Annotated in this window: 211 protein-coding genes, 1 tRNA gene and 5 pseudogenes (2 of these 217 running past the window's edge); 112 read left to right on the top strand and 105 right to left on the bottom strand. The window is 66.0% G+C overall.

The window, feature by feature from the left end; translation table 11 throughout:
* The 5 genes in view from D3877_RS24500 to D3877_RS24480 are tightly spaced (at most 41 nt apart) and all read right to left on the bottom strand, a layout consistent with a single transcriptional unit that may run on beyond the window.
* On the bottom strand, positions 1-983 hold the 5' portion of the coding sequence (locus D3877_RS24500) for a methyl-accepting chemotaxis protein (RefSeq protein WP_119833413.1). It extends 676 nt beyond the left edge of the window; only the first 983 of its 1,659 coding nucleotides appear in the window; the start codon lies at positions 981-983; its stop codon lies beyond the left edge, outside the window.
* On the bottom strand, positions 980-1,468 hold the full coding sequence (locus D3877_RS24495; protein ID WP_119833412.1) for a DoxX family protein: 489 nt from the start codon (positions 1,466-1,468) through the stop codon (positions 980-982). The genes D3877_RS24500 and D3877_RS24495 overlap by 4 nt, the downstream gene beginning before the upstream one ends.
* Positions 1,446-2,222 carry an HvfC/BufC N-terminal domain-containing protein gene (locus D3877_RS24490; RefSeq protein WP_119833411.1) on the bottom strand — a complete coding sequence of 259 codons (777 nt, stop codon included), beginning with the start codon at positions 2,220-2,222 and terminating at the stop codon, positions 1,446-1,448. The genes D3877_RS24495 and D3877_RS24490 overlap by 23 nt, the downstream gene beginning before the upstream one ends.
* Complete coding sequence (bufB, locus tag D3877_RS24485) at positions 2,206-3,132, bottom strand: MNIO family bufferin maturase (protein WP_119833410.1); 927 nt, start codon at positions 3,130-3,132, stop codon at positions 2,206-2,208. Before bufB ends, D3877_RS24490 begins: the two co-directional genes overlap by 17 nt.
* Positions 3,133-3,173: 41 nt before the next feature.
* Positions 3,174-3,449, bottom strand: a complete 276-nt coding sequence (locus D3877_RS24480; protein WP_119833409.1) for a BufA1 family periplasmic bufferin-type metallophore — start codon at positions 3,447-3,449, stop codon at positions 3,174-3,176.
* A gap of 357 nt (positions 3,450-3,806) precedes the next feature.
* Here D3877_RS24480 and D3877_RS24475 point away from each other — a divergent pair, with 357 nt between their 5' ends.
* Genes D3877_RS24475 through D3877_RS24465 form a run of 3 tightly spaced genes read left to right on the top strand, consistent with a single transcriptional unit; the run spans position 3,807 to position 8,767 of the window.
* Positions 3,807-4,820 carry an HlyD family secretion protein gene (locus D3877_RS24475; protein ID WP_119833408.1) on the top strand — a complete coding sequence of 338 codons (1,014 nt, stop codon included), beginning with the start codon at positions 3,807-3,809 and terminating at the stop codon, positions 4,818-4,820.
* Entirely contained in the window at positions 4,817-7,609 is a 2,793-nt protein-coding gene (gene rbbA, locus D3877_RS24470; RefSeq protein WP_119833407.1) for a ribosome-associated ATPase/putative transporter RbbA, read from the top strand. Before D3877_RS24475 ends, rbbA begins: the two co-directional genes overlap by 4 nt.
* A 3-nt stretch (positions 7,610-7,612) precedes the next feature.
* A complete protein-coding gene (locus D3877_RS24465; RefSeq protein WP_119833406.1) occupies positions 7,613-8,767 on the top strand; it encodes an ABC transporter permease in 1,155 nt (384 codons plus the stop codon).
* Between the two features lie 19 nt (positions 8,768-8,786).
* Here D3877_RS24465 and D3877_RS24460 read toward each other — a convergent pair whose 3' ends face one another.
* Together D3877_RS24460 and D3877_RS24455 are read right to left on the bottom strand one after the other, a co-directional pair.
* Positions 8,787-9,185, bottom strand: coding sequence for a type II toxin-antitoxin system VapC family toxin (locus D3877_RS24460; protein WP_119833405.1), 399 nt, complete (start codon positions 9,183-9,185; stop codon positions 8,787-8,789).
* Positions 9,185-9,436: an antitoxin gene (locus D3877_RS24455; protein ID WP_119833404.1), complete on the bottom strand. Its 252-nt coding sequence runs from the start codon at positions 9,434-9,436 to the stop codon at positions 9,185-9,187. Before D3877_RS24455 ends, D3877_RS24460 begins: the two co-directional genes overlap by 1 nt.
* 453 nt (positions 9,437-9,889) lie before the next feature.
* On the opposite strand from D3877_RS24455, the gene D3877_RS24450 reads away from it, so the two are divergent.
* From D3877_RS24450 to D3877_RS24435, 4 genes are all read left to right on the top strand, one after another.
* Positions 9,890-10,666 (top strand): ABC transporter ATP-binding protein, encoded by a 777-nt coding sequence (locus D3877_RS24450; RefSeq protein WP_119833623.1) that lies wholly within the window; start codon positions 9,890-9,892, stop codon positions 10,664-10,666.
* Positions 10,656-11,528 (top strand): ABC transporter permease, encoded by an 873-nt coding sequence (locus D3877_RS24445; protein ID WP_238475063.1) that lies wholly within the window; start codon positions 10,656-10,658, stop codon positions 11,526-11,528. The genes D3877_RS24450 and D3877_RS24445 overlap by 11 nt, the downstream gene beginning before the upstream one ends.
* Positions 11,525-12,646, top strand: coding sequence for an ABC transporter permease (locus D3877_RS24440; protein ID WP_199720937.1), 1,122 nt, complete (start codon positions 11,525-11,527; stop codon positions 12,644-12,646). Before D3877_RS24445 ends, D3877_RS24440 begins: the two co-directional genes overlap by 4 nt.
* Positions 12,647-12,723: 77 nt before the next feature.
* On the top strand, positions 12,724-13,731 hold the full coding sequence (locus D3877_RS24435; protein WP_119833403.1) for an ABC transporter substrate-binding protein: 1,008 nt from the start codon (positions 12,724-12,726) through the stop codon (positions 13,729-13,731).
* 66 nt (positions 13,732-13,797) lie between these two features.
* Here the strand turns inward: D3877_RS24435 and D3877_RS24430 are convergent, their stop codons facing one another.
* The 3 genes from D3877_RS24430 to D3877_RS24420 form a co-directional block, all read right to left on the bottom strand.
* On the bottom strand, positions 13,798-14,568 hold the full coding sequence (locus tag D3877_RS24430; RefSeq protein ID WP_119833402.1) for a Crp/Fnr family transcriptional regulator: 771 nt from the start codon (positions 14,566-14,568) through the stop codon (positions 13,798-13,800).
* A gap of 101 nt (positions 14,569-14,669) precedes the next feature.
* Positions 14,670-15,302: a 3'-5' exonuclease gene (locus D3877_RS24425; RefSeq protein WP_119833401.1), complete on the bottom strand. Its 633-nt coding sequence runs from the start codon at positions 15,300-15,302 to the stop codon at positions 14,670-14,672.
* Between the two features lie 41 nt (positions 15,303-15,343).
* Positions 15,344-16,363: a lytic transglycosylase domain-containing protein gene (locus D3877_RS24420; protein WP_119833400.1), complete on the bottom strand. Its 1,020-nt coding sequence runs from the start codon at positions 16,361-16,363 to the stop codon at positions 15,344-15,346.
* A gap of 682 nt (positions 16,364-17,045) precedes the next feature.
* On the opposite strand from D3877_RS24420, the gene D3877_RS24415 reads away from it, so the two are divergent.
* The 4 genes from D3877_RS24415 to D3877_RS24400 all read left to right on the top strand — a co-directional run bounded on the left by D3877_RS24415 (position 17,046) and on the right by D3877_RS24400 (position 21,714).
* Positions 17,046-18,236, top strand: a complete 1,191-nt coding sequence (locus tag D3877_RS24415) for a hypothetical protein (protein WP_119833399.1) — start codon at positions 17,046-17,048, stop codon at positions 18,234-18,236.
* A 182-nt stretch (positions 18,237-18,418) separates the two neighbouring features.
* On the top strand, positions 18,419-20,065 hold the full coding sequence (locus D3877_RS24410) for a peptide ABC transporter substrate-binding protein (protein WP_119833398.1): 1,647 nt from the start codon (positions 18,419-18,421) through the stop codon (positions 20,063-20,065).
* A gap of 16 nt (positions 20,066-20,081) precedes the next feature.
* Entirely contained in the window at positions 20,082-21,173 is a 1,092-nt protein-coding gene (locus D3877_RS24405) for a tetratricopeptide repeat protein (protein ID WP_119833397.1), read from the top strand.
* A gap of 46 nt (positions 21,174-21,219) precedes the next feature.
* Positions 21,220-21,714, top strand: a complete 495-nt coding sequence (locus tag D3877_RS24400; RefSeq protein ID WP_147395287.1) for a hypothetical protein — start codon at positions 21,220-21,222, stop codon at positions 21,712-21,714.
* 75 nt (positions 21,715-21,789) lie between these two features.
* Here the strand turns inward: D3877_RS24400 and D3877_RS24395 are convergent, their stop codons facing one another.
* Positions 21,790-27,723 carry a VCBS domain-containing protein gene (locus D3877_RS24395; protein WP_158599991.1) on the bottom strand — a complete coding sequence of 1,978 codons (5,934 nt, stop codon included), beginning with the start codon at positions 27,721-27,723 and terminating at the stop codon, positions 21,790-21,792.
* 1,891 nt (positions 27,724-29,614) lie between these two features.
* Here D3877_RS24395 and D3877_RS24375 point away from each other — a divergent pair.
* The 11 genes from D3877_RS24375 to D3877_RS24325 all read left to right on the top strand — a co-directional run bounded on the left by D3877_RS24375 (position 29,615) and on the right by D3877_RS24325 (position 47,737).
* The gene (locus tag D3877_RS24375; protein WP_238475062.1) at positions 29,615-32,623 is read left to right on the top strand and encodes an ABC transporter substrate-binding protein; all 3,009 of its coding nucleotides are present in this window, start codon (positions 29,615-29,617) and stop codon (positions 32,621-32,623) included.
* Complete coding sequence (locus D3877_RS24370; RefSeq protein ID WP_238475061.1) at positions 32,620-34,317, top strand: ATP-binding cassette domain-containing protein; 1,698 nt, start codon at positions 32,620-32,622, stop codon at positions 34,315-34,317. The genes D3877_RS24375 and D3877_RS24370 overlap by 4 nt, the downstream gene beginning before the upstream one ends.
* The gene (locus tag D3877_RS24365) at positions 34,314-35,624 is read left to right on the top strand and encodes an HlyD family type I secretion periplasmic adaptor subunit (RefSeq protein WP_119833392.1); all 1,311 of its coding nucleotides are present in this window, start codon (positions 34,314-34,316) and stop codon (positions 35,622-35,624) included. The genes D3877_RS24370 and D3877_RS24365 overlap by 4 nt, the downstream gene beginning before the upstream one ends.
* 6 nt (positions 35,625-35,630) lie before the next feature.
* Positions 35,631-37,094 (top strand): TolC family protein, encoded by a 1,464-nt coding sequence (locus tag D3877_RS24360; protein WP_238475060.1) that lies wholly within the window; start codon positions 35,631-35,633, stop codon positions 37,092-37,094.
* On the top strand, positions 37,091-38,143 hold the full coding sequence (locus tag D3877_RS24355; RefSeq protein WP_238475059.1) for an amino acid ABC transporter substrate-binding protein: 1,053 nt from the start codon (positions 37,091-37,093) through the stop codon (positions 38,141-38,143). The genes D3877_RS24360 and D3877_RS24355 overlap by 4 nt, the downstream gene beginning before the upstream one ends.
* 28 nt (positions 38,144-38,171) lie before the next feature.
* Positions 38,172-41,000: a hybrid sensor histidine kinase/response regulator gene (locus D3877_RS24350; RefSeq protein WP_119833390.1), complete on the top strand. Its 2,829-nt coding sequence runs from the start codon at positions 38,172-38,174 to the stop codon at positions 40,998-41,000.
* Between the two features lie 34 nt (positions 41,001-41,034).
* Positions 41,035-41,463, top strand: coding sequence for a response regulator (locus D3877_RS24345; RefSeq protein ID WP_119833389.1), 429 nt, complete (start codon positions 41,035-41,037; stop codon positions 41,461-41,463).
* Between the two features lie 163 nt (positions 41,464-41,626).
* Complete coding sequence (locus D3877_RS24340; protein WP_119833388.1) at positions 41,627-43,027, top strand: CheW domain-containing protein; 1,401 nt, start codon at positions 41,627-41,629, stop codon at positions 43,025-43,027.
* An 86-nt stretch (positions 43,028-43,113) separates the two neighbouring features.
* The gene (locus D3877_RS24335) at positions 43,114-45,063 is read left to right on the top strand and encodes a HAMP domain-containing methyl-accepting chemotaxis protein (protein WP_119833387.1); all 1,950 of its coding nucleotides are present in this window, start codon (positions 43,114-43,116) and stop codon (positions 45,061-45,063) included.
* 57 nt (positions 45,064-45,120) lie between these two features.
* Positions 45,121-46,635 (top strand): mechanosensitive ion channel family protein, encoded by a 1,515-nt coding sequence (locus D3877_RS24330; protein ID WP_119833617.1) that lies wholly within the window; start codon positions 45,121-45,123, stop codon positions 46,633-46,635.
* A 64-nt stretch (positions 46,636-46,699) separates the two neighbouring features.
* Positions 46,700-47,737, top strand: a complete 1,038-nt coding sequence (locus D3877_RS24325; protein WP_119833616.1) for a hypothetical protein — start codon at positions 46,700-46,702, stop codon at positions 47,735-47,737.
* A gap of 136 nt (positions 47,738-47,873) precedes the next feature.
* Here the strand turns inward: D3877_RS24325 and D3877_RS24320 are convergent, their stop codons facing one another.
* Positions 47,874-48,473: a TetR/AcrR family transcriptional regulator gene (locus D3877_RS24320; protein WP_119833386.1), complete on the bottom strand. Its 600-nt coding sequence runs from the start codon at positions 48,471-48,473 to the stop codon at positions 47,874-47,876.
* Positions 48,474-48,589: 116 nt separating this feature from the next.
* Between D3877_RS24320 and D3877_RS24315 the strand changes: the two genes are divergently transcribed.
* Both D3877_RS24315 and D3877_RS24310 read left to right on the top strand, forming a co-directional pair.
* Positions 48,590-49,012 carry a tautomerase family protein gene (locus D3877_RS24315; RefSeq protein ID WP_119833385.1) on the top strand — a complete coding sequence of 141 codons (423 nt, stop codon included), beginning with the start codon at positions 48,590-48,592 and terminating at the stop codon, positions 49,010-49,012.
* A 60-nt stretch (positions 49,013-49,072) separates the two neighbouring features.
* On the top strand, positions 49,073-49,468 hold the full coding sequence (locus tag D3877_RS24310) for a VOC family protein (RefSeq protein ID WP_119833384.1): 396 nt from the start codon (positions 49,073-49,075) through the stop codon (positions 49,466-49,468).
* Between the two features lie 206 nt (positions 49,469-49,674).
* On the opposite strand, the gene D3877_RS24305 is transcribed toward D3877_RS24310, so the two are convergent.
* The 3 genes from D3877_RS24305 to D3877_RS24295 all read right to left on the bottom strand — a co-directional run bounded on the left by D3877_RS24305 (position 49,675) and on the right by D3877_RS24295 (position 52,131).
* Positions 49,675-50,553, bottom strand: a complete 879-nt coding sequence (locus tag D3877_RS24305) for an AraC family transcriptional regulator (RefSeq protein WP_119833383.1) — start codon at positions 50,551-50,553, stop codon at positions 49,675-49,677.
* 99 nt (positions 50,554-50,652) lie between these two features.
* On the bottom strand, positions 50,653-51,519 hold the full coding sequence (locus tag D3877_RS24300; protein WP_119833615.1) for a hypothetical protein: 867 nt from the start codon (positions 51,517-51,519) through the stop codon (positions 50,653-50,655).
* A gap of 252 nt (positions 51,520-51,771) precedes the next feature.
* On the bottom strand, positions 51,772-52,131 hold the full coding sequence (locus tag D3877_RS24295; RefSeq protein WP_119833382.1) for a PRC-barrel domain-containing protein: 360 nt from the start codon (positions 52,129-52,131) through the stop codon (positions 51,772-51,774).
* A 354-nt stretch (positions 52,132-52,485) separates the two neighbouring features.
* Between D3877_RS24295 and D3877_RS24290 the strand changes: the two genes are divergently transcribed.
* Positions 52,486-53,538 carry a hypothetical protein gene (locus D3877_RS24290; RefSeq protein WP_238475058.1) on the top strand — a complete coding sequence of 351 codons (1,053 nt, stop codon included), beginning with the start codon at positions 52,486-52,488 and terminating at the stop codon, positions 53,536-53,538.
* A 106-nt stretch (positions 53,539-53,644) separates the two neighbouring features.
* On the opposite strand, the gene D3877_RS24285 is transcribed toward D3877_RS24290, so the two are convergent.
* On the bottom strand, positions 53,645-54,286 hold the full coding sequence (locus tag D3877_RS24285; RefSeq protein WP_199720936.1) for a hypothetical protein: 642 nt from the start codon (positions 54,284-54,286) through the stop codon (positions 53,645-53,647).
* A 417-nt stretch (positions 54,287-54,703) separates the two neighbouring features.
* Between D3877_RS24285 and D3877_RS24280 the strand changes: the two genes are divergently transcribed.
* Positions 54,704-55,612 carry a LysR family transcriptional regulator gene (locus tag D3877_RS24280; RefSeq protein WP_119833381.1) on the top strand — a complete coding sequence of 303 codons (909 nt, stop codon included), beginning with the start codon at positions 54,704-54,706 and terminating at the stop codon, positions 55,610-55,612.
* 27 nt (positions 55,613-55,639) lie between these two features.
* On the opposite strand, the gene D3877_RS24275 is transcribed toward D3877_RS24280, so the two are convergent.
* Together D3877_RS24275 and D3877_RS24270 are read right to left on the bottom strand one after the other, a co-directional pair.
* Positions 55,640-56,833, bottom strand: a complete 1,194-nt coding sequence (locus D3877_RS24275) for an alpha-hydroxy acid oxidase (protein WP_119833380.1) — start codon at positions 56,831-56,833, stop codon at positions 55,640-55,642.
* Positions 56,834-56,929: 96 nt separating this feature from the next.
* Complete coding sequence (locus D3877_RS24270) at positions 56,930-59,500, bottom strand: bifunctional diguanylate cyclase/phosphodiesterase (protein ID WP_119833379.1); 2,571 nt, start codon at positions 59,498-59,500, stop codon at positions 56,930-56,932.
* A gap of 405 nt (positions 59,501-59,905) precedes the next feature.
* Between D3877_RS24270 and D3877_RS24265 the strand changes: the two genes are divergently transcribed.
* The 4 genes from D3877_RS24265 to D3877_RS24250 all read left to right on the top strand — a co-directional run bounded on the left by D3877_RS24265 (position 59,906) and on the right by D3877_RS24250 (position 65,618).
* Positions 59,906-60,901 carry an adenosine kinase gene (locus D3877_RS24265; protein WP_119833378.1) on the top strand — a complete coding sequence of 332 codons (996 nt, stop codon included), beginning with the start codon at positions 59,906-59,908 and terminating at the stop codon, positions 60,899-60,901.
* A 417-nt stretch (positions 60,902-61,318) separates the two neighbouring features.
* A complete protein-coding gene (locus D3877_RS24260; protein WP_119833377.1) occupies positions 61,319-63,286 on the top strand; it encodes a methyl-accepting chemotaxis protein in 1,968 nt (655 codons plus the stop codon).
* 228 nt (positions 63,287-63,514) lie between these two features.
* On the top strand, positions 63,515-64,765 hold the full coding sequence (locus D3877_RS24255) for a quaternary amine ABC transporter ATP-binding protein (RefSeq protein ID WP_238475057.1): 1,251 nt from the start codon (positions 63,515-63,517) through the stop codon (positions 64,763-64,765).
* The gene (locus tag D3877_RS24250; RefSeq protein WP_119833376.1) at positions 64,758-65,618 is read left to right on the top strand and encodes an ABC transporter permease; all 861 of its coding nucleotides are present in this window, start codon (positions 64,758-64,760) and stop codon (positions 65,616-65,618) included. Before D3877_RS24255 ends, D3877_RS24250 begins: the two co-directional genes overlap by 8 nt.
* A gap of 32 nt (positions 65,619-65,650) precedes the next feature.
* Here D3877_RS24250 and betI read toward each other — a convergent pair whose 3' ends face one another.
* Positions 65,651-66,226 carry a transcriptional regulator BetI gene (gene betI / locus D3877_RS24245; RefSeq protein WP_119833375.1) on the bottom strand — a complete coding sequence of 192 codons (576 nt, stop codon included), beginning with the start codon at positions 66,224-66,226 and terminating at the stop codon, positions 65,651-65,653.
* Positions 66,227-66,409: 183 nt separating this feature from the next.
* On the opposite strand from betI, the gene D3877_RS24240 reads away from it, so the two are divergent.
* Positions 66,410-67,372 (top strand): choline ABC transporter substrate-binding protein, encoded by a 963-nt coding sequence (locus D3877_RS24240; protein ID WP_119833374.1) that lies wholly within the window; start codon positions 66,410-66,412, stop codon positions 67,370-67,372.
* An 83-nt stretch (positions 67,373-67,455) separates the two neighbouring features.
* Here the strand turns inward: D3877_RS24240 and D3877_RS24235 are convergent, their stop codons facing one another.
* From D3877_RS24235 to norR, 3 genes are all read right to left on the bottom strand, one after another.
* Positions 67,456-69,630, bottom strand: coding sequence for a methyl-accepting chemotaxis protein (locus tag D3877_RS24235; RefSeq protein ID WP_338014629.1), 2,175 nt, complete (start codon positions 69,628-69,630; stop codon positions 67,456-67,458).
* Positions 69,631-70,032: 402 nt separating this feature from the next.
* Positions 70,033-70,368, bottom strand: coding sequence for a GIY-YIG nuclease family protein (locus D3877_RS24230; protein ID WP_119833372.1), 336 nt, complete (start codon positions 70,366-70,368; stop codon positions 70,033-70,035).
* Positions 70,369-70,448: 80 nt separating this feature from the next.
* Positions 70,449-72,011, bottom strand: a complete 1,563-nt coding sequence (norR, locus tag D3877_RS24225) for a nitric oxide reductase transcriptional regulator NorR (RefSeq protein WP_238475056.1) — start codon at positions 72,009-72,011, stop codon at positions 70,449-70,451.
* A gap of 135 nt (positions 72,012-72,146) precedes the next feature.
* On the opposite strand from norR, the gene hmpA reads away from it, so the two are divergent.
* The 13 genes from hmpA to D3877_RS24160 all read left to right on the top strand — a co-directional run bounded on the left by hmpA (position 72,147) and on the right by D3877_RS24160 (position 82,415).
* Positions 72,147-73,322, top strand: coding sequence for an NO-inducible flavohemoprotein (gene hmpA, locus D3877_RS24220; RefSeq protein WP_119833371.1), 1,176 nt, complete (start codon positions 72,147-72,149; stop codon positions 73,320-73,322).
* A gap of 81 nt (positions 73,323-73,403) precedes the next feature.
* Positions 73,404-73,838: a hemerythrin domain-containing protein gene (locus tag D3877_RS24215; protein WP_119833370.1), complete on the top strand. Its 435-nt coding sequence runs from the start codon at positions 73,404-73,406 to the stop codon at positions 73,836-73,838.
* A 150-nt stretch (positions 73,839-73,988) separates the two neighbouring features.
* Positions 73,989-75,419: a F0F1 ATP synthase subunit beta gene (atpD, locus tag D3877_RS24210; RefSeq protein WP_119833610.1), complete on the top strand. Its 1,431-nt coding sequence runs from the start codon at positions 73,989-73,991 to the stop codon at positions 75,417-75,419.
* On the top strand, positions 75,416-75,907 hold the full coding sequence (locus tag D3877_RS24205) for a F0F1 ATP synthase subunit epsilon (protein WP_119833369.1): 492 nt from the start codon (positions 75,416-75,418) through the stop codon (positions 75,905-75,907). The genes atpD and D3877_RS24205 overlap by 4 nt, the downstream gene beginning before the upstream one ends.
* Positions 75,904-76,224 (top strand): AtpZ/AtpI family protein, encoded by a 321-nt coding sequence (locus D3877_RS24200; RefSeq protein ID WP_119833368.1) that lies wholly within the window; start codon positions 75,904-75,906, stop codon positions 76,222-76,224. Before D3877_RS24205 ends, D3877_RS24200 begins: the two co-directional genes overlap by 4 nt.
* A gap of 2 nt (positions 76,225-76,226) precedes the next feature.
* Positions 76,227-76,520 carry an N-ATPase subunit AtpR gene (locus D3877_RS24195; protein WP_119833367.1) on the top strand — a complete coding sequence of 98 codons (294 nt, stop codon included), beginning with the start codon at positions 76,227-76,229 and terminating at the stop codon, positions 76,518-76,520.
* Positions 76,517-77,191 (top strand): F0F1 ATP synthase subunit A, encoded by a 675-nt coding sequence (locus D3877_RS24190; RefSeq protein ID WP_119833366.1) that lies wholly within the window; start codon positions 76,517-76,519, stop codon positions 77,189-77,191. The genes D3877_RS24195 and D3877_RS24190 overlap by 4 nt, the downstream gene beginning before the upstream one ends.
* Positions 77,192-77,194: 3 nt before the next feature.
* Complete coding sequence (locus D3877_RS24185; protein WP_119833365.1) at positions 77,195-77,434, top strand: F0F1 ATP synthase subunit C; 240 nt, start codon at positions 77,195-77,197, stop codon at positions 77,432-77,434.
* A gap of 11 nt (positions 77,435-77,445) precedes the next feature.
* The gene (locus D3877_RS24180; protein WP_119833364.1) at positions 77,446-78,258 is read left to right on the top strand and encodes a F0F1 ATP synthase subunit B family protein; all 813 of its coding nucleotides are present in this window, start codon (positions 77,446-77,448) and stop codon (positions 78,256-78,258) included.
* Positions 78,197-79,777, top strand: a complete 1,581-nt coding sequence (locus tag D3877_RS24175; RefSeq protein ID WP_238475055.1) for a F0F1 ATP synthase subunit alpha — start codon at positions 78,197-78,199, stop codon at positions 79,775-79,777. Before D3877_RS24180 ends, D3877_RS24175 begins: the two co-directional genes overlap by 62 nt.
* Positions 79,774-80,661 (top strand): F0F1 ATP synthase subunit gamma, encoded by an 888-nt coding sequence (locus tag D3877_RS24170; RefSeq protein WP_119833362.1) that lies wholly within the window; start codon positions 79,774-79,776, stop codon positions 80,659-80,661. The genes D3877_RS24175 and D3877_RS24170 overlap by 4 nt, the downstream gene beginning before the upstream one ends.
* 106 nt (positions 80,662-80,767) lie before the next feature.
* Positions 80,768-81,571 (top strand): motility protein A, encoded by an 804-nt coding sequence (locus tag D3877_RS24165; protein WP_119833361.1) that lies wholly within the window; start codon positions 80,768-80,770, stop codon positions 81,569-81,571.
* A complete protein-coding gene (locus D3877_RS24160; protein WP_119833360.1) occupies positions 81,558-82,415 on the top strand; it encodes an OmpA/MotB family protein in 858 nt (285 codons plus the stop codon). Before D3877_RS24165 ends, D3877_RS24160 begins: the two co-directional genes overlap by 14 nt.
* Before the next feature lie 24 nt (positions 82,416-82,439).
* On the opposite strand, the gene D3877_RS24155 is transcribed toward D3877_RS24160, so the two are convergent.
* The 5 genes from D3877_RS24155 to D3877_RS24135 all read right to left on the bottom strand — a co-directional run bounded on the left by D3877_RS24155 (position 82,440) and on the right by D3877_RS24135 (position 89,034).
* Positions 82,440-83,552, bottom strand: coding sequence for a DUF1513 domain-containing protein (locus D3877_RS24155; protein WP_119833359.1), 1,113 nt, complete (start codon positions 83,550-83,552; stop codon positions 82,440-82,442).
* A gap of 5 nt (positions 83,553-83,557) precedes the next feature.
* Complete coding sequence (locus tag D3877_RS24150) at positions 83,558-84,670, bottom strand: imelysin family protein (protein WP_119833358.1); 1,113 nt, start codon at positions 84,668-84,670, stop codon at positions 83,558-83,560.
* Between the two features lie 52 nt (positions 84,671-84,722).
* The gene (locus D3877_RS24145) at positions 84,723-86,003 is read right to left on the bottom strand and encodes a di-heme oxidoredictase family protein (RefSeq protein ID WP_238475054.1); all 1,281 of its coding nucleotides are present in this window, start codon (positions 86,001-86,003) and stop codon (positions 84,723-84,725) included.
* On the bottom strand, positions 85,996-87,444 hold the full coding sequence (locus D3877_RS24140) for a multicopper oxidase family protein (RefSeq protein WP_119833357.1): 1,449 nt from the start codon (positions 87,442-87,444) through the stop codon (positions 85,996-85,998). Before D3877_RS24140 ends, D3877_RS24145 begins: the two co-directional genes overlap by 8 nt.
* Positions 87,445-87,753: 309 nt before the next feature.
* Positions 87,754-89,034, bottom strand: a complete 1,281-nt coding sequence (locus tag D3877_RS24135; protein ID WP_119833356.1) for an imelysin family protein — start codon at positions 89,032-89,034, stop codon at positions 87,754-87,756.
* Positions 89,035-89,553: 519 nt separating this feature from the next.
* Between D3877_RS24135 and D3877_RS24130 the strand changes: the two genes are divergently transcribed.
* From D3877_RS24130 to D3877_RS29605, 5 genes and pseudogenes are all read left to right on the top strand, one after another.
* Entirely contained in the window at positions 89,554-90,912 is a 1,359-nt protein-coding gene (locus tag D3877_RS24130) for a trypsin-like peptidase domain-containing protein (protein WP_147395285.1), read from the top strand.
* A 109-nt stretch (positions 90,913-91,021) separates the two neighbouring features.
* Positions 91,022-93,121 (top strand): molybdopterin-containing oxidoreductase family protein, encoded by a 2,100-nt coding sequence (locus D3877_RS24125; protein ID WP_119833354.1) that lies wholly within the window; start codon positions 91,022-91,024, stop codon positions 93,119-93,121.
* A 32-nt stretch (positions 93,122-93,153) separates the two neighbouring features.
* The gene (locus D3877_RS24120) at positions 93,154-93,675 is read left to right on the top strand and encodes an L-2-amino-thiazoline-4-carboxylic acid hydrolase (protein WP_119833353.1); all 522 of its coding nucleotides are present in this window, start codon (positions 93,154-93,156) and stop codon (positions 93,673-93,675) included.
* 152 nt (positions 93,676-93,827) lie between these two features.
* Positions 93,828-95,492, top strand: coding sequence for a methyl-accepting chemotaxis protein (locus D3877_RS24115; protein ID WP_158599990.1), 1,665 nt, complete (start codon positions 93,828-93,830; stop codon positions 95,490-95,492).
* 222 nt (positions 95,493-95,714) lie between these two features.
* Positions 95,715-96,162, top strand: a pseudogene (locus tag D3877_RS29605) (transposase); the annotation flags it as partial.
* A 268-nt stretch (positions 96,163-96,430) separates the two neighbouring features.
* Here the strand turns inward: D3877_RS29605 and D3877_RS24110 are convergent.
* The 4 genes from D3877_RS24110 to D3877_RS24095 are packed head-to-tail and all read right to left on the bottom strand — an operon-like array spanning position 96,431 to position 101,436.
* Positions 96,431-97,186: an ABC transporter ATP-binding protein gene (locus D3877_RS24110; protein ID WP_119833351.1), complete on the bottom strand. Its 756-nt coding sequence runs from the start codon at positions 97,184-97,186 to the stop codon at positions 96,431-96,433.
* Complete coding sequence (locus D3877_RS24105) at positions 97,183-98,256, bottom strand: FecCD family ABC transporter permease (RefSeq protein WP_199720934.1); 1,074 nt, start codon at positions 98,254-98,256, stop codon at positions 97,183-97,185. The genes D3877_RS24110 and D3877_RS24105 overlap by 4 nt, the downstream gene beginning before the upstream one ends.
* Positions 98,234-99,307: an ABC transporter substrate-binding protein gene (locus tag D3877_RS24100; RefSeq protein WP_119833350.1), complete on the bottom strand. Its 1,074-nt coding sequence runs from the start codon at positions 99,305-99,307 to the stop codon at positions 98,234-98,236. The genes D3877_RS24105 and D3877_RS24100 overlap by 23 nt, the downstream gene beginning before the upstream one ends.
* Positions 99,307-101,436, bottom strand: a complete 2,130-nt coding sequence (locus D3877_RS24095) for a TonB-dependent siderophore receptor (RefSeq protein ID WP_119833349.1) — start codon at positions 101,434-101,436, stop codon at positions 99,307-99,309. Before D3877_RS24095 ends, D3877_RS24100 begins: the two co-directional genes overlap by 1 nt.
* 480 nt (positions 101,437-101,916) lie before the next feature.
* Between D3877_RS24095 and D3877_RS24090 the strand changes: the two genes are divergently transcribed.
* Positions 101,917-102,261, top strand: a complete 345-nt coding sequence (locus D3877_RS24090; protein WP_119833348.1) for a DUF6481 family protein — start codon at positions 101,917-101,919, stop codon at positions 102,259-102,261.
* Between the two features lie 218 nt (positions 102,262-102,479).
* On the opposite strand, the gene D3877_RS24085 is transcribed toward D3877_RS24090, so the two are convergent.
* The 8 genes from D3877_RS24085 to D3877_RS24050 all read right to left on the bottom strand — a co-directional run bounded on the left by D3877_RS24085 (position 102,480) and on the right by D3877_RS24050 (position 111,061).
* The gene (locus D3877_RS24085; RefSeq protein ID WP_119833347.1) at positions 102,480-103,142 is read right to left on the bottom strand and encodes a hypothetical protein; all 663 of its coding nucleotides are present in this window, start codon (positions 103,140-103,142) and stop codon (positions 102,480-102,482) included.
* Entirely contained in the window at positions 103,139-104,515 is a 1,377-nt protein-coding gene (locus D3877_RS24080) for a hypothetical protein (protein ID WP_147395282.1), read from the bottom strand. Before D3877_RS24080 ends, D3877_RS24085 begins: the two co-directional genes overlap by 4 nt.
* 87 nt (positions 104,516-104,602) lie before the next feature.
* Positions 104,603-106,582 (bottom strand): ATP-binding protein, encoded by a 1,980-nt coding sequence (locus tag D3877_RS24075; RefSeq protein WP_147395281.1) that lies wholly within the window; start codon positions 106,580-106,582, stop codon positions 104,603-104,605.
* Positions 106,579-108,129 (bottom strand): eCIS core domain-containing protein, encoded by a 1,551-nt coding sequence (locus D3877_RS24070; protein WP_158599989.1) that lies wholly within the window; start codon positions 108,127-108,129, stop codon positions 106,579-106,581. Before D3877_RS24070 ends, D3877_RS24075 begins: the two co-directional genes overlap by 4 nt.
* A gap of 242 nt (positions 108,130-108,371) precedes the next feature.
* Positions 108,372-109,367: a Pvc16 family protein gene (locus tag D3877_RS24065; protein ID WP_119833343.1), complete on the bottom strand. Its 996-nt coding sequence runs from the start codon at positions 109,365-109,367 to the stop codon at positions 108,372-108,374.
* Between the two features lie 132 nt (positions 109,368-109,499).
* Positions 109,500-110,066 carry a hypothetical protein gene (locus D3877_RS24060; protein WP_119833342.1) on the bottom strand — a complete coding sequence of 189 codons (567 nt, stop codon included), beginning with the start codon at positions 110,064-110,066 and terminating at the stop codon, positions 109,500-109,502.
* 10 nt (positions 110,067-110,076) lie between these two features.
* The gene (locus tag D3877_RS24055; RefSeq protein WP_147395280.1) at positions 110,077-110,505 is read right to left on the bottom strand and encodes a hypothetical protein; all 429 of its coding nucleotides are present in this window, start codon (positions 110,503-110,505) and stop codon (positions 110,077-110,079) included.
* Between the two features lie 127 nt (positions 110,506-110,632).
* Complete coding sequence (locus D3877_RS24050) at positions 110,633-111,061, bottom strand: hypothetical protein (RefSeq protein WP_119833340.1); 429 nt, start codon at positions 111,059-111,061, stop codon at positions 110,633-110,635.
* 544 nt (positions 111,062-111,605) lie between these two features.
* Here D3877_RS24050 and D3877_RS24045 point away from each other — a divergent pair.
* The 23 genes from D3877_RS24045 to D3877_RS23935 all read left to right on the top strand — a co-directional run bounded on the left by D3877_RS24045 (position 111,606) and on the right by D3877_RS23935 (position 132,689).
* Positions 111,606-113,042, top strand: a complete 1,437-nt coding sequence (locus D3877_RS24045; RefSeq protein ID WP_158599988.1) for a phage tail sheath family protein — start codon at positions 111,606-111,608, stop codon at positions 113,040-113,042.
* 37 nt (positions 113,043-113,079) lie between these two features.
* A complete protein-coding gene (locus D3877_RS24040) occupies positions 113,080-113,526 on the top strand; it encodes a phage tail protein (RefSeq protein WP_119833338.1) in 447 nt (148 codons plus the stop codon).
* Positions 113,527-113,542: 16 nt separating this feature from the next.
* A complete protein-coding gene (locus D3877_RS24035; protein WP_119833337.1) occupies positions 113,543-113,911 on the top strand; it encodes a phage tail assembly protein in 369 nt (122 codons plus the stop codon).
* Positions 113,908-114,099, top strand: coding sequence for a DUF6760 family protein (locus tag D3877_RS31085; RefSeq protein ID WP_119833336.1), 192 nt, complete (start codon positions 113,908-113,910; stop codon positions 114,097-114,099). The genes D3877_RS24035 and D3877_RS31085 overlap by 4 nt, the downstream gene beginning before the upstream one ends.
* A 3-nt stretch (positions 114,100-114,102) precedes the next feature.
* Positions 114,103-114,615, top strand: a complete 513-nt coding sequence (locus tag D3877_RS24025) for a phage tail protein (protein WP_119833335.1) — start codon at positions 114,103-114,105, stop codon at positions 114,613-114,615.
* A 2-nt stretch (positions 114,616-114,617) separates the two neighbouring features.
* The gene (locus D3877_RS29600) at positions 114,618-116,510 is read left to right on the top strand and encodes a hypothetical protein (protein WP_147395279.1); all 1,893 of its coding nucleotides are present in this window, start codon (positions 114,618-114,620) and stop codon (positions 116,508-116,510) included.
* A complete protein-coding gene (locus tag D3877_RS24015; protein ID WP_119833333.1) occupies positions 116,507-117,136 on the top strand; it encodes a CIS tube protein in 630 nt (209 codons plus the stop codon). The genes D3877_RS29600 and D3877_RS24015 overlap by 4 nt, the downstream gene beginning before the upstream one ends.
* Positions 117,137-117,145: 9 nt before the next feature.
* On the top strand, positions 117,146-118,195 hold the full coding sequence (locus tag D3877_RS24010; RefSeq protein WP_119833332.1) for a phage late control D family protein: 1,050 nt from the start codon (positions 117,146-117,148) through the stop codon (positions 118,193-118,195).
* Positions 118,192-118,827 carry a phage baseplate assembly protein V gene (locus tag D3877_RS24005; protein ID WP_119833331.1) on the top strand — a complete coding sequence of 212 codons (636 nt, stop codon included), beginning with the start codon at positions 118,192-118,194 and terminating at the stop codon, positions 118,825-118,827. Before D3877_RS24010 ends, D3877_RS24005 begins: the two co-directional genes overlap by 4 nt.
* Positions 118,828-118,857: 30 nt before the next feature.
* A complete protein-coding gene (locus tag D3877_RS24000) occupies positions 118,858-119,253 on the top strand; it encodes a PAAR domain-containing protein (RefSeq protein ID WP_119833330.1) in 396 nt (131 codons plus the stop codon).
* 4 nt (positions 119,254-119,257) lie between these two features.
* Positions 119,258-119,659: a GPW/gp25 family protein gene (locus D3877_RS23995; protein ID WP_119833329.1), complete on the top strand. Its 402-nt coding sequence runs from the start codon at positions 119,258-119,260 to the stop codon at positions 119,657-119,659.
* A gap of 5 nt (positions 119,660-119,664) precedes the next feature.
* Positions 119,665-119,868 (top strand): hypothetical protein, encoded by a 204-nt coding sequence (locus D3877_RS23990; RefSeq protein ID WP_119833607.1) that lies wholly within the window; start codon positions 119,665-119,667, stop codon positions 119,866-119,868.
* Positions 119,869-119,870: 2 nt separating this feature from the next.
* Positions 119,871-121,658, top strand: coding sequence for a baseplate J/gp47 family protein (locus D3877_RS23985; RefSeq protein WP_119833328.1), 1,788 nt, complete (start codon positions 119,871-119,873; stop codon positions 121,656-121,658).
* Positions 121,659-121,660: 2 nt separating this feature from the next.
* A complete protein-coding gene (locus D3877_RS23980) occupies positions 121,661-122,863 on the top strand; it encodes a putative baseplate assembly protein (protein WP_119833327.1) in 1,203 nt (400 codons plus the stop codon).
* Positions 122,847-124,091, top strand: a complete 1,245-nt coding sequence (locus D3877_RS23975) for a baseplate J/gp47 family protein (protein WP_119833326.1) — start codon at positions 122,847-122,849, stop codon at positions 124,089-124,091. Before D3877_RS23980 ends, D3877_RS23975 begins: the two co-directional genes overlap by 17 nt.
* Positions 124,091-124,930: a hypothetical protein gene (locus D3877_RS23970; protein ID WP_119833325.1), complete on the top strand. Its 840-nt coding sequence runs from the start codon at positions 124,091-124,093 to the stop codon at positions 124,928-124,930. Before D3877_RS23975 ends, D3877_RS23970 begins: the two co-directional genes overlap by 1 nt.
* Positions 124,931-124,958: 28 nt before the next feature.
* Entirely contained in the window at positions 124,959-125,834 is an 876-nt protein-coding gene (locus D3877_RS23965) for a hypothetical protein (RefSeq protein ID WP_119833324.1), read from the top strand.
* A 4-nt stretch (positions 125,835-125,838) separates the two neighbouring features.
* Complete coding sequence (locus D3877_RS23960) at positions 125,839-127,512, top strand: hypothetical protein (protein WP_147395278.1); 1,674 nt, start codon at positions 125,839-125,841, stop codon at positions 127,510-127,512.
* A gap of 6 nt (positions 127,513-127,518) precedes the next feature.
* Complete coding sequence (locus tag D3877_RS29995; protein WP_158599987.1) at positions 127,519-129,414, top strand: hypothetical protein; 1,896 nt, start codon at positions 127,519-127,521, stop codon at positions 129,412-129,414.
* A gap of 11 nt (positions 129,415-129,425) precedes the next feature.
* Positions 129,426-131,252 (top strand): hypothetical protein, encoded by a 1,827-nt coding sequence (locus D3877_RS23950; RefSeq protein WP_147395277.1) that lies wholly within the window; start codon positions 129,426-129,428, stop codon positions 131,250-131,252.
* 129 nt (positions 131,253-131,381) lie between these two features.
* Complete coding sequence (locus tag D3877_RS23945; RefSeq protein WP_147395276.1) at positions 131,382-131,894, top strand: hypothetical protein; 513 nt, start codon at positions 131,382-131,384, stop codon at positions 131,892-131,894.
* A 13-nt stretch (positions 131,895-131,907) separates the two neighbouring features.
* Positions 131,908-132,288 (top strand): hypothetical protein, encoded by a 381-nt coding sequence (locus D3877_RS23940; RefSeq protein WP_119833320.1) that lies wholly within the window; start codon positions 131,908-131,910, stop codon positions 132,286-132,288.
* 2 nt (positions 132,289-132,290) lie between these two features.
* Positions 132,291-132,689 (top strand): hypothetical protein, encoded by a 399-nt coding sequence (locus D3877_RS23935; RefSeq protein WP_119833319.1) that lies wholly within the window; start codon positions 132,291-132,293, stop codon positions 132,687-132,689.
* 33 nt (positions 132,690-132,722) lie between these two features.
* Here the strand turns inward: D3877_RS23935 and D3877_RS23930 are convergent.
* Positions 132,723-132,977, bottom strand: a pseudogene (locus D3877_RS23930) (ISKra4 family transposase); the annotation flags it as partial.
* 132 nt (positions 132,978-133,109) lie between these two features.
* Between D3877_RS23930 and D3877_RS31080 the strand changes: the two are divergent.
* The 4 genes and pseudogenes from D3877_RS31080 to D3877_RS23915 all read left to right on the top strand — a co-directional run.
* Positions 133,110-133,424, top strand: a pseudogene (locus D3877_RS31080) (ISAzo13 family transposase); the annotation flags it as partial.
* A 25-nt stretch (positions 133,425-133,449) separates the two neighbouring features.
* Positions 133,450-134,223, top strand: a complete 774-nt coding sequence (locus D3877_RS23925; protein ID WP_119833318.1) for a M10 family metallopeptidase C-terminal domain-containing protein — start codon at positions 133,450-133,452, stop codon at positions 134,221-134,223.
* Positions 134,174-134,989, top strand: coding sequence for a DUF4158 domain-containing protein (locus D3877_RS23920; RefSeq protein WP_119833317.1), 816 nt, complete (start codon positions 134,174-134,176; stop codon positions 134,987-134,989). Before D3877_RS23925 ends, D3877_RS23920 begins: the two co-directional genes overlap by 50 nt.
* A 100-nt stretch (positions 134,990-135,089) precedes the next feature.
* Positions 135,090-136,238 carry a trans-sulfuration enzyme family protein gene (locus tag D3877_RS23915; protein WP_119833316.1) on the top strand — a complete coding sequence of 383 codons (1,149 nt, stop codon included), beginning with the start codon at positions 135,090-135,092 and terminating at the stop codon, positions 136,236-136,238.
* A gap of 11 nt (positions 136,239-136,249) precedes the next feature.
* Here the strand turns inward: D3877_RS23915 and D3877_RS23910 are convergent, their stop codons facing one another.
* Positions 136,250-137,572, bottom strand: coding sequence for an EAL domain-containing protein (locus D3877_RS23910; RefSeq protein WP_119833315.1), 1,323 nt, complete (start codon positions 137,570-137,572; stop codon positions 136,250-136,252).
* Positions 137,573-137,807: 235 nt separating this feature from the next.
* On the opposite strand from D3877_RS23910, the gene pflB reads away from it, so the two are divergent.
* Both pflB and pflA read left to right on the top strand, forming a co-directional pair.
* Positions 137,808-140,093 (top strand): formate C-acetyltransferase, encoded by a 2,286-nt coding sequence (pflB, locus tag D3877_RS23905; RefSeq protein WP_119833605.1) that lies wholly within the window; start codon positions 137,808-137,810, stop codon positions 140,091-140,093.
* Between the two features lie 18 nt (positions 140,094-140,111).
* Positions 140,112-140,855 carry a pyruvate formate-lyase-activating protein gene (pflA, locus tag D3877_RS23900; protein ID WP_238475052.1) on the top strand — a complete coding sequence of 248 codons (744 nt, stop codon included), beginning with the start codon at positions 140,112-140,114 and terminating at the stop codon, positions 140,853-140,855.
* Positions 140,856-140,879: 24 nt separating this feature from the next.
* On the opposite strand, the gene D3877_RS23895 is transcribed toward pflA, so the two are convergent.
* The 5 genes from D3877_RS23895 to D3877_RS23880 form a co-directional block, all read right to left on the bottom strand.
* The gene (locus tag D3877_RS23895) at positions 140,880-142,175 is read right to left on the bottom strand and encodes a methyl-accepting chemotaxis protein (protein ID WP_119833313.1); all 1,296 of its coding nucleotides are present in this window, start codon (positions 142,173-142,175) and stop codon (positions 140,880-140,882) included.
* A gap of 193 nt (positions 142,176-142,368) precedes the next feature.
* Complete coding sequence (locus D3877_RS23890; protein ID WP_119833604.1) at positions 142,369-142,812, bottom strand: diheme cytochrome c; 444 nt, start codon at positions 142,810-142,812, stop codon at positions 142,369-142,371.
* A 14-nt stretch (positions 142,813-142,826) separates the two neighbouring features.
* The gene (locus tag D3877_RS30315) at positions 142,827-143,774 is read right to left on the bottom strand and encodes a DUF1924 domain-containing protein (RefSeq protein WP_238475051.1); all 948 of its coding nucleotides are present in this window, start codon (positions 143,772-143,774) and stop codon (positions 142,827-142,829) included.
* A 31-nt stretch (positions 143,775-143,805) separates the two neighbouring features.
* Positions 143,806-143,943 (bottom strand): hypothetical protein, encoded by a 138-nt coding sequence (locus D3877_RS29990; RefSeq protein ID WP_158599985.1) that lies wholly within the window; start codon positions 143,941-143,943, stop codon positions 143,806-143,808.
* 35 nt (positions 143,944-143,978) lie between these two features.
* Positions 143,979-144,383: a hypothetical protein gene (locus D3877_RS23880; protein WP_147395275.1), complete on the bottom strand. Its 405-nt coding sequence runs from the start codon at positions 144,381-144,383 to the stop codon at positions 143,979-143,981.
* A 227-nt stretch (positions 144,384-144,610) separates the two neighbouring features.
* Here D3877_RS23880 and D3877_RS23875 point away from each other — a divergent pair, with 227 nt between their 5' ends.
* The 4 genes from D3877_RS23875 (at position 144,611) to D3877_RS29595 (ending at position 147,781) form a co-directional block, all read left to right on the top strand.
* Entirely contained in the window at positions 144,611-144,943 is a 333-nt protein-coding gene (locus D3877_RS23875) for a PepSY domain-containing protein (protein ID WP_119833311.1), read from the top strand.
* A 3-nt stretch (positions 144,944-144,946) separates the two neighbouring features.
* Positions 144,947-145,606, top strand: a complete 660-nt coding sequence (locus D3877_RS23870) for a response regulator (protein WP_119833310.1) — start codon at positions 144,947-144,949, stop codon at positions 145,604-145,606.
* Entirely contained in the window at positions 145,603-147,024 is a 1,422-nt protein-coding gene (locus D3877_RS23865) for a sensor histidine kinase (protein WP_119833309.1), read from the top strand. Before D3877_RS23870 ends, D3877_RS23865 begins: the two co-directional genes overlap by 4 nt.
* 193 nt (positions 147,025-147,217) lie before the next feature.
* Positions 147,218-147,781, top strand: a complete 564-nt coding sequence (locus D3877_RS29595; protein ID WP_147395274.1) for a hypothetical protein — start codon at positions 147,218-147,220, stop codon at positions 147,779-147,781.
* Positions 147,782-147,959: 178 nt separating this feature from the next.
* Here the strand turns inward: D3877_RS29595 and D3877_RS23860 are convergent, their stop codons facing one another.
* From D3877_RS23860 to D3877_RS23840, 5 genes are all read right to left on the bottom strand, one after another.
* Entirely contained in the window at positions 147,960-149,342 is a 1,383-nt protein-coding gene (locus D3877_RS23860; RefSeq protein WP_119833602.1) for a cation-efflux pump, read from the bottom strand.
* Positions 149,343-149,548: 206 nt separating this feature from the next.
* Entirely contained in the window at positions 149,549-150,310 is a 762-nt protein-coding gene (locus D3877_RS23855; RefSeq protein ID WP_119833308.1) for a response regulator, read from the bottom strand.
* A gap of 181 nt (positions 150,311-150,491) precedes the next feature.
* Complete coding sequence (locus tag D3877_RS23850) at positions 150,492-152,630, bottom strand: PAS domain-containing hybrid sensor histidine kinase/response regulator (protein WP_119833307.1); 2,139 nt, start codon at positions 152,628-152,630, stop codon at positions 150,492-150,494.
* Entirely contained in the window at positions 152,627-153,031 is a 405-nt protein-coding gene (locus D3877_RS23845) for a response regulator (protein WP_119833306.1), read from the bottom strand. The genes D3877_RS23850 and D3877_RS23845 overlap by 4 nt, the downstream gene beginning before the upstream one ends.
* Positions 153,032-153,127: 96 nt before the next feature.
* A complete protein-coding gene (locus D3877_RS23840) occupies positions 153,128-155,560 on the bottom strand; it encodes a transketolase-like TK C-terminal-containing protein (RefSeq protein ID WP_119833601.1) in 2,433 nt (810 codons plus the stop codon).
* Between the two features lie 137 nt (positions 155,561-155,697).
* Between D3877_RS23840 and D3877_RS23835 the strand changes: the two genes are divergently transcribed.
* Positions 155,698-156,180, top strand: coding sequence for an Lrp/AsnC family transcriptional regulator (locus D3877_RS23835; protein WP_119833305.1), 483 nt, complete (start codon positions 155,698-155,700; stop codon positions 156,178-156,180).
* Here the strand turns inward: D3877_RS23835 and gcvA are convergent.
* The gene (gcvA, locus tag D3877_RS23830; RefSeq protein ID WP_119833304.1) at positions 156,128-157,066 is read right to left on the bottom strand and encodes a transcriptional regulator GcvA; all 939 of its coding nucleotides are present in this window, start codon (positions 157,064-157,066) and stop codon (positions 156,128-156,130) included. The two genes, D3877_RS23835 and gcvA, sit on opposite strands and share 53 nt — an antisense overlap.
* A 138-nt stretch (positions 157,067-157,204) precedes the next feature.
* On the opposite strand from gcvA, the gene D3877_RS23825 reads away from it, so the two are divergent.
* Both D3877_RS23825 and D3877_RS23820 read left to right on the top strand, forming a co-directional pair.
* On the top strand, positions 157,205-157,957 hold the full coding sequence (locus D3877_RS23825; RefSeq protein ID WP_119833303.1) for a sulfite exporter TauE/SafE family protein: 753 nt from the start codon (positions 157,205-157,207) through the stop codon (positions 157,955-157,957).
* 659 nt (positions 157,958-158,616) lie between these two features.
* Positions 158,617-160,002, top strand: a complete 1,386-nt coding sequence (locus D3877_RS23820; RefSeq protein WP_119833302.1) for a replication initiation protein — start codon at positions 158,617-158,619, stop codon at positions 160,000-160,002.
* A gap of 63 nt (positions 160,003-160,065) precedes the next feature.
* Here the strand turns inward: D3877_RS23820 and D3877_RS23815 are convergent, their stop codons facing one another.
* The 4 genes from D3877_RS23815 to D3877_RS23800 all read right to left on the bottom strand — a co-directional run bounded on the left by D3877_RS23815 (position 160,066) and on the right by D3877_RS23800 (position 165,464).
* Positions 160,066-160,833 (bottom strand): DNA repair protein RecN, encoded by a 768-nt coding sequence (locus D3877_RS23815; RefSeq protein WP_119833301.1) that lies wholly within the window; start codon positions 160,831-160,833, stop codon positions 160,066-160,068.
* 147 nt (positions 160,834-160,980) lie between these two features.
* A complete protein-coding gene (locus tag D3877_RS23810; protein WP_119833300.1) occupies positions 160,981-161,406 on the bottom strand; it encodes a DUF350 domain-containing protein in 426 nt (141 codons plus the stop codon).
* A 16-nt stretch (positions 161,407-161,422) separates the two neighbouring features.
* Positions 161,423-163,201, bottom strand: a complete 1,779-nt coding sequence (locus tag D3877_RS23805) for a DUF2491 family protein (RefSeq protein WP_119833299.1) — start codon at positions 163,199-163,201, stop codon at positions 161,423-161,425.
* A 217-nt stretch (positions 163,202-163,418) separates the two neighbouring features.
* Positions 163,419-165,464 (bottom strand): NAD(+) synthase, encoded by a 2,046-nt coding sequence (locus D3877_RS23800; RefSeq protein WP_119833600.1) that lies wholly within the window; start codon positions 165,462-165,464, stop codon positions 163,419-163,421.
* Positions 165,465-165,654: 190 nt separating this feature from the next.
* On the opposite strand from D3877_RS23800, the gene D3877_RS23795 reads away from it, so the two are divergent.
* From D3877_RS23795 to mmsB, 3 genes are all read left to right on the top strand, one after another.
* Positions 165,655-167,154 (top strand): CoA-acylating methylmalonate-semialdehyde dehydrogenase, encoded by a 1,500-nt coding sequence (locus D3877_RS23795; RefSeq protein WP_119833298.1) that lies wholly within the window; start codon positions 165,655-165,657, stop codon positions 167,152-167,154.
* Between the two features lie 83 nt (positions 167,155-167,237).
* Positions 167,238-168,383, top strand: a complete 1,146-nt coding sequence (locus tag D3877_RS23790) for an acyl-CoA dehydrogenase family protein (RefSeq protein WP_119833297.1) — start codon at positions 167,238-167,240, stop codon at positions 168,381-168,383.
* Positions 168,384-168,571: 188 nt separating this feature from the next.
* Entirely contained in the window at positions 168,572-169,462 is an 891-nt protein-coding gene (gene mmsB, locus D3877_RS23785) for a 3-hydroxyisobutyrate dehydrogenase (protein WP_119833296.1), read from the top strand.
* Positions 169,463-169,477: 15 nt separating this feature from the next.
* Here the strand turns inward: mmsB and D3877_RS23780 are convergent, their stop codons facing one another.
* A complete protein-coding gene (locus D3877_RS23780; RefSeq protein WP_119833295.1) occupies positions 169,478-170,374 on the bottom strand; it encodes a LysR family transcriptional regulator in 897 nt (298 codons plus the stop codon).
* Positions 170,375-170,656: 282 nt separating this feature from the next.
* The gene (locus D3877_RS23775) at positions 170,657-171,139 is read right to left on the bottom strand and encodes an Lrp/AsnC family transcriptional regulator (protein WP_238475050.1); all 483 of its coding nucleotides are present in this window, start codon (positions 171,137-171,139) and stop codon (positions 170,657-170,659) included.
* 99 nt (positions 171,140-171,238) lie between these two features.
* Here D3877_RS23775 and rocF point away from each other — a divergent pair, with 99 nt between their 5' ends.
* The 6 genes from rocF to D3877_RS23745 all read left to right on the top strand — a co-directional run bounded on the left by rocF (position 171,239) and on the right by D3877_RS23745 (position 177,604).
* On the top strand, positions 171,239-172,183 hold the full coding sequence (gene rocF / locus D3877_RS23770; RefSeq protein ID WP_238475049.1) for an arginase: 945 nt from the start codon (positions 171,239-171,241) through the stop codon (positions 172,181-172,183).
* A 3-nt stretch (positions 172,184-172,186) separates the two neighbouring features.
* Complete coding sequence (locus D3877_RS23765; protein ID WP_119833293.1) at positions 172,187-173,248, top strand: ornithine cyclodeaminase; 1,062 nt, start codon at positions 172,187-172,189, stop codon at positions 173,246-173,248.
* A 338-nt stretch (positions 173,249-173,586) separates the two neighbouring features.
* Positions 173,587-174,000: a DUF350 domain-containing protein gene (locus D3877_RS23760; protein WP_119833292.1), complete on the top strand. Its 414-nt coding sequence runs from the start codon at positions 173,587-173,589 to the stop codon at positions 173,998-174,000.
* Between the two features lie 17 nt (positions 174,001-174,017).
* A complete protein-coding gene (locus D3877_RS23755; protein WP_119833291.1) occupies positions 174,018-174,602 on the top strand; it encodes a DUF1190 domain-containing protein in 585 nt (194 codons plus the stop codon).
* Between the two features lie 4 nt (positions 174,603-174,606).
* Entirely contained in the window at positions 174,607-175,815 is a 1,209-nt protein-coding gene (locus tag D3877_RS23750) for a glutathionylspermidine synthase family protein (protein ID WP_119833290.1), read from the top strand.
* A 115-nt stretch (positions 175,816-175,930) separates the two neighbouring features.
* The gene (locus D3877_RS23745; protein WP_238475048.1) at positions 175,931-177,604 is read left to right on the top strand and encodes a caspase family protein; all 1,674 of its coding nucleotides are present in this window, start codon (positions 175,931-175,933) and stop codon (positions 177,602-177,604) included.
* Positions 177,605-177,619: 15 nt separating this feature from the next.
* Here the strand turns inward: D3877_RS23745 and D3877_RS23740 are convergent, their stop codons facing one another.
* On the bottom strand, positions 177,620-179,134 hold the full coding sequence (locus D3877_RS23740; RefSeq protein ID WP_119833288.1) for a sigma 54-interacting transcriptional regulator: 1,515 nt from the start codon (positions 179,132-179,134) through the stop codon (positions 177,620-177,622).
* Positions 179,135-179,344: 210 nt separating this feature from the next.
* On the opposite strand from D3877_RS23740, the gene D3877_RS23735 reads away from it, so the two are divergent.
* Positions 179,345-180,577 carry a methionine gamma-lyase gene (locus tag D3877_RS23735; protein WP_119833287.1) on the top strand — a complete coding sequence of 411 codons (1,233 nt, stop codon included), beginning with the start codon at positions 179,345-179,347 and terminating at the stop codon, positions 180,575-180,577.
* Positions 180,578-180,644: 67 nt separating this feature from the next.
* Here the strand turns inward: D3877_RS23735 and D3877_RS23730 are convergent, their stop codons facing one another.
* Both D3877_RS23730 and D3877_RS23725 read right to left on the bottom strand, forming a co-directional pair.
* Entirely contained in the window at positions 180,645-182,693 is a 2,049-nt protein-coding gene (locus D3877_RS23730; protein WP_119833598.1) for a methyl-accepting chemotaxis protein, read from the bottom strand.
* A 251-nt stretch (positions 182,694-182,944) separates the two neighbouring features.
* Complete coding sequence (locus D3877_RS23725) at positions 182,945-183,724, bottom strand: SDR family NAD(P)-dependent oxidoreductase (protein WP_119833286.1); 780 nt, start codon at positions 183,722-183,724, stop codon at positions 182,945-182,947.
* Positions 183,725-184,030: 306 nt separating this feature from the next.
* Between D3877_RS23725 and D3877_RS23720 the strand changes: the two genes are divergently transcribed.
* Both D3877_RS23720 and D3877_RS23715 read left to right on the top strand, forming a co-directional pair.
* Positions 184,031-184,318 carry a hypothetical protein gene (locus tag D3877_RS23720; RefSeq protein WP_119833285.1) on the top strand — a complete coding sequence of 96 codons (288 nt, stop codon included), beginning with the start codon at positions 184,031-184,033 and terminating at the stop codon, positions 184,316-184,318.
* 47 nt (positions 184,319-184,365) lie between these two features.
* Entirely contained in the window at positions 184,366-184,698 is a 333-nt protein-coding gene (locus tag D3877_RS23715) for a hypothetical protein (RefSeq protein ID WP_119833284.1), read from the top strand.
* A 164-nt stretch (positions 184,699-184,862) separates the two neighbouring features.
* Here D3877_RS23715 and D3877_RS23710 read toward each other — a convergent pair whose 3' ends face one another.
* The 8 genes from D3877_RS23710 to dctP all read right to left on the bottom strand — a co-directional run bounded on the left by D3877_RS23710 (position 184,863) and on the right by dctP (position 193,439).
* Positions 184,863-185,579 (bottom strand): DUF3102 domain-containing protein, encoded by a 717-nt coding sequence (locus tag D3877_RS23710; protein ID WP_119833283.1) that lies wholly within the window; start codon positions 185,577-185,579, stop codon positions 184,863-184,865.
* Positions 185,580-185,581: 2 nt separating this feature from the next.
* Positions 185,582-186,298, bottom strand: coding sequence for a ParA family protein (locus D3877_RS23705; RefSeq protein ID WP_238475047.1), 717 nt, complete (start codon positions 186,296-186,298; stop codon positions 185,582-185,584).
* Positions 186,299-186,466: 168 nt separating this feature from the next.
* A complete protein-coding gene (locus D3877_RS23700; protein ID WP_119833282.1) occupies positions 186,467-187,825 on the bottom strand; it encodes a malonyl-CoA decarboxylase in 1,359 nt (452 codons plus the stop codon).
* Between the two features lie 28 nt (positions 187,826-187,853).
* Positions 187,854-189,389 (bottom strand): malonate--CoA ligase, encoded by a 1,536-nt coding sequence (locus D3877_RS23695; RefSeq protein ID WP_119833281.1) that lies wholly within the window; start codon positions 189,387-189,389, stop codon positions 187,854-187,856.
* 51 nt (positions 189,390-189,440) lie between these two features.
* On the bottom strand, positions 189,441-190,445 hold the full coding sequence (locus D3877_RS23690) for a dienelactone hydrolase family protein (RefSeq protein WP_119833280.1): 1,005 nt from the start codon (positions 190,443-190,445) through the stop codon (positions 189,441-189,443).
* A gap of 74 nt (positions 190,446-190,519) precedes the next feature.
* Positions 190,520-191,857 carry a TRAP transporter large permease gene (locus D3877_RS23685; RefSeq protein ID WP_119833279.1) on the bottom strand — a complete coding sequence of 446 codons (1,338 nt, stop codon included), beginning with the start codon at positions 191,855-191,857 and terminating at the stop codon, positions 190,520-190,522.
* Complete coding sequence (locus D3877_RS23680) at positions 191,857-192,417, bottom strand: TRAP transporter small permease (protein ID WP_119833278.1); 561 nt, start codon at positions 192,415-192,417, stop codon at positions 191,857-191,859. The genes D3877_RS23685 and D3877_RS23680 overlap by 1 nt, the downstream gene beginning before the upstream one ends.
* Positions 192,417-193,439, bottom strand: a complete 1,023-nt coding sequence (gene dctP, locus D3877_RS23675) for a TRAP transporter substrate-binding protein DctP (RefSeq protein WP_199720926.1) — start codon at positions 193,437-193,439, stop codon at positions 192,417-192,419. Before dctP ends, D3877_RS23680 begins: the two co-directional genes overlap by 1 nt.
* 315 nt (positions 193,440-193,754) lie before the next feature.
* Here dctP and D3877_RS23670 point away from each other — a divergent pair, with 315 nt between their 5' ends.
* Together D3877_RS23670 and D3877_RS23665 are read left to right on the top strand one after the other, a co-directional pair.
* Positions 193,755-194,456, top strand: coding sequence for a GntR family transcriptional regulator (locus D3877_RS23670; RefSeq protein ID WP_119833276.1), 702 nt, complete (start codon positions 193,755-193,757; stop codon positions 194,454-194,456).
* Positions 194,457-194,546: 90 nt separating this feature from the next.
* A tRNA-Arg gene (locus tag D3877_RS23665) sits at positions 194,547-194,623 on the top strand.
* A 61-nt stretch (positions 194,624-194,684) separates the two neighbouring features.
* On the opposite strand, the gene D3877_RS23660 is transcribed toward D3877_RS23665, so the two are convergent.
* The 11 genes and pseudogenes from D3877_RS23660 to D3877_RS23615 form a co-directional block, all read right to left on the bottom strand.
* Positions 194,685-195,719, bottom strand: a complete 1,035-nt coding sequence (locus tag D3877_RS23660; RefSeq protein WP_238475046.1) for a tyrosine-type recombinase/integrase — start codon at positions 195,717-195,719, stop codon at positions 194,685-194,687.
* 29 nt (positions 195,720-195,748) lie between these two features.
* A pseudogene (locus tag D3877_RS31075) lies at positions 195,749-195,901 on the bottom strand (helix-turn-helix domain-containing protein); the annotation flags it as partial.
* A complete protein-coding gene (locus D3877_RS23655; RefSeq protein ID WP_119833274.1) occupies positions 195,898-198,054 on the bottom strand; it encodes an AAA family ATPase in 2,157 nt (718 codons plus the stop codon). The gene D3877_RS23655 and the pseudogene D3877_RS31075, both read right to left, overlap by 4 nt.
* Positions 198,055-198,330 (bottom strand): hypothetical protein, encoded by a 276-nt coding sequence (locus tag D3877_RS23650; RefSeq protein WP_147395273.1) that lies wholly within the window; start codon positions 198,328-198,330, stop codon positions 198,055-198,057.
* Positions 198,327-199,304, bottom strand: a complete 978-nt coding sequence (locus tag D3877_RS23645) for a metallophosphoesterase family protein (protein ID WP_119833272.1) — start codon at positions 199,302-199,304, stop codon at positions 198,327-198,329. The genes D3877_RS23650 and D3877_RS23645 overlap by 4 nt, the downstream gene beginning before the upstream one ends.
* Before the next feature lie 25 nt (positions 199,305-199,329).
* Positions 199,330-199,875, bottom strand: coding sequence for a 3'-5' exoribonuclease domain-containing protein (locus tag D3877_RS23640; RefSeq protein ID WP_119833271.1), 546 nt, complete (start codon positions 199,873-199,875; stop codon positions 199,330-199,332).
* Positions 199,860-200,303 (bottom strand): hypothetical protein, encoded by a 444-nt coding sequence (locus D3877_RS23635; protein WP_119833270.1) that lies wholly within the window; start codon positions 200,301-200,303, stop codon positions 199,860-199,862. The genes D3877_RS23640 and D3877_RS23635 overlap by 16 nt, the downstream gene beginning before the upstream one ends.
* Before the next feature lie 163 nt (positions 200,304-200,466).
* The gene (locus D3877_RS23630; protein WP_119833269.1) at positions 200,467-200,901 is read right to left on the bottom strand and encodes a DUF29 domain-containing protein; all 435 of its coding nucleotides are present in this window, start codon (positions 200,899-200,901) and stop codon (positions 200,467-200,469) included.
* Positions 200,898-203,552 carry a DNA polymerase gene (locus D3877_RS23625; RefSeq protein ID WP_119833268.1) on the bottom strand — a complete coding sequence of 885 codons (2,655 nt, stop codon included), beginning with the start codon at positions 203,550-203,552 and terminating at the stop codon, positions 200,898-200,900. Before D3877_RS23625 ends, D3877_RS23630 begins: the two co-directional genes overlap by 4 nt.
* A gap of 7 nt (positions 203,553-203,559) precedes the next feature.
* The gene (locus D3877_RS23620; RefSeq protein WP_119833267.1) at positions 203,560-204,318 is read right to left on the bottom strand and encodes a hypothetical protein; all 759 of its coding nucleotides are present in this window, start codon (positions 204,316-204,318) and stop codon (positions 203,560-203,562) included.
* A 172-nt stretch (positions 204,319-204,490) separates the two neighbouring features.
* On the bottom strand, positions 204,491-205,168 hold the full coding sequence (locus D3877_RS23615; RefSeq protein ID WP_119833266.1) for a hypothetical protein: 678 nt from the start codon (positions 205,166-205,168) through the stop codon (positions 204,491-204,493).
* Positions 205,169-205,985: 817 nt separating this feature from the next.
* On the opposite strand from D3877_RS23615, the gene D3877_RS29590 reads away from it, so the two are divergent.
* The 3 genes from D3877_RS29590 to D3877_RS29585 all read left to right on the top strand — a co-directional run bounded on the left by D3877_RS29590 (position 205,986) and on the right by D3877_RS29585 (position 207,980).
* Positions 205,986-206,672, top strand: a complete 687-nt coding sequence (locus D3877_RS29590; protein ID WP_147395272.1) for a LamG domain-containing protein — start codon at positions 205,986-205,988, stop codon at positions 206,670-206,672.
* A gap of 171 nt (positions 206,673-206,843) precedes the next feature.
* Positions 206,844-207,452: a twin-arginine translocation signal domain-containing protein gene (locus D3877_RS23610; RefSeq protein WP_119833265.1), complete on the top strand. Its 609-nt coding sequence runs from the start codon at positions 206,844-206,846 to the stop codon at positions 207,450-207,452.
* Positions 207,453-207,512: 60 nt separating this feature from the next.
* Positions 207,513-207,980, top strand: a complete 468-nt coding sequence (locus D3877_RS29585) for a hypothetical protein (RefSeq protein WP_147395271.1) — start codon at positions 207,513-207,515, stop codon at positions 207,978-207,980.
* A gap of 31 nt (positions 207,981-208,011) precedes the next feature.
* On the opposite strand, the pseudogene D3877_RS23605 reads toward D3877_RS29585, so the two are convergent.
* From D3877_RS23605 to D3877_RS23495, 25 genes and pseudogenes are all read right to left on the bottom strand, one after another.
* A pseudogene (locus D3877_RS23605) lies at positions 208,012-208,228 on the bottom strand (transposase); the annotation flags it as partial.
* Positions 208,229-208,364: 136 nt separating this feature from the next.
* Complete coding sequence (locus tag D3877_RS23600; protein ID WP_119833264.1) at positions 208,365-209,123, bottom strand: hypothetical protein; 759 nt, start codon at positions 209,121-209,123, stop codon at positions 208,365-208,367.
* 10 nt (positions 209,124-209,133) lie between these two features.
* A complete protein-coding gene (locus D3877_RS23595; RefSeq protein WP_119833263.1) occupies positions 209,134-210,159 on the bottom strand; it encodes a hypothetical protein in 1,026 nt (341 codons plus the stop codon).
* The gene (locus D3877_RS23590; protein ID WP_274379647.1) at positions 210,156-210,488 is read right to left on the bottom strand and encodes an RNase H family protein; all 333 of its coding nucleotides are present in this window, start codon (positions 210,486-210,488) and stop codon (positions 210,156-210,158) included. Before D3877_RS23590 ends, D3877_RS23595 begins: the two co-directional genes overlap by 4 nt.
* Positions 210,489-210,682: 194 nt before the next feature.
* Entirely contained in the window at positions 210,683-211,111 is a 429-nt protein-coding gene (locus D3877_RS23585; RefSeq protein WP_119833261.1) for a hypothetical protein, read from the bottom strand.
* 407 nt (positions 211,112-211,518) lie between these two features.
* Positions 211,519-212,430, bottom strand: a complete 912-nt coding sequence (locus D3877_RS29580; RefSeq protein ID WP_147395270.1) for a hypothetical protein — start codon at positions 212,428-212,430, stop codon at positions 211,519-211,521.
* A gap of 204 nt (positions 212,431-212,634) precedes the next feature.
* On the bottom strand, positions 212,635-212,838 hold the full coding sequence (locus D3877_RS23580) for a hypothetical protein (protein WP_119833260.1): 204 nt from the start codon (positions 212,836-212,838) through the stop codon (positions 212,635-212,637).
* A gap of 33 nt (positions 212,839-212,871) precedes the next feature.
* Positions 212,872-213,210, bottom strand: a complete 339-nt coding sequence (locus D3877_RS23575) for a DUF3768 domain-containing protein (RefSeq protein ID WP_119833259.1) — start codon at positions 213,208-213,210, stop codon at positions 212,872-212,874.
* 20 nt (positions 213,211-213,230) lie between these two features.
* Positions 213,231-213,755 carry a hypothetical protein gene (locus D3877_RS23570; protein WP_119833258.1) on the bottom strand — a complete coding sequence of 175 codons (525 nt, stop codon included), beginning with the start codon at positions 213,753-213,755 and terminating at the stop codon, positions 213,231-213,233.
* Between the two features lie 8 nt (positions 213,756-213,763).
* The gene (locus D3877_RS23565; protein WP_119833257.1) at positions 213,764-214,510 is read right to left on the bottom strand and encodes a hypothetical protein; all 747 of its coding nucleotides are present in this window, start codon (positions 214,508-214,510) and stop codon (positions 213,764-213,766) included.
* A complete protein-coding gene (locus tag D3877_RS23560) occupies positions 214,497-214,940 on the bottom strand; it encodes a hypothetical protein (protein ID WP_119833256.1) in 444 nt (147 codons plus the stop codon). The genes D3877_RS23565 and D3877_RS23560 overlap by 14 nt, the downstream gene beginning before the upstream one ends.
* Before the next feature lies 1 nt (position 214,941).
* Entirely contained in the window at positions 214,942-215,121 is a 180-nt protein-coding gene (locus D3877_RS23555; protein WP_119833255.1) for a hypothetical protein, read from the bottom strand.
* Positions 215,122-215,340: 219 nt separating this feature from the next.
* Entirely contained in the window at positions 215,341-216,345 is a 1,005-nt protein-coding gene (locus D3877_RS23550) for a hypothetical protein (protein ID WP_119833254.1), read from the bottom strand.
* Positions 216,346-216,404: 59 nt separating this feature from the next.
* Positions 216,405-216,629, bottom strand: a complete 225-nt coding sequence (locus tag D3877_RS23545; RefSeq protein ID WP_119833253.1) for a hypothetical protein — start codon at positions 216,627-216,629, stop codon at positions 216,405-216,407.
* On the bottom strand, positions 216,629-216,808 hold the full coding sequence (locus D3877_RS23540) for a hypothetical protein (RefSeq protein ID WP_119833252.1): 180 nt from the start codon (positions 216,806-216,808) through the stop codon (positions 216,629-216,631). Before D3877_RS23540 ends, D3877_RS23545 begins: the two co-directional genes overlap by 1 nt.
* Positions 216,808-217,011, bottom strand: a complete 204-nt coding sequence (locus D3877_RS23535; protein WP_119833251.1) for a hypothetical protein — start codon at positions 217,009-217,011, stop codon at positions 216,808-216,810. Before D3877_RS23535 ends, D3877_RS23540 begins: the two co-directional genes overlap by 1 nt.
* Position 217,012: 1 nt before the next feature.
* Positions 217,013-217,348 (bottom strand): hypothetical protein, encoded by a 336-nt coding sequence (locus D3877_RS23530; RefSeq protein WP_119833250.1) that lies wholly within the window; start codon positions 217,346-217,348, stop codon positions 217,013-217,015.
* A gap of 21 nt (positions 217,349-217,369) precedes the next feature.
* Complete coding sequence (locus tag D3877_RS23525) at positions 217,370-217,762, bottom strand: hypothetical protein (RefSeq protein WP_119833249.1); 393 nt, start codon at positions 217,760-217,762, stop codon at positions 217,370-217,372.
* A 151-nt stretch (positions 217,763-217,913) separates the two neighbouring features.
* A complete protein-coding gene (locus D3877_RS23520; protein ID WP_119833248.1) occupies positions 217,914-218,153 on the bottom strand; it encodes a hypothetical protein in 240 nt (79 codons plus the stop codon).
* Positions 218,154-218,339: 186 nt separating this feature from the next.
* Positions 218,340-218,579, bottom strand: a complete 240-nt coding sequence (locus D3877_RS29575; protein WP_147395269.1) for a DUF2384 domain-containing protein — start codon at positions 218,577-218,579, stop codon at positions 218,340-218,342.
* A gap of 235 nt (positions 218,580-218,814) precedes the next feature.
* Positions 218,815-219,720: a hypothetical protein gene (locus D3877_RS23510; protein WP_119833246.1), complete on the bottom strand. Its 906-nt coding sequence runs from the start codon at positions 219,718-219,720 to the stop codon at positions 218,815-218,817.
* 277 nt (positions 219,721-219,997) lie between these two features.
* Positions 219,998-220,165 (bottom strand): hypothetical protein, encoded by a 168-nt coding sequence (locus tag D3877_RS29980; RefSeq protein ID WP_158599981.1) that lies wholly within the window; start codon positions 220,163-220,165, stop codon positions 219,998-220,000.
* Position 220,166: 1 nt separating this feature from the next.
* On the bottom strand, positions 220,167-220,367 hold the full coding sequence (locus D3877_RS23505) for a hypothetical protein (protein ID WP_238475044.1): 201 nt from the start codon (positions 220,365-220,367) through the stop codon (positions 220,167-220,169).
* A 359-nt stretch (positions 220,368-220,726) separates the two neighbouring features.
* Positions 220,727-221,227, bottom strand: coding sequence for a hypothetical protein (locus D3877_RS23500; RefSeq protein ID WP_119833245.1), 501 nt, complete (start codon positions 221,225-221,227; stop codon positions 220,727-220,729).
* Between the two features lie 221 nt (positions 221,228-221,448).
* Positions 221,449-222,024 carry a hypothetical protein gene (locus D3877_RS23495; RefSeq protein ID WP_147395268.1) on the bottom strand — a complete coding sequence of 192 codons (576 nt, stop codon included), beginning with the start codon at positions 222,022-222,024 and terminating at the stop codon, positions 221,449-221,451.
* 443 nt (positions 222,025-222,467) lie between these two features.
* Here D3877_RS23495 and D3877_RS23490 point away from each other — a divergent pair, with 443 nt between their 5' ends.
* The 9 genes from D3877_RS23490 to D3877_RS23450 all read left to right on the top strand — a co-directional run.
* A complete protein-coding gene (locus D3877_RS23490) occupies positions 222,468-222,860 on the top strand; it encodes a phage tail fiber protein (protein ID WP_119833243.1) in 393 nt (130 codons plus the stop codon).
* 3 nt (positions 222,861-222,863) lie between these two features.
* Positions 222,864-223,949 (top strand): hypothetical protein, encoded by a 1,086-nt coding sequence (locus D3877_RS23485; protein ID WP_147395267.1) that lies wholly within the window; start codon positions 222,864-222,866, stop codon positions 223,947-223,949.
* Complete coding sequence (locus D3877_RS23480) at positions 223,930-224,232, top strand: formylglycine-generating enzyme family protein (RefSeq protein ID WP_119833241.1); 303 nt, start codon at positions 223,930-223,932, stop codon at positions 224,230-224,232. Before D3877_RS23485 ends, D3877_RS23480 begins: the two co-directional genes overlap by 20 nt.
* Positions 224,233-224,378: 146 nt before the next feature.
* The gene (locus tag D3877_RS23475) at positions 224,379-224,744 is read left to right on the top strand and encodes a hypothetical protein (RefSeq protein ID WP_119833240.1); all 366 of its coding nucleotides are present in this window, start codon (positions 224,379-224,381) and stop codon (positions 224,742-224,744) included.
* Between the two features lie 10 nt (positions 224,745-224,754).
* Positions 224,755-225,180, top strand: coding sequence for a hypothetical protein (locus D3877_RS23470; protein ID WP_119833239.1), 426 nt, complete (start codon positions 224,755-224,757; stop codon positions 225,178-225,180).
* Between the two features lie 27 nt (positions 225,181-225,207).
* On the top strand, positions 225,208-226,161 hold the full coding sequence (locus D3877_RS23465; protein ID WP_119833238.1) for a hypothetical protein: 954 nt from the start codon (positions 225,208-225,210) through the stop codon (positions 226,159-226,161).
* Positions 226,162-226,269: 108 nt separating this feature from the next.
* Complete coding sequence (locus tag D3877_RS23460) at positions 226,270-226,572, top strand: hypothetical protein (protein ID WP_158599980.1); 303 nt, start codon at positions 226,270-226,272, stop codon at positions 226,570-226,572.
* On the top strand, positions 226,569-227,606 hold the full coding sequence (locus D3877_RS23455; RefSeq protein WP_119833236.1) for a phage tail fiber repeat family protein: 1,038 nt from the start codon (positions 226,569-226,571) through the stop codon (positions 227,604-227,606). The genes D3877_RS23460 and D3877_RS23455 overlap by 4 nt, the downstream gene beginning before the upstream one ends.
* A protein-coding gene (locus tag D3877_RS23450; RefSeq protein ID WP_119833235.1) for a WD40 repeat domain-containing protein crosses the window boundary here: on the top strand, positions 227,606-227,826 show its 5' portion. 847 nt of this gene lie beyond the right edge of the window; the window shows 221 of its 1,068 coding nt (coding positions 1-221); the start codon lies at positions 227,606-227,608; its stop codon lies off the right edge, out of view. Before D3877_RS23455 ends, D3877_RS23450 begins: the two co-directional genes overlap by 1 nt.

Genomic DNA, 227,826 nt, shown 5'->3' with positions numbered 1-227,826 from the left:
GCTTGGCCGGCGCCGTCCGCCACCACGGCGCAGCGTTGCGAGGTTTCCGCCGCCGTGCCGCGCAGTTCCGACGCCACGCCCTGCACATCGACCAGCGCGCTTTCGACGCTGCGCAGCATGGCGGTGCCCTGGTTGTCGAACTGGGTCATGGCGTCTTCCAACCGGCGCTGGCGGGTGGCGCGTTCGGTTTGCTCCTGCCCGGCGCGCTGCTCTTCGCGCAGCCGGTCGATTTCGGCCAGCTTTTCCTTGAAGATCTTCACCGCGCGCGCCATCGCGCCGATTTCGTCGCGCTTGGCCGTGTGCGGGATGTCGCCCGCCGTGTCGCCGTCGGCCAGCCGCAGCATCGCCGCTTCGATCCCGCGCACCGGGCCGACGACGCTGCGGATCACCAGCAGCATGGCGGGCAGCAGAACCAGCAGCACGGCGCCCGCCACCAGCATGGTCAGTTGCACCAAGCGGTGGTTGGCCTGCCGAATCGCCTCGTCCGCGCCGAGCAGCCGTTCCGACGTCGCCTGATAGAGGGACTGGAACAGGGCGTTCACCGGCTCCGACGCCGCTTTCAGACCGCCGACCAGCTCCACCAGGGTCATGCGGTTGCCGCTTTCCAGGCCGCTGGTCTGGGTTTGGACATAATCGGTGAAGGCCTTGAAGTTCTTTTCAAACTCCGCCTCCTTGCCGTTGCGTCGCGCCGGATCTCCGGCGGTCGAGCCGATGAAGTCCAGATTGGCGCGGACGATGGTGAAATGGCCCTTCAACGCCTCGGCGTCGGTGATCGACCAGGCTTCCAACAGGCTGGCGTGGGTCTGCTGCACGCCGAACCACGCGTCGGTCAGGGTGTCGCGGTCGGCGCGCAGCTCGACGCTGGCCTCGACCGCGCGTTCAACCGCGCCGTTGGCGATGAACCCGGCGGCCAGCACGGCGGCGAAGCCCAGCGCCGCCACCACGGGCAACAGCCACAGACGGGCGCGGATGGACAGGGTCATGGCAGGGGCCTTTCGCAGCGGCGGCGAATGAGATGGTCGATGGACAGTTCGCCCGGCCCGCGCAGGATCACGTAGAGCAGCGCCGAGGCCCACAGCAGATGGTCGGGCCAGCTTCCGGGATAGACGAAGATCTGAATAGTGAGGGTCATCCCCAGCAGCGCCCCGGCGCTGAGCCGCGAGGCCAAGCCGATGACCAGCAGAACCGGAAACAGATGCTCCGACACCGTGGCCAGCACGGCGGCGAGGTCGGGGGGCAGCAACGGCACCCGGTATTCCGTTTGGAAAAGGTCGAAGGTGCTCTCGTTGATGTGAAAGCCGGTCACTTTGGTCTGGCCGGAGCGCCAGAAGATGGCGGCGACGCCCCAACGGGCCAGCGCGCCGTGCAGCCAATTGGGCGAGCGGCTCAGCCCGTTGAGCAGGCTGAGCAGGCGGGGGCCAGCATGCGGGGAAACGGGGTGGTGGTCATGGCAGGCTGTATCCCCCAAAGGCGCGGGCGGCGAGCAAAGCGGCCAACTCCCCCGCAAGGTCAAAGGTCGGATCGGTGGCGAGCGCGCTGTCCCAAGCGGCGGCCAGCGGCTGCCGCGCAGCCAGAGCCATCAGAAAGGAAAAGGCGCCGCGCGACACCGGGCGGATCTCCACCGCCATGTCGGGCCGGTGGATCAACAGATGGGCCGGGCCGCTGTCGAGCCGGATTTCCACGTCCGGCGCGTCGGGTTGGTTGCCCCGCCAGATCGCGTCCACTGGATAGGCCGAGGCCAACAAGCGTTGCGAGGGCAACGGCGTCAAACACAGCTCGCCCAGCCGTTCGGGGTCGAGCGTCGCCAAAATCTGCGGGTGCAGCGGTTCGGCATCGGCGGCGTGATAGGCGTGGGTCCAGGCGATGTCCAGCCGGGCGACGTCGGTCAGATAGGGCAGCTCCGCCACCGGGGCGTAGCCGGTGAGAAAGCCCGGAAACTCCCCGCCGATGGTCAGCAGGGAGGCGCGGCGCGGCGGGTGGGCGCGCAGGTAATCCTGCGCCATCCGCTCAAAGAACGCCTCGCCGACCAGCCGCCGCACGACGGGGAAGGCGTCGCCCAACGCGGCGGACAGGCCGAGCATGGTGGTGTTGCGGTGGATCGACAGGCGTTCCAGCGTCGGCGGACCGCCGCAGTCGGCCAGCGCGCTCAGCAATTGGGCGCGCCCGCCGGAATCAAAGGCGAAATCGCGCATCCGGGTCTGGAACTCACGAACGCGGCGCATCGGCGGCCTCCCCCGGCTGGCGGGCGGCCAGCGCGTCGGCGGCCTCGGAATCGGCGCGCCACGCCTCGTCGCACAGCACGTCCAGCGGCGGCACGTCGGTGTCCCATTCGATCAGGGTCGGGCGGGCGCCGATGCGGGCGACCGCCGCGCGGTAGAGCGCCCAGACCGGCGGTGCGACGCGCGATCCGTGATCGTCGATGCGGATCTCCGTCCCATCGGGGAAAATCCGGTGGTGATGCCCGGCGAGGTGATACTCGCCGACCGCCTCGGCGGGGATGGCGTCGAGATAGGCCAGCGGGTCGGTTCCGATGTTGCTGGCGCAGACGAACAGGTTGTTGACGTCCAGCAGAACGCCGCAGCCGGTGCGCCGGACCAGCTCGGCCAGAAATTCCGGCTCCGGGATCGGGCTGTCGGCGTAACGGATGTAGGCCGACGGGTTTTCGATCAGGATGCGGCGGCACAGCCGATCTTGCGTCTGGTCGATGCGGGCGGCGACATGGGCCAGCGTGTCGGGGGTGTAGGGGATCGGCAGCAGATCGTTCATGTGGACGCCGTCGCTCTGGTTCCAGGCCAAATGCTCCGACACCAGGGCCGGGCGGGTCCGTTCGACCACCAGGGCCAGCGCGTCGAGGTGATCCTCGTCCAGCGGCGTCGCCCCGCCCAACGACAGGCCGACGCCATGGACCGACACCGGGTAATGCTCGCGGATGGCCGACAGCCAGCGGTGGGGCGGGCCGCCAGCGCCCATGTAATTCTCGGCGTGGATTTCAACGAAGGCGACCGGGGGACGGGTTTCCAACAGCAGCGCCTTGTGCCGCGCCTTCAACCCGATGCCGCCCATCGCGGGCGGCGGGGTGGGCTGGTCGGCGGCGTGGTCCGTCAAGCGGACGCGGGTGGCGCACAGCGTCATGGAAATCCCTTCCCCCGGTCGGGTGTGCGTTGGCGCGGTGGTCAGCCCGCCTTCGGGGTCAGGCTGGCGCCGACCAGCTTGCCGCAGGTGCCCTTGGGAACGACGAGGAAGGCGTGGCCGTCGCCGTCCTTCTTCGAGGTTCCGGCGCAGGACGAGGTCGGGGTCTGGCAATCATTCATCCCGGCCTTGGAAATGCCGTAGCATTTTTCCTTTTCGTCGGCGGCCTGGGCCGTGCCCATGGTGACGCCCGCCAGAGCGGCGGTGATGGCGGTGGCGGCGATCAGGCTGGCGAGCTTGGTCTTGGTCTGGATGGTCATGGCGGCGTTCCTCAGTGGGCTGTTTCGATGGACGGACTGTCGCAGGTTCGAACGCTCTTGTGAAATGCAGGGGGGCTATGAATTTGATAGCCTTTGGGAATGGTCTTCACGATTCGATCACAGGCGCGTGATTGGACGGGTGACAGGCGGGCCGCCTCTTCCGCGCCTCTCCCGGCAATGATTCGGATCAATCGGGACGCAGGGTGGTTGTCATGGCAGCCGCGCGCCATCCGCGCCGCTGCGCGCCCGGCGTCGGCGTAGACTGGCGCGGTGAAGCGTCCGCGTCGCTGGGCCGGGTCGCCGTCCAAAACGCGTAAGAAAAGCGCCGACGTCACGCGTCGGCAAGGAGCTTGGGGTATGAACCTGAAACGCGTCGTCCTTTTGGCGGGGGCGCTGGCGCTGCTCGCCGCCGCCGGTCTTTACGGCTATCGGGCCATGCAGGGGCAGGGGCTGCCCGATGGTTTCGCGTCCGGCAATGGCCGGATCGAGGCGAGCGAAATCGACGTCGCCACCAAATACGCCGCCCGCGTCCTGACCATTCCGGTGGAGGAGGGCGACCTGATCGAGGCCGGGACCGTCGTCGCCACCCTCGACACCCGCGATCTGGAGGCGCAACTCCGCGCCGCCGAGGCGCTGAAACGCCAGTCGCAGCAGGCCCGCGACGAGGCCATTGCGCTGATCGCCCAACGAACCAGCGAGGCCGATTTCGCCGCCAAGGAGATGGAGCGGGCGCTGGTGCTGTTCGGCAAGGGCCATGTCTCCGAACAGCGGGTCGATCAGGCGCGCAACCAGCGCCGCACCGCCGACGCGGCTCTGGCCGCCGCGACCAGCCACCGGGCCAGCGCGCAGGAGGCCATCGCGGCGGCGGTCGCCGACGCCGACCGGCTGCGCGATCTGGTCGCCGATGGGGTGCTGAAGGCCCCGCGCAAAAGCCGCGTGCTCTACCGGCTGGCCGAACCGGGCGAGGTGCTGGCGGCGGGCGGCAAGGCGGTGACGCTGCTGGATCTGAGCAACGTCTACATGACCTTCTTCCTGCCGACCGACCGCGCCGGAACGCTGGCGCTGGGGGCGGAGGCGCGGATCCTGCTGGACGCGCTGCCCGGTCTGGCGGTTCCCGCGACCGTCACCTTTGTGGCCCCGCGCGCGCAATTCACCCCGAAACAGGTGGAAACCCGCACCGAACGCGACCGCATGATGTTCCGCGTCAAGGCCCGCGTGCCCGACGCGCTGGTCGCCCAGCATGTCGAGCAGGTGAAAACCGGCCTGACCGGCGTGGCCTATGTCAAACTTGCCCCCGCCACCGCTTGGCCGGATTGGTTGGAATCGCGCCTGACCAAAGCGGGGACGGGGGTGGCCGGAGCCGGATCGTGAGCGCGCCCAGCCCAGCGCCGACCAGCCCCGCGCCAGACAGCAGCCCGGCCCCCGCCGTCCAGCTTTCGGGCGTCCATCACCGCTACGGCAAAACTCTGGCGCTGGACGATGTGAGCCTGACGATCCCGGCGGGGGTGAGCGTCGCCCTGATTGGCCCGGACGGGGTGGGGAAATCGACCCTGCTCGGCCTGATCGCCACCGCCAAGCGGGTGCAGGAGGGCGATTTCGCGGTTCTCGGCGTCGATCTGCGCGACCGGCGCGGGCGCACCGCCTTGCAGCCGCGCATCGCCTACATGCCGCAAGGACTGGGCCGCAACCTCTACGCCGATCTCAGCGTCGCCGAAAATCTGCAATTTTTCGGGCGGCTGTTCGGGTTGAACGCGGCGCAGCGGCAGAAGCGCATTCAGGATCTGTTGGACGCCACCGGGCTGGCCCCCTTTCCCGACCGTCCGGCGGGCAAGCTGTCGGGCGGCATGAAGCAAAAGCTTGGGCTTTGCTGCGCCCTGCTGCACGACCCCGACCTGCTGATTTTGGACGAGCCGACCACCGGCGTCGATCCGCTGTCGCGCCGCCAATTCTGGGATTTGATCGACCGCATCCGCGCCGGGCGCCCCGGCATGACCGTTCTGGTCGCCACCTCCTACATGGACGAGGCGGAGCGGTTCGACCGGGTGATGATGATGAACGCGGGCCGCCTGCTGGCCGACGACGCGCCCGCCGCCCTGAAATCCCGCCACAAGGCGGACGATCTGGAGGAGGTCTTCATCGCCCTGCTGCCGGAAGAAACGCGGGGCGACCATGAAAAGCTGATCGTGCCGCCCCGCCCGGCGGACCAGGACGGCGCGGAACCGGCCATCGAGGCGCGCGATCTGACCCGACGCTTTGGCGATTTCACGGCGGTGGACGGCGTCAGCTTCCGCATTGGGCGCGGCGAGATTTTCGGCTTTCTCGGCTCCAACGGCTGCGGCAAGACGACGACGATGAAGATGCTGACCGGGCTGCTTCCGGCCAGCGCGGGCGAGGCCAAACTGTTTGGCGCGACGGTGGACGCGGGCGATCTGGCGACCCGGCGGCGCGTCGGCTACATGGCGCAAGCCTTCTCGCTCTATGGCGAATTGACGGTTCAGCAGAATCTGGTTCTGCACGCCCGCCTGTTCCATTTGGCGGACTCCGCCCCGCGCATCGACGCCTTGGTCGAGCGTTTCGGGCTGACCCCCTACCGCGACGCGGTGGCCGAGCAATTGCCGCTGGGCGTGCGGCAACGGCTGTCGCTGGCTGTCGCCATTTTGCACGAGCCGGAAATCCTGATTCTGGACGAGCCGACCTCGGGCGTCGATCCGGTGGCGCGTGACCAATTTTGGCGTGACTTGATCGCCCTGTCGCGCGACCAGGGGGTGACGATCTTCATCTCCACCCATTTCATGAACGAGGCGGCGCGTTGCGACCGCATCGCCTTCATGAACGCCGGGCGCGTCATCGCCGCCGGACCGCCGGAGGAATTGCGCGCCCAGCAGGGGGCGGCGACGCTGGACGACGCCTTCATCGGCTTCATGCGGCAGGCCCAGAAAGACGAGGCGGGCGACGCGGCGGAAGAGGCGCCCAGCGCCGCCGCCCTGGCCCCCAACGAAACCACCGCCGAAGCCGCCGCGCCGCATCAGCAGGGCGGGGCGTCGCGGCGGCGGTTGCTGGCCTACGCGTGGCGGGAAACGCTGGAGTTGCGGCGCGACCCGGTGCGGCTGACGGTGGCGCTGCTCGGCACCGTGCTGTTGATGCTGGTCTTTGGCTTCGGCATCACCATGGATGTGGAAAATCTGCGCTTCGCCGTGCTCGACGGCGACCGCACGCCGGAAAGCCGCGCCTACATCGAACAGTTTGAAGGCTCGCGCAGCTTCGTCGCCACGCCCCCGGCCAGCGATCCGACCGACCTCGCCTTGCGTTTGCAGCGCGGCGAAGCGGCGCTGACCATCGAGATTCCCGCCGGATTCGGGCGCGATCTGCGGCATGGGACCGCCCCGGAACTGGCGATCCGCATCGACGGGGCCATGCCCTTCCGCGCCGAAACCATCCAGGGCTACATCGTCGGGCTGCACCAGCGCTTCATCGAGGACAAGGCGCGGGAGTCCGGGATCACCTTGCCCGCCGCCACGGCGCAGCTCGACATGCGTTACCGCTACAACCAAGCCTTTCGCAGTTTGGACGCCATGGTGCCGGGCATCATCGGCCTGCTGCTGATCTTCATCCCGGCGATTCTGGCCGCGCTTGGCGTGGTGCGTGAGAAGGAGTTGGGATCCATCACCAACCTGTACGTCACCCCGGTGACGCGGCTGGAGTTTCTGGTCGGGAAACAGCTTCCCTACATCGGCTTGGCCGCCTTCAATCTGCTGGTGATGATCGTCATGGCGGTGGGGCTGTTCGGCGTGCCGGTGAAGGGCAGCCTTGCCGGGTTGATCTTGGGCGGGTTGGTTTATGTCTGCGCCACCACGGCGTTTGGGCTGCTGATTTCGGTCTTCACCGCCACCCAGACCGCCGCTGTGTTCGGCACCGCCATCGCGACGATGATGCCCGCCACCCAATTTTCCGGGCTGCTGCAACCCGTCTCCACCTTGCAGGGCGGGGCCTGGTTGATCGGCACGCTGTTTCCGACCACCCATTTCCTGAAACTGTCGGTCGGGGCCTTCACCAAGGGGTTGGGCTTCGTCGAGCTACTGCCCTTCGTCGCCGCCATCGCCGTCTTTGTCCCGGCGTTGCTGGCGCTGGGCGTCATCTTCCTTCCCAAGCAGGAGCGTTGAGCCATGGCCCTGCTGCCCGAATCCTCCTCCGCCTGGCGCTTTGTCCGCAACAGCCTGACCCTGGCGCGCAAGGAGTGGATCAGCCTGCTGCGCGACGGCTTCATGCTGGGATTCGTCATCTATTCCTTCAGCCTGTCGGTCTACAGCCAAGCCACCGGCATTTCCCACGAGCTGCGCAACGCCGCCATCGCCATCGTGGACGAGGACCGCTCGGCCCTGTCGCAACGGCTGATTTCCAGCTTTCACGGGCCGGAGTTCCAGACCCCGACGCTGATCGGCCACGCCGAGGTCGATCCGGGCATGGCGGCGGCGCGCTACACCTTCGTGCTCGACATTCCGCCGGACTTTCAGTCCGACGCGCTGGCCGGGCGCAGCCCGACCGCGCAATTGCTGATCGACGCCACCGCGATGATGCAGGCGGGCATCGGGGCCGGGACCATCCAGGGCATTCTGGACGACGAGGTCGGGCGTTTCGTCCGCCACGAGGCGCCCGCCGCCGCCGCGCCGATTTCCCTGCAAGTCCGCGTCGCCTACAACGAGGCGCTGGAAACCGCGTGGTTCACCGGCACCATGTCGGTGGTCGGCAACATCACCATGCTGGCGGTGCTGCTGGCCGGGGCCGCCCTGATCCGCGAGCGCGAGCATGGCACGCTGGAGCATCTGCTGGTCATGCCGGTGCGCCCGGCGGAAATCATGACGGCGAAGGTGTTGGCCAACGGCGCGGTCATTCTGGCGTTGACGATCTTCTCCCTGTTCGCCGTGCTGCGCGGGCTGCTGGGCGTGCCGTTGGCCGGATCGGTGCCGCTGTTTCTGGCGGGAACCGCGCTTTACCTGTTCTTCGCCACGGCGCTGGGGATCTTTCTGGGCACGGTGGCGCGGTCGATGCCGCAACTGGGGTTGCTGTTCATCCTGATCGTGCTGCCGATGAACATGCTGTCCGGCGGTTTCACCCCTCTGGAAAGCGAACCGGATTGGTTGCAATTGGCGATGCAGCTCTCCCCCTCCACCCATTTCGTCGCCTTCGCCCAAGCCATCCTGTTCCGTGGCGCCGGGTTCGACGTGGTGTGGCCGCGCTTTGCCGCCACGGCGGGGATCGGCGCGCTGTTCTTCGTCTGGAGCCTCGCCCGCTTCCGCAGCCATCTGGCGAGTTTGCGGTAGGGGGGGCGCCGGATCGGCGTCACTCCAGCCAGTTTTCCACGACAAGCCCCTGGACGCGGCGAAACTCCCGCTCGTTCGCCGTCACCAGCGTGACGCCAAGCGCGCGGGCGTGGGCGGCGATCAACAGGTCGTTGCCGCCAATCGGTTGGCCCGCCGCCTCCAGCGCGGCGCGGATGTCGCCGTAATCGACGTCGGTCGGCGCGTCGAGCGGCAGCACGGCGACGTCAGCCAACAGATCCTCCACCCGCCGGGTCAGCTTGGCCGAGCCTTTTTTCGCGGCGCCGTAGCGTAACTCCCCCGCCACCACGATGCTGGTGCACACGGCGTCTTCGCCAATCCGGCGTATGTGGTCGGCCACCTTGCCCGCCGGGTTTTTGATGAGGTCGCTCATGACGTTGGTGTCGAGCAGGTAGCGCATCAAAAAACATCCCTCGGCGGAATCGGCGGATCTTCGACGGTCGGAAGCTCGTCGTCCAGCGGCTCCCAACCGTCCAGCAGCGCCAAAAGCCCTTTTTTGTGAATGGGTTCCAGAATCAGCCGATCACCGTCGCGGCTGATGAGCACCGACTCGCCCGGCAACTCGAACTCCACCGGGATGCGCACGGCTTGGCTGCGGTTGTTGCGGAACAGGCGGGCTTCTTTCGGGCGCGGCGCGGCGGGTTGCGGCATGGTTCGGCGCTCCTGTGCATATGCTTCCTGTATATGCCAAAGCGCGCCGCCGATCAACCGGACGCCTCTTTTCGCGCCCGGTCGCGAGCCTGCTCAATTCATCGCCACTCGGCCATCACATGCCCACTCTTTAGCCATTCGCCTGTCTGCGCCGCCCATCGCCGACACCGCCGGAAAACGCTGTCCACACCGTCAAATTTTGTCTCTCTGGACAGGTTTTCCAACGTCTGAAAGAATGTGGATATTCGGACTGTTTAGCCATCCCACCAATCTGGCCCGCCTTTTGCTGCTGGATCGGGTGAGAGACGCCAACGCGAGGACGCCACGCCCGTGCCAGCCGCCCACACAGCCGCCCACACAGCCGCCCACACAGCCACCCACACCGTCGCCGCTCCGCCGCCCGCGCCGCTTGTTGAAGCGGAGGGAGAGCCGGGACGCGAACCGGGCCGGACCATCGTCGACATCCGCCATTTGACTCTGACCTATCAGGCCGCCGACCATCCGGTCTACGCGCTGAGCGACGTCAGCCTGTCCATCGCGCAGGGCGATTTCATCTCCCTGATCGGCCCCAGCGGTTGCGGCAAGACCACGCTGATGCGGGTCATCGCCGATCTGGAACAGCCCAGCTCCGGCGACGTGCTGGTCAACGGGATGACGCCGGAACAGGCGCGGCTGAAGCGCGCCTACGGCTATGTGTTCCAGGCCCCGGCGCTCTACCCGTGGCGGACGGTGGAGCGCAACGTCACCCTGCCGCTGGAGATCATGGGAACGCCGCGCGCCGAACGACAGACCCGCGCGCGCGAACAGTTGGAGCGCGTCGGGCTGACCGGGTTTGAGCGGAAATTTCCCTGGCAACTCTCGGGCGGCATGCAGCAGCGGGTGTCCATCGCCCGCGCCTTGGCCTTCAACCCCGATCTGCTGCTGATGGATGAGCCGTTCGGCGCGCTCGACGAGATCACCCGCGACCATCTGAATCTGCAACTGACCCAATTGTGGCGGCGGACGCGCAAGACCTGCGTCTTCGTCACCCATTCCATCGCCGAAGCGGTGTTTTTGTCCACCCGCATCGTGGTGATGAGTCCGCGCCCTGGCCGCATCCTCGACGTCATCGACTGCGCCCGCGACCTGCCGCCGGAGCGCACGCTCGACATCCGCGAGTCGCCGGAATTCCAGCGCATCGCCCACCGGGTCCGCGAAGGGCTGATGGAGGGGCATTCCTATGACGACTGAGCGAATCCTCCCCGTCGCCGTGATGAGTTTGGCGATCATCATCCTGTGGTACGCCGGGGCGGTTTGGCTGAACAGCCCGCAGGCCGCCGAGGCGCTGACCCGCGCCGGGGCGGATTGGGGAACCGGCGATCTGATCCGGCAGACCTTCGCGATGAAGCGCCCGATCCTGCCCACCCCCGATCAAGTCGCCGTCGATCTGTTCCAATCCCTGACCGGAACCCCCGTCACCCACATCCGCAACCTGCTGTATCACACCGGCGTCACCGCCGGGTCGGCGCTGACCGGCTTCGCGCTGGGCGTCCTTCTGGGGGTGGGGTTGGCGGTCGGCATCGTGCAGGTCCGCACGCTGGAGGCCAGCCTGCTGCCCTGGGTCATCGCCTCGCAAACCATTCCGATTTTGGCGATCGCGCCGATGATCGTCGTCATTCTGGGCAATCTGGGCTTCACCGGCCTGCTGCCCAAGGCGATCATCAGCATGTATCTGTGCTTTTTTCCGATCACCATCGGCATGGTCAAGGGGTTGCGCTCCGCCGATCCGTTGACGCTGGATCTGATGCGCACCTACAGCGCGGGCAGCGCCCAGACCTTCCGCCTGCTGCGGCTTCCGGCCTCGCTGCCCTTCCTGTTCACCAGCTTGAAGGTGGCGGTCGCCGCCAGCGTCGTCGGCGCCATCGTCGGCGAGTTGCCGACCGGCGGGCAGGCGGGGTTGGGCGCGCGGCTGCTGTCGGGATCCTATTACGGCCAGACCGTGCAGATCTGGAGCGCGCTGGTGATGGCGTCCCTGCTGGGCGTCACGCTGGTGGCGGTGGTTGGCTTGGCCGAACGGGCGCTGGTCCGCTCCGGCCCTGGAGGTGGTCGATGAGCCGTCTGCAAACCCAAACGCCGCCCCAAATTTCGCCGATGGCTCCTTGGCCATTGGTCGCGCTGCTGGCCCCGCTGTTCCCGCTGGCGATGCAGGACGGTCAAGCGCTGTATCTGCCGCAAAGCCCGCTGGCCCTGGTGGCGTTCGCCCTGCTGGTGGGGAGCCTGCTGCTGCGCCGAGTCGCCGGGGGCGGTCGGTCGGAAGCGGCGCTGTTGCTGGTCGGCGTCGCCGCCGGATACGCCGCGCCCTTGCTGCTGTTGGCGCGCGGGCTGCGGCCCGAAATCGGGTTGTGGCTGCTGCTGCTCGGCGCGACCTTGCTGCTGGGCCGCGTGCTGCGCCTGTTGGCCGAGGCGACGGGACCGGCGCGCCACGCCTGCCCGGCGCTGTTCGGGCTGGCCATCCTGTTGCTGTGGGAGATTCTGACGCGCGGGTTTCAGGTTCCCGCCATTCTGCTGCCGCCGCCCAGCGCCATCGCCGCCGCCTTCGCCGCCAACGCCGCCGATCTGTGGGATGATTTCGGCCAGACCGTGCTGACCTCCGTCCTGCGCGGCTATCTGTTGGGCTGCGGGGCTGGATTCGCCGTGGCGATTCTCGCCGACCGCGTGCCCTTTCTGGCGCGCGGCCTGTTGCCGCTGGGCAATTTGGCCAGCGCCATTCCGGTGGTGGGGATCGCGCCGATCATGGTGATGTGGTTTGGCTTTGATTGGCAATCGAAGGCGGCGGTCATCGTGGTGATGACCTTTTTCCCCATGCTCATCAACACGCTGGCCGGTCTGGCGAGCGCCGAGCGCATCCAGTTGGACCTGATGCGGTCCTATGGCGCGGGCTATTGGCGCAGCTTGCTGCTGCTGCGCTTGCCCTGCGCCTTGCCCTTCCTGTTCAACGGGTTGAAAATCAATTCGACCTTGGCCCTGATCGGGGCCATCGTCGCGGAATTCTTCGGAACGCCGGTGGTCGGGATGGGGTTTCGCATCTCGACCCAGGTGGCCCGGATGAATCTGGATGTGGTGTGGGCGTCGATCACCGTCGCCGCCCTCACCGGATCCGCCCTCTACGGCGCGCTCGCCTTGGCGGAGCGCCGCGTCACCGCCTGGCACCCGTCTTTCCGCAAGCGTTGATCCATCCCACGGACCACCGCCCGTCCAGCCACACATCAATCAACAGCCCCCCACTCAACAGCCGAGGACCATTCGCGATGAAGACCCTTGCATCCGCCCTGCTGCTCGCCGCCACCGCGCTGACCGGCTTCTCCGCCGCCGCCTCGGCCGCTGAAAAGCTGACCTTGCAATTGAAATGGGTCACGCAGGCCCAGTTCGCCGGATATTACGTCGCGGCGGAAAAGGGCTTTTACAAGGACGCCGGGCTGGACGTGACGATCAAGGCCGGCGGTCCCGACATCAACCCGACGCAGATCATCGCCGCTGGCGGGGCCGACGTGATCGTCGATTGGATGCCGTCGGCGTTGGCGACCCGTGAAAAGGGCGTGGCGCTGGTCAACATCGCCCAGTTCTACCAGACGTCGGGCATGATGCTGACCTGCCGCAAGGACGCCAAGATCAACGATCCGAAGGATTTCAAGGGCAACACGCTGGGCGTTTGGTTCTCGGGCAACGAGTATCCGTTCCTGTCCTGGATGAGCAAGCTTGGCCTGTCCACCTCCGGCTCCTCGCCGGACGTGAAGGTGCTTAAGCAGGGCTTCAACGTCGATCCGCTGCTGCAAAAGCAGGCGGCCTGCATTTCGACCATGACCTACAACGAATATTGGCAGTTGATCGAATCCGGCATGAAGCCGGAAGAGCTGGTGGTCTTCAAATATCAAGACCAGGGCGTGGCGACGCTGGAAGACGGGCTTTACACCACCGACAAGCAGTTGTCGGACCCGAAGATGGTGGAAAAGCTGGCGAAGTTCGTGAAGGCCTCGGCCAAGGGCTGGGAATACGCCGCCAAGAATCAGGCCGAAGCCGTGGACATCGTGCTGAACGCCGACACCACCGGCGCCCAGACCAAGGAGCATCAGGCGACGATGATGCAGGAGGTCGCCAAGCTGATCGCGGGCGGCAAGAAGGGAACGGGCTATCTGGATCCGGCGGATTTCGACCGCACCGTCGGCATCCTGATGTCCGGCGCCTCCGCCCCGGTCATCACCAAGAAGCCGGAAGGCGCCTACAGCCACGTCGTCTTTGACGCGGCGGCGAAGCTGTAAGAAAACGCGCGGCGCGCTGCGGCCCTTTCCCCCGCCTTGGGGGGAAGGGCCAGCGCGTTTCAAGCGTCAGAGCGCGGCGTCGGCGACGCGTTTGCTCCGGTGCAACTGCTCAATGTAAATCTTCGCCAGTGATTTCAGGATCGGCGGCATCGCGGCCAGCGTCTCGTCGAAGGCCTTCTTGTCGATGACTTCGCAGATCGAGCCGACGGCGGCGATGGCCGTGACGTCGGGCAAGCGCCCGGTCATCAGGAAGATCTCGCCGAACAGGCTGCCGGGGCCAAAGGCGGCGATCTCGCCGCCCAGCGTGCCGCGCCCCGGTTTCAAGACGACCCGGCCCGACTGAATCAGATAGGCGGCGTTGGTCGCCTCGTTCGGGGTGAAGAAGACATGCCCCTCGCGGAACATCCGGCGGTCGATCACCCGCTGAAACGAGGTGGTGGAGCGGAAATCCACCGGATTTCCCACCCGTTCGGTCGGCGGCAGCCCATAATCGCGCCGGATCGCCGCGATCAGGCTTTGCAGCAGATAGGACGCCAACGGCGGGCTGCGCTTCAGCAGGCCGCGAAAGGCCTCGCGGGTGACTTCGATGCAAGACACTTCGGTCAGCGCTCGCACGGTGGCGCTGCGCTCGCCATCGTCGATCAGCGCCATTTCGCCGACCACGGCCCCCTTGCCGACGACGCCCAGGCGCTTGACCACGCCTTCGGGGGTCGTCAGCAGGATTTCCAACTCGCCGGATTCGATCAACCAAGCCCGGTCCGCCCGCTCCCCCTGGCGCATGAACACCATCTGGGCCGGTATGGTGTGGCGTTTCGGGTCGGTCGCGGCGTTGGGCATCGGGCGCTCATGTCGGCTTTGGCGAAGAGGCGGCGGCAAACCGTCTGGCGGAGGGCGTGAGGTGGGGGCTTGCCGCGCCTTTGTCGACTCAACGGTTGGTCTTATTCGAACACCGCGTCGCGCGGGCCGATGTCGCCATAGGCCATTTTCAGGAAGGCGTCGACCGTCAGATCGGCGTCCAGCAACGCGCCGTGGTGGGAAAAACGGTCGCTGCGGTCCAGCCACAGCCGGTCGGACAGGGCGTCGAGCGAGCCGGACGCGCCGGGGAAATGGATGTGCGACATTTCCTTGGTGCAGATGAAGCGGCGGCTGGTGAAAAACTCCTCCCCCCAGCCGATCCGACCGCAACGGGCGAATTCGTAATTCAGAAAATCCATCTCGTTTTCATAGGCGTGGGCGATCAACAGATCCTCGCCCATGAACTCCAGCATCGTTTCGACGATCTGGGGGAAGCGCGGGGCCGTCTTCAGATCGTTGGGGCGGATGTTGTGGACCTTGATCGAGTCCGGGTGGATCGGCGCGTCGGGGTTGACGCGAGTTTCCCAGGTCCGGCCCTTGGTCCACTCCGTTCCGTTCCGCAGGATTTCGATGCAGCCGATTTCGATGACGACGCCGGGTTGCCGCAGCCCCTTGGGCGCCTTGCGGATGTCCTCCAGGCGGGGGGTGCGGCGTCCGGTCGTTTCAATGTCGATGGCGACGAGGCGGGTTCGATCATCCCAGGGTTGCGCGGTCATTGGTACGTGTCCTTATGAGTTCGTTGGCGTGTCGGCTTGGCTCAGGCGCCGGGAGCGACGATGAAGCAGGCCATGCCGAGATCGACCAAGCCGGAGCAGGTGGCCGCCGCGTCCCGTTGCGACAGCCCCGACAGGCGGGCGCGGTACAGCGGGCCGGTTTGGGTGTCGACCGCCTGCACGATCTTTTGCGTGTGCGACAGCATGCCGGGCAAGGACTGGCGGGCGCGGTTTATCACCCGCGCGCTGTCGTCGGCGGAGCGGAAGGCGCCCAATTGAACGGTCCAAGCCCCGGTGGCCCCACCACGCAAGGCGGCGGTGGACACGGTGGCCGGAGCGATGGGAGCGGTCGTGTCCGGCGCGACCACCTGCGTGGTCGGCGGCGCCGGGCTGTAGCTGGGGCGAGGCGCCGCCGACGGCGGAGGCGGCAAGACGGCGACGGCCACCGGCGCCCGTCCACCGGAGTTAGAGGCGGGTGGGGCGGGGGCCGCTGGCGGCGGAGAGGCGGCGGCGAAGGGCGCGTTGTCGGCGGCGCTGGCCACCACGATGTCCGCGCCGTTGGGGGCGGTGGTGCGGTTCAGGCGTGGGCTGACCGACGCCATGTAGCGTTTGGTTTCGCCAGGCAGCGACCGCTTTCCGGCCAGATAGTCGCCATAACAGCCGGGGCCACAATTGTACGCGCCCAAAAAGCCGGGCGCGCCGAACAGATTGTACATCTCGCGCAGATAGGCGGTGCCCGCGATGATGTTGTCGTGCGGATCGTAGGGGTCAGAGCCAAGGCCGTGCTTGCGCCGCATCTCCTCATAGGTGCCGGGCATGACCTGCATCAACCCCATGGCGCCCGCCTTGCTGACGATGGGGCGTCCGTTCGCCATCGTGCGTCCGCCGCTTTCCTGGCGGATCACCTCGCGGACCCACAATTCCGGCATGTCGAAACGACCGGCGGCTTCGGCGATGTGCGCGTCGAGGTCGGCCTGCGACACGCTGCGTGGTCCGCCGCCCGCGCAGGCGGCAAGCAGAATGGACAGGAAGGCGCAGACCAGAAGCGGTTTTACGCGGCGCACGGACCCCTCATTTCGCTGATCGACGCCCCCCGGTGACGGCCCGATTTTGGGGAGCGACGATTGCACATTCGGGGCGGTCCGTAAACTCCCGGCCCAATTTTTCCGGCGCGCGTGACGGAATCAATCCGCCGCTGCGGGCCGGGCCGGATGATCGACGGATCGGTTGGATTCGCGGGGGAGGGAATGCGTGGCGCATCGGATTGACGGCGTGAATTGCGCGGGTGGAAAGCGGCAACACAATCAAGGGATTGCCCCTTTGCCGACGCTCAGGGAAATCCCCTACCGGCAGAGAAGCCGACGAAATATTGTGGGAATTGGCAGAATTGACGGACTCGTTGCTCCAGCATTAAAGGGGAAATTTGAAATTTGCTACGCTTAAATATTATTTATTAATAAAAATCAGAAATCATCCATAACACATTTTTGAATGTTCAGCATAAAAACCAGAATATACACAAATTGTTTCAAAAAGTCACAATATCAACGAGCCAAAATCAACCAATAATAGATTTTTATACTCCGTATGCTTTGAGAAAAATGTGACCGAATGGTTAATGTTTTCCTCGCTCCTTCACGGCCTATAGACCACTAAAATTTAATATGATTGTATGGCAGACCATAGCGCCTATCCGACATAGCCTATCCCGTTGGCCTCGCACCGATCTCATCAAGAGGTATTCCTATGGATCCGATTTCGCTCCTCGCGGCTCTTGCCACCGCTTTTGGCATCATGTCCGCCGACGCGGTGATGCATGCGGACAGCGTCAACGTCAGCTTGTATGTGCCGGACGACATCGCCAAGACGACCGCGCGGGGCGACGTCATCGAGGACATGTTCATCTCTAAGATGCAAGAGATCGGCGACGTCAAATCCTATTTCGGACGCCCGAACGTGCAATCCAACCGCGCCCGGACGTTGGGCGTGGTGCTGTCCCGCGCGCTGAAGGTCGAGGATTTCGCCGCCGCCGTTCAGCACACCTTCGGCATGAAGACGGCCTCGGTCCTCGGCAGCTTTTCGAAGGATGACAAGGAAGGCAAAATCCAGCTGGTCGCCATGGTGCGCGACCCGGACGAGCCGCCCTTCCCCCTCATCATCAAGCGCGCCGATTACGAGCCGATCCCGGACATGGTGGGCCGCGCCGCCCAGCAGGTGATGGAGCATCTCGCCCCCTACATCACCACCCTGTATCTGTTGCAGAAGGGCGACGAGATCCATGATTACACCCAGGTTGACGATCTGATCGGTCGTGAACTGGTGGCCTACGCCGCCAAGTCGCACAGCAAGGAGCGCGCTTCGGTCCTCAACGTCGCGGGCATCGTCGCTCTCCACAAAGAGAACATGCCGGAAGCCGCCCGCCTGTTCGAAGAGGCCGACAAGGCCGATCCCGATCTGCTGATTCCGCGCCTGAACCGCGCCTTCGTCATGCTCGCCACCGACCACGAGTCGGAGGTTGAATCCTACCTGAAGCCGACGCTGGAGGCGGCGCGCTACCAGCGCGCCTACATGCTGTTGGCGGCGGGCGACGTCATCCGCGCCGGCGCCTTCATGAGCGTCCGCAAGTTCGATCAGGCGGAAGCCGCGCTGGACGACGCCGAATATTGGGATCCGACCAGCTCCGTCGTCCCCACCCTGCGGGCCGAAGTGAAGCTGGAGCGCGGCGACATGGTCGGCGCCATGAAGTACAAGGGCAAGGCGAACGTCAATCTGGACAATTTCGAAACCTTCCCCGAACTGGCCAGCCTCTATTACCACATTTCGTGGCGCAAGGGCGAACCGCTGCGCCGCAACGATCTGAAGCAGGAGTCGGCCCGCGCGGTTCTGACCTCCTCGACCTTGGGCGCCAAGCCCGCTGAGGCCGCCAAGACGAAGTGAGGGGCGAAACACGGCTCCAACAACGGCCCATCGCCAGACAGGGCGATGGGCTAAGCCGTTTTGATTGCTGACCTGTCCGGCTCTACGGCGCCGTTGTTTCAAGGGGGGGGCTGGTGCATACTCTGAAATGTTCGACTGAAAATCCGCCTAGAAACCGTCATATTATTATCGGAGGAGAGACGATGAAATCGATCGTCCGCTGCGCCGGCACGGTGGCCGCAATTTGCCTTGGCGCCGCTGTGGGAACGTCATCGATGGCTCTGGCCGAAACCGTGTTCAACCGGGGAAACGGCGGGGAACCCTCCACGCTCGACCCTCACAACACGGACGGGCGGATCGAATCGAATATTTTTCGCGATCTGTTTGAAGGGCTGGTGGTCTACGGACCCGACGGGCGCTTCATGCCCGGCGTCGCCGAAACATGGGAAGTTTCTCCCGATGGGTTGGTCTACACCTTCCGTTTGCGCGCCAACGCCAAATGGTCGAACGGCGATCCGCTGACCGCCGAGGATTTCGTCTACAGCTTCCGCCGCGCGGTCGCGCCGCATTCCGGCGCGTCGGCGGCCAACCTGCGGATGATCGAGGGCGCCGACGCCGTGATGGCGGGCGGTCCGACCGACAAGCTGGGCGTCAAGGCGGTGGATCCGGCGACCGTGCGCATCGCGCTGGTGACGCCGACGCCCTTCTTCCTGGGCGTGCTCAGCTCCGACAACATGGCGCTGCCGGTGCACCGCGCCACCGTTGAAAAGAACGGCGACAAGTGGACCGAGCCGGGCAAGATGGTGTCCAACGGCGCCTACACGCTGGCCGATTGGCAGCGCGGCAAGCCGCTGGTGGCGGTTCGCAACGTCAACTACTACGCCAAGGACTCGGTGTCGATCGACCGTGTGATCTTCCACCCGGTGGCCGACCCTGGCGAAGAGCTGACCCTGTACCGCGCGGGCAAGTTGGACATCACCAACGAAGTGCCGCAGGATCAGGTGAAGTGGATTTCGCTGAGCCAGCCCAAGGAATTCTGGAACAAGCCGTTCCTGGCCACCTATTACTACGCGTTGAACCTGACGGCGGAGCCGTTCAAGGGCAACCGCAACCTGCGCAAGGCGCTGTCGCTGGCGATCAACCGCGAGCAGATCGTTGAAAAGGTGACGCGCGCCGGCGAGATGCCCGCCTATGGGCTGGTGCCGCCGATCGTCCCCAACTACCGCCGCCCGCTGCCCGCTTTCGCGGCGGAGCCGATGGAGCAGCGGTTGGAAGAGGCGCGCCGCCTGTTCGCCGACGCCGGTTACGGCCCGTCCCAGCCGCTGAAGCTGGAAGTCCTCTACAACACCTCGGAAAACAACCGGGTGATCGCCGAAGCGGTGATGGCCCACTGGAGCCGCGCGTTCGGCAAGGGCCTGGCCGTCACCTCGGTCAGCGTTGACCGCACCGAGTATCTGAAGCGCCGCGCCCGCCGGGATTTCCAGGTGGTCCGCGCCGCCTGGATTGGCGATTTCGCCGACCCCACCGTGTTCCTCAACCTGATGCTGTCCACCGCCCTGCCGCCGCGCAACGATCCGGGCTATCGCAGCGCCAAGTATGATGAGCTGCTGGCCAAGGCCGCCTCTTCGACCGAAGTGTCGGAACGCTCCGCCCTGCTGGCGGACGCCGAACGCATCATGACCGACGAATACCCGGTGATCCCGATCTACCATTGGGCGACGAAGTCCTTGGTCAGCCAGAAGGTCAAGGGTTGGGTCTTCAACATTCGCGACGTCCACCCCAGCCGTTTCGTGTCCATCGTCGAGGCCAAGGTCCCCGCCGGCGGCAACAAAACCTCAGCAGCAAACTGAGCGCAGGAGCACAACCATGGATTTCGGATTTCTGGCTGTTCCCATCTACATGGCGCTGATCGCGTTTGGCTTTGCCGTGTTCACCGACACCCAGACCGTCAACATCGAGTATGTTGACGTGCCTGAAAGCATCGCGGCGGAAACCGGCTACACCTCGCCGGTGCTGGTCACGCGCTTGGCCGACGAGATGCAGCTCATCGCCAAAAAGGCCAGCACCAAGGCCGAAGTGCGTCAGGTCGAACTGCACGAAGAAAAGAAGCCGGTCGCGGTGCTCAGCGAGTTCGTCGGTCTGACCCCGCTGGTCCGCGTGGTCCAGGAATCGGTGTCGCTGACGCCCTTCACCTTCTCCGGCGAGATCGTGATCCACGGCGACGATCTGGAAATGAAGCTGCGCGGCTATGACAGCCACCATCGCCAGTTCCAGATCGTCAAGACCGCCCACCACGATCAGGTGCCGGAATTGGTGCGCGGCGCCGCCTATGAGGCGATGCGCGTCGTCAACCCCTATGTTCTGGCGGCTTATCAGTTCAAGCGCGACCGTCTGACCCGTGATTTCACCCCGACGCTGGAAATCATCCAGCGTGAGTTGGATCATCACGACACCGAATACTCCAAGTGGATGCTCAATCTCTGGGGCATGGTGTTGTATCAACAGTCGGATCGTCGCGGCGCCATCGAGAAGTTCCGCGAGGCTTACGCCATCGACAAGGACTTCCTTTCGCCTCTGCTGAACTGGGGCGTGGTCGAGGCCCGCGAGGGCAACCATTCGCACGCCATCGAGCTGTTCAAGGCGGTGACGAGCAACAAGGCGGCGGCGGCCAAGAACACGGCGGCGGCGGCGGCGGCCTACAGCGAATGGGGCTTCTCCCTGGCCCTGATCGGCAAGTATGACGACGCGTTCTCCAAGTTTGAAACGGCGGCGGTGACGGATGGGACCTTCGCCGACGTCTATTCGAGCTGGGCGGAGGTGCTGAGCGCCCTTGGCCGCAAGGAAGACGCGTCCCGCATGACCGCCCGCGCCCTGGCACTGGCCCCGACCGAAGTGGTCTACACCGAAAACCTCATCGGCGCGGTTCAGAGCCTGCCCGCTGCGGCGACCACTGAGTGATTTGTGGACGTTCTGTGAGACTTAAATGACGACGGAGACACGCATCATGCTCAAGCCAGCGTTCACACGAAATCGCCTGACGCCGTTCTGTGCGGCGGTCGCTGTCGGGGTTGGCTTGGCCGTGTTGATCGGGTCTCCGTCCCAGGCGCTGGCCAGCGGCGGCGGCGGCGGCGGCAATAAGAGCAGCGACGGTCATGTCCGCCGCAGCGACCATGGCATCCCCCAGGTGCTGGCCGCGCGCAAGCGCGGCAGCCATGGCGGCCATGGCGAAGACGCCGGTGGTCATGGCGGCGGTCACAGCAGCACGATCCTGACGCTGCTTGGCCTTGGTTTCCTGGGCGGCGGCCATGGTGGTGGCCATGGCGGCGGTCACGGCGGCGGCCTGTTTGGCGGCGGTCATGGCGGTGGCCATGGGGCCGATCATGGCGCGGGTCACGGTCCCGCCGACGCGCATGGCGCGGCAGCGGACCCGCACGCGGCTCCGGCGGTCGATCATGGCGCGGCTCCGACGGTCGCTCCGGTGGGCGGCACGGCGCACTGACCGTTCCGCAAAGACGTTTTTCCAGCCTGTTTCAACGCTCAACAGCCACGCCATCGCCAACGCGGCGAACGATCCTCACACGATGTGGACGTTCACCGTGTGGGTGATGGTGTGGCTGTGCGCGTCGGTGATGTCCACCAGGATGGTGTCGTCACCAGCCGCTCCCGCCTGATAATTGTAGACGAAGGCGGAGCCGCTGACGTCGCTGGTGACGGCGCTGTTGGCGGTGTGCAGGGTGTAGGTCAGCGAATCGTCGGTCGGCGAATAACCCAGCACCATGCCCTTGTAGGTTTCTCCGCTGTTCACAGTGATGCTGTCGAGGTTGGTCGAGGTCGCGTTGCTGATGGTTCCGCTGGGCGTTCCCGGCGCCGATCCCAACGCCGTCCCGCCGCTGGCCTCATCGAATTTCCAATAACCGACCAACCCGCTTTCGTTGCCAAGCAGACGGTGGGAGCCGTCGGCGGCCACCTGACTGGAGGTCCGGGCGCCGGACCAAATCTGCACGTCGTTGATCGACCCGACGAAGGGATGGGCGCCAGCCCCGTCATTGCCGATGGTCAGGCTGCTGACCGAGGCCCCGAGCGCGCCCGACGCCGTGCTGCGGGTGGCGTCTTGCGTGTTGTCAACATACAGCTTCATGGATGTGGCGCTGTTGTCGAACGTGCCGACGACATGGTGCCATTTCCCGTCATTCACGGCGGTGGCGCCGGTCAGCGTGGTGGTCGCCGCGCCGTTGCCAAGATCGAACACGACTTTCCCGCTGGCGTCGAGCGTCAGTTGATAGCCGGTCATCGCGCTGCCGCTGCCGCTTGTTTTGCTGAGAATCGTCTCTCCGGCGGCTCCGCCCGTCACCTGGATCCAGGCTTCGACCGTCAGCGCGCTGGTTGGGGCCAGGGCGGCGGTGTGGGCGGCGGTGACGCTGCCGTTGCTGAAGGTCAACGCATGCTCGCCCGATCCCACCGGGTATGAGGAGTCCGACGGAATCGACACCGACAGGTTGGCGATGGCGTGATCGTCCACCGCGCCGCCGGTCGAGGCCGAAAAGCCCAGCTTCACCGTGTCCGGGCGGGTGTAAAGAACGCTGGACGCGTTGACGTTGACGCTGCCGAAATCAAAATCATTGTAGATGCTCTTCCAGGTCGCGCCATCGTCCCAGCTCATCCGCATGGTGATGTGCTGGTTGGCGGTCAGGGTCAGATCAACCTTGATGTAGCTGTTGGAATCGATGCCGCCATAGCTCGACACCGAGCTTTCGCTGCCGGTGATGTAGCGGTATTCGTGCGCGCTGCTGTCCGTCGCCCCGGTGGAGGAGCCGCGAAGACCGATGGTGTTGGCGTGCGCCCCCGATCCCGCCCCGTTGCCAGCCCAGGAGTCGGAATTCAGGAAATTGCCGTAGGTGTCGAAACCGATGGCCATATAGCCCTTGGTCACGCCGGGCGTGCTGCCGACAAAACCATAGCCCAGCGCGCTGCCCAACCCGCCAACCGTCGGCGTCGTCACCGATCCATCAATCATGTAGAAGGAAAAACCATCCCCCGCGTTGCTGCCGCCGCCGTAAGACCGATAGTCGAACTGCACATGCATCCCGTAACGCAAATCGATGGCGCTGTTGTAAACGGCGCTGCCCGATTGGCTGGTTCCCGCCGTGGTCAGATGCAGAACCCCGGACGACACGCTGGGCGTCGGGCTGCCGCTGATCGTCCAGCCTGACCAGGAGGAACTGGCCGCCTCTTGCACCGGGAAACCGGCGGGTGTCTGGACGACCAGTTGACTGGCCGATTGCGTGCCGGTGCTGAAGGCGGTCGAGCCGCCGTTCGTGCTGGTGTTCCCAAAGCCGCCCGCCGTGCCGGTTGAGCCGTCCCACGCGCGGTAGGTGATGTCGGTCGCCCCGCTCCACCCCGTGGTCGGAACAAAGCGCAGCCGGTCGCTGTCGTGCAGCAGCAAGGCGTTGCTGGCGCTGATCGACGCGGCGGTCACGCTGGTCCAAGACCCGGTTCCGTTCAACTGGTACTGCCAACTTCCGTTGGAGCCGTCCAACGCGGTGATGGCCACGGACGTCAAGGCGACCCCGGCGTCGGTCACGCCGCTGCTGGCGACCAGGGTCGAAATGGCGGTGCCGCTGGGCGAGGTGTCGGACATCACCACGGTGGACAGGCTTCCGGTCGCCGCCGTGTTGACCACCGGGGCGACGTTGCCGACATAGACGGTCAGATCCTTGGTGTAGCTTTGGCTGGTTCCGTCGACGGTCTGGATGGTGACGGTGTACGCGTGTCCCGCCGTCGTTTCGTAATCCAACGCGGTGGCGGTGCGCAATTCCCAGACGCCCGCGTTGTTGACCACGGTGAATTGCCCGCCGCCGCCAACGATGCTGAAGCTGCTGGTGTCGCCGGGGGTGGGGTCGGTGGCGGACAATTGGGCGACGGCGGTTCCAACCGACACGTTTTCCGACACCGACACCGCGTTGCCGACCGTGCCGTTGCGCACCTCCCAAACATAGACGCCGAGTTGGCCGACGTTGCTGTAGCCGGCGTTGTTGACGAAGTTGGAGGTTCCCGACCCCTGCACCTCGCCATAGGTGCGCGGGGCGGCGCCGCCCGTGGTCCATCCAGCGGTGCCGCCGCTGCCCCAGGTGATCGATTCATAGCGTTCCTCGATGGAGAAATCGCCGTTCCCCAGACTGTAGAGGCGGATCTGATAGCTGTTGCCGGTCGACGACCCGCTGTAGGCGTGAACGTCCTTGTAGGTGACGCTGACGACGTGATTGACGCTGTCCACATCGACATAGATGTCGCCTCCCTTGCGGGTGTCGATGTCGGCGTAATGAATGGCGATCATCGGCGTCGACACCGATGGGATGCCTTGCGAGCTGTAAGAGGTCAGGCCCTGGCCAAAGGTGATGTAGCCGTTGCTGCCGACAAAGAACTGCGATCCGGCGGAATAGGTGGTTCCGCCCAGCTTGAAACCGCCGGAAAAGGCGGCGGACACGTCGATCTGTTGATAGGCGTCGTCGGCCTTGTTCAGCGTGATTTCGCCATAGCCCGCCGACCCGCCCAACCCGCCAACGGCGGCATGACCGGCGGTGATGGTGTAATTGCCGCTGAAGCTGGCGGCGGTTGGCGACAGCACGATGTTGGTCGGGCTGGTGCCGAGGCCGGTTTCGACGGTGACGCCGAGGGTCTGGCTGCTCAACACCCCGCCCGATGGGTCTTCCAGCGAAAAGGTCAGGCTGTCCGATCCGGTGCTGCCCGAGCTGACATAGGTGACTTTGCTGCGGCTGTCGAGGTCGGCCTGGGTGAAGGTCTGGCCCACCGACAGGGCCGTGCCGTCCAGCTTCAGCGTTCCCTTGGTTGGCAGGGCGGTGACGCGATAGATCAGCGAGGCCGCCGTGTCGTCGAGATCGGCGCCTTGCAGATTTGCGTTGCTCAACACCATCGTGCCGTTGGCCAGCACGGTGATGGATTGGTTGGTCGGCAGGGTCGGCGCGTCGTTCGCCCCCTGGATGGTGACGGTCAAGGTGGTGGACGCGGTCAGTCCGGCGGTGTCGCGCACCGTGTAGGTGAAGGTTTCCGTCAGCGTGTCCGTGCTGCTGTGCAGCGCCTGCACGGTGGCGTTGCTGTTGTCCACCACATAGCTGTAACCGCCGTTGGCGTTGAGCGTCAGCGTGCCATAGGCGCCGATCAACGCTTGCCCGACCGTGCCGCCGGTGATGGCGGACACGGTTTTGGCGTCGCCGCTGTCCACATCGGTGTCGTTGGTCAGCACATTGCCGGTCGGGTTGGTCCCCGCCGTGCCGTTGTTGGTTCCGCCCGCTTCGACCGCCGTCGCCGTGTCGGCCACGGCGACCGGCGCGTCGTCCGCGCCCTCGATGGTGATGGTCAAAATGCGGGAGGCGGTCAACCCGGCGGTGTCGCTGACCGTGTAGGTGAAGCTGTCGGTCAGCGTGTCGGCGCTGGTGCGCAGGGCCTGAACGGCGCTGTTGGCGTCGTTGACCACATAGGTGTAACCGCCGTTGGCGTTCAGCGTCAGCGTGCCGTAAAGGCCGGTCGCGCCGCCGCCCACCGTGCCGCCGGTGACGGCGGACACGGTTTTGCTGTCGCCGCTGTCCACATCGGTGTCGTTGGTCAGCACATTGCCGGTGGCGTTCGCGCCCGCCGTGCCGTTGGAGGTTCCCCCCGCCTCGATCGCCGTCTCGCTGTTGGGCGACGCGACGGGCGCGTCGTCGGCCCCCTGGATGGTGATGGTCAAGGTGGCCGTCGAGGTCAGCCCGGCGGTGTCCTCCATGGTGTAGGTGAAGGTTTCGGTCAACGTCTCCGAACTAGTGCGCAGCCCTTGCACCGTCGCGTTGGCGTTGTCCACCACATAGCTGTAGCTGCCATCCGCGTTGAGCGTCAGCGCGCCATAGAGGCTGACCAGCGCCTGCCCGACCGTGCCGCCGGTGATGGCGGTGACGGTTTTGCTGTCGCCGCTGTCCACATCGGTGTCGTTGGTCAGCACATTGCCGGTCGGATCGACGCCCGCCGTGCCGTTGGAGGTGCCGCCCGCCTCAACCGCCGTCGCGGTGTCGGCCACGGCGATGGGCGTGTCGTTGGCGCCCTGGATGGTGATGGCCAGGGCGCCGGCGGCGGTCAAGCCAGCGGTGTCGCGCACCGTGTAGGTGAAGCTGTCGGTCAGCGTGTCGGCGCTGGTGCGCAGGGCCTGCACAGCGCTGTTGGCGTCGTTGACGACATAGCTGTAGCCGCCGTTGGCGTTCAGCGTCAGCGTTCCGTAAAGGCCGGTCGCGCCGCCGCCCACCGCGCCGCCGGTGACGGCGGACACGGTTTTGGCGTCGCCGCTGTCCACATCGGTGTCGTTGGTCAGGACGTTCCCCGACGCGCCGCTGCCCGCCGTGCCGTTGGCGAGGCCACCGGCCTCAACCGCCGTCCCCGTGTCGGCCACGGCGACGGGGGCGTCGTCGGCCCCCTGGATGGTGACGGTCAGGGTGGCCGACGAGGTCAGCCCGCCGGTGTCGCGCATCGTGTAGGTGAAGCTTTCCGTCAGCGTGTTGGCGCTGGTGCGCAGCGCCTGCACCGTGCTGTTGCTGTTGTTCACCGCATAGCTGTAACCGCCGTTCGCGTTCAGCGTCAGCGCGCCATAAAGTCCGGTTGTGCTGGCCCCCACCGCGCCGCCGGTGATGGCGGTCACGGTCTTGCTGTCGCCGCTGTCCACATCGGTGTCGTTGGTCAGGACGTTCCCCGTGGCGGCGCTGCCCGCCGCGCCGTTGACGGTTCCCCCCGCCTCAACCGCCGTGCCGGTGTCGGCCACCGCGACCGGCGCGTCGTTGCTGCCCTCGATGGTGATGGTCAGGCTGGACGACGCGGTCAGCCCGGCGCTGTCGCGCACCGTGTAGGTGACGGTCTCCGTCACCGTGTCGGCGCTGGTGCGCAGCGCCAGGACCGTGCCGTTGGCGCTGTTCACCGCATAGCTGTAGCTGCCGTTCGCGTTGAGCGTCAGCGCGCCATAGGCGCCGACCAGCGCTTGGCCAAGGGATCCCCCCGAAATGGCGGACACGGTTTTGGCGTCGCCGCTGTCCACGTCGGTGTCGTTGGTCAGGACGTTCCCCGACGCGCTGCCGGTCGTGCCAACCGCCCGTCCCGTGTCGGCGACGGCGACGGGGGCGTCGTCGGCCCCCTGGATGGTGATCGTCAGGGTGGCCGACGACGTCAAGCTGGAGCGGTCCTGAACCGTGTAGGTGAAGCTGTCGGTCAGCGTGTCGGCGCTGGTCCGCAGCCCTTGAACCGCGCTGTTGGCGTTGTCGACGACGTAGCGATAAGCGCCGTCGGCGCTCACCGTCACCGAGCCATAGCGGCCAGCCACACTTTGCCCGACCGCGCCGCCGCTGACGGCGGACACGGTTTTGGTGTCGCCGGAATCCACGTCGGTGTCGTTGGACAGCACATTGCCCGACGGGTCGACGCCCAACGTCGCGTTGCCCGTGCCCCCCGCTTCGGTCGCCGATCCAGCGTCCGCCACAGCAACCGGCGCATGGGGAATCGGCGGCGGCGGCGGAGGCGGCGGCAATGGGGGTGGCGGCGGCGGCGGGGGAGGAGGCGCCACAGGGGGAGGAGGAGGTGGGGGCGGCGGCGGTGGGGAGGGCGGCAGTTCCTCAACAGTCGGAGGAGGAGGTGGTGGTGGCGGCGGAGGTGGTGGGGGAGGCGGAGGAGGAGGAGGAGGTGGTGGGGGAGGAGGCGGGGCAGGAGGAGGTGGCGGCGGTGGCGGAGGAGGAGCGGGCGTTTGATTGGCGACCGACGACGTCGAGGTTTGAGACGGAGGCGTGTTTTGCGCAGCCTGCGCGATCTCGATCGGGGAGGGGGGTTGAACCCCGTTGTCGATCTGCGCCGCTTGGGTTTCCGTGGCTTGGGCGGTTTCCGAAGCGGTTTGGCGCGCTTCGGACACCGTGTTGCCCGATTCAAGCGCCGTGGACAGGGCGTTGCTGAAGCTTTGGGCGTCGCTGCCCCCGCCGCGCTGGCCAAAGCCGTTTGGGCGCCGACGCCCGACGCCAAAGCCGCCAGCAGGGGATCCGACGGAACGCTGATGGAATTTTGTTGGGCCGTGTTGGCTTGCGCTTGGGCCTGCCCTTCGGCCATGGCCGCTTGCGAACCGCGCCCGGCGGCCAACGCGTCCACCACCGACGCCAGAGCGGCGTCGCTCAAAGAGCCGCCGGACGCCAAACCTTGCGCCAGCGACGCCACCAGCCGATCCGCGTCGGACATCGGAACGCCGCTGGCGGCCAAGGCGCTGTTGGCGCTGTTGGCCGCTTGGGCCGCCGCCGCCAGGGCCGACCCAGCCTTTTCGCCCGAAGCCAGGGCGGCGGCAAGATTGTCGGCAAAGGCGCCGGCCGCCGCCGCCGACATTCCGGCGGTCAATCCGGCGATCGCCTGGTTCGCCGCCAAACCGCCCGCCGCCAGCGCCGCCGCCAGTTGCCCCGCCGCGTCCACGGGAACCGACGGCAGGGTGGCCGCCGCCGCCGCCGCGTGGGCTGAGGTCAAGGCGGTGTCGGGAGAGACGCCGTTCGCCAAAGCGGTTTGCAGGTTCGACAGGAAGGCGTTCATGTGCTCCGGCGACATGCCGGAGGTTGCGGTGGCCAACGCCTGCGCGGCGGTTCCGCCGCCGGTCGCGAGCGCGCCCGCCAGCTTTTCCGCCGCCGAGGTGTCCACCGCGCTGGAGTCCAGCCTTGCGATGGCCGCCGCGTTCGCCGCCTTCAATTCCGCGATCAGCGGCCTGCCGCTGGCCAGCGCGTTGGCCAGAGCCTCGCCGTCCAGCATGACGGGTCCGCCGATGGCCTTTTGCAAAAGCTCCTGGACATTGGCGCCGTTGGCCAGGGCGATGTGCAGCGCCTGGGCCTCGTCCACCGGATGGCCGGTCCGATTCGTGTCGTCAACCCAGACCCGGCGGACATCTTCGGCGGCCCGTTGGGGGTCTACCCCCTTGCCGAGCAGCTCGACATAGCGGTGAATGATCTCGTCGGCCATCTTGGGCGAGGCGCCGACGTCAACGCCGTATTTTTCCAGGCGGGAGACCAAATCCGAACGGATGGCGGAATGGGCGCCGGACACGCCGTCACCGGCGGCCAGAGCCTCCATAAAGCCATCGGGCGGGGTCCACCCATCCAGATCGATTTCCACGCCCATGCTGCTTGCGTCAGGTCAATGCTGTTGGTAATACAGGCCATACTATAGTATTTCCGAATGGTCTATGCTAGGGTTGGCCGCAATGTGGCGGGAAAAGACTTGATGTGACAAATTGAGTCTTCTCCTGTCGGATGAGGGTGATGGATTTGATGAAGCGGGCAAAAGCATGGTTCGCCACCCTGTCAAAACGTTCGCTGTTCCTGGTTATTTTGGGAATTGCGGGCGCTGTTGCGTTGAGCCTGTCGCTTGTCGCCCGTTTGACTCTGTTTGATCGGCCCGCCGACCGCGTGATCCAGATTGGCGTTTTGACGCCGCAATCGGGCGCTGCCAAGGAGCTTGGCCGCGCCATCCGCGAGGGGGTCGAGCTTTACATCGACCAAATCAACCGGGCGGGCGGCATTGACGGCGTCCCCTTGAAATCACTGGTGATTGACGATTCCGACGACCCGGCTGCCGCCCGCGCCGCCGCTGAAAAAGCGGTTGCGGCGGGCGTCGTCGGCGTGGTCGGCCACTGGTCGGGCGAAGCGGCGGAGGCCGCCGCCGACGTGTACCGGACGGCCCGGGTGCCCGCCCTGACCCCCGCTCCGCCACCCGTATCAGGTGTGCGCGGCACCGATCCCTGGTTGTTTCATATGACGTTCGACCGGGTCTTTGAGACGCGGTTCCTCGCCAATTATGTGCGCAACGTCCTGGGTGAAAAGGTCGTCTCGATCATCCACCAGCGCGGCGCCGAGGAAGAGGCGCTCAGCCAGTCCTTTGACGAGGTGATGCAGCGCTTTGGCACGCGGGTGCTCAACCGCTGGGAGTTTGATCCGGCGGCGCCCGACGTCGCCGACCGTTTGGCCCGCATCGTCGCCGAACTGCGCGAGGGCCGGGTCAGCGGCAGCGTCATCGTCCTGGCCGATCCGCATCCGGCGGGCGAGGTTCTGGCGGCCTTGCGCAAGGGCGGGATCCGCAACCGGGTGGCGGGCTTGCGCAGCATGGCGACGCAGGCCTTCCTGGATTCCTTCCGCGACGCCTGGAGCGCGCCGGGTTCGGCGGCGGCGGGCCTGCACGGCAGCTTCGCGTCCACGCCGCTGATGTACGACACCGCCGGTGAGATGGCGCAGAATTTCCGCACCGACTACATCAAGGCGCACCGCGCGCCCCCCGATTGGGTGTCGGCCATCGCCTATGAAGGGGCGCGGCGTCTGGTGATGGACATGGCCCCGCGCGGCGCGCGGCGTCTGCCCGCCGAGGATGTGACAGGTCTGCGCGAACGCATCCACACCGCCTTGACCAAACCGGGCCGGGTGGTGACGGGCCTGCTGGGTCCGCTGACCTTCGACGGGAAGGGGATCGCGGCCCCCACCGCCTATGTCGGCACGTATGACGGCGCCGCCCTGATCGCCGCGCTCACTCAATTGTCGCCGATCCGCGAAGAGAGCATCGGCAATTATCTGGACGAGCTGGTGGCGGGCCGGGCGCTCTACGTCAACGACCGCTTCATGTACAAGACGAACGTGGTCTATGCGGGCGTCACCATCGACAAGATCACCGGGTTCGACCCCAACGCGGGCACAGCGGAACTGGCGCTGAATCTGTGGTTCCGCTGGCGCGGGGACTTCGCGCCGCAGGACATCGTGTTCACCAACGCGGTGCAGCCGATCAAGCTGGACAAGCCCGAACGGCAAGTCCAGGTCGGCGACATGCTGTACGCCTCCTATCGGATCAAGGCGAGCTTTTACACCAATTATTCGTCGGTGGAGCGGGCCTACGGCACCCACATCGTCGGCATCGGGTTCCGCCACCGCACCTTGGCCCGCAACAACCTGATGTATGTCAGCGACGTGCTGGGCATGAATCTGAACAGCACCACCTCGCTGGCCGAGAGCATCAGCGGCTCGCTGTCCGGCGGGGTGGAAACCGCCGACGCCGAAGGGTCGATGCTGGGCCGGGCGATGCGCTGGCTTGGCCATGAGCCGGGCGAGCAGCAGCAGGACTCGCTGACGCAAATGCTTCTGCGCCTGCGCGCGTTGGCGGGCGCGCCGGGCTGGACCGTGGGGCGCGCCTGGATCTCTCAGGATGTGGTCGAACGGATTTCCGAAGGCGATCCGGCCTTTGTCGGGTTTGGCAAACCGCAGCCCAACTTCTCTCAGCTCGACATGGGCGCGCTGCTGAAGCTCGACACCATCGACGTGCGCGACTATCTGCCCAGAGAGTCCTTGATCTACATCGCCATCATCGCGCTGGTCGGCTCGATCCTGGCGCGCCTGCTGGACGGCAAGGATCGCGGGCAGTTCTGGCGGATGCAGACGCTGGGCCTGCGCTTGGTCTGCTGGCCATTTCTGCTGCTGGCGGGCGGCAACATGGCGCTGGATTACGCGCTTGCCAACGCGCCGACCGGGGCCATCGACATGGTGGTCGGGGTTTACAGCGTGCTGTGGTGGGTGATCCCCGCCCGGCTGGCCACCATTTCGTTGGAGCGCTTCATCTGGGTGCCGCTGGAGATCCGCGCCGCGCGCAAGGTTCCCAACGTCATCCGCATGTTCACGGCGCTGGTGATCTATCTGTTCGCCTTCTTCGGCGTCATCGCCTATGTCTTCGCCAAACCCGTCACCAGCCTGCTGGCCACCTCGGGCCTGATGGCGATGATTATTGGTTTGGCGGTGCAGGCCAACATCGCCAACATCTTTTCCGGCATCGTCCTGAACATCGAACGGCCCTTCAAGGTCGGCGACTACATCAAGGCCAGCCAGACGGTGATGGGGCAGGTGGTGGACATCACCTGGCGCACCGTGCGCATCCGACATCTGGACGGGCAAATCGTCTGTCTGGCCAACGGCAAGATTTCCGAAGCGGAAATCCACAATTTCAGCGACGTGGACGCCAATTTCGTCCGCACCCAACTGTTCATCGATCCAACCTACGACCCGCGCCTGATTTCACGGCTGGTCAAGGAGGCGTTGGACAGTTTCGACTGTTTCCTCAACCTCGCCAGCAATTATTTCGGCCCGGATTGCCAATACAAGGGCGTGGAGTGCGCCAGCGGCGTCTGGGCGGCGCGTTACCGGGTCAAATTCTATCTGGCCAAGGGCAACGACGAGCACAAAATCCTGCACGAGGTGTGGACGCGGGTGTGGGAGCGTTTTCAGGCCAACGGCGTTCATTGGTCGCCGCCGGTTCCGGGCGAGGTGGATGAAACCGTCCCGTCGCCCCTGCTCTTGCCGCCCCCGACCAGCCCTGAGGAGCGCCCGGCGTGACGCCGACCCGCGCGCCGTCCGGCATCGGCGAGATCATCGCCCGTCTGGCGCGCGCGCCGGGTGAGACGGCGCGTCTGCTCGCCATCACCGCTTTGCTGGCGGTGTTGGGGCTGACGGTGTCGCTGTTCGTCATGCAGGTGCTGAACCGTTACGTCACCCATGGCGTGTCCGCCACCTTGCTGACGCTGACGGTGGGAGCGCTTCTGGCGGTGACGGCGGAGCATCAGTTGCGCAAGCTGCGCTGGGTGATCGCCGAGAGCATCGCCGGGGACCAGGACCGCCGTTTGGCGACGGGCGTCTTCGGACTGCTGCTGACCGCCGATTTGCGGGCGCAAACCCCGTGGAGCGCGGCGGCGCGCGAAGAGTTGATGCGCGGGGTTGAACGCGCGCGCGTGGCCTTTGGCCCGGCGGGTTTGACGGTCGTGGCCGATCTGCCCTTTTCCCTGCTGGTTCTGACCGTTTTGGCCCTGCTGTCGCCGACCCTGGCCGGGATCACGGCGGCGTTTTGCGCGGTTCTGGCCTTTCAGGCGTGGCTCGACCAACGCCGGTTGGCGACGCCCTCGGCCACGCTCAGCCGCGCGGCGGGCGAGGTCAACACGCTGGTCGCCAGCGCGGTCCACGCGGCGGAAACCGTGCGCCATTTCCGCGCCCAGACCGTGCTGATGGGGCGTTGGCAGCGGTTGACCGAACAGGTTTGGGCGATTGGCGACCGGACGGGCTGGGTGCAGATCGGCGGCGCGTCGCTCACCCAGGTGACGCAGGCGCTGTTGGGCGTCGCCATCGTCGGCGTCGGCGCTTTGCAGGTGGTCGCGGGCACGCTGGACGTCGGCACGCTGGTCGGGGCCAATCTGATTGCCGGGCGGGCGCTGATGCCCTTTGGCCGGATCGTGCAATATGGCCGAACCCTGCGCGCGGCGGCGACCGCCGTCGCCGAGGCCCGGCGCTTCGCCGAGGTCGCGGTGGAGCGGTCCGGCGGGCGCGCCCTGCCGTCCTGGAACGGCGCGTTGACCGTGCAGGATCTGGCCATCGCCTTTCCCGGACAGGACGGTCCGCTTTTTTCCAACCTGACCGTGTCGGTGGCGGCGGGCGGGGTCGTCGCGCTGACCGGGCGGAACGGGGCGGGAAAATCGGTGCTGTTGAAGGCCATCGCCGGGCTGATGGAGCCAAGCCAGGGCCAGATCCTCGCCGATGGGGTTGATCGCCGCCTGCTGGCGTTGGATTGGTGGCGCAGCCGGGTGTCTTACCTGCCGCAGGAGCCGCTGTTCCTGCCCGGCACCCTGCGCGACAATCTGCGGCTCGCCCGGCCCGAGGCCAGCGACGACGACCTGCTGCGTTGTTTGGCCGACGCCGATCTGAGCGGCTTTGTCGAACGCCACCCACAGCATCTCGACATGGTTTTGGACAATGGCGGGCGCACGCTGGCGCCGGGCATCCGCCGCCGTCTGGGGTTGGCCCGCGCCCTTGTCACCGATGGGCCGCTCTATCTGCTCGACGAGCCGTCCGAAGGGTTGGACCGCGAGGGCGCGCGCGTCGTCTATCAACGGCTGATCGATCTGGCCCAGCGTGGCCGCACGCTCATCATCGCCACCCATGATCCGGTGATTTTGAACGGCACCCATTGCGTCGTCCATCTCGATGGCCCCCGCTCCGGCTTGCGCTCGCCGGAGGCCCCGACCTTGAGGGCCGCGCTATGACCTTGCAGACCGCCAACCTGCCCGGCGTCGCCGCTCCGGCGGTTCGTCCACATCCGGGCCGTCGCCGTCTGGCGGTGGAAATCGCCGTCGTGCTGGCCGCGTTGGTGGGCTGGGCGGCGTTCGGCCAGCTCGACGTGGCGACCACCGCGATGGGGGAGGTCGGCCCGGCCAGCCGGGTCAAGGCCATCCAGCATCTGGAGGGCGGCATCGTCACCGAAATCCTGGTGTCGGAAGGCGACCGGGTGGTGAAGGGGCAACCGCTGTTCCGCCTGGACCCAACCCGCGCGCAGGCCGAGGCGTCGGAGTTGGGACGGCGTCTGACCAGCCTGCGGGTGGACACCGCCCGCCTGACGGCGGAAATCGCCAACAGCGCCGCGCCCGTCTTCGATCCCGAGGCGGTGGCGATGGTTCCCGACGTTGTGGCGGCGGCGCTCGACCTGTTCAACAGCCGCCGCAACCGGCTGCTGCATGAGTTCCGCATCCAGGCCCAACTGGTGGCGGGAAAGACCGGGGAGTTGGAAGAGGCCCGCGTGCGGATGCGCAACAACCGCCGCGCGCTGGAGATCGTCACCAGTCAGGTGACGATCAGCGAGAACATGCTGAGCAAGGATCTCTCCAACCGGATGAGCCATCTGGAACAGTTGCGCCAACAGCAGGCGCTGCGCACCCTGGTGGATTCCGATCAAGCCAGCATTCCCCGTTTGGAAGCGGCGTTGGAGGAGGCGCGGGAGCGGCTGGCCTGGGTCGAAGGCAGCGCGGCGGAACAGGCCCGGCGCGAGCTTGGAACCGCGCGTCAGCAGCATGACGAACTGTCGCAACGCATGCAGACCCTGCGCAACGTCGAGGAACGGACGGTTCTGCGCGCGCCGGTGGACGGCATCGTCAAAAGCGTCAGCGTCAGCACCGAAGGCGGGGTGATTCAGCCAGGGCAAACCCTGGCTGAAATTGTTCCCGGCGAAGACCGGCTGGTGATCGAAGCCCGCCTGCCGATTCAGGACATCGGCTATGTCCACCCTGGTTTGTCGGTGCGGGTGGTGCTCAACTCCGGCGACGCCTCGTCCTTCCCGCCGCTCGATGGTCGGGTGGAGCGGGTCAGCCCCGACGCGACCGTGACGAATGACGGCCATTCCTATTACCGAGTCAGGGTTGTCACCAATGAGAACGCCTTTGACGTTTCGGGCCGACGCTATCAACTTTATCCAGGCATGCAGGTGACGTGCAGCGTCTTGATCGGACGCCGGACTGTGTTGGAATATCTGCTGAGTCCCTGGACCAACGCCATGCGTTTCGCCTTTCAGGAAAGATAACCGCCCGTGCCGAACTTCGTCGCGCCGCGCCACGCCAGCCCAATAGTCCGCGCGACGGTCCTGCTGACGCTTGCGCCCGCGCTGCTGCTGGCCGTTCCAACCCTGGCGGCGGAAACGCCCGCGCCCGCCCCCGTCGCCGCTGGGGACGCCGCGCCCGTGACGGACAAGAAACCGCCCGCCAAAAAGGCCCCGCCGAAGAAAACCCCGGCGGCCAAGGCGGCAGACGGCGCGGTGGAGACGAGCAAGGCCGCCGCCATGATCCTGCGCCCGATCCTGGAGCGGCTGGTGGTCGAGAATCATCGCATCGCCGCCGCCCAGGCCAGCAAGGAGGCCGCCGACGCCAGCCTGCGCAAGTCCAAGGCGGGCTGGTACGGCGACGTGACCGTCACCGCGTCGGTCGGGCATGAAAGCCAGCGCAACCCATCGCCAACCCCGCCGACCAGCGGCACGACGCGCGACGCGCAGGTGTCGCTGCGTCAGCCGTTGCTCGATTTCGGACGCATCGGCGGCGACATCGAAAAGGCGACCTTGGCCCAGCAACAGGCCGAAGCCACCCTGCGCGACGTGACGCAAGAGGTGTTGCTCGACGGCTTGACCGCGCTGGTCAATGTCGGGCGAACCCGGCAGGTGGTGGAATTCTCCGAACAATCGCTGCGCAACATCGAACGCCAGACCGGCTTGGAAGAAAGCCGGGTCGAGTTGGGCGGCGGTTACGCCACCGACGTCCTGCAATCGAAAAGCCAGCTTGCCGGGGCACGCGCCCGTCTGGTCCGCGCGCGCGGCGCCCATGTGGCGGCGGTCAACAAATACCGCGCCGTGTTCCACAGCGAGCCGCCCGCCCGCATCGGCCCCTTCGGTCCGCGCGCGTCGGCCTTGCCCGCCAATCTGGACGAGGCGGTTGCCCAGGCGCGCGCGCGGAACATCCAGGTCGAAATCGCCGGTCTGGGCGCCGACATCGCCAAGGCCGAGGTGCGGCGCGTGCGCGGAACCGAACTGGCCCCGCGCGTGGAGGCGGTGGCCGAACTGTCCAACCGCCGCAACGTCGGCGGCGTGATGGGGGCCAAGGGCGACCAGACGTACAAGGTCGCCGTCACCATGCCGTTCAATTTGGGGCTGGCGCCGCTGCACTCCATCGACGCCGCCCAGGCTTCGGCCCGCGCCGCGCAATCGCAACTGGACGAACGCCGGGTGACGCTGGACGAGCAGGTCGGCAACGCCTGGCAGACTCTCGACACCGCGCGCGAGACGGCGATTTTCTTTGAAAATCAGGCGCGCATTTCGGCGGAGTTCCTGCGGTTGGCCCGCGAGGAACGCCAGCAGGGCCGCCGGTCGCTGATCGACGTTCTGTCGGGCGAAACCTCGCTGTTCAACGCCCAGGCCGACGCCGCGTCGGCGCAAGGCGACGTGACCATCGCCACGCTGACGCTGCTGCGCACCGCTGGATTGCTGGATATTTCGGTGGCCGAATGATGGGAAAGCAGGGGACCGCGCCGCGCCGGATCGGCGCGTTTCTGGCGGTCTGTTGGGCCGGACTGTTGTTGGCGCTGGGCGCCGCGACGGCGCAGGCCGGGCGCTTGGACGACATCCGCCAGCGCGGCGCCGTGCGCTGCGCCGTGTCCACCGGGGTGGCTGGGTTTTCTCTGCGCGGCAGCGATGGGCGGTGGCGTGGGTTCGACGTCGATTACTGCCGCGCTCTGGCCGCCGCCGTGCTGGGCGACGCCGAAAAGGTGTCCTTCATCTCCGGCACCACCGACGAGGCGTTGGGCCTGCTGACCGAAGGCACGGTGGACGTGTTGAGCCGCAGCGCCACGGTGACGCTGTCGCGTCTGGCCGGGCGCGGGCTGGAATCGGTTGGGATCAGCCTGTTCGACGGCCAGAGCTTCATGACCAAGCGCGGTTTGCGCATCCGCACCCTGCACCAGATGGCCGGGCTTGGCGTGTGCTTTCAATCGGGGACCACGGCGGAAGACAATCTGGCCGAACATTTCGCCATGCAGAAAATCAACTTCCGCCCGGTGCCCAAGGGGCCGTTACGCGAGATGATCGACGCCTATCTGAGCGGCGAATGCGACATCATCACCACCGATTCCTCGGCCCTGGCGGCGATCCGCGTCATGTACATGCCCCGGCCCGAGGATCACGTCATCCTGCGCCAGCATATCTCCAAGGAGCCGTTGGGGCCGCTGGTGCGCAAGGGCGATGACGGTTGGCGCGAGATCACCCGCTGGGCCTTGAACGCGATGATCGAAGCCGAAGAGCTGGGCCTGTCGAGCAAGAGCATCATCGACCGCCCCAGCAGCGACAGCCCGCGCGTGCGCCGCCTGTTGGGGCTGGTTCCCGGCATTGGCCGCCCGCTGGGATTGGACGACGAATGGGCGTGGCGGGTGATCGCCCAGGTCGGCAATTACGGCGAGGTGTTTGAAAGCAACATCGGCCTGTCCAGCCCGCTGCGCATGGAGCGTGGGTTGAATGAGCTGTGGACGCGCGGCGGGCTGTTGTTCGCCCTGCCGTTGCGTTGACCAGTCTTTCTGACGGGCGAGGACCGGGATGACCATCCGCACACGTTTTCACGTCATCTTCGTCATCATCGCCGCGCTGATGATCGCGCTGGCGGTCGGCGCGGTGTCGGCCCTGTCGCTGTCGCAATCCCTGGTCGAACGGGTGTATCGCGGCGCGCTGTTGCCCTCGCTCGACCTCAAGCGGGTGGCCGACGCCTACACCGGGGCGGCGGTGGTCACGGCGGTGCGCGTGCGCATCGGCGATCTGCGTTGGGAGGAGGGGGAGGCGGCGGTGCGCCGCGCCGCCGAACAGGCCAAACCAGCCTGGGAGCGCTACAAGGCCAACGCCCACAGCGAGACCGAACACGCCCTGCTGCGCTCGGCCCAGGAAAACATGGTGGAGGCGAACGCCGCCATCGACGAGTTGATCGACATTCTGTCCGCCCAGGACATCGCCGGTCTGACCGCCTTCATCGCGCGCGCCATGTACCCCTCGGTCAACCCGCTGCTGATGGACATCGACCGGCTGACCGCGCAGCAGGACCGCATCGGCGAAGACACCTACGACGACGCCATCGCCGAGGTGAAGCGCTATTGGATCAACCAAACCCTGCTGCTGGCCGTCGCCGTGGCGATGTTCGCCGCCGCCTTTTACACCGTGCGCAACCGCGTCGTGCTGCCCCTGCACCGGATGACCGGGGCGATGTCGGCGGTGGCGGAGGGCGAGTTGGACCGCCCGGTTCCCTCCTCTGGGCGGGCCGACGAAATCGGCGCGCTGGCCCGCGCGCTGGTCCGCTTCAAGGACAACGCCGCCCGGCTGAAGGAGGACCAGCGCACCCTGCGCATCCTCGCCGACGAGTTGAGCGCCGCCCGCGACAAGGCGGAGGAGGCGACCCACGCCAAATCCACCTTCCTGGCGATGATGAGCCACGAGATCCGCACGCCGATGAACGGCGTCACCGCGATGGCCGAAATGCTGGACCGCACCGATCTGGGGGCCGAACAGCGCGACATGCTGGGCATCATCCGTTCCTCCGGCGACGCGCTGCTGGTCATCATCAACGACATCCTCGATTTCTCGAAGATCGAGGCGGGCAAGCTGGACATCGAAACCATCGAACTGGCCTTGACCGACCTGGTGGAGGGCGCCGCCGAACTGGTGGCGAGCCGGGCGGCGGAAAAGGGTTTGCGCTACGCCGTCGATCTGGCCCCCGATCTGCCCGACCGGCTGTTGGGCGACCCGACGCGGGTCCGCCAGATCCTCATCAACCTGCTGGGCAACGCCGTCAAGTTCACCCAATCCGGCGTCATCCTGCTGACCGTTCGCGACGCCACGCCGGATGGCGGCGATGATGGTGGCGGCGGAACCCGGCGCGTCCTGCGCTTCGCCGTCGCCGACAGCGGCATCGGGCTGAGCGAGGAGCAGATCCAACGGCTGTTCCGCCCGTTCGAGCAGGCTGACGGCTCCACCTCCCGCCGCTATGGCGGCACCGGGCTTGGCTTGTCGATCAGTTCGGCGCTGTGCGCGATGATGGGCGGGCGGATCGGCGTGACGTCCGAGCTTGGCCGGGGATCAACCTTTTGGTTCGAGTTGCCCTTCACCGTGGCCGCGCCAGAACCGGCGGCGCCCGCCGTTCCCATCGCCGACGCCCGCATCGTCGCCGTCGGTTTCGTGGACGAGGAGCGCGCGGCTCTGCGCGATCTGCTGGCGGCGGCGGGGATCGGGCGGGTGGCGATGGCCGCCTATGACGAGGATTGGGCGGGCGCGGCGGCGAACAGTTCTGACGACGCGCCGACCGTGCTGATTCTGCACGCCGGGGGCGACGGGGCCGAAACGGCGCAGTTGGTCGCCGCGCATCTGGCTGGAACAATCCCGGCCCCGCCAGTGCTGCTGGCCGTGCCGATGCCGCGCCCGATCCCGCCGCCGGGGGTCTTCGCCACGCTGCCCTTGCCGTTGCGCCGCCGCCGGGTGTGGCGGGCGTTGGCGGCGGCGCTGGGCCGCGCGCCGCTGGAGGTCCATGACGCCCGCGAAACGTCCGATCTGGACGGCTGGGAGCCGCCGAGCCGGGCGGAGGCCGAGGCGGCCAACGCCCTGATTCTGGTGGCGGAGGACAACCCGACCAACCAGGTGGTCATCCGCCGTATGTTGGCACAGCGCGGCTACGCCTTCGACCTCGCCAACCATGGCGGGGAGGCGTTGGCGCTGCTGCGCGCCGGGCGTTATGGCCTGCTGCTGACCGATTTCCACATGCCTGAAATGGACGGGTTCGAGCTGACCGCCGCCATCCGCGCCGAGGAGGCGGGAAGCGACCGTCGTCTGCCCATCGTGGCCCTGACCGCCGACGCGCTGCCCGGCACCGGGCAACGCTGCCAAGAGGCGGGGATGGACGCCTATCTGACCAAACCCATCGATTCCAAGGCGTTGAGCGCGACGCTCCAACGTTTTCTGCCGCAGGCCGCCGGGTTGCGCCGTGCGGCCGCGCCGGTGGCCGCCCAAATGACGGATCTGGCGACGCGGGCGGCGGGCGTCGATCCCTGGGTGTTCGACCCGACCCGCCTGATCGAAAGCTTTGGCCGGGCGGAGGCCGAGGCGTTGGCCTTCCTCGCCGCCTTCGTGGACGCCGTTCCGGGGATGATCGCCGCCATCGAAACCGCCCTGGCGGCGGCGGACCAACGCGCCGCCCGCGACGCGGCGCACAGCCTGAAGGGGGCGGCCCTGTCGGTCGGCGCGGTTCGGCTGGGCCAGCTTGCGGGCGATCTTCAGGACGCGCTCGACGACTCCGACCCGGACACCGCCGCCTTTCTGTGCGGCCTGCTGCCGCCCACCCAGGATGAGTTGGTCGCCGCCACGGCGGCCTTGCGCGCGCCAGCCGCGTGACGCGGGCGGCCCTGCGCGCTTTCGGAGAGATTGAATGAGCAAGATTCACTATGACCGCATGAAAATCCTCGTCATCGAGGACGAGGATTTCACCCGCAACCTGATCTGCCGTCTGTTGCGCGAGGTTGGCGTCCGTTTCATCGGTGAATGCGCCAACGGCAAGGATGGGTTGATGGAGTTGGTGCGCGCCCGCCCGCATCTGGTCTTTTGCGACGTGCATATGGAACCGATGAACGGCCTGCAATTCCTCAAGGGCGTGCGCAACATCAAGGTGAAGGGTGTGGACCACACGGCCATCGTCTTCCTGACCGCCGATTCCAGCACCGACACCGTCATTTTCGCCAAGGAGCATGGCGTCGCCGGGTATCTGATAAAGCCGGTCAGCCTGAAGCAGATGCGCGACCGGATTGATTTCGTCGTCACCAACACGCCGCTTCTGGCGATGGAATTGATGGAGCTGTGAAACGGCGCTCCTCCGCCGCGATGAAGCGGGGGGTGTGACAATCTGCGGGATGATCCCGGAACAACCCTGATCGATTTTGTGGTCCCAAGTCTCTAGCCTGATGATGGTCGGCTGACCAATCTCAGCCCGACGCCTTCGTCTGACGCCGTTTCGAGACCGCCGCATGGACATGCCCCTCCTTTTTGAAGCCGATTGCGCGGGGGCGGAGGCGACCATCTATGTGCGGGATGGGGCGGGGCGCGTCCTGTCCCTGCCCAGTCGGCGCGTCCATCGGATGTCCTTCGCCGTGGACGCCGCGCCTGTGCCCTTCGCGCCGCTGGGCTATGAGGGCGTCGCCGCTGTCGATGGAATCGTCGCGGCGCAAATTGACGTGACCGTGGCCACCGGCGGCGCGGCCAAAAGCGGGCGCTATTCCCTGTTGGCGCGCTGCGGGCGCGGCTGGGTTCACTTGCGGGTCGCCGGGGTGTCGCTGGTCGATCCCGAACCGGGCGTTGACCATGGCGACGCGCTGGCGCTGCTGGAACGCCTGACGTCGGGCCTGACGCCGGATGGTTGCGTTGTCGAGCTTGATCCGGCCTTGGAGGACGCGTTGCCCCCGGCGGCCCTGCCGTTGCTGGTTGTGCGGACCGGCGGGCGGCTCGTCGCCCTGCCCGCGCGGGAGGTGGAGCGGGTCGCCCCCCATCAGGGTTCCTGGCCGATCCGTCAGGGCGACGCCGACGAGCGGGTGGTGGCCATGGGCGGGGATGTTCTGCCCGGCTGCTCCCTGGCCGAATGGATGACCGATTCGCCGATGGATGGCGCGGCGGACGCGGCGGAAGAAGGCTGGGCAGCGGTGATGACCGCCAACGGTCGCCGCATGGCGATCACCTTCACCGCGCTGGATGGGCTTGTCACCGCGCCCTTGACGCGGATTCGCCGTTTGGCCCACCGCCGCCACACCGCCCGCCATTGCATCGACCCGGAACGCGGCGCCATCGAAATCGTCGATCCCCGCGACTTCACCGCGCCAGCGGCGACGCCGACCAGCGCGGACGAGGGGGAAGACCTCGACGCGCCGCCAAGCGCCTTGTCCGCCGAGGCCGAACCGCCGTCGGTGCCCGATGGCGGGCTGGCGGCGATGGCCGGGCCGTTCGTTTGCGTCTTTTCACGCGGCGCGGTCAACCGCCTGCTGACCGGGGTTGGGTTGGCGCGGGTGGCCCCCCAGCGTTCGGCGGGGGCGTTCCCGGTGTTCGACCTCGCCGCGCTGTTGGGGCTGGCGCCGCAAGACGGCGCGCGGATGGGCCGCGTCCTGCTGCTGAACCGACCGGGCCGCCGCGCCGTCGCGCTGTTCGTGGACGGCGTCGGACCAACCGAATCCGTCCCGGACTGGCACGCGCTTCCCGCCGCGCCGCAGCCGATTCCGGGGCTGTTTTCCGCCATGCGTCTGGTCGGCTCCCGGCCAACCCTGCAACTGTTGGTGTGGGACAGCCTGCTGGCCGACCGGGTGGGGCCGGGCTTCGCCGCCGCGTTGAGGCCGACCCTGCTGGGCTGGCTTGATCCCCGTCTGATCGACGGCGACGGATAAGACCGCCGCCCGCTGATTCGTCGTCGCTCCCGTTTTCGTTGCCCACCGTTTTCGCTGCCCCCCGTTATCGCTGCCAAAGGGTCATCATGGTCAAGAACCTCAAAATCGGCGTCCGCTTGTCCCTTCTGGTGGCGATTCTGTGCGCCTTCATGCTGGCGGTCGGCTTCATCGGGCTGCGGGGGATGCAGGCGGGCGACGCCGCGCTCGACACCGTTTACAACGACCGCGTCGTGCCGCTGCGCGATTTGAAAATCATCGCCGACATGTACGCCGTCAACGTGGTGGACACCGCGCACAAGGCCCGCAACGGCAATTTGACCCACGCCGAAGCGAAGAAGAACATCGACATCGCGACGACCACCATCCGCCAGAAATGGCACGATTATCTGGCGACATATCTGGTGGAGGAGGAAAAGGCGCTGACCGTCCAGGCCGAACCGCTGATGACGGTGGCGGATCGCGCGATATCCCGGCTGCGGATGATCCTGGAAAACGGCAACGCCGAGGCGCTGGCGACATTCACCGTGGACTCGCTCTATCCGGCCATCGACCCGGTGTCGGACGTCTTCTCGTCCCTGGTGAATGTGCAGATCAAGGTCGCCAAGGACACCTACGACGCGAACCAAGTTCTTTACGACGCCTCGCGCACGCGGATGATCGCGCTGATCGTCGGGGCGCTGGTGTTGGGCGTGGGCATCGGAATCGCCACCATCCGCTCGATCACCGGCCCGCTCGCTTACGCCAGCGGCCTGATCGCCAGCATGGCCGAGGGCAAGCTCGACATCGAGGTGACGGACGACGGGCGGCGCGACGAGGCGGGCCGGATGATCCGCGCCACCGCCCAGATCGCCGCCACCCTGAAGGGCGTGTCCGTCGATCTGCGCGAGATGATCGACGCCGCCAAGGCGGGCGCCCTGTCCACCCGCACCGACCCAACACGCCATCGCGGCGAATTCGCCGCCCAGGCGCAGGGCGTCAATGATCTGGTCGACATCCTGACCGCCCCGCTGTTCGAGGTCGCCGCCGTGATGGCGAAACTGGCGTCGGGCGACGTGCGCGGGCGGATCACCGGGGCCTATGACGGCGATTTGCGCGCGCTGAAGGGCAACGTCAACCGCAGCCTGGACGCGCTGGTGGCGTTGCTCGACGAGATTTCCGGCTTCGCCGCCGCCATGGCCGAACGCGACATCACCGTGACCATCGACGGTTCCTATCAGGGCGATTTCGCGGCGATCAAGGCCAACCTGAACAAGGCGGTCGAACAGTTCGGCAGCGTGGTGCGCGAGGTGGCGGAGTCCACCCAGCAGGTCGCCCATTCGGCGGGCGAAACCTCGGCGGCGGCGCTGGACGTGTCGCGGCAGGCCGCCGACCAGATGAACACCCTGACCGACGTGTCCAGCGCCATCGAGCAGATGGTCGCCGCCGTCGGCGAAATCGCGCAGAGCGCGGAGCGGGGCAGCGCGCTCGCCCGCTCCGCCGCCGCGACCGCCGAGGAGGGACAGGCCAAGCTGGGCAACCTCGCCACCGCCGTCGATCAAATCGCCGCCAGCAACGCCCGCATCAGCCAAATCAGCGGCCTGATCGCCAGCATCGCCGAAAAAACCTACGTCCTGGCTGTCAACGCCGGGCTGGAAGCCGTGCGCGCGGGCGACCAGGGGCGCGGTTTCGGCCTGATCGCCCACCAAGTCACCAAGCTGGCCGAGGATGTGGCCCAGGCGACCCGCGACATCCGCGAATTGCTGGAGGCCACCGGCCACAGCGTGCAGACCGGCGTGACGGCGGCGCAGGAGGCGCGCGGCTCGATCCGCCGCATCGTCGAAGCTTCGCAAGAAAACGGCGCGACCGCCCAGGCCATCGCGGCGGCCATCGACGAGCAGAACGCGACGGCGCAGGTGCTGAAGGACCGCGTCATCAGCCTGACCATGGTCGGCCAAAGCACGGCGGGCGCGGCGGAGGAGATTTCCGCCACCATGTCGTCGCTGACCGACATGGCCCAGCGGTTGAAGGGCGAAATCGACCGGCTGAAGGTCGCCTGACCTTATCGGCGACAGGCGTTTTTTCTTGTGTGGGTTTTTGGCGGCGGGGGCAGGATCATGCGGACGACATTGCGGGACGCGCTCAGCAAAATCCTGCTGCCGGGGCTGTTGACGGTCGGCATCTTCACCTTCTTCTATCTGGGCGGCGACGCCTACCAGACCTTCGGGCTGGCGGCGGTGGACAGCACCCGCAAGGTGTTGAAATACGTGCTGGGGGTGGCGGCCTTCCTGTCGCTGGCGGTGCTGGCTCAGCGCGTCATCCGCTACGTCATTTTCGACGGCATCGTCGCCTCGGCCACCGGAACCCCGGTTCCCAAGCTGCTCAGCCAGATTTCCGGGCTGATTATTTACATCGTCGCCCTGTCGGCCTGCGCCGGGATCGTCTTCGACCAGGATTTGACCGTGCTGTGGGCGGCGTCGGGCGTCGCCGGTCTGGTGCTCGGCATGGCGCTGCGCGAGCTGTTGCAGGACGTTTTCGCCGGAATCGCCCTGAACATCGATCGGGCGGTGCGGATCGGCGAGTATGTCCAGCTTCACAAGGCGGGCGATTCCAGCATCAGCGGGCAATTGCTGGAAATCAGTTGGCGCACCACCCGGATCAAGGATTTTTCCGGCGACGTCGTCATCATCCCCAACAGCAAATTCAGCGCGATCACCATCACCAACTTCAGCCAGCCCGAAGCGGTCAGCTATCGTTCGGCCATCGTCACGCTGGACACGCGGGTGCCGCCGACCCGCGCCATCCGCATCCTGCAAGCGGCGGCGCTGGAGGCGTTGACCGGGTTGATCGGCAATGACGGCGCGCCGCCACAGCCCTGGGTCGAGGTCAAGAGCATCAAGCCGGAAGGGGCGGAATACGCGATTTACTTCAAGGCGGAATGGCGCTTCCTCGCCTCCGCCCGCCCGCTGATCCTGCAAGCGGCCTTGTCCCATCTGGCGCAAGCCGGGTTGGAACCGGCGGTGCCGCGCCAGAACACCGACACCGAGATGGGACTCCAGGTTCCCGGCAAGGAGCGGCTGGCGCAATTGATCGGCGAAGCGCCGCTGCTGCGCGGCCTGAGCGCCCGTGATTTGACTCTGCTGAGCGAGGGCGCCCGCCTGACGGTGGAGCAGCCCGACCGGGTGATCGCCCAGGCGGGGGAGGCGGGAACCGTGCTGTTCCTGCTGCTGGAAGGGCTGCTGTCCGCCGAGGCCAGCCGCCGAAACGGCGCGCGGCAAAGCCTGTCGCCGATGCTGCGGCCGGGCGACCTGTTCGACCCCAGCGTGGTGTTGTTGGGGGAGGCGCACGCCTGCACCGTGCGCGCCCGCACCCCGGCCCTGCTGTGCGAGCTGGATTACGACGTCATCAACCGGCTGTTCCGAACCAACCCGGAGGCGTTCGACGTGGTCGGGCGCAATCTGGCGGCTCTGGTCCCAGCCAAATCCACCTCCTTGGGTTGGGAAGAGACCGGGGAGGGGGAGGATTGGGCCGACGAGGTGCGGCGCCAGATGCGCCACCTGTTCCCCGGCCTCGCCCTGCCGAGCCGCCGCGAGGACGCCGCCGTCATCCCGGTGTCACGGAAAGCCCACTGAAACAGGATCGACAGCGCGTCGTCGGGCGCCTATGGTCGGCCTGACATTCAGGCGCGAGGACGGCATGACGAAGCGGAAAGACGGAGCGAACGGGACGGGCGGGGCGCAAGCGGGCGGCTCTTTTGCCGGAACGCCGGCGGATCGTCTGGTTCGGTTGTGGCGCACCGCCGACCAGCGTTTCGGCCTGCTGCTCGACGAGGTGCTCGACGCCGGACGCCAGCCGGTGATCGAGGCCGCGCTGGGCAAGCTGCGCGAGGATGAGCAGTATAATTTCCTCGACGAGGTCGAGGCCATCGCCGAATCGATCCAGCGCACCGACAGCTACGGCGATCTGTCCACCGTCACCCTGTTCTGGCTGGCGGTCGAGGTCGATGGCGATCTCAGCGAACCGCCCGCCGTCGAGGTGATCGAACGCGGCCTGGACGCGTCCGGCCTGCTGGAAAACGCCGCCGACACCAAGCTGTTGCCGCTGTGGCTCGATCCCGAACCGTTGTCTTATCTGGAGGCCGCCGACCGTCGGGCGCTGCTGAACCGCCTGTTGGCGTCCGTCGATGACGCGACCGCTTACGCCCGCCAGCAGGATTTGATCGCCCCCATCGCCGGGCCGTCGCCGCGCTTCGTCGCCGTGGTCGGTCTGGTCGAGGAAAGCGGCGACGGCATGCCCGGCGGCGAAACCCTGCCCGATCCCCTGAATTTCGGCCTGGACAGCGTGCCAGACCCCGAACTCGACCCGGTGGAAGAGGCGCGGGTGCGCGAGGCGCTGGAGCATTTCGCCGAACAGGTCAAGGCCGCCGACCCGCGCGTGCGCCGGTGCGAGCCGATTGGCGGCTTGAACGATCTGCTGGACTTCACCGCCGACGCCGAATGGCAGGCCGATTCCGGTCTGGACGAGGTCGCCGACTTCCTCGACGTCGCCAGCAACGAAACGGCGGACGGCATCGTCGACGCGTCGGTCGCCGACACCGGGGCCGGGCTGCATGTCCGCGCCATGGATTCAGACGGGCGGATGCTGGACGACCGGCTGTTCACCCTGGACGGCGAAGCGGTTGAGGCGGCCATGGCCCTGCTGAAACGGCGCTGCCGCCGCGTCGTCACCGGCTGACGTCACCCGGGAAGACGCGGACGCGCTGGAGATAGGGCGGAAAATCCTGCAACGTGGGATCGGTTCCGGCTGGGAACCAAATGACAGGTTGAGCGTTTGACCCGGTTGGCCGCTTGGTAAATCGCGGTTTGCCGACTTACGCTTCCGGTCTCCCCAGGCGCAGCGCCTCCGCCGTCACAAGCCCAGCAATCCGCTCGGATAGCGCAGGATCGGATACAGCCCGAGCGAGCGTGACGCCCCCGGTGAGCAAGGCGAGCAAGAGAACGGCGCGATCGTCTCGCGACGCGCCCTCACGATCACTTGCCGCGCCTTCTGGCAGGCCCGCAGCGATTTCCGTGATGAGGCGCCGCAATTCTTCGGTGTAGGCGTCTCGGGTTTCGCCGTCGGTGCGCATGACGTCCGCCGACAAGCTTGGCAACGCGCAGCTTTCACCGAGATCGCATGTCCGCTTGTGTCCCAAATAATAGGTGACGAAGTTTTTCAGCCAGCCCTGTTGGTGTTCGGCCCTAAGGGCCGATATTCCCAACCGTAATTCTTCCAGTCCCGTAAGAACGGCAACACGGAAGGCTTCGCTCTTGGATCGAAAGTGCCCGTAGAAGGCGCCGTTCGTCACTCCTGCCGCCTTTGTCAGCGCGTCGATGCCCGCGCCACCATACCCTTCCTTACGAAACACCTGCCCAGCGGCGGCGATGACTTTCTCCTGGGTACGCTTCTTATGTTCAGCGGTGTAGCGCATGCAAACCCCATAAAGAGCAATCGCTCTTTTTTCTTGATTGGAGAGTTAACACTCTCTATAGATAGAGAGTGTTCGGTACATATCGCGCCCGGACATGCTCAAGACAAGGAGAGACCATGCCCATCACACTGACCATTCCGGAAGGCCTGCTGTCGCCTGCCGCGCAGGCGGAGGCCTTTGCAGGGCTGACGGAGGCCGTCCTTGAGGTTTCCGGCCTCAACGGAAATGCGTTCATGACGTCGAATGTTGTCGGCTCGATAAACGTCCTTCCTAAAGAGCATGTGCTTGTGGCCGGGAAACCAGCAGAAGCCGCGTTCGTCGAACTGAAACTGCCCGAGATCGCGCTGGCGACACCGGAAGCTAAGCGGGCCTTTATCGAGAAAGCAACCGATGTGGTCGAACGAGCCGCAGGCGGGCGGCTCCGACGCGACCATATTTGGTCGAACATCGTCTATGCGCCTGACGGCGCTTGGGGGATTGCCGGCCGCAGCTATGGCAACGATGACCTCATACGCGCCATCACGGGATCGGCTGCGTAACCACATTGGACAGCCAGAAAAGCCGGGCCGGAAGGCCCGGCAACAGCGGGAATTTGAACTGTGCAACTGAGCAACTGTCTCTTCTTCACGACGCAATGTGATGCTGCGCTCGCCTTCTATACGGACTGTGGTCTTGGTGAAGTAACCATGGTGATGCGCCACGGAGATCACGGCGTTCCACTTGCCAATGAGGACATGAAAGGGAAGGTGATGCATGCCCGTTTCGAGGGACCAGGAGTTCTGTTCTTCGCCTCGGACAATCACGACGCTGAGCCAATGAGAGGCTCAGCTCATATTCTCATCATGGATGACCGCGCTCAGACGAACGACCTGTTCGCGAAATTGGCGGCTGGCGGCGAGGTGACGACACCGCTCGCGATGCAGCCTTGGGGGAGCTACTATGGCAAGCTCACGGATCGGTACGGGGTTCAGTGGATGCTGGATTGCAACGTTTAGGATCTTCAAAGCGATTGCGTTGGCCGATGCTGGCCACGGTATTCTTGCTTGACGCCACGATCATGGGCGATCCAGCGGCAGCTACCGTTTCAACTTTGGGCGCTCTCCGATCTGGGGGGATAGACCGCGTGCCACGCCAGCCAATCGGGTTGGGCGCGGAAGGCGCGGGAAAAGGCTTCCCGACGGCTCCGGCGACCTGTCCACCGTCACCCGGCCAGGGGCAGGAAAATATCCGTCACGGCCTCATGCTCGGGAACGTCGGGGAAGAAGCGAACGCGCTGGAGATAGGGCGGAAAATCCCGCAACTCCTCGCCGCTGTCCGGCAGCCAGTCGTGATAAAGGCGCAGCAGGGCGACGCGCAATCCATCGTCAGACCCGATGTGACGCAACGTGACGCAGCGCCCGCCGGGGATCCGTCCGGCGCGGATCCCGGCCTCGTTCAGCTCCACCGCGTGGTCGGTGGCGACGCACAGGTCGAGGCGGTAATCCTCAGGCGGCGTCTGCTCCGGGTCATTGTGCAAAATGTTGTAGGTGGCGTGGAGCCGGGGCGGCAGCCCCATCGCCTTGCGCCACGCGATGAAGCGGCGCACCGACTCCCCGATCAAGGCGGGGTCGCCGCGATGCTCCAGAACCGCCACCGGAATGTCCGGGACGGAGACGATGGCGATGGGCGGCGGGGTGTCGGGCATCGAAAACCTCCTTGTCACGGACAGGGGGCGGTAGACCGCGTGCCAAGCCGCCCAATCGGGTTGGGCGCGGAAGGCGCTGGGCGATTGGCCAAAACGGTTTTTGAAGGCGCGGGAAAAGGCTTCCGGCCCGTCATAGCCGCTGTCCAGCGCGATGGTCAGGATCGGATCGTCACGAAAGGCCAACCGCTGCGAGGCGCGTTTGAAGCGAACAAGCTGGACATAGCGATGGACGCCAAGGCCGAACAGCGCGGCGAACTGTCGATGGAAATGATGCTTGGAAAAGGCGGCGACGCCGCTCAACGCCTCGGCGCTCAGATCACCGTCGAGATTCCGCTCGATGTGGCGAAGCACCCGATCAAAACGGGCGCGGTAGCGATGGGCGGCGGCGGTTGGCACGGGGGCTGTCTCCTGACGATGAGGAGACAGTAGCGAGCCACACCGCCCCGCGCCTGACCGAAAGTGCCGACATCATGTCCGCCAGCACGGGATTCTGGCCTAAACGTCGCGCTGCTGGCCACCCAGCGCCGCCGCCGCGCAGGCGATGAAGGCGCCGATCAGCATGGCCAAGCCCGTGAAGATCGTGAGCGTCGCTCCAGCCTTGCGAGCGGCGTCGGCGCCTTGCTGCGCTTTGACCGCCGCCGCCTTCGCGTCAACGATCACCTGCTCCACCCGCTTTGCGGCTTCCTCCGGCGCGATCCCTGTGTGAGTTGACACAAGCTGCGCCAGATACGCCTTGTCCGGAGCGGGGACGTCACCGACCACCAGACCATTCAGAATGATCCGCTCCGTTTGCGCCTTCGCGTCGGCCAACGCGCCAGCGGCGGTCGGACGATCGGCGCGGAACATGCGGTCAAGGAAATAGGCGGTCGGACCTGTGGCCAGCGCGTCGGCCAGCGCGCCGGATTGCATCGCGCCCTTGGCGGCGCCACCCGCGACGCCGCTGACGATGAAGGCCGCTGTGCTGGTGACGATCACCGCTCCGACGACGGACGCCACCGCCCACGACAAGAATCCGTTGGCGGTGTCGCGAAAAAACACCTCATGCGTGTGCAGTCCGGCCCATTTCGTGCGAAGCCGCCCCGTCAGATAGCCGCCCAATCCCGACGCCAGCCAATGCATGACGATCAGCCATATGCCCGTCATCACGGTGACGGTGGCGACGGACGCGCCGGTGTTGGCCCATGGCGAGACGCTGGCCAGACCAAGCCCCGAGCCAAGGGTGAAGAGCAGCGCGGTCAGCGCCACAGAGGCGAACGCGCCGCCGATGATGGCCGACCAAACGACGCCCGAAGCTGAGGATTCGACGACAGAGCTTTGGTTCGCATAGCCGCCGGTTGCGCCGGTTATTGGTGTGTCAGGCATGATGGCGTTCCCTCCGCTCAGCGCCACAACAGAGCCAGCAGAATGATGATCGGTATTGGAACCCCGAGGAACAACAGCAAGATGGATCGCCCCATGGAAGCCTCCCTTGTGATGGTTCGCGCAGGCGCTGATTGGGGAGATCCGCGCGCTCGGCAGGGGAACATCGGTGGTTCTGAGCCGCCGCGCCGCCGAGCGCACGAACGTCTGTCGGTCAGGCCATGGTCTCAAGCCGTGGATGTTTTGTTAGGCCCGTCAGCTCGGCGTGTCGTAATAACGGTCTATTTTTTGACCGTAGTCGGGCGTCCAGGCGTTTTGCGCATCGCGATCATAATTCGGGGCGCCTTCCAGCACCGTCTTGTCCAGATTGACGACGTAACCGCCCTTGTCGGCGTCGTATGCAAGAACCGCCCACGGCAGCGGATGGTATTTCTCGCCCATCCCAAGGAAACCGCCGAACGACATCACCGCGTAGATCGCGCGACCGCTGGCCTTGTCGATCATGATGTCATCAATGGCGCCGAGGGTGTCCCCCGCCGGATTGTAGACGTTCGTGCCCTTCACCTTGTCAGCGGCGATGAGCGAATAGGAGGTGATTGAAGCAGCTTCGGACATGGCTAATCCTTTGCATGATGAGGGTGTCGCCAGTTTTCATACTGACGAACAGAGGCCGAATGGAAATTCGCCTTTTCCACGAACAGCCAACCAACGACGACGATACCCGCTGTAATTCTGTAGGGGCATGGTCGGAAAATACTCAAACGACCGCAGAAGCTGAAAAATATTGATTTCGCAGATGTTCTGTTCTTCGGGGTTGACGTGAATCCCTGGATGGCGCCGTGAGGGAGGACGCCATGCTTCCATTGTCTGGTCGCGCCGCCACACGGGCCTTCACCACGGCGCCCGTGTTTGGCCGGTTGGGGGAACCGGCGTGGGCGTGCTAAGCTCCGCGTCATACAAGGAGCATGCATGTCGTCTGATCGAGTGATGACGCTGGGCGCGTGGACACGCCCGGCGGAGATGCCGGACAATCTCGCCGCCGAGGTTGCCGGATGGGCCAATGTGGCGCGAAGCCCCAGCGGGGGCGGTTTCTATTCGCATCCGGGCGACCCGTGGCGGGAGCCGGGCGAAGGCTGCCTGCGCGCCGCCGACGTCTGGAATCTGGTGGTTGAGGGCGAGAACGCCCCGCGCTTCGCCACCGACGCCCCGCTGCTGCCGCGCAGCAATTGGGCGGTGGCCCGCTGGTCGGCGGGTGTGTGGACCGTGTTGTCGAGCGGCCATGTCGAGGGCCGTCTGGTGCGCGAACAGCGCAAGGACCGGGCCGAACGGCTGGTCGCCTCGCGCCGTTGGACCCGCAGCGATCTGGAATTGATCCAGGCGCTGCTGGGAACCGACGCGATGGCCCGCGCGGCGCTGCTGGCCGGGGATCCGGGGCGGGAACGCTCGCTCAAATCACTGGTGACGCTGCGTCTGGCCCTGGTGATCGAGGCGGAGGACGCGGAGACGCCCGAGGCCGCCCGTCGCATCCTGCGCGGCGGCGCCGACGCGGCGGTGTGGTTGGACGAGGATGGCCGGGCCGTCGCCTCCGACGTGCTGTCCTGGCAGGTCAAGCGGCACGCGCGGGCGGAAAACCGTCAGGGCCGCCACGCCGAGGAGCGCGAACGCGGCGAGGATCTGAAGCAATCCATCGCCACGGCGGTGCGCAACGTCTTCCCCGGCATGCCCGCCGAGGTCGCGGCCTCCGCCGCCGCCCGTCTGGCCCCCAGCGTCGCCAAGCTGGGCCGCCGCCCTGGAACGCAAAACATCGTCGACGCGGTGGTCGAAATCCGGCTGGAGCGGTGGCGTCAGGCCATCGCCAGCGATCCCGAGGTCGAAACCCGCCTGCTGGCCATGCAGGCGCGCGGGGCGAATGGCCGGGTGCGCAAGCGTTTCCGCGACCAGCGCGCCGCCGAACGAGTCGAAACGGAGATCCGCGACTGGCGCGGCGATCTGGAGCCGGTGACGTCCCGCCGTTTCGGCTGAGCGTCGCAATGGGTGGGGCCGCAAACGGAACATACACGCTTGCGGCCCCACAAGGACGCTTGGCCTGAACCCAGGCGCTTTATGAGCCATTGATGTCCTAAAAAACTCACCGCGCGCCGATCATGTCGAGCCGATTTTGCGGGGCGTGCTGCGGCAGAAGCGACACAATGGCGGCAAGCATGGCCAGAGATAGAATGATGGCGTAGCCAGTCAGAATGGTTAGAGTCGGCACGACAAAGTTGAACTGTGGAACCGCCCCAAGCAGCAACGGCGCGTACCAAGACACTGCGGACACTGCGCCAATGGAACAAAACAACCAGCGACGGCCTCGGTTGAGTTGTGCAAGGCAAGGCCAGCCGACATTTGCGCGAATATGGGGCAAAACCAAGGAGTGAATGAAAAACCCATTGATGGATAGGATAAAAACGATCACAATTTTTGCCAATACTTTTGGATTGGCAAGTTTTTGGGGGTCGAATTGGGCATAGTGGAGGAGAAAACCTACCCCGGAAATCCAGAGCAGCGCGAGGCCGAAGAAAACAACCTTGGAAAACATCTCCACAGTCGCAACCATGTCGTCGGTCAATGGTTCCTTGCGCCGTTTGAACAGCATCAAGTCCAGCAGCGTCGCCGCGCCGAGGCCAAGGACAAGCCCTATGAAATGAAGCAACCGCAACGCGACGCGCAGAGCGAGCACGGTTTCATCGGACAGATGAGTCGCAGAGATCTGGGCAAGAGTGTTCAGCATAGGATCCCCACATTCAAAAGGATTGAAACGGCGCAGATGCGGCAAACAGCTTTCAGGATTTTCAAGGAAAGCTGTGATAGACGTGCGTCAAGCGCAGGATTTGAGCCAGATTGACAAAAATTGATTGCCTTCGCCGTGCAAAACAATCATTAATGTTTTTGTTTTTACAAACACAGTTATTCTGTTTGTATCAATCAAAAAAATTTAACAGGTGAAACCTTCATTGATTATCACACATTATTTATATTTTTATTGAGCATAGAAATTAGATCATGGAATTTACCGTATTAGTATTCGCGTCAATCTCTAGGGCATGGAGAGTTACCTTTCTTTTATTTTTGATGTCTGGTTGGTTGATGCAGTCCACTGTATGCAAGATTGGACCTCTGGAGCAAGGCTGATGCGAGACATAACGTTATGACCAGCATTCATAACCCTCAGTTGGACCTGAATCTGATCAAGGTGTTCGACGCCTTGTTGGAAACCCGCAGCGTCTCGCGCGCGGCCGAACGGCTTGGAGTAAGCCAATCGGCGGTTAGCCACTCGCTCAGCCGGTTGCGGACGCTGGTGGGCGATCCGCTGTTCGTGCGGACCGGCAACCAAATGGAACCCAGTCCCCGCGCTCAGCGGCTGGCCCAACCCTTGCGTGACGTGTTGCTTGCCGCCGCTCAGGCCCTGTCATTGGAAGAGACCTTTGAACCCGGAAACGAGGAGCGAAGCTTCACCATCAGCGCCTTTGATTCTGTCCAGCCGATCTTGCTGACGACGGTTTTGTGGGACGCCAGCCGTCAACAAATCGCCATCGCGATCATAAGTTTGGATCCAGAAGCCACGTTGGACGCGATGGACAACGGAAGCGTGGACATGGCCATTGGTTATTTCCCGACCATCCGGCGTTGGCACGACCGTCAAGCTCTCTATTCGGAAAACCTTGTGTGTCTGTTCAACCCGCGTCTGGTGCCGCTGGAACCGCCAATCAGTTTGGAGGATTACACCCGTTTCCCCCATTTGATGCCGTCGATGCGTGGAGGATTCAGCAGCTTCGTTGACGACGAACTGCACGCTTTAGGAACCAAGCGGTACGTCGCCGCGTCAACGACACAGTTCATGACCATTCCAACGATGCTGACACAGGTGCCGATGCTGTCGACCCTGCCCGGGAAGGTGGCTGACCTCAGCGCTGGTCCTTTGGGATTGACGATCAGCCCTTTGCCCTTCCCATCCGAATCTTATGAGATGTCGTTGATCTGGCACCGACGACACTCCGCATCGCCGTCCCACAGCTGGTTGCGCGAGAAAATCGCCAGCGTCGCGGCAACGCTGTGAAGGGGACGGAGCGAAGCGCCTTTGCGCTTACCGCGCGAAGTTCGGCGTTCCGGCCAGAATGGCGCCGGTGACGTCCCGCACGTCGCGCAGGCCGCACATGGCCATGGTGACGTCCAGTTCCTTGCGGATGATGTCCAGGCATTGGGTGACGCCCGCCTCACCCCCGGCGCCCAACCCGTACAGGAAGGCGCGACCGATGAAGACGCCCTTGGCCCCCAGCGCCAGCGCCTTGATGACGTCCTGGCCGCTGCGGATTCCGCCGTCCATCAGCACCTCGATCCGGTCGCCGACCGCCTGGGCGATGGCGGGCAGGGCGGCGATGGAGGACATGGCCCCGTCCAACTGACGTCCGCCATGGTTGGACACGATCAGCGCGTCGGCCCCGGTTTCCGCCGCCATGACCGCGTCTTCCGGGTCCAAAATACCCTTGACGATCAGCTTGCCATCCCAGCGGTCGCGGATTTTGCGGACATCGTCCCAGCTCAACGTCGGATCAAACTGCTCGGCGGTCCAGGACGACAGCGAGCGCAGATCGCCAACCCCCTTGGCGTGGCCGACGATGTTGCGGAAGGTCCGCCGCTGGGTGTTCAGCATGCTCAGGCACCAGCGCGGCTTGGTCGCCATGTCCAGGATGTTGGGCAGCGTCATGCGCGGCGGGGTGGACAAGCCGTTCTTGATGTCCTTGTGCCGCTGCCCGAGAATTTGCAGATCGAGCGTCAGCACCAGCGCCGAACAGCGGGCCGCCTTCGCCCGGTCAATGAGCCGGTCGATGAAATCGCGGTCGCGCATCACGTAAAGCTGAAACCAAAAGGGCTTGTCGGTGTTCTCGGCGACGTCCTCAATGGAGCAGATGCTCATGGTGGACAGGGTGAAGGGAAGCCCGGCCTTGGCGGCGGCGCGGGCGGCGAGGATCTCGCCGTCGCCATGCTGCATCCCGGTCAGGCCGGTCGGGGCCAGCGCCACCGGCATGGCCACCGGCAACCCGACCATCTGGCTGGCGAGGCTGCGGTTGGTCATGTCCACGGCGACGCGCTGGCGCAGCGTCACCTTGGCGAAATCCGACTGGTTGGCCCGATAGGTGCCTTCGGTGTAGGACCCGGAATCGGCGTAATCATAGAACATGCGCGGCACCCGCCGCTTGGCCAACCGCCGCAAATCCTCAACGCAGGTGACGGGGGAAGCGGCGAAGGGGTTCGCCAGACGCGAAAATGCGGAGGTCATGGGAGGGGGGATCCGATGGTGGCGCGCGGGTCGGAGGGCTGATTTGGCCACCGACCATACGCCAACGTCAAGCCGCTTCCCGCGCCGCGCCGACCATCACCCGGCGGCCAATTGGGGCCGATGCGCCGGATCGGTCCAATCATCCAGGGGAACGGGGCGGCCAAACAGATAGCCCTGCGCCCGCTCGCAGCCCAGATCCCGCAAAGCGGCGGCTTGTTCGGGCGTTTCCACCCCTTCGGCCACCAAATGCACGTCAAAGCTGCGGGCGATGCCGACGATGGAGTGGACGATGGTCCGCGCCTGGCCGTTTTCCGTCATGCCGTTGATAAAGGAACGGTCAATCTTCAACCCATCGAAGGGCAGGCTGGTCAAATAGGACAGCGAGGAATAGCCGGTGCCAAAATCATCGATGGCGACACGCGCCCCCAGGTCTCGCAGACGCGTCAAGGCGTCGCTGGCGAGCAACCCGTCGGTGGCCAGCGATGATTCGGTGATCTCCAAGGTCAGATTGTCAGCGGGCAACCCGGAGGAGGCCAGCGCCGCTTCCACCGTTTCGACGAACCCTGATTGAATGAGCTGACGCACCGACACGTTGACGTGCAGGTCAAAATCAATTGGCCATCCCCGGTGCAGACGGGTGGCGACGTCGTGGCAGGCGGTGCGCAGCACCCAATCGCCAATCGCCAGGATTTGCCCGCTTTCTTCGGCCAATGGGATGAACAGATCGGGCGGGATCATGCCGGATCGCGGGTGACGCCAGCGCAACAGGGCCTCCGCCCCCACCACACGCCCGCCCCGGCTGAGATCGACCACCGGCTGATAGACCAGATGGAACTCTCCCCGCGCCAACGCCGGAGCCATTTCGGCGATCAGCCGGGTGCGCTCCATGGACTTGCTCATCATGTCCGGCTCGAACAGGCGGGAGGTCCGGGGGCCGCGCCGTTTGGCCTCGGTCAAGGCCACGCTGGCGTGCCGCAAATGCGCCTCGACGCCGTCCTGCCTGTCCAGCGCGCCGCCCGCCACGCCGACGCAGGCGCTGACCACCACCTCGTCATCCCCCGCGCGGAAGGGGGCGGCGAACAGATCCAGCGCCCATTGCCCGACGCTTTCCATCGTCTCCGTCGTCGCCGGGCCGCTCAGCACCACGGCGAACTCGTCCCCCTCGACCCGCGCGACAAGCCCATCTTCGGGGCAATGAATGGCCAGACGGTTGGCGATGCTGGACAGCAAGGCGTCGCCCGCGCCATGACCGATGCTGTTGTTGATGCCGCGAAAGCCGTCCAACCCGATCAGCGCCACCACGATCACGTTGCCGTCGCTTGCGCTCTGGTCACGCTCGGCCAGCGTTTCGCACAGGCCGGATCGGCTCAACAGGCTGGTCAACGGATCGCGCACGATGCGGTCGCGCAGCTCCTGAAAAGACCGGCGCAGCCGCACCGACATGTCGTTGAAGGCGTCAACCAGTTGGGCGGTTTCCCGCAGCGAGACGCCCGGCATCGGCTCGTTGCGCCATTCGCCGCGCGCCAGACTGTTGGCGGCGCGGGCCGTGCGCAAAATCGGCTGGATGATGAGTTGCAGCAACACCAAACCAACCACTACCCCCAACAAGGCGATGGCCATCACCCCCCAGAGCGTGGCCTGGATTTCGCCGCGCAGCGATCCGATCAGGTCGCTTTCGTTCATCACCACGGCGATCCGCCAATCCAGACCACGCGGGTCGGTGTAGGACGTGACCCTCAGGAACAGGCGCTCCCCTTCATTTCGGGTGATTTCCCGCGCGCTGTCCGTCGCCTCGCCCAGAAAGGGCGCCGCCGCCCGCACCAGGGGATGATGGCTGTCGCGCGCCAGCAGCCGGGTTCCAAGCGTTTCCGTATCGGACGACGACGCCAGAATCGGGCTGTTGCCCGATTGGGCGACCAGACGGCCTTGGGCGTCGATGATGAAGATCGCCCCACGCCCCAGATCGGGGGCGTCGCTCAGAAAACGGCTGATCCCCTCCAGCTTCACATCGGCGACGACGATGCCCTGAACGACCCCGCCCGCGTCCAGACTTGGCGCTGTGGCGGAGATGGTGATCTCCTGCTTCTCGTCGTAATTGCTGTAGATGGATGTCCAGGCGGGGCCGTTCTTCGCCAGCCCATCCTGATACCAGGGGCGTTTGCGCGGATCGTAATCGGGATAGCGCGCGATGATCGGGCTGTTCAGCGAATCACCGGCGTGGATGCGCAATTCCCAATCGCTGCGTTTGTCGCGCACCATGGCGGCGAAACCGCCCCCGGCTTCCCGGCGCAAGCCAAACCATTCGCCTTGCTGGGTGGCGTAGCCGATGACGTTGATTTGCTGGAGATCGATGAAGGCGCCGTTGTACAGCGAGCGGATTTTGTTTTCGATCCGCGTCATGTCGCCGGGCGTGTACAGATCATCGAACAGGATCTCCTGCCGCATCACCCGCAAGATGGCGTAGGGAGCGTCCAGGAAATGAGACAGCACACCGTGCGTGCGGGAGGTCAAACCGCCGATCACCCGTTGGCTTTGTTCCGTCAGCAACCGCTCGTAACTCACATGCGCGGCATAGCCCATCAACGCCACCGACACCAGCATCAGCGTGGCGAAAGGCAGCATGATCGCCGTGCGCAGGGACAGGCGCCGGACATGGCTTTGCAGCATAACGCCTCCTCGGCGGACCAATCGGACTGGACTATCGGCGCTCTTGTTGGCGTCCGAAAATCCTCACTCCCATGATTGACGCTGTCAAGCGAGGGGTGTCCGCCCCTGAACTCAGGGGAAACCCTAATCTCAAGTGATTGAGTTCTTCCTGGCGATGACGGCAAGGGTTTTCTGTCCCTTGGTTTTGTTGAGTTACCATGAGTTTTAAAAAGACTTTGAATGCGGAGCGCTTTAATGTGTTTCCAATGTCTTTCGTCTCTTTAATCTTCAGAGATTGGCGTGAGTCGCAACATTTACGCGCATCCGGGCCGCCGTCGGCCTTGTGAACGCCGCCGCCGCCGCTATACTCCCGCCCGCATTCGCCACCAACCCCATTTCCTTTCCCATTTCCTGTAAGGAGCGCCCATGGCCACCGCCGCCTTCGACGTCACCGGCATCGGCAACGCCATCGTGGACGTCATCGCCCACGCCGACGACGCCTTTCTCGCCGCCAACGCCGTTGAAAAAGGGGCGATGACCCTGATCGACACCGCGCGCGCCGAAGACCTTTATGGCCGCATGGGGCCGGGCGTTGAAATGTCCGGCGGTTCGGCGGGCAACACCATGGCGGGCGTCGCCATGCTGGGCGGCAAGGGCGCCTACATCGGCAAGGTCGCCAAGGACCAGTTGGGCGACGTGTTCGGCCACGACATCCGCGCTTCGGGCGTGCGTTTCGACACCGCCCCGCTGGTCGGCGGCGCGTCCACCGCGCGCTGCCTGATTCTGGTGACGCCCGACGCCCAGCGGTCGATGAACACCTATCTTGGCGCCTGCGTCGAGCTGGGACCGGAGGACATCGACGAGGAGTTGATCGCCGCCTCGCAAGTCACCTATCTGGAAGGCTATCTGTGGGATCCCCCCCGCGCGAAGGAGGCGTTCCGCAAGGCCGCCGCCATCGCGCACGCCGCCGGGCGCAAGGTGTCGCTGTCGCTGTCCGACAGCTTCTGCGTTCACCGCCACCACGCCGAATTCCTGGATCTGGTGGAAAACCACGTCGACATCCTGTTCGCCAACGAGCATGAAATCGGCGCGCTCTACGGAACCGACCGTTTCGAAGACGCGCTCGCCGCCGTCAAGCGGCTGGGCAAGGTCGCGGCGCTGACCCGCAGCGAAAAGGGCGCGGTCATCGTATCGGGCGAAACAATGGTCGAGGTGGCGGCGGAGCCGGTCGCCCGCGTCGTCGACACCACCGGCGCCGGCGATCTCTACGCCGCTGGGTTCCTGTTCGGCTTCACCCGCGACCTGTCCCCGGCGGTCTGCGGGCGTCTGGGCGCCATCGCGGCGGGCGAGATCATCAGCCATGTCGGCGCGCGGCCCGAGGTCAATCTTCGCGATCTGGTCGCGGGCAAGGGCGTTCTGTAAGACGTTCTGCGCTGCCCCGCGCCTTCTGATCGGTGAAGGCGCGGGTGACGGCGTCGCGTTGAGCGTCGATGGCTTTAAAGCCGTCAGGCCCTCGCCTTCATCCGCTTTTCGACCGGCTCCGTTGCCTTGGATCGAACATGTGAGGATGTCAAAATTCTTTAAATTTGAACGTCTACATAATATTGTCGCAAGAATTTACGTTTCCGTTGTCAGTAAATTTCCTTGATAGTCTCCCAATTCGCCTGTGCGCTTTTGCATTTTGCGACGCATAGCGCAGACACATGATTCAAAAACACCGATAGGTTGCTGTTTTTGCGTTCATCGGGATGAGATCCTCACGCCTTATGAGCGGCCCATTCTTTGCAAATTACAAAACAGCCACAATTGTGGCGGCATGCAGGGAGTGGGGGAAGAGCTATGGCTTTCAGCGTTGGAAACCGGATTGTTTTGTATTTTCTGGCCGTGGCGGGCTTCGCGATTTTGGCGGTTTCGGCCGGAAGCTACGTCTTCATGACAAAATTGATCGAGAACGCGGAGCAGCAGAGCCTGTCAAATTTTGCCGAACGCTATGAATACGCCTTCAGCAACGGGGCGACGCAGGCCGGTCAGTTGAGCGCCACCATCACCAGCGACCCGGAGCTGATCCAGGCGATGGCGAACCGCAATCACGACGAAGCCACGCGCTTGCTCGCCCCTCTGCTTGGTCGTTTGAAAGCCTACGGCGTCGCCAACATGACGGCGGTGGATTCATCCGGTCTCGTCATCAGCCGCCCCCATCTGCCATCCCAATTCGGCGACGATCTCGCCGCCAAGCGGCCAATGATCGCCGAGGCGGTGCGCGGTCAAAAGATGTTGACGGGAATCGAAGTCGGCGCGGCGACCGGGCAAGCCGGTTTGCGCGGCATCACGCCGGTTTCCGACAAGGGGCGCTTTGTCGGGGTTGTCGAGGTCGGCATCGCTTTTGACCAAACCCTGGCCACCGACTACACCCGCAAAACCGGCGCCGCCGTCGCCGCCTTTTTCGCTGGGGCGGATCGGGTGTTGAAACCGTCGGGATCGACGCTGCCGCCGAATTTGGTGGTGAAGCCGGAACAGTTGGAGAGCGCGCGCGATGGCGCGACAATCTCCTTGATTTTGGACGTCGACAACAACCGGACGGCGGTGCGGATGGCCCCCATCCGTGATTTCGGCGGCAAGAACATCGGCGTATCCGTGATCGCGGTGAACAGCCAAGAGTATGAGGCGACGCTTTCCCAAGCCCTGCGCGTCACCATCGCCATCGCCATCGGCACGCTGGGCCTGTCGGCCTTGGCCGGGTGGCTGCTGTCGCGCGGCATCGCCCGCCCCATGCAGACGCTGACGGCGGTGATGGCCAAGTTGGCCGAGCGGGATCACAGCGTGACCGTCCCCTTCGCCGACAAGCGGGACGAAATCGGGTCGATGGCCCGCGCGGTCGAGGTGTTCAAGACGAACGCCCTGCGGCTTGACGCCATGGCGCAAGAGCAGGCCGCGTTGGAGGAGCGCGCCGCGCAGGACAAACGTCGGGCGATGGAGAGCGCCGCCGCCGAATTCCAATCCAACGTCATGGGGCTGGTGGACAGCCAGCGGGCCTTTTCCGAACGCTTGCGCCAGACCGCGACCCGCCTGGGTGCCTCGGCGTCGGGAACCGATGATCTGGCGGTCGCCGTCAGCCAAGCCAGCCAACAAACCTCCGCGTCCGTGCAAACGGCGGCGGCGGCGATCGAAGAGATGACGGCGTCGATTGGCGAGATCACCCAACAGGTCAACCGTTCCAACAGCATGTCGCAAAAGGCGGTGGAAGAGGCCCGCCACACCGACGACACGATCCAGAGCCTGGCGGTGGCCAGCAACCGGATCGGCGCCATCGTCAAGCTCATCAGCGCCATCGCTGGGCAAACCAATTTGCTGGCGCTGAACGCCACCATCGAAGCCGCGCGCGCCGGTGAAGCGGGCAAGGGCTTCGCCGTCGTCGCCAACGAGGTGAAGAATCTGGCCAGCCAAACGGGGAAGGCCACGGACGAAATCGCCCAGCAGGTCGCCAGCATTCAGGAGCAAACCGCCGCCGCCGTGCAAGCCCTGGCGGGCATCGGAACGACCATCGGCTCGATGAGCGAAATGTCGCTGACCATCGCCTCGGCGGTCGAAGAGCAGCAGGCGGCCTCCCACGAGGTGACGCGCGGCGTGCATCTGGCGGCGTCGGGCGTGTCGGACGTGACCGACAACATCGACCGGGTCAAGGCGGCCACAGGCGAAACCCGCTCGCTGGCCGATGAAATCGCGCTTGGGGCCACGGAACTGGCCGGGCAGGTCGATGGCTTGCATCGCGGCGTGGCGCGTTTCCTGGAGCACATCAAGGCGGCGTGATCCAAGCGGACGGACGCGGAGACCTTTGGCAAGGTCTCCGCGTCCGTTTGTCTTTTTTTGATTGGTCGTTCAATAAAAAACAAAACGCGGCATGTTGTCCTTTGGTCACGATCCAGTCATCAAAATGCAATTCCAGGCGACGTGACTATCGACCCGGCGGGGCGTCTCGGGGCAATCTACGGCGACTCTCGCTTGGGGAGGCCAACGCACCGTTCAGGAACCGCCGTCATGACCATGATCTTGCCATCCGACGCCGCCTTTTCTTCGGCGGACGCGGCGCAGACGCGGCCAGACGCGCGTGTGGTGGAAGCCCGGTCCACCGTCCGGCTTGAGGTGCGCAATCTCTGCAAAATCTTCGCCGACGACCCCCGTCCGGCGCTGGCCCTGCTGAAGGCCGGGGCCGACAAGGCGGAGGTGCTGCGGCGGCTGAACGTCAATGTCGGGGTGGTGGACGCCAGCTTTGACATTCGGGCGGGCGAGATCTTCGTCATCATGGGGCTGTCGGGGTCGGGAAAATCGACCATGATCCGGCTGCTGAACCGGCTGATCGAGCCGTCGGGCGGCGACATCCGGCTGGATGGCCGCAATCTGACGGCGCTGTCCAAAGGCGAGCTGGTCGAGGTTTTGCGCCGCGACATGTCGATGGTGTTCCAATCCTTCGCCCTGCTGCCCAACCGCAACGCCCTGGACAACGCCGCCTTCGGGCTGGAAATCGCCGGGGTGGGCAAGGCCGAACGGCGGGCCGCCGCCTTGCGGGCGTTGGACAAGGTCGGCCTGTCCGCCTACGCCGACCGTTTTCCGCGCGAATTGTCCGGCGGGATGCAGCAGCGCGTCGGTCTGGCCCGCGCGCTGGCCAAGAATCCCACCATCATGCTGATGGACGAGGCGTTTTCGGCGCTCGACCCGCTGATCCGCGCCGACATGCAGGACGAGCTTTTGCGGCTTCAGCGCGAGCAGGCGCGGACCATCGTCTTCATCTCCCACGACGCGGAGGAGGCGATGCGCATCGCCGACCGCATCGCCGTGATGGAGGATGGCCGCATCGTCCAGATCGGAACCCCGGCGGAGATCATCCGCAGCCCCGCCGACGAGTATGTCCGCGCCTTTTTCCGGGGGGTGGACGCCTCGCGCCTGTTGCGCGCCCGCGATCTGGCCCGCTGCGACGACCGCGTGGTCCTGCTGGACGAAGAGGCCGATCCCGCCCCGGCGCTGCGCCGTCTGGCCGAGCGCGGCGTCGGTTACGGCTACATCCGGGGCCATGACGGGCGGTTCCTCGGCGTGCTGTCGCGGGAATCGGGAACCCTGGTCAGCGGTCTGGAACCGGCGCGGGGCGATGATTCCCTGCACGGCCTGCTGCGCCGGGTGGCCTCGGCCCCTTGTCCGCTGCCGGTGGTGGACGGCGACGGGCGGTTCCTGGGCGCGCTGTCGCGCGCGGCGCTGCTGGAAACGCTGGATCGCGGGGGGCCGCGCCATGGATGAGGAACTCTCCGCCCTGCTGGGCGGCGGCATTGGTCGTTGGGCGGATTGGCTGGTCAACCGCATCCTCGACCATGGTCAACCGACGCTGGACGTCATCGCCGCCGTGGTGGATGGGTTCGGCGGGGCCATCGACGGGGCGTTGCTGGGCGCGCCGCCCTGGGCGTTGGGGGCGGTCGTCACGGCGGCGGCGCTGTGGCGGGTCGGCAAGGGCTTCGCCCTGTTCACTCTGCTGTCGCTCGCCGCCATTTTCGCCATGGGCCTGTGGGAGCCGATGGCCTCGACCCTTGGCTTGGTGCTGTCCTCCACCCTGCTCAGCCTGCTGCTGGGGGTGCCGCTGGGGATCTGGATGGCGCGCAGCCGGTGGGCCGACGGGGTGGGGGCGACGCTGCTGGATTTCATGCAGACCATGCCCGCCTTCGTCTATCTGATCCCGGCGGTGATGTTTTTTGGGTTGGGCCGGGTGCCGGGCATCATCGCCACGGTGATCTTCGCCATGCCGCCCGCCGTACGCCTGACCGCGCTGGGCATCCGGCAGGTGCCGGTCGAACTGGTCGAGGCGGGACGCGCCTTCGGCTGCCGCGAGCATCAATTGCTGCTGAAGGTGCAACTGCCCAACGCGCTGCCGTCGATCATGGCCGGGGTCAACCAGACCATGATGATGGCGCTGTCGATGATCGTCGTCGCCTCGATGATCGGGGCCGGGGGGCTGGGCAACGTCGTGCTTCAGGGAATCCAGCGGCTCGACATCGGGCTGGGCGTGGAAAGCGGTTTGAGCGTCGTTCTGCTCGCCATCATGCTCGACCGCATCACCCAGAGCTTTGGCAAGAACGCTCCGCAGGGCGGAAAACGGTGACGGGGGGTGTTTCCACCCCCCGCGCCACGGCGTCAGGCGTTCAGTTCGGCGTCCAGATAGCTCAAGGCGACGGCGCGGGCCTCCCGCCCGTCCATCGCCCCGGTCAGGGCGGAGCGCAGCCACAGCCCGTCGATCATCGCCGCCAGCCCGCTCGCCACCCGCTCGGCCCGCTCCAGCGGCAGCAGGGCGCGCAGGCTGTGGCGCAGGTTGGAATGCAGGCGCCGGGCGTTGATCCGCTGCAAACGGGCGAGCGCCGGGTTGTGCGGGGATTGCGCCCAAAAACCAAGCCAAGCCGACACCACGCGCGGGTCGAACTGGGCCTCGGCGAAGTTGCAATCAATGATCGCCTCCAACCGGGCGCGCGGCGAACCGGCGGCGGCCAGCCGTTCGGTGACGTCGGCGCGAAGCTGCTCCAACATGCTGCGCATCGTCGCCGCCAGCAACTCGTCCTTGCCGCCGAAATAATGATGGATGATGCCGGGCGAGACGCCCGCCCCCCGGCTGATCGTCTGGACCGTGGTGTCGGCCAGCCCGCGTTCCCCCATCGACGCGATGGTCGCCTCGATCAACTGACGGCGGCGGATGGGTTCCATTCCAACTTTGGGCATTCACCAACCTTGCGTGACGGCTTGCGGGGCTGCGAACAACCGTACCCCGACTTTGGTTTTGTCGCCAAGAGATGCGCTTTTTTCGCCGGGCCGTCGATGGCGAAATCACCCGGCCAGCCCGGCCCAATCCCCTCATCACACCTCGCCACCCACACGACATCCACGACATCAAGGAGTTTGACGATGAAGACGGCCTGGAAGGCGCTGACCGCGCTGAGCGCTGCGGCGCTGCTGAGCTTGGGCGCGGGCGCGGCGTTGGCCGCCGACGCGGCGTCCTGCAAGAAGGTGCGCTTTGGCGATGTGGGCTGGACCGACATCGCGGCGACCACCGCCTTGGCCTCGGTGACGCTGGAAGCGCTGGGCTACACGCCGTCCACCACCATGACCTCCGTCCCGCTGGTCTACACCGGGCTGAAAACCAAGTCGCTCGACGTCTTCCTGGGCAACTGGATGCCGACGATGGAGCCGTTCATCAAGCCCGCGCTGGAAGACGGCTCGGTCGAGGTGACGCGGGTCAATCTGGAAGGGGCGAAATACACGCTGGCGGTGCCGAAATACGCCGCCGACGCCGGGCTGAAAAGCTTCAAGGATCTCGCCAAGTTCAAGGACAAGCTGGACGGCAAGATCTATGGGATTGAGGCGGGCAATGACGGCAACCTCATCATCGACAAGATGCTGAAGGCCGACGCCTTTGGCCTGAAAGATTTCAAGATGATCGAGTCGAGCGAGGCCGGGATGCTGGCCGAGGTCAAGCGCGCCACCCGCGCCAAGAAGTTCATCGCCTTCCTGGGCTGGGCGCCGCACCCGATGAACAAGTCCTTTGACCTCACCTATCTGGCCGACGGCGACGATTGGTTCGGCCCGGATTTCGGCGGGGCGACCGTCAGCACCAACGTGCGCAAGGGCTACGCCGCCGAATGCCCGAACGTCGGGGCGCTGCTGGCCAACCTGTCCTTCACGGTGGGCGTCGAAAACGCGGTCATGGACGACATCATGAACGCCAACAAAAAGCCCAACGACGCCGCCAAGGCTTGGTTGAAGAAGAACCCCGACACGCTGAAGGCTTGGCTGAAGGGCGTCACCACCATCGACGGCAAGGATGGTCTGGCCGCCGTTCAGGCCAAGCTGGGGATCGCCGCCAAGTGATCCGCTGAAAAGTCGCTCTCCCTTTTGGTCCCAGGCGCAAAAACTCTGACGCCTGGGACCATTGGTGAGGCCGCCGCGCGCCGTCAGGCCGCGCGGATCTGGGACAGGGCGGCGTCCACGACGCTGCGCAGCCGGTTGGATTCGCCGGAAAGCTGCGTGGACACCGTCAGCACCTCGCCAGCCGATTGCCCCGCCTTCTCGGCGGCGTGCCGCACGTCGGTGATGGTGGACGACACCTCGCGGGTGCCGGTGGCCGCCTGCTGGACGTTGCGGGCGATCTCAATCGTCGCCGCGCCCTGCTGTTCCACCGCCGCCGCGATGCTGGTCGAAATGTCGTCGATCTGCGCGATGATGACGCCGACCTCCTTAATCACCGCCGCCGTTTCGTGCGTCACCCGCTGCATGTCGCTGACCTGTCCGGCGATTTCCTCGGTGGCTTTGGCCGTCTGGGTCGCCAGATTCTTCACCTCCCCGGCGACGACGGCGAAGCCTTTGCCCGCCTCGCCCGCGCGCGCCGCCTCGATGGTGGCGTTCAACGCCAGAAGGTTGGTCTGGCTGGCGATGTCCTGGATCAACTGGACCACGGCGCCGATCTTGGCCGCCGCCTCGGTCAGCCCCAGAACCCGACCATTCGCCTGCTGGGCGGCGGCCACCGCCTCGCGGGCGACGCTGGCCGAGCGGTTGACCTGCTGGCCGATCTCGCGGATCGACCCCGACAATTCTTCGGTCGCCGCCGCGACGGTCTGCACATTGACGTTGGCCTCATCCGACGCGGCAGCCACGACGCTGGCTTGCTGCGTGGTCTGGCTGGCGGTCGCCGCCATCGCCTGAGCGGTGCCGTTCATCGTCCGCGCGGCGGTGTCGACCGTTTCGACCACGTTGCCCACCCGCGCCTCCAGATCGTCGGCGAGCCGCAGCATCGCCGAGCGCCGCTCCGCCTCCATCCGCGCTTGATCGGCGGCGCGCTGGGCGATCATGCGCTGGAGATCGTCCAGCATCTTGCGCAGCGCGTCGGCGAGCACGCCGATTTCATCCTCCTGCCGGATGTCCAGCGTCTGGTCGAACTGACCAGCGGCGATTCCTTCGGCGAAGCGGACGCTGGCCCGGATCGGGCGGGCGATCCCACGCGCCATCATCCACATCGCGCCGACCGCCAACGACACGACCAGGACGCCGACGGCGACCTGCCACAGCACGCTGCTGTTGGCCCGCTCGTTCAACGACGCGGACAGGGCCAAACCATCGGCGAGAACGACGTCGCGCGGCACCTGGATCAACACCGCCCACGGCTTTCCGGTGGCCCCCAGCGGAATCGGCGCGAAGCTCCGCAGCAGGTTGGTTCCGGTCTGCACATCGACCTGGGGCTTGCCGCCCTGCACGATGGCCAGATCCTCCCGCCAGGAGGGATCGATGGTGGCGAGCGGCTGACCGACGCTCGCCGGGCGGGCGCTGTGGGCGACGATCAAGCCCATGTTGCTGACGATCACGACCTCGCTGCGCCCGTCATAGACCGCTTGGCTGACCTTGGTCGCCAATTGCTGAACGAAGTCGAGGTTGAAGTCGGACCCGGCGACGCCGACGAACTTGCCGCCCACGACGATGGGAACCGACAGGGTGGCGAGAAACACCTGCTTGCCCTGCACGATGTAGGGCAAGGGGTCGAGCACGCTTTCCTTGCCGGTCTCCTGCGGCCCGATGTACCAGCCGCCCTTCATCACGCCGTTGGGGTGCAGGGCGCGGCTGTCATACTCGACCAAGGGCTGCATGGCGATGCGGCCCGAATCGTCGCGATTCCAATAGGGGATGAAGCGCCCGGTCGCGTCGGTTCCGGTGTCGCGCCGGTTGCGGAATTCGCTGTCGTTGGCGTCAAGCGCATCCGGTTCCCACGCCGAATAGGTGCCGTTGAACAGCGGGTTGTTGCGCAGCACGTTGAGCAGGACACCGTTGAGCGCTTCGCGGCGCTTGTCTACGGGGACATGACCGGGATTCATCCCGTCGGCCATGGTGGCGAAGCTGTGAGCCATGGTGCGGGCGGCGTTCAGCGCCGTTTCAAACTCCGAACGGATCAGTCCGGCTTGCGACGCGGCGAGATTTTGAAGCGACTCCTGCGTCGTCTTGTTGAGAATGCCCGAGACGCTTTCGCCGACATAACTGTTCGTCGTTCGGGTGGACACCACGCCGAACACGACGAGAGTCATCACGGTTCCAGCCAAACACGCGCCAGCCAGCGCCGCGATTTTGTTTTGTATCGATTTCATCCGCATCGCATCCCCCAAAGTCACCATGCTGTGACGCGCGTGATGAAGGACGCCGAATAAGGTGGAGAAAAAATTCCACCAAATGCGGGAACCATAGTTCACCGTGCATCACGTCCCAAGAAAGGCATACCAGAGTGTGCCTCTTCGACGATGATGACCATTTGATCTGAATCATGCGATTGAACGAAAGACCAATGCCTCATTTTGAAAATGAAATTTTTTCAAGAACTCAGATTTCATTTGCACACTCTTTCCTCATTTTATTGCTCGTGCGTTGATATTTATCCAATATCTTTGCCTCCAAGGGACACTCGGGGTTGATGCCGCACAGCGTTTCACCGAACAATCATGCCTCCAACCGCAACATCGGAAGGCGTGGGAAGCGTCGCCTTCGGCGCCGCGTCAAATCGTCCCAGCCTTCAGCGCCAACCGCCAATGAGCCAAGCGGGCTTTCAATTGAGCTTGGCGGGCGTAGGGCAACTCCTCGTCCGCCAAGCGTTCCAGCGCTTCAAAGGTGAAGCTGTCGGGGCCGTGGGTGGTCCAGGCCTGTTGCACGTCGCGGTGCGGGTCGCCGCCGGTGCGCAGCGAAAACCACAGGCGGTTTTGCACCGTGTCCACATTGGGCGCTTGCCCGACCCACAATTGCCCCGACGGCGCGCAGCGCACCGCGTAGATCCCCGCCACCGATTTCCGTTCCTTGTAGGCGGCGACCGCCGCCTTTTTGTCCACGCTCTTCACTGCCGCTCTCCGCCGGGTTTCTGGTTGCGGCGGCAATATACCCGGATAAAACGAGAGTGCAAGATATTATCCGGGTGAAATCAGTCCGCCCGCAACCCCAACCGTCCGGCCAAGCGAAACAGGTTGCTGCGGTCCACCCCCAAGCTGCGCGCCGCCTTGGCCCAATTGCCATCATGACGCGCCAGATGCTCGCGGATCATCCGGCGTTGCAGATCCTCCACCGCCTCGCGCAACGGCACATCGGCGGCGAAAGGTGGCTCGACCGTTGAAACAACCGGGGGCGTCGTTGGGCTGACCAGCCCGTCGCCATCCGTCAGCCCCAGATCGGCGGCGTTCAGGGTCAACACCCCGCCCTCGGCGGCGCGAGCGGCGCGGGCGCGGATGGCCCCCCGGCCAATGGCGTGCTCCAACTCCCGCACATTGCCCGGCCAGGGGTAGGACAGCAACCGCCGCTCCGCGTCCGCCGACAGGCGCAAATTGCGCAGACCCAGCCGCGCCCGGTTGCGGTCAAGGAACAGCCCGGCCAGCCGCAGCGCCTCGGTTCCGCGCTGGCGCAACGGCGGCACCGGCAGCGGGTAGACGCTGAGCCGGTGGTAGACGTCGGCGCGGAAACGCCCCTCCGCCACCTCGCGCGCCAGATCGCGGTTGGTCGCGGCGATGACGCGGACGTTCACGGTCAGATGCCGGTCGGATCCCACCCGCTGGATCTCGCCATTCTGCAAGGCGCGCAGCATCTTGGCCTGAACCGCCAGGGGCAGCTCCCCAACCTCGTCCAAAAACAGGGTGCCGCCGTCGGCCAGCTCGAACTTGCCACGCCGGTCGGCGACCGCGCCGGAAAAGGCCCCACGCACATGGCCGAACAGCTCGCTTTCCACCAGCGCGTCGGGCAGGGCGGCGCAATTCACATGCACCAGCGGCCCCCGCGCCCGGCGGGACCGGGCGTGCAGACGGCGCGCCACCAGCTCCTTGCCGACGCCGGTTTCGCCCAGCACCAGCACCACCAGATCGCTGTCGGCCACCGCGTCGATTTCCCGCAACAGCGCCGCCATCGCCGGGCCTTCGCCAACCAGCTCATGCGCCGGGTCGGGCCGCTCGTCAAAGGCGCGCGACGGCTCCGCCAATGGCGCCCGCCGCTCCATCGCCTCGGCCAGCGCCGCCGCCAGCCGGGCCAACCCGGCGATGGCGCCGTCCAACCCGTCGAACCGTCCGGGGTGCAGCGCGTCCAGCGTCAAGGCTCCCCACGCGACGCCCCCGCCCGCCGTCCTCAACGGCGCGCCGACGCAATCATGGACGTGCAGCCGGTCGAGCCGGTCGGGAATCAACCCGTCATAAGGGTCGGGCAGGGGAGAATCAGCGGGAAAGCGCGTCAGCGGCTCCCCAGACTCGACGATGGCGCGCAGGCGCGGGTGTTCGTCCAGGCGAAAGCGACGGCCCAGCGTGTCGGGACTGAGGCCCCGCGTCGCCAGCGGAACCAGCCGGTCGCCGTCCAAGCGCAACACCGCGCAGGCGTCGCAGGGCAAGCGCCGGGCGACCAGCTCCAGCAGCGTTGGCCACAGCCGATCCGGGCTGTCGAGCCGATCCAGCAGCCCGGCGACCTCATCGGGGGAAAAGGAGAGTGTCGAAAAGACATCCATGTTGTCCATTCGACATCATACCCCAGTCGGTCCGTCTGACAACAGCCCGATGACGCGGCGCGGAAACGCGCGCCCGACGCTCTGGCACGGGGATTGCGATTGGTGGTGCGACATCTCGCCGCGCAACAAAGGATCACCCCCGCCATGCTGACGCCCGCCCAGACCGCCATCATCAAGGCCACCGCCCCGGTGGTCGCCGCCCACGCCAACCAGATCACCGCCACCTTCTACCCCTTGATGTTCGAGCGTTTCCCCGAAGTGCGCGCCGTCTTCAACCAAAGCCACCAGCGCGGCGGCGCCCAGCCGCAGGCGCTGGCGAACGCCATCATCGCCTACGCGTCCAACATCGACCGGCTGGAGGTTTTGGGGTCGGCGGTGGCGGGCATCGTGCAAAAGCACGTCTCGCTGAACATCACAGCGGATCAGTATGAGATTGTCGGAAGCTGCCTGATGGAGGCCATCGGTCAGGTTCTGGGCGACGCGGTGACGGCGGAGATCGCCGACGCCTGGGGGGCCGCCTATTGGCAGCTCGCCCGCCTGCTGATCGCGGCGGAAGAGGCCGAATACACCCGCAAGGCGGCGCTGACCGGCGGTTGGCGCGGCGCGCGGCGCTTCCGCATCGTCGAAAAGACGCCGGAAAGCGCGGTCATCACCTCCTTCCGCTTGGCCCCGGTCGATGGCGGGCGGGTGATGGATTTCCAGCCCGGCCAATATCTGGGCCTGAAGCTGACCATCGACGGCGAAACCGTTCACCGCAACTACAGCCTGTCGGCCAGCCCGAACGGCCAGACCTACCGCATCTCGGTCAAGCGGGAGGAGCGGGGGCAGGTTTCGGGATTCCTGCACGACCGCGCCGCTGTGGGCGACGAGTTGGAGATCTACCCGCCCGCCGGGGAGTTCGTGTTGACCGACAGCGCCGCGCCGCTGCTGCTCATCACCGGCGGCGTCGGGCAAACCCCGGCCCTGCCGCTGGCCGAACAGGCCTTGGCCGCCGGGCGGCGGGTGGTCTATGTCCACGCCGCGATCAACGGGACGGTTCACGCCTTCCGCGACCAGGTCGCCGCGTTGGCGGCCCGCCACGCCGCCTTGCGAACCGTCTATTGCTACGCCGAACCCGACGCCAACGACCAACCGGATCTGATCGGCCTGCTGGACCAGGAGCAACTGGCCGCCCTGCTGCCGCCCGACGCCGGGACCGAGGCCTATGTCGTCGGGCCGAAGCCCTTCATGGCGGCGGTGATCGCCGCCCTGACCGCGCTGGGCCTGCCAAGCGGCGCCATTTTCCACGAGTTCTTCGGCCCCAAGGAAGCCGTCGCCTGACCGCCCACGCCGTCCACCCGCTCCCCCATTCCTTACCGGATGGGGGAGCGAACATCCTGTGTTTTCAAGGAACGTCCGATCATGGACATGAAAAATTTCTACGACCATCACAGCGACGTTCTGACTCTGGCGGCGGCTGTCGAACGGCGGCTGGACCCGGCGGGCGTCGCGGCGGATCCGGCCCCGGTCGCCGCCGATCTGGTGCGGCTGTTCGGCAAATTCTCCGTCCATCTGGCGGTGGAGGACAAATCGCTCTATCCCCGGCTGACGCACGACGGCGACCCGACGCTGCGCGGTGTGGCCACGCGCTTTCAGGACGAGATGGGCGGGTTGACCCAGCGCTTTGAAACCTACCGCAAACGCTGGCCCGGCCCGCTGGCCATCGCCAAGGATCCGGCGGGATTCGTCGCCGAAACCAAGACGATTCTGGACCAGCTCAAAAACCGGATCGCCCGCGAAAACGCCGAACTCTACCCGCTGGCCGAACGGCTGGGGGCGGAGAAAACCGCCGCGTGAAGCCTCTCACCATTGGCTGCGTTGATTTGGACCATACCCAGGCCGATGTCTGGGGCGTAGGCTTGTGTCCTGCGGAATGAGGGGCGTCGCCCCTTGTTCGCCTGTCTTCTGGGCCTTTTGGGCCTTCCGGGCCTTTCGGCTGGAACCATCATGCAGCCTTCCGACGCGCCCCGCGCCGTCCCGTCTCTTGGGCGGGTGGTGGCGGTTCATGGATCCGTGCTTGACCTCGCCTTTCCCAAGGACGCGCTTCCGGCGTTGCTGGAGGCCGTGGAGATCCTCTGGGACGGGCCGGAGCGGCTGATCGCCGAGGTCCAGTTGCACCTTGATCCCGAAACGGTGCGCGCCATCGCCTTGCAGGCAAGCTCCGGGCTGGCGCGCGGCGTGGCGGCGCGGGCCACCGGCGCGCCCTTGACCGCGCCGGTCGGCGACGCCGTGCTGGGACGGTTGATCGACGTGATGGGAACGCCGCGCGACGGCGGGCCGGATCTGCCCGCCGACGGGCCGCGCCTGCCGATCCACCGCGCGCCGCCGTCGCTGTCCCAACGCTCGCCCAAGCGGGAACCCATCGCCACCGGCATCAAGGTGATTGATTTGCTGGCCCCGCTGGCGCGCGGCGGCAAGGGGGCGATGTTCGGCGGGGCCGGGGTCGGCAAGACCGTGCTGGTCATGGAATTGATCCGCAAGATGGCCGACCTGCACAGCGGCATTTCCGTTTTCGCGGGCATCGGCGAACGGTCGCGCGAGGGCCAAGAGCTGTGGGAGGAGACCCGCGCGTCGGGCGTGCTCGACCGCACCGCCCTGGTGTTCGGCCAGATGAACGAGCCGCCGGGCGCGCGCTGGCGCGTCGGCCTGACCGCGCTGACCATCGCCGAGCATTTCCGCGACGCGGCCAAGCGCGACGTGCTGCTGCTGATGGACAATGTGTTCCGCTTCGTCCAGGCCGGGGCGGAGGTGTCGGGCCTGCTGGGGCGGTTGCCGTCGCGGGTCGGCTATCAACCGACTCTCGCCAGCGAAATCGCCGAGCTGGAGGAGCGCATCGCCTCGACCGAAGGGGCGGTGGTGACGGCGATCCAGGCGGTCTATGTCCCCGCCGATGATTTCACCGATCCGGCGGTGGCCGAGCTGTTCAGCCATCTCGACAGCTCCATCGTGCTGTCCCGCGCCATGGCGGCGGAAGGGCTGTATCCGGCCATCGACCCGCTGACCTCGACCTCAAGCCTGCTCGACCCGCTGGTGGTGGGGGAGGAGCATTACCGGCTGGCCGAGGATGTCCGCCGCACCATCGCCCATTACCGCGATTTGCAGGACGTCATCGCCCTGCTGGGCATCGAGGAGTTGAGCGCCGCCGACCGTCTGGCGGTCAAGCGCGCCCGCCGTCTGCAACGTTTCCTGACCCAGCCCTTCGCCGTGACGGAGGCCTTCACCGGACACAGCGGCGTCAGCGTGCCGCTGGCCGACACGCTGGCCGGATGCCGGGCCATTCTGGACGGGGTCGGCGACGATTGGGCCGAATCCTCCTTCTTCATGACCGGCACGCTGGATCAGGCGCGGGCGCGCGAAACGGAGGGGAAACGCGGATGACGGCCCGACTCCTGGATCTGGTCATCACCACCCCGACCGCCGTGGTCGCGCGCAGCGCCGCCGTCACCCATCTGCGGGCGGAGGACGACAGCGGCGCGTTCGGAATCCTGCCCGGCCACGCCGATCTGTTGACCGCGCTGTCGGTGTCGGTGGTCAGTTGGCGCGAAGCCGACGACAACGCCAAGGCTGATGAAAACGGAACCGGACGGGAGCGCCATTGCGCGGTGCGCGGCGGCGTGCTGACCGTCAGCGACGGGGCGCGGATCGCCGTGGCGACGCGGGAGGCGGTGGCGGGCGACGATCTGGCGGCGCTGGAGCGCGACGTGCTGACCCGCTTCCGCCAGGAGCGCGCGGTGGAGGGCGAGGCGCGTGGCGGCGCCCGGCGGCTGCGACTGGCGGCGGTTCGCCACATCCTGTCTTACCTGCGCCCCGACCGGCGAACCGCCCCGCCATCCTTGCGCGACGGCGGGGAGGGGGACGCGCCATGACCGAGCCGACAGACCCAAAACCAGACTCTTCCAACGGCGACGGCAATGGCCACAACCACCTTGCCGAGCCGGTGCGCCGACGCCGCGAACGGCGCGAACAATGGGCGCGCGAGGGCGAACGGCCCATCGGGCGCAATCTGGCGCTGATCGGCGCGCTTGGCTGGCTGGTGGTGACGCCGCTGCTCGTCAGCCTGTTCATCGGACGCTGGCTCGACCGGATGGTTGGGGGAGGGATCTTCTGGACCGCCTCGCTGATCTTCGCCGGGGTCGTTCTCGGCGGCTGGCTGGCCTGGAAGCGCATCGAGGAGGAGCGGTGAGCATGACGATCCCCACCATCCTGTCGGCCCTGCTGGGGCTGTTGGCCGGGGCGGCGCTGGGCGCGCTGTTCTTCCGCAGCCTCGCCGTCACCGTGGACCGCTGCCTGGACGGCGGCGTCCGCCGGGTGTTGCCGCTCTACGCCCTGCGGGTGGCCGGGGCGGTCGCCGCCTTCACGCTGGCGGCCTTGGCCGGGGCGGCGGCGCTGCTTGGCATGCTGGCCGGATTCCACGCCGCCCGCGTCGTGATCGTCCGCCGGGAAAAGGCGAAAAACCCGTCGCAGGAGGCGCGATCATGATCGAATCGCCCCTTTCCGCCCCAATCGTCTTCGCGCTGGGGCCTGTGACCATCACCCTGCCGGTTCTCACCACCTGGGGGCTGATGGCGGTGTTGACTCTCGGATCGGCCCTGGCGACGCGGCGGCTGCGCGTGGTGGAGCCGGGCCGCGTGCAAACGGCGCTGGAGCTGGTGGTGCAAACGCTGAACCGGCAGATCGGCGAGACCATGCAGGCGGATCCCGCCCCCTTCCTGCCGCTGCTCGGCACGCTGTTCCTGTATCTGGCCACGGCCAACCTCACCGGGCTGGTTCCCGGTTTGAAGTCCCCCACCGCGTTCCTGGAAACCGCCGGGGCCTTGGCGCTGGTCGTGCTGCTGGCCACCCAGGCGTTGGGGGTGCGGGCGCGCGGGCTGTGGGGTTATCTGAAGGGCTTCGCCCAGCCCACGCCCCTGCTGCTTCCGCTGAACATCCTGGCGGAGTTGACGCGGGCCTTTTCGCTGTCGGTGCGCCTGTTCGGCAATGTGATGAGCGGCGAATTCGTCATCGGCATCGTCCTGTCGCTGGCCGGGCTGTTCGTGCCGGTGCCGCTGATGGCGCTGGAGCTGCTGCTGGGGCTTGTGCAGGCCTACATCTTCACCATTCTCGCCGCCGTCTTCATCGGCGGCGCGGTCGGCTCCATCGAAAGGGGTTAAGCCATGGACATCCACGCCATCAGCATTTTGTGCGCGACCATCGCCGTGTCGGTCGGCGCCATCGGCCCGGCGTTGGCGGAGGGTCGGGCGGTCGCCGCCGCGATGGAGGCCATCGCCCGCCAGCCCGAAGCGGCCAACACCCTGTCGCGCACCCTGTTCGTCGGGCTGGCGATGATCGAGACGATGGCGATTTATTGTCTGGTCATCGCGCTGCTGCTGCTGTTCGCCAATCCGTTCGTTTGAAGGGGACGGCCATGCGAATCGACGGTTGGACGCTGCTTCTTCAGGCCATCAATTTTCTGGTTCTGGCGTGGCTGCTCCGCCATTTCCTCTACCGGCCGGTGCTGGCGGTGATCGCCGAACGGCAGGCGACCACCGAACGGGCGCGGGTCGAGGCGGACGCCGCCCGCGCCGACGCCGGACGGCTGCGCCAGGGGTTGGAGGGCGAACGGGCCGGGCTGTCGGAGGAGCGCGACCGCCTGCTCGCCGACGCCCGCCGTCAGGCCGACGCCGAACGCGCCGCCCTGCTCGACCGCGCCCGCGCCGAGGCCGCGCGCCTGCTGGCCGAGGCCGCCGCCACCCTGGACGACGAGCGCCGCCAAGCGGTCAGCGGCCAGCGGGAGGCCGCCGCCGAACTGGCTCTGGCGGTGGCGGCGCGGCTGCTGGGCGCGGCGGACAGCGCGGCCAGCCTGACCCAACGCTTCCTGATCGAAGCCTGCCAAAGCGTCGCCGGGTTGGCCGAGGCCGACCGCCGCGCGCTGGTCGAGGATGGCGCAAGCCCGCCGGACCCGCTGCCGCTGCGGCTGCTCAGCGCCGCGCCCTTGGGCGAGGGGGCGCTGACCGACGCCCGGACGCGGCTGGAAACCGCCCTGGGGCGGCCCGTGGCGCTGGACGCGGGCGCCGATCCCGACCTGATCGCCGGGGTGGAGCTGCATTTTCCGCACAGCGTCCTCCGCCATTCCTGGAAACAGGCTCTGGCCGAGGCGATGGAGGAGCTGACGCGCGATGACCGCACCCAAAATGACGCCCACAAACAAAACGACGCAGGCAAAACCGCCGCCGCTTAAGGACGCGCTGGATCTCTGGCTGCCGCAGGCGCTGCGCCGGGTGGACGCCGTGGCCGCCAGCCCGCGCTTTGAATCCATCGGGCGGATCGAATCGGTGGGCGACGGCATCGCCCGCGTGTCCGGCCTGCCCGGCGCGCGGTCGGACGAACGGCTGGTCTTTCCCGGCGGGGTGGCCGGGCTGGCGGTCGATCTCGACCAGGACATCGGCTGCGTCCTGCTGGGCGAGGACCGCCATTTGTCCGCCGGGGACATCGTGCGCGGCACCGGGGCCGTCGTGCGCGCGCCGGTCGGCGACGCCCTGCTGGGCCGGGTGGTCGATCCGCTGGGAAACCCGCTCGACGGCGGGCCACCCATCGAGGCCGAATGTTGGGAGCCGGTGGAGCGCCCCGCCCCGACCATCGCCGACCGGGCGGCGGTGACGGAACCGATGCTGACGGGAACCGCCGTGATCGACGCCATGTTCCCGTTGGGGCGCGGTCAGCGCGAATTGGTGATCGGCGACCGCGCCACTGGCAAGACGGCCATCGCGGTGGACGCCATCCTCAACCAGCGCGGCGGCGACGTTCTGTGCGTCTACATCGCCATCGGCCAAAAGGCGTCGGGCGTCCGCGCGGTGATCGAGGCGGTGCGCGACGGCGGCGCGGCGGACCGCTGCCTGTTCGTCGTCGCCGCCGCCGACAGCCCGCCGGGGCTGCAATGGCTGGCCCCCTACAGCGGCTTCACCATGGCCGAGCATTTTCGCGACAGCGGGCGGCACGCGCTGGTGATCGTCGATGATTTGACCAAGCACGCCGCCGTGCACCGGCAATTGTCGCTGCTGCTGCGCCGCCCGCCGGGGCGCGAGGCCTATCCCGGCGACGTCTTTTACCTGCACGCCCGTTTGCTGGAGCGCGCGGCCAAGCTGTCGCCCGCGCGCGGCGGCGGGTCGCTGACCGCGCTTCCCATCGCCGAAACCCAGGCGGGCAACCTGTCGGCCTACATCCCGACCAACCTGATTTCGATCACCGACGGCCAAATCTTTCTGGATGCCAAGCTGTTCCACGAGGGGCAGAAACCGGCGGTGGACATCGGGCGCAGCGTGTCGCGGGTGGGCGGCAAGGCGCAGCCCCCGGCCCTGCGGCGGCTGGCCGAACCCCTGCGCCTGGATTACGCGCAGTTTCTGGAGCTTGAAGCCTTCAGCCGCTTCGGCGGCATGGTGGACGACCGCACCCGCAAGGCGGTGGCCCATGGCCAGCGGATGCGGGCGCTGCTGGCCCAACGCTCTCTGGCGCCGCAACCGCTGGCCCGCCAATTGGCGCAATTGCTGGCCCTGGACGATGGAACGCTCGACGCCATTCCGCTCGACGCCCTGCCGCGCTTTCAGGCGGCCTTGGCGGCGGGGCTGGACGCCCAGACGTTGGCGGCCACCGCCCATCTGGCGAGCGGCGGCGACCTGGACGACGCCACCCGCGCCGAATTGCGCGCCGCCGTGAGCGACGCCGTCCGCGCGCTGGGGCCGCCAACGGGGGCCGCGCCATGACCGAACGCCTGACCGAGGTTGAGGCGCGGCGCGCCAGCGTTCAGGATCTCAGCGCCGTGACGGACGCCATGCGGGCGTTGGCGGGGGTCTGGCTGCAACAGGCGCTGGGCCTGCTGGGCGGCGCCCGCGCTTACGCGGCGGTGATCGAGCGCGCGTTGGGCCAGGCGCTCGCCCTGACCGACGCGGGGACCGGGGGGCGGCCCCTCAACGGGGGGAAAAACGGCGAGGGCCGCCCGGTCCTGCTGCTGTTCGCGCCCGAGCATGGCTTCGTCGGGGCCTTCGCCGAACGGCTGGTCGAGGCGGCGCTCGCCGCGCCGAAGGACCACGCGCTGTGGGTGGTCGGCAGTCGGGGCGCGGCGCTGTTGGAGGAGCGGGGCAGGGCGGCGGACTGGGCGGCGCCGATGGCGACCCGCGCCGACGGCGTGCCCGCGACCGCCCGCGAGGCGGCGGACGCGCTGTACAAGGCCGCCGCCGCGCATCGGGTGGGGCCGGTGTCCCTGCTGTTCGGGCAAACCACCAGCGGCGCGCCGCCGGAGATCCGCCGCGAAACGCTGCTGCCGTTGGATCCCGCCCGTTTTCCCCAGCCGACGCCGGGGGGATCGCCGCCGCTGACCAACCTGCCACCCGCCGCCCTGGTGAACCGGCTGATCGACGAGTATGTTTTCGCCCGGCTGGCCGGGGCCGCCATGGAGAGCTTCGCCGCCGAAAACGCCGCCCGGTTGGCGGTGATGCTGACGGTCCAGAGCAACATCGAGGCGACGCTGGAGGATTTGACCGGCGTCACCCGCCGCCTGCGCCAGGAGGACGTGACCAGCGAGTTGATCGAGCTGGCGACGGGGGCCGAGGCGCTGGGCGGCGCGCGCCGCCGCTCTGGTCAAAGGTAAGGGCTGCCCCCCGAAAAGCTATGGCCTTTTGGAGGAGTCCCGGATTGACAGGGGGACGACGCCTATGCCCAATGGAAGGCGATGAAACGGTCGCGACGGCGACGGAGTGCGGATCTTGGTCCCGGCGCGCAAGCTTCCAGCTTTTTTGAACTCCACGGTTTTCGGCTTGGTCGGCGGCTTTGGGCTGATTTCCTACATCGGCGTCGGCCATGGCATGGAAGCCCTGTGGAATCCCACGGGCGTGGTCATCATCGGCGGCGGCATCAGCGTCGCCGCCCTGTTGGCCTTCCGCGCCAGCGAGTTGAAGGCGGCGCTTCTGGCCATCGTCAACATCTTCCGCGACGAGGAAACCATCGCCGACGACATCGCGGAAATCGTCGCCTTCGCCCGCCTGTACCACCGCAGCCAAATCCAGCAGGCCGAACAGCGGGGAGCCAAGGCGGCCAGCCCCTTTTTGCGGCTGGGACTGCAACTGATTCTGGATGGCGCGCCGATCAACGACATCCTGCATGTGATGAACTGGCGCATCCAAAAGGTGATCGAACAGGAAACGGTTCAGGCCCGCCTGTTCCGCACCCTGGCCGGTTTGGCCCCCGCCTTTGGTCTGCTGGCGACGCTGGTCGGGCTGATCGGCATGATGGCGCAGCTTGGAACCGCCACCATCGCCCAGGTCGGCGAACACATGTCGGTGGCGCTGGTCGCCACGCTGTATGGCGTGGTGCTGGCCAATCTGGTGTTCAAACCCATCGCCATCAAGCTGGAACAGCGCACGGCGGGCCGCGTCGCCATGCTGAACGTGCTGTTGGAAGGCATTTTGATGGTGCGGCTTGGCCGCTCCCCCACCGTGATCGCCGACGCCATGGCCGAATTCGTCCGCGAACGCAGGGACGAACTGCATGGAGCCGCCTGACCGTCCCCCACCTGACCGCCCTTCGCCTGACCGTCCTTCGCTGGACCATGCGTCGGAAATCGATTCCGCCATGCTGGGCCGGGCGCGGATGCCCGCCGCCAACGCGGACGAGGATCAAGAGATCTGGCTGCTCAGCTATTCCGATCTGGTGACGCTGCTGCTGTCGGTGTTCGTCATGCTGCTGGCGATGACGACGCTGAAAGACCAGTTGCCGACCAAGCCGATGCCCCCGGACGCCCCGGCGGTCGGCGTCGCGGCGACCGCCCCCCCGCCCAGCGAACGCCCCCCGCTGTTCGACGACGCGCCGCCCCTGCCGCCCCTGATCCAGCCTATCCTTCAAGCGCCGGAGCCGCCCGATCCCCGCCCCCGGCTGAACCCGGACGAGGTGGCGGTGACGGCGCCGGAACGGCTGGCCCAACGCTGGCGCGAACGGCTGACCGAACTGGGCGCGCCAACCGCCGTGACGGTCAGCGTCCAGCAAAACCGCGTCGCCATCAGCATCGGGGACGCCATCCTCTTCGCCCCCGGCCAAGCCGAACTGACGCCGCCCGGTCACGCCATCCTGCGGCGGCTGGCCACCACCCTGATCGCCGCGCGCGGCGACATCATCATCGAGGGGCACACCGACGTCACCCCGGTGGCCAACCAGCGTTTTCCCTCCAACTGGGAATTGTCGGGCGCGCGGGCGTCCAGCGTGGTGCGCCGCCTGATTGATCTGGGGGTTCCAGCCACCCGCCTGTCCGCCGTCGGCTTCGCCGACACCCGCCCGCTCGGCCCCGGCGGCGATCCGGCGTCGCTCGCCCGCAACCGCCGCGTCGCCATCAGCCTTCAAGCGGACGAATGAGCGGCTCTACGCGCGCGCTCCGGTTCAGCCCTGCCAGCGGGTCAAATGATTGTCCCAGCGGAAGGCCGGGGTTCGGCGTTCCAGGACCGGCGCGTCCGCCGAGGCGGCGATCCGCTCCATCACGCCCAGACCGCTGGTGATGGCGAAACCATCGTCGCACGGCGCGACGCCGCAGCCGTCGGGCAGGGCGGTCGCCCCCCGCCACGCGCCGCTTTCCCCGTCCCACAGGCCGATCAACCCGCCCTTGGGCGAGCTGGCGGCGACGAGGCGACCGTCCGACGCGACGCTGCCGATGTAGCCGTCCAGCCGGACCAAGACATCGTCCGGCGTTTCAAACAGGCGAACCGCGCCGCCGCCCGGTCGATGGGCGCCGACCAAGGGCTGAGTCTCGCCGATGGGCCGTTCGTCCTGCACGCCGAAGGCGACGCCGCCGTCGGCCAGCGGGGCCAGATGGCGAATCCCCAGATTGGCGTGCCGTTCGGGCAAACGCACCTGATCCAGCAGACGCCCGCTCGCCGCCTCGACATAGGTCAGCGAGGAATCCATGGCGTCCAGATTCAGCTTGGCCCGCCCGGTGTCGGGGTGGGTGATGACCCCGCCATTGGCGACGGCCAGCACCGCGCCGCCGTCCAACGCGACGATCTCGTGCGGACCAAGCCCGTGGGTGGGCAACGCCCCGACGCGGCGGTAGCCGTCGGCGGCGTCATACAGGCCGATGGAGCCGGTTTCGCCCGGCACGTCGTCTTCGGCCACGTAGAGCACACGCCCATCGGCGGAATAGGCGCCATGGCCGGTGAAGCGGCGATCCTCCGGCGCGGCCACCACCGTCCCCGGCGTTCCGTCGTCCAGCGAGACGGGCAGGAACCAGCGGCCCGGACGCCGGGCGAAGACCACCGCTTCGGCGCGGGACGGGCGCGGGACAATGCCATGGGCGCGGCCCGGCGCGGCTGTGGTGAAGCGCAGGTTTCCCGTCGCGTCCAACGCCGCCACGCCGTAGGCGGGCGACGCCCCGGCGGTGGCGTAGGCGTTGAGGTAAAGCGGCGCGCCGTTCACCGTCGCCGCGCGCGTCGGCCCGGCGACGGCGGCCAGCAAGCCGCCGCCCAGCAGATGCAGAACCGTCCGGCGGTTGGGCGTCATCCCCGTCAATCCCCGTCCAACTCGTTGAAACCGATGGTGATGTCGAGCAGCGGGGCGAGCGTGCCCAGCATCTCCACCCGCGCCGCCTTGACCGAGCGCAGGGCGCTTTCGACGCTTTTGCGCCGGGCCGGGTCGCTGACGGCGGCGTTCAGCGGGCCGGAAATCGCGTTCACCGCGCTGATCGCGGAGGCGAAACTCTCGTCAATCGCCTGTTTGGCGGTGGCCCCATCCTCGTTGGCGGGCAGCAGGACGGCGAAGCCGGGACCACCGTTCTCGCCCAGCATCAGGGCGCGCAGCCCTTCCAGATTGAGCGTGATGTTGCGCAGGGCGCGCCCGCTGCGCAGCGCCTCGACCGTCGTCGGCTTGGCTTCGGCCAGACCGCCGCCCAAGGGGCCGGTCAATTTCTGATCGACGATGATCTGCATGGCGGTGATCGCCGAGGCGAACAGGGTGCTGACGGCCTCGCTCGGGGTCGGGCCGAGGATGGTCGGCTCTCCCGTGGCGAGCGAGGCCACCAGCGCCTTCCAACCATCGCGGGCGTCCGTCGCGATGGTGGCAAGGTTGCGGGCGGCGGCGGCGGCGAGCGCGCCACGGAAACGCTTGGCGTCGTCGCCGGTGAAGCTGTCCACCGTCACGCCCTCGTCGAACAGCAGCCGTTCCAGAACGGTCAGGCCCTGCACGGCGGCGCTCTGGCGGGCGAGCGCGCCCGGTTGCAGCAGCTTGGCGTCGTGGTCGCGCAGAATCTGGCCGATCTGCCGCTGCACCACCCCCGCCCGTTCCGGCCAGAAGGATATGCGGTCGGAGCGCAACTCCAGCGTCAACGGGCCGGGCCGCAGATGCTGCACGGCGGCCCAGGCGTCCGTCACCGCGCGGTGCGCTGCGCGCGCCTCCTCCAGCCCGGCGGCGGTGGGGGACGCGGCGAAGCGGTCGAGCTGGTCGGCGTAGCGGGCGGTCGCCGTCGCCAAGGCCTCGCACCGGGGCAGGGCGTGGCTGCGCGCCATTCCGGCCAGAAACGCGCGGTCCTGATCCGCCGCGCGCGCCGCCAAGGCGGGCAGGGGCGGCAGCGCCAGCGTCAACGCGGAGGCCGAAAGCAGACCAAGCAGTATGCGGCGTCGCATAGTTCCCATTCCTTGCAAGCGTTGCGGCGGGCCGTCGCCCGCCAACGTTCCTTTACAAACCCAGAACGTAGCGCACCAGACGTTTCCGCGCCTCGCGCGGCAAGTCCATGAAATTTTTGCGGGATTTCTCCGCTTCGCCGCCGTGCCACAGAATGGCCTCGGTCACGCTGCGGGCGCGGCCATCATGCAGCAGGGTCAGGCGGCCATCCTGCGCGGCCAGCCGATTCAGCCCCCACAGCGGCGTGGTCCGCCAATCCCGCCCGCGCGCCTGGAACATCGGCACCTCGTCGGCCAACCCGTCGCCCATGTCGTGCAACAGCAGGTCGCTGTGCGGAAAGACGGTTCGGTTGGACAAGGCCGGGCGGGCCGGATCCGGGGCGGTCGTGTAGGATGGCTTGTGGCAGGACGCGCAGCCGACGGCGGCGAACAGGGCGGTTCCCGCCGCGTCCTTGGGCGGCTCCAGCCCGCCTTCGGGCGGCAGGTCGCGCAGATAGCCGTCGATCAGGCCGATGATGGAGCTTGGGATCTCCAGCCCCTCGAATTGTTTGGAATCGCCGTGCGGTCCAGCGCGGCAGACGGTTTGCGCCGCCGTGCAGTCGCCCCAGGGATCGCGGAAGGACGGGGTGGACATGCCGATGTCCAGGCTGAAGGCCTCGGAATTCTGGCGGTCCAGGCTGGGGTTGCTGGCCTTCCAGCCGAACCGGCCAACCCGCAACGCGCCGTCCATCGGAACATGGTTGGGCCGCCCGGCGACCACGCCCTCTTCGCGCTGCTTGGCGGCTTCGGCCTCGACCGCGTCGTCCGGGATGGCGTCGAGCAGGCCCATCCCATGGACGCGCGGGGCGACGCGCGGCGTCAAGCGGGTGGTCGCGGCCAAGGGGCCATAGCCGAGATTGGCGATTCCGTAAGTCGGACGGCGCAGCCGCGCCGTGTCGCCGTCGGGGAAGCGAACCGTCTCTTCGCGGTAACGCACGGTCGGACGGCCCTCGGCGATCTGGCCGGGAATGGCGTTGGATTGGATCTGCCGCCCATAGACCGGATCGTCGTTCATCTTCAGGGCGAAGCCGACGCCTTGATCCTCCGCTGCCGCCGGATCGGGCGGGCGTCCGCCGCCGCCCTTGGGGTGGCAGGCGGCGCAGCCGCGCGCGTTGTAGAGCGGCCCCAACCCGTCGGCGGCCTGGGTGGCGGTGGGGGCGGCCACCCACATGCGGCGGAACAGCCCCTCGCCGATCCGGACGTCGAGGCCGTCGGCCCGCGCCGGGGCGGTCAACGGGACGGCCAGTGGAGCGAGCAGCAGCGCGGCGAACAGCCGCCGGGAAAAACGCTTAAGCAACGCGGATGTACCCCATCATGCCGGTGTCCTGATGTTCAATGATGTGGCAGTGGAACATCCAGTCGCCGGGGTTGTCGGCCTTGATCGCCACCCGCAGCCGCTCTTTCGGCTCCAACAGCACGGTGTCGGCGTGGTGCGGAACCACCTTGCGCAGATCGGACGACAGCACCGAAAAGGTGTAGCCGTGGATGTGGATCGGGTGCAGGTGCGGCGTCAGATTGGCCAGCTCGAACACATAGCTGCGGCCCTTCTCCAGCGTCGTGATCGGCGGCGGCAAGCGTTCATGCCCGCCCTCCGGCCAGCTTTGCTGGTTGATCGCCCAGAAGGTCTTTTCCGACAGGCACAGGGAATCGGCGAAGGGCAGGCTGGTCAACAGCGCGTCGTCGAAAATTTGCGCCACGGCGGTGGCCGAAAAGGCCATCGGCACGACGGTCGCGTTTTTCAGATCGGGCTGGGGGATGCTGGCGGCGGGCAGGGCGCGCGGGGCGAAACGCTTGTTGGGCAAGGCCGTTCCGACCGAACGGAACACCGCCAACGGCTTGGGCTGAGCCGAATAGACGTTGGTCAGGCGCAGCGTTTTGCCGGGATCCTTGGGCGCGCGGAAGATCACGTCCAGCCGCATCGCCGGTCCCATCGGCCAGCCGTCCAGCGGGCGGGGCGGCAGCGGGTTGCCGTCCACCGCGATGATCCAGGCCCCGCCGCCGCTCTCCGTCCCCTCGACCCGGAGGTCGATCACGCGGGTGCTGTCCACATTGTAGAGGCGGGCGCGCACGTCGCCGTTGGCGGGGACGTCGATCACCGGCTCAATCAGGCCGTTGACGGTGGAAACGCTGCCGAAGGTTCCGGCGCGCGAGGCGCCCCGGTCGCTGGTGAAAGCGCCGAAGGCCCCGGTCTTGTCGAGCTGCCAGTCCTTAATCATGCACACAAGATCGGCGTCGAAGGCGGGTCCGCCCTCCTCCTCGACAATCAACGCCCCGGCCAGCCCGCGCCCCAGCAGCTCCACCGTGTTGCAATGGGGGTGGAAGAAGAAGGAGCCGGAATCGGGCGGGGTGAATTCATAGACGTGACGCTCGCCGGGCTTGGTCGGCGGCTGGGTCAGAAAAGGCACGCCGTCTTCGGCGTTGGACAGGCGGATGCCGTGCCAGTGGATGGAGGTGTGTTCGGTCAAGCCGTTGACCAGAGTGGCGCGCAGCCGTTGCCCCTTGCGCAGCCGGATCACCGGACCGGGAAAGCGTTCGGCGTAGGTGACGAGCGGCGAGGCGTTCGCCGGTTCGGGCAGGATGCGCTGCATCCGCTGTTTGGCCAGCAGCTCGACCTCGACCAGATCGCCGCCGCCCGGCGCCGCGAGGCTGCCCCCGCCCACCGCCGAGGCCGCCAGAGCCGCGCCCCCGGCGCGCAGAAGGGAACGGCGGGACAGGCGGGCGTCGAAGCGGTTCAACATGGCGGGCGTCCTGATGGGCCAAACAAGGTTCCGGCGATTCGACCCGTTCCGCCCCTTCCCCAACCCTCCCCCGCTTGTCAGCGGGAGAGGGGGCCTGAGGAAGAAGGGGCAGGAGCCTTGTCGGCTTGCGGCGGAGTTCCCTCTCCCGCGACAGCGGGGGAGGGTTAGGGAGGGGGCAAGCGCCGCCGCCCGGCGCCGCTTGAATGGAAGAAAAAACCGGCCCTGGCCCCGCCCGTCACGGGCGCTGGCCCGGAAGGGAAGGAGAGGGCGTCCCGGCGCGACGCGCGGGACCAGGGCCGGGCCGTTGGCTTACTTGCTCACGGCGGACGGGTTGTCCAGGCTGTCCGACCCCTTCAGCTCCATCGACACGCCCAAAGCGGCGACGGCGCCCTCCAGGGCCTTCTTTTGATCGACCAAGCGGTCCACCGCCGTGGAAACCAGGGCGTTGCCCTCGGCGTTGTCGGCGCCGATCATCTGATCGTAGGCCATCTTGCCACTGTCGGCGGTGTCCTTGATCGCCTGCATCGCCTTGGTCGTCGCGGCCATCGCCGCCTTGATCTTGGCGTCGGCGTCGGTCGATTTGGCGGCGATCAATTGCGACAGCGACGGACCCGCGACCGTCTTACCGTCGGTCCGGGTGTAGGTGCCGCCATAGACGTTCACCATGCCGACCTGGTCGTAATAATGCGAGTTGTGGGTGTTGTCGGAGAAGCAATCATGCTCCTCTTCCGGGTCGTGCAGCATCAGGCCGAGCTTCATCCGCTCGCCCGCCAATTCGCCGTAGCTCAAGGAGCCGAGGCCGGTCAGCATGCGGGCGACGCCCTCCTCCTCCTTGGCCTTGGCGATGGAGGCGCGGGCCTTGCCCTTGGCGCCCCAGGCGTCGGCCATCTCGCCCAGATCCTCAACCAGCATCTGGGTGGCGACGGTCAGATATTGGGCGCGGCGGTCGCAATGGCCGTTGCTGCACGCCTTGCCCTTGGCGAAGTCGCTGGCCTTGCGCTCGCCCGCGCCCGGCCCGGTGCCGTGCAGATCCTGGCCCCACAGCAGGAATTCCACCGCGTGATAGCCGATGGCGACGTTCGCCTCCACCTTGCCCGCGCCGTGCAGCTTGTCGGCCAGCAGGCCCTTGGTGATGCGGGTGGCGTTGATGGTCTTGCCGCCAGCGGTGATTTTCGGGTTGGCGATCACGTTGGCCGTGGCGAAGGGGTTGGCCTCGCCGCCGCCATAGGAGGAGTCCACATAGTCGATCAAACCCTCGTCCAGCGGCCAGGCGTTGACCTTGCCCTCCCACTCGTCGACGATCGGGTTGCCGAAGCGGAAGGCTTCGGTCTGCATGTAGGGAACCCGCGCGACCTTCCAGGCGGCGCGCGCCTTGGCCAGCGTCTCGTCGCTGGGATTGGCGATCAGGGCGTCCACCGCCTTTTTCAGCGCCTTGGCGCCCGTCGCGGCGTCCTGATAGGCGGCCTGGGCGATGTCGGCGTAATTCTTCGCGACGTCCTTGAACGCGGGCTTGGCCGTGTCCGCGTAAGAGGCGAACGGCAGCAGAGCAACGACGGCGACGGCGGCGAGGCCGACAGCGCGCTTCGACATGGAGATCTCCTTAAGAACGGCAAGGCGGGTCTGGCGGTGGCGTGAAAGCTGCGCAAGTGCGACTGATTTGCAGAGGATAACGCCGCGAATCATTCTCACTGTCAAGCCCTAACCGCAATGTGGTCTCTGTCTTCCGCGTGCGGCGGATCGACGCAAGAAAAAACACCTGTCGATTCAAGCGTTTGCCGCAAAATTGGCCGGTGCGGCTGTGATTGATGAAGGTGCCTTTCACGGCAATGAAGTCAGGTTAATTCGACCCCATGGAAAGACCGTAAAATGATATTCGACACGGATAAACACGGATGCCGACTGCGTCGGCCCACGGATGAACACGGATCAAGGGAAAATTTCTTATCCGTGTTCATCCGTGGATATCCGTGTTCATCCGTGTTTCAAGTTCGTCTTCCAGGTTGGTGACATTGCGTTAACCTGACTTCGTTGCCCTAAGCCGTCTTCCGGCGGCCTTGACGGGACGGCTTTATCTGCGGTCTTCTCCCCTGACGGTTGGAGGATTGGTTCATGATGATGTGGCTTGGCCGCTTGATTCTGGTGGTTGGGCTGATCGTCCCCCAAGCCGCGCCCGCCGTCGTCATTCTCGACAGCGTGTGGCGGGAGGAGGGCGGGGCGCGGGGCCGCGAAACGGCGGGCTTCGGCGCGCACATCCGTCTGGCCCAGGAACCGCAATTCCGCCCCGTGCTGTCCTTGTCGCTGGATGGCGGAACCAGTTGGGGCGACGGGTCGGGCACCTGGATCGGCAACGACGCCTCCCACGCCTACATCCTGACCTCCGCCCACAATTTCGACGATTCGGAGTTGAGCGAGGCGCGATTCCGCACCGACGACGGCACGGTTCTGCGCGGCGAGCGTCTGTGGATCCACCCCGATTATGACGCCGATGACGATTGGAGCGGGCGCGACGCCGCCATCGTCCGGCTGAGCCGCCCCATCACCAATCTCGGCCCGCCGCCGGTGCTGTACAGCGGAAACGCCGAACAGGGCCGGATCATCACCTTCGTCGGTTATGGCACGCGGGGCATCGCGTCGGTCGGCGAGGATGAAAGCTACAACGCCGGGCTGGACAAGGCGGCGGCGCAAGGCCGGGTGGACGATGTGGAGCCGCTGCGCCGCCCCACCGACGACCAGGACGCGGGCAATTCGCTGGCGGTGTTCCTGTCGCGCGAGGATGGCCGGATCGAGAATCCGTTGGGCGGCCCGCGCCGTCCGGCGTCGCGTCTGGCCGGTCTGCTGGGCGGCGGCGACAGCGGCGGGTCGGCCTGGATGCAGGATGGCGACGGCTGGGTGATCGTCGGCATCAACACGGCGGGCGACGGCAAAGCTGGCTACGGCGATTTCTCCTGGTTCGTGCGCACCACCGGGATCCGTTCCTGGATCCGGTCGGTTTTCCCCGGCGTGGCCTTCACCAGCGGCGGCGGCGCCCGCCCGACCACGGTTCCGGCGACGTTCGAGCCTGCGCCGCTGACCGCCGCGCCCGCACCCGTGGCCACGCCCCTGCCGACGTCCACATCCGCCCTCTGCACGCCGCGCGCCCGCGTCTTCGCCCTGTCCGACGAGGCGTGGTATCCGGCCCGCGCCCGCAACCCCGGCAAGGGCGGAACCTGCCGCGTCCATTTCGAGGATTTCGACGACGAAGAGGACGAGTTCGTCGAACCCGACGATTTGCTCGCCTGGAACGCCGAGGGGCCGGGCCGCGCCGTCGCCTCCTGCAAAGTCGGGCTGGCGGTGGTGGCCGAGGACAACGGCGTCTGGTACCCGGCGACGATCAAACGCTCCAAGGGCGATTCCTGCGTCGTCGAGTATGACGACGAGGATTTCGACACCGAAACCCTCCCGCTGGAGCAGATTCGCCGCCTGCGCTGAAGCGGGCGCTTTGGCGGCGCGGTTCGACAGCCTCCTTGCGCCATGCTAAGCACACGAACGAGGCGCCGCGCCAAACCGGACGCCGCACGTTCCGACCGGAAGCCCAACGATGCCCGCCCCCAACGCGCACGCCACCGTCTGCCCGCATGATTGTCCGTCCACCTGCGCGCTGGAGGTGGAGATCCGCGACGATCCGCAGATTGGGCGGCGGATCGGGCGGGTGCGCGGGGCGGCGGACCACAGCTACACGGCGGGCGTGATCTGCGCCAAGGTCGCCCGCTACGCCGAGCGCGTCCACCACCCCGACCGGCTGACCCAGCCCTTGCGCCGCACCGGGCCGAAGGGATCGGGCGACTTCGCCCCCATCGGCTGGGACGAGGCGCTGGACATCGTCGCCGACCGCTTTCTGGCGGCGGAGCGGCGCCATGGCGCGGAAAGCGTCTGGCCCTATTTCTACGCCGGAACCATGGGGTTGGTTCAGCGCGACGGCATCAACCGGCTGCGCCACGCCAAGGGCTATTCCGGCTTCTTTTCGACCATCTGCACCAACCCGGCCTGGTCGGGCTTCCTCGCCGGGGTTGGCCGTCTGGCCGGGGTCGATCCGCGCGAGATGGCGCGCTCCGACCTTGTCGTGATCTGGGGGACCAACGCGGTCTCCACCCAGGTCAACGTGATGACCCACGCGGTGCGCGCCCGCAAGGAGCGCGGGGCGAAGATCGCCGTGGTGGACGTCTACCGCACGCCGACGATGGAGCAGGCCGACATCCCGCTGCTGATTCGTCCCGGCACCGATGGGGCCTTGGCCTGCGCGGTGATGCATGTGCTGTTTCGCGATGGGCTGGCCGACCGCGCCTATCTGGCCAGCCACGCCGCCGACGCCGACGGGTTGGAAGCGCATCTGGCCGACCGCGATCCGGTCTGGGCCGAGGCGATCACCGGCCTGCCCGCCGCCGAGATCGAGGCCTTCGCCCGGCTGGTCGGGCAGACCCCGCGCGCCTTTTTCCGGCTGGGCTATGGCTTCACCCGCTCGCGCAATGGGGCGGTCAACATGCACGCGGCGTCCTGCATCCCCGTGGTCAGCGGCGCGTGGCGGCACGAGGGCGGCGGCGTCTTCCACACCAACGGCGCGATCTATCATTGGGACAAGACGCTGATCGAGGGGTTGGACCTGCGCGACCCGACCGTGCGCATGTTGGACCAATCGCGCATCGGCCCGATCCTGGACGGCGACGCCGAGGCGTTGGCGGGCGGACCGCCGGTGACGGCGCTGCTGATCCAGAACACCAACCCGATGGCGGTCGCCCCCGACCAGACCCGCGTCCGGCGGGGCTTCGCCCGCGACGATCTGTTCACCTGCGTGCACGAACAATTCATGACCGACACGGCGCGGATGGCCGACATCGTGCTGCCCGCCACCATGTTTCTGGAGCATGACGACCTCTACCAGTCCGGCGGCAACCAGCACATCCTGTTCGGCCCGGCGCTGATCGACCCGCCGGGCGACTGCCGGTCCAACCACGCCGTCGTCACCGCCCTCGCCAAACGGCTGGGGGTGGACCAGCATCCGGGCTTTGGCATGACGGCGCGCGAGTTGATCGACGCCACGCTTCAGGCGTCGGGCTGGGGGCGGCTGGCGGCGCTGGAGGAGGCCCGCTTCATCGACGCGCAGCCGGATTTCAACACCGCCCATTGCGTGGACGGCTTCCCCTGGCCCGATGGCCGGTTCCGGCTGAAGCCCGATTGGGCGGCGCTGTCCTACCCAGCGCCCTCGCAGTTCGGGCCGGTGGCGGCGATGCCGTCCTTTCCCGACCATTGGCCGGTGATCGAGGCGGCGGACGAGGAGCATCCTTTCCGTCTGGTGACGGCTCCGGCCCGGCACTTCCTAAACAGCAGCTTCACCGAAACGCCGGGATCCCAGGCGCGCGAACGGCAGCCCACCCTGATGATCCACCCCGACGACGCGGCGGGGCAGGGGCTGGCCGAGGGCGACCGGGTGGAGTTGACGAACCGGCGCGGCGCGGTGATCCTGGATGTCCGGCTGTTCGACGGGGTGCGGCGCGGCGTGGTCATCGCCGAATCGATCTGGCCCAACGCCGCCCACCCGGGCGGGCGCGGCATCAACACCCTGACCGGGGCCGACCCGGTGGCCCCCTTCGGCGGCGCCGCCGTCCATGACAGCCACGTCCGTTTGCGCCGCTGCCCCGACTGACGTCTTGTTCCACCCCGATCCGCGAGGATGCGATGACGGATTCCGCTGAAACACCGCCCGCCGCGACGCCCACGACAACCGCGACGGCGATGGGCATTCTGGAGCGCCGCCGGATCGAGGCGGAAATCCTGAAGCCGGTCTATGAGGAAATGGCCGCCCGGCTGGGCGATGTCATGGCGCAAGAGATTCTGGGCGCGGCGATCACCAAGGCCGCCCTGGCCGCCGCCGCCGCTTTCGCCGCGCAGGAGCCGAACGGCACCAGCCTGAACAGCTTCGCCGACCTGCAACATCTCTGGACCAAGGACGACGCCCTGCGCATCGCGGTGACGCGACGGGACGACGACCATTTCGATTACAACGTCACCCGCTGCCGCTACGCCGAGATGTATCGGTCGATGGGGCTGGGTCACGTCGGCCATCTGCTGTCCTGCAACCGCGACGCGGCGTTCTGCACCGGCTACGACCCGCGCATCACCATGACGCGGACGAAGACCCTGATGCAGGGCGACGACCATTGCGACTTCCGCTACCGCTTCAACGCGACGGAAGAATAGGCGCTCGCCACCGCCGCTTCCGTTTGGCTCTATGCTGCAAGTCTGTATCCTCTCCGGGTCTCTCCTGATTTCCGATCCACGACAATCGGCGCACCATGTCGCATCGACCCATGCCATGCGGTCAATGGGACATGCTGCGCAAGGAGAGACTGGTGAAGATATCGACCAAGCTTTTGGCCCCGGTCGCCGTGCTGTCCTTAATCGCCATGTCGATTGGCGGGGTGGCTTTGTGGGGGATGGCCCGCACCGACGACGCGACCCACGCCCTGTTGCAAAGCAACGCCGTGGTCGTCACCGCGTCGGAATTGCGGTCGGTCAGCCGGGCGTTGCAGCGCGACGGGCTGAATTTGATCGCCGAAGACGACCAGGGGCAAGCCGGGTTGAAGGGCCGTTTCGCCGAGCGTTTGGACGCCATGGGACGGCTGACCCAGGAGTTGGACGCGCGGTTGCGAAGCGCCGGACGGGATCGCAGCGGGCAGATGGTCACGCTGCAAACGAAGGTTCGGGACAGTCTGGGCAAGGTTCGCGATCTGGCCCTGGCCGGAAAGCGTGACGACGCGCGCGCGCTGTTCCGCAGCGAATTGCGCGACAGCGAACGCGCCGCGTCCCAACTGACCGATCCCCTGATTGACAACGAAATCAAGGAAGGCGAACGGCTGACCCAGCGGTTGGACGATGTCGAGCATTCCGTCACCCTGATGGTTGTGTCCTTCGTCCTGATCGGCACGCTGGCCGGAATCATCCTGTCGGCGCTGATCGCCCGGCGGGGGATTGTCCTGCCGCTGGCCCGACTGACGGCGGCGATGGAGCGGCTGACGCACAAACATTATGACGCCGATCTCTCCGACGCCACTCGCGCCGACGAGGTCGGAACCATGGCCACGGCGGTTCTGGTCTTCCGCGACGCCATGCAAACCGCCGACCGTCTGGAGGCCGAACAGGCGCGCGACCGGGCGGCACGCGAACGGCGCACCGAGGCCATCGAGCGCATGATCGGCGCGTTCGAGCGCAACATCGCCAGCATCCTGAACACCGTGTCCAACGCAGCGGCGGAACTGGAAGCGACCGCGAAAAGCATGTCGGGAATCGCCGAGGACACCAACGAGCGCGCCACCGCCACCGCGCGGGCCGCTGAAGAGGCGTCGGTCAATGTTCAGACCGTGGCGGCGGCGACCGAAGAGCTGGCCGCGTCGATCACGGAAATCAGCTCTCAAGTCTCTCGGTCCACCGACATCGCCAATCAGGCGAGCGCCGAGGCCGACCAGACCAATCGAACCGTGCAAGGGTTGGTCGATCAGGCCCAGCGGATCGGCGAGATCGTCCGCCTCATCACCGGCATCGCCAGCCAAACCAACCTGTTGGCGCTGAACGCCACCATCGAGGCCGCCCGTGCGGGCGAAGCGGGCAAGGGCTTCGCCGTCGTCGCCAACGAGGTCAAAAATCTCGCCACCCAGACCGCGAAGGCGACGGAAGACATCTCCAGCCAGATTTCCTCCATGCAGGGGGCGACCGACGGGGCCGCCAACGCCATCGCCGGAATCGGCCACACCATCGGCAACATCCGGCAGGTGGCGACCTCCATCGCGTCGGCCATCGAGGAGCAGGGAGCGGCGACCGCCGAAATCTCCCGCAACGTGCAAGAGGCCGCCTCCGGCACCCAAGCCGTCAGCGCGAACATCGTCACCGTCAGCCAAGCCGCCAACCAGACCGGCGCGGCGGCGGCCCAGGTGCTGGGCGCGTCCAGCGATTTGGCCCAGCAATCCGTTCGCCTGAAGGCGCAGGTCGAACAGTTCCTGTCGGGCATCCGCGCCGCCTGACATAAGGCCGCCCGGCGTCGATGGGCGGCCCCTGGTTGGTTGAGGATAAGGGCGACGTGGGTCGTGCCGACGCGCCCATATCGCCGGAATCCAATGTTTTCCATAATAATAGTTATGAGTTTTTATTATGTTCGCGGGGCAGGTTCTATCCTGAAGTGAAACTCTTGTTTTAAAACAATGGCTTAAACTTTGGGTGCGGTCACTTGGGCTGCAAGCTGCGCGGCAACCCGATCCCGCCGGAGCGCTGGTTTTCCCTGCCCTGCCCGCATGACCATCACCTTTGATCGGGGAACGGAGTTCTTCGCTTATAAGGCTTTGACGATGGACAGCTATTTCTGCGATCCCCACAGTCCATGGCAAAAGAGAGGGGTCGAGAACGCCAATGGCCGTGTGCGCAGGCGCCTCCCGCTCGCCAGCCCGGAAACCGAGCGGACATCGGCAGCTCTGACCGCCCTCGCCCGCCGTCTGAACGACACGCCTCGGCGGCGCCTGGGCTATCGCACGCCCGCTGAAGTTTTCGCCGCCAATCTGGCTTCTCTCGCCACCTCGGCGCAGGTCAGAAATCCTGAACATCCTCTCTCCCGACCGCTCGCCCCGGTGGGTCCACAGGCTTGATCCGCCTTGGCTATATGGGGAGCCGTCGGATCAAGCCTGTGGACTACCGGGGCGACATCACGAAAACACAAAAAGGATTGTAGTCACACAAAGTCATCCGACGTCGCACTTCAACTTGAATCGGCGGCGCAAAGTTGGAATGCCCGTCTGTCGTAAAACAGAACGGTACGGTTTCGGACGCATGGATCGTGACTGAGACGAACGATCACGACAACCTCACCGGCGACTGACGAATTGCCCGCGTCGCCCCATGCAGGGGTGACGCGGGAAGCCCCCCAGACGACCGACGACCCAATCTCCGCGCGTGGGAAATGGGGGCCGAGTTACGAGCGCGCGGTTCCCACCCCGTCAAGGAAGACGGGAACCACCGCCTCGACCGTTCCGGCGACCCGCGCGCGGTGAATGGGAATTCCGTAGAGCCGCGCCAAGTTGGCTTCCGTCATCACCGTGTCCGCCGCCCCTTGGAGATGCTCCTCTACTCCCAACATCAGCAGGGCCTCGTCGGCGATGCAAAGCGCATGCTGGGGCAGATGGGTGCTGAACAGGATGGCGTGCCGCCCATCCGCGCGCAGTTGGTGGAGAACCGACAGCAGCAGCGCTTGGTTGGCGAGGTCCAGCGCCGAGGCTGGCTCGTCGAGGATCAGCACCTCCGCGCCAGTGACCAGCGCGCGGGCCAACATCACGATCTGCCGCTCGCCGCCCGACAGGCGGTTGAAAAAGCGGTCGGCGAACCGCAACCCATCGACCTGGGCCAACGCGTCTTCGGCGGCCCGGTAGTCGGCCCGGCTCGGCGAGCCAAACAGACCGATCCGCCTTGCCCGCCCCATCACCACGACGTCAAGGCAACGATAGGGAACGCTGTCGCCGATCGACTGCGCGACGTAACCGATCTCCTGCGGGGCGCTCCGCTCCCCTTCGGCCAGCGGCAGCAGACCGGCCAGCGCGCGGATCAACGTGGTCTTCCCCCGTCCATTGGGGCCGAGCACCGCCAGACAACGCCCCGGGCCAAGCTGAAGATCAAGATGGCGGAAAATCCAGCGCTCGCCGCGCCTCACTCCGGCGCCGTTCAGGCCGATCATTCGCCCATCTCCTGTTTCTGCCGTTGCCGCAACAGCAGCGCGAAGATCGGGGCGCCGACGATGGCCGTCAGCACCCCCAGCGGGATCTCCGCCGTGGTCGCCGTGCGGGCGATGGTGTCGATCAGCAGCAGATAGGCCCCGCCCATCAAGGCCGAAGCCGGAATCAAGATTCTATGGTCGGATCCGACCAGCAGCCGGGCAAAATGCGGAACCACCAGCCCAACCCAGCCGATCACCCCAGAAAAGGAGACCACCGTCGCTTCGACCAGCGCCACCGCCGCAAAGATCAGCCAACGGTCGCGCTCCACCCGCACGCCCAACATGCGGGCGTCATCCTCGCCCAACGACAGCAGGTTGATGCGGAAGCGCATGGCCCAGATGACCAGCCCCCCGGCCAGGATCACCGGCGCCGCCAGCAGCGTCTGGCGCCACCCGGCGGCGGCGAAGCTGCCCATCAGCCAGAACACGATGGCGGGAAGCGAGCTGTCGGGATCGGCCAGGAATTGGGCCATCGACACCAGCGCGCTGAACAAGGCCGAGACGACGACGCCGGTCAGCACCACGGTGACGACGCCGCTGCGTCCGTCGATGCGGGCCAGAAGCCCGACCAGCAGCAAGGCGGCGGCGCCAGCCAGAAAAGACAGCCCGACCAGCCCGGCCCCCGACACGCCCAGCAGGATCGCCACGGCTCCGCCAAGCGACGCGCCCGACGACACGCCGAGAATGTGCGGCGACACCAGCGGATTGCGGAACACCCCCTGAAGGGCCGCCCCGCACAGGGCCAAACCGGCGCCGCAGGCCGCAGCCATCAGCACGCGCGGCATCCGCACCAGCAGGACGATCCGTTCCTGCAACGAACTCCAGTCGGCTTCCAGCCCGCCCGGCAGAATCTGCGCCGCGACGATGCGCAGCGCGGTTCCCGGCGTGACGGAGAAACGACCGGCGCACAGCGCGACCACCATCATCGCCACCAGCGCCGCAGCCATCGCAACCAACAGCCAGGAACGGTTGGTCGCGGCGGCGTGGGCGGTGACGCCATCCCGAGAATCAGCGGCTGACGATACGGTCATAATTCAGCGCCCCCTGATTGATCTCGGGCAGCAGCAGATGGTCGATCTCCGCCTCGGATGGTTCCCGGCCATAGACCAGCGCGATGCCCCGTCGGATCTCGCCCCGCAGATCGTATGTTTGGGCGTCCGGGGCGAACAGCTTGGCCAACCACAGCCAGAACAGCGGATTTTCGGCGTTCGGCGGCTCCCAACGAAAGGCGCCGACGGGCGCCTTGTAGACCCGCCTGGCCTTCGCGGCGGCGGTGCTGGACAGCAGGGGATCCGCATAGACGTCGGCTGGATTCAGATCGCGGTTGGCGCTGTTCAGCAGGATGATTTGGGGATCCCAGATCATGATCTGCTCGGCGGTGACGGTGATGGAGCCAGCCCGCTCAGCGGCGACATTCCGGCCACCGGCGACGGTCATGGCGAAATCGGTTGGCGTCCCTGTTCCGGTCGCCACCAGATGGCCAGCCATCCGCGACAGAAACAACACGGTTGGCCCGCCGCTGGCGGCATGATCGGGACGGGCGATGCGCCCAAGGACGTCATCCCGCCAGGCGACCAACGCCTCCCCCCGCTCCGGTTGGCCGACCAGATCGGCCATCAGGCGGATGTTGCGGCGCGTGGCGTCCTCGTCACCATAGACGATCAGCGCGGTTTTCAGCCCAGCCTCGACCAGCGGCGACACCACCTGAGGCCCCAGTTCACCCCGTTGCAGCACAAGGTCGGGTTCCAGGGCCGCGATGGCCTCAACATTCGGCATGAAGGCCGATTTTCCAGCGCTGAGCAGCGAGGCGGGCACGTCGTTCAAGCGTGGAAACAACCTGCCGAGCAGGCCGGATTTCGCCACCTCGCGCACCGTCTGGTGCATGCCGACAAGACGGTCGGCCGAACGGTCGACGGCGATCAACGTCGGAGCCGAGGGGGCGGGCAACGCCACCACCCGCTCCACCGGCTTGGACAAGACGATTTCGGCGCCGGTCAGATCCTTCGTCCGCACACCCGCCGCCCCGGCAAGCTGCGGCAGAAGCGCCAAAACAAAGGCGGCGGCGGCAATCATCCTCGCCATCAGAAGCGAACCTTGGTTTGGAAGACCGCCTGCAACGGCTCCCCAACCGCGACGCCGAGATTGTTGACCGCCGAGGTGTAGTATGTCTTGTCGAAGATGTTTTTAACATTGACTTGGAAGCTGACCGGCGTGCCATGCAATTCGGTGTCATAGGAGGCGAAGGCGTCCGCCACCACATAGGCGGGCATGTAGAAGCTGTTCGCGGCGTCCCCCGCCCGCTTGCCAGCGTAGCGGGCGCCGCCGCCGATCCGCAAAGCCGTGCCGCCCATCACCGATCCAAAATCATGCGTGACGAACAGCGAAGCGGTGCTGCGGGCGACGTTGGCCAAACGGTTCCCCTTGTTGGCGGGATCGTCGGTGACTTGCGCGTTCAACAGGCTGTAGCTGCCGATGACGCTCCACCCCGGCGCGACGTCGCCAGCGACGTCCAGCTCAAAACCGCGCGACCGCACCGCGCCGGCGGTGCGGTTCACCGTGAGGCCGTTGACCACTTCCGAATAGAGCACGTTGCGCTTGCGCAGATCGAAGAGGGCGGCTGTGGCGGTCAGGCCGCGCGCCAACTCGACCTTTGCGCCGACCTCGTAGGCGTCGCCCTCCTCCGGCGGCAGGGCGCCGATGTAGCTGGAGATTGAGGAGTTTGGCCGGAAGCTTTGGCTCCAACTGGCATAAATGGACGCGTCCGGCGTGACTTTGTAGACGGCGCCGACGCGCGGCACGAGCTTGCCGTCCTGCACGTTGGTGTTGACGTTGAAGGGGCGGCCTCGACCGGCGAACTGATCGTAATGCTGATAACGCAGACCGGCCAGCGCGATCCAACGATCGCCCAACTCCACAGAATCCTGGACATAGACCGAGGAGGTTTCCAGCCGTTCGGTCTGGTCGCTGTCGCTCGCCACCACATTGCGGCTGGGCGCGAGACGGCCATAGACCGGGTTGTAAATGTTGAAGGCCGTCGACGTCGAACCACGGATCAAGTCCGTGCGCAGCGTGTCGCTGTGGTCATAAGAGGCGCCGAACAACAACTGATGGCGCAGCCCGGCGAACTCGGCCTTGCCGGTGACGTCCGCCCGCAAGGCATGGACGTCCACATTGGAATCCTGGGTGGCGTCGGCGCGCCGGGTCAACGCTCCGGTTCGGGCGTTGTAGGCGGTGACGCGCGCTTGATCGTCCTTGTACCAGTTGTGGCTGTAGGCGTAGTTGACGCTGACGGCCCAGTTGGAATCGATCTTGTGATTGACGCCGATACGGGCAAGCTGCGTGAAGCCGCTGGTCACGTTGTAAGGTTCATCGAAGCGCTCGCGCCGCGACACCGGAACCGCTTTGCCCGTGCTGGCGTCAAAGATCGTGCCGCGATCAAAGGGGACCTGATACCGGGTGTATTCGTAACCGAGGGTGACGGTGGTGTCTTCGCCGTACCAGGCCAGCGAGGGGGCGACCGTTTTCTGCCGGATGCGCCCGAATTCGCGCCAATAGGCGGTGTCCTGAAGGTCGCCGACAAAGCGGTAGGCGAGATTTGAGCCGGTCGCCAGCGGCCCGGTCACGTCAACCTGCCCGCCCCCACCGCCAAAGCTGCTGACCCAGGCCGCAGCCTCGCCATGTTGGGTCAGTTCCGGCATTTTGCTGACGACATTCACCAGGCCACCGGGATCGAGGATGCCGTAGAGCGTCGAGGCTGGCCCCTTCAGCACCTCGACACGGTCGGCGCCAGCGGTGAAGCTGCGCGGCATCGCCGTCCGAAGCCCGTCGCGCATGGTCGAGCCATCGCGGTTGTCCCCAAAACCACGTTTCATAAAGGCGTCCTGGGTGCCGCCCAGCGTGTTGCCTTGGGTGACGCCGCTGACGTTCGCCAGCGCTTCATCCAGCGTCCGAACAGCTTGGTCTTTGAGGACGGGCGCGGCCACCACGCTGACCGCCTGCGGCACGTCGAGCAACGGGGTGTCGGCGCCGGTCGCCAGGGAGGACCGCTTTGGCTGATAGCCCACGGTTGGGGCCACGCCGTCACCAATCAGAGTCACCGGCCCAAGCAGCAGCGGCGCGGGGGTGGCGCCTGTCGCCTCCTCCGCCAACGCCGGGAACGCGGCGGTCGAAGCCATCGTCACCGCGCAGGCGACACACGCCAGCGTCTTCATTTTCTTCACGCCTTTTGCCGGGCGCTGCTGGTGGTGTTTCCTTCGCGACACAGCTCGACGCCTTTCTTTCGCACTAACTACAAAGGGTTAATGCGAAGACCGTACAGAAACCGGCGTTGTGATGCAACTGCGTATAATTCGCATTCTAAGGAAAACTCAGCCTGCTGTCTGGGCTGAATAGGACGCGAAAATGGTCGACATCAGGACACCTTCCAGAAGGGCCACCCGCCATCGATTCAAGACAAAACCAGCCAAGGGTTTGCAGCCGCTGCGCGGCGAGATTTTTCAAGCGGCGTCGCCGGTTGCGCGGGCGGAACGCTCCGCGCGCTCTCCAGCGATCACTGTGCGGTGGTTGTTTGAATGTTGAAAACGCCGCGCCCCGAATCGCAAGGGAGCCGCCCAAATATTGCGTGTCGGGATAGGCGCGCGGTGGTATAGATTGTTTGCGCGATTGAAGAAACGATAGAGAAGTATTCGTTAATGAGCGGGTTTAAGGAACAGGGTTTTGGTGATCGGCAGGGCGCGGCGATGGCCGCGAAGAAAGATCAGTTGCGGAAATTCCGCGAAAATTCCATCGTGAATGACGCGACTTTTGCCGAACAGCAGGCCGCCCGCCTCGCCGTTCGCGTCGCTCGCGAGCAACGCGCCGCCGAACGTCAGGCGGAGCGCGAGGCCGCAGCGGCCAAGGTCGCCGCTGATAAGCTTGCCGCTGAGAGCAAGGCCGCTGAGGAAAGCGCGGCGCGGGTCGCCAACGACCAGGAACTCCTGATCGAGCAGAAAGCCGCGCGTGACGCTCGGTACGCCGCTCGCAAGGCGCGGAAGTAACGGCTTCGGCGCCGACGGGCGTCAAGCCCACGGCGCCCTTAAGATCCCGCGACGGCCATCCGGCTTTCGCGGGGTTTTGTCGTTTCGGGCCTTCCCAGGTCGGCCCAAATTCGCCGAGAAGGTGAGACCGCGCGGGACGCGCCAGGGCGCGATGGCGGCGCCACACGCCCGGCTTTTCTGATTTGGGCGCGCGGTCGAGTTGACCCACCGGATCCCATTCAAACAAGGGGCGCCGGTTCGATGTTGGTTTCGTCCGGGACGGTTTCGGCGCGTTGATCGGTCAAGCTTCGACCGTCTGTGGTCATGACCCAATCGTAAACGCAAATGGCCGACCAGCCGGTGACGGCGCGGCCCCACTGGTTGTAGGTCATGCGGGCGCCGTTGAATTCGACGTCTTTGGCGTTGATTACCGTGGCGGCGGAGTCGGCGTACCCCTTGATGGAGAGGGTCGCGCCGATTTTCACGATCCCCCAATCGATCAGTTTCGACATGCGCGGCAGGTTGGTTCTGGTCTTCGTCCCCGGTCGCGAGACGACCCCAGCCTCCACGACGCCGCCATCGCCGAAGCCGATGAAATAGCTGTCGGCGCGCTTGGCGGGGATGAGGCGTTCGCACGCGATGTAGGTTGAAGCCCCCTGTTTGTAGGGAGTCAGCGCGACGCAGGAAATATCGACGTCGTACCCCGACAACCAGGCCACCGCCGACAGGGTTTGCGGATCGAAACGGGACGCCACCAGCATGATGCGCTGGCGATTGTTGAAACTCTTCTCGGCGGCGTTCTCGGCCAGGAATTTGGTGATGATCCGCTTGCCGATCTCCTCCGCCGTGTCGCTCGGCCTTTGCGGGGGGAGCAGCCGACCGCGTCGCCGCAACGCGATCAAGGCTTGTAGGCGAAGGTGAGTTTGGAGGCGTTGCTGACGAATCGCTCGTTTAGCTCCTTGATGGCCTTGTCCAATTCGTCCGTCGACCCCACCGTTTCCAGAAAAGATCCGAACATGGCCTGATTGTTGGCGACAAGCTCCTGATTCTTGCTGCTGAGACCCTTGAAGGTCAAGGCGCTGCCGACGCGGCCGATCTTCGACAGTTCAGCGCCGCCGACATTGCGCGCGTCGTCGGTTTTGTTCGGGGTGAAAAGGCCGCAACTGAGCAGGTTGTCGCTCAGCTTCCCGCCCTGCACGGCGGTCGTCACCAGTGACGCCGTCACGTCAATAAGATTCGAGCGCGAGCGCCCTAGAATTTCGTTGGTCAGCAGGGATGTCGTCATGTTGAACAGGTTTCTTTGATCCTCGTTGAACGGTTCCAACGCCTGTTTGTACTTATCTTGATCGAACAGTCCATGGAGATGCAAAGTGGCGAGTGATTTTGGATCCTTAATCAGTTTTTCTTCTTCCGGGAATAGGGTTTTGTATTCTGACCCCTGAACGCCTGACATCGATTTTCCGACAACGAAATTGCTCTTCTCGGCGGAGGTCGCGCTGTAGTCGCCCAGGCCCATGTAAACGGTGTGGTCGGCATAGTCGCTCAGCTTCATGCGCTTGAGATCGGTCGGGTCGTCTTTCTTCGGAGCTTCGATCTTGCCAAGGCGCGCCGACAGATCATCGCTTCCACGGCGGCGCAGCTTTATCAACTCATCGAAGCCGACCGCCTTGGCGCCCTTCTTGAAATCGAATTTTTCCAGAGTCTTCCAGGTCTCGCCGGTCGTGTCGACCTCGGTGATCGTCGGTTCCAGAGAGGCTGGAACCTGGATGTGCTGATTGGACTTCTGGCCGATGTTCCATTTGTAGATCAACCCGCGATACAGCTTCTTGTCGTCTTCGGACAGGGGATCGGGGGACCGCCGCCGCTTCACGAGCTTGGGACCAGAGGAGGCGACGCTGCTGACGGGAACGCGCTTGGCTATGAACTCAATGATCGAATCCCGGGAAATCAAATCGGCCGACAACCCAAGGCCGGGGTTGGCGTTGGCGTAGGCCATCGCGTGCTTCCTGAGCCGCTGGACCGCGACGCCAGAGCCGGACTCGGTCGGCCTGAACGACTGCGGCGAAGCGGCTGGGCGGGCGCCGAAGGTCGCGGCTGGCGGCGCGACGCTGCGGACCACGTCTCCCGTCGTCGGCGCGAGGCCCGGCAAGCTCCGCTGGGTCGCCGAGAGGGCGGCGCGGCGCGGTTGCGCGACCGTCGCGACCGGGCGGGAGGGCGCGGGTGTCGTAGGGCTGTCCGATCGCTTCGGATGCGGCGGAACGGAAAGGCGAGACACGGCGACTCCCATACGGTGGGGTTGTTGATTGCACGATCCCCGCGCGAGGCCGGTCGCGTCCCTCCGGCGATCCGCAGGACACCGCCGTCACACGGCCAAATCCTCTTCGGTGAGCGTGCGGTGCAGCTTTCGGTACTCGGCGGCGGCGGCGCGCTGGACGTGCTCCATGCTGACCGGCCCGCCGTCTGCGGCGGCGAAGAAGGCCGCTTGGAGCGCGACGTTGCTGATGTGCCCGCCGGACAGGTTGAGGCGGGCGAGGCGGGGAAAGTCCAGCGCCTCGCCCGTCGCCACCCGGCCGAGGATCTTGCGCCACAGCGCCTCGCGCTGCGTCGGCCCCGGCAGAGGGAAGTCCACGATGTAGCGGAAGCGGCGCAGGAAGGCGGCGTCGAGCGCGTCTGGCAGGTTGCTGGTCAGCACCACCAGCCCGCGATGGGTCTCCAATTTCTGCAACAGGAAGCTGACCTCCTGGTTGGCGTAGCGGTCGTGGCTGTCGCGCACATCGGTGCGCTTTCCGAACAGCGCGTCGCTTTCGTCAAACAGCAGCAGGCTGGCGCCGCCCTCGGCGGCGTCGAACACGCGGTTGAGCTGCTTTTCCGTTTCGCCGATGTATTTGCTGACCACAGCGCTGAGGTCGATGCGGAACAGGTCGAGGTCGAGAGCGCGCGCCAGCGCCTCGGCGGCGGTGGTCTTGCCGGCGCCAGCCGGTCCGGTGAACAGCGTGCAAAGCCCCAGCCCGCGCGCTGATCCGCCCGCCGCCAGCCACCGCTGGATCAACGCCGGGTGGTGCGCGACGTCCCGCACGATGGCGCGGAGCTGCTCGTGCTGAGTCGTCGGCAGCACCAAGTCGTCGAGCGTCGCCGCCGCTGGCAGGCGCTCGGCGAAGCGCTCCAGCGACCCGCGCCGTTGCGCGCGGCAGGCAGCGGTGACGTGCACGCGCAAGGAGGAGGTGGGGCGCGGCTCCTCACCATTGGCCTGGAGCGCGGCGGCGGCGGCGCTGCACGCGGCGTCGATGTCGGACCGGCGCAGGTCGAAACGGCCCAGCACATCGCCCAACGCATCGACCGCGTCGCCCAGCCGCGCCCGCCACAGCGTGAGTTGCTCGTCGCGAGTCGGTGGGGCGACGTCGTAAGCGACGAGCCGGGCGCCGGGCAACATGAATCGTGGCGGCGCCGAGACGATCAGGGTGGCCGGGGCCACGCTGCGCACAAAGCCGGCGAGGACGGCCTGCCGTTCGGCCGTATCGTCCGGCTCATCCAGTTCGAGGAGCAGGACGCTCGGGAACAGCGCCTGTTCGCGCAGGACCATCCGCGTCAGCGTGCGACGCGCCGACCCGTCGACCGTGATCGCTTCGCTGCGCAGCCGGTCGAGCGGCAGGCCCAGCGCCGCCGCCACCGCGCGCGCCACCTGCGCGTTGTCCTCCTGGGAGGGCGAGCGGAGCAGAATGGCGGACTGCCCGTCCCCCCGACCGAGCAGCGCCGCCGCCTGCCCGGCGATCACCGCTTGCGATGTCGGCATTGGCTCGACCGCCCCGCCGGACAGGGGGTCGAGCCATTCCATCAGCGCGCGGTCGCGGCTGGCGACTCCGCACAGCCAGTGCAGCGTGAATTCGCTGAGCCGCAGCGGCGCGTCGAGCAGTCCACCGCCTGGATCGACCGCCACCAAGTCCCAGAACCGCAAAGCGGCGGTTGGCGTCAGGCTTCGCCATTCGTTGCCTGGAAACAGAGCGATCGCCAAGCGGAACGTCGCGCATCCCCGGTCGTCGCCACCGTTGCAGACCGCGCAGAGCCGGGCGATCTCGGGCGATATCTCGACGCCGAGCGCCAACAGCAGAAGTTGGGCCTCGAAAGCGGTGAGACCAAAGGCGGCGCACAGGCGCTGCAACTGCGGATGCGCCAGCGCCGGATGGTCAAGCGTCAGAGCCGATGGGGACGGCGGCAGGAGGGAGTCCGGATGCGCGGCGAGCGCGGTGAGCCGGTCGCGGACATGGGCAAGACCGGCCTCTTCTGGAATCGGCGGCGGCGACGCGTTCGTCGGTCTGGGCGCGGAGACTGGTCCTGCTCCCATCATCCATCCCAATCGCTGTCGTCCGAACTCTCCGAATCGTCCGTCTGAGTGGGGCGCCGCTTGAGAATCGCGTCCATCGCCCATGGCGGGAGCCTTGTCGGCGGGCCAGACATGGCTTCGGGGATGTGCGCGCCGTATACGAACGGGGCCAGCTCGTTTGGAACCTCCCTGAACTCGAACACGCTGCTGTGCTTCTCGTTGATCGTCGCCGCCGGAATCTGATGACCCGCCAGATCCTGCTCACTCATGATGTAGCGGTATGCGGCTTGATCGAATCGCTCAGCGCTGAACTCCTCACGGATGAAGGCCTTCACCATGCCCATGTCGTGCGCCGTCAGAACCTTCAGCCATTGCCAAGGCGGCGTGCGGGGCAGCACGCCCCAACGGTTCTTCGTCTCAGGGGTGTGGAGGCCTGCGGCGATGTCGTCGGAACCATCAAGGGCGCCCTTGCCCTGTTCACGCCGCAACCGCGCAAGAAACGTTATCACCGAGGCGACGAGCGCATAGGCGCCGCGCGCCTTGCCGGGTTCGTCAAGCCCTTCGACTGGCAAGCGTTCGGCAAGATCCTGATCGTACCAGGTTCTCGCCGCGTAGTTCCGGATGAAATCGGCGTCCGGGTCGTCACCAACCGCCAGCGCGTCGGTCCCGACCCCCATTGATATCTGGTTGGAGAACGAGAAGTCGCCGCCCCCCTCCAAGCGGATGCTGTGCCTGGGCTGAAGGATCTTGATGCTAAAGCCAGCGGCGTGATCGGCGGGCCGGAGATCCACATCGCCATCGACCGCCCGCCGTTCCTGACCGGCGCTCGTGATCGCGTCGAGCATCACGCGCGTGGCCGTCTTGCGGGCTTCGACCTCCAGGGCATTGGCCTTAACGCACGGTGTGGTCCGCAGCTCGATTGTGTACAAGCCGTCGCCGCCCATATCCGTGGTGAATTCGACCAAAACCTCGCCGCCGTTGCGAACCTCGCCGATGACGCCCCGGTCACGGTTGCTGCACGCCAGCTTGACGCCCGAAAGCTCCTGCTCCACGCCAACGGTCGGACCGTTGAAATCCATGCGCTGCACAACCTTGCAACGTTGCGCCGTCGAGGATTCGCCGACGCTTCCCGGATCCCTGCCCCCTTCCGCATAGGCTGCGGCGCTGGTTTGGCTCGCGGACGCGCCCGCCATCGCGCGGCCAAGCCGATCCGCCTCCGCCTCCAGCGCCGGTTCATCGACGACGGACAGGCCAGCGGCTGGCGAGCGCACGCGGCCCGCGCGCTGCTGGACGACGTGCGCCAGCTCGTGGCCGAGCACCTCGCGGCCCCTGGCGCTGCTGGTGTCGAGCGCCCCCGGCGCGAAGACGATGCGGTCCCCGGCGGCAAAGGCGTGGGCGCCGATCGCCGCCGCCTCCGGCCCAACGTGCAGGCGCACGGACGAGAAGTCGCTTTGGAAAAAGCGCTCGGCCGATTGGCGCAGCCCGTCCGGCAGCGCCTGCCCGGCCCCGGACGGCAGGGCGAAGCTGTTCGGGAGCGGCCCCGGAGCGCCGCCCCCGAACAGGGCCTGCACCGCAACCGGGGCGTGGGCGTTGAACGCCGCCTGGAGCCGCCCGGCCCCCGCGCCGTCAAGGCGCCGCGCCTTCGCCGGAGGTCGCTGCCCGGCGGCGGGCGCCGCCGCGACGCGGCGGGCCGGTGATGGAGGGAGGAAGGCAACCGGCATGCGCGGACTCCGCAGCTATATGGCTGCAAAAAAAGTCTAAGGTGGTGGCGCCTTAAATATTTTCTCTTCATACGCGCCAATTCGCAAGCCGGTTATGCGCCGGAGTCGACAAGCCGGACCAGGAAGACGGGATATGCGAGATCGTCAGGATTGGCGCGCCGGACCTCGGCCGCAGCGCCCTCAACCGTGCACGACGCCGCGCCGGACGCCAGACTGTCGAATTGGAACAGCAGGGTTCCGCCATCGTCGCGGACCAGTTCGACCCGGCCTGCGGGGGCCTGCGCCGCGTCGTCCGCGCAGACGCGCCAGACAGCGTGGCCGCCCCACGCGGCAATGACCGGCGAATCGACCGGATCCCGCCCAGCCTCCCAATGGCCGGACAGGGCCGACGCTGAGGCGAGTCGTAGGCTCTGCGGCCCCGCATTGGTCAATTCGACGCTCACGCCGCGCATCGCGGAGTCCTGGGCGACGCGCAGGTCGAGCGCCTCAACCAGCCAACCTTCGTCTTCCCTGGGCGCGCTTTGCGCCACCACAGTTTCGGCCAGACAGCCCAACGACAGGGCGAACGACCCTTTGAACACCGACCAAAGTCGGTAAATGTCGTCGAGGCCGAAGTCGGCGATGGTCAAGGTGATGTCGGCGACCTCCGACGCCGCTTCAGGGGCGAGTTGGGGAAAGCCGACCAGCGCGCTTCGCCGCACGGCGTCGGCGGCGATGGTGGGGTAGCGGTGCAGCACCGCGATCGCGACGGCCAGCAGGCGCTGCGGCTCCTGCTTCTGTTCGTCGCCATAGAAGGACAGGAGATAGTGCAGGCTCAACGGCACCTGCCAGGCGCGAACCAACTGAACCGCGCCGCCGGCGCCGACGCGAACGACCTCCGGCAGGATGTCGTCGTTGCGCATGAACGGGTTGATGGCCGTCTGATACAGATAGAGATTGATCACCGGGCCGGTGACGTCGCTGACCTTGTCGGGCTTGTCGGTGCGCACCTGACCGTTGATGTCGGACGCGTCCAGCGCGCGCTGAAGGCGGTCCTTCAACGCGCGGGTGACGGCGGCGATCGCCAGATCCGGCCAAGGGGTGGACATGTCAGCGCCTTATGTCGCTATGTCGCTCCGCGTGATTCATGGCGGGCACGCGACCCGCCCCGACGTTCCCGGCGGCACGTGAGGCGCAGCCGGGAACGTCCACCGAGCCGCCGCGCGCGGCGGCGGCCTGGATCAGCCGGATATAATGGGCTGCAACAGCTTCAGCTCAATGTCGACCCGGTAGCGGGTGTGCGTCTTGTCGCCACCGCTCAACGTGCGCGACGTGATTTTGAGAACGTCGTTGACGGCGGGATCGACGCCGGACAGGCCGTTCTTCAGATTGAAGAAGCGGACGGGCAGCGGGGAATTCCCATAGCCGATCAACTGGACGGTCGCCTCGACGTCAATGTTGGGGGAGTCGGCGTTGTAAACGCCCCAGGTCTGCGAACGCTGAGGCTCCAGCGAGGCGTCGACCTTCGGCTTCTCGCCGTCGATCCAGTCGGCATCGTTCGGCTTTGCCACGCTGCCGATGGTCAGGGTGGCGTTGACGTTGTTGTAAACCTCAACCTGGACGCTCCGCCGACCCGCTCCCGTGCGAACCTCCGGCCCGCCAGTTTCGTTAAGCGCTTCAACCTCGGACATGATCCAACCCCACTCGCTGGTGTGAAAGACGTTCGCGCCAATGCCCTTTACAACGGCGCGCGAAACGCCGCCGGGAATGACCACCGAGCCGCCGCGCGCGGCGGCGGCTTGGATCACTCGGACGTCGTCAGGACTTCAACTGGATGTCGACCCGGTAGCGGGCGTGGGCCTTGTCGCCACCGCTCAACGGACGCGACGTGATTTTGAGGACGTCGTTGACGGCGGGATCGACGCCGGACGTGCCGTTCTTCAGATTGAAAAAACGGACGGGCAGCGGGGAATTCCCGTAGCCGATCAACTGGACGGTCGCCTCGACATCGACGTTGGTGGCGTCGGCGTTGTAAACGCCCCAGGTCTGCGAACGCTGAGGCTCCAGCGAATCGTCGACTTTCGGCTTCTCGCCGTCGATCCAGTCGGCATCGTTCGGCTTCGCCACGCTGCCGATGGTCAGGGTGGCGTCGACGTTGTTGTAAACCTCAACCTGGACGCTCCGCCGACCCGCTCCCGTGCGGACCGTCGGCCCGCCAGCTTCGTTCAGCGCTTCAATCTCGGACATGATCCAACCCCACTCGCTGGTGTGAAAAACGTTCGCGCCAATGCTCTTTCCAACGGCGCGCGAAACGCCGCCGGGAATGACCACCGAGCCGCCGCGCGCGGCGGCGGCTTGGATCACTCGGACGTCGTCAGCACTTCAACTCGATGTCGACCCGGTAGCGGGCGTGGGCCTTGTCGCCACCGCTCAACGGACGCGACGTGATTTTGAGGACGTCGTTGACGGCGGGATCGACGCCGGACGTGCCGTTCTTCAGATTGAAGAAGCGGATGGGCAGCGGGGAATTCCCATAGCCGATCAACTGGACGGTCGCCTCGACATCGACGTTGGTGGCGTCGGCGTTGTAAACGCCCCAGGTCTGCGAACGCTGAGGCTCCAGCGAGGCGTCGACCTTCGGCTTCTCGCCGTCGATCCAGTCGGCATCGTTCGGCTTCGCCACGCTGCCGATGGTCAGGGTGGCGTTGACGTTGTTGTAAACCTCAACCTGGACGCTCCGCCGACCGGCTCCCGTGCGAGCCTCCGGCCCGCCAGCTTCGTTAAGCGCTTCAACATCGGACATGATCCAACCTCACTCGCTGATGTGAAAGAATTTCGCGCCAATGCCGTTTCCGACGGCGCTTGCATATATCCACGCGAGCATTAATATAATGTCAACATGCCAAAATGCGTAATTGATCATTTGATCGTTTGTTGCCGTTTCTTCAATTGGCACACATTCGTGTTATAACATCGCGAATGTATATTACACTTGTAATAGTCATATGAATGCTGCGATGCGATAATTATTACGATTGTATTCTTCGCTGAATATCGTATTAATAGATTTGACAGTCAGAAAATTATATGGATATGTGTATTTAATACGTACATGACGCGCTTTTCCGTGCAAAACTTCACACAGAGGGCAATCAATGGCGGCGTACCTGCACCCCGGGGTGTATGTTGAGGAGCTGCCCGGCCCCCAGCTCATCTCGCCCGTCAGCACCAGCAACACCGCGTTCGTCGGGTTGGCGGAAAAGGCGCCGGCCTACAACAAGGCATTCCAGATAACCAGTTGGAATCAATATGTTGATACGTTTGGCAGCTTCATGTGGGGTTGCCAGATGCCATTCGCGGCCTACAACTTTTTCTTGCAGGGCGGCTCCATCTGCTACATCGTCGCAGCGGAACCGGGCGGCGCCGCCGCCTCCATCGCGGCTGGCGCGCTGACCGTCACGGCGGCCTCGCTCGGCGCCTGGGGCAACAAGCTCAGCGTCGAGATCGCCAATTACCCGTCCATGCCGGACGATCCCCCCACCCAGGTCAATCCGGTCTTCGCGCTGAACGTGTATTACACGATGCCGACCGTCGGCGAGGCGTTGACCCTGTGCGACCAGCTTGTCGAGCATTACGCGGCGGCGAACAAGCTGACGAAGATCCAGATCAGCGGCGCCACAGCCTATCTCGTCGAGGCGTTCCCCGGCTTCTCCGCCAACGACCTGCGCAAAACCGGCGCGGCCCCGTGCAACATGGAGCTGCGGGTCAACAGCGCGTCGCTGTTCGTCCGCGTCGCCGTCGCCACAGCGCCGGATCCAAAGCGACCGGACAACATGGCGCCAACGTCGCTGAGCCGTGGCGCGGGCGACGCCGACAGCACGCCGATCGATCTGGCCAAGGCCCTGCAAGCGCTCGACACGGTCGCCGAAATCAGCCTGCTGGTGGCGCCGGAAACGGTGTCGACCAGCGATCTCGGCGCGCAGCGCCAGAAGGTTCTGGAGGTCGTCGGCTATTGCGAACGGCGGCCGCACAGAGACCTGTTCTACATCGCCGATTCACCGTTCACCGCGACCATCGACGAGATCGTGGCGTTCAAGACCGGCCGCGCCAGCAGCAGCGGCAAGGTGCCCGAGGGCAACGCGCTGAACTCGTCCTATGGCGCGCTTTACTACCCGTGGATCAGTTTCCTCAACCCCTCGAACAGCCGCAACGTGCCGATCCCGCTGTCCGGCTCCATGGCCGGAACTTACGCCGCGACGGACCAGGCGGTTGGTCCCTGGCAGGTCGCCGCCGGCATCAATTACGGGGCGCTGCGCAACGCCACAGGCGTGACGCGGATCCTCACCGACACCGACCAGGACGTGCTCAACCCCAACGGCATCGACGCGATCCGGCAGTTCCCGACCTACGGCATCGTGGCCTATGGCGGGCGCACGCTGACCAGCGACCCCAGCTTGATCTACATCAGCGTCCGCCGCCTGATGATCCAAATCGAAATGTCGCTGTACCGCAGCCTGCAATGGGTCGTGTTCGAGCCGAACACCCAGCGCCTGTGGGGGACGGTGACGCGCGACATCACCGAGTTCCTGACGCAGATGTGGCAGGCTGGCGCGCTGTTCGGCGCCGCCGCGAAGGAAGCGTTCCAGGTGCAGTGCGATGCCGCCAACAACCCGCCCGCGTTGCAGATGCAAGGCCAACTGGTGGTGGACATCAAGATCCGGCCCGTCTTCCCGGCTGAGTTCGTGATTATCCGCATCCAGCAGGCGACGCTCGGCTCGAGCTGACGCGACCGCTCCGTTCCCGCTTTCCAGGACCCGCGCCATGGCGACCACCGGCACCCGCAACGATCCCTACAAGGGCTTCCGCTTCCGTCTCGAAATCCAGGGCCTCCAGGTGGCCGGGTTTTCCGAGGCGACGCTGCCCGACCAGACGGTGGAATCGACCACCTATCGCGAAGGCACCGACATCGCGTTTCGCAAGCTGTCCGGCCTGACCCGGGTCACGACGCTGACGCTCAAACGCGGCCTCACCGATTCGATGGACCTCTACGACTGGTACAGCGCCGTGTCGCAACTCGGCGCGGCGGTCGGCGGTCGCAAGAACATCTCGATCATCCTGATCGACGACGCGGCCCAGGAAAAGGTCCGCTGGAACATGGGAAACGCCTGGCCCACCAAATACTCGACCACCGGATTCAATGCGTCGAGCAGCGAGGCGATGATCGAGACCCTGGAACTCGAAATCGAAACCATCGTCCGCGTGAAGTGAGAAGGCAGGGACCACGATGCTGCAAACAGAATTCCCGTTCACTCTGCCCAAGGGCTACGTCGATTCCGAGGGAACCCTGCACCGCGAGGGCACGATGCGGCTGGCCACCGCCGCCGACGAGCTGCTGCCGGCCAAGGACCCGCGTGTCCGCCAGAACGAAGCCTATCTGACGGTCATCCTGCTGGCGCGCGTCGTCGTTCGGCTGGGCACGCTCGACATGATAACCCCCAAGGTCATCGAGGGTCTGTTCTCCGCCGACTTCGCCTTTTTGCAGTCCCTCTACCGCAAAATCAACGACAGCGGCGAGGACCATATCGCCGTGGTCTGCCCGCAGTGTCAGCACAGCTTCGAGATTGAGGGAGGCCCCTCGTCGGGGGAGGGCTGACGGGCTATCCGTCGGACGCGCTGTACCGGGAGATAGCCTTCCTCGCCCACTACCTGCACTGGGATTATGGGACCCTGATGAACATGGAGCATTCCGAACGGCAGCGCTGGTGCGCGGAAGCCAGCGCCATCAACCGGCAGGCCGTGGGCGACGAGCCCGGAGCGGTCCCGCTGGACAGTTTGGTCTAGGCGATGGCCACCCTCGGGCCGGGCGCCGCCGCCACCGCCGCCAGCCGCGCGACCGGCCTGCGGCTCGACCCCTACCTTGGCTTCAATTTTCTGGTCGAGGTGCAGGGGCTGATCGCGGGCGGCTTCACCGAGATCTCCGGCCTGGACATCACCACCGAGATTGAGGAGCGTCGGCAGGGCGGCGACAACGCGCGCAGCTACAAGCTGCCGAAGGGGTCGAGTTACGCCAACCTCCAGCTCATCAAGGGGCTGTCCGACGTCGACATGCTCTTGGCCTGGTATCAGGACGTGGTGGCTGGCGTCATCCAGCGCCGCAACGGCACCATCTATCTGATGAACCAAGCGCAAACGCCGGTCATGTGGTGGAACTTCCGCCGCGCCTACCCGATCGCGTGGAGCGGCCCGCGCTTCGACGCCAGCAGCAGCACCGTGCTCACCTCCTCCATCACGCTGGCCCATGAGGGGCTGGACAATCCCGTCGCGTCAGCCTCAGGCTCGCCCAGGGGAAAGTTCTAGGCATGCGCCCCCGCCGCCCCGCCGTCCCCAACCCTGGACCATTGTTGACGACGGGGCGTCGGCTCAACACGTCCTGGCAGCGGGCGGCGGAGTTGGCGCGTTGGCTGGCGCGCCGCCGCCGACGTCGGCTCGTCACGCCAACGGCAGACCTGTTCGTGTCGCCGACGCTGCGGTCTTTGGCGCCGCCGTCGCCATCGCTGCTGAGGACGGCGCTGTATGTCCTGGCGATCAGCCTGGACCGGCTGCGGCCCGCGCCATGGCGTCGCCCACCGAACGCCACGGCGGCGATGGCGGTTCCGGCGCAGATCCTGTCGGCCTTGAGGCGCGCTGGCGCGTCGGCGGCGGCGCGCCCACCTGTCGGTCCTTCCCGGAGCCTCGCCGGGCAGGCGCTGCGCCATCCGCAGGGCGCCCGTCCGGGAACGGCGGCGGGGTCTCCAACGGTCGAAGCCCTTCTCACCGCGTTCGCGCGCACGCTCCACCTGGACCGTCCCGACCGATGGATTGTTCCGATTCCCGGAGGGCGGAAGAGGGGCGTCGGCGACGCCGCCGCGCGGCAACGCCCCATCGTCCCGGCCCTTTCCCAGCTCCTCGCGGGTCGGCGGAAGCCGCCCGTCGCGGCGGCGTGGCCGCAGCGCGCCCAGGAGCGAGGAACGGATAATCTCGGCGCTGACGGATGGAGAGCGCTCCGCAGCGTCGAAACCGTGGCCGATTCGGCGTCGCCGCCGCGAGCCGCGCGGACGATCCCGGTCGCCGCTCCGAAGGACCTCCCCTCCCCTGCCCAAACGGAGTTGGCTGGCTCCTCTCCGCGCCGCCCAGCGGCGCCTCCCCTGCCGATCAGTCAGCCACCGCGCTGGGCCGCGCCAGCAACACCGATCCTGATGGCGCCGATCCTGATGCGGCGCCGGATTCCGTCCGTCCGATTGGCGTCGGTGGACTCGCCAGATGCTCTCGGAGTGGTCGCCGACGCCCGGCGATCCGACCCATCAACAGGTAGCCCGCAGAGCGTGCGAGAGGTCGGCGCGGCGTTGTCGCTGGGCCGCGCGCGGCTGGGGGCGGCGGCGATGCGCGCGTTCCCTGCGGTCGCCGGGCTTATTTCCCCGAACCGCCCGGCTGGTCGGGCGTCCGGCTCCGGCGCGGCGGATCCCTCGCCGCCTGCGGGGGCGCGCCCCTATCCCGGCGCAGCCACAGGGTCCAATGATCCACCGCGCCGGAGCCGGACGCTCGCCGTCCTGTCGGCGCCAGCGACTGTGGCGCGGGGGGCCTGGAGAAACCTGCGGACTCTCTGTTTTGCAGGTTTTCCAAGCCCGCTCATATGTGGGCGGAGTCTGGAAAGCCTGCTTAGGCCGCAAGACGCCGCCCGACCATCCGCAAACGCCGTGACGCCGCAGCGTCGCCCGGCCATCGGCGCAACGCCCATCCAGTCGGCGCGCGCGCCGTCGCGAATCCGCGCCGCCGCGCCGCCGCCCATCGGCGGCGTCCGGCAGGGAATTCGGCCACCCGCCGCGCCCGGAACGCCCACCGCCATCCCCCCCCTCGCCGCCGCCCAGGGGGCCGGGAGCCTCAGCGTCGCGAACCGGGCGACCGGCGGCGGCGAGATCCTGTTGACGCCCGCCGCCCGCAGGGCGACCCCCGCCGCTCCGGCAGTTCTGACACCCGCCGTCCGGACGCCGACGCTGGTCCATCGGGCGCCACGCCCGGCGGCGCCGCCCGTCCAGGATTCCCGTCCCGCCCCCGCGCCGGTCGCGGCGGCGCTTGCGCCGGACCTCGACCCGGCCACGCTGCGCCGGGCGCTGGCCCAACTCCCCGGCGGCGACATCGGTCGCTTGGCGGAGAAGCTCTTCCCGCACTTCCAACGGCAGGTCCGTCGGCTTCAGGAACGGAGGGGCGGGCTGTGACATCGCGCGAACCTGTCAAGGCGATCATCCAAAACCTGGACACGGGAGAGAAAATTCCCGTGCTGTACAACCCGGTCGATTACACGCGCCTGCGCTCCCTCGTGGTCAACCGCTCGTCGGCGGGGGTGCAGTTCCAGTCGTTGGCCGAGCCGGAGTTCAGCGTCGATCTGTTCTTTGACACCTACGAGCAGGGCGCCGACGTTCGTCGGCTGACCGGGCGCATCGCCGCCTTGCAAGAGCCGACCGAAGGCCGTGGCGCCAAACGCGAGCCGCCCAAATGCCTGTTCAGTTGGGGCGGCTTCCAGTACAGCGGCATCCTCAGTCGGCTGACGCAGCGCTTCACCATGTTCCTGGCCAGCGGCGTGCCCGTGCGGGCGGAGCTGTCGCTGACGTTCACGGCGACGCCAACGGCCAAACAGGTGATGGAGGACGCCGGACTCGACAACTGCCGCAAGCTCCACATCGTGAAGTCGAGCGATCGCCTCGACGTCCTCGCCTTCCTTGAAACGGGCGACCCGGCGAACTGGCGCGCCATCGCCCGCGCCAACGGCATTGAGGACCCAATCGCGTTCCCGACGGCGCAGGACGTCGGCCGCACGCTCGTCATCCCCGACTTCCACGCGTGAGGAGCGGCGATGGCCAAAAGTTCGGTCCTCAACGGGGTGTTCAAGCTGTCCTTCGACGGCAAGGCGGCGACGCCGGGGCTGATCGCCGCCGTTCGGACGATGGTCGTCGAACAGCGGCTCAACCTGCCGGCGTCCTGCATGGTGGCCCTTGATCCCGACGATTACGCCGCGTCGGGACGGTCGCTCGACCTCGGTCGCTTCCAGATCGGCCAGACCATGACGGCGCAACTGGGCCAGTCCGACCCGAAGCCGGTGTTCAGCGGCCAGATCGGCGCGCTGGAACCGATCCTCACGCCGTCCAGCCGGACCTACGAGATCACCGGGTACGACGCGCTGTTCAAGATGAGCTTCGGCACGAAGATGCGCACCTTCCTCAACATGCCGGACAGCAAGATGGTCCAACAGGTGGTCACTGAGGCCGGTTTCCGGCCCAACGTGGAATCGACCACGGCGGTCTATCCCTACGCGATGCAGAACAACGTCAGCGACTTCCATTTCATCCTGTCGCGGGCCGAGCGGTTGGGCTTCGAGCTGTTCGCCAACGACCAGACCATCATTTTCCGCGCCGGGCGGCAGGGTGGGGCGCCGGTGGTCAGTCTGGAATACGGCGTCGGCTTGATCGCGTTCCGCGCGCGCATGCGGGCGCTGACCCAGGGATCCAAGGTGACGCGCACCGGCTGGGACCCGAAGGCGAAGCGCGCGATCAGCGCCACCGTGTCGAGCGGGCGGCCCGACGACCGCATGGGCGGTCGGCAGACTGGCTTTGAGGCGTCGTCCAAGCTCGCCTCCTCCGCCGTCAGCGCCCCCGACGGCAGCGTGGTCGACACCCGGATCGCCGAGAGTTTGGCGCGCGGCGTGTTCGAACGCGACCTCGGCGCTTTCGTCGAAGGGGAGGCGGAATGCGCCGGAAACCCGGCGCTGAAGCCCGGCGTCAACATCAAGCTCACCAACATCGGCGGTCGGTTCGACGGCCTCTATTACGTGACCGGCGCCACCCACCGTTTCGACAGTGAGGAGGGCTACGCTACCCACCTCGACCTCAGGAGGACCGGCCTGTGACCTTGGAAGATGCCCTGCTGCCCGACAACCCGATCACCCAGGAGACGGTGTTCGGCGTGGTCGTCGGCCTCGTCTCGAAGACCGAGGGCGATCCGATGGACCTCAACCGCGTGCTGGTCGATTTCCCGACGCTGAAAGTGGCCTCGGCGTGGGCGCGCGTCGCCTCCTTCACGGCGGGCGCCAACCGTGGCGCCTTCTTCTTTCCGGCCAAGAACGACGAGGTGCTGGTCGCCTTCGAACTGGGCGACGTCAGCCGCCCTTACGTCATCGGCGCGCTGTGGAACGGCGTCGACCACGCCCCGGTGCCGACCGCGAAGATCGCCAACGTGCGCCGACTGATGACGTCGAGCGGCGCCTACCTCGAATTCGACGATTCGGAGAAGGGCGCCAGCATCACCATCACCGACAAGAACCGCAACACCATCACCATCGACACCAAAAAGGACACGATCACCATCAGCGCCAAGCGCGATCTGATCCTGTCCGCGCCGAACGGCAAGCTGACGCTGAAGGGCGGCAGCGTCGACATCACCGCTTCGACCGGCAACCTGACCATGTCGGCGACCGGCAACGCCAGCGTCAAGGCAAAGGGCGAGGTCGCCGTCAAAGGCTCGCTTGTCCGATTGAACTGAGGCCGATTGAACTGAGGAGGAGGACCGCGCATGGGAAAACCCGCAGCCAAGCTCGGCGACCGGATACAGGCGGTCGACACCCACATCGTGCTCGTCGTCGTCGGGCCAAGCACGGTGCCGACGCCCTTGCCGTCGCCCTTCAGCGGACCGATCACCGGCGGCGTCAGCAAGGACGTCCTGGTCAACGGCAAACCGGCGGCGATCCTGCAATGCAGCGCCAACAACGCGCCGCCGCACATCCCCTCGGGCGGCGCGTTCCAGAATCCGCCGACCAACCGCGCCACCGTCATCACCGGCAGCGCCACCGTGCTCATCAACAACAAACCGGCGGTGCGCGCTGGCGACACGGCGTTGACCTGCAATGATCCGGCGCCGATGCCGGTGGGCAAGGTGGTCGCCACCGGCACCGTGCTGATCGGCGGGTGAAGCCATGGCGGACACGACCTCCTCCTCCTCGGATTTTCTCGGCAATGGCTGGGCCTTTCCATTCGGCGTGACCGGCGGTCGCTTCGCCATGGCGGCGGACGAGGCGCTGATTCGCCAGTCGATCCTACAGATCCTGCAAACCGCCAAGGGCGAGCGCGTGATGGAGCCGGAGTTCGGCTGCGACCTCGCGCGCATGGTGTTCCAGGCGAACAACGACACGGCGATCAATCTGGCCGCCTACGCGGTGCGCGCCGCGTTGGAGGCCTGGGAGCCGCGCATCCGCGTGATCGACGTCACCGCCTCGCCGGATCGCGGGCTGCGCGAACGCCTGTTGATCGCCATCGATTACGAAATCCTGTCCTTCAACCGCCGCCAGAATCTCGTCTATCCATTTTACCTAGGGTGAACGCCATGAGTGACGCTGACCAGAACCTTGAAAAACGCCTGAAGGAGCGGCTGGAAACGCTGCGCGCGGAGTACCGGGCCGGCCAGGAGCAGCTCGCCGCGCTGGACACGCGTCGGGCCGATTTGCAGACCACCATGCTGCGCATCGCCGGCGCCATCCAGGTCCTCGAAGAGACCCTTGCGGTCCCGGCTGACAAGGCCGACGCGTGATCATGGCCCTGCCGACCGCCGCGCCAACGCTTGACGCGCGAACGCCGGAGGACGTCTATCAGGCGTGCCTCGACGCGGCGGTGCGGACGATTCCAGAATGGGCGGCGGGGTTCCCCGCCGACGAGGACGGCAACCTGCTCGATCCGCGCTGGTTCGACGGCGCCGATCCGGGCCTGGTCCTGTTCAAGCTGTTCGGCGAGCTGTTCCAGAAGCTGACGACGCCGCTGAACGGCGCGCCGGACAAATACGCGCTCGGCTTCTGGGACTTTATGGGGATCACCCTGCGGGCGGCGCGGGCGGCGGGAACGCCGGTGGCCTTCACCTCCAGCGGCGACGCCGTGGTTCCGGTGCTTCGGCGCACGCAGGTCATCGGCGTCGACGCGCCCGGCGTGGTGTTCGAGACCACAGCCGATCTGATCGTGCTGCCGCTCGCCGTCACCGCCGCCTACGCGGTCGATCCGACGGCTGACGCCCTGGTCGACTGTTCCGACCGCATCGGCGGCGGCGGGCCGCCCTTCCCGCTGTTCGGCGAGGATCCGGCGCAGCGCCCCTTCGATCACGCCATTTGCATCAGCGATCCGTGCTTTGATTGCGAGGGCCTGCAAGGCGAACTGTCGCTCACCTTTGAAGGGGCCAACCTCTACGCCAGTTATTTCGCCGTCTGCTCGAACGCGGACGGCCAAACGCTGAATCCAGAGATCGTGGCGACCTGCGACACGCTGACGGTGTCGTTCGCCGGGATGCCGACGCTGCCGGTCGGCATGGTCAATGGCGTCCCGGCCCGTTGGCTGCGCTTGTCGCCAGCCGCCGGGGTGCGCATCGCGCCGTTTCTGAAGGACGCGCTGCCGGCCATCTACTCCGTGGCGCTCGCCCTGACGCTGTCGGCGGTCGCCGTGGACGCGGCGTTCTACAACAGCCAGGAGGTCGACCTGAAGAAGGGCGGACAGCCGTTCGGCGCCGAGCCAGCGTTGCAAGACGCCTTCTACCTCGCCAGCCAGACCGTGTTCAGCCGCGCCGACATGATCGTGGACCTCGTCTTCCGTCTGGAAAGGATCGATCCGCCGCAGCACGTCGCGCTGGCTTGGGAGTTTTGGGATGGCGCGGGCTGGAGCGCGCTCGCCGTCACCGACGGGACCGCCAGCCTCACCCGCGACGGCACGGTGACGTTCACGTGTCCGCAGATCGAGCCGACGGCGATCAACGACACCCTGAACTACTGGATACGGGCGCGCATCGCAGACGGCGGCTATGGCGGCGCGGCCGGGCTGGTGGTCACGCGCTCAGCGGAATACGTCGTCGACACCATCATCGGCGCTTACGTCGGCAACAAGGACGCGGCCATCGCGCTGCTCAAGCAGGCCGACATCAATTTCGGCTTCGAGTATCAGCCCGCCAGCTACACGCCGCCCTTCGTCAAGGCGCTGGGGATCGCGGGCCGCATGGTCAAGCTTCCCGACCAGCGGCTCCAGTGCAACGGCTTTGACTGCGCTCCGCTCGGCGTCCAGCCCTTCCAACCCTGGCCCGAGGCCGCGCCGGTGTTCTACCTGGGCCTCGACGCCCGCAACGACGCGGTGGTCGCCGGTCGCCCGCTGACCCTGCTGTTCGCCACCTCCGGCAACACTGAGATCACCTTCGACCCGCCGCCGACCGACCCGATGGCGGCGGCGTCTGGCAGCGACGCGCCGACGCCGCTGACGCTGCACGCCTGGGACGCCGGGGGGGGGCCGGTGGCTGGCAGAAGCTGCTGCCGGTCGGCGCCGACGGCCAGACCAGGCCGCAAGGCATCCTGACCGTGCTCACGCCCCGCTCCTTCGCGCGCAGCAGTCTGTTCGGGCAGGACCTCTATTGGTTGAAGGTCGCCGGTCCTGAGGGACCGCCGCCATGCTGGATGACCGCCATCGTTCCGAACGTCGCCCCGACCGTCAACGCCGTCACGTATGACGACGTGGTGATCGGTTCGAGCACCGGCGCGCCGGACCAGACGTTCCTGCTGCCGCAAAGCCCAATCCTGGCGGGCGCCGTGATCGAGGTGTTGGAACCGCTTCCGCCGGCGCCGGCGCTGGCGCCGGGCAGCCCCGTCCCGCCGCCGCTGGCGGATGGCGAAGAGGCCGGGCGGGCGTGGATTCGCTGGGAGGAGGTCGCCAATTTCGACTTCTCGACGCCGACCAGCCGCCACTACGCGCTTGATTACAGCGTCGGCGCGCTGACGTTCGGCAACGGCGTCGTCGGCCTCGTCCCGCCGGAGGGGGAACGCAACATCCGCGCCGCCTCGTACCGCAACGGCGGCGGCGCGGCGGGCAACGTCGGCGCCGGGGTGCTGAACGACCTACAGCAGATCATCCCGGCGATCGCGTCGGTGCGCAACGTCATCGCCGCCACCGGCGGCCTCGAAGCCGACACGCTCGCCTCGCTGTCGGCGCGGGCGCCCGGCCAAATCCGCGCCATGGACCGGGCGGTCACTACGGCGGATTTCGCGACGCTGGCGCTCGCCGCCTCGCAGGAGGTGGCGCAGGCGGTCTGTCTTGACGGCGACCCGGCGCTGATCCGTCTGATCCTCCTGCCGAACGGCCCCGGTCCGACGCCGCAGCCCAGCGTCGACCTGCGCAACCAGGTCGAGGGCTTCGTCCGGGGCCGGGCGCTGCCGCTGCTTGGCCCGCTGATCACCGCAGGCGGGCCGGACTATGTGCCGATCGACGCGGTTTTCGTGATCGTCCCGGCCGACGGCTCGACGCTCGACACCGCCAGCGAAGCGATCAAGGCGGCGTATGCGGCCTTCTTCAACCCGCTGACCGGCGGGCCGGGCGGCGTCGGCTGGCGCATCGGCGCCCGCGTCGACGCGGGCGTCGTCGCCGCCATGGCCAGCGCCTGCCCCGGCGTCGGCCTGGTCCAGAAAGTCACGGTGGACGACGGCAGGAGCGGCGTCGTCCTCAAGCCCAACCAATTGCCCACCGCTGGCAAAACCACCGTCGAGTCCGCCGATGCCGACGCGCTTTGATCTGCCGTCGCTCAGCGACAAGACTTACGCCAGTCTGCAACAGGAGCTGACGGCGGCGATCCCGCAATACAGCCGCCAGTGGACCGACTTTAATTATTCCGATCCGGGAATAGCCCTGCTTCAGCTCCTCTGCTGGCTCGGCGACACGACGCTCTACCGGATCGACACGCTGCCGCGCGAACTTTACCTCAACTTCCTGCGGCTGGTGGTCGGCGCCTCCGGACCGGACCTCGCCAAGCTGATCCGCGACCTGGAGAGGAACGTCGCCCGCGACTCCGCTGGCAACCTCATCCGGCTGCCGCCGAAGAACATCATCCTGCTGGATCCCGACCGACTGGCCCTGGCCCGCTATCTGGCCGAGATCGAGGCCGGCGCGGCGTTCGATCCCGCCGACCTGCGCACGCGCGTTCTGGCCTTCTGGCACGCGCCCTACCGCCTTGTCAGCGCCGAGGATTTCGCCGCCGTCACCCGGTCGGTCACGGACACCCTCGCCAACCTGTCGGTCGGCTACGCCATCCGTCGGGTCATGGTGCGGGCCGAAGCGCCGTGGCTCCGGGTCCTGCCGGTCCTCGACTCGGTCTGGAAATGGTGGCTCACCAAGCGGCCGCAATCGACGCACTACACGCCCGGAGCGCCCCTGGTGACGGTGAAGGCGACGCTCAGGCCAAGCGGACTCTCGCAAGCGGATCTGTGCTATTCCCGAGTTCTGGCGGCTGTTCGCGCCTACTTGCAGCCGCGCCGCCTGCTGGGCACCCCGGTCGCCGTCGAAATGCCGGTGATGACGCCGCTCGTCATCCGCCTCCAGTGCGCCGCCATCGCCGACCGCTATGACCCCTGGACCATCGGGTTCCAGATCAACGACGCGATCCAGGCCCTGCTGTCTCCCCTCACCGGCGGGATCGACGGCACGGGGTGGCCTTACGACCGCCCGGTCCTGGAGAACGACATCCGGGCGGTCGTGCTTGGCGTCGCTGGCGTCGACGTCAACCAGCCGGTGCAGGTCGCGCTGGAAACCATCATCGGGCTGCAAGTCGGACGGGCCGTCGTGGGCTGGGACAACAGCTCGGCTGGGCCGCCCAGCTACCTTGGTCGGCCGGATCGGGTCGGCCTGCCGCAGCTCTGGCGGCTCGTCGTCGAGGTGCTGGACAAGAGCTATGGGCCGATTGAGGTCGCCGTCCGCAGCACCGTCGGCCTTGACACCCGGTTGCCCCTGACGGGAGTGTGGTGATGACGACGGATCCGCCGCGCCCTTACATCCGGTCCCTGCCGCCCTTTTTCGAGCAAGCCGACGCGGCCGGGCAGCGGGTGCTCGACCGCTATCTGTGGATCTTCCAGAACCTGCTGGGACCGGCGCCCGACCCGAGCAAGCCGCCGCCGCCCATCACCGTGCAGCGACGGGCGATGGCGACGGTCATCGACGCGCTGCCCGACCTGTTCTATCCGCGCCTGTCGTTCCTGTTCCCGGAGAGCGACGCCTCCCTCCCTCCCCTGACCGACCCGCGTGACGCCGACAGCCTGCAATGGTCGAAGGTCAACGCGCTGAACGACTATTTCGGCATCGTCCTGCCGCAGGCTGGCGAGGACGACGAGGACGCCTGGAAGCTCGCCGTCACGGCGGCGGTCAACGACTGGCTCACCGCGCAATTCGCTTGGCAAGGCGCATGGTTCGGCTACCAGGGCGGCGTTCCCCGCTCGGTGGACGATCAGCGCCGCAATCTGGCGTCCATCCTGCCGGTGTTCCGCGAGCGCGGCACGGCGGCGGGGCTTCAGAAGCTGCTGACCATCCTCGCCGTCGGGTCGGGGCCAATTTCCAGCGACGCCACAATCACGGTCACGGATCTCACCGACGGCATGCCGATGACCGTCGGTCGGACCACGAAGCTCCGTCCCGCCTATCCGACGCGAAGCGAAGGCCCCGTGCTGGGCGGCGTGCGACCCTATTCGTTCCTCATCACCGTGGAGGGCGTCAAGTCGAAGTCCCGCCCCGCCGCCAAGACCTTCCTGAGCCGCATCGTCGATCAGGAGAAGCCCGCGCACACGACCTACACGATCAAAATGACCAGTTGACCTGCGGCCCGCGAAACAGGAAGTCCCCATGGAACTGACGAGAACATACTATTTCGACGGCGAATTGCTCGAAGCGGCGGACTTCATCCGCGATCAGCAGTATTTCCGCGACGTGACGCAGGCAATCAACAAGAGCCTGTACACGCGGGGCGTCGCCTCCGGCCTCGTCCTTGACATCGACAACGTATCCAGCGGCCTCGCCTTCGACGAAAACGGCGTGACGGTGGTCCTGGCGGACGACGCGTCGCTGCCCTCGCCGGACACCGCGCAGGCGGACGGCACGTATTTTGTCGTTCTCAAATACAGCGATGATCTGAGGCTGGCGGACGGGTCCGATCCCAACGAACAGGATCTGAGATCGTCGCATGTCATCTCTGAAATTCCGATGATCGACATTTCGCAAAAATCGTCCGCCGATCTGGACGAGGTCAGCGGCGTCATCCTTGGCGTGGTTATCGTCCAGAACCAGGCGATCACGTCGGTTGGCGCCACCGGACGTCAGGTCGCGACGCTGACCATCCAGGCGCCAGCCACGAAAGCCGTCACCGAGGCTGACGTCGAAACCGCCGCCGAAACCGCTGTCCAACCCGCCCTGGGGGATGCCGCCCCGCCACCAGCCCCGCCACCATCCGACGCCGAACCGATCGCCGACGCGCTGGCGACGCTGCGCTCGCTCACCGGCGTCGCCTTCACCGCGCCGGACGGGCGGCGGCGGCTCTCCGTCCGCGCGCGGGAGGTTGAGGCGGCGCTCCCCGCCCTCGTGCGGACCGACGCCGAGGGGGTGAAAGCCGTGGCGACGGTCGAGCTGGTCGGCCTGCTGGTGGAGGCCGTGAAGACTCTTGCGGCGCGGGTGGAGCAGCTTGAGCGGCAGGGCGCCCCGCCGTCTTCGCATCCCGAGGGCTGACGCGATGGCTGGCTCGCCGCTCTCCCTTCCCAACTACTTCAACGGCATGGAGCTGGGCCGCGACGATTTCGTCGCGGAGCGGAATTATTTCGACGAGGCGCGCGCCCGCGCCAACCGCGACCTGCACACCTGGGGAATCGCCAACGGCCTGGCGGTGGCGATGACCGGCGACGAGAGGTTGGCGGTGACGGTCGGCAGCGGCCTCGCCATCGATCCGAACGGTGGGGAGATCGTTCTGTCGGCGGCTTTGACCGTTTCCGTGCCGTCGCTCGGAAGCCTGGACGCCAACCTGTTCATCCGCAGCGACGTGGCGCCGACGGCGCTGTCGCGGGAGGCCGGGACGCTCGGCTACAAGCGGATTGCGCGCCGCCCGGTCGCCTTCTTCCGCAGCACCAGCGCCGGGGTGGAGCCTGACGCCGTCTTCCTCGCCCGCGTGACCCTGAACGCCGACGGTCGGATCCAGCGCGTGGACCAGGAGTCGCGGCGTTACTGCGGCTTCAATCTGGCGTCGCTCCAGCTCATCGACGCGCAGGCCGGGCGGGTGGGCGCGACGGTCGCCGGGCGGGAGGATGGCGGTCTCGGCGTCCTGGCCGACCGGGTGCGCTTCGCTGGTTCGGTGGCCATGGCGGGCGGTCTGGCCGTCGGCGCGCTGGAGCCGCAAGCCCAACTGGATCTTGAAGGCGCAAACGCCATGCTCCTCAGCGTCCGCAACCTGGACGGCGATCGTCTGCTGACGGTCGATCAGGCTGGTCACGCCGGCATCGGCATGGAACCCGGTTCCGGGTCCGCCCGGCTGAGCGTGAGGGGCGGCGTCGCGCTCGACGGCGACCGGGCGATTCGGTTCGACGGCGGCGGGCTGGTCGGCGTCGGCACGGATTGCTGCGTGCTGTTCGACGCCGCCGGACCCGACGGAAAACCAATCGCGCTCTGCGCCTCCGGAACGGTCGCGGTGCTTCCTGGCAAGTCGGGCATGGCGGCGCTGACCGTGCGCGGCGTCGCGCCCCGATCCGACGACCACGCCCCCTTCGACGTCTGGATCGGCAGCGACCCAATACTGCCCGACCCGGCGCCCGTTGGCGCCACGCCAGCGCTCCTGACGGTGGTGGGGCCGGTGCAATCGCTGAGCGGGGGCTTTCAGTTCGGCAGCGACGCCGTGCAGCACACCGCCGCAGTCTCCGGGGCCGCCATCGAAATCGGCACGGTGGTTGACTGGTGGCCCGGCCCGACCGGCAAGGAACTGACCCTCCCTGCGGAATTCGTCGTCTGCGAGGGCCAGATGATCGACGACCAGGACAGCCCTTACAAAGGCAAGCGGGCGCCGGACCTCCTCAACCACTATGTCCGGGGGACCACCAGCCATGACCGGATCGGCGGCGTCGGCGGCGCGGAGACGCACACGCACACGGTCGGGAGTTTGCCAGCGCACTCCCACGCTGTCCCGCACGATCACGCGAGCGCCGCGACGCTCACGCAGTCCGACACCGCGCCCGGGCAGGCCAGCGGCATCGGCGAACAGGCTGGCGCCGCCGTCGGCCACCACCACGCCATCGATCTCGGGCTGAGAAAATGGGAGGGGCAAACAGCGCAAAACACCGCCTCAAGCGCCTCGTTCATGACGGGTCCCGCCGACAACACGCCGCGCTCGGCGCGGCTCGTCAAAATCATCCGAATCAAGTGAGGCCCGATGCCGACCGCTGAAACCACCGAAGTCGCCTATTTCGACGGGGAGTTCCTGGCGCAGGCGGACTATGCCGACGCCCAGGCGCACCAGATCGGAATGGCGAGTCTGGGGGCGTCGGCGTTGTTCGACTGGGGGGTCGTGAGTGGTTTGACCGTCACGGCGGCGGGAAGCGGCTTCGACGTCGCGCCCGGCCTCGCGATCGACAAGGAGGGGCGGCTGATCCTGCTCGACCGGCCACGGCGCGTCGGCGGACCGCCGGACGCGGGCGTGCAGTATCTCACGATCGCCTACGCGGAGATCCGGTTGCCGCCGCTCGGCGACGGTCCGCCCTACATCCGCGAGGACGCCGCGCTGGAATGGCGCGCCGAAACGGCGCTCGCCCCGGTCGAGGGGATCAAGCTGGCGCTGGGGGCCTGCGGACCCGGCGCGCCGCCGCCGGGCTTCACCCCGCTTGGCCGCCGGTATGTTGGCGCGCCAGCGGGGGCGATCCGTTTCCGGCGGTCGGGCGGCGACCTCTGCGCGAGCGTCGCTGGCTGGAGTTGTGGCCAGGACACCGGCCTGCGCATCGACGCGGCGGCGGCGGACGTCGCCCTGGTGGTTGGGGCGTCGGCGACGGGCGCGGGGCCGGTCGTGCTAACCGTATCCGGCGGCAGCCTGGGGGTCGGAACCTTGTCGCCGAGCGCGCTTCTCGACGTGCAAGGAACCAACGTCGCCAAGCCGGGGCCGGGAACGCTGACCAGCGACCATCTGACCGTGACCGGAACCAGCGACGCGCTGGGCCGGGTCGTCCATGTCGGGGACCTCCTCATCGTCCGCGACCGCGCGGGCGCCGCCAGACAGGCCACCGTGGACAACGTGTCCATGATCGACGGCATGGCCCGGCTCATCACCGACACGCCGCTCGATTGCGAAAACGCCCCCTTCACCTACAAGCCGTTGCTGCTGGTTTCGGTGCGCGCCGCAGACCGCTCGACCGACGGCGTCTTTGTCGTCGACCGCTTCGGGCAGGTCGGTTTCGGCGCCAGCTTCCCGCAAAGCCGGTTGCACGTCGCCCGTGGCGACCTCGCGCTTGCCGACGCGGACAGCGTCGTCCGCTTTGATGGCGACGGTCGGATCGTGACGCAGGCGGAAGCCGGGAACGCCGCAGCCTCCGGCGGGGATGGTGTTGTGGCCCTCCTCCCCAACAAGCGGCGCGTCGAGTTCCGCAGCGCCGGGCCAATCGACTGGCGGATCGGCGATCTCCCGGACCCGGTCATGACGCTCACGGCGGCGGGTCGGGTCGGCATCGGGCTTGCTGCGGATGAGGAGCCATCGGCCACCCTCGACGTCAATGGCGCCATCCGTTCCATCGCTGGCGGCTTCGTCTTTCCCGACGGCACGGTTCAGACCACGGCGCAGATGTCCGTGCCGATCGGCACGGTCATTGATTGGTGGGGCGGACAGCACAATCTTCCGGCGCCGCCGTCCTACCAGGTCTGCGACGGTTCGACGGTCAAGGACGTCGAAAGCCCGCTGTTCGGCGAAGCGCTCCCCAACCTCGCGGACTGCTTCATCATTGGCGCCAAGCGTGCTGGCTGGACGGTTTCCGATCCGATCGGCAGTGACGACCACACCCACAGCTACACGGCGCCGACGCACATCCACGGAATGCCGCACCAGCACGGCGTAACGGCGCCGACGACGACCGCCGCCGCTGACGAACAGGCCGGCGGCGACGCGGCGGTTGGTGATCTGGCCGCCGGAACCCACACGCACCCGGTCGATGCCGACAATCTGACGGTCGGCGCGCCGAACCCCGCCAACACCGGGCCGAATTCGGACGCATCGAGCGTCGACACGGAACGTGCCTCGCGCATGCCGCCCTATGTCGGGCTGATGAAGCTGATGCGCATCAAATGAAGGGAACCGCCATGACCGATGCGCGCGAACGGCCCTGCTATCCCGACGACGCCCTGTTGCGGGCCAGGGATTTCACCAACGAACAGGCCTATTTGGCCGGAAGCCAGACGCTGCGCAACGGCGGCCCGCACACCTGGGGCATCGCCGATGGGCTGGAGGTGGTCCCCGTGCCCGGTCGCCTCGCGGTGACGGTGACGCCCGGCATGGCCGTCGACGCCAGGGGGCGCCAGATCGTGCTCGACCGGCCCACCGTGGTCGATTTGGCGAAGGCTGGCAGGCCGCTGGCCGTTTACCTGACGCTGGCGATGACGGACGGCTTTGCCGAGTGGCGACCGTTCCCACATGGCGGCGGCTGGACGCGCCGCGTCGAGACCCCGGTGCTGGCCCTGGTCGACGCCCGCCCGGTCGATGGCGCGCCGATCGCTCTGGCCAAGCTCGTCGTCACCGCAGGTGGTCGCCTTCAGCCGCCCGACCTCTCCATGCGGCGCTATTGCGGGTTGCGCGTCGGCCACGTCGTCTTTCCCCGACCGGACGTGCCAGACGACCAACGGCCACGGATCGGCATGGTCGATGGCGGCGCGGCGGAGTTGACCGTCACCGCGCAGCGGACCAACGTCTTTGGATCGACGCGGATCGATGGCCGCGTCGTCGTCGGCGTCGAGACCACCAAAGAACCGGCGCTGTTGACCGTGCGGCCGGAGGCGCCGTCACCCGGCCCCGGAAGCATCACCGTCGCCGACGGGGTGGGCGTTGGCAGCAGCGCGCGCGCCATGGCCGCTTTGCGTCCCGGCGACATGCTCCAGGTGGCAGGCCAACGGCTGATGGTGGCGGAGACGCTCGGTCGACGGACGCTGGCCCTGACCGCCGAATTCCCTGCGGCGCGAAGCTCCTGGCACAGGAACGAGCGGTTTACCGCCGACCTGAACGTCGTCGCCCGGGTCAGGACCGGCGATCTGGCCGACGCCCTGTGCGTCAAAAACGTCGGCGTCGTGGGCATCGGGCGGGAACCCGGCGACGCCGCCGGGGGCCTCGTCGTCGGCAACGGCGACATCCTCCTTGACAGCGGCGCGGCGCTGCTCTTCCAGGCCAGCGGAACGGTGCAGGCTGGCGGCGGCAATCACGCCATGCGGTTCGAGAGCGGATCGCTGACGGTTCGGTCGGCGGGCGACGTCGGCTTTTTCTCTGGCCGTGCCGCGCCGGACGCCCAGCCGAACCTGATCGTGACGTCGCAGCGGCAGGTCGGCATTGGCGTCACCGTCGTCGGCAGCACGCTGACCGTGAACGGCGCCATCCGGACGACCGGCGGCCTGATCTTTCCGGACGGCTCCGCCCAGGCCGACGCGATATCCGACTTGCCGGTCGGCGCGGTGATCGACTGGTGGCGACCGCCCGGCGACAATCGGCGGTGGAACCGCGACGGCTTTCAGTTGTGCGACGGCAGCGAGATCGTCGATCCGGCAAGCCCGCTGGTCGGCCAGAAGACCCCCGACCTCAGCGAACGCTTCGTGCGGGGCGTGGTGAGCGTTCAAGACATCGGTTCGACGGGTGGCGCGACGGAGCACACCCATCTGTTGCAGCCGCACACCCACGTCGCCGCGCACCGGCACCAGATTTCCGGCGTGACACAAGCGTCGACCGACACGGCCGCCGCCGCTACGGGCGACCTGACGGCCTCGGGCAAGACCCATGTCCACCAGATCAGCACGACGTCGAGCGAAGCTCTTCCCAACAAGACGGAGCCGCCGATCATCCCCACCGACGGAAAGCCGGCCGAAACCGCTTTGGCGCCGAACATCCCGGTTTGCATGGATCTGCTGAAGGTGATGCGCATCAAGTGACCACGCAGGCCAACACCGCGAACATGACGATCCCCATGGTCCCGGCGACATCCTAGCCCGGAGTCAAAAGGACCAAGGTTGGACGAGCATCGGCACAGGTATGAAAACCATCAATGAAGGAGGCTACCCATGGCAGGACAGATCTACAGAAGCGTTAAAGTGGTCGTGCAGAACAGCACCAATGAGAATTTGACCATCCAGGGCGTGGCGGCGCTGGTGGGGCAGTGGGCGGACAAGATGGCGCCCACCCAGGGGTTCGTCCTCGCGCAGCAGACAGCCGCCGAATGGATGAGCGTTTCGACCGAACTGTGCGTCGGCACCTCCGCCTTTGTCCGTTTCGGCTCCTCGCGCGGCTATTTGACGATCCGCTGGTCGCAGCCGTGGATGGGGCCTTTCAGGCCGACCGTCGAAGCGGTGCCCGATCTGACGATCGATTCCACGATCGACAACACCAACCCCGACGCCGTCGTTCTGCTGGCGACCATCAGCGATTGCCGACGAACCACCAATCCCAGAAGCGACGCCGAGTTGGGGCCAGCTTCGGATGTCAAGCCAACGCCGGAGGTCAAGCCGGGGCTGAAGCTTCCCAAGGGCGGCGCCGACGTGAAGCCGGGGGCGACGCCGGAAACGGTCGCCGGATAAAGAGAAGGACACCATGCCGTTGGTTTACCGAAGTGTCCGCCTCATCATCCTGAACGCCACCAACCTGACCCTGACCGTGGCCAGCGCGGAAACCGTTCTGGGCGAATGGACGCTCGACAGCCCGACGCGGGCGAAGGTCGCGGCCATCCAGCCGCAAAGCGCCGCGACCTTCGCCACACAATCCACGACCCTGCAAATGCCGACCGAGGCGTTCTTGCGGTTGACGTCCGTGCGCGGGCCGGTCCAGATTTGTTGGTCACTGCCCTGGATCGGCACGTTCGCCCTGCGATGCGAGGCGGCGGACGGGTGGCTGGCCGACGAGCAGATCGTCGGCGACGACCCGGCGGCGATCACCGCACTGCTCACGCTCACCCTTGCAGCAACGGATCGCTAGCCATGCAGAGCAACCGCCAAGTCGACGTGATCCTCCAGAACAACACGCAGGAGCTGCTGACCGTCGAAAGCTGTCAGACCATCTTCGGCTCCTGGGCGCAATCCTACGCGCCACGGATCGGCACGGCCATCACCAAGCAGGGGTCCGGGAAATGGAGCACGGTCAGCGACTTCGACGACTACCAGGTCGGAGCCTATGTCCGGCTCGGCAGCACCAAGGGCTACATCGACATCGAATGGATTCTGCCCAAGAACGCCGCCGAATTTCAGCACTCCGTCCAGGTGCCGGTGGACCTGCGTCGCCAAATCAGATTCGTCATGGCGAGCGCCAGCTACCGGGTCATGGTGATCACCCTTCTACCAGCGGAATTGATCGCGGAATTGGACGCAATGCCCGGATGATTATGGAGAGGAGAACAAACTGGGGGGACGGCATCAGGCGGCCGCTTGATCCCCTCGGGCATCATCGTTTGCCGCCAGACCGGGGAACCAGCCCTCGAAGGTGGGCCGGAGCGTCCCGTCGAGAGTCCGGGTGCGGATCTGGAGCAGACGGTGAGCGCCTTGCTTGGTCCATTGCATCTGCTGGCGTTTGGACATTCGCTTGTCGATCACCACGTTGACGGTCGACTCCACGAAGGCCGTCAAGATGCGCTCGCCATAGCGCCACCGTTCGCCATAGTTCGGGATGGTTTGAGCTGGTCCCCATCTGGCGGACAGTTTTTCAGCGGCGCTAAGGCATTGAGCCAAAATAGATGAATCGAATATCCTGGGCGAGCGATAGGGGATTCTCGCTGGGAGGTTGGAAGCTGTAGTTTTGGTTTGATGATTGATGAAGCCGCGCTGAGTCGCCAATACGCCCTGTTGCGTCCGAGCCTGGACGAACGAGGCCGCCGTCTGTTCGCCGCCACGCAGGCGCAGGCCCTTGGGCATGGAGGGATCGCCGCAGTGGCGCGGGCCACCGGAATGGCGGCGAGCACCATTGGGCGCGGTTTGAAGGAGATCGCCGCAGGCGTGCCGCCGTCGGGACTGCGGTTGCGCCAGCCGGGCGGTGGGCGCAAGCGGTTGACCGATAGGGATCCGCTGCTGGAGCGCACCCTGCTGGACTTGGTTTCACCGATGACATTGGGCTGTCCGAAGTGTCGCGCTCAAGGGCGGCGGCTATGTGACGGTGTGGCAGTCCAACGACGGTTCGGGCAACGTCAACGACACCTACGCGCAGCGTTTCGCCGACAACGGCGCTCTGCTTGGTGGTCCGATCCGCGTCAACAGCTACCGCGTTGGCGAACAAAACAGCCCAACCGTCGCCGCGACGGCGGATGGCGGCTTTGTCGTCGGCTGGCAATCGGCGGACCAGGACGGCAGCGGACAAGGCTCCTACGCTCAGCGGTTCGACGCGACCGGCGGTCGGGTTGGCAATGAGTTCCGGCTCTCAAACGTTGCCGCTGGCGACCAATCGCTCCCATCCTTCGCTCCGACGCCCGATGGAGGTTTCATCGCCACCTGGGGAGGAACGGCTGGCGTCGCGAGGATCTTCCAAGGAAGCACCACGTCCGGCAACGTGCTGGGAACGTCAGCCGATGACCTCCTCGTGTCGACGTCAATGCGAGAGGCGTTTGTGGGCGGAGCGGGCGCGGATGTTTTCCGATTTGAGACCCCGGATTTGGGAGGAGACGCGATCTTAGATTTCCAATGTGGTCAGGACCGGATCGAGGTGATGGGGTCGGCGTTCGGCGGGTTGCCGACAGGACAACTCAATGCTGGACGCTTCGCCTTGAACGCGCCGGTGGACGCCGACGACCGATTCGTTTTCAACACGACGACCGGAGTTCTGTCCTATGACCCCGACGGCAATGGCGCGATGGCGGCAACGGCCATCGCTGCGTTGAATGTGCGCACGCTGTCCGCCAGCGACATTTGGGTGGTCGCGTCGGCTTGATCGAGGCATTTCTCCGTCAAGCCGATCCACTGGCCTGACGGGGAAACCTGTCCGTCAAAGAGTGGCAAAGCGGACAGTCGGGCCACGCGGTTCCGTGACAAAACGCTTTCCGCTCGTTCATAACCCTCTCCCACGATCGAATCGGCTTCCAAGGCCGGCGCCGGCTGGAGAGGGGAATGACGTGCCGCGACATCGTTTGCTGAACGAGAACGAACTCCGGCACTTGTTCGGCGTTCCCGCCGACCGGGAAGCTCTGGCGCGCCACTTCACGCTCACCTCTTCGGATCACGACCTCGTTCTGACGCGGCGGGGTGACGCCAACCGGCTCGGTTTCGCCGTGCAATTGGCGTTGCTCCGCCAGTCCGGCCGCGCGCTTGCCCAGGTCGAGGAACCAATCGACCCGTTGGTTGTCTGGATTTCCGCTCAGATCGACGCGCCGACGCACCTGTTCGCCGATTGCGCCCGTCGACCGATGCCCCGACCTTCCCCTCATGATCGAAACCGCCGCCCAGGCCGCCAGGACCACGCAAAAGCCGGGAGTGATCGTCACCGCCATCGTCACCGCGCTCCGCTCAGAAAAGCTCATTCTGCCCGCCCCTTGGCGGTGATCGAGCACACCGGCGCCGCCGGGCGTCCGTGCCCGCAAGCGGGCGGCGGACGCGCTGCTTGCCGGTCTCACCGACGAGCAACTGGCCAAACTCGACCGACTGCCAGTCGTTCATCCCGAACTCGGTGGAACGCCTCTCGCCTGCAAACGGCGGACTGAATTTCAAGCGATTGCCCTGCGCAACGGGCAATGACGTTGCGCGGGCGGCGAATCTCCCGATAGTCTGGCTGACTCGTTTGTCTTTTGGGAGTCCCCCGCGATGTCCGACCATCCCCACCGCCCGGAAACCATCGCCGCAAGCGCGTTGGGGTATGAGGACGCGGCCAGCGGCGCCATCATCCCGCCGATCCACCCCTCGACCACCTACATCCGCGACCCCGACAACGCTTACAGCCGGGGGCGGGTCTACGCCCGCGCCGACAACCCCACCTTCGACACGCCCGCCCGAACCCTGAGCGCGCTGGAAAACGGCGCCGACACGCTGCTGTTCGCCTCGGGCATGGCGGCGGCGACGGCGGTGTTCATGGCGCTGGATCCGGGCGATCATGTGTTGGTGCCCGACGAGATGTATTGGGCGCTGCGCAACTGGCTGCACGGCCCGGCGACCCGCTGGGGCCTGCGGGTGGAGGGGGTGGACACCAGCGACACCGACGCGGTGCGCGCCTCCCTGCGCCCTGGCGAAACCCGCTTGATCTGGATCGAGACCCCGGCCAACCCGCTGTGGACCATCACCGACATCATGGCGTTGGCCGAATTGGCGCACGAGGCCGGGGCGTGGCTGGCGGTGGACAGCACGGTGGCGACGCCGGTCCATTGCCGCCCGTTGGATCTGGGGGCCGACATCGTCATGCATTCGGCGACCAAATATCTGAACGGCCATTCCGACGTGATCGCCGGAACCCTGACCACCGCGCGCATGGACGAGCAATGGGCGCGGATCAAGGCGGTGCAAACCCAGCAGGGCGGCATTCTCGGCAGTTTCGAGGCGTGGTTGCTGCAACGCGGCCTGCGCACCCTGTTCGCCCGCGTCCGCTGGCAGAGCGCGGCGGCGCAATCCCTGGCCGAGCGCTTGAGCGCCCATCCGGCGGTGTCCGAGGTTCTCTATCCCGGCCTGCCCGGCTTTCGCGGCCATGGCGTCGCCGCCCGCCAGATGACCGGCGGTTTCGGCGGCATGCTGTCGATCCGCGTCAAATCCGGGCGGCAAGCCGCCATCGCCGCCGCCGCCAATGTTGGGATTTGGCGGCGCGCCACCTCGCTGGGCGGGGTGGAAAGCTTGATCGAGCACCGCGCCAGCATCGAAGGCCCCACCTCCCCCGTTCCAGACGATCTGCTGCGCCTGTCGGTCGGGCTGGAGTCGCTGGACGATCTGTTCGAGGATTTGGATCAGGCCTTGCGCCGGGCGGACTGAGCGCGCCCGCCCTACCCGCGCCCGAACAGACGCCCGAACAGGCCGGGCTTGGCCTCGGTCGCGTCTTCAGCGGCTGTTGGTTCGGCGGCGGTTTCATCCGCGCCGCCGTCGCTTTCCGCGCGGTCGCCGCGACGGGGCGATTCCTCGCCGCTGGCCCCCTCGCCGCTGGCGCGGGCGGCCGCGTCGGCGGCGGGACCTTGATAGCGCTGGATTCCGGCGGCCCGCCCGGCGTCCAGCGCCGCCGGTTCGTCGCAACGCCACAAGACCAGCCGGTCGGCCCCGAAACGCTGGACGGCGGCGGTCAGTTGGGCGACGACGTCCGGCGCGGCGTGGCGCGGCCACAGGGCTTTCACATAGGCCGGGTCGACGCCCCCCAAATCCAAACTGGCGAGCGCCGACAAAGGCGCGTGGTCCACCGCGACGGCGAATCCCAGATCGCCCAGCCGTTCGGCGGCGGCGGCGAAGCGGGGGGCGGACAGGCCGACCTCCCAACAGGCCAGTTCGGCGGTCAGGCGATGGCGGACCTCGGCGGGAATCCGGCGCAGCAGATCGGCGAAGCGCGCCTCCAGCACCGTGCCGGTGTGCAGGTCGATGGCGAAGGGGCGCGGATCCTGGGCGCGGTCGCGCGTCAGATGGCGCAGCAGCCCTTGGTCGAGCCGGACCGCCACCTCGTGCCGCAGCCAGTCGTCGCGGCGCAGCGGCAGGTCGAGGCGCGATTCCAACTCGTCGAGCGAAACCACCAGCTCCGTCGTCACCACCACCGGCGCGGCGGGATCGGCGAAGGACCAGATCGGCTGTTCCCGCACCAGACTGTTCAGGTCGGCCCCGTGCAACACCCGTTCGACGTCCAGCAGACGGCCCAGCGCGGCGGTTTGCGCCCGGTCGGCGGCGGACAGCAGCGCGTCGCGGTCCAGCGCCTCCCCCGGCACGATGTCGGCGGCCAGCCGCGCCACCTGCGTCGCCACGTCATAGGCGGTGAAGCGCAGCACGCCGAACCCGTGGCTGCGCAGCATGTGCATCAGCGTCCGCGCCCCGCTGTCCAACAGCGCCGCCGCGTCCGCCGGGGCGAGAATCAGCAGGCGTTGGCTGGGCAGCCGGAACAGCTCATGCGGGCGGGCGCCCAGCCAGCTTTCCAGATAATGATCGAGCGTCAGGGCGAAACGCGGATCGTCGCCATGCTCGATGTCGCGCAAATCGACCAGCAGGGCGGCCAAGGGTTCGGGTTTGTCCCGCAACGCGCCAAGGCGGGACAGCAGCGCGTGGCGCTGACCATGCGCCCCAACCATGTCGCCGACGGCGGCGGGATCCGGGAGAGGAGCCAAAGGATCAACCATCTTTCCGCCTCCTTGCGCGGCGAACCAAGCGAGTCTGCCGCTCGGACCGATCAACGCGCAAGCGGGCAAATCGGCGCGGCGCCATGACACAGGCGCGGCGCATGGCAGGGCGGCGGGAAGCTCTGCTCCGGCGGGTGCGATCGGGCGTATACTGACGATGAACGCGGCGCGCGTGGCCAGACCGGGTGACGGGCGCAAGATGGAACGCTTCTCTCTTGCTGGGAAGGTCTCGATCATGGACAGCCTGTTGACGGAATCGGCGGTTTTAGCCCTGGACGCGGCGCATCCGGCGTCGCCCTGGCGGGGCTTCGCCGGGGATGCGTGGCGGCGGTCGGTTGACGTCCGCGACTTCATCCTGCGCAACGTCACCCCCTATGAGGGCGACTCAGGCTTTCTCAGCGGCCCCACCGAACGGACCTTGGCCCTGTGGGCGACCGTCGCCGACCTGCTGAAGCAGGAACGGGCGACCAAGGGCGGCGTGCTCGACGCCGACACCGACGTCGTCTCCACCATCACCGCGCACGCGCCGGGCTACATCGACCGCGCCTTGGAGGTGATCGTCGGCTTGCAGACCGACAAGCCGCTGAAGCGCGCCATCATGCCGTTCGGCGGTTGGCGGCTGGTGAAAAGCGGGTTGGAGGCCTATGGCTTCACCGCCTCGCCCGCGCTGGACGCGGTGTTCCCCAAGATCCGCAAGACCCACAACCACGGCGTCTTCGACGTCTACACCGACGAGATGCTGCGCTGCCGCAAATCGGGAATCATCACCGGCCTGCCCGATTCCTATGGGCGCGGGCGGATCATCGGCGATTACCGCCGCTTGGCCCTCTATGGCGCCACCCGCCTGATCGCCGACAAGCGCGAGCAGTTCGCCTCCCTTGAGCTTGACCGCATGGATGAATCCACGCTGCGGCTGCGCGAGGAAATCACCGAGCAGATCCGCGCGTTGGAGGAGCTGGTCACGATGGCCGCCGCCTATGGCTTCGACGTCGCCCGCCCGGCGGCGGACGCGCGCGAAGCGGTGCAATGGACCTATTTCGCCTATCTGGCGGCGGTGAAGGAATCGAACGGGGCGGCCATGTCGCTGGGCCGGGTGTCCAGCTTCCTTGACGTCTACATCAACCGCGATCTGGTCGAAGGAACCCTGAACGAGTCGCAGGCGCAGGAGTTGATCGACCAGTTCGTCATCAAGCTGCGCATGGTCCGCTTCCTGCGCACGCCGGAATATGACCAGCTTTTCTCCGGCGATCCGACCTGGGTCACGGAATGTCTGGGCGGCATGGCGCTGGATGGCCGGACGCTGGTGACGAAAAGCAATTTCCGCATGCTGAACACGCTGCACAATCTTGGCCCCGCCCCGGAACCGAACCTGACCGTTCTGTGGTCGGAACAATTGCCGGACGGCTTCAAACGTTTCTGTGCCGAAACGTCCATCAAGACCTGTTCGTTGCAGTATGAGAACGATGATTTGATGCGCGCCTATTGGGGCGACGATTACGCCATCGCCTGCTGCGTGTCGGCGATGCGCGTCGGCAAGCAGATGCAGTTTTTCGGCGCACGCGCCAATCTGGCCAAGACCCTGCTCTACGCCATCAATGGCGGGCGCGACGAGATCACCGGCGAGCAGGTCGGCCCGGCCTTCGCCCCGATCACCGGCGACGTGCTCAACTATGACTCGGTCGTCGGGCGCTTCCTGCCGATGATGGAATGGCTGGCGAAAGCCTACATGAACACGCTGAACGCCATCCACTACATGCACGATAAATACATGTATGAGCGGTTGGAAATGGCGCTGCACGACCGCGACGTTTTCCGCACCATGGCCTGCGGCGTGGCGGGTTTGAGCGTGGTGGCCGACAGCCTGTCGGCGATCAAGCACGCCACCGTCCATGTCATCCGCGACGAGCGCGGCCTCGCCGTCGATTACCGGATCGAGGGCGATTATCCGGCCTTCGGCAACAACGACCCGCGCGTCGACGGCATCGCCGTTTGGGCGGTGGAAACCTTCATGGGGCTGCTGCGCAAGCAAAAGGCCTACCGCGACGCCGTGCCGACGCAATCGGTGCTGACCATCACCTCCAACGTCGTCTATGGCAAGAAGACCGGCAACACGCCGGACGGGCGCAAGGCGGGCGAACCGTTTGCCCCCGGCGCCAACCCGATGCATGGCCGCGACCGCAAGGGGGCCATCGCCTCCATGGCGTCGGTGGCCAAGCTGCCCTACGCCCACGCGCAGGACGGCATCAGCTACACCTTCACCATCGTGCCCAGCGCGCTGGGGCCGACGCACGGGGAGCAGGTCAGCAATCTGGTCGGCATGCTCGACGGCTACGCCGCCCAGGGCGGTCATCACATCAACGTCAACGTCTTTGACCGCGACACCCTGCTGCGCGCCATGGATCACCCGGAGCTGTACCCGCAACTGACCATCCGGGTGTCGGGTTACGCGGTGAATTTCATCAAGCTGACGCGCGAGCAGCAGCTTGACGTCGTTTCCCGCACCTTCCACGACCGTCATTGATCCATGAGCCTCGGGCCTATGGGTGTGTCCGCGCCGGTTCGGGGCTGGGTCCATTCGGTGGAAAGCTGCGGCACGCTCGACGGCCCCGGCCTGCGCTATGTGTTGTTTCTGGCCGGCTGTCCGCTGCGCTGCCTCTATTGCCACAACCCCGACACCCGCCACATGCACGACGGAACGCCGACGCTGGCGGGCGAGGTTTTGGCCGACATCGCCAGCACCGCCGGGTTTCTCACGCGCGGCCATGGCGGGGTGACGCTCAGCGGCGGCGAACCGTTGGTTCAGCCGGATTTCTGCGCGGCGATCCTGCGCGGCTGCAAGGCGATGGGGCTGCACACCGCGCTCGACACCTCGGGCTATCTCGGCAACCACGCCGATGATTTTCTGCTGGCCGACACCGATCTGGTGCTGCTGGACATCAAGGCCTTCACCGAACGGACCTACCGCGCCCTAACCGGCGTGCCGCTGCGCCCGACCCTGGAGTTCGCCGAACGGCTGGCCGAGTTGGGCAAGCCGGTGTGGTTGCGCTATGTGCTGGTTCCCGGCCTGACCGACGACGAGCGCGAAATCACCGCGCTCGCCGAATTCGCCGCCGGGCTGGGGGTGGTGGAACGGGTGGACGTGCTGCCCTTCCACAAGATGGGCGAAGCGAAATGGGCGGCGCTCGCCCTGCCCTATCAGCTTTCCGACACCCAACCGCCGACGACGGAACAGACCGAGCGGGCGCGCGGCCTGTTCCGAAACGCCGGGTTGCGCGCGCCGTGACCGCGCGCGCCAAGCCGGTGTCAATCACCCCGCCCGCACCGAGGACAGGAAGCTCGCGACCTCCGTCCGCAGCCGGTCGGAGTTCTGCGACAACGCCCCAACGGAGCAGAGCACCTGATCCGCCGATTTCCCGGCGGTGGAGGTGGCTTGGCTGACCGCGTTGATGTTGTCGGACACGCCGCGCGTCGCCTGCGCGGCCTGCTGCACATTCCGGGCGATTTCCTGGGTGGTCGCGCCCTGCTGCTCGACGGCGACGGCGATGCCGGACGAGATCTGCCGAACCTGGTCGATCACGGTGCCGATGCTCTTGATCGCCTCGACGGTGCGGCGGGTTTCATCCTGCACGGCGGTGATCTGCGCGCTGATTTCCTCCGTCGCCTTGGCGGTCTGGTTGGCCAGCCCCTTCACCTCGCTCGCCACCACGGCGAAGCCCTTGCCCGCCTCCCCCGCCCGCGCCGCCTCGATGGTCGCGTTCAAGGCCAACAGGTTGGTTTGGCTGGCGATGTCGTTGATGAGCTTGATGACCTCGCTGATTTTGTTGGCGGCGGCGGCCAAGCCGATGACCATGGTGTTGGTGCGGGCGGTTTCCTCCGACGCGGTGGCCGACACGCGGGCGGCCTCCGTCACCTGACGGCTGATTTCGGAAATCGAGGCGGACAGCTCCTCGGTCGCCGCCGCCACCGTCTGCACGTTGCTGGTCGCCTGATTGGCGGCGTTGGAAATGGCCACGGTCTGGTTGGCCGCCTGCTTGGCCGAGTTTGACATGCTCTGCGCGGTCGATTGCATGTCGCCGGCGGAGGTGGAGACCGTCTGCACCACATTCATGACGCTGGTCTCGAACCGCGCGGCCAACGCCTTCATCTGTTCGGCTTTTTCGCTGCCGCTGACCTTTTCGGCGTTGATGTCGATCAACGACCCGCAGGCCCGCACCGCCATCCCCGACCCGTCGCGCGCCACGCCGCCGATGGCCCGGAACCAGCGGTAGCTGCCATTCTTCATCTTCAGGCGGTAATCCACGTCATAGCCGGTGCGCCCCGTGCGATCCGCCAGGCACGCGCCAAAGGCCGCAAAGGTCGCCGCCGCGTCATCGGGATGCAGCCGGTCGGACCAGGACGTGACCAGATTTGGGAACTCCCCAACATCGCCAAAGCCCATCAAACGCCGGAATTCCGCCGACCAGCGCCATTGGCTGCTCGCGTGCATGGGATCGCCGTTGTGCAGCTTGGCGTCCCACAGACCGATGCCCGCGTGTTTGTCGAGCAGCGCCAACAACTCGGCGTCGCTGCTTTGATCCGACGCCTTTTTGCGTGAAAAAAACATGGTGCCCTCTTTTTCTTCTGGTTGTTTCCAGCCCTCAAGGTCGGCGCGTTCTTGTGCGTCCTGACGGTCCATCCTGGTGGCTGCTGGAAAAGCCGTCACCACTATGGCAAGCGGAAAGGAGGAAGAAAATGATTATTTGTTGTCCACTGCTGTTGATTTGAGTTTTTAAATTTCTTTCTTAGGTTTGAATATTTCATTCGTCTTCGTACAACCCTTTGCCCGCGTCGCGGTGGCAGGCTTCGCAATTGCTTTTGGCCCCAACGGTCTTGCGCTGCCAAACCGCCGGATCAAGCCGATGCTTGCGCCGCCACCAATCCTGCTCGGTAATGCGGATCAACCGCCCGTCGCCGCCGCCCGCGTTCTGGGTCAGATAGGCGCGGATGGCGGCGGCGCTGTCGGCGGGCAGGCTGGCCTTCTCGCCGAAATGATCGGACAGGCCGTCCATCACCCGATTCCACGACGCGGCGGGCAACAGGCCGGGTTGAAAGGCCATGTGGCATTCGCCGCATTCCTTTTGCGTCGGCGCGTGCGTGACCGGGGCCACCCGCTCAAACTGGCTGGCGTTGGCCGGGCCGACGTTGACGACGACGCCCGCCAGCAGCAGGAACAGGGCGGCGCGCGGAAGGGATGAGCGCATGATGGGGTCTCCGGTCACGGGCTGTTCAGGAAGGTGATGAAATCGCCCTTTTCCAGGGCGGTGCAGGCGCGGCCCAGCACGTTGGGGCAATCGCGCTCGAACCGCTTTTCGACCTGGGCGGGGTCGGTGAAGCGCGACGGGTTGGCCGAGGTCGCCATCGGCTCGATGCTCCGCCCGGTCTTGTTGTGACGCCCGCTTGCCGTCGGCGTGGCGGTGTGGCAGGCGGCGCAGGCCGGGGTGTCCACGTTGCCGCCGCTGTGCGGGCCAAGATAAAGCGCCCGCCCCCGCTCCGCCGAAAAGCCGGTGAAGCCCGGATTTTGCGCCTTGGCCTGGGCGGCGTAGCCGGTCAACAGCGCCGCGCGAGCCGGGTCGTTGGCCGCCGCCAGAGCCGAACCGCCCCCCAGCATGGCCCCCGCGACGGCCAGTCCAACCACCAGAACGCACAGCGCGGGAACGGACGGGCGCGGCAACGCCTTCACCGGCGGACCATCCAGCCGCTTCAACCCATGCAGGGCGAAGACCAGCGCGACATGCCCCACAACGACGCCCAGCGCGACATCGCCCAGCGCCTCGTGCAGATGCTCAACCGAGGGGATGAAATCCGCCGCCGCTCCGCTGGCCGCCGCCCCGCCGACGGCGATCAACAAGGCCGCCGCCATCCAGGCGATCAAGGGGCTGCGCTCGCGCCGGGCCTGCGCCTCGCCGCGCGCCAACCGCGCCACCCATCCAAGCAGCGGGGCGAGCGCCGGTCGGGGAAAGCGCAGGGGGCTGCCGTCAGGGGCCAACAATCCGGCCACCGCCCGCAACGCCAGGGCGATCAACGCCGCATAGCCGGAAAAGACGTGGATGCCGTAGCTGTCCTCGTCGCCCGACAGATAGGCGACGAGGAACGCCCCGGACAGAAGCGCGTGGAACGTCAACAGCGCGGTCATTTCGATGGGGGTTGGTTTGCGGGCGGCCATGGCGCGGCTCCGTGAAAGAACTGGGGGGACGTCAATCGTCATGCTGGTCGCGGGCGGCGCTCCACAGGCCGGACAGGCCCCCCGGATAGGCCGCCGCCTGATAGGCCGCCGCCGCCGCGCCCAGCAGCAGCGCGGCGAGCAGCGTGTGAAGCATCATTTTTTTCAACATGGCGCAGGCTCCGGAGGCCGAGAGAGGCGTTGCGGTCAATCATCGTCATGCTTGCGCTCGCCCCGGCCCCGCAGCGCGTCGCGGCCAAAGCTGGTTCCGTCGTCGCGGATGATCTGCGCGGCGTGGATCGCGCCCTGGTGAACGCCGCCGACCACGGTGATCGGCGCGCCGGTCTCGATGCCCTCGGGCAGAAAGCCGCGATTGGCGACCGTGATGGCGTCGCGCCCATCGGTCACGGTGAACCAGGTCGCGGCCACCGATTGAACCGCGCCGCTGACCGTGCCGCCGCCCGCCTTCACCACCTCGGCGATCGGCTGGGGGGCGCTGGGCTGAAAGGCGGCGTGGCGGTCCTGGTCGCGGTGACGCTCGCCCGCCTGAACCGGGGCGACGGCGGCGAGGGTCAACAGCGTGGCGGCGGCGAACAAAGAGGTCTTCAACATGACAACGCTCCAGCGTGGGAAACGGACGACGATCCGTCCGATGAACCGCACAGTGCGCCGTTGGGGCTGAGGCGATGCTGAACGGGCCGTTCATTCTCGGTTCAGGCCGTTTCCGCCGATCATCCGCCAATCAACCGTTGTTCAGCGCCGGTTCAGGGTTGCGGCGTTAGGCTGACTTCCCTTTCCTGGACCGGCGAGCGAAACTCGCGAGCGAGCCTGAGGTGTCCATGCCGTTCCCCCGCCTTGCCCATATCGCCGCCATTCTTCTTGTCGCGGCGGCGGCCCCCGCGTCCGCTGAAACGGACGACCACAGCCGCGCGCGCGAGGCGCTGCGAGCGGGGCGGATCCTGCCGTTGGAGCAGATCGTCGCCAAGGCCAAGGCCGATTTCGGCGGCGAGGTTCTCGACGTCGAGTTGGAGGATGAGCGGGCGGGCCTGCGCTACGAGCTGAAGCTGATGGCGGTGGATGGCCGCATCCTGAAGCTGGAGTATGACGCCGCCACCGGCGCGCTGGTCCATGTGAAGGGACGCAACAAACGCCACAACGAAGAACAGAGGTGAGCCATGCGCGTGCTGATCGTCGAAGACACGGCGGATCTGGCCCGTCAACTGACCCAGCGGTTGGAGGCCGACGGCTACGCGGTCGATTGCGCCGGGGATGGCGAGGAGGGGCAGTTTCTCGGCGAAACCGAACCCTACGACGCCGTCATCCTCGACCTTGGCCTGCCGAAGATCGACGGGCTGTCGGTGTTGCGGAGCTGGCGGCGCGGCGGGGTGACGGTCCCGGTGCTGATCTTGACGGCGCGCGGCTCCTGGCATGAAAAGGTCCAGGGCATCGACGCCGGGGCCGATGATTACCTCGCCAAACCCTTCAGCATGGAAGAGTTGTTGGCCCGCATCCGCGCCCTGATCCGCCGGGCCAAGGGCCACGCCGCCGCCGACATCGCCTGCGGCCCGGTCGTGCTCGACACCCGCAGCGGGCGGGTGACGGTCGCGGGCGAGCCGGTGGAGCTGACCGCCTTTGAATACCGCGTGCTGTCCTATCTGATGCACCGCAAGGGGCAGGTGGTGTCGCGCAGCGAATTGATCGAGCATGTCTACGCCCAGGATTTCGACCGCGATTCCAACACGGTGGAGGTGTTCGTCGGGCGTCTGCGCCGCAAGATCGGGGCCGATCTCATCAAAACCGTGCGCGGCCTCGGCTATCGGTTGGATGAGGCATGATCGGGCGCATGATCGGGCGCTTGCGCCGCGTCCGCTGGTGGCCGGATTCCCTGCGCTTCCGCCTGCTGGCCGGGGCCGCCGTCTGGATCACGCTGGCGTTGACCATCGCCGGATTCGTCCTGTCCGGCCTGTTCCAGGACCGCATCCACCAGCGTTTCCAGGACGAGATGCTCAATCATCTGGAGCAGTTGGCGGCCTCGCTGGAGCTGAACGACCAGGGCCAGCCCGCCTTGCGGCAGCCCTTGAGCGACCCGCGTTTCCGCCGCCCGCTGTCGGGGCTGTATTGGCAGATCGGCGGACCGGGCGAAACCATCCTCAGCTCCCGGTCCTTGTGGGACAGCGTGCTGGCCCTGCCCGCCGACGCCGTGGAGCCAAGCGCCCTCCACCGCCACATCGTCAGCGGCCCGGCGGGCCAGACGTTGAGCGTGATGGAGCGCTCGGTCGCGCTGCCCGAACGGCCCGACGCCCCGTTCCGCATCGCCATCGCCGCCGACCGGGCCGAGATGGGCCGGGTGATGGATTCCTTCAACCGGACGCTGACCCTGTCGCTGGGGGTGTTGGCCCTGGCGTTGATCGCGGCGGCGGTGATCCAGGTGCAGATCGGCCTGCGCCCGCTGTCGCGCCTGCGCAGCGGCTTGAACGCCGTGCGCGCCGGTCGGCAAAAGCGCTTCACCGAAGCGATGCCCAGCGAAATCATGCCACTGGTCGACGACCTCAACGCCCTGCTGGCCCACGCCGAGGACAGCGTCGGGCGCGGGCGGCTTCAGGCCGGCAATCTGGCCCACGCGCTGAAAACCAACCTCGCCATGCTGGCGAACGAGGCGCGCTTGCTCGATTCCCAGAACGGCCAAGACGGGCCGGGCCGGATCGGCGCCGCCATGGTGGAGCGGGTGGAGGTGATGCGCCGCCACATCGACCATCACATGGCCCGCGCCCGCGCGGCGGCCTCGCGCGGGATTCCCGGCCTCAGCGCCCCGGTGGCCGACCGCGTGGCGGCGCTGGCGCGGGTGATGCGCAAGCTGCACGCCGACCGCGCGTTGGACATCGTCGCCGACAGCGCGGCGGATCATTCCTTCGCCGGGGAGCGCGAGGATCTCGACGAGATGCTGGGCAATCTGGTGGACAACGCCTGCGCCTGGGCGCGCCGCCGGGTGGCCATCGCCTCGCGCCTGGACGACGCGCCCGGCTGGCTGATCCTGACGGTGGACGATGACGGGCCGGGCCTGCCCGCCGACCGGCGCGAGGCCGTTCTGATGCCCGGCGTGCGGCTGGACGAAAGCGTGCCGGGAACCGGGCTTGGCCTGACCGTGGTCCATGATCTGGCCCGGCTCTATGGCGGCGACCTGACTTTGGAGGATTCCCCCCTGGGCGGCCTGCGCGCCCGCCTGCGCCTGCCGATGGCGCGCGACGGGGAATGAGGGCGGCGGGCCGCCCCCGCTCACACGGCGGCGGGTTTGTTGTCCGGGGCTAAGTAGCAGCGGAACAGAAAGTCCGATTGGGCGGGGTCGGCTCACGGAAAACCTATCTCCTGCGGTTTCCGTACTGTTAACTAACTACGCTCTTGGAGGCCTTGCCAGCTCCCTCCCAACAGATATAGAATGGAGATTAACAATGCATGCATTCAAAATGTTAGCTGGCCACGCCATAAATTATGCTCTCTCCAACATCAGGGAAGCAGAGTGTAATATAAATACCGCACTTAATAACGGTAGATCAGATACAAGTCTCGTTATCGGTCTACAAATGATGAATATGCAGAGAGCATTTATTGCGGTTGGAGTTTTTTCGACATATGAAGCGATGCTACAGGATACTTTTGGAAAAGAAGATGGATTCGCATTCCAAGATGCAGAGATAATCTTAAGTCATTATGGCGAGAACGATCTAAAACAAACATTTTTAGACTACAGAAACGCTATAAATGTCTTAAAGCATGGCAAGGGTAGTAGTTATGACAAGCTGCTTGCTCGCAAAGACAGCGTTCCATTCAATATTAAGGACAAAGCCGAAAGGTTCTTTAATGAGGGGGATGTATCAGAAGTTATGACTTTAATTGAAGTGGGCGATGACTTTGTTTTAGGCTGTGTGGATGTCATCACTCGCGTATCGAACATTATAGATAATTGCGAGCCAAACCCGAAGGATTTTCTGGCAAACCTGCAAAGCAAGCATTGACGCAGAATGTCGGAAAACACACGTTTTCCGACAGGTGTTAGAAGTCGGATCGTCCTCGGACTCAAGCCTCTCAAATTCTAGCCGGGAATCCCTGTCGGATTGATCGGCTGTACGAAAACCTCTCTGCCGGAGGTTTTCGTACAGCCATCCTCGCCCAATCGGACTTTCTGTTCCGTTGCTACTCAGACCCCTTGTCGTGCGCTGGTTCGATGTGGCCGACGATGCGCAGGATCGACGGCCAGGCGCCGCGCACCCGCCGCTCCACCCGGTCAATCGCCTCATGGGCCTGGAACACCGGCATCTGCGGGTCGGCGTGGCAGTGGAAGACGACGTAGAGCCGCCCGTCCGCCTCGCGCACGCGCAGGGAATGGATGTCGAGCAACCCGTCATGCCCGGCGATGGCGCTGGACAGAGCCGCCTGGATCGACGCGACGGTGGCCGAATCAACCTCCTGGCTGCGCACGGGATGGCCGGAGCGCGGTTCGATGTGGGTTTCGACCTCCACGCTGTCGCCCAACTCGGAACGGATGGCGCCCTCCAGCGCGGTCGCCACGCCGTGCGCGCGGTTCAGCGGCCAATCGCCGTCCACCTCCAGATCATAGGCGACGGACAGCGCCTCCCCCACCCGCTGGACGGTGACGTGATGGACCGCCTGCCCAAGATGCCCGGCGACCGCCCCGACCCGCTCCAGAATGGTTTCGTCGTCCAGCGCCAGAGATTGCGTGCCGACCCGAACCTCGGCCTCCGACATTTCGGCGCGGATGGCGTTGGAGACGTCCTCGACCACTGTGGCGACGCGGCCCGGCGGCAACAGGCGGCTGACGGCGATGTCGAGATCGACGAACAGCGTGCTGCCGCCCGGACGCACCCGCACGCCGCGCACCGCCGCCACGCCGGGAACGGCGGCGACCAGCGCGGACACGCGGTCGGCCACGCCGACCGGGGCGGCGTCGATCAGCGTGTCGATGGTCCGCCGCCCCAGACGGTAGCCCGCCAGACAGACGAACAGCGCGACGCCGATGGCGGCCAGCGGATCGCCCTTGGGGTAGCCAAGCCAGACCAGCCCCAACCCGACCAGCACCACCGAGGAGCTGAGGATGTCGGAGGAGAAATGCAGCGCGTCGGCCTCCAGCGCTTGGCTTTTGGTTTCCTTGGCGACCCGCGACAATTCCCGCGCCCGGAAGAAATCAATGACGATGGACGCGACGATGACGCCGACCGCCCACCAGGTCGCTTCGACCTCGACATGATCGGCCAGCAGCCGTTGGGCGGCTTCAAACAGGATCCAGGCGCTGGTCAGGAACAGAAGCGCCGTTTCGGCGAGCGCCGCGACGCCTTCCACCTTGCCATGGCCATAGGGGTGGCCGTCGTCCGGCGGCGTGTCGCTGACCCGCACGGCGGCGTAGGTCAACGCCGTGGCGACGAAATCCAGCAGGCTGTGCACGCCCTCCGACAGAATGCCGAGGCTGCCGGTGGAGAAGCCGACGATCAGCTTGCCAATCGTCATCGCGGCGCTCGCCACCATCGAGGTGAGAGCGACCGATTCCTTTTCGTTCGACATGACGCCGCTTCCGTGATTGCCCGGCGGACCCTGCCCGCCCAAGCCTGAACCCTGGATGAACGGACGCCCGCCGGTTCCGTTCCACCCCTGCCCGCCTGCTTATCACAGCGCGCCCCGCCGAGGCTTCTGCGAACATGTTGCAACGCAGCGTGAGGGCGAACCTCGCTTGATCTTATTTAACAAATTCAATATGTGTAAGATGAATTTTACACAAAATTCCTTTCAAGCGCCGCGACGGTTTGGGCGAAGCGGTCGGCCAGATCGGCGACCCGACGATCCAGCTCCGCCGCCGGGGCCTGCGCGCGCGCCGCCTGTTCCAGCGCCAGGGCGGCGGCCCGCACCGCCGTCAGGCCCAGATTGGCCGAGCCACCCTTCACGCTGTGCGCCAGCGTGGCGAGTTGCGCCGGGTCGCGGGTGTCGGCGATGGCGCGCATCTGGTCGGGCGCGTGGTCCAGAAACACCCGCTCCAGCTCCCGCAACCCGTCCTCGTCCAGCGCGTCGCGCAGCTCCGCCCGCGCCTCCTCGTCGAACAGGGGAAGCGCCTCGTCCGTCGGGTTCGTCGGCGGTGGTTCCGGCGGGAGGGGAAGGGCGGGCGCCGCGCGTTGGCTCCAGTTCGCCAGGACGCTCGCCAGCTTGTCCGGCGTCACCGGCTTGGCGATGTAGTCGTTCATGCCCGCTTTCAGGCAGATGTCGGAATCGCCCTGCATGGCGTTGGCGGTCATGGCGATGATGATGACGCGGCGGCGGTCGCCGGGCAGGGCGCGGATGGCGGCGGTGGCCTCCAGCCCGTCCATCTCCGGCATCTGCACGTCCATCAGCACCAGATCATAGGGAATCGGCGTGTCGCGCACCGCGTCGACCGCCTCGCGCCCGTCGCCCGCGACGTCCACGCTGTGGCCCTGCTTGCGCAGCAGAAGAACGGCGACCTGCTGGTTGACCGGGTTGTCCTCGGCCAACAACAACCGCATCTTGCGGGCGGCGGGCGGCGGCGGCTTGACCGGCGGGCGGGCCTGCGTCGGGCCGCCCCCGCCCCCAACAGGCGGGCCAGATGGTCGAGCAGCAGGCTCTGCCGCACCGGCTTGGCCAGCACCGAATCCACCCCGGCGGCGGTCGCCGCTCCACGCTGCAAGGCGAAGCCGACCGGGGAAATCAGCAAAATGGGCAGTTCCGCCGCCGCGAAGCGGGCGCGGATGGCGTGGGCCGTCGCGGACCCGCTCCCCTCGCCGCCCGCCTCGGCCCGCGACTGGTCGAGGATCGCCGCGCGGAAGGGGCGCCCCGCCGCCTTGGCCGCGCGCAGTCGGTCGAGCGCGTCGCCCGCCGCCGGGCAGGCCACCGTCTCCACCCCCAGGGGGCAAGCTGGCGCCGCACGCTCTCGCCCGTCACGCCCAGATCATCGACGACCAGAACGCGGGCGCCGTTCAGCGCCGCCAGCCCTGGCCGCGCGCCGTCGGCGGCGATGGCGAAGGGGGCTTCGACCCAAAAGACGCTGCCCTCGCCCACCGCGCTGGTCACGCCGATGTCGCCGCCCATGATGGCGATCAGCCGCTTGCAGATCGCCAGCCCCAAGCCGCTGCCGCCATAGCGCCGGGCCATGGAGGCGTCCACCTGCGTGAACATGGAGAACAGCCGGGCTTGGGCCTGCGGCGCGATGCCGATGCCGGTGTCGCTGACGGAAAAGCGCAGCCGCGCCGCGCCGGTCGGCCCGGTTGGCCCAAAGCCGCCCGGATCCGGCGCCCGCTCCACGGTCAGGGAAATGCGGCCCTTGGCGGTGAATTTGACGGCGTTGCCCACCAGATTGACCAGAATTTGCCGCAACCGCCCCGGATCGCCGCGCGCCAGCACCGGAACGCCGGGCGTGATCTGGGCGCTGAAGGCCAGCCCCTTGGCCTCGGCGCGCGGGTTGAGGATGTCGATCACGCTGTCCACCAGGGCGGCGACGTCGAACTCCGTTTCCTCCAGATCGAGCCGCCCGGCCTCCAGCTTGGAGAAATCCAGAATGTCGTTGATGATGGTCAGCAGCGCTTCGGCGGATTCGCGGATGGTGCGGGTGAAGTAGAGCTGTTCGTCGTTCAGGCCGGTGTCGAGCAGCAGGCTGGCCATGCCGAGAACGCCGTTCATCGGGGTGCGGATTTCGTGGCTCATCGTCGCCAGAAATTCCATCTTCGCCCGTTCGCCCGCCTCGGCCCGCTCCTTGGCCTGACGCAGCGCCTGTTCGTTGGCCAGCCGTTCTGACAGATCGTGGAAGCACAGAACCGTGCCGCTGCCCCCTTCGCTCAAAGGCGCGGAGACGCATTGGACCGGAATCTCCCGCCCCGTGCGCGTGCGGAAATGAAAGACGCCGCTGACCGGGCCGGGCAGCAGGCCGGCCGCCGCCGGATCCGCCGTCATCCCGGCCAGGACCAGAAAGGGTTGACCCAAAGCCGCGTCGATGGTCACGTCCAACAGCGCGGCTGCGGCGCGGTTCATCACCGTCACCGCGCCGTGCCGGTCCAGACGGCAAATGCCCTCCGGCACCGATTCCAGAATTTGCCGCTGCTCCTCATAGAGCCGGGCGAGATCCTGCTCCGCCTCCCAGCGGTCGGTGATGTCGCGTTCGGACACCAGCAGGATCGGCGCGCCCGTCACCGGATCGTGGGTGCGGCGGATGTCGATGGCGTGGCGGCGCGGCCCGGCGACGGTGTGGGCCAGAGCCTCGCCGGTGAAGCCCGGCGCGTCGCCCGAGGCCACCGCCGCGATGATCGCCTCGGCGTCGTCGGCCCCCACCGCCGCCATCCGCTCCGGTCCGCCGGTCGAGCGCTGGGGATCGCCATAGGCGCGGACCGCCGCCGGGTTGCGCAGGATCGCCGCCCCGTCCATGCCATAGACCGACACCAGAAGGCTGGTGTGGCGCAGCGCCTCGACCATGCGGAGCGACTGGTGGTCGATGGCGTCGCTCGGCATCCGCTGGGCTTCCACCTGCATCGCCAGGCGCCCGCCGTCGATGGTGACGCCCTTGAGGACGCAGCGCACCGAAACCGGCCCGTCTTTCGGGTAAAAAGTCCAATTTTCCTCAACCGTCCTGCCTTCCCGGAAGGCGACGGCGTAGCCGTTCAGCCGCGTGACCGTCGAGGCCGACATCGCCGAGAAGTCACGGGCGATCAGCTCCGCCCGGTCGGTCGCCGCCCACAGGCGCATGGCCGCCCGGTTGGCGTCCCAAATGCCCGGTCGGTCGAGGTCGAACACCCAAATCGGGGTGTCGAGACCATCGAAAACGCGAAACAGGCCGCGATCCAGCGCCGCACCGCTCACGCCACCCCCGTCCCAACCGCCGACGCGGGCAGCGCAAGCGCGGTCAGAACCTTTACCACGCTGTCGCGGCTGATCGGCTTGACCAGCACGGCGTCGAAACCGATGGACAGGAACTCCGCCCGCTCCTCCGGCTGGCCATGGGCGGTGTAGGCGACGATGCGGATTCCCGGCCCGCCCAGCCCTTCGGCGCGGACACGCTGGCAGACCTCCTTGCCCGACATGACCGGCATGCTGATGTCCAGCATGATGAGGGCCGCCGGGTTGGCCGCCAGCCAGTCCAAGGCCGCCGGGCCGCTGTCCACCTGGGCGACGGTCCAGCCCAGCTTGTCCAGCATGCGGCTGGCCAGCAGGCGGTTCACCGGCTGGTCGTCAACGACAAGGGCGTGCAACGGTTGGCTCATCAAGCATCTCAGGCGACGGAACACCGGGCATGCTCGCATTTTTGACCGGCGGGGTGAAGCGGAAGCTTGCCCCGCCCGGTCCTTGCAACAAATTCGTCACAAAGCCACAGCGCGCAGATGCCGCACCGGGCGGCCCGGCGACAGCGCTTCCGCCGACCGGGCGATGGCCTGGGCGTCGATGCCGAAATGGCGGTACAGATCGGCCAGTGTGCCGGTCTGGCCGAAATGCTCCACCCCCAACGCCCGCGTGCGATGCCCGGCGACCGAACCAAGCCAGCCCAGCGTCGCCGGGTGGCCGTCGGCCACCGTCACCAGGGCGCAATGGGGCGGCAGCCCGTCGAGCAGACGTTCGATGTGCGAACGGGCGTGGCTCAAGCCCCGCTCCCGCGCCCGCTGCGCCGCGCTCCAACCCGCGTGCAGACGGTCGGCGGAGGTGACGGCCAGCAAGCCGATGTCCCGCCGATCCTCCCCCAGAAGCCCGACCGCCTCGATGGCTTCGGGGGCGATGGCTCCGGTGTAGGCGATGACGACCTGGGCGTTCGGCCCCGGACGGCGCAGCCAATAGCCGCCATCGACGACGTCGCGCGCCAGCCCCTCGTCCATGGTCCGCGTCGGCTGCTCCAACGCGCGCGAGGACAGGCGCAGATAGACCGCCCCGCCGGTTTCGTCGCGCAGCCAATTGCGTTCGTCCGGCTCCGTTCCGTCCTTGCCGCCGTCGCGCTGCATGTAGTCGAAGGCCCAGCGCATCACCACCGCCAGCTCGTCGGCGAAGGCCGGTTCAAAATAGGCCAGGCCATCCTGCGCCATCCCCACCAGCGGGGTGGCGATGGATTGGTGCGCGCCGCCTTCCGGCGCCAACGTCACCCCCGACGGCGTCGCCACCAGCAGGAACCGCGCGTCCTGGTAACAGGCGTAGTTCAACTGATCGGCCCCGCGCATGATGAAGGGGTCGTAGACCGTGCCGATGGGCAACAGCCGCTCGCCAAACAACGAATGCGACAGGCCCAGCGCCGACAGCATGATGAACAGGTTGGACTCGGCGATGCCCAGCTCCATGTGCTGGCCCTTGGGCGAGAACTCCCAATTGTAGGTCGAGGGGATGCGTTCCTTCTTGAACACATCGGCCATCTCGCGCTTGGCGAACAGGCCGCGCCGGTTGACCCAGGCGCCGAGGTTGGTGGAGACGGTGACGTCGGGGGCGGTCGTCACGATCCGGTTGGCCAGTTCCGACCGCTCGCGCCCCACCTCGTTCAGAATCAGGCCGAAGGCGGCTTGTGTGGACAGGCTTTTCTGGCTGGGAACCGGCAGGGTCGCCGGAACCGGAACCGCCGCCGCGCTGTAGCGCCGCCGCCCTTTCTGGGCGAAGGGCACGCGCGCCAGAAAGGATTCGAGCGTCGCGTCCGGCAGATCCAGCCCCTCGAACGGCTCCCACTCCTGGCCGGGGCGGATGTTGCAGGCGGCGCGGAAACCGTCCATTTGGGCGGGCGTCAACAGGCCGGAATGATTGTCCTTGTGACCGGCCAGCGGCAGCCCCGCCCCCTTGATGGTGTAGGCGATGAAGCAGACCGGGCGGTCGTGCGTGCGGGCCGCGTGGAAGGCGTCGAGCAGGGAGGGCAGATCATGGCCGCCCAAATTGCCCATCAGCCGGGCCAACTCCGCGTCGTCGCGCCGCTCGATCAAGGCCGTCACCGGCCCCTGGTCGCCCAGATCATCCATCAGGCGCCGCCGCCACGCCGCGCCGCCCTGATAGGTCAGCGCCGAATAGAGCTGATTCGGGCAGGTGTCGATCCAGTCGCGCAGCCGCTCGCCGCCCGGTTCCTGGAACGCCGCCTGCATCAGCGCGCCGTATTTCAGGATCACCACGTCCCAGCCAAAGGCGCGGAAGATGTTCTCCAACCGCTCCCACAGCCCTTCGCGGATCACCGCGTCCAGGCTCTGGCGGTTGTAATCGACGATCCACCAGGTGTTGCGCAGGCCGTGTTTCCAGCCTTCCAACAACGCCTCGAAAATGTTGCCCTCGTCCATTTCGGCGTCGCCGACCAGCGACACCATGCGCCCTTCGGGCAGATCCGGGGCGAGATTTTTGGCCTTCAAATAATCCTGGGTCAGCGAAGCGAACAGCGTTTGCGCCACCCCCAGCCCGACCGAGCCGGTGGAGAAATCGACGTCGTCCACATCCTTGGTGCGCGACGGGTAGGATTGCGCGCCCTTGTAGCCCCGGAAATTCTCCAGCTTCGCGCGGGTCTGGTTGCCCAACAGATACTGGATGGCGTGGAAATTCGGGCTGGCGTGCGGCTTGACCGCCACCCGGTCCTCGGGCCGCAGCGCCGAGAAATAGAGCGCCGTCATGATCGCCGCCAGCGAGGCGGAGGACGCCTGATGCCCGCCGATCTTCAACCCGTCCTGGTTCGGGCGGATGTGGTTAGCGTTGTGGATGGTCCAGGAGGCGAGCCAGAGAACCTTGCGCTCCAGCTCCCGCAGACAGGCGAGGTCGGTGGCGGGAATCAGGGTCTCTGTCGTCGCGGCCATGGTTTTGCGCTCCACAAAAAGGCGGCTTATGATTGGTGAAGCCTATCATTTGTGGTCCGGCAGATGTTTGCGAAGTGGCGCGCGCGGCGGCGCTGTTTTAGCATTGGCGGTCGTTTCAACCGGAAAAACAGCAGCGGATGCCAAACCTTAAACTCGACCGCATCGACCGCAAGATCCTGGCCCTGTTGCAGGAGAATGGTCGTCAGCCCAACAACGAGTTGGCCGATCAGGTCGGCCTGTCGCCCTCCCCCTGCCTGCGCCGGGTCAAGGCGTTGGAGGAGGCGGGCGTCATCAGCCGCTATGTGGCGCTGGTCGATCCGGCGTCCGTCGATCTGCCGGTCAACATCTTCGTCAGCGTTGGTCTGGATCGGCAGATTGAGGAGCGCATCGACGCCTTCGAGGCCGCCGTGATGGAGCGGCCCGAGGTGCTGGAATGCTATCTGATGTCCGGCGACGCCGATTATCTGCTGCGCGTCGTCGTCCCGGATCTGGCGAGCTACGAGCGTTTTTTGAAAGAGCATCTGACACGGATTCCCGGCGTGGCTGGCATCCGCTCCAGCTTCGCGCTCAAACAGGTGCGCTACCGCACGGCGCTGCCGCTGGGGCATTTGCCGGGGTGACGCGCTCCCCCGCCGCCTCCCCCGCCGCGAGCGCGAACAACCAGTCGCGGAAAGCGGCGAAGCCCGCCGCCTCGCGGCGGGAGCCGCGATAGACCAGATACCACGCGTGTTGCATCGGCACCGCCAGCGGAAAGGGAACGGCCAGCCGCCCCGCCGCGATGTCGTCCATGATGTAGGGCTGCGGGGCCAAGGCCACCCCCACCCCGTCGATGGCCGCCTGCAAGGTCATGGCGTAGCTGCCAAAGGACAGGCCGTTGGTGTCGGGCGACCCGACCCCGGCGGCGTTCAACCAAAAGGGCCAATCATCGGGCCAATGGCTGACATGCAGCAGGGTGGCGCGGCGCAGATCCGCCGGGGCGCGCAGGCTTTGCGCCAGCGACGGAGCGCAGACCGGCTGCATGGTGGACGAAAACAGATGCTCGGCCTCATGGCCCGGCCAATGGCCGTCGCCCAACAAAACCGCGCAGGTCCATTCTTCGCTCATCGGTGCGCCGCCGCCGCCGGTGGCGATCCGCACCTCGATGTCCGGGTGGGCCATGTGAAAGCGCGACAGGCGGGGAATCAGCCAGCGGACGGCGAAGCTCGCCCCCAACCCGACGGTCAGCACCGGCCCGGAGCGCATCGCTGACACCTGATCGATCTTGCGGGCGACGCTGTCGAAGGCCTCGGTCAGCGTCGGGTGCAGCGCCCGCCCGCGTTCGGTCAGGGTCAAGGCGTTGGCCCGCCGTTCAAACAAGGGAAAGCCCATCCGCTCCTCCAACAGCTTGACCATCCGGCTGATGGCGGCTTGCGAGACGTGCAGTTCGCTGGCCGCCCCGGTGAAGCTGCCATGGCGGGCGGCGGCCTCAAACGCGCGCAGGCCGTTCAGCGAGGGCAGTTTCCGCATCGGCTATCCTTACTTGACCCCAATTTTTCCTGAGGCTGAGCATCGAACAATGCCGTTTGTTCGGCAAGCCTGTCCCGTGCGATGACTGGAACAGAAACGCTGATTCTGATCCATCCTTACGTCGTTTGAGGGGTTGCCATGCTGACGCTTCCACTGATGATGGGGCTTGGCCTCACCGTGCTTGTGACCTCGTTTTTGTCGGGCCTGTTCGGCATGGCGGGCGGCATGGTGCTGATGGGCCTGTTGCTCATCCTGCTGCCGGTGCCGTCGGTCATGCTGCTGCACGGAATCACGCAATTCACCTCGAACGGTTGGCGGGCGTGGCTGTGGCGCAAGCATGTGGAGTGGCGGATTGTCGGGCGCTTTTCCGGTGGAGCGGCGGTTGCGGGTGGGCTGTTCGCCCTGTTTGGCGCGATTCCAGACCGGGGGGTGTCGTTGTTGATTCTGGGTTTGACGCCCTTTCTGGCTTTGGCGGTTCCACAACGCTGGGCGCTGGACGTGCAAAAGCCCGCGCATGGCTGGTTGGCGGGCTTTTCCTGCATGGGGGTTCAGTTGGTCGCCGGGATTTCCGGCCCGTTGCTGGATGTTTTTTTCGTCCGCTCCGCCATGACTCGGCAAAGCGTGGTGGCGACCAAGGCGACGACCCAGGTGTTTGGCCACGCGATCAAGGTCGCTTACTTCGCTCCGATGGTGGCGGGATCGCCCGGTGAAACGGTGGAAAGCGTGGTGATCGTGCTGTCGATCGCCATGGCGTTGCTTGGAACGAACCTGTCGCGTCGGGTTCTGGACCGGATCAGCGATGTTCAGTTTCGCCGTTGGAGTCGCTATCTGGTGATGGGAACGGCCAGCGTCTATCTCAGCCAAGGGGTGTTTCTGCTGGCGTCTCATTGAGGGAATGGGTCGGGATCCTTACTCCTTGGGGGATGTTGGCGGCGTTTGGTTGATGTGAGTTTGAATCGCCCCCAAGGGGTAAGGATGAATCCGTTTCATTCCTTACCGCTCGGGGGCTTTCCATGTCTTGAAGGGCTTGATGGCGGGGTGTTGGCGACTCGGGAATTTGCGACGGACTCAATCCTTACCCCTTGGGGGCGAAATCGCGGTGTTTTGCGCCCCCAGGGAGTAAGGATTGTGGGAGGATCGGGATGGGATTGGTTTTCCAACGGGTTCCGCCGGGTGATTTCCCCCAAGGAGTAAGGGAAGAATCGCCCGATTCGCGGTCTGTGCGGCCAATCGGGCGCTTTTCCAGCCGCCCCTGACCCGTTTTGCGGCGCTGTTTGCGCCATGCGCTTTCACGGCCCGGAGTCTGTTCCAGTTCTAAAAGGATTCATGGCGCGAAAAGCCCAAGGGAATCCACGAGTCGGGGCGATTCTTCCTTACCCCTTGGGGGAATGGACCTTACGGCTTGGGGGCGGTTCCCCCACGCCCCAGGGCGTAAGGGTGTTTCCCCCAAGGGGTAAGGGTGCGGAGGATTTGCGCGGCCAACCCTTTCCTTACTTGTTTTTGGTGTAAGGATTGATCTAGCCTCCGGCGATTGCGGCGGAGGATGTCACATGGCGGGGACGGGACGCAGGAAGGCGCGCGGCGCGGTGGGGAGCGATGCTCCGCCGTCGGGCGACCTTGCCGTTCTTGGTCCCCAGGATCTGGTCGGCGGCGGCGCGATCATCGACGGGACGGTGGATGGCGGCCCGGCGTCCGCCGTCGCGCCGCCGCCGACCAGTTTGCCCGTCCCAAGTCTGGCGGTTCTGCCGTCCGAGGAGGCGCTGACGTCCGCCGGACTGACCGCGCGGGTGGCGAGCGCGACGTTCGAGCGGGACGGCTACAAGCATCTCATCAAGGCGGCGGAGGCGGTTTACAGCTATCCGGCGAATGGCGCGCGGCTGTCGCTTCCGGCGCAGAAGATGTTGAATTTCATGATCCATCTGGCGGGCAGCCAGAATTTCGCCAACAAGCTCTACCGGCTGCCCAAACGGGTGGTGCGCGGCAACCACAAGGGCAACGAGCGGATATTCGACGCGCTGAAGGAGATTTTCGACTCCAGCCTCGTCGTCATCGGCCCCTTTCGCGGGCGGCGGTCGCGCGCCGAACTGCGCATCCTCAGCAGCTACGTCCGGCCGGAGGAGGAGGAGGACAGCGACGCCGCCGACATCCATTTCCAATTCACCGACGCCTTTTTGGAGATCCAACGCTCCTCCCAGCTCTGGGCCAAGCTGTCCGGTCCGGCGATGGTCAAAGTCACCAGCACCTACGCGTTGAAGCTCTACGAGATCGGCATGCAGCGCTACCAGATGGATTTCCCCTCGCTGGAACTCGACATCGACACGCTGCGCAAGCTGCTGAACGTGCCGGAGGGCGCCTACAAGGATTTCGGCATCCTGCGCACCCGCACCATCGACCGCGCCATCGCCGAGGTGAACCAGCTCGCCCCCTTCCGGGTGACGATGCCCGACGACAAGATGAAGCGGAAGGGCCGCAAGGTGGAGGCGGTGACGCTCGATTTCCTCGCCAAGGACGAGGAGGAGGCCGCCGAAACCTATCTGGAGCGCGAACGCCACAGCGCCGGACGCCGCGCCCGCCGCATCGGCTCCGTCGATCAGGTGGCCCCCGTCGGCCCGGTGGAGACGGGGCTGGCCGATCTCGGCCCCCTGCCCGACGCCGACGACGTGAGCGCGCTGTGGGCGGCGGTGCTGCACGCCCTGAAGGGCAAGGTTCCCGCCCCGCTGCTGAGCGAACTGACGCCGGATCGGGTCGAGGACACGCCCCAGGGCGGGCGACGGCTGGTCCTGACCGTCCGCAAGGCGGCGGTGGCCGACACGGCGCGGATGAATCATTGGCCGACCTTCAAATCGGCCCTGTCGTCGTTGACCAGCGGCCTGATCGAAGACGTGACCTTCGAAGCGGCGGTCCGCCGGACGGCGAAAGCCGCCCCCAAGGCGTAAGGATCGCGCGCAAAAAAAGGGTGCTTGGGCGCGCGAACGCCCAAGCACCCCGTTTCTTTGACGTCAGCCCTTGGCCTTCAGCGCGGCCAGACGATCCGACAGGCTGGTCGCGGCGGGTTTGCCGGACGCGGCGGCCATGGCGGCGGCGATGTTGGGATCGTCCTTTTCCGGGGCGGTCGGGGTCAGCAGCTTGGCCTTGGCGTTGGCGGCCTCGGCCGACGCCAGATCCTTGGCGGCGCTGTCCTGCATCGCCTTCAGGGCGACGGTCAGGCCGCTGGTGGTGCTGGCGAGACCAGCGGCGCGGCGGGCGGCTTCGGCTTGACGCTCGGCCATGTCGCGCTGCTGTTCGGCGCGGCCCATGTCGCGCTGGGCGCGCACCAGCTCGGCGCGGGCCGATTTCAGCTTGGAACCGGCGTCGGCGTAGCTCTTTTCCAGCATTTCCAGGAATTGCAGGGCGTCCACCGCGTCCTTGGTTTCGCGTTCGATGTCGGGGGCCATTTCTTCCAGCATGGCGACGATGGTCTCCAGGCTCTTGCCCAGCGCCGCCTGACGGGCCGGATCGCTTTCGCCCTCCAACTGGCGTTGCAGATGCTCGGCGGCGGCCATGCGCTGGGCCGACAGCGTCTTGATCGCGTCGGCTTCGCGCTGCTCGCGGTCATAAACGGCGCGGGCCTCGGCGACCTGACGGCCCAGATCGTCCAGATGCTGCTCCATCGTCCGCAACTCCGCCTCGGTCGCGGATTTGGGATCCCAACGCACCAGCGCCTCCACGGCGCCCTGCACGGCCTGGTCAGTCTTTACGCCAAGAAGGTTGCGGATGAAGGAGAGCATGGGTCTTTTCCTGTCGAACGGGTTGGCGAACGGTTCATTGGGCGCGCCGTCATCAGCGCGTCCAGGCACATGTGGTGTGGGGTCATGGCGCTGTACAGACCCCCGCCCTTACCTCTTGGGGGCATTTTTCGCGCCCCCCGCGCCACATCACCCGGCCATGGCGGCGGCGTTGATGAGGGCGACGCCGATCTGGATGCCGACCAGCGCGGTGGCCGAGGCGACGTTGCCGCCCTCGATCTGGCCGCGCAGGTTGCGGATCAGCAGGGTGGCGACGGCGAAGGCGACCAGTTGCAGGATCACCGCCACCACGCCCCACAGGATGATGTCGAGGATGACCGTGCTGGTCGCCAGCGTCGCCGCCAGCGGAATGGCGAGCGCGATGATCGAGCCGCCCAGCGTCAGCCCGCCCGCCGGGTTGCCGTCGGCCACCAAGCGGGCTTCGTCAAACGGGGTGATGCGGGTGTAGACGGCCACCCCGGCGGCCAGCAGCGCCAGCGTCACGGCCATTTGCAGGAGCAGAACCGGCAGGCCGGCGCCAAGCGCGGAGAGGATCGAACCGAACAGATTTTCCATGGTGCCGCCACTCGACTCAGGACAGGGAAAGGGAAGTGGGGTTGACGTCGATTCCAGCGGCGATCTCGACCGAGGCCGCGCCGTTGCGTTCCACCACCGCCACCAGGATGTATTCCCGCTCCGGCGCGGGGGACGGCGCGCCGGTGGGCGCGCCATACAGCATGGCGTGGCTGGTCAGCGTTTCGGTTCCGCGCAGGGTCTGCAAGGATTCCGCCAGGATGAAGGGGGCGATCCGCGCCGATCCCGGCGACCAGACGCGGGGATAGAGCTTCCCGTCCTTGGTCTGGAACTCCGGCCAGCCGACCATCCCCTCCCGCTCGTCCAGCCAGAAGGACCATTCCTCCTCATTCGCCGGGGCGACGCTGTCGATGGGGGTGAAATAGCGGCATTCGTCGGGTTGCCCGTCGGGGCCGAGATGGATTTGGAAAAAGCCGCCGCCGGGCAGACGCAGCCGGTGCACCGTGGCGTTGCCCGACGTCACCGTTCCGACCCCGTCGATGGAGACCAGACGGTCGCCGCCGGTGTGGGGCGCTTGAACCTTGGTGACGCCCTCCGCCAGCAGGAAGGGGGCGGGGTCGATGGTGACGGCCATGCCCAGCCGGAACAGCGAGGGGCTGTAACGCTGGCCGGACAGCTTCTGATTCACGTAATTGCCGAGCGTTCCGAACAGGCGCACGTCGGAGCCTCCCTTGTTGGTGGTGGCGCTGGATGCGGCGGGTTGACCGGGTTTGGCGCCGTCCATCCGCCGACGGGCGCGCCACAGCAGGAACAGGACCGCGACGCCCAGCAGCAGGATGGACCACCAGACGACGCTGGACATGCCGGATGTCGCCGCCGCCTTGCCGTCGGCCCCGCCCGCGCTCGCCGCGTTGTCGCCGCCGCTGTCGGCGTGGGCAAGACTGAGCGGAACGTCGGGCGGCAGCCGTCCGGCCTCGCGCGGGGTTCCTTCCTGCGCCTTCAGGTTTTGGTCGAGTTGGGCCAGCTTGGCGCGCAGATCGGCGTTGTCCTTGGCCATGCGGTCGGCCTCGGCCCGCCATTCGCGGTAGCCGGGATCGTTGGCCTGATCGTGGAAGAAGGAGGCGTGGCTTGGCTTGGTCAGCGTGTCGAGCATGAACCACAGGAACAGCCCGTCCCAAACCCCGAACCGCCGGGGTGCCGCCACGCTGTAGGGCGGCGGCGTCCAGCCATAGGCGTTGTAGGGGTTCTGGTAAGGGGCCGGGGCCGGACGGGTGGAGGGCGTGCGGCTGGAACCGCCGCCCCATCCCCAGTTCCACGAGCCGCCGGAACTGTTGCTGGCCGCGCCGCTGTTGGCGGGGGCGGCGCTGGGCGGCGGGGCCTTCTTCGCCTCCTGCTGGGTCTTGTATCGGTTCAGCGCGTCGGCGGATCCCTGCTGGCTCAGGGCGCGGTCGCCCGCCGATTGCGGCGCGCTGGGCGCGGCGAGGCTGGGGCTGGCGCCGGGACGCGCGTAGCCGCCGCTCGACGCGCCGCCGCCGCTGGTCGAGGGCGTGCGCGGGGCCGACGGCTTGCTGTAGCCGCCGCTGCCGCTGGACGACCCACTGGATGAGGGGCCGCTGGTCGAAGGCGTGCGAACCGAGGAGGACGACGAACTGGATGGCCGCGAATAACCGCCCGACGACCGCGAGGAGGAGGATGAGCGCGCCCAGGCGTCCCCCGGCGTGGCGACCGCGACGCTGGCCGCAGCCGCGCCCAACAGCAGGGACGGCGGCGGCAGGCTGGCGGGGTTGAACGCCAGCAGCGCCGCCATGGCGAGCGCGCGCCAGCGACGCCCGATCATGCCGGTCCCCGCCGGGATTGAACCGCCCGGATGGTCGTTCGTTGAGAGGCCCACAGCGCCGTCATGCCCGCCCTTCGCTCCGCCCACCTGTCGGAATGTTGGGGCCACCATGCCAGAAGACCGCTCACATGGCGAGCGATTCGCCCGATTCTGTCAAACTTGTCATCGTTTTACGGTCATGAAACCGGCGACGGACCAGGGTTTCCCCCAAGGCCCTTCACTCCCCCGGAACCTCGCGCTCCAGCTCTTCCAGCCAGATCCGGGCGTTGCCGTCGGACGGCGCGCGCCAGTCGCCGCGCGGCGACAGGGAGCCGCCCGCCGACACCTTCGGCCCGTTCGGCATGGCCGAGCGTTTGAACTGGCTGAAGCCGAAGAAGCGGCGCAGGAACACGCGCAGCCAGTCGCGGATCTCCGCCGGGGAATAGCCGCGCCGCTTGTCCAGCGGGTAGCCGGTCGGCCAATCGCCCGCCGCCGCGTCGCCCCAGGCGTGGCGGGCGAGAAAGGCGATTTTCGACGGGCGGAAGCCGTGGCGCAGCACGTAATACAGGGTGAAATCCTGCAAATCATACGGCCCGACCACGGATTCGGAGCTTTGGATCGCCTGCCCGGCCTCCACCGGCACCAGTTCGGGCGAAATTTCCGTCTTCAGGATTGCGTCCAGCGTCTCCAACACCGGGTCGGGGAACTGACGCCCGCCGATCACCCAGCGGATCAAATGCTGAATCAGCGTCTTCGGCACCCCGGAATTGACGTTGTAGTGCGACATCTGATCGCCGACGCCGTAGGTGCACCAGCCCAAGGCCAGTTCCGACAGATCGCCGGTTCCCAGCACGATGCCGTTGTGGTGGTTGGCCAGCCGGAACAGGTAATCGGTGCGCAGCCCCGCCTGCACATTTTCAAAGGTCACGTCATAAACCGCCTCGCCGCGCGCGAAGGGGTGCTCCAAATCGGCCAGCATTTGGCGGGCGGCGGGGCGGATGTCCAGCTCCCGCCCGGTGACGCCCAGCGCGTCCATCAACCGGATGGCGTTGGTCTTGGTGCCGTCGCTGGTGCCGAAGCCCGGCATGGTGTAGGCGAGAATCCCGCTGCGCGGCAGCCCCAGCCGGTCCATGGCGCGGGCGGCGACGATCAAGGCGTGGGTGGAATCCAGCCCGCCCGACACGCCGATGACCAGCCGTTCGACCTTCGCCGCGCGCAGCCGCTGGACCAGCCCGGCGACCTGGATGTTGTAGGCCTCGTAGCAATCCTGCTCCAGCCGTTCGGCGTTGGCGGGGACGAAGGGGAAGCGCGGCACCACCCGGCGCAGGCCGACGTCGCCGCGCGGCGGCTCCAGCCGGAAGGCCACCCGGCGGAATCCGCCGGTCGCCGCCCCGTGCAGGCGGCGGTTGTCGTCGAAGCTGCCCTGGCGCAGCCGTTCCTGCCGCAGCAAATCCAGGTCGATGTCGGCGACCGCCATCTGGTCGCCGTCGGGAAAACGCTCGCTTTCCGCCAGAATTTCGCCGTTTTCAAAGATCGACGCCTGCCCGTCCCAGGCCAGATCTGTGGTCGATTCCCCCACCCCGGCGGAGGCGTAGAGATAGGCGGCCAGACAGCGCGCCGATTGCGATTGGCTGAGCAGCCGCCGGGTGTCGGCCTTGCCGATGGTGATGTTGCTGGCCGACAGGTTGGTGAGCACCGTGGCCCCGGCCAAGGCCGCCACGCCGCTGGGCGGCATCGCGACCCAAACGTCTTCGCAGATCTCGGCGTGGACGATCAGGCCGGGAACGTCCGTCGCCTCGAACAGCAGGTCGGGGCCGAAGGGCGCGGTCAGCGCGCCGACCCGGACGCTTCCCCCCGCCATCCCCTCGCCCGAGGCGAAATGGCGGCGTTCGTAGAATTCCCGGTAATTGGGCAGATGGATTTTCGGCACGACGCCCAGCAGCCGCCCGCGATGAATGGCGACCGCCGTGTTGTACAGCCGCCCCTCATGCAGCAGCGGCGCGCCGACCAGCAGCAGCGGCAGCAGATCCGCCGATTGGGCGACCAGACGCTCAATGGCCTGGACCACCGCGTCGATCAACGGATCCTGCATCAGCAGATCGTCGATGGCGTAGCCCGACACCGACAATTCGGGGAACAGGGCGACCGCCACCCCTTGATCGTGGCAGGCGCGCGCCGCCGCCAGGATCGCGTCGGCGTTCGCCTGCGGATCGGCGAGCGCGCAGCGCGTCGTGCAGGCGGCCACCCGCGCGAATCCATGCCGATAGATGGAGGTGAAGCTCATGACCCTGCCCCGACAATCCTGCCCTTGCGTCGCCGCCAGCATAGCAGGATTTTTTCCAGATCGGACAAAGCAGCTTTTCCGCGCCGCATCATGCGCATTCTTGCACAACCGATGCGCAAAGTTTCCTGTCGATACCCATATGCGCGATGGCGCACATGAAGGCCAACATCATCCGGGAGGAAAACCACAAATGACGACCGAACTCCATCACCTGATCGGCGGCAAGAAGGTCGCGGGCACGTCGGGCCGCTTCGCCGACGTCTTCTCGCCGATGACCGGCGAGGTGCGGGCCAAGGTTCCGCTCGCCAGCGTGGAGGAAATGCGCGCCGCCGTCGAAAACGCCAAGATCGCCCAGCGCGGTTGGGCCGCGCAGAACCCGCAAAAGCGCGCCCGCGTGCTGATGCGCTTCCTCGACCTTGTGCAGCGCGAGTATGATTCGCTGGCGCTGATGCTGTCGCTGGAGCATGGCAAGACCATCGTGGACGCCAAGGGCGACATCCAGCGCGGTCTTGAGGTGGTCGAGTTCGCTTGCGGCATCCCGCATCTGCTGAAGGGCGAATTCACCGACGGCGCCGGTCCCGGCATCGACATCTATTCGATGCGCCAGCCGCTGGGCGTCGTCGCGGGCATCACGCCCTTCAACTTCCCGGCGATGATCCCGATGTGGAAATTCGCCCCGGCCATCGCCTGCGGCAACGCCTTCATCCTCAAGCCGTCGGAGCGCACGCCGTCCGTGCCGATGCGTCTGGCCGAGTTGATGCTGGAAGCCGGTCTGCCCGAAGGCGTGCTGAACGTCGTCCATGGCGACAAGGTGGCGGTGGACGCCATCCTGGACGACCGCGACATCAAGGCGATCGGCTTCGTCGGCTCCACCCCGATCGCCGAATACATCTACACGCGCGGCACCGCCGCCGGTAAGCGCGTCCAGTGCTTTGGCGGGGCGAAGAACCACGCCCTCATCATGCCGGACGCCGATCTCGATCAAGCGACCGACGCGCTGATCGGCGCCGGCTTTGGCGCGGCGGGCGAACGCTGCATGGCGATTTCGGTGGTGGTCCCCGTGGGCCGCAAGACCGCCGATGCCCTGATGGAGCGTCTGGTCCCCCGCGTGGAAGCGCTGAAGATCGGCCCGTCCACCGACAGCGCCGCCGATTTCGGCCCGCTGGTGACGCGCGAGCATCTGGCCAAGGTCAAATCCTACGTCGATCTCGGCGTGCAGGAGGGCGCGACCCTGGCGGTCGATGGCCGCGACTTCAAGATGCAGGGTTACGAGAACGGCTATTACATGGGCGGCTGCCTGTTCGACCATGTGAAGCCGGAAATGCGCATCTACAAGGAAGAGATCTTCGGCCCGGTGCTGTCGGTCGTCCGCGCGGATTCCTATGAGGAGGCGCTGAGCCTGCCGAACGAGCATGAGTATGGCAACGGCGTGGCGATCTTCACCCGCGACGGCGACGCCGCCCGCGATTTCGCCGCCCGCGTCGATGTCGGCATGGTCGGCATCAACGTGCCGATCCCGGTTCCGCTCGCCTACTACACCTTCGGCGGTTGGAAGCGGTCGGGCTTTGGCGATCTGAACCAGCACGGCCCGGATTCGGTGCGCTTCTACACCAAGACCAAGACCGTCACCTCGCGCTGGCCCTCGGGCATCAAGGAAGGCGCCAGCTTCGCCATCCCGACGATGGATTGATCCGTTCGGGCGAACGTCTGCGATGATGGAACGGGCGGTCGGATCAAACCTGACCGCCCGAACCGATGAGGTGAGGTGCACCGATGTCCTTTGAACTGTCCGAAGACCAGCGCGCCATCCGCGACATGGCGCTGTCCTTCGCCCGCGACGAATTGGCCCCGAACGCCGTCGAATGGGACCAGAAAAAGCATTTCCCGGTCGATAAACTCCGCGCGGCGGGCGAACTCGGCATGGGCGGCATCTATGTGTCGGACGAGTATGGCGGGTCGGCCCTGTCGCGTTTCGACGCCGTGGTGATTTTCGAGGCGCTGAGCCAGGGTTGCCCGACCATCGCGTCCTACATCTCCATCCACAACATGGTGGCGGGGATGATCGACGCCTTCGGCTCGCCGGAGCAGAAGGCGCATTGGCTGCCCAACCTGTCGCGCATGGAGTGGCTCGCCAGCTATTGTTTGACCGAGGCCAACGCCGGATCCGACGCGGCGGCGCTGCGCACGCGGGCCGCGCGCGACGGCGACGATTATGTGCTGAACGGGGCCAAGCAGTTCATTTCCGGGGCGGGAAGCTCCGACCTGTATCTGGTCATGGCCCGCACGGGCGAGGACGGCCCCGGCGGCATCAGCGCCTTTTTGATTCCCAAGGACGCGCCCGGCCTGTCCTTTGGCGCGAACGAGCACAAAATGGGCTGGAACGCCCAGCCGACCCGCGCGGTGATCCTGGAGGATGTCCGCGTCCCCGTCTCCGCCCGCTTGGGCGAGGAGGGCATGGGTTTCAAATTCGCCATGAAGGGTTTGGACGGCGGGCGCATCAACATCGCCGCCTGCTCCATTGGCGGGGCGCAGGCCGCTTTGGATGCGGCGCTCAAATACATGGGCGAACGCAAGGCGTTCGGCCAGACCATCGACCGTTTCCAGGCCCTGCAATTCCGCATCGCCGACATGGCGACGGAGCTGGAGGCCGCGCGCACCTTCGTCCACCGCGCCGCGTCCGCCCTTGACGCCAAAAGCCCGGACGCCACCCGGCTGTGCGCGATGGCCAAGCGTTTTGGCACCGACACCGGGTTTGAGGTCGCCAACAACGCCCTGCAACTGTTCGGCGGTTACGGCTATCTGTCCGACTATGGCGTGGAAAAGATCGTCCGCGATCTGCGCGTGCACCAGATCCTGGAAGGCACCAACGAGATCATGCGCCTGATCGTCGCGCGCAGCGAAATCGCCCGGATGGCCTGAAATCTCCCTCTCCCGCTTCGGGAGAGGGAAGGGGCCCATGCGCAGCATGGGAAGGGTGAGGGGTTCACCACGACGTCAGCCTTTGATCCTTGGCTTCCCCCTCACCCAGCGCCTGCGGCGCCACCCTCTCCCGAAACGGGAGAGGGAGACAGAACCAAATCAAACCAAACGCAACGGGAGAAACGACCATGGCTGTCATCGGGTTTATCGGGTTGGGCAACATGGGCGGGCCGATGGCGGCCAATCTGGTCAAGGCCGGGCACAGCGTCCACGGTTTCGACCTGTCCCCGGCGGCCATCGACGCCGCCAAGGCGGCGGGCGTGACCATCGGCGACTCGCCGGTCGCCGTGGCGCGCGAGGCCGAAATCGTCATCACCATGCTGCCCAGCGGCAAGCATGTGCTGAGCGTCTATGACGGGGCCGAGGGCATTGTCGCGGCGGTGAAGCCGGGAACCCTGCTGATCGACAGCTCGACCATCGACGTGGATTCCGCCCGCAAGGCCCACGCGCTGGCGACCGCGCGCGGCGCGGTGGCGGTGGACGCGCCGGTGTCGGGCGGCGTCGGCGGCGCGGCGGCGGGAACCTTGACCTTCATGGTCGGCGGCGAAGCGGCGGCCTTTGACGCCGCCCGCCCGATCCTGGAGGCGATGGGCAAGAAGATCGTTCCTTGCGGCGGGGCCGGGGCCGGTCAGGCCGCCAAGATCTGCAACAACATGATCCTCGGCATTTCGATGATCGGCGTGTGCGAGGCCTTCGTGCTGGCGGAAAAGCTGGGGCTGTCGCACCAGTCGCTGTACGACGTGGCGTCCACCGCGTCGGGTCAATGCTGGTCGCTGACCAGCTATTGCCCAGTCCCCGGCCCGGTGCCGACCAGCCCGGCCAACCGCGATTACCAACCGGGCTTCGCCGCCGCGCTGATGCTGAAGGATCTGAAGCTGGCGCAGGAAGCCTCGCAAAGCGCCGGCGCCCCGACGCCGCTCGGCGCCGCCGCGACCCAGCTTTACGCCATGATGGCGGCGGCGGGCGAAGGCGGAACCGACTTTTCCGGCATCATCCGCATGCTGCGCGGCGAGGGGTGAGCCAAATCATCGGCGTTACGGCGGCAGGAACAGACCCTGTTCCCGCCGCACCGCGTCGGCGATGAAATCGGCGGTCATGGCGATGCGGGCGAGCGACCGCATGTCCTCATGCACGATCAGCCAGAAAGACCGGGTGATCGACACCTGTTCGGGCAGGACGGGGCGCAAGCTCGCCTCGGCCCGCGCGATGAAGGCGGGCAGCATGCACAGGCCCGCCCCGGCCACCGTGGCGTTGACCTGCGCCACCAGACTGCTGCTTTTGATGCGCGGGGCGATGTCGCCGATGGCTTGGACGTAATCCAGTTCGGGCGCGAAAATCAGATCGTCGATGTAGCTGATGAAGGAATGACCCGCCAGATCCGCCCGGTCGGCGATGGCCGGATGGGAATCGAGATACCCCGCCGAGGCGTAAAGGCCCAGCCGGTAATCGGTCAGCTTGCGGGCGTAAAGCCGCCCTTCCTGCGGGCAGGACAGGCTGATGGCGATGTCGGCCTCCCGCTTGGACAGGCTGAAGACGCGCGGCATGGCGACAAGCTGCACCTCCAGATCCGGGTGCCGCTGGCAAAGCGCGCCGATGCGCGGGGCGAGGAAGCAACTGCCGAACCCGTCGGGCGCGCCGATGCGCACGGCGCCGGACAGCGACAGGTCGCCGTCGGCCACCATGCTTTGGGCGAGAAAGGCGGCGCTTTCCATCGCCTCGGCGGTTTGTTTCAGCCGTTCGCCCTGGGCGGTCAGGGTCAGGCCGCTGGGCCGCCGTTCAAACAGGGTGACGCGCAACGCCTCTTCCAGCGCGCTGACCCGGCGGCTGACCGTGGTGTGGTCGGCCCGCAACCGCTGGGCCGCCGTGGTCAAGGTCCCGGCGCGGGCGACGGCGAGGAAATAGCGCAGATCGTTCCAGTTGAAATCTGACATGTCCGGCGGCGACGCGATTCCTGAATGTTGGCCCTGCCGCGATGGCGGGCCGCACTGTCCCACCAACCCGCCCGCCTGACAAGTGCGGCGCATCGCAGCGGCTTGGGGGGCGACACGCTTCGCCGCCCTCTCCCTCTGGGAGAGGGAAGGGACCCATGCGCAGCATGGGAAGGGTGAGGGGGCGACAAGGAACATGGTGGTTCGCGTCTCTTGGATCACCCCTCACCCTCCCCGCCTTCGGCGGGTCCCCTCCCTCTCCCGAGGCGGGAGAGGGCCAGCCAGTTACCCCCCCATGGTGGATTTGCGGGCGGACAGCAGGATGCTGGTTTCGGTGGAGGCGATGCCGGGGATTTGCCGCATGCGGCGCAGGGTGTCGTCGAAGCCTTCCAGCGTGTCGGTTTCGATCTCCGCGATGATGTCCCAGCGCCCGTTGGTGGTGTAGAGCGTCCGCACCTCTGGGAAGCCGTTCAGCCGCGCCACCACATTTTCCGCCGCGCGGCCTTCCACCTCGATCATCGTGATGGCGCGCAGCGCCTGGCCTTGCGCGCCGGACCGCACGGTGACGGTGAAGCCCAGAATGACATGCTCCTCCACCAGCCGGTCGATGCGGGCGCGCACGGTGGCGCGCGACACGGCCAACTCGTCGGCGAGGCTGGCGACGGAGCGGCGGGAATCCGCGCGCAGCAGCGACAGCAGGCGGTAATCAAGATCGTCCATGCCAATCTGATAAGTCAGTCTTCTCAGAATGTCAAAAAGCCTGCTCATTTTTTGCAGTTTCCCGGCTTTTTATCGCCTCCTTCGCCCGCGATACTGTGGGTCAGGCCAATCAAGCGCCCAGCCCTGCGGCGCGGAGGAGAGACGAGGATGACCATGCCGGACGACGCGACGCGCCCCCCGATCCAGCTTCTTGGCGTCCCGGTGGATGTCGGGGCCGGGCAGAAGGGCGCCTCCATGGGACCGGCGGCTCTGCGCATGGTCGGCCTGCTGGAAACGCTGGAGGAGTTGGGCTTCGCCGTGCGCGATCTGGGCGATCTGACGCCCAAGCCGTCGCCCGAGGGAACCGATCCGAAAGACCGCCGCGCCCAGATCACCGGCTGGTGCCACGCGCTGGCCGAACGCTCCTACGGCATGATGCGGGACGGCGCGTTTCCGATCTTTTTGGGCGGCGACCACAGCCTGTCCATCGGCTCGGTTTCCGGCGTCGCCCGCCATTGCAACGAGACGGGGCGTCCGCTGTTCGTGCTGTGGCTGGACGCGCATGGCGATTTCAACACGCCGACCACCTCGCCGTCGGGCAACATCCACGGCATGCCCGCCGCCTTTTTGTGCGGGGAGGAGGGGTTTGACGGCATCGTGCCGGACGCCTTCCGCGCGCCGGTCGATCCGACGCGGGTCCATCTGTTCGGCATCCGCTCGCTCGACCATGGCGAACGGGTGTTGTTGCGGGCGCGCGGCGTGGACGTCGCCGACATGCGGCTGATCGACGAGTATGGCGTGGCCGCCCTGCTGCGCCGGATCATCGAGAAGGTCCAGGCGGTCAACGGTCATCTGCACGTCAGCCTGGACATTGATTTCCTCGACCCGTCCTTTGCGCCCGCCGTCGGCACCGCCGTGCCGGGCGGGGCGACCTACCGCGAGGCGCATCTCATCATGGAGATGCTGCACGATGCGGGCGTCGTCGGTTCGCTGGACATCGTCGAGCTGAACCCCATCCTCGACGAGCGGGGCAAGAGCGCCCACGCGCTGGTCGATCTCGTGGCGAGCCTGCTGGGCCGCCGCATCCTGGACTGTCCGGCGCGGAGCCTCTGAATCATGATCCCCAATCTGAACATCGTTCCCTTCGTCAGCGTCGATCACATGATGAAGCTGGTGCTGAAGATCGGCGTCGAACGCTTTCTGACCGAACTGGCGGCCTGCATCGAAGAGGATTTCCGCCGCTGGCACGCCTTTGACAAGACCCCGCGCGTCGCCTCCCACAGCGCCGACGGCGTGATCGAGCTGATGCCGACCAGCGACAGCCGCAATTACGGCTTCAAATACGTCAACGGCCACCCGAAAAACACCCGCGAGGGCCGCCAGACCGTCACCGCCTTTGGCGTGCTGTCGGACGTCGCCACCGGCTATCCGGTGCTGATGACGGAAATGACGATCCTGACGGCGCTGCGCACGGCGGCGACCTCGGCGGTGGCGGCCAAGCCGCTGGCCCCGCGCGGGGCGACCTGCATGGCGATCATCGGCAACGGCGCGCAATCGGAATTCCAGGCCTTGGCCTTCAAGGCGTTGCTGGGGATCCGCGAGTTGCGCCTCTACGACATCGACCCCGACGCCACGGCGAAATGCGCCCGCAATCTGGCCGGGATGGGCTTTTCCATCACCACCTGCCGCAGCGCGCAAGAGGCGGTGGAGGGCGCGCACATCATCACCACGGTGACGGCGGACAAGCAATACGCCACCATCCTGACCGACAACATGGTCGGGGCCGGGGTCCACATCAACGCGGTCGGCGGCGATTGCCCCGGCAAGACGGAGCTGCACCGCGACATCCTGCTGCGCTCCGACATCTTCGTGGAATACCCGCCGCAAACCCGGATCGAGGGCGAAATCCAGCAATTGCCCGCCGATTACCCGGTGACGGAGCTGTGGCAGGTGCTGACCGGCGCGGCGGAGGGGCGGCGCGACGCCCGCCAGATCACCCTGTTCGATTCGGTTGGCTTCGCGACGGAGGATTTCTCCGCCCTGCGCTACGTCCGCGACCAGATCGTCGGCACCGGCCTGTATCAGGAACTGGACATGCTGGCCGACCCCGACGAACCACGCGACCTGTTCGGCATGCTGCTGCGCGCGGCGTCCCCGCCGGGGGCGGTCGCGGCTTAAAGCCTCGTCACACCCTTTGGCGACGTTCCGCCCCCTCCCCGGCCCTCCCCCGCTGACGCGGGAGAGGGGGCCTGGAGCCTTGTCGGCGCGCGGCGGAGTTCCCTCTCCCGCGTCAGCGGGGGAGGGTTAGGGAGGGGGCAAGGCCCCGCCGAATGGGCGACAGGCCGTTTGAACTCTCAGCGCGCTCGGGCTTCGCCGATTTTGCGGGGGCGGGGCGTGTTGTTTTGGCATTTTCCGCATCTGGAGGTGGCTTGACAGCCGCCAATTCAGTCAGCTCTTGCCGAACGCCAGCGACCAATGCAACTCTGCGGGTGGACAACAGCACGTCGGACAGACGCATGACGCCGATTCTTCAGTCTTTGACAACCCTTCCATCCTATCTGCTCTTCGTGGCGGTGATGCTGGGGTTCCTGTTGCTGTTCATCGTGGCCTACACCGCCGTCACGCCGTATCGCGATCTGGCCCTGGTCCGCCAGGGCAATATGACGGCGGCGCTCACCCTGGGCGGCGCCATGATCGGTTTCGCCCTGCCGTTGATGAGCGTCGCGTCCCACACCAGCAGCGTCGTCGATCTGACGGTCTGGGGCGTGATCGCGCTGGTTTCACAGCTCCTGGCCTACGCCATCGGCTCACGGATTCTGTTGCCGGATTTCCGCGCGGGCGTCGAATCCGACCGCACCGCCTATGGCGTTCTTCTCGGCAGCCTGTCGATCGCCGTCGGGCTGCTGAACTATGGCTCGCTGACCTACTGAGTCCGAAAGGGATTCCGATGAAGCGCTCGCGCGCCGTGGCGGCTTTGCTGCTGGGCGGGGTCAGCCCGATCATGGTCGCTTGCTGCGATGACAGCCCAGAAACCGCGACCGTCTATCCCTCCGTCGAAGCCTGCGCCGCCGAGATGGCGGCGAAGGACTGCGCGGCGGCCTTCGCCACGGCGAGCAAGAAGCACAACGCCAAGGCTCCCCGCTTCGCCAGTCAGGAGGCTTGCGAGGCCGAAATGGGCGATTTGGCCTGCGTCTCGGCCAACGAAAGCCGGGAAAGCAGCGTGAGTCATGGTTTCGTCCCGGCGCTCGTCGGCTTTATGATCGGCCGCAGCCTGACGGGCATCCACCCGCAGCCGGTCTATTTCGACCGCCAGGGCTACGCCCGCAGCGGCAACGCCCAGATCGGGCGCGCGCCGGTCCCGCCGCCCCGCCAAGACGAGGCGGAATCGGGATTGGGCCAGGCTTCCTCAGGTTCCGGTTCCTACTACCAGCGCGACCAGTCCAACGCGGGCAAGGCCCTCACGGTTACGATGGCCGGGCGCAACGCCGGATTCGGCGCGACCGGCTCGTCGCGCTGTTCCTCGGGAGGCTGACGCCATGGACCGCGTCCAAACGTCCCCCCGCCCGGATTGGCAGGCCCAGCTTGATGAGATCGGCTTTCCATTCCATACGGACGCAGACGGCACGCCCTATTGGGATGAACGCGCCCATTGGCGCTTTTCCCTTGCCGAGATCGAAACGCTTGAGGCCGCCGCCGAGGAGGTCTACCGCCTGTGCGAGGAGGCCGTCGGCCATGTCGTGGAGCGGGGGCTTTACGAGGCCGTCGGCATCCCTGACTGGGCCGCCCCGGCCATCGAGGCGAGCTGGGCCGAACGCGACACGCGGGACATGGCGCTTTACGCGCGTTTTGACTTCGCCTGGAACGGCAAGGATGGGCCGCCGCGAGCGCTGGAGTTGAACGCCGAAACGCCGACCGCGCTCTACGAAACGGCGGTCGTGCAATGGTGCTGGCTTCAGGACGTCCACCCGGAGGCCGACCAGTTCAACAGCTTGGAAGAGGCGCTGGTTGAGCGTTGGCGGGCGCGGGCGCGGGCCTTTCCCGGCCTCGCGTCGCACGAGGAGGCGGTTCATTTCGCCTGCTTGACGCCGCACCCGGAAGACGAGGCGACCATCGCCTATCTCCAGACGCTGGCGCTGCGGGGGGGCATGACCACCAAGGCGATGCCCATCCAGGCGATCCGTTACGACGACGCTTCTGGGTATTTTCTGGACGATTCCGGCCTGCCGATTCGGCACCTGATGAAGCTGTACCCTTGGGATTGGATGATCCGGGAGGCGACAGGCCGTGAATTGCTGGCCGCCGCCGAACAGGGCCGGATTCGGATGATTGAACCGGCCTGGAAGATGGTGATGGCGTCGAAGGGGCTGTTCGCCCTGCTGTGGGAGTTGAACCCCGGCCATCCGAATCTGCTGCCCACCGCGCTCGACCGCGCACGTTTTCCAGCGGGCGGCACGGTGGTGGCCAAGCCGCTGCTCGGTCGCGAGGGCTGCAACGTCAGCATCGCCACCCTGGACGCCGCAGGCTTTCCGGTCGAACAGCCAATCGCCCAAACGGGCGGGCCTTATGGTGAGGATGGCTGGGTGTATCAAGCCTTCACGCCCTTGGCGGAAGCGGATGGCAATTACGCCGTCTTCGGCGTCTGGATGGCTGGCGGCACGCCTTGCGGGTTGGGCGTCCGCGAGGACCACAGCCTTATCACCGGCGACATGAGCCGTTTCGTCCCTCATCGAATCGCTCGTGGCTGACCGCTGTGGATCACCATGCCCCCCGCATACGCGGGGCTGTGATTTTGTCCAGCCATAAGCCCATGGAATTTGGCAGTATGGCGGCGGGGCCGTCTGATTCAGGGAAAACGTGACCGTGGGAACATTGAAACGGGTCGCCGCGCTGCTGCTGCCGTTGCTGGCGCTGGTCGCCGCCCCCGCCTGGGCCGAGGGGCGGCGGGTCGCCCTGGTGTTGGGGAACAGCGCCTACCAGCACGCGCCCCCTCTGCCCAACCCGGTCAACGACGCGCGGGTGATCGGCGAGACGCTGGCCAAGGCGGGGTTTGAGTTGATTGGCGGGTCGGCCCAACTCGACCTGGACAAGACGGGGACGGAGCAGGCGATCCGCAAATTCGGCGCGCGGCTGGCCGGGGCCGACGTCGGGCTGTTCTATTACGCCGGGCATGGCGTGCAGGTGCGCGGCAGCAATTTTCTGCTGCCGGTGACGGCCAACCTGACCAAAGAGGCCGACGTCCGTTATGAGTTGATCGACGTCAGCGTCGTGCTGGACGAGATGACCCTGGCCGAAAGCCGGTTGAACATCATCATTCTGGACGCCTGCCGCAACAACCCGTTCGGCGGGCGCGGGCTGCGGTCGGTGTCGTCGGGTTTGGCGCAGATGCAGGCCCCCGCCGGAACGATCATCGCCTACGCCACCCAGCCGGGCGCGGTCGCCGCCGATGGCGAGGGGGCCAACAGCCCTTACACGGAGGCTCTGGCCAAGGCGGTGTCGAAGCCCGGCGACACCGTGTTCGACGTGTTCAACGACGTCGGCGTGACGGTGAAGCGCAACACCGGCGGCGCGCAACAGCCCTGGGTGTCGGCCTCCCCCATCGAAGGGCGCTTTTACTTTCTGGGGCCGACCACGGTGGTGACGCCGCCGCCCGCCGCCGCCGCGCCCGTTTCGACGGACAAGGAGATGGCCTTTTGGGACAGCGTGAAGAGCAGCGCCAATCCCCGCATGTTCGAGGCCTATCTCCGCCAATTCCCGCAAGGCACCTTCGCCGCCATCGCCGAGGCCAAGATCGCCGAATTGAACAGCCCGGCGGCGGTGGCGCGGGTCGCCGCCGTTCCCTCCATTCCCGCCGCCCCGCCTTCCCCCTCTTCGGCGTCGCCCGCGCCGCCGCCCGCCGCGCCGGTGGAGCTGTCCACGCCCGCGCCGCCTCCCGCCCCTCCCCCGCCGGTGGTCGCCGCGCTGGCCGCGCCCCCTCCTCCGGCTCCGGTGCGGCGTTTGGACGTGTCGGCCATCCCCTATCTGCCCGCCAAGGCGCGCGACGCGCTGGCGCGCTACCCGGATTTGCCGAGTCCAAAGGCCATCGCGATTTCCCAGCGCGGCAACTACGCTTATTTCACCAACAAGACCAACGCCCGCAGCGAGGAGGACGTGAAGCGCAGCGCCCTGCAATATTGCCAGTTCAACGCGGAAGAACCCTGCGCCCTCTACGCCGTCGGCGACGCCGTGGTGTTCGATCCGAAAATCGGCTTCAAGGCCACCCCGGTGGCGATTCCCGGCAGCGGGCGTTTCGATCCTGAACTGGTGCCCTTCGTCTCCGACCGCACGCGCGAGGTGTCGATGACGAATTACCAGCGCAACCCCGACCACAAGGCCATCGCCCTGACCCCCAGCGGCGTCTGGGCCGCCGTCTGGGGCCGGGCGTCCGACGACGAGGCGCGCGAGGCGGCGCTGGAGCAGTGCCAGCAGCGCAGCGAGAAAATGGAGTGCTACCTCTACGCGGTCAACGGCCAAGTCGTGTTTGACGAGGAGCGCTGAGCCGCCTCCACCCCCTCAGGGCGTGATCCCCGCCGCCTTCAGCTTTTGCGCGATGGTGGTGTGCGACACGCCCAGCCGGGCGGCCAGCTTGCGGCTCGACGGGTAGAGCGGCCACAGTCGGCGCAGCAAATCGGCCTCGAACCGGCGTTGCGCGGTCTGCCAATCGGGGGGGAGGTCGCCTTCACCCGTCCCCTCGTCGCCGCCGCTCCGCCCGTCGCGGCTGAGGTCGAGATGCTCCAGCCCGATGACCGGCCCGTCGGCCAGGGTCAGGGTGCGGAACACCACATTCTGCAATTGGCGCACGTTGCCGGGCCAGCCATGGTTGGTCAGCCGCTCCAGCGCTTGCGCGGTGAGGCGCGGCTTGGGGCGGCCGATCTGCGCCGCCGCGCCGCCGAGAAAGCGATCAACCAAGCCCGGAATGTCCTCCCGCCGTTCGCGCAGCGCCGGAACATCGACCCGCAGCACCGACAGGCGGTACAGAAGATCCTCGCGAAACCGGCCATCGCCGCACAGGCGGGCGAGGTCGCGGTGGGTCGCCGACAGGATGCGCACCGACACCCGCCGCTCCTGCTTGCCGCCCACCCGGCGAAAGGTGCCATCCTCCAGAAAGCGCAGCAGCTTGGATTGCACATAGGGCGACATCTCGCCGATTTCATCCAGGAACAGCACGCCGCCGTCGGCCAGCTCCAACAGCCCCAGCTTGCCGTCGCGCGTCGCGCCGCTGAAGGCGCCGGGGGCGTAGCCGAACAGCTCGCTTTCCACCAGATTTTCCGGCAGGGCGGCGCAGTTCAGCGCCAGAAAGGGCGCGGCGCGGCGCGATCCGGCCCCGTGGATGGCGCGGGCCACCAGCTCTTTGCCGACGCCGGTTTCGCCGCCGATCAGGACCGGGGCCTCGACGTCGGCGAAGCGGCGGATGCGGTCCTTGACCTGGGCGATCAACGGCGATTCCCCGACGATGCGGTCGAGCGTGCCGCTTTCCCCCGGCCCGACCAAGGCCAACTCCCGCCCGATCCGTTGCGAGGCGCGGAAGATGACCAGCCAGCCGCCGCCCGTCTTCCCGGCGCCCGTTTCCGCTTTCGTCGCCACCAGCTCGGCCAGATAGGCCCGGCCATCGACGGTCAGCGCCAGCGATCCGCCGCCCGCGTCGGCGCGCAGCCGGGCGGCGATGGCGGCGGGCAGTGTGGCCGACGGGCCGATGATCGCCTGGGCCGCCGCGTTGGCCGCCGCGATCCCGCCATCGGGCGCGACCACCAGCAGCGGGTCGGGGAAGGACGCGACCAGCGTTTCCAGCGCCTCGCGCCGACGGTCGCCGGGCAACGCGTCGATCGCCGCCACGGATTGGACGCCGGGGATCCATTCCAGGGCCATGCGCAGGCGCGGCAGGTCGGCGTCGCGCAGGCCCGGCACATGGGCGTAGACATGGCCGGTCTCCACCTCCAGCCGTCGCAGGTCGAACCCGGCGCGCGCGATGACCGCCAAAATCTCGCTGGTGATGCCAAGCCGGTTTTCGCCACGGATGTCGAGCATCATCGTCAGAAATTCCTTACAGCGTCAGAAATTTCTTACACCCGCGCCAGCCCACGGGAAAGCCGGGATTTCACAAAATCCGCGTCGCGGCTGTAAGGAATTCCTGACGCTCTATTCGGTCGATCCCCCGAAAACCGCCGCTTTTCCACGCTTGGCCCGCGCCTTGCGATGATGGGGGGCATCCACGCCCCTCCCCGCATCACGAGGCTTCCCATGTCGTCGTCGCTCAAGCCGTCATCGCCCGCCGCCGGTTTCGCCACCCGCGCCATCCACCATGGCTATGACCCGATGCAGCACAACGGCGCGCTGGTGCCGCCGGTCTACATGACCTCGACCTTCGCCTTCCCCGACGCCGCCACCGGCGGCCAGCGTTTCGCCGGAGAGGGCAAGGGCTACATCTACACCCGCCTTGGCAACCCGACGCTGAATCTGCTGGAAGAGCGGTTGGCGATCCTGGAGGGCGGCGAGGCGGCCTTGGCCACGTCGTCGGGCATGGGGGCCATCACCTCGGCGCTGTGGACCATCGTCCAGCCGGGCGACGAGGTGATCGTCGACAAAACCCTGTATGGCTGCACCTTTTCCTTCCTGCGCCACGGGCTGGCGCGCTTTGGCGTCACCGTCACCCATGTGGATCTGACCGACGTCGCCAATCTGGAAGCGGCGCTGTCCGACAAGACCCGCGTGGTCTATTTCGAAACGCCCGCCAACCCCAACATGCGCGTCGTCGACATCGCCGTCGTCGCCGCCGTGGCGCATCGTCATGGCGCGCTGGTGATGGTGGACAACACCTATTGCACGCCGCTGCTGCAACGCCCGCTGGAGCTGGGGGCCGATCTGGTCGTTCATTCCGCCACCAAATATCTCGGCGGTCACGGCGATCTGACGGCGGGCGCGGTGATCGGCGGGGCCGAATTGCTGGGCCGCATCCGCATGGTCGGGCTGAAGGACATGACCGGCGCCGTGCTGTCGGCGTCCGACGCCAACCTGATTTTGCGCGGGCTGAAGACGCTGGAATTGCGGATGGAGCGTCATTGCTCCTCCGCCCGGCTGGCCGCCGATCTGATCGCCGCGCACCCGGCGGTGAAGGCCGTCCATTTCCCCGGCCTGCCCAGCCACCCTCAGCACGCGGTGGCCAAGCGGCAGATGAGCGATTTTGGCGGCATGATCGCCTTTGAGTTGATGGACGGCTACGCCGGCGGCCTGCGCTTCATGGACGCGCTGCGCCTCGTCACCCGCGCCGTCAGCCTGGGCGACGCCGAAACCCTGGTCCAGCACCCGGCCAGCATGACCCACTCCACCTACACGGCCGAAGAGCGCGCGCTGTACGGCATTTCCGACGGTCTGGTCCGCCTGTCCATCGGGCTGGAAACCCCCGCCGATCTGCTGGCCGATCTGTCGCAGGCGCTCGATCACGCGGGCGTCGCGATGAGCGTGGCGGCGGAATAAGGGGCGCGGCAAAGAAACCCCCCCGCCGACGGGAACCGTCAGCGGGGGGCTGGGTCTGTCAGGGTGGTTACGCGCTGCGCACGGTGGCGATGAAGGCGCCGACCTCGCGGCGCAGATGATCGGCTTCGAGCGCCAGAGCTTCGGATGTGGCGCGGACGTCGTGGGCGGCGGCCCCGGTCTGTTGAACCGCGTTGGACACGCCGACGATGTTGGACGACACCTCGCCGGTGCCATGGGCGGCTTGGCTCACGTTGCTGGCGATGTCGCGGGTGGCGGCCCCCTGCTCTTCGATGGCGGCGGCGATGGTCGCGGCGATTTCGCTCATCTGGCTGATGGTCTGGCCGATGCCGCCGATCACCGTGCGGGCGCCGCTTGTGGCGGTTTGGATTTCCTGAACCTTGGATTGGATCTCGTCGGTGGCGCGCGCGGTCTGGGTGGCCAGGGCCTTCACCTCGCTGGCGACGACGGCGAAGCCCTTGCCCGCTTCGCCCGCGCGCGCCGCCTCGATGGTGGCGTTCAGCGCCAACAGGTTGGTTTGGGCGGCGATGCCGCTGATGAGTTCCACCACCTGCCCGATCTGCTCGGCGGCGACGACCAGCCCCTGGATGGCGCCGTTGGCCCGTTCGGCGTCGGACACCGCCTGCTGGGCGATGCGGGTCGAATTTTCGACCTGATGGCCGATTTCGCCGATGGAGGCCGACAGCTCTTCCGTCGCCGAGGCCACCGTCTGCACGTTGACCGAGGCTTGTTCGGACGCCGCCGCGACGATGGTGGACCGTTCGCTGGCCTGGGTGGCGGTGGAGGACAAAGCGGTGGCGGCGCGCTGCATCCCTGTCGCGGCGTTGGCCACGGTCTCCACAATGCCTTGAACCGCGCCTTCAAAATTGTCGGCCAAGCGCATCATCGTCTGCTTGCGTTCGGTCGCGGCCCGCTGTTCGGCGGCGGCCTGTTCGGATTCCAGACGCTTCATCTCCTGGGCGTTGGTCTTGAAGATCTCCAGGGCGCGGGCCAGTTCGCCGATTTCATCGCGGCGTTGCGCGTCGTTGACGTCCACGGTCAGATCACCCTGGGCCAAGCGCCCCATGGCGAGGGTGATGCCACCCAAGGGGCGCGTGATGGCGCGCGAAATCAGCCAAGCCAGCAGCCCGCCGAGCAGCAGCGCGGCGACTGTCACCGCCAGCCCCAAGCTTTTGGCCGAGGACACCGCCGCGTCGGTCATCCGTTGCAATTTTTCCTGATCGGCGACGGCGTTTTGACGGATCGCGCCGATCCGCTCGTTCACGGCCTGTCCGTTTCGCTCCATCGCCTCTTCCCGAACGGTGCGAAGCTCCGCGTCCAGAAGGGCGATTCGTTCGATTCCAGCCACATAGTCTGGCAACTTCCCAACGATTTCCGTCAGTTTCGCTTTTGACGGCTCTTCAGAGAAGCCGCTCAACAAACTCTGCGTCTTTGATTGCAGGTTGGTCAGATCGGAGCGGATCCGGGTGAGATCGGCCGGCTTGTGCTCCGCGACGAAGCGGGCGACGAGGACGCGGACCAGAAGGAATTGTTCGCTGAAACCGGCGACGATGACGGTGCGGTCCAGGCTGCCGCCGCGCTTTTCAAGCTGAACCGTTTCGCTGAGGGCGGTTCGGATTTCCGCGCCCTTGGCGTTGACGATGGCGGCGATCAAGGCCTCCCGCTCGTTGCGCAGAGCGACCAGCCGGTCGAACCCCTGCGAGAACTGATGCCCCAGCCCGGCGGCCTCGGTCGCCAACCGACGATTTTCGGCCAGATCCATGCGCTCGCCGACATTTTTCAGAGTGTCTTGAAAATGGCTCAACGACTTGTGGACGCTGGCGGGCGCTTCCTGACGCCCGGTCGCCAGGAACTCTTGCGCGGCGCTGAGCGCGTCGGACACGTCGGTGTCGGCCTCGCCCAAGAGGCTGGCGATTTTGGTTTGGGTCGAGAAATGGCGCATGGCGTCTTCACTGGCCTGCAAACCCGTCCAGGACACCGCGCCCAATCCGACCAGCAGGCACAGCGTGACGCCGAAGCCGGTGTAGATCTTGGTCGCGGTCCGCAAATTGGCGAAGGCGTTGGCCTGTGACGCCGGCTGTTGGAAATTTTTTGTCATCAGAATCACTCCGCCCGCGAACCGGCGCTGGAAGGCTTCCCAATCCATCGCCCTGTATCGGTCGCCCGTTCAAGAACGGCGCCAGCGGATGCCGGGCGAAAATTGGCGGAAATGCCGATTTCGCCCGGCTGTTTGTCGCATTTTGAGAATGACTGTGGGATTGGCTTTGGCAATTTGCATGTCTTGGAACGGATCCATTAGCATTTTGCCATATGGAAATCCCACGCTTGCGAGCGAGCGCCGCCCCGCGTTCAGCCGAAGAATTGCCCGCCATTCACCTCGATCACCTGCCCGGTGATGTAACCGGCCAGCCGGTTCGAGGCGAGGAACAGATAGGCGCCGACGCAATCCTCCGCCGTTCCCAGCCGTTTCAACGGGATGCGCGCCGCCGTTTGCGCCAGCTTGTCCGGGGTGGAATAGCGGTCGTGGAAATCGGTGGCGATGGTGCCGGGGGACACGGCGTTGACCCGAATCCCGTGCGGCGCCAACTCCGTCGCCAGCGACCGGGCGAGGCTGGCCTGGAACGCCTTGGCGGCGCTGTAGAGCGAGGATCCGGGGCTGCCGCCGGTCCGACCGGAGATCGAGCCGGTGTTGACGATGGCCCCGCGCGACGCGATCAAGGCGGGCAGCGCGGCGCGGCTGGCGATCAGGGCGGAGGCGGCGTTCAGGTCGAACTGCTGTTGCAGGAAATCATCGTCGATGTCGGCCAACGCCACCCGGCCCAACATGGTTCCGGCGTTGTTGATGAGGATGTCCAACCCGCCGAGCGTTTGCACCGCCCGCTCCACCACGCCGCGCGTCTGCGCCCGGTCGGCGAAATCGCCGGTCAGCGGGACCACGCCGCGACCGATGCGGCTGGCCAACGCGGCCACCGCCGTTTCATCGCGACCGTGGATCGCCACCCGCGCGCCCAGTTCGGCGAAGGCGCCCGCCACCGCCGCGCCGATGCCCCGGCTGCTGCCCGTCACCAGCACGCGTTTGCCGGTGAAATCCTGGCCCAGAAGGTCGGTCGGCCAGCGTTGTTCGGTCATGGTGGAGGCTCCCTGTCGGATGGTTCACGGTCTGATGTTGCAGGTGCGTGCGCGCGAATTGGAACAAACATCGGCGCGTTTGTGTTCCTAAAGGATCATAGGGGCGTGCGGCGCGGCGCGTCAACGCGGGGGATGGATGGGTTTATTCCCTCGGGATTGTTGTGCGAACGCGAATAGAGTTGTCGCAACAGTCAGATTTATCCCCGCCCCATGAACGACTAACTATGTCTTCACCGCCAAGGCACAGCCGACGGCGCACAGAACTCCGCCCCACCATCGGGGCGCCGCGTTAAAAAGGAAAACATCATGTTCGTTCGCACGCTCACAGCGGCCACCCTGTCGCTTGCCGTTTTCGCTTCGGGCGCCGCTTTCGCCAGCAGCAACTTCGACAGCCTGTTGGCCAACACCAAGGCCGCCGCCCTCACCGTCACCGCCGTTCAGGCCGAACGGAGCGACCGCGATCTCGCCAACTCTTACATCGTCATGGCGGAATCATTGGCCAAGCAGGGCGACGAGGCCAAGGCCCTCAATTTTCTGACCTTCGCGCGCGGCAAGCTCGGCCTGCTCCGTCAAGAGCGGCTGGCTGCCCAGTAACCCCACCCTTCTCCATCGAATTTTGTTTTTCTGAAAGGACCATCACCATGTTCGCTCGCACCATCGCCGCCGCCGCCCTGTCGCTCGCCGTTCTGACGTCGGGATCGGCCTTCGCCGCCAGCTTCGACAGCCTGCTGGCCGACACCAAGGCCGCCACCGTGTCGGCCCAGGTCGAACGCAGCGACCGCGACCTCGCCAACAATTACATCGTCATGGCGCAGTCCATCGCCGGTCAGGGCGACGAGGCCAAGGCCTTGGGTTTCCTGAACTTCGCCCGTGGCAAGCTGGGTCTGGTCCCGTCCGACAGCGCCGTGGCGCAGGCGCAGGCCGGGGCCTCCTTCCAGAGCAGCGATCTGGCCGGAACGGGTTCCCTGCACTGAGCCTTGCGGCTGACCATCCGTTGAAAAACCGCGTGGCGGGCGCGTTGAGCGTTCCGTTCCGGCTGTGATGACCGCCCGATCAATTCCTTGCCGTGACTGCGTGCCCTTTGATCCGGGACGTCGCGGCGAGGATGATCGGACAGCGGTCTTTTGGCATGTCCGCTTTACGCGACGTCCTCGGCCTCAAGGTCGATGGTGACGCCGCTGTCCCGTTCGGGATCGACGCCGTGATCGCGCAGCAGCTCCGCGCGGATCTCGGCCAGCTTGGCCTTGCAGCGGGCGTAATCCGCCAGCAGAGCCTTGCGCCGATCTGGGACTGCGCCGGTTTTGGCCGGGCGCAGCGATTGTTTGAAGTCGATCAGTTGCCGACGGGTGACGTCCGGGCGGATCAACCCGACCGCCTTGGCCCGTTCCAACTCGTCGGGCTTCATGGTGACGATCTGATAGGCGACGCTTTCCGCCCCCGGCAGCATGTCCAACGCCAAGCGCCCGCTGTCGATGGCCTCGGCCACCGCGCGGAAACGGTAGGCGGTTTCCACCGAAAACGGCATGTCGCTGACGATCATCGCCTCGAACTCGCCATGGGCCAAGGTGTCTTTGGCGCGGTTCAGATAGCGGCCAATCGATAGGAATTCCTTGCGGCTGCGGTTCCAGTGATAGCGGATCTCCTGCGCGAACTCCTCGCGGGTCCGGCAGGGAACAATCGCGTCGCTGATGTCCGTCGCCCGCCGGTCGCCCTTGGACGGCGGAATGGTTGACGGCGGCAGGGGTGAGCGTTGCGGAACGACGGCGGGCGCCGGGCGCGGCGGCGTTTCGGTGCTGGACGCCGGCGCCTTTGGCGCGGCGGCGGCTTTCTTGATGAAGGATTTGACGTTCGCCATGCTCACAGCCCCAACTCATGCCGCACGAAATACCAGGCCCCCAGACATTCGTCGGCCCCGTTGACCGTGCCGACGTCAACGATGGAACAGCCGATGTCGTCGACCCGGTGCATGTCCTCGATGTCCGGCACCTCGTGCGGCACCAGACGCCCGACCCGGCCCAACTCCAGCTTGGCTTCGCGCAGGCTGACCGAGCGCCGTTTCACCCGGTTCAGCAGAAAGGCCGCCGGGCGGCCATACTCGCGCAGGAAACCCATCCAGGGAATGACGCTCATCTTGTCGAACCGCCCGACGCCGGTCGGCACCAGCACCAGATCGGCCCGGCGCAGCAGAATCTTGACGCTTTCGGGAAACAGCTCGACCGAGGGCGGCGTGTCGATGAACACCACGTCATAGACGCTGGCGTCGATGCGGGCCAAGGCGGCCTCCACATCGTCCAACGAGCCTTCGTAATGATCGACGCGGGCGACGTCGTGCGGGCGGCGCAAATCATGCCATTGGCTGAGCGTGCGCTGCGGATCGAAATCCAGCGTCGCCACCCGCATGCCGTCGCGCGCCGCCGCCACGGCGGTGTTCTTGCAGCTTGTCGTTTTGCCGACCCCGCCCTTCGGCGCGCTGTACACCACCCAGCGGGCGCCGGTCGAGGCTGGTTTCTGTACCGGCTTTTCGGCGCGCGGCTTTTGGCGCTTGGTCGCGGCCACGGCGGTCGGGTTGGCCATCGAATCCCCCTAAAACGGCGTTGCACCGTTCTTTTAGCCGATTGCCGGGGGGGCCGGAAGACCAAAAGGACGCCCGCCGCACGAAGTTTTTCTCCGCGCGCCGGGCATTTCTGTACCAATGGCGTTACCAGTAACGCTTTTTTCTGTACCGCGCTGGGTCCGCCCGGCTCAGGCGACGGCCACCGCCGTTCCGGTTTCGCTCTTCACCAGCTTGTGCAGGGCGGTGGAGGCTGAGACCTTGCCGCCTTCGGCGTAGGATTCGTGATTCCGTTCGATGTGGCGCAGGTCATAGAGATAATTGACCATCACGCCGTGGGACTGCTTCAGCCCCTTGGCCGACAGGTCGGCCATCGGGTTGATCCGCTCCAACCGGGCGCCGTTGCCCAGATGGAAGCGCGCCACCGGATCGACGGGCCGCCGGTTGGCCCCCTGCGCCTTCAGGAAATAACGGGCGGCGACGCTTTGCAGCAGCGGGGACATCGCATCCACCACCGCCGGGTCGCGATGCCACCCGTCGCTGTCCAGCGCCGTCAGCCGGGTCTTTTCCTCCGCGCTCAGCATGCCAGCCTCTTTGGCGCGTTCCTTGGCCAGCCACCCGGCGAAGCCCGGCACCGGCGACAGGGTGACGAAGTTGGTCAGGCCGGGCAACTCCCGGCTCAACTCCTGCACCACCTGTTTCAGCAGGAAATTGCCGAAGGAAATGCCCCGCAAGCCGTCCTGGCAGTTGGAAATGGAATAGAAGATCGCCGTCGTCGCCTTCGCTGTCGGCATCGGCTTGCGGTCTTCCGACAACAATTCCGCGATGGACGAGGCGATGCCGTCGGTCAGCGCGATTTCCACGAAAATCAGCGGCTCATCGACCAGTTGCGGGTGAAAAAAGGCGAAGCATCGGCGGTCCGGCGGCTCCAGGCGACGGCGCAGATCCTCCCAATCATGGATGGCGTGGACCGCTTCGTACCGGATGATCTTGTGCAGAATGTTGGCCGGGGTGGACCAGTCGATCCGCCGCAGAACCAGAAAGCCCCGGTTGAACCAACTGGAAAAGAGATGGGCGAAATCGGCGTCCATCGCGTCGAAGCCGGGAATCGACGCGGCGTGTCGCAACGCCTCCTCGCGCATCCGCACCAGACTGTGGGTGCCGCCGGGCGCCAGATTCAGGCGGCGGATCAACTCCTGCCGCCGGGGTTCGGCGGCGACGTGCAGGTCAATCGCCCGGCGGTCGTCGGGATCGGCGGTCCAGGCGGCGATGGCCTGCTCCAGCCGTTTGCGGTCAGGGCCGAACCGTTCGGCCAGGGCCGCCAGAAAGCGTTGCCGCTCCACCCCGTCCGCCGCCGCGTAGCGGGTCAGGATCTCCTGCGCCAAGGCCACGCCCGACGCCTCGCCCCGCCCCGACAGCAGGGCGTCGCACAACCCGATCAGATCCTGCGGGGGACTGTCGGCGCCGTCGCCGCGCGACAGGCCGACCAGCGCCCGCCCCCGGTCGGCGATGGTTTGCAGAAGATCGCCAAAAAAGGATCCATCCATCATGCCGCTCCCCCGTTGCGGCGGCGCCCGATCACGCCGCCCGCTTGTCGAAATGGTCCTTGTGGGCGTCGCGCAATAGGTTTTTTTGCACCTTGCCCATGGTGTTGCGCGGCAGCTCGTTGGTGAAGACGACGGCCTTCGGCACCTTGAAGTTGGCGAGCTGCTCCTTGCAGGCGCGCGCCACCGCCGCCTCGTCCAGCGCGTCGGCCCCTGGCTTGCGCAGGACGACGGCGACCACCGCCTCGCCAAAATCGGGGTGCGGCACGCCGATCACGGCGGATTCGACCACGCCCTCGATGGCGTCGATCACCGTCTCAACCTCTTTGGGATAGACGTTGAAGCCGCCGGAGATCACCAGATCCTTGGCCCGCCCGATGATGTGGACATAGCCGCGCTCGTCGATCTTGCCGACGTCGCCGGTGATGAAATAGCCGTCGGCGCGGAACTCCTGCGCCGTCTTTTCCGGCATCCGCCAATAGCCGATGAAGACGTTCGGCCCCTTCACCTCGATCACGCCGATGGCGCCGGGGGCGGTGATCGGCGCGCCGGTCTTCTCGTCGGCCACGCGGACGGACACCTCGGGCAGCGGAAAGCCGACGGTGCCGGGGATGCGCTCGCCGCTCAACGGGTTGCTGGTCAGCATGCCGGTTTCGGTCATGCCGTAGCGCTCCAGGATCGGCTTGCCCGTGCGCTCGAAAAACTCCCGGTGGGTGTCGGCCAGCAGCGGGGCGGAGCCGGAGATGAACAGCCGCATGTGCGCCGTCGCTGCGCCGGTCAGGCGGTCGTCGGCCAGCAGGCGGGTGTAGAAGGTCGGCACCCCCATCATCACGGTGGCGCGCGGCAGCAGGCGGAACACCGCGTCGGGGTCGAATTTCGATTGGAACAGCATGGAGGAGCCGTTCATCAGCACGCAGTTGATGGCGACGAACAGGCCATGCGTGTGGAAGATCGGCAGCATGTGCAGCAGCACGTCGTCGGGCTGGAAGCCCCACAAGCGGTGCAGCGTCGCCGCGTTGGACGCCAGATTGCGGTGCGTCAGCATCGCCCCCTTCGACCGCCCGGTGGTGCCCGAGGTGTAGAGGATCGCCGCCAGATCGCCCGACGCGCAAACCACGGTGTCGAAATCGGTCGGCTTCCCGGCGGCGCCGTCGGTCAGGCTGCCCTCGCCAGCGGCCCCCAGGGTCAGAACGGCGCCGACGCCCGCCTCACTCGCCGTGTCGCGCAGCCCTTCGGCGGCGGCGGGCGCGCACACGAAGACGCGCGGCGCGGCGTCGGTCAGGAAATAGGCGACTTCGGCGCGGGTGTAGGCGGTGTTCAGCGGCAGATAGGCCGCGCCGACGCGCAGGCAGGCCAGATAGAGAAAGACGGCTTCCGCCGATTTCTCCACCTGCACGGCCACCCGGTCGCCCTTGACCACGCCAAGCTCACTCAACAGATGGGCGTAGCGGGCGCTGGTCGCGGCGAGATCGGCGTAGCTGAGAACCGCGCCCGACGCCAGTTCCAGAAAGGGCGCGTCGGGGTTGGCCGGAAAGCGCGCGGCGACGATGTCGTAAAAATTCTCGCTCATAATGGGTCGTTTCCCTTCAAAGCGGGGAGATGGGCGCCTCCCCGTGCCGATTCAGCCTTTTTTGACAAGCGACAGGATCAGGTCAACCACGGTCTTTTGCGCCGCCGCGCGGGCCTCCGGGTTGCCGCCGACCTGCGGGCCTTTCTGGACGCAGGCGTCGGTGTAGGCGAAGGGGGCGTTTGTCGCGGCGTTGATCAACTGCCCCGGCGCGCGCTCTTCGATGCTGCAATCCCGCACCGTTTGCGCGGTGGCCGCCACCATTGGGCCGTCGCTCAACGGCGAGTCGAAGCCGTGATGGGCGTCGGGGTAGCTGGTCAGGGTGACGGCGGCCCCGGCCTTTTGCAAACGCTCCACCTGGGCGGCGCAGGTCCGCAGCGGGTTGTAATCGTCCGCCGCCCCATGAATGAGGTGGATCGGACGCGCCACCGGCTTGAGATCGTCGATGTAACGGGTGGCGCAATCCGGGTAGAAGGGGATGTAACCCGCGAACTCCGCCCCCGAACGGTTCCACAGGGCGTGGAAACGGGCGAGCGACGCGTAGAAGGCGGCCTGCCCGCCGCGCGAGAAGCCCATCAGCACGACGCGCTGCGGATCGACGCGCGGGTGTTTGGCCAAAATCTCCAGTGAGCGGTAGATGTCGAGGATGAGGTTGAGACGGCCAAGCTTGGCCTGATCGGCGGAGGTGGAGACCAGACCCCGCCCGGTGAAGCCATCGATCGCGAAGGTGGACACGCCCTGCGCGTTCAACAGCCGCGCCCACATTTCGATGTTCGGCCCGATGCCGCCGGAGCCGTGCATCAGCACGACGACCGGCAACCGCCCCTCCCCTTGTGCCACGCGGAACTCGCCGGTCACGGTGACGGGAACCGCGCCAGCGCTGTCCCCGGTGAGGAATTGCCCGTCGCTGAGGGTCAGCGATGGGATGGAATGCAGCTCGACGCGGTTGGCGATGGCCGCGCGCTCCTGCGCGGCGGCGGGGGCGAAGGCCGCGCCGAAAGCGGCCAGGGTGAAGACGGCGCCCGCGATGAGGCGGCGCGGGGAAAGACGGGTTGCCACGATGGCGCTCCTTGAACAAGGTCGGCTTGAACGGTGGCGGCTTTCAGCCACCTTCTTTTCGGGGAAGCGGGCGGTCAGGACCCGTACACCCAACCCGGCAACGCGGTGGCGATTCCCGGAAAGAAGCACAGCAGCAGCACGCACAGGATCATCAACCCGACGAAGGGCATGACACCCCAAATGACGTCCTTCAGCGGGATGTCGGGGGCGATGTTTTTGATGACGAAGATGTTCAGCCCGACCGGCGGGTGAATCAGCCCCATTTCCATCACCACCATCATGATGACGCCGAACCAGATCAGATCGAACCCGGCGGCGCGCAGCGGCGGCAGGATGATCGGCGCGGTCATCAGGATGATCGACACCGGCGGCAGGAAAAAGCCCAACACCACCACCATCACCAGAATGGCGGCCAGCAGCACCCAGCGCGACAGATGCAGGGCGACGATGGCCTCCGCCGCGCTCTGGCTGATGTGCAGATAGCTCATGACGTAGGAATAGAGCAGCGACATGCCGATGATCATCATCAGCATCGTCGATTCCCGCAGGGTGGAGGTCAGCATCGGCCCGAACTGGTCCAACCGATGCGCGCCATAGACCACCGCCACCAGCGCCAGGGCCAGAACCCCGCCCAGCCCCGCCGTTTCCGACGGCGTGGCGAAACCGCCATAGAGCGCCACCATCACGCCGGTCAGCAGAATGACGAAGGGCAGCACGCGCGGCAGCGACGACAGCTTTTCCCGCGTGGTGAAATTCTCTTCCTTCAGCAGCGGCGAGTCCAACCGGCCCTCGCTCAACGCCATCCGCTTTTCCTTGCGGAAGCGGGCCACGGCGTAGATGGCGAACAGCACGACCATCAGCAGGCCCGGCCCGATGCCCGCCAGGAACAGCCGCCCGAGCGATTGCTCCGCCGCCACGGCGTAGAGGATCATGGTGATCGAGGGCGGCAGCAGTATGCCCAGCGTGCCGCCCGCCGCGATGATGCCCGCCGCGAAGCCGCCGGAATAGCCGCGCCGCCGCATCTCCGGGATGCCCGCGCTGCCGATGGCCGAGCAGGTGGCCGGGCTGGATCCCGCCATGGCGGCGAACAGGCCGCAGGCGAACACGTTGGCGACGCCCAAACCGCCCGGCACCTTGTGCAGCCAGGCGTGCAAGGCCGAATAGAGATCGGCGCCCGCCCGCGATTTGCCGATGGCCGCGCCCTTCAGAATGAACAGCGGGATGGTCAGCAGGGTGATGCTGGCCATTTCCTCGTAAACATTCTGCGCCACGGTGTCGAGCGCGGCGACGGGCATGAAGATCATCATGAACAGCGTCGCCACCAGCCCCAGGGCGAAGGCGATGGGAATCCCGGAAAACAGCACGCCGAAGGTCGCGGCGCCATACATCAGACCCAGTTCCAACGCGCCCATCACCCGGCCTCCCCGTCGGACAGCAGGCTGTCCAGGATTTGCAGAAGAATTTGCAGCGCCAGCAGCGACATGCCCACCGCCATGAAGGAGTAGGGAATCCACAGCGGCGGCGCCCAAGAGGATTGCGTCACCATCCCGTCCTCCCACGCCTCGTGAAACAGGCTCCAGGATTTCCAGGCGAAGAAGGCGCAAAAGCCGAAGGACGCCACGTCGGCGGCGAAGCGGCGGACGCGGTCCACGGCGGGCGGCAGCAGATCGGCGAGCGCGTCGATGGCGACATGGCCGCGCCGCGCCTGCACCCAGGCCGCCGACATGAAGGTGGCCCCGACCAACAGGAACACCGCCATTTCATCCTGCCAATCGGCGGGATGGTGGAAGGCGTAGCGCGTCACCGCCTCGTGCGTCAGCACCACCCCGGCGGCCACCACGGCGACCGAGGCCAGCACGACCACCACGCGGTTGACGAAGGCGAGCGCGGCGCCGATCAGCCGCAGCGACGGCGCGCGGACCACCGGCCCGCTGGCCCCGCCAAAGATCAGGTTGCGTTCGGCGGCGGACATCAGACCTGCTCCGCCAGCTTGAGCAGCCGGGCGCCGTCCTTGGTCCGTTCGGCGAAATCCTTCCAGGCCGTCTCACGGGCGATGTCGGTCCAGCGCCGCACCGCGTCCGCCGTCATGTCGGCGGTGGAGACCCCGGCCTTGCCGTAAATCTGGGCGATGCGGGAATCGTCGGCCTGCGCGGCGGGATAGCCGAAATCCTCCATCTCCAACCCGACCTGCTCGACCACCTTTTGTTGGTCGGGGGTGAGGGAATCAAAGATGGTCTTCGACATCATCAACGGTTCCAGCATGAACCAATAGCTGTGCTGCTTGGGCACCGTCAGATGCTTGCTCAACTCCTCCAGCTTGAAGGAAATCAGGCTGGTGGAGGAGGTGATCGCGGCGTCCACCGCGCCGGTCTGCATGCCCGCGTACAGCTCGTTCGACGGGATGGTGCTGACCGCCGCGCCCGCCGCCTTCAGCATCATGTCCATCTCGCGGCTGCCGCCCCGGATCTTCATGCCCTTCACGTCCTCTGGGTTCATCACCGCCCCGGCGCGGGACGCCGTGCCGCCCGCCTGCCAGATCCAGGTCAGCAGCTTGACGCCCTTGGAGTCCATGATCCGGGTCAGTTCCTGGCCGATCGGCGCGGTGCGCCAGCGGCGGCCCTGCTCGTAGCTGGTGACGAGGCAGGGCATCAGGCCCAAATTCGCCTCCGGCACCTCGCCCCCGGCGTAGGGCATCGGGTAGAGCGAAAGATCAAGCGCGCCTTTGCGCAGCGCGCTGAACTGGGCCAGCGTCTTCATCAGCGAGGAGCTGGGGTAGATCTCGAACCGCAGGGTTCCGGCGGTGCGTTTTTCCACCTCGGCGGCGAAGCGGCGGGTGATGCGGTCGCGGAAATCGCCCTCCTCCAGCGTGCCGCCGGGGAATTGGTGGGAGATTTTCAGCGTGCGGGCGTCCGCCGCCCAACCCAGGCGGGACGCGGCGATGATGGCGGGGGCGGCCAGAGCGGCGCCGACCAGGGCGCGTCGCGAAACGATCATGATGCAGACCTTTCCAAGCGGCAGGGCCAGCCGGGCCGACGGCGCTGTCGCAGCGGCGGCGGGTGGACCTGCGGAAACACGAAAGCGGTGGCGGCGCGGGGGCGTCCCGCAAAACCACCCGTCAGCGGCGCGGGTCAGCGAAGGCGGCGTATGTCATGGGGCTTCCTCCTGTATCGCGTTTTTGGCTTCTTGCATGCGATATCGTGTCTTATGTATGCCAAACTTTGTTGGGCATGACAATTGTTTTTGCGTTTGTGTATTCTTGAACGGCGGGATCGGTTAAAATCCGCCGCCGCATGGGAAACAGGAGCCAGCATGTCGATGAACGAGAGCGTGAGCGAACGCGCTGAACCCCGGCAGAACCGCGCCGACCAACTGCGCGACCTGATCGAGGAGGACATCGCCTCGGGCCGTCTGCCCCCCGGCTCCCGGCTGGAGGAAAGCGCGCTGGCCGAACGCTTCAAGGTGTCCCGCACCCCGGTGCGCGAGGCGCTGGCGCAACTGGCGTCGGCGGGTCTGGTGGAGATGCGGCCCCGGCAGGGCGCGGTCGTGGCGACGCTCAGCGTGGAGAGCATTGTCGAGATGTTCGAGGTGATGGCCAATCTGGAATCGCTGTGCGCCGAGCTGTGCGCCCGCCGGATGACCGCCGCCGACCACGCCAACCTGCTGGCCCTGCACGAGCGCTGCAAGGCGGTCAGCGAGAATGGCGACGTCGAGGCCTATTATCAGGCCAACCGCGAGTTCCATGACGCCATCTATGTCGGCAGCCACAACCGCCATCTGGAAGAGATGACGCGGAGTTTGCGGAACCGGGTGTCGTCCTACCGCCGCCTGCAACTGCGCCATCCGGGCCGGATGCGGCGATCCTGGGCCGAGCATGACGCGATTGTTCAGGCCATCATTGCCGGGGATTCCGACGCCGCGCGCGACGTCACCAAACGCCACATCGCCATCCAGGGCGACACCTTCACCGATTTCCTGGCGGCGCTGCGCGTGTCGCGCCTGGACGTGGCCTGAGCGGACGCCTTGTTCGGAATGAGACTTTTCTTTGCGCGAAGTGTTTGCGTTGGCCAAAGCCTTGCGCTATGGTCCGCTTCCGCAGGCGATGGACCCGTAGCTCAGCTGGATAGAGCGCTGCCCTCCGAAGGCAGAGGCCGATGGTTCGAATCCATTCGGGTCCGCCAATCTTCTCAATAGGTTACGACGAAGCGTTCCCCAGGATGGGGCAGTATTCGGGGCAGTAACCTACCGGCGGCGATCCAAAGCCTCCCGTGCTGACGCCAGATAGTCGGGCGAATGATGGGCGTAGACGCGCTCGGTCGTCCGCGAATCGGTGTGGCCGAGGAAGCGTGAAACCACCAGCATCGGAACGCCCGCTTGGGCCATCCAGGTGGCGGCGGTGTGTCGCAACGTGTGAGGCGTCACGTCCTCCAAAGCGGCTGAGCGACAGGCAGCGGCAAACGCCCTTTTGATGTCCTGCACCGGCTTGCCATGGAACGTCACCACATGACTGATGCTGGTGTGCTTCTGCGCATGCCGCAGGAACGTGGATAGTCTTTTGGGAATGGGAATGATTGGACGCCCCTTGTCCGTGCGTCCCCGACCGGGTGGATTGAGGTCGATCAAGCCGCGCTCCAGATCAACCTGCGACCATCTGAGCGACAAGATCGCCTCTTTCCGTGCGGCTGTGTAGAGACCAAGAAGAATGAACAGTGGCAGATGACGCCGACTTCGTGGCTCTGCGCGGGCGGCCCGGATCAGAGCGGCGGCTTCTCTCCGCGTAAGCCAACGATCCTTGTGTTCACCGGGCGATGGCAGCCAAACGGGAACTGGACGTGTGAGACGGCCATGATCGAAATCGAAGTTGATCGCGGCACGCAACACCGTCAATTCCCGCCGCACCGTTTCATCCGCTTTGCCGCGCTGGTTCTTGTAAGCTTTGCAAAGAGTCTCCGTGACATCCCCGACCTGCAACTCACCCCAGAACGGCACCAGCGCCTTCAAAGCGTAGGCGAGCCGTTCGGCGTCCGCGACATCGCTTCCACGCCCTTCCGCGTAGGCGGTCAAGACCTCGGCTATAGACCTTTCACTGGGATCTCTTGGGCGTTGCGGCCCGGCGGGGAGCGCCGCAAGGTGTTCCGAGAGTCGGAGAGCAGCTTCTCGGCGGTCATCAGTGCCCGTTGACTTGCGTTTGCGTTGCCCACGTTCGTACCAGATGATTTCCCAGAGACTCCGATCCTCCCGCCATTCAAGCCGGGCGCCGGGGTTGCGCTTGGGCATGTCGCCACCTTCGATCCGTCGATATAATTGTTCAGGTCTTGTTGCGTCATCAGGTAGCGGCCAGCGATCAGCCGGGCGCCAATTTTCCCTGCTGCGCAAAGGGTTTGGACGTAGCGGGATGAACATCGCAGCAAGCGGGCGGCTTCTGCCGGAGTGAGAAGTTCCGGGACCGGAGAGGTCATGCTGACACCCCCAGGTCGATGTTGTTGTCGGCGTCAAACGGTTTGTGGGAGACGACGATGACCTGACCGACCGTCTCGGTCAGGCGGGCCAGGGCTTCGGCGGTGCAGCCGGCGCGGTCCTTGTCCATGCTGGCGTCCAGCTCGTCGCCCATGAAGACCGAGAAGACCCGGTTGGTCAGGACCAGACCCAGGGCGACCCGGAGGGACAGGTTGGCGACCGCCTTGCCGGACCCCGACAGGGTGTTGACCGGCTGGCCGTCCACCCGGATGTCGAAATCTTCGTCCACCAGGACGCTGGTCCGCTTTCCGCCGGTCATCTGACCGATCAGGAGGGACGCCACCTTGTTCAGGCTCGGCAGGAGATACGCCTTCACCCGGACCCGGAGGTCGGCGACCGCCTTCTTGGCGTTGGACCAGTGTTCGGCCGTCTCGCGGGCCGCCTTCAGGTTGGCCGCCCCCTGTTCATACTGGGCGTGGGCCTTCTCGAAGGCGGCGACCTCCCGCTCGAAGATCGCCCATCGCTGGTGGGCGTCGCGGAGTTGGGCCAGGGTGGTTCCGGTGTCGCCGAGGGCGTCCAGCCGGAGGTTCTTCGCGACCCGCTCTGTCAGCCAGACGCCGTGCCGCTGGACGGCCACCGCCCAGGCGGCGTGGTCGGCGTCGTAGCGGCGGCGGGCGGCGAGGTCCGCCGTCCGGTCGGGCAAGGCGACGAAGCGGGCGGCGATCCCGGTCATCGCCGTGACCAGCGCCGCTTTCCGGGCGGCTTCGGCCAGGGCGTTGCGGGCCAGCCGGAGGGCGGCTTCCGTGACCTTTGGCATCGGGGCGTCCGGGACTCCCGCGAACTGGGCGCGAAGGTCGGCGCTGTCTTTCCAGGCGGTGAGCGCGAGCTGTGCCTTTTGGTAGGTCAGCTCCGGCACGCCCGGCTTCGCGGCGTCCGGCACGGCGGCGTATTCGGCGCGCAGGTCGGCGCTCGCCTCCCAGGCGTCGAGCACCCGCAAATCGGGGCGGCGGGCGGGCCGCGCCGTCTCGGGCGCGTCCTTCACCCGGTCCCACGCCGCGTCGTCGGCCCATTCATGGCCGCATTTCGGGCATTGGCTCAGATGTTCGGCCAGCTTCTGGCGCTGGGTCCAGCGGTCGTGGGCGTCCCACTGGGCGAGAAGCTGGTCGCAGTCGGCGCGGCTCATGGTCGGCTCGACCAGTCCGGCCAGGGCCTTGCGCTTCTCCTCCGACCGATGGAAGGCGGCCCAGCCCGACAGCCCGGCGGCGATCTCGGCCTCGGTCAGGGTCGGCTCGACCAGCCCGGCCAGAGCGCGGGCCTTTTCCTGGGCGCGGTGGAAGGCCGTCCACCCGGCCTCGGCCAGGGCGATCTCGTCCTCGGTCATGGCGGCGTCGGGGATGGCGTCGGCCTGCGTCTTCAGGCTGGCGACCTGAAGGGCGAGTTGCTGGCGTTCATCGACCAGGGACTGGAGTGTTGTCGCGCTCTCCGCGCCGGGGGCGACCGGCTCCGGCGGCACGGTTGGTTCGTTTCGGATCCAGGCCAGCAGCTCGATCCGCTCGCGCTCGTCCGCCTCGGCGGCGGCGACCATCGCGGCGGTGACGGGCGCCCCCTCCGGCGGCTCCGGCGGGATCGGCTTGACCAGCAGGCGCTCCAGCGTGTCGGCCTCGCGGGTGAAGCCGAGGGCCTGATCGCCGCACCATTTGGTGATCTCGTCCAGCACCGACAGGCCGATGGTCTGGTCCACCGCCTTCTTCCGCTCGGCGGGTTTCATCGCGCCCAACGCCTCGATCTGGCCCTGGGCGCAGAGGTTCGCCATGCCATAGACGGTGTGGTCGTAGCCCAGGACCCGGACGATGGCGGCGTTGACCGGCTTGGTGCCGGTCGCCAGCTCGGCGCCGTCGCGCAGCAGCAGCGCCTTGGCGCCCTGGCGGGTGACGCGGTAGGGAACGCCCTTCACCGCGAAGCCCAACTCCACGAACAGCCCGTCCGGTCGGCTGCCCCGGAGGGCGACGGCGCCGAACAGGGCGTAGGCGACCATCTCCAGCAGCAGGGACTTGCCGATCTCGTTGGGGCCGGTGATGCAGGTCAGGCCGGGGGCGAACTCCACCCGCCGGTCGGCGTGGGTGAAACAATTCTTGATGTGCAGGTGATGCAGCATTCACACCTCCAGCAACGTGTGGATGGACGCGAGGATTTTCGGGTCTCCCGTCTGGGCCAGGGCGGTCAGCAGCCGCGCGGACTGGCGCATCCGGTTGGCGAGGAAGCGGCGGTTCTCGACCTCGCGGTTGTTGGCGTCGAGGAGGTCGGTGACGCGGCGCTCCAACTGGGCGACCCGCTGGCGGGCCTCGTCGCGTTCACGCTGGGTGGCGGCGAGGTGCTGAAGGGCATCGTCCATGCCGCCCTCGCGCAGGGCGGTGAAAAGGGCGCTCATCATTCGGCATCCTTCAGGCGGGTTTCGAGATAGCGGGTCAGGACCAGGGCGCCGATGTCGTCGGGCACCCCGGCCTCACCGAGGGCGCCCTTGAACAGGCCCTCCATGTCGAAGCTGTCGAAGGCGACGGTCAGCTCCTCCGGCTCGCCCTCTTCGGTGATCCGCCGGGTCGTGAGCTGGAGGCAGTCGAGGTCCGGCGGCGCCTCACCCGGCTTCAGGTCGAGGCGGACGCAGGTGTTGATGAACCGTTCCGGTTCGTCGCGCTCCAACTCGGCGAGCGTGACCGTGAGGTACAGCGGCTCTTGGTCATCGGCGTCCTCGCCGTGGGCGAAGGGCTGCATCGAACCGACGATGTTGACCGTCACGCCGTTGACCCGCTCGACGCGGGCCTTGTGGTCGTGGCCGGTGAAGACCCGGACGTTCGGGCGCTTGGACAGCCACTCGACCGGCAGGAAATTGTGGGACTGGCGGGCGACGTCGATGATGTCCCAATGCCCGAACACCGCCGCCACGTCGTCCGGCACGTCGGCGATCATCGCCTCGGCGGTGACGAACGGGTCCCAGGGGCAGAAGGCAAGCCCGGCGATGATCGTGGCGGACTGACGGACGACGTGAAGGTTGGCGATGTCCTGGACCAGGGCGGCGAACACATCGAAGGCCGAGCGGAAATCGGCGTCCCGGCTGCCGTCATGGTTGCCCATGAGGATGACGTACCGGGTGTGCGGGCTGATGGTCGCCGCCGTCCGGTAGGCCATGGCGGCGTCGAGGATGACGCTGAAGGGGACGACCGCCTTGTCGAAAATGTCGCCCATCGTGACGTGAAGGTCGCAGTCCTTGGCGAGGCTGGCCCGGAAGTCCCGCCAGACCATCGCCTCCCGCTCACCCCGGCGGTGAAGCGGCACGCCGTTGACGAATTTTTTGCCCAGGTGGGGGTCGCCAAGCGCCTCCACCTGGAGACCATTGATCTCCAGACGCATGTCTGTCTCCAGGGGCGGAGGGGAATTACGGGGTGGCGTCGAGCGCCTTGAACAGCCAGTCGATCTGCATGATGCAGTCCACGATGGCGTCGTGGGCTTGATCGGTCGGCGCTTGGTCGATGACCGGGATGTCCTCGGGGAAGCAGCGGCCCCGGATGAACGCCTTCATGTCGTTCACGTTCCGGTAGGAGAAGGGCATCCCGGTGTCGTAGTCGGTTCCGTAGGAGGCCAGGAACATGAAGTCGAAGGCGGCGTTCTTGGCCCAGAAATAACGGTCGTCGATCTTTGCGTGGTCGGCGTTCACCCAGTGGAGGAAGGCGTGCGTCACGGCGCGCGGGTCCTGGGCGTTGAACAGGATGCGCTGGAAGACGTCCTGGTTCTGTGCCTGCCACCATGTGCGGGTGTCGTCGTCCCAGAAGCGCCAGCCCGGCATCCGCAGGCACATGTTGAACAGGCCGTCATGGTCGATGGTCCGGGCCACCGGGTCGAAGCGGACGGCGGCGATCTGGAGAATGGCGGCGCGATCCGGGCGGGTGCCGGTCGTCTCGATGTCGATCATGTAGTGCGGCATGGGATCTCGACGGCATGGGGTTGCAGCTCGGTCCAGGACATGGACCGGCGGGGGTGGCTCAGAACCACGCGGGCGGGGAGACGGAACCAGCGGCCTTCGGTGGGATGCAGGCGGCGGACGAAGAAGTCGTACCGGCCACCGGCCACGACGATCCGCTCGGCGCTGCCGAGCTGGTAGGGCGCGATCAGGCCGAAGGCGAAGGCGGTTGGGTGGGCGCTGGACTTCACCTCGGCGTACAGCGTGACGCCCTGGTGGGTGAGAAGGTAGTCGGAGGGCTGCTTGAAGGCGGCCAGCGCCTTGCCCCGATTCAGGCCCCGGATGTCCTTGTTGTCCCGGAAGCGGAGAAGGTGAGCGGCCTTGCCCTGGCTCTGCCAGTGGCGCTCGAACTCGTCTTCCGCCTGGGCGCCGGTGTTGGTGTGGGACGACATGCTGGCCCTGGGCGTTGTGGATGCTGTGGAAACATCCTGCCCAGGGTTTGGGTGAGTGGGGAGCGGGGACCGGGTTAGGGGGGCTTTGCTATCTTTTCTACTTGAACGGCCAAGCCGTTCATTGTCCAGACAACTGGCGTGACGCTTTCCCGATGCCCTTCAATCACTCCGGCCAGAAATCCTCAGCCATCATCTGCTCGAAGGACCAGGGGCAGACGACCGGGAACACATCTTCCGGGAGGTCGGTTTCGGCGCCGGCCTGGATCACCGCGTCGCCGTAGGCGTCAGCGATGCTCTCGTCCAGCTTCGCCTTCAGGGACGGGTTGTCGGCGAGGTGCCGGGTCAAATCCCGGCGCTGCACCCGAATGGACGCGCTCCATGATTTGCCGCGCCGCTCCGGCTGGTGGCGCCATTTCAGGAGATGAAGCAACAGCACGGTCAGCCGACTGACGAGTTCGCGCTTTTCGGCTTTGCCCATGCTCTCGATCTCCTCGGCGATGTGCTCGATGTCGGCCTGCGTCAGCTTGCCGGTGCGCAGCAGCGCCGCCTGCTGATTGGCCCAGGCGTAGAAATCGGTTTCGTAAAGGGCATCGCTCATCGCACACCTTCAAGGTAGGTCATCACCGCATCCACCTCATCGCGCCCCAGCACCTTACCCCACTTCTCCCTCGGCAACCAATCGACCTTCGGCGCTTCGTCCAGTTCGATCTGCCCCTTCGGCGCCTTCACGGCGTCGAAGGGTTCAAAGGTCTTGCCCACCGACACCGTGCAGTGCAGCGGCAGGGTCGGGAACAGGTCGGGGTGGTCGCACATGATCTCCCGGCTCAGGCGGATGTAGTCGTGCAGGTGCTTGACCTTCACCGAGGCCACGACCTCGTCGTGGATGGGGGCGATCAGCCGGAACCAGCCGGTGGCCCGCGCCTCCTTGTGCAGCCGGACCAGGGTGCGCTTCATCATCGCCGCGCAGGTGCCCTGGATCATCGCGTTGACCGACTGGTTCCAGGCCCGGCGCTGGATCGCCGACAGCAGCTTGGCGAAAAAGTCGTTCGGCCCCTTCTGCGTCAGGTGTTGGCTGAACTTCTGGCGCATCGCCGTGGCCCAATGGTCGGTCGCCTCGAAGCGCACCCGGCGGTGGCCGTCCGGGAGTTGGACGTAGCCGTGGCGGCGGGCGAAGCCGATCAGGTCGGTGCGCCACGCCTCGGCGGTCTGGAAACGGTTCCGGTAGCGGTCGGTCGCTTCCCACATCTGGTCGGGCGACCAGCCCAGCCGCTCGCCCACGGTGGACAAAGCGCCTGAGTACCAGTAGTTGAAGTTGCTGCCCTTGCCGACCTCGGTGCGCCAGTATTTCTTGGCCTTGGCCGGCTCCATCACCTCGCCCGCCCGGTTCATCAGGATGCGCGGGTTGATGGCCTGGACGGCGGCCACGTCCAGGCCGTCGAGCGCCTTCAGCAGCTCCTCGTTCATCTCGGGAATGACGACGGCCAGGGCGTCGGCGGCGGCGCCCAGATGCAGATCCTCATAGGGGAGCTGGCCGAACACCCGTTTGAATTCGGGGTCCTGGGACATCTCGCCAATCGTGACCAGCTCGATGCTCGACCAGTCCTCGGACACCTGGACCTCGCGGTCGTTGTCGGCGAGGAAGAAGCCCCGGACGAACACCGACTCGCCACGCTTGGCGAGCTGCATCCCGTTCGGGGTCTCCATCGCCATGCGCCGGGTCGCCAGCTTGGAAGAAATCGTCGGGTAGACGCGGCCCGTCTCCGGGTCGCACAGCATCAGGTACGGCTCGATGTAGAGCTTCGAGCGCTGTTCGATGGAGGCCAGGGCCGACAGGCTGGCGATGATCGCCAGCTTGGCCGTGGTCTCCGGGCTTTCCCCCTCCTCCTTGATCCGTTTCTGGAGGCGGATGACCAGCTTGCCCCGGCAATCGGCGTCGGACTGGACCTTGCCCTGGATGACGATGGGCTTTTCCCGGCACAGATCGTAGAGGAGCGCCCTTGCGGTCTGCCAGTAGGTGACGTTCAGGGCGCCCTTGGTCTTGGCCCCCGACCATCCCTCCGACATCGACCCGGCGAGCCGCGTCACCTCGGTGCAGTCGTCGGCGCTGTCGCCCAGCGCGACCCAGCTCTCGATGGCCCGGCGTTTCTTCGCCCACGACTTCCCATACCAACTCTCGTGCGTCACCAACCGTTCGTGGGGGTCGTCCGGGAAGGGGAGCAGCGCGGCGCAGGCGGCGCGGAGCTGACGGAGAATTTTGGCGGTCTCGACCCGCTCGACCAAGCGGCGGGCCTCGACGGCGGGATGGTTCAGGCGCCAGCCCTGGTAATTCATGTCGGCGAAGACCTCGACCGCCGGCAGTTCCTGGGTGAAATACGCCTGGGCGGCCTGCGGGTTGTCCCGCAGCATGAAGTCCAGCAGCCGGTGGTACAGCTTCAGGCACCAGAAGGAGTCCTCGGCCCCATATTCGGAGACCTCGGCGCCGGTGAGCTGGCCCATATGGACGTTCTCGCCCAGGGTTTCCGCGAAGCTGGACATTTGGTGGCCGAACCAGGACTTGACCGCCTGCTTCAGGCCGTAGCCCCAGGCGACGCCATGGACCAAACCGTTGTAGGAGTAGCTGGCGTCGCTCTCCTTGCCGACGATCTTGGCGAACAGCTCGGCCTGCGGCGTGGTCATCTCGTCGCCGTAGCTGTAGGTCCTGAACAGCGTCTGGGCGTCGGACAGCAGCGGCCGGACGGGGGCGAAGTCGGCGGCATAAAAGCGGTTGAGGTCGTAATTGTCCGGCCCGTAGGCGGACACCGCCATCTGAAGGGTGCAGACATAGCGGGTCACGTCGTAGCCGAGCGCGGCGCGCATCATCACCCGCTCGAAGGCGGCGTTGTGGATCACCCAGTAGCCGGTCGCGGGCCGGGCATCCAGCACCTCTTTCACCTCGGCCCAGGTCAGGCGGTTCTCCACGTCGGCGTGGGCGAGGTTGAAGTAGAAGGCGTAATCGGCGCCGTCCGGGTGGAGCGACAGGCCCGTGACCGTGGTGCGGCGGGCGTCGAAGACCAGCTTGCGGTTCTTCGCCTTGCGCCCGTCGCCGTCGCACCGCATGAAACGGTTCAGCCCCTCGTGCCGGTCGGCGTCGTGGGTCTCGATGTCGAGGCCGGTCAACGCGGCCTTTGACACGAGGTCGATGATGACCGGCTTCAGGACGTGGATGTTCGTGCGGTCCACCAGGACCGTCTTGCAGGACGCGACGGACATCCGGGCCTCACATGAGATACTGGGCGAGCATGGTTTCCACGGCGTCCGGGTCGTGCCGCCCGGCGACGAGGTGCTGGTTGACCAGCTCGGTCTCGATGGGCAGGAAGCCGACCAGCCGGTAGAGGGCCTGGAAGTGCGCCGGGTTTGCGGCCATGGCGTTCTTGCATTTGGGCGGCAGATCGGTCGGCGGGGCGGCGTCGAAGGGGGCCTCGAACCAGTCGCGCAACGCTCTCTTGTCGCAGCCTTCCCAGGTCTTCACCCCGAAACCAGGCACACCCTTGATGTTGTCCGAAGGGTCGCCGACCGTCGCCTTGTAGAGGCGGATCAGGTTTGGCGGCACATCCTTCAGGGATTGGGCGGTGACGGTGATGCGGGGGATTTGTTCGAGCTGCCGGATGTCGGCGTCTCGCGTCACCACCTCCACCGTCTGCTGGTGCTGGACCGCGTAGCGGATCGCGAGGTGGGCCATCACGTCGTCCCCCTCATAGCCGGGGACGATGCAGGAAAAGGCCGGGGTCAGCCTCACCATCTCCTGCCAGAGACGCATGAACGCCTGCACGTCCTCGGCCGGCGGTTCGCGGTTGGCCTTGTAGTCGGGGTAGATGTCCCGGCGCTTGGCGTTGCCCGCCGGGTGGTCGAACACCCAGATGTCCAAGACGCCGTGGGGGTTGGCCGCTTCCAGATACAGGTTGCGCAGGCAAAACCCGGTGGTGTCGGTTTCCAGGCGCTGGCGGACGACGAGATTGCCGTCATAGATGCGGATCATCTTACGGCTCCCGGATGAGGTGATCGTGAACCCAGTCCCCCGTTTGCCGAGCGCCGATGAGGTGCAGAACGGCCATGAGGGGATGGGCAAGGAACGAGTGCCAGAAGTGAGAGGAGATCATCGGCAACTCCACCGTTGAGGCGGGGTCTTTCGACCCCGCCCGGTTCCGCCCTTACTCGCCGTCCTCTTCCCATTCGCCGACCAGCTTGTAGATCAGGCTGCCCCACTTGCCCTTGGTGTTGGTCTTCAGCTTGTGGGTCAGCTCGACCTTGATGCGGGTCAGTCCCTGGGCCTTGGCCTGCTGGACCAGCGCCTTGAAATCCTTGGCGTTGGTCACGCTCGGGCTGAAGCCGATGACGGTGCCGGCCTCGACCACGGTCATCGGGATTTCGTAGGAGATGTACTCCGACCCCGCCTTGGCCGGGTCGGCGGAGGCGGCCTGAAGCGTCTGCGCCCAGGAGCCGCCGCCGACCGTGAGCACGCGGTCGTAGGAGCGGCCATATTTGGCCGGGTTGCCCCACGACACGCCGTAGAACGGCTGGACCTCGGTGATGTCGATGCCGACGACCAGCTTCTCGTGGAAGCCGACCTTGCCGACCTGAATGGCGCTCTCGGTGAGGTTCAGATACGCCTCGACCGCCATGCCGGTCATCTCCAGGGCGTCGTCCATGGAGAGGCGCTTGCCCGGCTGAACCGGGGCGAGGGCGTGGGTGTTGGCGACGGCCGGCACCGCCGTGGCGGCGGCGGCTTGCTGGGCAGCGGCGGCCTGGGCGGTCGCCTGTTCGCCGATCTGGGCGGCGGCCTGATTGACGGAGGCCAACGCGGCGGCGACGGGATCAAGGGCAGTCAACCCTCGTGCATGGTTGCCCGCCATAGATTCAGACAAAAGCCGTCGAAGGAATCTCTTTTTTACCAGCCCATCGACCGCTGTCAGCATCCAAAGATCAGCGTTGAACAGCCCTGGGGTGGGGGAGGCTGTCGGCCCTCTATGGGGCTGGGGGCACCCTCTCTCCCGCGTCCAGAGGGCGCGCGGGTGGGGTAGGTCCTGTGGTGCGTTGGCCTGCCGTTGCATCAGGGCCGTTGGGGTGCGCACCCTGCCATGGTAACGCTGCTTCCCCGTCTGCCCCCCTGTCCTCGTCGGGCTGTGGGCGGCCTGCTATAGCGCCTCCCTGGATCGCCCTATCCGCCCATTCTGGCGCGCGATGACGTAGAGATCGGTAAGAAATTATTAGAAATATAATTGAGTTCGGTTAACCATTCGTCCGATTTTGATGTATTTTCATTGAATTGGCGCTATCTATCAATGCTATAAATCCGATTTCGATTTTATCTCGATTTTTTTATAATTATTACACCATAATTTCAGATTTATCTGTTGTTTTCAGAAAATATACTAATTCTTACCTATATAAATTTCATTCTACGATGCCCATTTATTTTCGTGAAAATTCTATGGTGCGTGGATACCTTAAGGTCGATATGCTGCTGTACGAAGCCATCAATCTCGTTGAAAAAGGTATTCTGATTCTCAGGTCGTTCGAAAAATAGGAGATTTAGAATCGTACAGAGGCTTTTCGGTTGCAATTTTTTTCGCAAAAAGGGGAAAATTTATATGGCACGGTTGTGATTTATCCTTGGACAGTTTTGCAAAAAATTTTAGGAGTCAAATGATGCTTATGAATATCAAAAAATTAGAAAACATAAATAAAAAAATTTGCAGTATTTTTATTATCACGGGAGAAAAATTTTTATTTTCATTTCTTATAAGCGCAGCAATATTTTTATCTTCTTGTGAAAGCAGGCCTATAGGAGGGGGTGGACTAAATTATTACTCGAAGAAACCTTCTGAAAAGGCTTCTATATTTCTGAAACCCGTCGAGCAATGGCGCATCGAAGCTGGAAATATAATAGAATGGAAAGAAGGTGAGTTTGTCGCTGCTACTGGCGGGCAGGCTAGCTCATGGTCATATGCTAGTTTTGAATATAATGCTGTACTGAAGGCGCCTTATTTGCTGACGGTATCATTGAATCGCATCAGTAATGACACAGATCGGCCAGTCGAGCTTCGCTTTATTGGCGGATTTTTTGGAGTTTCTGAAGATCAATGGTATCTATATGAATCAGAAAAAAACTGGACGGGTTGGCAACGGAGTTCATCAATAAATAGTGGTGAAAATAATCTGACTATTATACATTATGGACAAACTGTAAGAGGTTACGTAAATGGCGTTTTGGTCGGATCGATACGTTTAAATACACCAAATTCAGTAGGGAAACCAGGGGTATTTTTTAAAGGTGACCCATTCAAAAGATCGAAGGTAGCCTTTAAGAATTTTACCGCAATTCAACGATAGGTCCCAATAAGAAAGCGGAGAACGACAAAAACACCCTAAAGTTATTTAGTTTGTGGGCATATAAATTTCAAGGCGGTTGGGTGGATATCGCATAGCCTGTTGATTCTTTCTGGCATATGATTTACCATTTTTTGACGCAAATCGCTCAAAACTAAAAATTGAGGTTGATTTATGATGATGCTCGAAACAAAAAGGGTTGCAAGCTTTCCCATCGCAATGCTTCAAAACAAAGTAGCCCTTCGGGAGTTTGACGAGGTTTTCCATAGCTATAAGCCAAGCTCTATCTCTTCTTCAAAAGCACCCATCCTAGATATTTCCCGACGAAATTTTGTGAAGTCCGCTGGTTTTGCTACTGGACTTCTTGTTGTTGGTACAGGGACATTCACTTCCAGGGAAGCAGAGGCTTTTATTCCGGCACTTCTTTTGGCGATGATCGGGATTTTCTCTGTTGCTACTTTGTGGTCGGTTGAAGAACCTGCTAGTGGACGAATCGCCTTATTAAATGATTCGGACAAATCGCAGAATGGAAGAGTTGATATTAACGCATTCAATAACATATCGCTGCATCGTGCGCATCGCCTTCCGATTGACGAATGGCGGCGCATTAGCAGTGGTCAACCTCGAATCTTCTCTGGGTCAAGTCCCTATGAGGTGGCTCCACGAACGGCTGATATCTATGATATATATGGAATGAGATCATCAGTTCGGACAAATAACCTTCTTGTTGCCGCCGAAACAAGCCGCGATTACTCTTCGGTACCGGGAATAAGCGTTGTCTAAGCACAGTAATATTCAGATATCATTCGGAATTGGCGCTGCATAATGATAAGGTTTCTTGGGATGATGATGGGATTTCTAAAAAAAGATATACCTGCGGGTCTAGCTGCTGTCATCGCCGCTATCATGGCAGCAGTTGTGGCTTATTGGGTCAACCAAATTTCTGTAGCTGAGACAAAAAATCAAACAAGAAGCAACTTTCTTGTGGAGGCATCGAAAGCTTCTAGATCGGAATTATGCAAAATGACTTTTCCATTATTGGAAATGGGAGAGAGTAATTACATTAATATTTTACCGAAAACGAAATATCAAGATAGAGATTCGATAGTAAGTAAGAAAATTTACAGCGCTCCTATTGGTGGTCCAGATAACATAGTGACAGTTATAGAACATATTTCGGATATATACGAGGATATGCAGAAGATACGGAATTCTGATTTAGTATTCCGAAAAGAATATGACGATATTCTTCAGGTAAAACTTAGTCTAGTCTGTAATCAAAAGACGGCTTCGGCGGAAGGAGGGAAATAAAATCTTTTTATTATCATTTATCTGATATGGCTTATCCATGAGCGTCCAGTGCAATCAACATATTGTAAGTTGCGGGTTTTTTGGCGATGGCGATCCCGAGGAAGGATCGGAAGGCTGCGTGTGGAGTTGACCGCCGGTTGAATCGGAAGACGAATTCGTCGAGGTAGGCCTGAAGATGGCTTTGGCCGCAGGCCGTGATAGACGCCGAGCGCCCAGGTCTTGAGGTTGGAAAAGACCCTGTGGACCATGGCAGGACGCCCGGCTGGAGCAACTGGTCCACCGGGTAGATCGCCGGACACAGCGCGTGCCCCGTTTCGATCCGGCCATGCTGGATCAGGACAACGCTGTGGCCGTCCTGGCGCTGGTAGGTGCAGACGATGATGGTCATGCCGCCCTCCCCGTAAACCTGTTGATGGTTTCGCGAGCGTCGGCGATGGCCTCGCGCGTGGTTTCCCGGAGGCATTGCCTGACACGGGTGAGGTTTGGGGCGTCGGTGATTCCCCAAAGGCTGGCGCTGCCGAGTTCGATGTCGCGCTCGGCGTCGAAGACCGTGGCCTCGACCCCGCAGACCAGGGTCTCGCCTTTGACGATGGCCTTCACAAGGCCGTCATTGAACCGATAGCCGTCGAAGTTGTTGTCCTCGACCAGCTTCTGAACGACACGGAAGCGCCCAATCTCGAAGGTCCGCCACACGACGTGGCTGGGGTCGCCGAACTGTCCCTCCTTGTCCGTCACGAACCAAGCGGGGTTGCAGTTTTCGAGCAGGCTGTATCCGTCCGTTTCCAACCGGCGGCTGATCGTTTTCACATCCTCATCAATGGCATCGACCAGATCGGACCACGCCTTGCGCTCGAACGCCGAGCCGTCGCTCTCGACCGAGACATCCTCGGCGTCCACGCTCATGGAGTTCCAATGGGAGTAATGACCGGAGTGCCGGATGCGGATCGACGGCCCGGCCTTCTTGATGACCCGCGTGATGGCCGCCTTCTGCGGCCCGGCCAGCAGACGACCGGCGACCTTTTCCAGATCGACCCGCGCCTCGAAGGCCATGCCGTCGCCCTGGCTGTAGCCCAGGGACCAAGTGACATCGGTCGGCTCGTAACCGACCGCTTCGAGTTCACGCCTGAAATATTCGGAAAGCATGGAGTTCTCCTCAATACCAGGAGCCGACAAGCGGGAAGCCCGTGACCGGGCAGTGGGCGGTGGAGGTCTCGCGGTCGAAATAGACGACGCCCTTGCCCCGATCCTCGGGGTCCTCCGACCATTCGTACTCGTCGAAGGCCAGCAGCTTGGCCGGGTACTCGTTGCCGCAGGGGTAGAAAGAAGAACCGGCGTTGTCGCTGTCCCAGGTGATGTTCCACGGGTCGATCAGCGTCTTCGGCGGGATGCCGGGCAGTTCAGGCTCACCGTGGTCCGACAAATACTCGTCCCGCTCCTCCTTGTCGGGGTCCGGGCCGAGCGTGACGCGGGCATTGTCGAAGATGCTTTCCCAACCGTTGCCGTTGCCGACATCGAAAGCACGGGGCCGGGTGTAGCCACCGCGCACGTCGCACCCGCCATGGATGAAGAGGAAGCAGCCGACATCCCCGTAGCCGAGGCCGAACATCGTGTATTGGATGGTCTGGGAAAGGACGTCTTCGCCGTTGTAGGTGTTGTGGGTGAAGCCCGCCCGCGTGTGGTTCAGCGGGTCGGGGAGATGCCCATGCTCCTCCAGCGCCTCATACAGGATCTCTTCGATCCGGGTCCGGTATTCCCCGTCCCGGCGCCGGCTTTCGATGAACGCCTTCAGTTCATCGTCCTCGTTCGACACGAAGCGTTCGACCAAATCGAACCAGGAGCGCGCCGCGTTCTGCGTTTCAACCCACTCGAAGAAAAAGGCGTCGAGTTGGTGGTTGATGTCGAGCCGGTCCTTCAGCCAGTGGAAGACGTTGATGGTGATGGACACCTCACCCGTGGTTTCGCCCTCCCGCAGGCAGAACTCCGTCTTGGTCGCAGGCTCGGCCTCGAACTCGGCGAGGCCCTTGTTGTGGTTGCGCTCCCAGTTCCGGCCATAGGCGCCGCCGCTGTCCAGGAAGTGGCGCCCGGTGTTCTCGGTGAGCATGGAGACCAGCACCTCGGCGGTGGTCTCCTTCGCCGGGGGCGGCCCCGGCGGGCTGGAAACATGGGTGGTCAGGCTCATGGTCTGAGGCTTTCGGCGGCGGCGCGGGCCAGTTGGTCGGCGCGTTCGTTGAAGGGGTTTCCCGCATGACCCTTGGTCCAGACCCAGCGCACGTCGGTCATGCGCCGGGCGTGGAAATCGACGGCCTGCCAGAGATCGGCATCGCGGCGGCGCTGAACGCGGGACAGGGCGTGGTTCAGGACCGGTCGGCAATCGGTGGTGATGACCAGCTTGGCGCCGTTCGGCAGGGTGGACAGCGCCACCAGGGTGGCGGTCAACTCCATGCGGTAGCTCTGTCTCCCTGGGGTGCGGCCCCGGACTGCTCGTAGGTCTGGCCGCCATAGAGCCACACCACCGCCCACCCACTCGGTCCTTTGGGAAAGCTGGAGCCGTCCGTAAAGGCTTGCACCCAGTCATGCATGGGTGGGGTTGCTCCTGTTGTGGACAGGCAAAAGAAAAGCCCGCCGGGGGGCGGGCTTCCAGACGCGGTGGGGTTTGGGGAGCTTCGCTAATCCTGACGTGAAGCTCCCGACCGGCGCGCCGATCAGGCGGCGGCGTCTTCCGCCGGGACCGGCTCGGCCTCCGGTTCGACCGGAACCGGAACCGGGGCCGGCAGCAGGCTGGACTTGAAGCCTTCGATCAGCGCGGCGCGCTGCGCCTTGTAGTCGGCTTCGATGTCCTTGTGCTTTTCCTCGGTCGCCGCCGTCAGATCGTTCAGGTTCTCGACCAGCCCCTTGAAGCTGCGGCGAGCGGCGTTGAAATCCTCGAACGTGGCGTCGGCCTTCAGGATGTTCTCGGGGTTGACGTAGAAGCCCTCACCGGCCGGGCTGCCCTGAATGCCCGCATACTCGCCGGCATTCTCGATCTTGACGTAGGTGCGCTTGCGGGCCTCGCGCTCGATGGAGGCGTAGGTGACGCCCTTCAGGATGTTGGCCGGGTCGAAGGAGATCAGAAACTTCTTGGCGGTGGACATGATTCTGGGTTCCCTGGCGTTGGGGTTTGAAAGAGAAAGGCAAACGATGACTGTGAACAGTCACCGTGTTCTTGGAGTCAGACGAATTTGCATTAGGGAAATGCCGAAGTCTCGGCGAAGAGAGTTATTGATTGCTCTCTAACCCGCCAGCTTGGACAGGTTGACGATCAAGGCGCTATGGTCGCACCAAACTGATGGATGCTAAGGTCTGCTGGTTGCCTTTGATCTGGACAATCAGGGAGTTGTCGATATCCTGGGCGGCCTCAAAGTTTTTTTTTTTTGACAGCGCATAGCAGTGGCAGTGAAGGTCCGCCGTTTCGTATATCATTCGGATAAACAGCAGATAATGAGGTGACGGCAATAGAATTCAGCCAATAAAATTATTAAATTCTGAAATGTTTTTTTGTTTATCCATAATAATAAGAATTAACAATGTACTCCTTGTCTTGCGGAGGAAGTTTCCACTCATTATGAGACCGCCGAGTCTTCCTAATTGTATTGTATTTATTTAAAAATTCTCGACCTGATAATGTGTTGCGGAAATATATGGCGAGATACATAATAAAGTCTGCCCGTTCACCGTGAGGGATAATATCTCCACTATTTCTTCGATTGATTTGATGAAGAATGTATCCACGTACTATATTCTTAAATTCGGATGATTCACGAAATGACGGCTTCTCGTTCAGTCCGATCAGCATCTGTGTGCCGTATGCAACCGATATGGTAAAATTAACCTTCTGGCGGTCCCAAAGACTGCCAGAACAACCATATCGCCTACCTTCATCTATAATCCCGTCAAGATCGCCTATATAACAATTCGGGTGTTCCGTGGAATAAACATGCCAATTAGCTTCAATGAAAGATCGTTTCCGCTGTATTTCAGATGAGCGCGATATAGATTTAGAGACAAAAAACGCCTCCTCTTCTTTACATCTTGCAATTTCTTTATCGCGCCTACTCTTCGAGCATTTCATCATATATCCTGAAATTGCGTGGAGCATTTCAGAGACTAATGTTGGCCCCAAGTCATTGCAGGAGTATTCCCGTAATATTTTCTCAAATATACCTGAAATTACTCCGCACCTTTTATTCAGATTAAGCGCGCTCAATGTGTTTTCTTCGGTAAGAATGTGCCAAAAGTACCGCGATAAAATAAAAATATTAGCGCGTAAATTTTCATCTTCTTTTCTTATATCGTTAATTATATTTTTATAATAATTTGGATCTCTGAATATGGAGGAAATGGTTTCAGGCTCCCCTCCTGAAAGCAATTGATGATCTTGCAGAAGCTCCAACTCTGCTTGTCTCTTGCCCATCCATGACTCCCCTAATTCCGAGAAACATTTGCGCGCACTGGTATTTAACTGCGATTCCAATGCAAAATGGCTAGTCAATGACAATCATCTCCGTCATGGACCATCGGGAGGCAAGCCCCCTTACTGGCTCAGGGCGATTCAGCTCTGCCCATGCTGCCCCGTAAGCCAGGGCGTGCAAGGGGGTAAGGGAGTTGACATAGAGATTCAGACAGCCCCCTCTTTGGTAAAGTCGTTTTCAGAGCAAAACAGCCCGTTTGAACTTGCTGCACCTACCGTTAAGCGACTCATTCGGAGAACCGAACAGCCCTGGCCGGACTGCTTGTTCAGGGTGCGGGCCATGCCTACCTCCTGATCTTCGTGGAACCCAGAGATCTTAAGGTCGGTGGCAATGGCGAGGGTGTCAAGCATGGGATTCTCTCCCCTGCTGATTTTTGTGGTGTCTCAATATTCCTCGGCCAGCATGATGGTGAGGACGCGGATCGTCTTATCCGGGTCGCTCGGATCTTCAGAGGCGAACTCCAGGTTCAGATCATAGTAGTCGATCTTCCAGAAGAACTTCTGGTCGTCGATCTCGAACGAACCGAAGTCGTGCTCTCCGTAAGGGTCGTTGTCCTCCGTGAACTCGGAGAAGGTCCGCACCCTGGTGTAGACCTGGGCGATGGTGGTCGCCGACAGGGCAAGCACGCCCTGGGTGACGGTGCAGGCGCCGAGCGTCTTCGGCACGAGCGGAATGAGGGCGCGGAGTTGATCGTTCAACGCCGCGATGGTTTGGTTGCTCATGATTCCCCCGTGTTTCAGGATCACGCCGCGTCCCGGACCCGGTGTCTGCGGCACAAAAGCTCGTAGTAGTCGCCCCAGGTGGACAGCTCGAAGCGGTCCTGTTCGGTGTCGTAAACGATGGTCGCCGAGTAGGTGTCGCCCGTGTTGACGTACACCGCAGCGGTGTTGCCGAAGTAACGGTCGATCCTCACCCCCTCCACACCGATGGGTTCGGTGCCGTGCCCTTCGATGATCTCGTTCAGGGCTTCCAGGATCAGGTCATGCTCGGGCGGCGGGCTGTAGCAGCGGGCGGCATACGCCTTCACCGTCTCGAACGTCGTCGGCTTCAGCGTTCCATGAAGGAGGTCGCGGATTTGTTGGGCTTGGGCTTTATCCAGGTGCGGAAAATGCGCCAGGAGACGCCGTATCGTTGGTGCGCGGTACATCGGATCTCCAGTCGGCCACAGGTTGCCGTCCGGTTCGGTGGGGGGAGTGTCGGGGAGGATCGGGTCGCGTTCGATCAAGTCGAACAGGCGGCGGCTGATCTCTTGGCGAGACAAGGACATGCCGAGGGTCAGGCCGTGTCGTCCGCGTCCAGGACCTGTTCGGCTCCGCAGTGGGGGCAGTCATCGCCCTCGTGCCCGATCACCTCGTGGCAGGAGACGCAGACCCGATCATAGATGGTGTCGTCCTCGTCCGGCGCGTCGAGCTGGATGGCGAAGAAGAGGTCGCTTCCCGATCCCTCGCCGCTGTCGATGAAGCCGCCCTTTTCCTCGGCGATGGCCTCCAGCGCGTCGCGCCACGCCTCGTCCAGGATCACGTCCGCCTCGGTCTGGTTGGTGGTCCAGGCGGCGTAAACCTTACCGCTCGGGGTCAGGGCGAAGACCGAACCGAGGAAGCCGCGACCAATCAGGGCGCCCTCTTCCTCCTCGCTGTTGGCCTTGGCGTCGGCGACGATGGCGTCCCAGTTGAAGCCAGCTTCCAGGGCGGCGCGGTAGTGGGTTTCCAGGTCCACGTCGCCCGCTTCGCACGCCTTCAGGGCGAGGGTCTTGAACTCCTCCCCATGCGGGCTGCCGGTGTGTTCGCCCGGATCGTCGGCCTTCAGCAGGTCGATGATTTCGGGGATGGTCAGGGTCAGCGCGTCCAGTTCGTTGGCGGACGTCACCAGCATGAAATTGTAGGGCCGGTCATCCAGCTCCTCCACGATGTGGACGAAGCCGTCATATTGGCCGGTGTCCGCGTGGATCACGCCAACGAAGGCGCCCAGCCCATCGGGCGGGAAGCCGTGAACCGGAATGGTGTTGGTCTCAATGCGCAGCATGGGATGGACTCCGGGTCAAAGATGTTGGGCGAGCGATCCGGCGACCAAGCCGACGATCTGGGTGCGGGGATTTCCCAATAGGGGTCGGGCCGTAGCGGACCTCGATCTCCGGTTCGCTGTCGGGATCGTCGGGGTCATGATCGGGGTTCTCTTCCACCTCGACCGTGGCCTCCGGTTCGGCGGTGTGCAGGCCGCCGTCCTCATCGACGTAGAGGCAGCCGATGTCCTCGAAGAAGGCGCCGATCTCACGGCAGGCGGTCGAGAAGTCGAACCGCTTGGCGCCGTCATCGAACGGGCCGCAACGCTCGCCCTCGGCGTCGAGGAAGACCGGGCCTTCGTTCAGATCCAACGTCGCCAGGGAGATCAGGCGCTTGACGGTGTCCGGCATCTGGCCGGCGATGTATTCCCGCACCGAATCATAACGGGACATGTCATTCCTCCCATTTCAGGTATCGAATGTCGGGGTAGTGGCGCATCACCTCGTCCATCGACTGGCCGATCATCTCGGCGAGGTCGCGAAGATCATGCGGGTGCCACTCGGCGCGCAGGTTCAGGCGATGGGTGAGGCCGGAATTGGAAAGCCGCAGTCGCCCGGCGAGTTCGCCTTGCATGTAGCCGTGTTCCTGGAGCTGGGATTTGACCCAGTGCTGCCAGTGGGCGACATCCAGGTCTGGCTCCCGGTGCTTTCGGCCGGTGAGCTTTCGGCCTTTTGTGGGGGCTGGTGAACCTGTCGGGCGTTGGGGACGGGGCACGAGGTCATCTCCACCTTGAATTACAGAGGTGCAGGTTCCACCGCTCCCGCAGCGATTGATGGCGCGCTTAATTGAGCGTCAGGTCTGGGCGATTGCCTTCCGCGCCCGACGGATGTCGCCGACTTTGATGAAGAACTCTTCGACGGCCTCGTCCGGCCGGAGGTCGTCCGGGTCGGGATCGACCAACATGTCTTCCCACAGCGTCTTTTCGGCGAACGGCTTCAGCGCTTCGGCCAATTCGTCCACCGGGTTGGTCAGGTTTGGCGCTGGCAGCTCCAGGTGTTCGGCGAGCCGCTTGGCTTCGTCACGGGCACGTTCCGCCTGCCACTCCCGGTGCTTCACCAAGAGCGGGATCAGGGTGCTGACGATCAATTCGCCGAACTTGGCGTAACCGCCGCCCGCAAAGCGCGGCAGGCCCAGCAGTAGGCGAGCGGGCGGCACACAGCCGCAGCAGATGTAGGCGGCGCAAATGTCCCAACTCAGGTCCATGCCGCCGCCGGTCAGGACGATGGCGTGGGACTGAACGCGCTCAATCCAGACCAAAGAGGTGGCGCCGGCGTGCTTGTCGATCCGTTCGGCCGCCGTTTCCTCGTCCAGCTCGTAGGCGAGGCTCACCGGCCAATAGAAATTCATGGCCGGCTCGAAGCCGTCTTTCCAATCGTAGTAGGAGTCGCTGTCCTTGAAGTTGTCCCGCGCTTGTTCGATGGCGTCGGTGTCATGCTCCTCCTTGGCCTCGGCCATGTCGGCCTCGACTCCCGTGATCTGTTCGGCGGTCAGCAGGGTGCGCCAGTTCTCGAACAGCCAGTCGTCCGGGTCCTGGGCGTAGGTGTTGGCGATGTCGGCGGCCCGCCTGTCCTGGTCCGTGGTCGTGTGGCTGATGAGGTTGTCGCGCAACCAGTCTTCGGCGTCGAACTCGTCTGGCGCCGCGTCATACTCGTCGAGCAGGGCTATGGTGATGGGCGGAAGGACGACCCGGACGCCTTCGCCTTCTTCGCCACGCAGATCGTCCCAATCCTCGACATCCACCGAACGGGTTTCGATGGAGTCATGGGACCACCCATCACGCTTGAGGAATTCAAGCATGTTCAGTCTCCAATTGTGTTTGTGGGCGCGGTTCGGCACCCAGCCTCGGGTGTTCGCGATTACCGGTAGTTGGTTTCTTCGACCTCGAAGTAGACACGAGCCTCATGGAAACGGCACTTGATGCCGTGAGCCACGATCCACTCGGGCGAGCCGATACCGATGTAGACGGCGAAGGCGCCGCCCGGTTTGTGTTCAGGCGAGACCAGCACGGCGGTGATCTCGGCCAGCTTCGACGCCCCTTCCTGGGGGATCGGTCGGCGGTAGATGTTGCGGATCACATCCATCAGAAGCGCCTCACGATCTTGACCTCGGCCGGCTGGTCGGCCCGCCGGTAATTGCGGTCGTTGGCGTAATCGTTGGCGATGCGCTCGGCATCGACCACGGTGTTGGCCCGGACGATCACCTCACGGGTCTCGCCCGTGGTCCGGTCCTGAATGGCGAGGGTCGCGTATCCGTGGAGCATCAGATGTCCTCCCCCTCGAAATGAAGCTCGGACATGAAAACCGCATGGTCGAAGTCGATGCCTTCGCGGACGGCGAGATGCCGGAGATCGGTCAGCAGGTCGGTCAGATTGTCCTCGACCGGCTCGTCCAACTGGTGGACGCTGCGGGCGTAGGTGTGGACGGCATTGAGCGCGTCGTTCGCCCGGTCAGTGTTGCTGCGCATGTCAAGCCGCCGCCTTCTTCGCGTTGTTGGCGTTGGCGGCCTGGAGCTTCAGGGCCAGGGCGAGGCGGGCCTTCTGCGCCTTGGCGGCCAGCGCGGTGGCGCGCTCGCCGGTCGCCTTCAGCAGCTTTGCCTCCAGCTTGCGGGCGCGGCGCTCCTCCTGCGTCTGGTGCGGGGTGGACATCACCTTCAGGGACAGGCCGGGGATGTACTGGAAATGGTTCGTCTTGGTGGAGAGCGCGGCGTTGCGCGCCAGCAGCTTTTCCAGCATGCGCAGATGCGACTTCTTGCCCGGACCCTGCTGGTGGCGGTGGGACGGGGTGATGATGAGGCGTTGCACTGGGCGATCTCCTGGTTTGGGTCAGAGGCCGGTGGTTGCGGCGACTTCCTCGGGGGTGAAATTCGTGCGGTGGAAGCTGCCGACATAATCGTCCAGCGCCTCCAGAGCCTCGGCGACGGTCTTGCCCCGCCCCACCGTGTGGCACTCCTCGTACTTGGCGCCCGCGTCGCGGAACCAATGCGAGAGGAAGACCGGGGCGCTGTAAGGGCTGGAGTTGGTGGAGAAGGTGATGGTGAAATGCCCCTGGCCGATCCGGGCGGTGGCCGCGTCGAGGCGGTCGGCCACCATCTCGATGGTCATCTGGCCCTTCGCGCGGTGGTAAGCCTCGACCAAGGTGGCGGCCGTGATTTCCTTCGGGGGGTTGCAGGCGTCGTGGAACTCGGTGAGTTCCTGGCGAGAGACCTGAGCGTTCATGTTGGGGTGCTCCAGTTCATGCCAAAACGATAACGCCGCCCGGAGGGGCGGCGCTTGTCAGGACTGGGTTAGGAATGCTTTGGTAACTTGGTCGTGAACTGCGTTGGATTGTCGGCGGCTGTCGCTTGTGAGGGCGGTCCAGAATCAGGCGTCAATTCTGATAAGCGTCCACGACCTCGAACCCACTGTCGTCCACCGACACGACGACGTGGCTCACGCTCTGACCGTATCCGGCCAAGGTGTGTTCGTTGATTTCCAGCAGGTCATCGACGACCTTTTGAGGATCGAATTTGGCCGCTGCGATGCGTTCCGCTTCTTCCGCAGAGGAAGCCTCGACCTCGAAGGCGACGCCGACAGCGGCGCTTGCTTCAAAGTGGACGTGATACTTCATCGGACGTTCCTCTGGAGTTGAAGCATGGGGAGTTGGGTGTTGATGTCGGGGTGATCCTGTCCTTGCCGAAACGATAACGCCGCCCGGAGGGACGGCGTTTGTGGGGATCAGGTTAGGGGAGCGGGGCTAAGTCCAGAATACTCGGTGCCTGAAATCGCAAAGGGCCGTGTTCTGTCGATTGACCGCTCACTGTTTTTCTCCGCGATCTTCAAACAGATAAGATTGAACAGCCGATATTCCGGCCTCTGTCATGCAAGCTTCGACGGCCCTCTTGTTCGTTTCAACGAAATTTTTTGCGTCTTCTTCACCGTTAAAGAGGGCATCGTCTGAAACGTCATCAATTTCAAGATAGGCCACACAGAGTCCCCGGTTGCGGAGTTCCTGTATCAGCTCATAGTTCTGGTGTGTGGAGAGTGAATTGGGCATTTCTATTCACCTCGCTGGAACTGAAGCAGGGCATGGAGCACGGCACCGATCTGCGCCTTGATCTCCGGCGTCTTCGTGCGGTTGTACATGCGCCCCAAATACTCGGCCTGTAGGCAAAGGCCGTGACCGGGGTCGGTGAAGGTTCGTTCGTTCGTGGGGGTGGGCCAGGATTTGGCCTTTGGAATGTGGGATCGGACCACATAGGCCGGGACGCCGACTTGACCGTCCGGCGCGACTACGATTGGTAGGTCCATTGAATTTGCTCCAGCATCGTCCGAACCCATTTCTCCTCAATGGCGAGTTCTTGCATGAGGTCATGCAGATAGCGGTTGTTCGGTCGGTTCAGCAGCCACTTGGTGTAGCGCGGTAGCAACTCCGGCTGCTGGTGGATACAGCCCAGCATGTAGAGGAGGTCTTCCCGGAGGTCGCCCAGGGTCTCTCCGTCCAACGTGATGGCCTCGGGCACCGGTTGGTTGACGGCAACCGGTGCGTGAACGGGCTGGACCGGGGTGTCGGTCTGGGCTAGGGCATGGGCCGGGATGATAAGGTGCGTGGGGTTCACGCACATGTCATTGCGGCAAGCCTTCTTGAACCGGCCCTGGAGTGGACGGCGGTTAAACAGCTCCCACACGGCGTGATGGGCAGCCTGTCCTTTCAGCTTGGGCAGGCGCTTTTGGCCGAACTGCTGCACTGGCCCGGTCCACTCCCAGCAGCGGGTGCGGTACTCCTCCTGCCACGCTGGCGGGTCGAGGACCAGCAGCATGAGGAGGGTTTGGGCGTCGGGCCAAGTCACATCCACGGCCGAGCGGCTGCGTTGTTGCGGAGCCTGTCCGGGTTTGCGGCCCGGTCTTTGGCGCGGTGCGCGGGCCTGATGCTTCGGGTTCACGCAGTCAGGGGAGATGCACGTCGCCAACGGTCGGAGCGTGTAGCCATCCCCAACTGGGGCCTGGGTCAGGGTCTCGTAGAGCCAGTAACGGAGGGTTTGCTGCCGGCCGTCAGCCGTGACCTTGCGTCGGCCGGGGTCCAGCCAACACTCGTCTGGGTAGTCGATGAGCGGCCGATTCATGAGCCGGGCCATGGCCTGGGCATCACCGGTCAGTTCGTCGCTTATCTGGGACAGAGTGATAGATTTTCGACCCATTTTTAAGAGTTCCAATGGATTAGTGTTTTTCTCCTTGGATCAGATTTCGTGAATTTCCCCTTATATACAAAATTATTATTATTAGAGATGCAGCCCTATTGACAATGAAGTCTCTAGAGGCTCTTAGGAGAGAAAATCTAATCCAAGGAGAAAGGGATTAAGATTTTGATGTGATGAGAAATTATGGGTCTGAGAATGTCTCTGAAGCTGGGCTGCGGCATCGGCGGCGGTTGAAGGCGGTGCCGGGGCTTGTCGCCCCGTCCCCACCTCCTGGCAATTACCGCCGAACAAACCGAATACCCTTGGCCTGTCCTTCGACCGGCTTCTGTCGCTGGGGAGTTCCGTTCTCGGCCAGGGCCAGAGCGGCAAGGGTGGCGAGTTCCAGCTTTGGACGGCGCTTTCCGCCCTTGTAGACAACCTCGAAGGTCCGGTCTTTGCGGGTCATGTTATGCCTCCAGAAGTCTTTTGAGGGTGTGGTGGGGGAGAGTTCCACGGTCGGCGATGAGGTTCGCCTCGACCGATGAAATACCGACGTGGATCAGCCGGTTGATGACTTGCCAGCGTCGGATTTGTCCGGCTTCGAGCAGATCAAGAGCCTCTTTCGCGAAGCCGAGTTTGGTTTTTCCGCCAGGAATGCGAGCGATCACTGTTCCCTCCCTGATTTTGGGGAACCAACCTGCGGCTGGTTTTGAGGTGGATTGCGACCAGGGGCGGCTTGGTTCGGATCGGGGCCAGAACCGGGGTCAGGGTCAGGACCAGGGCGGCGCCGAATTTCATTTTCCGCGAGGCCATCGTTGTGCTCGTACTGAGCATAATGATGGGTGCGCCCCCGCCCTGGCTCTGACCCTGACGCCGACCCGGCAGCGCTCTATCCCGACCGCTGTCCAACTTTTGGACGGCGGCCAGATCAGGACGCGGCTCTCCTATCCACCCTGGGCCAGGGCCGGGGCGTCAGCGGCATCCGGCGGTCAGCCGGTACTGGCGCTGGAAACGATGAAACTCTGTATCAGGACAGCGCCCAGCGCTTTTTCGGACCCATGCCCTTGGGCACGGGCGGCTCGAACACCTGCTTGGCCTTGCCCGGCTTGCGGGCGGCCCGCTTGTCGGCCTGGGCCTGGGCCGCGACTTGAACGCGGTGGTCGGTGTCGGCCAGTATGTGATGCACGCGCTGGGGCACGACCGGATCGGGAAAGTCGAGCATGTCCCGGAACGCGCCCAGGCCGTCATCAGGGATGTCCTCGTCCCGCATGGGCGGGGCGTCGGGGAAATCCGGGAAGACCCGCTCGGGCAGCGAGGGGCGCCACGCGGCGGGACGGGCCATGCGCGAGGACCACTCGGCGGTCAGGCTGTCCAGGCTGTCACGCTCCGGCCCATCCGGGGCTTTGGCCTCGGGGAGCATTTGGCGCAAGGCCGCATACTCGGCCAGGACCAGGGCGTCGAACGCGGCCCGGTCCTCAATCCACCCGCCGGCCCGGTCTTTCGCCGCTTGGACCAGGAACCCGAACATCGGGTGCCGGTCCAACTTTTGGATTTGGGGTCGCATCGGACACACCTCTCCTACAGCGTCCCGTCCAAATTTTGAACGAGACCGGGTTGTGGGCACGCCAAACGCCCCGCGCCAGAACATGGCGCAGGGTTCGTTCGAGGCTTATGACGGCCCACTCCAAGAATGGGCCTTCATAAACGCCGGGCGCTGGCGGGGGGAGTTTCCCCCCGCCGGGTTGCGTGTCAGGCGGCTTGCTGAAGAGGGGCGGCGTGCTGGGCGCGGGCCGTGACCAGCCCCCGGACGGCGGCGAGAATGTCCTCAAGCTCTTGGTCGCTGAACTCGCTGTCGTCCGCATTGAGCAAGGTGAGGATCTTTTCCGCCGCGCCTTTCGCGGGCTTGGCGTCTTTCTTCGGCCCTTCCAACAGGGCTTTCAAACCATCCATGGTCAGGGGCAGGTTGCCAGCCTGCAAATCCGCCTTGATCTGAACCACAATCAGGTTGACGGCTTCTTGCAAGTCGCTCGCCTTCAAGGTTTCCCGGAACGCCTTGTCTCCCTTGGACAGGCGAGCGGCGAGCTTCCACCCCGTTTGCGCGAAGGTGTAGGCCGTGGTCCGCTTGTTCCCGCTCGTTTGGAACGTATCGACCAACTGTTCGCGCACCGTTTCAGCGGGAATTTTCTTGTCCGTGTTCCACCCGTTGACGCCCGCAAGGTAGGTCAGCGCCGTGGAAGCCGCCAAATGGATGAGGCGATCCGACACCCCGTCGAAAGCCGCCGCCGTCAACTTCATGGCGGACGTGTAGGTTACTTGCGTCGTCATGTTCGATACCCCGTTCAAAATTTGGATGGGTCCGGGAAGTGGGCGCACCTGTCCTGTCTTCGTCCTTTCTGTCCAACATTTGGACATGGGACGGATTTAGACAGACTTCTCCTATCGACGCCCTTGCCTTCTCCTTCGATGGGCGAGTGATTTGTTAATCACCGTAGACACACCATAGCACAGGGGTAGGCCGTGACTTGCCATAAGCGCAGGGCCGGGGCGAAGGGTACACCCTTTATTTACAATGGGTTGAAGGGTACGGGGTGGGGGTCCCCCCTTCATCTCGACCGATGAAATTTCCAGAAATTCGGAAATGTACTTTTATTACTTCAACTTGAACCTGAGTTACTGCCGCGCCGTGAACCCAGTCCTGAACGGCGCCGGTCGCCCCGATCCCGTAGCTTGGCCCGATCCAACGATTCACTTGTTTGGGAGCCAGCTCCATGTCCGCGTTCTCCGACTACATGGAAAACGAGATCATCAACTTCTTTCTTCGGGGCAACCCGAACAACACGACCCCGCCCGGTGCGGTTTACCTCGCGCTCTACACCTCGAACCCGAACGACGACAATTCCGGCGTCGAGGTTACGGGCGGCAGTTACGTCCGCCAGCTCATCACCTTCTCGGACCCAAGCGACGGCGTCAGCGCGAACGAGAACCTGCTGACCTTCCCCGTCGCGACCGCCGCCTGGGGAACGATCTCCCATGTCGGCGTGATGTCCGCCCAGAGCGGGGGGCAGCTTCTCTATTACGGCGCGGTCACGCCCTCCAACACGGTGGCCGCCGGGGGCCGGATGGAGTTCCCCATCGGGTCGATCCAGGCCAGCAACCAGTAAGTCATGCAGCTCACCCGTCTCCTTTCCGAACGCCGATGGGTGAGGCGGGCGACCTCCTCACCCTGCGAGGGGGACGTGTTCCTGCTGTGCGAGGATGGGCTGTGTCTGCTGTGCGAGGACGGCGAGCCGATCCTGCTGCTGACGTGCGAGGCCGCCTGTCCCGTCCTGCTGTGTCAGGACGGCGTGCCGCTCCTCTGCGAGGACGGAACCCAGATACTGCTGGCGGTCTGCGCCCCGACCGAGGTCACGACCCACACCGCCTACGCCGAACCGATGATCGGCGAGGCCGACCTGATCGGCGACCTGTTCGTGAATGTGCCCCACAACCGCCTTCGCGGTCGGGGCCGTTTCGCCGCCATCGGCGCGATCCACCGCAAGCAGGTGGTCGAGCTGAAGGGGTTCGGTCGGTTCCATAACCCGATCACAGCCAAGGTCAATTGGGTGGCCGGCGCCCAGGTCCAGGGCAAGGCCACGCTGAAGGCCCTTCAAGGCGCCCACAGCGTCGGCGCCGCAGCGCTCCTCGCCAAGGGCAAGCTGGTGGCGAAGGGGGCGACCCTCGCCGTTCCGACCGCCCGTTTCCTGGGCAGGGGCACGCTGGCCGTCCAGGATGCCACCGTTGACGACATCGGCATCATCATGCCGGGGGTCGCAAGCCTGGTTGTCGGGGAGATCTCCCACCAGCAGACCTACAAGGCCAAGCTCTGGAGCGTCGGCGAAACCTCCACCCTGACAGCCAACCCGGTCTCTTTCACGCTGATGACCGGCGCCGCCACGCTGGTGGGCGAAGGAACGCTGATCTTCGCGCCGCCGATGATCGTCGTGCTCGTCGGCGCCGCGACCCTCTCCGTGGCAACCGCCTTCCACCAGGGCCGTGCCGACCTCGACGCCTACGGCGACCTCTTCGCCATGGGCGCCCTGTTCGATCCGAACGCCACCCGGCCCGTCCCCGACGGCTACCTCTACCCGGTCGATGACGCCGACGTGGACGCCTACGAGACCATCGACTGTAGCGAATACGGCAACGGGGTCTTCCCCGACTTCAACGAAGACTATGACGGAGATTTCTACGATGCCGCTTCCGATGGATGACAACCGGCAGCCTGTCCAGGCCCTGCACCCGGTCGGCTGCCACCAGATGTCTCTGACCGCCGGGGAGTGGACCTCCACCGCCACGTTCAAGGTGGAGGAGGTGCTGGCCGTCGAACTTCAGCCGGAATACGACACCGTCATCCGCTTCTACGACGGCGGCCCGGAAGTGTATCTGCGCGGCGGGGGATACTTCGTCTACGACACCCGCCAATACACCAAGCTGGATGCGCGCCCCGGCCCGACCGCCACCGCCGGTCTTCTTGTGGTCACGGAGCTGGGTTAGGGCCGCAACCCTTACCCGTCTGCTGCATGACAGCGCTCCTGGGGCTGGTAGGGTCTGGGTGTTGCTCGCACTCGTGGCGGGTTCTCCTGGGGCGGGGGAAGAGGGCCGGGACTGGGGCGTCCCGGCCTTCACGCTTCCGAAGGCCGATGAGCGGACGGACAATCTCACAACTCGATCTGGCGCTCCCCCTGACCGGGGATGAATGGCTACCCATCGTCCAGAACGGGGTGACGCGCCGACTCAAGATCAGCGACCTCCTGCGCGCCGGGTTTACAGGATCGGACATTCGCTCCCTCAAGGTCGCCATCGACCAGGACGGTCAGACCGTCTTCACGATGCCGGGCGACGTTTACGAGGTCGAGCAAGTCCAGATCAACGGCCAGGGGCTGTCGCCCGAGAGCTTCACCTACTCGGCGCCGACGCTGACCATCCTCAACCTTCCGTATCGGCTCGAAACCGTGGACGAACTTTTGATCGTCTACTCGGCGCTGCCCGCAGCAACCCAAACCTGAGAGTCTGACCATGGCGAGCACGCAACGCCTCAAACAGATTGCCATCCCGGCCTACAACCTCGCCCTCGGCGACGCCGAGGGCCGTGGCGCGTCGCTGGCGCCCGGCGGCGACGGCTACGTCCTGACGATGGAAGGCGGCGCCCCGGTGTGGATGCCCTCCCAGGGCGGCATCGTCTTCGAGCGCCGCAGCTTCACCGAGGCTGGTCCGGCGATTGCGACGACCGGCATCCACACCCTCAACACCACCCTGCCGGATGGTCTTCAGGGTGGGAACAAGGATGGTCTGATCGTGACCATCAACGGCATGGGCATCGACCTTACGGCGGTCTCGCTCGATGGAGCCGGCCCCTACGTGGTCAAGATCGATATGGGTGTCGTCGGCTACTCGCTGGATAGCAGCGATACGGTCGCCGTCTACTACATGACCTCCACCTAACATTTACCTGAAGGGAGCATCGCCACCATGGCAAAGACTTTGCTGAAGCTGAAGCAGGTTCAGGCCACCGAGAACTTCGACTTCGGCGGCTTCATCCTGTCGAACCTGGGCGCTCCGGTCGCGGCCAACGACGTGACCCGCAAGGCGTATGTGGATTCCGAGGTCTCCAAGGTTGCGGGCGCAATGACCTACAAGGGGATCTGGGACGCCACCCAGAACCTGCCGGTCCTGCCGACCGCCGCCGCCGACAACAAGGGGCATTACTACGTCGTGGCCGTCGCCGGCACGACCGTCATCGACGGCGTGGCCGACTGGGAACAGCGCGACTGGGTGGTCTCGAACGGCGCCGACTGGGAGAAGATCGACAACACCGACAAGGTGGTCTCGGTCTTCGGTCGGTCGGGTCCGATCCTGGCCGAAGCGGGCGACTATGCGGCGGAACAGGTGACGTTCACCCCGGTCGGCAGTCTCCAGGCCACCGACGTGCAGGGCGCGCTGGTCGAGGTCGATGGCGACGTGACGGCGCTCACCGGCCGCGTCACGACCGCCGAGGCCGACATCGACGCGCTGGAAGGCCGCGTCACCAACGCCGAGGCCGACGCGACCGCGCTGGAGGCCCGCGTCACGGCGAGCGAAGGTGAGATCGACACCCTTCAGGCCGCCGACAGCGCGCTGACCGACCGGGTGACGGCGGTCGAGGGCGCGCTGCCGACCAAGCTGAACGCGGCCCTGGCGGCGGGCCGCATCTTCGTCGGCAACGCGGACGGCACGGCGGTCGCCGCGACCTTCGTGGTCCGCGAGGCGGCGGTGGCGAACGGCGGCTTCACCTCCTTCGCCCTGGCCGCAACCCCGGTTGCCGGCACCGAACAGGTCTACATCAACGGCCTGCTGGTGGACGTGGTGGACGATTACACCGTGGACGGGGTGAACATCCTGCCGGTGGCCGCCCTGTCGGCGACCGACAAGGTGCGCGTCACCTAACATCGCCCTGGCGTAAGCCAACACGAGGAGGGGGTGGTGCGTTGCGCCACCCCTTTTCTCTTTGCGCGGAGGGGAGCGATGTCAGGTCTCGTCAACGCGGACGCCCCCTTGATCCGCATGGCCCGAGGAGCCGCCCGCTGGCTCATGGGGTTGGACGGGGATGAAGACCCAGACCGCGTGACCTACAGGGTCTACACGGGCTGGGGTTCCGACACAGACGGGGGACGGTTTCCCGGCCTTGAGGTCCCGGTCGCGGAAGCGGACGGCGGGATTTTCGGCGTTGGCGAGACCCGTGATCCCGTCACCCAGAGCGTCGTCCCTTCGGTTGATCGAAAGGGCAACATCACCGTCTTCCCCCTCTCGGCGTTCGACAACCCGAACTTCACCCTGGATGGTGGGGATTATTCATGAGCTATTCGCGCATCCTGTTGAAGACCGCCCGCACGGCGGGGGCTGTTCCCTCGACCAGCGACCTTGCCCTGCGCGAGATCGCCTTCGACGACGTGGACTCGATCTACGTCCGCAAGACGGACGGGAGCATCGTCAAGGTCGGCGGGTCGAGCATCGACGGCATCGACGATGTTCCCGGTCTCCAGGCGGCCCTGGACGCCAAGGCCGCGAACTCCCACACCCATACCATCGCCAGCGTGACCGATCTCCAGACCAAGCTGGACGGCAAGGCCGAGGCCGTCCACACGCAGGACGCCTCCACGATCACGAGCGGGGTGTTCGACATCGCCCGCATCCCAACCGCCGCGCTGGAGCGGATGGTCGGGGTGGCGAACACGGCGGCCCGGCTGGCGCTGACCACGGCCACGGTTCAACTCGGCGACTTCGTGAAGGAGGCCGACACCGGCAACGTCTACATCGTCACCGACCAGACGCAGTTGACCGTGGAGGCGGGCTACACCGCGTTCAGCGCTGGCACGGCGGCCTCGGTTCCGTGGACGGGGGTGACGGGGAAGCCGGACAGCTTCACCCCGAGCGCCCACACCCACGCGATCTCGGACGTGACGAACCTCCAGACCACCTTGGACGGCAAGGCGGCGACGAGCCACACCCACGCCATCGCCACCGTCACGGGTCTCCAGGCCGCGCTGGACGCGAAGGCCGACGCCACCGCGATCAGCAACCCCTCTCTGAAGGTCGGCGCCGTCACGGTGTCCGGGGCCAACGTCACGCTGGACCACGCGACGGGCGTGCTGTTCAGCCACACGGCGACTGCGGCCTACACCGTCATCCTGTCGGGCGCGCCGACCAGCGGCGAAGCCGTCTACATCCTGCGCCTGACCAACGGCGGGGCGTTCACCCCGACATGGCCGAGTGGGATCGTCTGGCTGGGCGGTGAAGTCCCCTCCCTGTCCTCGTCCGGGACGGACGAGATTCATCTTCGCCGGTCAGTCGATGGATCGGTGGTCCGTGCCTTCGCCGTGGTGGGGTTCTGATGCTGGAGTGCCTGACCGCGTACCACTCGGCCTGCCTTGCAAAGGCCGCCAGTGCAAAGGCCGTCATCTTGCCGACCGATCCGGTCATCTACTTCGGTCACAGTTTCGACGGCGCCAAATACATTTCGACCTGGAACTTCCAGAAAGCCCGGTGGGACAGCCGGACATTCTCGACCTACGCCAGCCAAGGGCCGAGTTGCAAGCAGGTGTGCCCATCCAG

The sequence above is a fragment of the Azospirillum cavernae genome (assembly GCF_003590795.1).
GTDB lineage: Bacteria > Pseudomonadota > Alphaproteobacteria > Azospirillales > Azospirillaceae > Azospirillum > Azospirillum cavernae.
Note: the sequence above shows the minus strand (reverse complement) of the source record. Positions and strands in the feature narration are given on the sequence as shown.

Coding starts and splice junctions, on each gene's coding strand:
- D3877_RS24490 (WP_119833411.1), bottom strand. CDS start 2,222: ATGCGCCGCGTTCGTGAGTTCCAGACCCGGATGCGCGATTTCGCCTTT.
- bufB (WP_119833410.1), bottom strand. CDS start 3,132: ATGACGCTGTGCGCCACCCGCGTCCGCTTGACGGACCACGCCGCCGAC.
- D3877_RS24480 (WP_119833409.1), bottom strand. CDS start 3,449: ATGACCATCCAGACCAAGACCAAGCTCGCCAGCCTGATCGCCGCCACC.
- D3877_RS24475 (WP_119833408.1), top strand. CDS start 3,807: ATGAACCTGAAACGCGTCGTCCTTTTGGCGGGGGCGCTGGCGCTGCTC.
- D3877_RS24465 (WP_119833406.1), top strand. CDS start 7,613: ATGGCCCTGCTGCCCGAATCCTCCTCCGCCTGGCGCTTTGTCCGCAAC.
- D3877_RS24460 (WP_119833405.1), bottom strand. CDS start 9,185: ATGCGCTACCTGCTCGACACCAACGTCATGAGCGACCTCATCAAAAAC.
- D3877_RS24455 (WP_119833404.1), bottom strand. CDS start 9,436: ATGCCGCAACCCGCCGCGCCGCGCCCGAAAGAAGCCCGCCTGTTCCGC.
- D3877_RS24445 (WP_238475063.1), top strand. CDS start 10,656: ATGACGACTGAGCGAATCCTCCCCGTCGCCGTGATGAGTTTGGCGATC.
- D3877_RS24440 (WP_199720937.1), top strand. CDS start 11,525: ATGAGCCGTCTGCAAACCCAAACGCCGCCCCAAATTTCGCCGATGGCT.
- D3877_RS24435 (WP_119833403.1), top strand. CDS start 12,724: ATGAAGACCCTTGCATCCGCCCTGCTGCTCGCCGCCACCGCGCTGACC.
- D3877_RS24430 (WP_119833402.1), bottom strand. CDS start 14,568: ATGCCCAACGCCGCGACCGACCCGAAACGCCACACCATACCGGCCCAG.
- D3877_RS24425 (WP_119833401.1), bottom strand. CDS start 15,302: ATGACCGCGCAACCCTGGGATGATCGAACCCGCCTCGTCGCCATCGAC.
- D3877_RS24415 (WP_119833399.1), top strand. CDS start 17,046: ATGGATCCGATTTCGCTCCTCGCGGCTCTTGCCACCGCTTTTGGCATC.
- D3877_RS24410 (WP_119833398.1), top strand. CDS start 18,419: ATGAAATCGATCGTCCGCTGCGCCGGCACGGTGGCCGCAATTTGCCTT.
- D3877_RS24405 (WP_119833397.1), top strand. CDS start 20,082: ATGGATTTCGGATTTCTGGCTGTTCCCATCTACATGGCGCTGATCGCG.
- D3877_RS24400 (WP_147395287.1), top strand. CDS start 21,220: ATGCTCAAGCCAGCGTTCACACGAAATCGCCTGACGCCGTTCTGTGCG.
- D3877_RS24365 (WP_119833392.1), top strand. CDS start 34,314: ATGACCTTGCAGACCGCCAACCTGCCCGGCGTCGCCGCTCCGGCGGTT.
- D3877_RS24355 (WP_238475059.1), top strand. CDS start 37,091: ATGATGGGAAAGCAGGGGACCGCGCCGCGCCGGATCGGCGCGTTTCTG.
- D3877_RS24350 (WP_119833390.1), top strand. CDS start 38,172: ATGACCATCCGCACACGTTTTCACGTCATCTTCGTCATCATCGCCGCG.
- D3877_RS24345 (WP_119833389.1), top strand. CDS start 41,035: ATGAGCAAGATTCACTATGACCGCATGAAAATCCTCGTCATCGAGGAC.
- D3877_RS24340 (WP_119833388.1), top strand. CDS start 41,627: ATGGACATGCCCCTCCTTTTTGAAGCCGATTGCGCGGGGGCGGAGGCG.
- D3877_RS24335 (WP_119833387.1), top strand. CDS start 43,114: ATGGTCAAGAACCTCAAAATCGGCGTCCGCTTGTCCCTTCTGGTGGCG.
- D3877_RS24330 (WP_119833617.1), top strand. CDS start 45,121: ATGCGGACGACATTGCGGGACGCGCTCAGCAAAATCCTGCTGCCGGGG.
- D3877_RS24325 (WP_119833616.1), top strand. CDS start 46,700: ATGACGAAGCGGAAAGACGGAGCGAACGGGACGGGCGGGGCGCAAGCG.
- D3877_RS24320 (WP_119833386.1), bottom strand. CDS start 48,473: ATGCGCTACACCGCTGAACATAAGAAGCGTACCCAGGAGAAAGTCATC.
- D3877_RS24315 (WP_119833385.1), top strand. CDS start 48,590: ATGCCCATCACACTGACCATTCCGGAAGGCCTGCTGTCGCCTGCCGCG.
- D3877_RS24300 (WP_119833615.1), bottom strand. CDS start 51,519: ATGCCTGACACACCAATAACCGGCGCAACCGGCGGCTATGCGAACCAA.
- D3877_RS24295 (WP_119833382.1), bottom strand. CDS start 52,131: ATGTCCGAAGCTGCTTCAATCACCTCCTATTCGCTCATCGCCGCTGAC.
- D3877_RS24290 (WP_238475058.1), top strand. CDS start 52,486: ATGTCGTCTGATCGAGTGATGACGCTGGGCGCGTGGACACGCCCGGCG.
- D3877_RS24285 (WP_199720936.1), bottom strand. CDS start 54,286: ATGCTGAACACTCTTGCCCAGATCTCTGCGACTCATCTGTCCGATGAA.
- D3877_RS24280 (WP_119833381.1), top strand. CDS start 54,704: ATGACCAGCATTCATAACCCTCAGTTGGACCTGAATCTGATCAAGGTG.
- D3877_RS24275 (WP_119833380.1), bottom strand. CDS start 56,833: ATGACCTCCGCATTTTCGCGTCTGGCGAACCCCTTCGCCGCTTCCCCC.
- D3877_RS24270 (WP_119833379.1), bottom strand. CDS start 59,500: ATGCTGCAAAGCCATGTCCGGCGCCTGTCCCTGCGCACGGCGATCATG.
- D3877_RS24265 (WP_119833378.1), top strand. CDS start 59,906: ATGGCCACCGCCGCCTTCGACGTCACCGGCATCGGCAACGCCATCGTG.
- D3877_RS24260 (WP_119833377.1), top strand. CDS start 61,319: ATGGCTTTCAGCGTTGGAAACCGGATTGTTTTGTATTTTCTGGCCGTG.
- D3877_RS24255 (WP_238475057.1), top strand. CDS start 63,515: ATGACCATGATCTTGCCATCCGACGCCGCCTTTTCTTCGGCGGACGCG.
- D3877_RS24250 (WP_119833376.1), top strand. CDS start 64,758: ATGGATGAGGAACTCTCCGCCCTGCTGGGCGGCGGCATTGGTCGTTGG.
- betI (WP_119833375.1), bottom strand. CDS start 66,226: ATGCCCAAAGTTGGAATGGAACCCATCCGCCGCCGTCAGTTGATCGAG.
- D3877_RS24240 (WP_119833374.1), top strand. CDS start 66,410: ATGAAGACGGCCTGGAAGGCGCTGACCGCGCTGAGCGCTGCGGCGCTG.
- D3877_RS24235 (WP_338014629.1), bottom strand. CDS start 69,630: ATGAAATCGATACAAAACAAAATCGCGGCGCTGGCTGGCGCGTGTTTG.
- norR (WP_238475056.1), bottom strand. CDS start 72,011: ATGGACAACATGGATGTCTTTTCGACACTCTCCTTTTCCCCCGATGAG.
- hmpA (WP_119833371.1), top strand. CDS start 72,147: ATGCTGACGCCCGCCCAGACCGCCATCATCAAGGCCACCGCCCCGGTG.
- D3877_RS24215 (WP_119833370.1), top strand. CDS start 73,404: ATGGACATGAAAAATTTCTACGACCATCACAGCGACGTTCTGACTCTG.
- atpD (WP_119833610.1), top strand. CDS start 73,989: ATGCAGCCTTCCGACGCGCCCCGCGCCGTCCCGTCTCTTGGGCGGGTG.
- D3877_RS24205 (WP_119833369.1), top strand. CDS start 75,416: ATGACGGCCCGACTCCTGGATCTGGTCATCACCACCCCGACCGCCGTG.
- D3877_RS24200 (WP_119833368.1), top strand. CDS start 75,904: ATGACCGAGCCGACAGACCCAAAACCAGACTCTTCCAACGGCGACGGC.
- D3877_RS24195 (WP_119833367.1), top strand. CDS start 76,227: ATGACGATCCCCACCATCCTGTCGGCCCTGCTGGGGCTGTTGGCCGGG.
- D3877_RS24190 (WP_119833366.1), top strand. CDS start 76,517: ATGATCGAATCGCCCCTTTCCGCCCCAATCGTCTTCGCGCTGGGGCCT.
- D3877_RS24185 (WP_119833365.1), top strand. CDS start 77,195: ATGGACATCCACGCCATCAGCATTTTGTGCGCGACCATCGCCGTGTCG.
- D3877_RS24180 (WP_119833364.1), top strand. CDS start 77,446: ATGCGAATCGACGGTTGGACGCTGCTTCTTCAGGCCATCAATTTTCTG.
- D3877_RS24175 (WP_238475055.1), top strand. CDS start 78,197: ATGACCGCACCCAAAATGACGCCCACAAACAAAACGACGCAGGCAAAA.
- D3877_RS24170 (WP_119833362.1), top strand. CDS start 79,774: ATGACCGAACGCCTGACCGAGGTTGAGGCGCGGCGCGCCAGCGTTCAG.
- D3877_RS24160 (WP_119833360.1), top strand. CDS start 81,558: ATGGAGCCGCCTGACCGTCCCCCACCTGACCGCCCTTCGCCTGACCGT.
- D3877_RS24155 (WP_119833359.1), bottom strand. CDS start 83,552: ATGACGCCCAACCGCCGGACGGTTCTGCATCTGCTGGGCGGCGGCTTG.
- D3877_RS24150 (WP_119833358.1), bottom strand. CDS start 84,670: ATGCGACGCCGCATACTGCTTGGTCTGCTTTCGGCCTCCGCGTTGACG.
- D3877_RS24140 (WP_119833357.1), bottom strand. CDS start 87,444: ATGTTGAACCGCTTCGACGCCCGCCTGTCCCGCCGTTCCCTTCTGCGC.
- D3877_RS24135 (WP_119833356.1), bottom strand. CDS start 89,034: ATGTCGAAGCGCGCTGTCGGCCTCGCCGCCGTCGCCGTCGTTGCTCTG.
- D3877_RS24130 (WP_147395285.1), top strand. CDS start 89,554: ATGATGATGTGGCTTGGCCGCTTGATTCTGGTGGTTGGGCTGATCGTC.
- D3877_RS24125 (WP_119833354.1), top strand. CDS start 91,022: ATGCCCGCCCCCAACGCGCACGCCACCGTCTGCCCGCATGATTGTCCG.
- D3877_RS24120 (WP_119833353.1), top strand. CDS start 93,154: ATGACGGATTCCGCTGAAACACCGCCCGCCGCGACGCCCACGACAACC.
- D3877_RS24110 (WP_119833351.1), bottom strand. CDS start 97,186: ATGATCGGCCTGAACGGCGCCGGAGTGAGGCGCGGCGAGCGCTGGATT.
- D3877_RS24105 (WP_199720934.1), bottom strand. CDS start 98,256: ATGACCGTATCGTCAGCCGCTGATTCTCGGGATGGCGTCACCGCCCAC.
- D3877_RS24100 (WP_119833350.1), bottom strand. CDS start 99,307: ATGGCGAGGATGATTGCCGCCGCCGCCTTTGTTTTGGCGCTTCTGCCG.
- D3877_RS24095 (WP_119833349.1), bottom strand. CDS start 101,436: ATGAAGACGCTGGCGTGTGTCGCCTGCGCGGTGACGATGGCTTCGACC.
- D3877_RS24090 (WP_119833348.1), top strand. CDS start 101,917: ATGAGCGGGTTTAAGGAACAGGGTTTTGGTGATCGGCAGGGCGCGGCG.
- D3877_RS24075 (WP_147395281.1), bottom strand. CDS start 106,582: ATGATGGGAGCAGGACCAGTCTCCGCGCCCAGACCGACGAACGCGTCG.
- D3877_RS24065 (WP_119833343.1), bottom strand. CDS start 109,367: ATGTCCACCCCTTGGCCGGATCTGGCGATCGCCGCCGTCACCCGCGCG.
- D3877_RS24055 (WP_147395280.1), bottom strand. CDS start 110,505: ATGTCCGAGATTGAAGCGCTGAACGAAGCTGGCGGGCCGACGGTCCGC.
- D3877_RS24050 (WP_119833340.1), bottom strand. CDS start 111,061: ATGTCCGATGTTGAAGCGCTTAACGAAGCTGGCGGGCCGGAGGCTCGC.
- D3877_RS24045 (WP_158599988.1), top strand. CDS start 111,606: ATGCCATTCGCGGCCTACAACTTTTTCTTGCAGGGCGGCTCCATCTGC.
- D3877_RS24040 (WP_119833338.1), top strand. CDS start 113,080: ATGGCGACCACCGGCACCCGCAACGATCCCTACAAGGGCTTCCGCTTC.
- D3877_RS24035 (WP_119833337.1), top strand. CDS start 113,543: ATGCTGCAAACAGAATTCCCGTTCACTCTGCCCAAGGGCTACGTCGAT.
- D3877_RS24025 (WP_119833335.1), top strand. CDS start 114,103: ATGGCCACCCTCGGGCCGGGCGCCGCCGCCACCGCCGCCAGCCGCGCG.
- D3877_RS29600 (WP_147395279.1), top strand. CDS start 114,618: ATGCGCCCCCGCCGCCCCGCCGTCCCCAACCCTGGACCATTGTTGACG.
- D3877_RS24010 (WP_119833332.1), top strand. CDS start 117,146: ATGGCCAAAAGTTCGGTCCTCAACGGGGTGTTCAAGCTGTCCTTCGAC.
- D3877_RS24000 (WP_119833330.1), top strand. CDS start 118,858: ATGGGAAAACCCGCAGCCAAGCTCGGCGACCGGATACAGGCGGTCGAC.
- D3877_RS23995 (WP_119833329.1), top strand. CDS start 119,258: ATGGCGGACACGACCTCCTCCTCCTCGGATTTTCTCGGCAATGGCTGG.
- D3877_RS23990 (WP_119833607.1), top strand. CDS start 119,665: ATGAGTGACGCTGACCAGAACCTTGAAAAACGCCTGAAGGAGCGGCTG.
- D3877_RS23985 (WP_119833328.1), top strand. CDS start 119,871: ATGGCCCTGCCGACCGCCGCGCCAACGCTTGACGCGCGAACGCCGGAG.
- D3877_RS23975 (WP_119833326.1), top strand. CDS start 122,847: ATGCCGACGCGCTTTGATCTGCCGTCGCTCAGCGACAAGACTTACGCC.
- D3877_RS23970 (WP_119833325.1), top strand. CDS start 124,091: ATGACGACGGATCCGCCGCGCCCTTACATCCGGTCCCTGCCGCCCTTT.
- D3877_RS23965 (WP_119833324.1), top strand. CDS start 124,959: ATGGAACTGACGAGAACATACTATTTCGACGGCGAATTGCTCGAAGCG.
- D3877_RS23960 (WP_147395278.1), top strand. CDS start 125,839: ATGGCTGGCTCGCCGCTCTCCCTTCCCAACTACTTCAACGGCATGGAG.
- D3877_RS29995 (WP_158599987.1), top strand. CDS start 127,519: ATGCCGACCGCTGAAACCACCGAAGTCGCCTATTTCGACGGGGAGTTC.
- D3877_RS23950 (WP_147395277.1), top strand. CDS start 129,426: ATGACCGATGCGCGCGAACGGCCCTGCTATCCCGACGACGCCCTGTTG.
- D3877_RS23945 (WP_147395276.1), top strand. CDS start 131,382: ATGGCAGGACAGATCTACAGAAGCGTTAAAGTGGTCGTGCAGAACAGC.
- D3877_RS23940 (WP_119833320.1), top strand. CDS start 131,908: ATGCCGTTGGTTTACCGAAGTGTCCGCCTCATCATCCTGAACGCCACC.
- D3877_RS23935 (WP_119833319.1), top strand. CDS start 132,291: ATGCAGAGCAACCGCCAAGTCGACGTGATCCTCCAGAACAACACGCAG.
- D3877_RS23920 (WP_119833317.1), top strand. CDS start 134,174: ATGTGCGCACGCTGTCCGCCAGCGACATTTGGGTGGTCGCGTCGGCTT.
- D3877_RS23915 (WP_119833316.1), top strand. CDS start 135,090: ATGTCCGACCATCCCCACCGCCCGGAAACCATCGCCGCAAGCGCGTTG.
- D3877_RS23910 (WP_119833315.1), bottom strand. CDS start 137,572: ATGGTTGATCCTTTGGCTCCTCTCCCGGATCCCGCCGCCGTCGGCGAC.
- pflB (WP_119833605.1), top strand. CDS start 137,808: ATGGACAGCCTGTTGACGGAATCGGCGGTTTTAGCCCTGGACGCGGCG.
- pflA (WP_238475052.1), top strand. CDS start 140,112: ATGGGTGTGTCCGCGCCGGTTCGGGGCTGGGTCCATTCGGTGGAAAGC.
- D3877_RS23895 (WP_119833313.1), bottom strand. CDS start 142,175: ATGTTTTTTTCACGCAAAAAGGCGTCGGATCAAAGCAGCGACGCCGAG.
- D3877_RS23890 (WP_119833604.1), bottom strand. CDS start 142,812: ATGCGCTCATCCCTTCCGCGCGCCGCCCTGTTCCTGCTGCTGGCGGGC.
- D3877_RS30315 (WP_238475051.1), bottom strand. CDS start 143,774: ATGGCCGCCCGCAAACCAACCCCCATCGAAATGACCGCGCTGTTGACG.
- D3877_RS29990 (WP_158599985.1), bottom strand. CDS start 143,943: ATGTTGAAAAAAATGATGCTTCACACGCTGCTCGCCGCGCTGCTGCTG.
- D3877_RS23880 (WP_147395275.1), bottom strand. CDS start 144,383: ATGTTGAAGACCTCTTTGTTCGCCGCCGCCACGCTGTTGACCCTCGCC.
- D3877_RS23875 (WP_119833311.1), top strand. CDS start 144,611: ATGCCGTTCCCCCGCCTTGCCCATATCGCCGCCATTCTTCTTGTCGCG.
- D3877_RS23870 (WP_119833310.1), top strand. CDS start 144,947: ATGCGCGTGCTGATCGTCGAAGACACGGCGGATCTGGCCCGTCAACTG.
- D3877_RS23865 (WP_119833309.1), top strand. CDS start 145,603: ATGATCGGGCGCATGATCGGGCGCTTGCGCCGCGTCCGCTGGTGGCCG.
- D3877_RS29595 (WP_147395274.1), top strand. CDS start 147,218: ATGCATGCATTCAAAATGTTAGCTGGCCACGCCATAAATTATGCTCTC.
- D3877_RS23860 (WP_119833602.1), bottom strand. CDS start 149,342: ATGTCGAACGAAAAGGAATCGGTCGCTCTCACCTCGATGGTGGCGAGC.
- D3877_RS23855 (WP_119833308.1), bottom strand. CDS start 150,310: ATGCGGTTGTTGTTGGCCGAGGACAACCCGGTCAACCAGCAGGTCGCC.
- D3877_RS23845 (WP_119833306.1), bottom strand. CDS start 153,031: ATGAGCCAACCGTTGCACGCCCTTGTCGTTGACGACCAGCCGGTGAAC.
- D3877_RS23840 (WP_119833601.1), bottom strand. CDS start 155,560: ATGGCCGCGACGACAGAGACCCTGATTCCCGCCACCGACCTCGCCTGT.
- D3877_RS23835 (WP_119833305.1), top strand. CDS start 155,698: ATGCCAAACCTTAAACTCGACCGCATCGACCGCAAGATCCTGGCCCTG.
- gcvA (WP_119833304.1), bottom strand. CDS start 157,066: ATGCGGAAACTGCCCTCGCTGAACGGCCTGCGCGCGTTTGAGGCCGCC.
- D3877_RS23825 (WP_119833303.1), top strand. CDS start 157,205: ATGCTGACGCTTCCACTGATGATGGGGCTTGGCCTCACCGTGCTTGTG.
- D3877_RS23820 (WP_119833302.1), top strand. CDS start 158,617: ATGGCGGGGACGGGACGCAGGAAGGCGCGCGGCGCGGTGGGGAGCGAT.
- D3877_RS23815 (WP_119833301.1), bottom strand. CDS start 160,833: ATGCTCTCCTTCATCCGCAACCTTCTTGGCGTAAAGACTGACCAGGCC.
- D3877_RS23810 (WP_119833300.1), bottom strand. CDS start 161,406: ATGGAAAATCTGTTCGGTTCGATCCTCTCCGCGCTTGGCGCCGGCCTG.
- D3877_RS23805 (WP_119833299.1), bottom strand. CDS start 163,201: ATGATCGGGCGTCGCTGGCGCGCGCTCGCCATGGCGGCGCTGCTGGCG.
- D3877_RS23800 (WP_119833600.1), bottom strand. CDS start 165,464: ATGAGCTTCACCTCCATCTATCGGCATGGATTCGCGCGGGTGGCCGCC.
- D3877_RS23795 (WP_119833298.1), top strand. CDS start 165,655: ATGACGACCGAACTCCATCACCTGATCGGCGGCAAGAAGGTCGCGGGC.
- D3877_RS23790 (WP_119833297.1), top strand. CDS start 167,238: ATGTCCTTTGAACTGTCCGAAGACCAGCGCGCCATCCGCGACATGGCG.
- mmsB (WP_119833296.1), top strand. CDS start 168,572: ATGGCTGTCATCGGGTTTATCGGGTTGGGCAACATGGGCGGGCCGATG.
- D3877_RS23780 (WP_119833295.1), bottom strand. CDS start 170,374: ATGTCAGATTTCAACTGGAACGATCTGCGCTATTTCCTCGCCGTCGCC.
- D3877_RS23775 (WP_238475050.1), bottom strand. CDS start 171,139: ATGAGCAGGCTTTTTGACATTCTGAGAAGACTGACTTATCAGATTGGC.
- rocF (WP_238475049.1), top strand. CDS start 171,239: ATGACCATGCCGGACGACGCGACGCGCCCCCCGATCCAGCTTCTTGGC.
- D3877_RS23765 (WP_119833293.1), top strand. CDS start 172,187: ATGATCCCCAATCTGAACATCGTTCCCTTCGTCAGCGTCGATCACATG.
- D3877_RS23760 (WP_119833292.1), top strand. CDS start 173,587: ATGACGCCGATTCTTCAGTCTTTGACAACCCTTCCATCCTATCTGCTC.
- D3877_RS23755 (WP_119833291.1), top strand. CDS start 174,018: ATGAAGCGCTCGCGCGCCGTGGCGGCTTTGCTGCTGGGCGGGGTCAGC.
- D3877_RS23750 (WP_119833290.1), top strand. CDS start 174,607: ATGGACCGCGTCCAAACGTCCCCCCGCCCGGATTGGCAGGCCCAGCTT.
- D3877_RS23740 (WP_119833288.1), bottom strand. CDS start 179,134: ATGATGCTCGACATCCGTGGCGAAAACCGGCTTGGCATCACCAGCGAG.
- D3877_RS23735 (WP_119833287.1), top strand. CDS start 179,345: ATGTCGTCGTCGCTCAAGCCGTCATCGCCCGCCGCCGGTTTCGCCACC.
- D3877_RS23730 (WP_119833598.1), bottom strand. CDS start 182,693: ATGACAAAAAATTTCCAACAGCCGGCGTCACAGGCCAACGCCTTCGCC.
- D3877_RS23725 (WP_119833286.1), bottom strand. CDS start 183,724: ATGACCGAACAACGCTGGCCGACCGACCTTCTGGGCCAGGATTTCACC.
- D3877_RS23720 (WP_119833285.1), top strand. CDS start 184,031: ATGTTCGTTCGCACGCTCACAGCGGCCACCCTGTCGCTTGCCGTTTTC.
- D3877_RS23715 (WP_119833284.1), top strand. CDS start 184,366: ATGTTCGCTCGCACCATCGCCGCCGCCGCCCTGTCGCTCGCCGTTCTG.
- D3877_RS23710 (WP_119833283.1), bottom strand. CDS start 185,579: ATGGCGAACGTCAAATCCTTCATCAAGAAAGCCGCCGCCGCGCCAAAG.
- D3877_RS23705 (WP_238475047.1), bottom strand. CDS start 186,298: ATGGCCAACCCGACCGCCGTGGCCGCGACCAAGCGCCAAAAGCCGCGC.
- D3877_RS23700 (WP_119833282.1), bottom strand. CDS start 187,825: ATGATGGATGGATCCTTTTTTGGCGATCTTCTGCAAACCATCGCCGAC.
- D3877_RS23695 (WP_119833281.1), bottom strand. CDS start 189,389: ATGAGCGAGAATTTTTACGACATCGTCGCCGCGCGCTTTCCGGCCAAC.
- D3877_RS23685 (WP_119833279.1), bottom strand. CDS start 191,857: ATGGGCGCGTTGGAACTGGGTCTGATGTATGGCGCCGCGACCTTCGGC.
- D3877_RS23680 (WP_119833278.1), bottom strand. CDS start 192,417: ATGTCCGCCGCCGAACGCAACCTGATCTTTGGCGGGGCCAGCGGGCCG.
- dctP (WP_199720926.1), bottom strand. CDS start 193,439: ATGATCGTTTCGCGACGCGCCCTGGTCGGCGCCGCTCTGGCCGCCCCC.
- D3877_RS23670 (WP_119833276.1), top strand. CDS start 193,755: ATGTCGATGAACGAGAGCGTGAGCGAACGCGCTGAACCCCGGCAGAAC.
- D3877_RS23660 (WP_238475046.1), bottom strand. CDS start 195,719: ATGCCCAAGCGCAACCCCGGCGCCCGGCTTGAATGGCGGGAGGATCGG.
- D3877_RS23655 (WP_119833274.1), bottom strand. CDS start 198,054: ATGCTGCATCACCTGCACATCAAGAATTGTTTCACCCACGCCGACCGG.
- D3877_RS23650 (WP_147395273.1), bottom strand. CDS start 198,330: ATGATGAGCGCCCTTTTCACCGCCCTGCGCGAGGGCGGCATGGACGAT.
- D3877_RS23645 (WP_119833272.1), bottom strand. CDS start 199,304: ATGCGTCTGGAGATCAATGGTCTCCAGGTGGAGGCGCTTGGCGACCCC.
- D3877_RS23640 (WP_119833271.1), bottom strand. CDS start 199,875: ATGCCGCACTACATGATCGACATCGAGACGACCGGCACCCGCCCGGAT.
- D3877_RS23635 (WP_119833270.1), bottom strand. CDS start 200,303: ATGTCGTCCCACACCAACACCGGCGCCCAGGCGGAAGACGAGTTCGAG.
- D3877_RS23630 (WP_119833269.1), bottom strand. CDS start 200,901: ATGAGCGATGCCCTTTACGAAACCGATTTCTACGCCTGGGCCAATCAG.
- D3877_RS23625 (WP_119833268.1), bottom strand. CDS start 203,552: ATGTCCGTCGCGTCCTGCAAGACGGTCCTGGTGGACCGCACGAACATC.
- D3877_RS23620 (WP_119833267.1), bottom strand. CDS start 204,318: ATGATCCGCATCTATGACGGCAATCTCGTCGTCCGCCAGCGCCTGGAA.
- D3877_RS29590 (WP_147395272.1), top strand. CDS start 205,986: ATGATGCTTATGAATATCAAAAAATTAGAAAACATAAATAAAAAAATT.
- D3877_RS23610 (WP_119833265.1), top strand. CDS start 206,844: ATGATGATGCTCGAAACAAAAAGGGTTGCAAGCTTTCCCATCGCAATG.
- D3877_RS29585 (WP_147395271.1), top strand. CDS start 207,513: ATGATGATGGGATTTCTAAAAAAAGATATACCTGCGGGTCTAGCTGCT.
- D3877_RS23600 (WP_119833264.1), bottom strand. CDS start 209,123: ATGCTTTCCGAATATTTCAGGCGTGAACTCGAAGCGGTCGGTTACGAG.
- D3877_RS23595 (WP_119833263.1), bottom strand. CDS start 210,159: ATGAGCCTGACCACCCATGTTTCCAGCCCGCCGGGGCCGCCCCCGGCG.
- D3877_RS23585 (WP_119833261.1), bottom strand. CDS start 211,111: ATGTCCACCGCCAAGAAGTTTCTGATCTCCTTCGACCCGGCCAACATC.
- D3877_RS29580 (WP_147395270.1), bottom strand. CDS start 212,430: ATGGGCAAGAGACAAGCAGAGTTGGAGCTTCTGCAAGATCATCAATTG.
- D3877_RS23580 (WP_119833260.1), bottom strand. CDS start 212,838: ATGCTTGACACCCTCGCCATTGCCACCGACCTTAAGATCTCTGGGTTC.
- D3877_RS23575 (WP_119833259.1), bottom strand. CDS start 213,210: ATGAGCAACCAAACCATCGCGGCGTTGAACGATCAACTCCGCGCCCTC.
- D3877_RS23570 (WP_119833258.1), bottom strand. CDS start 213,755: ATGTCCTTGTCTCGCCAAGAGATCAGCCGCCGCCTGTTCGACTTGATC.
- D3877_RS23565 (WP_119833257.1), bottom strand. CDS start 214,510: ATGCTGCGCATTGAGACCAACACCATTCCGGTTCACGGCTTCCCGCCC.
- D3877_RS23560 (WP_119833256.1), bottom strand. CDS start 214,940: ATGTCCCGTTATGATTCGGTGCGGGAATACATCGCCGGCCAGATGCCG.
- D3877_RS23555 (WP_119833255.1), bottom strand. CDS start 215,121: ATGCAAGGCGAACTCGCCGGGCGACTGCGGCTTTCCAATTCCGGCCTC.
- D3877_RS23550 (WP_119833254.1), bottom strand. CDS start 216,345: ATGCTTGAATTCCTCAAGCGTGATGGGTGGTCCCATGACTCCATCGAA.
- D3877_RS23545 (WP_119833253.1), bottom strand. CDS start 216,629: ATGGATGTGATCCGCAACATCTACCGCCGACCGATCCCCCAGGAAGGG.
- D3877_RS23540 (WP_119833252.1), bottom strand. CDS start 216,808: ATGCTCCACGGATACGCGACCCTCGCCATTCAGGACCGGACCACGGGC.
- D3877_RS23535 (WP_119833251.1), bottom strand. CDS start 217,011: ATGCGCAGCAACACTGACCGGGCGAACGACGCGCTCAATGCCGTCCAC.
- D3877_RS23525 (WP_119833249.1), bottom strand. CDS start 217,762: ATGAACGCTCAGGTCTCTCGCCAGGAACTCACCGAGTTCCACGACGCC.
- D3877_RS23520 (WP_119833248.1), bottom strand. CDS start 218,153: ATGAAGTATCACGTCCACTTTGAAGCAAGCGCCGCTGTCGGCGTCGCC.
- D3877_RS29575 (WP_147395269.1), bottom strand. CDS start 218,579: ATGCCCAATTCACTCTCCACACACCAGAACTATGAGCTGATACAGGAA.
- D3877_RS23510 (WP_119833246.1), bottom strand. CDS start 219,720: ATGGGTCGAAAATCTATCACTCTGTCCCAGATAAGCGACGAACTGACC.
- D3877_RS29980 (WP_158599981.1), bottom strand. CDS start 220,165: ATGACCCGCAAAGACCGGACCTTCGAGGTTGTCTACAAGGGCGGAAAG.
- D3877_RS23500 (WP_119833245.1), bottom strand. CDS start 221,227: ATGTTCGGGTTCCTGGTCCAAGCGGCGAAAGACCGGGCCGGCGGGTGG.
- D3877_RS23495 (WP_147395268.1), bottom strand. CDS start 222,024: ATGACGACGCAAGTAACCTACACGTCCGCCATGAAGTTGACGGCGGCG.
- D3877_RS23490 (WP_119833243.1), top strand. CDS start 222,468: ATGTCCGCGTTCTCCGACTACATGGAAAACGAGATCATCAACTTCTTT.
- D3877_RS23485 (WP_147395267.1), top strand. CDS start 222,864: ATGCAGCTCACCCGTCTCCTTTCCGAACGCCGATGGGTGAGGCGGGCG.
- D3877_RS23480 (WP_119833241.1), top strand. CDS start 223,930: ATGCCGCTTCCGATGGATGACAACCGGCAGCCTGTCCAGGCCCTGCAC.
- D3877_RS23475 (WP_119833240.1), top strand. CDS start 224,379: ATGAGCGGACGGACAATCTCACAACTCGATCTGGCGCTCCCCCTGACC.
- D3877_RS23470 (WP_119833239.1), top strand. CDS start 224,755: ATGGCGAGCACGCAACGCCTCAAACAGATTGCCATCCCGGCCTACAAC.
- D3877_RS23465 (WP_119833238.1), top strand. CDS start 225,208: ATGGCAAAGACTTTGCTGAAGCTGAAGCAGGTTCAGGCCACCGAGAAC.
- D3877_RS23455 (WP_119833236.1), top strand. CDS start 226,569: ATGAGCTATTCGCGCATCCTGTTGAAGACCGCCCGCACGGCGGGGGCT.